The following is a 230686-nucleotide window of genomic DNA, read 5'->3' as shown; positions in this document are numbered from 1 at the left end:
AAGGGGCAAAACCCTGTGGACGAGTTGAGCCAAATTGAAAAACACTATATTGTCGCGGGTTTTCAGCCACTAACAGTACCTGGCCTTGATGCCGAGCGCTGCCTTATCCAGCTGCAACCGCGTACTAACCCTTCAACTGATACACAACCGTAAGAGAGATTGCTGTGGCCAAAGTTTTTGCCATTACCAACCAAAAAGGCGGCGTAGGAAAAACGACAACATCCGTCAATTTGGCCGCTTCATTGGCAGCGACTAAACGCCGAGTACTCATGATTGATATCGACCCACAAGGCAATGCGACTATGGGGGCTGGTGTGGATAAAAATCTTCAGCAGCATACGGTTTACGATGTACTAGCCGGCGATGTCTCTATGGCTGAAGCAATTGTCTACTCCCCTGAGGGGCAATTTTCGGTGCTAGCGGCTAATAGCGACTTAACAGCTGCCGAAGTACAGTTGTTAGATGTGGATAACCGCGAGCGCCGGTTAGAAGAGGCCATTAGCACAGTGGCGGATACTTTTGATTACATCTTGATTGACTGCCCGCCTTCGTTGAATATGCTAACGGTCAATGCGTTAACCGCGTGTGATGGTGTGATTATTCCCATGCAGTGCGAATACTATGCGTTAGAAGGCTTATCGTCGTTGAAAGAAACGATCGATACCGTGCAATCTGCGCTGAATCCGCGGTTAAAAATTGAAGGTATTTTACGCACAATGTACGACCCGCGTATGAGCCTTACGGGCGAAGTATCTGCCCAGTTAACGCAACATTTCCCGTTGCAGCTTTACCATACTTGCATCCCGCGCAATGTGCGTTTGGCTGAAGCCCCAAGTTTTGGCGTGCCTATTTTAGCGTACGACAAAGCCTCTAAGGGAGCATTGGCCTATTTAGCGCTAGCAGGGGAGTTGATTAAACGTTGTGAGCCCGAGCGCTACAATAAGAAGAGCCAGAAAAAACCAGCGGTAGCGCCCGAATAAAGCTCTTGCTGTGTTACAGGGGCTAAGACGCTAGGTAAAACGGCATAATGCCTTTAAACAGAATTTTGATTGGATACCGCCATGAAACGCAAAGGTTTGGGCAGAGGGTTAGACGCCCTACTAGGAAGTGCCTCCAAGCAAGCGACAGATAAACCGGCCGGCAAAGCTGAGCCCTTAAATGCAGCAGATATGCCGGTTGCAGAGCCTGGGCCAAAAGATGGTCGGTTATTAAACCTGCCGGTAGAATTTATGCAGCGCGGTAAGTACCAACCGCGCCGCGATATGCACCAAGAAGCCTTGCAAGAGCTTGCAGAATCGATCAAAGCGCAAGGGGTGATGCAACCTATTGTGGTGCGTCCAATTGGTGAAGATAAGTACGAGATTATTGCCGGTGAGCGTCGTTGGCGCGCTACCCAGTTGGCCGGCATAGATACCATTCCAGCCGTTATCCGCGATGTAAACGATGAAGCTGCCATTGCGATGGCGTTAATCGAAAACATTCAGCGCGAAGACTTAAACCCCATCGAAGAGGCTATTTCCCTCAAGCGCTTACAAGATGAATTTGAGTTAACCCACCAAGAAGTGGCCGATGCCGTAGGCAAATCGCGTACAGGTGTAACTAACTTGCTACGGCTTTTAAACTTAACTGATGAAGTGCGCATGCTGTTAGAGCATGGCGATTTGGAGATGGGCCACGCCCGTTGCTTACTCAGCTTGCCATCAAACCAACAGCGCAGTATTGCTCGCCAAATTATTGCTCGTAGCTTATCTGTAAGGCAGGCTGAAGCACTGGTACGCAAAACACAACAAGAAGCCAAAGAAGAACCTAAAGCGGTTTCTAGCGCCAGTGGCGACATAGAAAAGCTAGAAGAAGGTCTTTCTGAGCATGTGGGTGTACCTGTGAAAGTACAGCATGGCGCCAAAGGCAAAGGTAAGTTGGTGTTTAACTATAAAAGCTTAGATGAACTAGATGGCATATTGGCCCACCTTAAATACCAAGCCTAACACCTGTTAGTCAGAAATAAAAAAAGCGCTTTTTTTATTTCTGGCTTAGGTCTGTCTACTTCTGGTACATCTCTTTATCTTCACTTAGATTTATCCAGCCTCTTACGATTCGGTAAATAACCCAAATAGCGTTAGCGACCAAAATAAACCAGCCAATAAACACGATCAGGGTGATAAACCCAATAACCGACCATAACAGCGAAAACCAGAAGGTACGCATTTGCCAGCGGTTATGGGATTCAAGCCAGGTGTTTTCTAGCTCATCGCGCTTAATGTAGTTGATAACAACTGCGGCAATAAAAGTAAAACCAATAACAAAGGATACAGCTTGAAGTATGTAAACGAGCTGGCTCGTATCTTTGGCTTTCCTCAGTTTTTTTTCGTGTTCTTGGTCAATGTCCATTTTTTTACGCTCTAAGTGTTATATGAAGAGGGTACTCGGGCTCAGTAACCTAAGCCACCTGCTGTAGATAACGAGGTAAACCCCGTTAACCATACAAAAGCGGTTATTTAGCGTTGTAGGCAATTTGATAGCTACCGTCGTGTAATACTTCCATTACAACTTGCATATCACTATTGGCGTGCTCAAATGCTTTACCATCTAAAATCACTGAGGTCTTTATTGGGTAGACGCCCTGGGGCATACCTTCGGGTAAGGTGAAGCTAAAAGTGTTTTCGTAGGCGCCGCCCTTGCCATTGCTAACTTTTTTAGTTAAAGAGTTAATCACTTGATCTGTCTTTTCGTTATCAAAAATTTCTAGCTTTTCCTCTATTAATACCTTCTTAGATTTTTTACCTACCACTACTTTGACCGAGGTATCGATATTAATTGGCTTGCCAACTTCTACAATGCTGTTGGGGTTAAGTTTGGCGTCATATGCCAATACTTCTGTTTTTTCGGGTAAATCGCCATGCTGCTTTTTATATTCTCTAGTGACCGTTTTATCATTGGTGACCTGCTCGGTCTTATAGTCAATAACCATTTCGTAAATGAGTTTGGCAGCAACAGTAACGGCAGCAATTTTAGCCGCCGATTTTAAGTACTCCTCATTTTTACATTTACTTTTATTCGAGGACTTCTCGCACTTATCGGTATCTGGGCCCAACTCTTTTGTAATATCTTTTAAACCAAAGCCGCTAAGCAATGTAAAAGAAAGCCCTGCTGCGATAATAATTTTAATTTTACGGTTAAACATAAAATATCCTTTTAGTTAATTTTGAAGTTATTTTTAAGTGATTCTATCTGTTGTTTCGATTTTTTAATCATTTTTTTAGCGGGTGTGTAATTAGGTACAAACTCCAATGCAGACTCGGAATTAGCAATAGCACAGGTATAGTTTTTCTTGTTAAAACAAGTTGTAGCTTTTTGTATGAGCTTATCGGCTTTTCGCTGATTATCGCTCGCCTGCTTTTTATCGTAATTTGCCTTTTGTTGAATCGACAGTGCCTGTGTGTTTTGGTTATCAAGCTGCAATACGGCTTGGCTATGGGTAATGGCGCAATCATAGCGTTTTTCGTTTAAGCATTTTTTGGCGGATTCTAGTTCTTGGTTAATTGTTTTATCTCGCGCTAGGCTGGCGTTATTGAGTTGTGTGGCTAGTTCGGCTACCTTTGTTTGTAGTGCTAAAACGGCTGAATCTTCTGGTGCTAGGCTCAGTAGCGAATCCAGTATTGTTTGGGCGCACTGAATATCTTCTGGATTGATGTTGTCTACTTCCAAGCAGTTGTATGCATCGGGTAGGCGTTGGCTAAGCTCAATATCGATCTTAACAGCATCGATTTTTTGCTGTAATCGTGGCATTAACTCGCTTTTGGGCGCTAGGCTTTTTAGCCGCCCAAGGGCATCCTGTAAACATACCAAATCCATATTCGATGCACAGTAGGCAATGGCCTCTTCGGTTTCTTCTTCTAGCTGGGTAATTTTTTTATCTTGTGATGTCGCAAGTAGTTGGGTGGCTTTAGTGTGCTTAGGTGCTAGCTCTAAGACGGCTTGGCTGCTTTCTATTGCGCAGTCTAAATCGCCAGCTTGGGCACATTCTTCGGCTTTTTGGTAGGTGTTATCAATGGCTAGAGCTACTTCATCTGGCGCGCTAAAAATAGCGTAACCTAACGCAGCAACAGCAACTAATAGCCCCCCGCTTAATAGCTTAAAATAAGGGACTTTTTTTACATGGTTAAAGGTGGCTAGGAATTGCTCTATCGACGGGGTACGCTCACTGCGTTTAAGTGCTAATGCCGATTCAAGCGCTTGCCATTGGTATTTATTAATGGCCTCTGGTTTTACAAGCTTAATCCCCTTTTTAATCGCTTCTTGAGCCGAATGGTTATTGTAAGGATGTTTTCCGGTAAGTATTTGGTAAGCGATGATGGCTGTCGCATAAACGTCATCACTGGGGTGAGGCTCTTTGCCCTCAAACATTTCTAGGGTGGCATAAGCTGGTGTAAGCGCACCCAATGAGCCAGCATCAAAATCCCCCGCTACGGCTGTTTGGCTTACCGAGCGAGCAATACCAAAGTCCAATACTTTGGCCGAGGAGTCGGTAACAAAGATATTACCTGGCTTTAAATCACTGTGAATAATGCCTTTGCTGTGGGCGTGTATAAGTGCATCGCAAAACCCTTGAATAATGGTGGTTGCGCGCTCTACCGGTAAACCTGATGGGTACTCCCGAATAAGCGCGTCTAACGGCTGGCCTTCGAGGAATTCCATCGTCATGAAAATAACATCACCATCGCGGTCAAAATCGTGAACAGTAACAATATTTGGGTGCGAAAGCGTATGCGAGCGGCTGGCTTCGCGCTGCAAGGTAACAAATGCATCTGGATGGTTTTTGAAGTTATCGTTTAAAACTTTCACCGCCACATTGGGTTTTAAGTCGTTAGCTTCTATTTTGCGTAAATCTTTAGCGAGGTAGACGGTGCCCATACCACCTACCCCAATAACACTCTCTAAAACAAAGCGCTTGTTTAACAGTATTTTGTTCTCTGCGAGTGCGGCATTGGCAATTTGTTTGGCTTGGCTAAAACCCTCGGTATTCTCGCCGCTTTTTAGGTCGGCATAAAAGCGCGTTAAGGCTTCATCGCGATTACCTGTGGATAAGGTTTGCCGGCGATCTGTTTTTTCTTCAGCGGGTGGTTTAGCTTGAACAACCGTTTCTTCCGGTGCGGATGCTTTGCTTTGCGCTTTATGCTGCACAACAGTCGCGTCGTGCTTGTTATTCGCATCGTCATTATTATTCATAGTGTTATCCATTAACGACTTTTTGTGGCGGTTGTTTTCAAGAAGCTAAACAGTTGATGCTATCAATCGCCATCGCGCGCTGCAATACGATATTGTTCAGGCTGGCTGCAGGAATACGTCCCTTTAGGGGCTGGGTCGAGAGTTTTATCTTACCGGTGGGATATTAGAAAGCTAAAGCAGCTGCCAATACGAAAAAAGGCGCTTTTAAAGCGCCTTTTAGCACATGTAGTACACGGGGTGTAATTACTTAACCGGGGCAAGCCAATCGGTATGCGCTGGAAGCTCGCCTTTAACCGCTTTGAAATATAAGTCTTGAAGGATGGTTGTGACGGGGCCACGTTTTCCTTCGCCAATAATGCGACCGTCATATTCACGGATAGGCAATACTTCAGCGGCAGTTCCGGTAAAGAAGGCTTCGTCGGCAACGTATACTTCATCACGGGTAATGCGCTTTTCACGAATTTCGTAGCCGCAGTCTTCAGCTAATTGGAAGATGGTTTTACGCGTAATGCCGTCTAGGCAGCTGGTTAGCTCTGGGGTGTAAATAATACCATCGCGCACCATGAAAAAGTTTTCACCGCTGCCTTCAGCAACGTAACCTTCGTTATCCAACAGCAAAGCCTCTTCACAACCGCTATCCAAGGCTTCGCGCAGCGCTAGCATAGAGTTAATGTAGTTGCCGTTCGCTTTGGCTTTACACATGGTGATATTCACGTGGTGACGCGTGTAGCTAGAGGTGCGGATCTTAATGCCATTTTCTTTGGCTTCTGGCGACATATAAGAGGGCCAGTTCCAAGCGGCGACGATCACGTGTGTTTTCAGCGCATCGGCACGTAGGCCCATGCCTTCAGAGCCTAAAAAAGCCATCGGGCGAAGGTAAGCCTCGTCGAGGTTGTTTTCCCTTACTACGGCGCGTTGCGCTTCGTTTAGCTCTTCTTTGCTGTAGGGCATTTCCATACGCATAATATGGGCAGAGCGGAACAAGCGGTCGGTATGCTCTTGCAGCTTGAATATGCAGCTGCCTTTATCGCCAGCGTGGTAAGCACGCACACCTTCAAAAACGCCCATGCCGTAGTGCAATGTGTGGGTGAGTACGTGAACGCGAGCATCGCGCCAAGGTACCATTTCGCCATCAAACCAAATTACGCCATCACGATCGGCAAAATTCATAGTTGTTTCTCTCTAAGTTAAAGCGTCGAATGTAAATGAGCGTGCTCAAGGCGCGGGCTAACGGCCGGGGCCGAGCTTCGCTCGCATTATAGTTCAATAAAGTTTTGCATCTAGCGAAGGTGAGGCTAGTTATGGCAAAAAGACTTGTGGGCTTTGATTGCCTTATTCGCTTTGATTATCTTAGTCGCTTGTGGGGCTAAGCAAGCTGCGAATTTAGGCAGTTTGGCTTTGAAGGTCGTTCAAAAGGCAAGCACTGCAGCAGCTGAGGCAAAGTACGTGTATTGAACCATAAATCGTGCTGCGACGGTAGGGAGTTAGGGCGCTTTGGTAGCTTTGATTAGAACGCGAAGGTATTGTTGCCAATAACACCGTAGCAGCGGCTAAAGCATGCCTTGTCAGGGTTATAGTGGCCCCCTAGTATGCGCACTTTTTTAGAGTTATTTTGTATGTCCCTTCAGGATAAAGTTCAGCGTGATCACTTTAGTGCAGCTATTTGGCAGCGTGGTAAAAGCTTATTTAATGAAGGTGCTGTTGGCAGCTTAAAATACAGCCAAAACGGCGTTAGCTGTGTGGTTATAGGTAGTCGTGGAAACAAATATCGCGTCAGCATCACCGCATCCAACCAGTATATAGAGTATCAATGTAACTGCCCTTACGGCTTCAGTTGTAAACATGCAGCTGCGGTTATATTTGCGATGAAGGCTGCCCAACCCGCTCGCCTGCTTCCTATTTCGGCTAAAAGGCCCGCCACATCACCACAGGACAGTTGGTTGCAGCAGTGCCAATTGGTTCTAGAGAAGCAACCTACTAAAGCCTTAAATACAGCGGCAGATAAAAATACACTTTATTACTTGCTAGAGGAAAAAGATCGGCAGCTCTATTTAAACCCTGTTGTGGATTTATCCTACCGAAAGGAGGATGAGCTGAACTTGGTACCGTGTAATGAATATCATGATGATGGGGATGTGTTTGATCAAAAAATAGCGCAGTTATGGGAGAGCCAGTATGTACAGAGTACTGAGCAATTAATTAATGATGACATTAGCTGCCTAATGCTGCAGCTAGCACTAGAAAGTGGCCGCTTGTACGATAGTAATTCTTCTAGAAGTAAGCTGAATGCCGCCCCGTTATTGCTGGGTAGTTCTGTGCCGTTAGATATCCATTGGATAAAAAAGCACGCCACCTTGGATTGCGAGCTAAGGGTGCAAGGCTTACCGGATGCGAAAATATACCTCGCTCAGAGGCCTTGGTATCGCGATAATAATACCCTTGGGCCTTTAGAGTCTTTAGTCAATGGGCAACGATTATCATTGTTGCAGGCCATGCCAGAACTACCGCTGAATAAAATGACTGCGACGCATAGCGCCTTTTTTAGTAGCCTACCGACAACAGTACAGCCCGATATACCGGAGTTACTGGAAATTCACTTAACTGAAGCAAGGTTTGAATTGATTCTATGCGCCCGCGATCAATTCCCTGCGTTACAGTTGAAAGTGCATTACGGTGACTTTTCTTTTGATGCTGGTTGGCACCGCCTAGACTTACTGGATAAAGACCAAAGGCATGAAATGAATGGCCAACATTACCGCATTACTTGTGATGGAAAAACGGAATTGGATGCAATCAGAGCACTAGAAATATTGGGTTTTAAAGCAGAATTCGACAGCTTAGAAGTAGAAAAAAGCCATAAGAAAATTTGGATGATTTTTAGCTTTGATGAAGTCCAGCGTATTACACGCTGGCAAGCTGTGTTGCCTAAGTTGGCTGATTTATGCGAGAAGCGTGGTTGGTTGTGTACTACAGATCCAAGTTATCGAGCGCCCACCGAGCTTGATGCCAGCTTACATACAGAGGTAGGCGATCAAGATAACGGCTGGTTTAGTATGGCCCTAAGTTTGCAAGTTGACGGGCTTGATATTAACAGTCAAGAGTTATTACAACGTTGGTTTGCTGAGGGCTTCCCAAAGCAGCTGATGATTCAGAGTGCCGGCCAATGGCATATTATTGAAATGCAGCGATTTCGCCATCTTACACAAACTCTTGAAGAGCTTTATTCGGGTGAAAAATTTGGCGAAGCGATTAGCTTGCCGCCCTATCGCGTACCAATGCTGCAAGAGTTTAGCGAACTAGACGAAAGGCGTGCGCCAAACTTTAAAAAACTTAAAAAACAATTACAAAACTTTAAAGGCATTAAGCCCGTTGCGGTACCGAAAAAGCTCAATGCGCAGTTGCGTGATTATCAGCAAGATGGCTTAAATTGGCTAAATTTTTTGCAGCAGCACCAACTTGGGGGAATATTGGCGGATGACATGGGGTTGGGGAAAACCCTGCAAACCTTAGCTTTATTACAAAAACTAAAAAGTGGCCGTAAGCTGAATAATGGTTGTTTAATCGTGGCGCCCACGAGTCTTTTATGGAACTGGCAAAGCGAAGCCGAGCGTTTTTCGCCAGGCTTAAGTGTACTTATACTGCATGGCCCAGAGCGCAAAGAAGATATCCCAGATATCCCTTTTTATGACTTAGTTGTGACAAGCTATGGCGTACTACAACGCGATATCGACATACTCAAACAACATTGTTTTGATGTAATCGTTCTAGACGAAGCGCAAGCCATTAAAAATGCGAATGCCAAAACAACACGTGCAGCCCGCCAGTTGCAAGGCAATATGCGTTTGGCTTTAACTGGCACCCCGTTAGAAAATCACTTGGGCGAGCTGTGGTCAATTATGGATTTTGCACTACCGAACTTGTTGGGTAAGCAAGAACATTTTAACAAGCACTACCGTAAACCCATCGAAAGCGAGCAAAATGAAAGCGTGAATCAGCGCCTTGCACAGCAAGTAGCACCCTTTATGTTACGCCGCCACAAAGGGGATGTGGCCAAAGAACTACCGCCTAAAAATGTAATAGTCCAGCATGTGCATCTAGAGAAGGATCAGCGCAAGCTTTACGAAGGTATTCGTAACAGCATGGAAAAACACGTGCGCCAACTGTTCCAAGAAAAAGGTGCTAAGCGTAGCCATATTGAATTTTTAGATGCGCTGCTGAAATTGCGCCAAGCCTGTATCGACCCGTCGCTGGTAAAATTAGCCCAGGCCAAAAAAGTAAAAAACTCCGCTAAACGCAGCTGGTTACAAGAAACCCTGCCAGAAATGGTGCACGAAGGCCGGCGCGTTTTAGTTTTTTCGCAGTTTGTGTCGATGTTGTCGGTAATAGCGGACGACCTGAATAAAGCTAAAATTCCTTTTATCAAACTAACCGGTGCCAGCAAAAACCGTGGCGAGTTGGTTAAGCTGTTTCAAGCGGGTGAAGCGCCCATTTTTCTTATTAGCTTAAAAGCCGGCGGCTCGGGCCTAAACTTAACCGCGGCCGATACCGTAATCCACGTAGACCCATGGTGGAACCCCGCGGTAGAAGACCAAGCCACCGACCGCGCCTACCGCATAGGCCAAGATAAAACTGTATTTGTGTATAAGTTGGTAGCACAAGGCACTGTAGAAGAAAAAATCCAAGCCCTACAAGCCGATAAAAAAGCCCTAGCCGATGCTTTATTTGATGGTACACAAAAATCAAAATTGCCTAAATCAAGCGATGAGTTATTGGCGCTGTTGGGGTAGATGGATGAATATTGGCAGAGTTATGTGGATTATTAGCGTAAGGAGATATCTCGGCTATATGCGGTAAAGTTTTTCAAAAACGCCGTAAATCATCCTTGATGGCTCCAATCGGCCATCCAGGCCTCATAGGTTTTGAATAACCTTATCGCACAGGCCTGACGTTTTTTCTGAGATCAGTGGGGTTTAAAAACGTGTCATATATTGATCTACACAGCCACTGTTTGCCTGAATCTTTAAGGTCGTGCTAGCATTGATAAAAATTCACATCATATAAGGGAATTATAATGAAACTTGCCATAACAAATTCGGTTGGGGAGAAAGGGAAAAATATTGGAACTGACGTTAAGCTTATTCGAGCTTTGATCAACGTTTATCGACGCAAGAAAAAGCTTACTATAACAGCAGTCTCAGATAAGTGTGATGAATCACTTATTGAAGAGATCAGAAACTTTCAGAAAGACCACCAAAAGAGTTTAGTGCCGGACGGCCAAGTAACAAGTAGTAATTCGGGGAGCTTTAAAAGTTTAGTTGCATTCATGAAATCAACGCGAACTCACGTTGCGATAGTCCCTCCGTCGAATGGACTGTTAACCTGGAAAGCCGAAGGAAGTGAGGGCGGTAGGTACCATAGCCGAGTGTTACACGTCCCTAGCAACACATCCGGATTGACCATAGGACGAGGCTATGATCTTAAGCAGCGTTCAAGTGCCGAAATAAAGAAACACCTCTCTCTAGTATCTATTCCCAGCAACTTTGCTACAAAAATTAGTCAAGCAGCTGGTTTGCAGGGCGTCGCGGCGCGTCAATTTATCATTGATCAAGATTTGCTTGATTTCGAAATCAGTGCCCAAGCACAACTAGCGCTCTTTGAGCACGTTTATAAAGATATTACTGCTGATGTGAAAAGAATTGGAAATAAAAGCAGTGTTATAAAAGCTTACGGAAAAACCAATTGGGATGAACTCGACCCTGCAATACTGGACATACTTGTTGATCTACGCTTTAGGGGAGACTACACCGGTAATAGCCGAAAAAAAATACAGAAATCTGTTAGTAATAATGACTTTGATGAATTAAAAAAAATAATTATTGAAAAAAAGAATTGGGAATTATGGCCAACTAATCGTTTTGATCTGCGCAAAGAGTACCTGGACCAGGTTAGCAAAGAGAAGCTAAAAAAAGGGAAGGTCGTCATTCAATCAGTTAATGACGGAGCCAAAATCTCTCACAATCAGCCAACAGGTACTCCCGAATGATTAGATGTTTAACGCTAACCTCATTGATTCTTATTGCTGGGTGCTCGATGTTTTCTGAAGGGGAGGTGCCAGCCAATTTAATATCTGGGCACGAATACGCTTTTAGCGACAAGAATATTCACCTACAAGTGCTGCATCAGGATATGGAGGTTTCAGAGGCTTGCCCTAAGGTCACTTTGCGTTCTAGCAATGCCGAAATACGATCGGAAATGAGCCTTTGCAAGGTTAACATTTTAGGTTACCCGAACGCATTTGATGCCAAAACGGATTTTGCTTTTATTGAATTTAGTGAATACGCGCTTAGTAATAGTACATTCACTTATACAATCGATGGCTCTCTTTCTCGAGGCTCGGCATTTATAGCGACCTGCAGTATTAGTATCGTTGAGCAATCATTAACGTCATCACAGTGTGAAGCCAAACCTCTTTCATTCGGAGGCCACCAATAAAAACATCCTACGTCAGGCCCATACGGTAAGTTTTGTCAAAACCTATGAGGCAGGAGCCGAGTGGAACCTACATGGAGGTATTTACGGTGTTTTTGAACAAAATTTACCGTATGGGCCGAGATCTAGTCAGTGTTACGCTTTAAAGTCACCCTACTCCAGCAACTCCCGCCAAACACCCTGCACATCCCCCCTCAACCCCTCAAACCCAGCACCATCTATTTTATTGCCACGCTGCTGCAAAGCCAGTTTATGGGTTTCTGAGCGTAGTGCTTTGTAAGCTTCAATTAGTGTTGTAATTTGCGTCTCACTTAACAAGTCACTTTGGCCAATGGCTTCCAAAATGCGAATATTATCCGACCATTCAACCAACGTTGGGTTGTTGTGGGCGTGAGCTAGGACGAGGTATTGCACGATGAATTCAATATCGACTATGCCACCGGCGTCTTGTTTTATATGGAATTGACCGGCTTGTTCCTCCTTGGTTTTGCTACCCAGTTGGCTGCGCATTTTTTGCCGCATTTCGGTCACGTCTTTTTTTAGTTTTGCTAAATCGCGCTCACTGCAGAGTGTTGTTTTACGTACAGCGGCAAATTCTTGCGCCAGTTGCGCATTACCGGCGACTACGCGGGTTCTTACTAGGGCTTGGTGCTCCCAAGTCCAGGCGGCATCGCTTTGGTATTTGCTAAATGCGCTAAGGGTGCTAACAAGCATGCCGGAGTTACCCGATGGCCTAAGGCGCATATCCACTTCGTATAATGTGCCCGATGGCATTTTGGTATCGAGTAATAAAATGAGTTTTTGCCCCATGCGGGTATAGAAGGTGTGGTTGTCTAGTGCGCGCTGGCCTTCGCTGGCTTGGGTTTCTTTTTGAGCATTGGCATTGTGAATAAAAACCAAATCTAAGTCGCTGCCGTGGCCTAGCTCTATGCCACCGAGCTTGCCGTAGCCTATAACAACAAAATTGGGCTGGTTGCCGCCTTCATGGTCGCCAGGTAAACCATGCTTGCGACACATATCTTGCCAGGCCAAATCGAGGGCATAGCTCAATACAACTTCTGCTAGCTCTGTTAGGTAATCACTAACCTTCATTAACGGTAGTTTACCGGTGACTTCGCAGGCAGCGACCTTTAATCCGTGGGCGTGCCTAAAGTAGCGCAAGGCTTCCATTTGCTGTTCTAAGTCGTCTTCTGGAATGCGCAAAATAGTTTGGGTTAGTTCGGCGCTTAATTCTTCTTTATTGGGTATTTGGTATAGGTTGGTTGGGCTGAGTAGTTCATCTAGCAGTGCTGGGTATTCGGCTAGGCGCTCGGGGATCCAGGGGCTGGCTTCGCTAAGTATTACCAGTTGTTCTAGTGCTGCAGGGTTTTCTATAAGTAGCAAAAGGTAAGCGCTGCGCCGCGCAATAGCGATGATAAAAGGCTGCAGGCGTTGTAATGTTTGGCCTGCGCCGGCCCGGCTGCTAAGTTTTTGCAGCAGTAGTGGAACAAAGCGATTGAGTCGATCGGCGCCGGTTTTATCGGTGGCGAGTACCTGTGGGGCCTGGTGTAAGGCGAGCAAAGTTTGAGCGCCGTCATCGGCACAGTCAAAATCTAGCTGCTCGAGTAGCTCGGTAATAAATGGTGCTTGTGTTTCGTTCCAAATAGAGCGCCATTGCTGGCCTGCTTGTGTGTTTTTGTTGTTGTCTTTGTCGGCAATGACCTCGCCAAATTGCTCGCTAACAAAGTGCATGTGTTGGCTAAGCTGCAATTCAAATTCTGGCCAATCTTTTGCACCCATCGCTTGCGCTAATGCCCACTGGCTGTTTGAGCTTTGAGGAAGGTCTTGCGTTTGCTTGTCTTGCCAAGCTTGAATCGCATGTTCGGCGTTGCGCAAAAAAAGGTAACTATTTAATAGCGCCCTGGCAACATCAGCTGGAATGGCCTCTAGTGTTACTAGCGCGTTCAGGGCATTTACCAGCGAAGGCGTTTGCAATTGGCTATCGCGGCCACCGCGAATCAGTTGTAGTGCTTGCACAATAAACTCAACTTCACGTATACCGCCCTCACCTAGCTTTACATTGCCTTTAAGTCGTCGGCGCTTTACCTCTTGGCGAATGCGGGTTTTTAAGTCTCGCAGCGCTTCAATGGCGGAAAAGTCGACGTACTTACGGTAAGTAAAGTTTCGCAGTAGGGTGAGGAGTTCGTTGGTTGCTGCTGCTAAAGGGACGCTATTTTGTGCATCACCGGCGGAGCACGCCATTACGCGCGCCTTAACCATTGCGTAGCGTTCCCAGTCGCGGCCTTGGGTAAGGTAGTAATTCTCGAGGGCATCAAAGTTACTGACAAGCGCCCCGCTTTGACCATACGGGCGCAGACGCATATCTACCCGAAATACAAAACCATCTGCCGTTTGCGCATCAAGCGTTTTAATGAGTTTTTGCCCGAGTTGGGTAAAAAACTCTTGGTTGCTAATGACGTTTCCATTTGTAGGGCTTGGCGTTGTTTGGCCGGATTCTGGGTAGGCAAAGATAAGGTCGATATCTGAACTTAAATTAAGCTCGTAAGCCCCAAGCTTACCCATACCAATAACTAGCATAGGTTGGGCTTGGCCTTGAGCGTTAACGGGAGTCCCTTTGCTTTTAACCATCGCGTTATAGTGATAATTAAGAGCAAAATTAACCGCAACGTCGGCCATTAGGGTGAGTTCTTTCGTGATATCTAATGTGGGTGCCAAGCGGTTTAGATCGCGCCATATACATCTCACCATCATCAAGTTACGCCATTGCCGCAGCCCTGAATCTACACTTTTATCGTCCAGCAAAGGTGCAAGGTGTTGTTGCAATGATTGCTGATAGTCGGTAATTGCCCATTGCGTATTCAAGTTGGGTAATATCGAAAGCAAGGTGGGGCTATCTTGTTCAGGTTGCAATAATTGGCTTCGTACAAACAGGCTACATGCTAGCGTTTGGTGCCACTGGTTGCGCCATTGATTGGGCTGGCTATCGAATAGTGCCGACAGACTGGTGGCGGATAACTGTTCTAACCATTGTTGGATAGCCTCATTAGTATGGTCGCTATCGGGAGCTTCTGGCGCAATAGCCAGCAAAGATTGAAGTTGAACCAAAGAAGTTTGTGAATCTGCCATTAATATGCTCTTTTATTCTTGCGCAAACCATTTAATTGTACTGTACACTTAACCAGTCAATTGCTTTAGGTTTCCAGTATGAAGTTATACATCGCCGAAAAACCCAGTCTAGCACGCGCATTAGCTACGGCATTGCCGTCTAAATCAACTTCTGCAAAAGAAGATGGTTACATTACCTTGGCTAATGGTGATGTGGTGAGTTGGTGTATTGGTCATTTGTTGGAGTTGGCCCAGCCAGAACATTACAACCCAGAATTTAAAAAGTGGCGTCTAGAGCACCTGCCTATACTCCCTAGCTGCTGGCAGTACCAGCCGAAACCTAAAACTCGCAAGCAGTTAACGATATTAATAAAACTAATAAAAAAAGCATCTTCGATAGTGCATGTTGGCGACCCAGATCGTGAGGGCCAGCTATTGGTTGATGAGGTACTTAATTACGCGGGTGCGACCAAAAACGGCAAGCCGGTTCAGCGCTGTTTAATCAACGATTTAAATACATCGGCTATTGCTAAAGCTTTAACCCAACTTAAGGATAACCGAGAGTTCTCGGCGCTATCTTCTTCTGCTTTGGCGCGCTCGCGCGCTGATTGGCTGTATGGTATTAACATGACGCGTTTGTGCAGCTTGAAGGGCCAGCAGCAAGGCTTTCAGGGGGTGTTATCGGTTGGGCGAGTGCAAACGCCAATTTTGGGCTTGGTGGTGGCGCGAGATGCGGAAATAGCTAATTTTGTAAGCAAAGACTTTTACGAGGTTTTTGCAAAATTACAAACAGCTAAACAGGAAAGCTTTTATGCGAAATGGCTACCGAGCAAAGCTTGTGAACAATATTGTGACGAAGAAGGCCGGTTGTTATCTAAACCGTTGGCCGAGAATGTCGCTGCAAGAATTACAGGGCAGAACGGCGCAGTTACGGATGTAAAAAAGCAGCGTAAATCGCAGGGCGTCCCCCTACCCTATAGCCTTTCTAGCCTGCAAGTGGATGCCTCGAAACGATTTGGTTTAACCGCAAAAGCTGTGTTAGATGTATGCCAAACCCTGTATGAAAAACACAAGCTAATTACCTATCCTCGCTCGGATTGCCGTTACTTGCCGAAGGACCACTATAAAGAAGCTGCCGATGTTTTACAGGCGGTAAAGCAAAATGCGAGTGCGTTACAAAGTGCTTGTACGGGCGCAGATTTATCACTAAAGAGTAAAGCTTGGAATGATAAAAACGTAACAGCTCACCACGCCATTATTCCAACCCAGCGAAAACTACAGCGTGTTCAGTTAACAGAACAAGAGGCTAATGTGTACGAGTTAGTTGCCAGGCAATATATTGCACAGTTTTACCCTATTCATAAATATGATGAAACACAGGTAAAGGTCAAAATAAAAACAGGAGAGTTTGTGGCAAAAGCTAAATGCGTTGTGGATAACGGCTGGAAAGAGTTGTTCCCTGTGAATAAAAAAGAGCCCAAAGAAGATCGGCATACTGCCGAGTATTTGCCAGCTCTTAAGGTTGGTGATGGGCTACTGTGTGAGTGTGGCGAAGTTGTAGAAAAAAAGACATCGCCGCCTAAAGCTTTTACCGATGCTAGCCTAATAACAGCAATGACTGGTATTGCCCGTTATGTTAAAGATATCAATATACGGAAAATTCTAAAAGAGACTGATGGCCTAGGTACAGAAGCGACACGAGCCGGAATTTTAGATTTATTAGTGCTGCGGGGGTTTATTTTACGACAAGGGAAAACTCTGTTATCCACAGAGGCAGGCAGGGCGTTAATTGCGAGCTTGCCCAGCAAGGCCACAACCCCGGATATGACGGCTGAATGGGAGTCTAAGCTTAATGATATAGCTCAGAAACAGGCAAGTTACACCGGTTTTATGGCTGAATTGGGCGACCAACTTCCCGCAATGATGCAAGCTGTAGAGGCCGCAAAGTTTTCAGGGTTAAAAAGTACGACAGCGAATAAGCGCCGTACTTTTAAAAGGAAAAAAACAGTACCTTCAAAAAGCAGACAAAGCCAAAAAGCGCGCTCGTCGGCCAGAGCTTAGAACGTTTTTTGTAGGCGCAGTCCTAGGTAACTATGGTCCTCTTCGGAGTCAGGCTGGTAAGGTTTTTCCTCTCTGCTCTTTTTCATCGTTGACTTTGTTAGTTCCAAGAGCAAAGATGCTTTCCAGTCATTTAAAAAGCTATAGTGTAATGAAGTAAGCAGTTTTCTAGATATTAAAGGCTTTAGTTTTAACGTGTAGTCTTCTTCCCCTTCAGAGGAAACTGTCTGTTTGGTTTTTACGCCTCGGTTGTATTCGGCGCCGACATTCAGCGATAAATTATTCCAAGAAAAAAGCTCAACATCGAGTAGTAGGCCCCAATAGTAAAAACTCATATCTTCATTTCCGGTCGGATATGGAGTTATAAAGTTAGGATTACCATTTATTGTTCTTTCTCGCTCAGTATAACCACCTAAAATAGCGGCAAATGGTTTGATATAGTCCACATCAAAATACTTACCGTAGCTGGCTTCTAGTGTCGTCATATCATAATCAGTAGTGGAATAATCCCAAAGATCTTCTGCCGTATCTCTAATAATCCTACCGTAATAATTTACTGATCCACTAGAGCGTGACAGTTGGGTCGAGAAGTGATGATCTTCCTTTTCATAGGTATAAGTTAGGTGGATTGTGTTTAAATCACCGCTTTCATCAACAACCTCGACATAAGTGGGGTCAAAAAAATCATCATTTATATCAAATTCTTTCCATGAGAAGTCGAGCTGGCCTAACGCTATGGCAATACTATGGTCAGATTTTTCAGCATAGGCTGAGCTATAAACTGTCGATAGAAAAGCGGTAAAAAGTGGTAACCAAATTTTTTTCATATATGCCTTAAACGAAAAAAGCCCGCTAAAGCGAGCTTAAATTTTTAAAATAAAAAGCTAATGATTACTCACCGCATTTATCGTTATTAACGTCATCCCAAGAGCAAGTGACTTCGCTAGTCGAACCATCTGCTTCTGTTGTCACAATATGAAGTCCAGTTGGCGTAACAGTCGCAATGCCTTGACTACCATCGTTCATGCTAATAGCTAATTCGCCAGCACTAGGTTGTGGCAATATTCCCATCAAAGATTCAGTGCCAGCATCAGACGCGGTGCGGACTAAATTTTGGTTGGTGTAAACTTGGTAGTTACCATCTGCAAGCTCTTTATAGTTGCGAAGGGTAACGTCCACCTTAAGGTCATAAGTTTGAAAATCGAAGTCCTCATCCAGCTCTACTTGGCCCTCTGCCAATATCGAAGATCTTACGAATCCACCGGTTTCTTTGTTGTTGTTAGCTGTGTTGCTAGACATTGACAGTAGGTAGTCGGTGCCATCTGTAGTCACCAATGATAAATCAATTGCTCCATTGAGCACGTTAGGTCGGGTTGCAGTTGAACCTTCGCTATAACGTTGTATGAAATAATCTTTCATTTCGATAGAGCTGGTTAACGCATAGTCCTTCTCGTTAGCTGCACTACCGGTAGTCGAGCGCAAATTAACAGCGAAAACACCATCTAATATATTGTTGATGATATTGCCTTCATCATCAGTTTCTAAGACTGGGGCATCAGTTGTAGCAGTGTCACCGTCACTAGTGTACGAAACGTGCTTAGGCTCGTTACATTCTGTATAGGATAATTCAATGCCTGCATCAATGGGCTGCTCGGCAAGTACATCAAGTGAGCTTAGATCTGCAAATGCACCATCAAAATCAAGTTCAACTTTAAATTCAGCGCGGCCTCCGAGTGAACAATCTGCTCCAGTCTCAGCAGACACGCCGCTTGCTTTAGCTGTTGTTGTGTTGCCAGCTGCAATAGGGGCTAAAACCTTGCCAATAGTACCCTCGGAATCGGTAACCGTTGCTAGAGATTCGAAGACTGTAGATGTTGTTCCGATAAGCTGGTAAAAAGCACCGCCTAAAAGCTGGGCTATGGCTCTGTGAGTATTGGGATCACCAGTACCTTCGGTGAGGTTTCCAACTAAATTAGGGTTTTCTAGGGGGTTTTCACCTCCATTATCGTCCCCACCACCACAGCCAACAGCAACAGAGGCCACTGCAGCAGCTAAGAGCGCGTTACGGTATTTCTTGATCATTCCTCTTCCTCCGTGTTCACCTTTCTGGAACACATTGAATTATTGTTGCGGCACAAAGTGGATGATGCCTGATTTTGGGCTACCGTGCGTAAAACCAAATCACATTGTGCAAAAAATGTTCGTTTCGAGCTATTGCACCTACAACCTATAAGATGCTTTCTACACCAATGATTTATGTAGAGGTGCAATCGCGTGCAGGATCAGCTGTGGCTATTGTGCGTGAGATCGGCACGTATAACCACAGCTTAAACCAGAAATCTGTCGCAAATTAGGACAAAAACACGCCTATCCAGCATTAAAATGGTGAATGCGTCACGCCACTGTTGGCGCCGAAAGCGGATTTCACCACAAGTTGAAAGCAACATCAATGCAGTTGTGGCGCCTAATATTTGCCATAAATGGGCGTAAGGTGATCAAAAATAGCTTCTTGGTAAACGTAGTTTGGTCAGGGCCATAGGGTGTACGGTTTTTGGCTAGTGGTTGAAAGTTTGGCTTTGCGTGAAGTCAGCTGTTGAATAGCGACCGCATAAACTCTATAATTCCCGCGCTTTTTGAGTCGCCCAAATTTTAACCACCGTCATAATGTAGATTCTTACTGTTTGGTTGGTCTTTAAGGTAGGGTGTTTGTTGAAAATAGGTGAGCAAGTGCAGCGTCCTTTATTAGTAGTGTTTGCTGGCTTATCTGTTTCTTGCTTGGTATTAACCGCGGTTGCGGGGTACTGGGGGGCTCAAGTGGCGAAATCAGCTTTTTGGGGATGCTTAATTTTTGCTTTGCCGACCTTGTACTTCACTTTATATGCTTTTCGCTATAAAGGGAGTCAGCAGGTGGCTTTAATGGCCCGGTCTTTTTATTGGGGGCAAGCAAGCAAGTTATCTTTAATGGCAATGGGTTTTGCATTGGTTTTTGTCTTTGTAAAACCTTTAATAGTATCCGCTTTATTTGCAGGCTTTTGTTTGATGATTCCCGCCCACCTAGTGGTTGCGATGTTCGTTAGCAAAGGTTGTGCTGCTGTTAGTGGCTCCGCTGGTCGATAGATCGCGAGCGTAAAACTAGCGCAAAACCAGTTTTTTAACTTTGAAACTTTGAATTAACTATGGCGAGTGAAGCTCTTACCTCTACGGATTATATTCAACACCACTTACAAAACTTAGCATACGGCAAACTTCCTGCTGGTTATGTGCGTGCCGATGGTTCTTCTGTTACAGAAGATTCATGGGTGATCGCGCATAGCTCACAAGAGGCTGCCGATATGGGTTTTTGGTGTTTCCATTTAGACACATTAGGTTGGGGGCTCGTTTTGGGCGCCTTATTCAGCCTGATTTTTTGGCGTGTTGCTAAAAATGCAAGTACAGGCAAACCGACAGGGCTGCAAAGCTTTGTTGAGCTTGTGGTTGAGTTTGTTAACAACACGGTCAAAGACACCTTCCATCATAAAAATAAGCTAATTGCACCGATGGGTTTAACCATCTTTGCATGGGTTTTTATGATGAACTTGATGGATTTGATCCCTGTAGATTGGTTGCCGATGGCTGCTGCTAAGATCTCAGGCGATGACCATTTATTCTTCAAGGTGGTTCCAACTACCGATCCAAACGCCACATTAGGCATGGCGTTAACCGTGTTTATCTTCATGATTTTGTTCTCTATAAAAGAGAAAGGTATTGTAGGTTTCATCAAAGAATTGACCTTACACCCCTTCCACAGCGGCAAAATTTACATCGATATATTCTTGATCCCAGTGAACTTCATTCTGGAAACTGTTTCGCTTATCGCTAAACCTATCTCGTTAGGCTTGCGGTTATTCGGAAACATGTATGCCGGTGAAATGATCTTTATTCTGATCGCCATTATGTTTGGTGCGGGCGCAATACTCGGGCTATTTGCCGGTGTTCTGCAGTGGGGTTGGGCTGTATTCCACATCTTGGTTATTACCTTACAAGCGTTCGTCTTTATGGTATTAACGACGGTATACATGGCAATGGCGCATGATACTGGCGAAGACCACTAAGTTTGCTGAAGGCTGCAACAGCAGCCTTCAAGTTCTTTTTTTGTTCGTTTTTTCATTTTTAACTTTTCATTTTTAACTTACTTGGAGATAAAACAATGGCAGCATCGTTGGTTTACATAGCAGCAGCACTTTTGATCGGTTTGGGCGCCTTGGGTACCGCGATCGGTTTCGGTTCTTTGGGTGGTAAGCTTTTGGAAGGCGCTGCGCGTCAGCCAGAGCAAGCGCCTCAGTTACAAGGCAAAATGTTCCTTATGGCAGGTCTTTTGGATGCGGTTCCAATGATCGGCGTAGGTATCGGCATGTACTTGATCTTCGTTGTCGCGCCTGGCATCGCTGCTTAATTGTTGGTTGAACTGACTTTTATCAACAAATTAACGCAAGAGGTGTTGGTGTGAATATCAACCTAACGCTAATCGGTCAATCTATTACCTTTATTGCTTTCGTGCTTTTTTGTATGAAGTTTGTATGGCCTGCGCTTATCGGGGTTATGGAAACACGTGAGCAACGTATTGCTAAAGGCTTAGAAGATGCCGAAAGAGCCGATAAAGACTTAGAGTTAGCAAAAGAGCAAGCTGGCAAGCAACTTCGCGAAGCGAAAGAGCAAGCCTCAGCGATTGTTGAGCAGGCGAATAAGCGTGCAAGCCAAATCGTTGAAGAAGCTAAAGCCCAAGCGCAAGTGGAAGCTGAGCGAATTAAAACGGCTGCAGGTGCAGAAGTTGATCGTGAAGTGAGTCAAGCGCGCGAAGAGCTTCGTGGCAAAGTCTCTGTATTGGCCATCGCTGGCGCCGAGAAAATTCTTGGTAGCAGTGTTGATGCTAGTGCACATAGCGCCATGCTCGACAAACTAGCCGCAGAGCTATAAGCGGAGACTGTTATGGCAGAATTAACCACGCTCGCACGTCCTTACGCTCGCGCCGCTTTCGAATCTGCTCGTGCAGACAGCCAACTCAATGAGTGGGCCCAAGCACTAGTAGTCGCAGCAGCCGTAGCAAGCGAGCCTAAGGTTAAGCAACTGCTGGCAGCCCCCGGTTTAACTGCAGCGCAAAAAAGCGCTGCATTTGCCGATGTCTGCGGTAGCGAGCTTAGCGACAAGTTCAAAAACTTTGTTAGTGTCCTCGCCGAAAATAAGCGCTTGGCTTTATTGCCATTTATCCAAACCCTATTTATCGACCTCAAATCGCAGCTCGAAAAAGCGATCAATGTAGAAGTGACCACAGCTTTTGAAATATCAGCTGAAACACAATCTCAATTGGTTATTGCTTTAACGAAGAAGCTCGATCGTGTCGTGACTCTTGAAAGCAGTATCGACAAGAGCCTAATAGGCGGCGCCGTAATTCGCGCGGGTGATACCGTAATCGATGGTTCAGTCAAAGGCCGTTTGGCTAAATTGGCTGAAGCCATGAACTCATAACCTGAACTCCTGTACCGATGTACTAGGACTGAGGAATTAGAGCATGCAGCAGCTGAATCCTTCTGAAATCAGTGAAATTATTAAGCAACGTATCGATAGTTTAGACGTTGCAACTACCGCCCAGAACGAAGGCACTATTGTCTCCGTAACGGATGGTATTATCCGCATTCACGGTCTTGCCGACGCTATGTACGGCGAAATGATCGAATTTGAAGGCGGTGTTTTTGGTATTGCCTTAAACCTAGAGCAAGACAGCGTTGGTGCTGTTGTACTGGGTGACTATAAAGGTGTTGCCGAAGGCCAAACCTGTAAGTGTACTGGCCGTATCTTGGAAGTACCTGTAGGTGAAGAGCTTTTAGGTCGCGTTGTTGATGCATTGGGTACGCCCATTGATGGCAAAGGCCCAATCAACAGCGGTAAAACAGACGCCATCGAAAAAATTGCACCGGGCGTAATTGCTCGTCAATCGGTTGATCAACCTGTGCAGCTTGGCTTAAAAGCCATTGATGCGATGGTTCCTGTAGGTCGTGGCCAGCGCGAATTGATTATTGGTGACCGCCAAACAGGTAAAACTGCCGTAGCGGTTGATGCCATCATCAACCAAAAAGGTACAGGCATTAAGTGTATCTATGTGGCTATTGGTCAAAAAGCGTCTTCGGTTGCGGCCGTTGTACGTAAGTTAGAAGAGCACGGCGCTATGGGTCACACCATTGTTGTTGCTGCGACAGCTTCTGACCCAGCCGCGATGCAGTTCTTAGCACCTTTTGCCGGTTGTACCATGGGTGAATACTTCCGTGATCGCGGTGAAGATGCATTGATCATTTATGATGATTTGACTAAACAAGCTTGGGCTTACCGTCAAATATCATTGTTGTTGAAGCGCCCACCAGGTCGTGAAGCTTACCCTGGTGACGTTTTCTATTTGCACTCTCGTCTACTTGAGCGCGCCTCACGCGTAAATGCTGATTACGTTGAAGCTTTCACTAAAGGTGAAGTTAAAGGTAAAACGGGTTCGTTAACGGCATTGCCAATTATCGAAACTCAAGCCGGTGACGTTTCTGCTTTCGTACCGACTAACGTAATTTCGATTACTGATGGTCAGATCTTCCTTGAAACTAACTTGTTTAACGCGGGTATTCGCCCAGCGATGAACGCCGGTATTTCGGTTTCTCGTGTTGGTGGTGCAGCGCAAACTAAAGTAGTTAAAAAGCTTTCTGGTGGTATCCGTACCGCATTGGCTCAGTACCGCGAACTTGCTGCATTCTCGCAGTTTGCTTCTGATCTTGATGAAGCGACCAAATCTCAGTTAGAGCACGGTCAACGTGTTACCGAACTGATGAAACAAAAACAGTACTCACCATTATCTATCGGTGAAATGGCTGTTGTTCTTTATGCCGCTAACGAAGGCTTCTTAAAAGATATTAGCGTCGAAAAGATTGGTGACTTCGAATCTGCATTGCTAGCTTACTTTAACTCTGAGTGCTCTGAGCTGATGAATACCATCAACAGCTCTGGTGGTTACAACGACGAGATTGAGCAAGGCATCAAAAAAGGCGTAGAAACCTTTAAAGCAACGCAGACTTGGTAATGGTCTAGAGAGGAAGGCGTTTGCCCTCCTCTCAATTTGCGAGAATTAATATGGCTAGCGGAAAAGAGATACGTACCCAGATTGGGAGTATTACCAATACGCAAAAAATCACCAACGCTATGCAAATGGTCGCGGCGAGTAAAATGCGTAAAGCACAAGACCGCATGGCAAAAGGCAAGCCTTACGCACAACGTATGCGCAGTGTGGTTGGTCACATTGCCAACGCGAACCCTGAGTACAAACACATGTACCTGCAAGAGCGTGAAATTAAGCGCGTAGGTTACATCGTAGTGTCCAGTGATCGCGGCTTGTGTGGTGGTTTGAACATTAACGTCTTTAAAAAGGCGGTAGCCGATAGCAGAAATTGGGCTGAGCAAGGTATTCAGTCAGACTTCTGTTTAATTGGTGCCAAAGCTGCGGCGTTCTTTAAGAGCGTTGGCGGTAATGTTTCTGCCTCTGTGCGTGATATTGGCGAAGACCCAAGCTTAGAAGATTTAATCGGTAGCATTAAAGTGATGCTCGATGCCTTTAGTGAAGGCAAAATCGATAAGCTGTATTTAGTGGGTAATGAATTCGTTAACACAATGACTCAGTCACCTTTAGTCGAGCAGCTATTACCGCTGCAAGCTGAGGATGACAATAAACTAAAACACGCGTGGGACTACGTTTACGAGCCAGAAGCTCGTGATTTGTTGAATGGTCTGCTCGTGCGATATATCGAAAGTCAGGTTTATCAAGCGGTTGTTGAAAACTGCGCTTGTGAGCAGGCTGCGCGAATGATTGCGATGAAAGCCGCAACCGATAACGCAGGTGATTTAATTGATGACCTCAAGCTTGTGTATAACAAAGCCCGTCAGGCAGCGATTACACAAGAACTTTCTGAGATTGTAAGCGGCGCAGCAGCGGTTTAATTCGCAAAGGCGCGTGTTTTAAGGTTTAAAAATTTAATTTTAGAGGAACCTCAAATGAGTAGCGGAAAGATCGTGCAGATTATCGGCGCGGTGATTGACGTGGAATTTCCACGTAACGCCGTACCTAAGGTTTACGACGCATTAACTGTCGCCGCAAAAGGTTTGACTTTAGAAGTTCAGCAGCAATTAGGTGACGGTGTTGTCCGTGCCATTGCGATGGGCTCTTCAGAAGGTCTAAGCCGTGGTTTGTCAGTCGATAATACCGAAGCCCCTGTTAGTGTACCTGTTGGTATTGAAACACTCGGTCGCATCATGGATGTTTTGGGTAACCCCATTGATGAGTGTGGCCCTATCGGTGAAAAAGAGCGTGCTTCTATTCACCGTAAAGCTCCAGCGTATGACGAGCTGTCTGCAAGTAACGACTTGCTAGAAACCGGTATTAAAGTGATCGACTTGGTTTGTCCTTTTGCTAAGGGCGGTAAAGTGGGTTTATTCGGTGGTGCCGGTGTTGGTAAAACCGTAAACATGATGGAATTAATCAACAACATCGCAACAGCACACTCAGGTTTGTCTGTATTCGCCGGTGTTGGTGAGCGTACTCGTGAGGGTAACGACTTCTATCACGAGATGCAGGAAGCTGGCGTTGTAAACGTTGAAGAATTCAGCAAATCTAAAGTTGCGATGGTTTATGGCCAAATGAACGAGCCACCGGGTAACCGCTTGCGCGTTGCTTTGACTGGCTTGACCATGGCTGAAAAATTCCGTGACGAAGGTAAAGACGTTCTATTGTTCGTTGATAACATCTACCGTTACACCCTTGCGGGAACCGAGGTTTCTGCATTGTTGGGTCGTATGCCATCTGCTGTGGGTTACCAACCTACATTGGCAGAGGAAATGGGTGTTCTTCAGGAGCGTATTACTTCGACTAAGACGGGTTCTATTACGTCTATCCAAGCGGTATACGTACCTGCGGATGACTTAACCGACCCATCGCCAGCAACCACCTTTGCTCACCTGGACTCAACCGTTGTACTTAGCCGTGATATTGCTGCTAAAGGTATCTACCCAGCGATTGACCCACTGGATTCCACCTCGCGTCAGCTTGACCCATTAATCATCGGCCAAGATCACTACGACATCGCGCGTGGCGTACAGACTGTTCTTCAGCGTTATAAAGAGCTAAAAGATATTATTGCGATTTTGGGTATGGACGAATTGTCTGAAGAAGACAAATTGACTGTAACTCGTGCACGTAAGATCGAGCGCTTTTTATCTCAGCCTTTCCACGTAGCTGAAGTATTTACCGGTGCACCTGGTAAGTATGTTTCATTGAAAGACACCATCGCAGGCTTTAAAGGCTTATTAGCGGGTGACTACGATGACCTTCCTGAGCAGGCTTTCTACATGGTAGGTACCATCGACGAAGCCGTTGAAAAGGCCAAAAAGCTTAAGTAAGCACTCGCTTACCTAGGTTGATAGGGTTTAACCCACGTTAGGGGAATAGAAAATGGCAATGACATTTCATTGCGACATTGTAAGTGCTGAAGATTCACTCTTTAGCGGCCTTGTGGAATTGCTCGTTGCGAGCGGCTCTGAAGGCGAAGTGGGTGTGTGCTATGGCCACGCCCCCTTACTCACGTCGCTTAAACCTGGTCCTATCCGTGTTAAGAAACAAGGCGGCGAAGAGGAAATTTACTATATTAATAGTGGCTTCCTTGAAGTACAGCCGCATGCTGTTACCGTATTAGCTGATACTGCACTGCGTGCAGGTGATATGGACGAAGCAAAAGCGCTAGAAGCTAAAAAGCATGCTGAGCAAGCGTTGAGCAACCAAAGCAGCGAGATCGACTATTCTCGCGCCGCGATTCAACTAGCAGAAGCAGCAGCGCAGTTGCGCACATTGCAGGCTATACGCAAAAAAACCGGAAAATAACGACTCAGGTCATAAGATATGTAATTGAAGGGGTAGCTAAGGCTGCCCTTTTTTATGAACGTTATTTAGACACAGACTCTTCAAAAAGAAGGATTCACAATGTTAGAAGTGGTGATCTTGGCAGCCGGTAAAGGCTCCCGTATGAAATCAGCTGTCCCCAAAGTTATGCACAGCTTGGCCGGAAAACCGTTTTTACAGCACGTTGTTGAAAAAGCCCGTAAATTAAAGCCTGAAACGATACATTTGGTCGTTGGCCACGGTGCAGAAACAGTTAATCAACACTTTAATCAGAAAGATATCCACAGCGTTGTGCAAGCCCAACAATTGGGCACTGGGCACGCTGTTGCACAAGTACTAGACCACCTACAAGACGACAGCATCGTATCCATTTTGTATGGCGATGTGCCGCTTATACAAGAGGCGACTCTCGAATCCTTAAACGCCTTAGTCAGCAGCGATAGCATGGGCTTACTTACGGTCGATTTACAGGACCCGACAGGCTATGGTCGCATTGTGCGTGAAAGCGGTGCGGTCACCGCCATAGTTGAACACAAGGATGCTGATGGCACCCAACGCCTTATTAACGAAGTGAATACGGGCGTCATGGCAGTTAGCGCACGGCACTTGAAGCAGTGGCTACCACAGCTTAATAGCGACAATGCGCAAGGTGAGTTATACCTCACGGATATTATTGCCATGGCGGCTAAACAAGGTGTTGTAATCAATACCGTACAACCAGCGCATAGCTGGGAAGTGATGGGTGTTAACAACCGCCAACAGCAAGCACAGCTAGAGCGTATTTATCAGGCTGAACTTGCCAACACACTAATGGACAATGGCGTTACTCTACTCGACCCTGCCCGCTTTGATTGCCGTGGCTCATTAACTTGCGGTAATGATTGTGTTATCGACATCAACTGTATTTTTGAGGGTGATGTTACATTGGGTGATGGTGTGACTATTGGGCCGAATGCGGTCATTATTAATAGCTCTATCGGCGACAACACCACGGTAAAAGCAAACTGCATTATTGAAGATTCGGTATTGCAGTCTCATTGCGATATCGGGCCTTTCGCTCGTCTACGCCCGGGTAGCCAGCTTGCGGATAAAGCCAAAATAGGCAACTTTGTTGAGACCAAAAACGCCATCATCGGTAAAGGCAGTAAAGTGAATCACTTGAGTTATGTGGGTGATGCGGAGCTAGGTGATGATGTAAATGTTGGTGCCGGAACTATTACGTGTAATTACGATGGCGCTAACAAGCATAAAACGAAAATAGGCAATCGCGTATTTGTGGGTTCTAACACGGCACTTGTCGCGCCTATCAATATCGAAGATGGCGCAACCATTGCTGCTGGGTCGACCATTACTAAAAACGTGGGCCAAGACGAACTCGTACTTGCTCGCTCTAAGCAAAAATCGATTAATGGCTGGCAGCGACCGGTTAAGAAGCCTAAATAAGGGGTCTGAGATTACATGCTATGCGGCCAAGCTCTAAGGCTTCGCCGCATTTTAGCAAGTTATAGGGACATGAATGTCGCAATATTGCTTCAGGAACTGATCATGCATGGGGAGTTTTTCTACCGTTCGTGAGACATGGTTTTCAACGCTATTTAAAAACTGTTTCAGCTCTTGAGGTCGCATTGCCATCACTATGGGGTGAAACTTTTCTGGTTCAATCCCCTGCCCTAGCATTACTTGTGTCCATGAATCGAGCCTGAACAATTCACCTTCCGTTTGATACGACTTGCCTGCTTGGCGAAATAGCCGTATTCGATGGGCGAGCTCTTCTGGCACGTCCATGTTTTTGCAGTATTGCCAAAACTTGCTATCTTCACGTTCGGTTGCTTTATAGTGCAAGATGATGAAATCCCGAATTTTTTCCATTTCGCTATCGGCTTGAACGTTATATTCATCGATAACGGACTGCTGAATGTTGCCATGAGGGAATAATTGCAAAATACGAGTGACGGCAGTCATCACCAAGTGAATACTGGTTGACTCAAGCGGTTCCAAAAAGCCTGATGATAAGCCGACAGCAACACAGTTCTTATTCCAACTCTTACGGCGCTTGCCAGTCCTGAAATGAATCACTTTAGGTGAAGTGATGAGTTTGCCATCTACTGACTTTAATAGAGAATCAGTCGCTTCATCTTCGGAGAGATAATCGCGGCTGAAAACAATGCCGTTGCCAACACGGTGCTGTAGTGGAATCCGCCAGCGCCAGCCAGCACTGTGTGCAATCGAGCGCGTATAAGGGGAAGGTGCGCCTGACGATTCAGTTTGTACAGCAATGGCACTATCACAGGGTAACCAGTGGCTCCAGTCTTCAAACCCAGTGCGCAGTGTTTTCTCGATCAATAGCCCTTTGAAGCCAGTGCAGTCAATAAAGAAGTCGCCGTGAACTGCTTCACCCGAATCGAGGAGTAAAGTGGTTATATTTCCGGTAGAACTGTCCTGTTGCACTTGGGCTATCTTTCCATCTACTCTTTTGACTCCACCGGCCTTAGCAATTTGAGCCAAAAAAGTGGCATAAAGCCCCGCGTCCAAGTGATATGCATGATTGATTGTGGTATCGCTTACCGTAGACATCCGATTTTCCATGGCGGCTCTAAATTCGATGCAATAATCACTAAACTCCTTGGAAAATCCGAGTGCTTTGCCGCGCTGCCAGAAGTGGATAAATTCGGTGATTAGCGTTTGTTTACCGGTTTCACCGAATGAGTGAAAATAAGTATCATGCCCGTTTTTCCAGTTTTCGAATTGTATTCCCAGTTTAAAGGTTGCATGTGTTGCTTTCATAAACTCTTGTTCGTTAATACGCAATAGTCTATGAAAAGTTTTCATTGGGGGGATGGTAGCTTCGCCTACACCAACTGTGCCGATTTCTGACGATTCAACTAAGGTAATATCAACTAAGCCACCCATCTGCTGTGATAGCGCAGATGCCGCTAGCCAACCGGCTGTACCGCCGCCAGCTATAACGACCCTTAGAGGTTTAGTGCTATCAGTTTGCATAATTAAGGTCTTACCGGTTTAATTTATTGATTAATAAAGCTCTGAGTTTGCGAGCACTTAATTCGTCTAAATTCCCTAATAAGCCTTGAGCTTCGCTAGGAATTTGGGATGTGGCATTGTTCGCGCCATTAAAGATGTAATAGTCAAATACGTGCTTCCACGCTTCCCGCTCGTGTTTAGGCTTGTCTCGAATACCTAGCATAGCGGCATAAAGTGCATTCATACCCGAAGTCATGTAACGCGGGGCATCATTCCACCAGTAATTAACCAAAACATTAAAAGGCGCTAGCGATTGTACGTGATGCCACCACATGCTGGGTAAAAAAAGAGCATCCCCTGGCTCGAGTTCTGCAACTTGAGCAGTATTGATGGCGTCTCTAAACTTCGGGAACTGTTCGAAATCAGGGTTATCAAAGTCTACAAGGCTAACCACCTGCCCACCAGGCGTGGGTTCTAGTGGCCCTGGATACAAATTGTCAATTTGATCGGGTGGGAATAAGGTAAAACGCCGCTTACCAGCAACGCAGCAAGCTATATTATCGAGAGCATCGTAATGGCAGCTTGCGACGGTGCTGGAGCCGAGCCAAATACTAACGGTTTCGGGGTCAACTCCATCGTCAACTTGTCTAGGTACTTGGATATCATTTTCGTCTCTAAGCCTAGGTAGATGAGTGCTAATTATGTTTGACGCGATATAGTAGTCATGAGGGCAGTCTTCCTGAAACCCTTGGTAAATAGCCTCTAGTGTCTCATCGATTCTTCCTCTGTAACTTGAGTAGTCAAGCTGGCTCAAACTATCATCATAAAACAATCGCCCTTTTGCTTCGGGCTTGAGCTTACAGACAACGGTTGGTCGGCCGTTGTAAAAACGATTCAGATAATCGATGACTGCACGGTCAGATTTGCGAGAAGCTTTTACCAGTGGCCAGTCTTTAACCAGCTGTTTAATAATTACAGGCTCATTTAATTGAATGATTTCAGTGGGGATAGTGCTTGGGTTAATGCCGTGAACCACCTTAGTTTTACGCTTAATATCTAACACTTTCAGAAACTCCGAAGATCAATATGTAGCATCTAAGCCCTATTTTTTGCGTTCTTCATCGCGATTAAGAGTTTAATATTCGATAGTGATGAGATTGCAAAATAAGCCGCTTGTAAAAATCCTGTTTTCGATAGTTCTTTCAAGGCATCGCCATCGAGAGCAGTAAGTCGCTCGATATTAACGGTATAAAACCCCTTCAGTTTTAGTTTATGTGAGTTCTCAAGATCTACGTTGATTGCAACCGGTTCGATTAATTCGTATTTTTCGAATACGGCAAACATACGCTTATTCAGTTCAACACCGTCACGGACAACGTTAAGTAAGTGGCTAATATGCTCAAGGTAAGGGCTGTTACCACCTTGCGCCAAAAACACATTAACGCCTTGTGTGGTCGAGATTTTTGGGTGCTCCATATCCACATGCACCATTGGCGAAACAACTTCTTGACCATTTTCTTGTCGAGCCTGAAAGCCAATCATGAAAGGGCCGCGCGCAATGGCTGCGGGCACATAGTGTGCTTGCCAGCCAGGGTTGTTTTGTTGCAGGGACTGTTCTTGGACCTGTAGAAAAAGGTTTTCATCTTGCTGCAGCCCCAGAAGTACGACCGCCTGATATTGGTTCGAGGGCGGGTCTTTTCGAAATAAGATGGGGTATTCCTTCTGAACGTCAGAGAACTCGGTAACAAAGGTAATAGTGCTACCAACGTTATCGCCAAGATCACTTGAGTAGATGGGGTTCACCTTCAAATCTTTATGTGTGATGTTATCCAGTAATTCATTTCGTGCCATAACAAACCGCTTTACATTGGGTAAATGAGACTCTAGCTGGGCCGAGTCAGTGTAACGACTATAGCGTAAAAGCATTGATCAAAAAAAGAGCCGCACGATGGCGGCTCTTTACAGCTATAGAAATTTAGACCATCAATAGGTATCGCTTAGAACTTGTAGCGAGCACCGATTTGATAGCGAGCACCCAAGTCCTCTAAGCCCCACAGCATGGCTTTGTTACGAGCGTATTCGCGACGATCTTCGCCAGTAATGTTTAGCCCTTCGAAAGACACAGAAAGGTTGTCAGTAATATCGTAAGACACGTTCAAATCAAATTGCGAGTGATCTTCGATAAAACCTGGGTTATTACCTGAACCAACGTTTTGACGGTTCAAGTAATCATCACGCCAGTTGTAGGCTAAACGCGCTTGTACACCATAATTTTCGTACATCAATACCATGTTGGCGGTATCACTCAAACCTTCCAGAGCATACTGTTCCTCAAGGCTAAATACATCAAACTCAGTGTTGCCACTTACAATGGTGTAGTTAGCCATCACGCCGAAGCCCGTGTCGCCAAAGAAGTGTTGAACGGCCAGCTCCATACCTGAGACTTTACGCTGCTCGTCATCATTGACAGGAGTAGTCACTTCAAACTCCATTAATGGATCGTCGTCTCGAGGGTAAATAAAGCAATCAGCAGTCGTACAACCTTCACCAAGTGCACTTTGCTGCCCTACAGTCCCATCATAGTCATCAGCGCCGTTAGGGAAATCCGTTGGGTTATCAAGGATTGATATCATTGCATATAGCGCTGGGTCACTAACCTCCCAACCGCCGTCTTGGAGTGCCAGAAGTGCAGCTTGAGCCCTTGGACCGGCTGTTTGGTTCCGAACCTCAAAAGTTCTAATGGAATCCTCGTTGCCAACGAAGTTATCAACGCGCTTTTGGAAAAATCCAACAGACGCCATACTTGTATCGTCAAAGTACCACTCAAAAGACAAGTCATAGTTCGTTGACATGAGGGGCTTCAGGAAGGGGTTATTGGCATTAGCTCGTGGCGTTGAAGCGAGCAAGGTACTACCGCCGACACCAAAGCCGTTAACGGCCGATGTCAAGCTAGCCAACCCTGCACGTGCGATTGTTTGGCTTGTTGAGAAGCGAGCAACGATGTCATCGGTAAAGTTTACTTGAACATCTAAGTTCGGCAGCAGCACGTCGTAATCGTTCTCAGAGATGGTTGCATCGACGGGCACTGACTCTTGAGCAAAGTCGTTATCGGACTGCCAAACAAATCTCGCCAACGGTGGCGTATTTGAGATAGATGTTTGATCGGTTGCTTCATAACGTAAACCGGTCAAGACATTGACTTGGAAGTTGCCAATTTGGCCATCAAAACCCACTTGGAAGTAGGCTGCAAGCGTATCTTCTTCGATGGTATCGCTAGAAGCAGTATTACCACCATTGTTTTCTACGCCGACATAAGCACCGTACTCGCTAACCAAAAAGGCTGCCAAATCTCTCGCGTCTGCGCGGAAACCAGTTGCAGGGGCTGAGCCAGTATTAAAGTCGGAATACTCGCCAACCAAGTTGAATGGCTCGAAAGAACCGTCTGGGAATTCACCTGGTGCGGCAGCGCCCCAACCACCCAATACTTGCTGGTTATTACCATTGTAACTGGTGGTATTCGATGACATTTCGCGACGCTCTATACCGAAGTCAAACCGGCCCTCATCAAACTCCCACATTCCGTCAAATTTAAACTGAGTTACATCAGAGACTTGCTCAGCAGACCAAATGCGCAATACGGTCGAGCTCAAGTCGTTCTCATCGATGATTCCATCGCCGTTAGAAACGATGCTGTCGTCTGTATCCCAAGTCCAGTAAGGTAAGTCACTACCATAGTACAAGGTTTTACCGGTTTTGATTGGTGCGCCTACACCCACGTCAACCTCACCAGCATAACCGGGGCCTGTTGGCACACTTTCCATTGTTGAGTCGTGAACATCAAACGCAAGTGTTAAGTTATCATTAACTTCCCACTCTACATTCAAGCCTAACGAATCAAGCGTATCTTCCTGAGAACGATAATATTGTGAATAACCAATGTCTCTGACTGTTGGGCTATTTTCTGGGTCTTGATTGTACAATTCGGTAATTACTACCGGTGTAGCGATAGCTTGATTATCGAATTCTACGGTCTCGAGGAAGGGAGATCGTTGCACCCAGTTTGTTACTTCACCACGATGCTCGCTTTGCTCATTTTGGGCAAAGGTATAGTCAACGGTCGCAGTAATTGCATCAGTCGGTGCGTATTGTAAAGTTAACTGCGCGTTAGTACGGATACGCTCACGGTCAGAAAACGTGTAACGAATATCGTAAGGGCGTGTGTACAACTGTCCATTATCAGGTGCGTTGACGAATACATCTGAATCATAGGGCTCATTAAAATCAGACTGCCCGCCAATCAAGCCCCACTCATTAACATCCCAATCGTTAACAGTGGCCCCAGTATAACCTGAGTCACGCTCTTGGTAGCTAGCACTTAAGCCAACACCAAATTTAGCATCATCATCAGTCCAACTGAAAATGCCTGAGAGCTCTGGTGTGACGTCATCGCCTGTGCGGTTTGTCGTGTCGTGGACTAACTTGCCGCCGACAGATGCATTCAATCCCGGCGTATTCAAAGGCCTCGCGGTCAAAACATTTACTGTCGCACCAATACCACCGGTGGTGATGTTTGCTTTACCTGTTTTATAAACTTCTACGCCAGAAACGCCTTCTGAGGCAATGTTGGCGAAATCGAATGCACGCGAAGCACCGCCGCGAGTGGTTTGGTCAGCGCCAGAGCCGCCGCCGTACGCACTACCTACAGGCATAGTACGACCGTTTAAGGTAACCATGTTGAAATCAGGACCCCAACCACGAACGGTGATTTGCGAACCTTCACCGTTGTTTCTGTTAATAGAAACACCGGTAATACGTTGTAGTGATTCTGCCAAGTTGGTATCTGGAAATTTACCAATATCCTCCGCACTAATTGCATCAACAACACCAGCCGAGTCACGCTTAATATCCATGGCATTTTGTAATGATGCCCGAATCCCCGTAACCAACACCTCTTCAACAGGTGCGGCGTCTTGTGCCATTAGTGATTGACTAGAAAGTGTTAGCACCGATGCTGCAATAGCAGCACTGAGTGGCTTACACTTAAAACGATTTGTATTTTGCATACTTCCCCCGAAACATTGGATATCTTGTAGGTTTTATTGATTGTGTAGTGTTATTTTTTTGGCTTTTTTGAAATTAATCGGACCCCGCATTGCTGCGTAAACGTTTTGTTAGGTTCGAGGTGGGTTAAGCCTTCCCCATTATTAAAAGCGTTAATATTTGCACTAACAGGTTCTATCGCAACACAATCGCGTGTTGGTGGAATGCATACCTGTAAATAGTTGAATGCATTAATTCCCACTTGTTGCCATATCTCTAAACCGTGTTGATATTCTTCCGACCATAAATAACTCGAAGCTATGCTATTTTTAACCTCTTGATTTAGGTCTAGTTGAAAACAGTGATCAAGGTTTTTATTGCCAATAGCATTGAGTTTATTGAAGTGCTCATAATGATATTTATGTCCAGTTGGTAACAAGCGTTTGTCGACTGAAATATGTCGAACAGTCGGCAATTGCATCTGCCAGTTAGCGAGGCTACCACGTAAAGTAAAATAAGGGTGCCACCCAATGGCGAGTGGAGCGTTGCTCTGGTGACGATTAGTGATATTAAATGTCACTTTTAAACCATTGGTATCATGGAGGCAGTACTCGACCTCAATTTCCATTGGAAATGGGTAAGCTTCTAGGTTTCCTGTATATGAATATTGAAGGGTAATTCGAGTTTCGTTGGGGGCTGGGTAAGTCGCATTTACATTGACGGCGAGGTTAAATAAAAATCCGTGTAAGCGATTACGCAAGGCGGGTTCATTTAAAACGAATTGGTAGCTTTTTCCCGCATAACTGTATTTTCCGTTGTCCAATCGGTTGACGAAAGGAAACAATAAAACACCTTTGTAATAAGGGTTGCCATTAGCAAATTCTTCGGGGCTAATGGGGCATATAACTTCTTCTTGGCGTGATTTTTCATTTGTCAGTTGCAGGCGGTTTATTGCGCCACCGAGTGATGGAATAATTTCAATAAGGCTTAGGCCTGTATTGGTAGAAAACTGCAAAACCTCAAAATTATCCGAAGCAACCGGCTGATTACTGAACGGGTTTCGATCCATCTTTTAAAGCCTCTATAACTGCATATAAACTACTGAGACCGAAGGCGCTTCACCTGCCTATCTATTATTGCAGCATCTAAAGCTTACAACGTAAAAAATGTATAAAGCATGGAAGCTGAACCGCCAAATCTGCTGAATGTAAAAATGTGTACTGAATTATTATTGATGTCGTACGGTATTGCCAAAACTAACGCGGTATTTTGCAAATACTCTAATCAGTTAGGCAAGGTTACCAAGCTAAGTTACTGACTGTCTTAACCTGTTATGACAAGAACATAGTACTTATTTAACTACCTATGCGTTAAATAAGTACTGTTGTGTATTTAAACGTTGTAAGGCTTTATGGTGATGATCTTTCCGTTTTCATCATAAGAAATAGGCGTTGCCTTAATGGACCTTAAATGGGTTACGCCTTCAGACAGTGTACTGTCGTGGTAAAAGAGAAAAGACTTGCCGTTCATTTCACAAATAGAGTGATGAGTTGTCCAGCCCAGTACCGGCTCTAAAATGCACCCTCCATATGTGAAGGGGCCGTACGGCGAGTTGCTAGTGGCATAACAAATGGTGTGGTGGTTCCCAGTTGAATAAGAGAAGTAATAAATGCCGTTGTGTTTATGCATCCAAGCGGCTTCAAAAAAGCGGCGCTCGTCATCAGCTTTAAAAGGCTCGCCGTTATTATCAAGAATAACCAGTTCTTTTGGTTCTTCAGCAAAGCTTTTCATATCGTCTGCCAGTTTAGCGACAATAGGATTTAAAGCGGTTTCTCCTGCAGCTGGTTCGCAGTGCTTTTCATCAAAGCTGTTGTTTCTATATTCTTGTAACTGGCCGCCCCAAAGCCCGCCAAAGTACATGTAATAATCGTCATCGTCTTGAAATACTGCGGGGTCAATAGAGTAAGAATTCTCTATAGGGAGTGGCTCTGCTGTAAAAGGGCCATGTGGGGTTTTTGCGGTTGCAACACCAATTTGAAACTTGCCTTCATAGTTCCTGGCGGGAAAGTAAAAATAATAGGTGCCGTTTTTATGTGCGGCATCGGGTGCCCACATTTGGCGCTCTGCCCAGGGAACATCATCAACATGTAATGCCATCCCGTGGTCTATAACCGCGCTTTGCACATCTGTGCTGGAAAGCTTGTTCAAAGCCGCTTCGTCCATGGAAAATACATGGTAATCACACATAGCGAAGTGATCGCCATTATCGTTAAATGGAATTCCAGCATCAATATCGTGTGAGGGGTAAATGTATACCCGGCCTTCAAAAACATGCGCAGACGGGTCTGCGCTGTATTGATGTTTGACTAAAGGTTGCGAAATAGGGTCGGCATTTTCCGGGAGAACTTGCCAGCATTCTTGTTCAGTAGAGTGACTCATAAATACCTTGGAGCTATTATTTGTAGAATATCAGGGCATCTCTAAAAATGCACTTTTTCCGCGATAGCGGCATCAGCTCCGTCCTCGAGTCCTCATTTACACCACGTAAACTGCGGCTCTCCGGGCGGTGCTTCTTTGCTCTCACAAAAAAATTACTATTTTTAGGGGTGCCCATCAGTAAAGATTAGGCAGCGGCCGCCATGCGACGATCTGCCAATGATTTTTCGATGTCGTTTTCCATTTGCTTATTAATGCAATAAAACAGCATTAAGCCGCTAGCAATAAAGAACGGTATGCCTGCAAAGAAGCTCATCGATAATTTAATGCCTTCTTGCGTGGCCAGCGTTTGCGTAACTAAGCCGACATCGTAGTCAAAGTTATCCAGCATAAATCCGACTAATGCGCCACCTAGGCTTAAGCCCACCTTTAAACCAAAAATCATGGCGGCAAAGGTAATGGCAGTGGCGCGGCGGAAGGTTTTCCATTCAGAATAATCGGCAACATCTGCAATCATAGTCCACAGCAAAGGAATGGTGATACCGTAGAGAAATCCGTGCAAAATTTGGGTAATAAACACAGGGGCGATGCTATCGCTGGGAATGAAGTAAAAATAGCATTGGGCCGCAGTGGCTAAGAACAGTGCGATACCAAAGACATTACGCTTGCCAAACTTGTCGGCAAAGAACTTAGAGAAGCCAATACCCACGATCATTAGAATAATGCCTGAGGCATTAAATACACTAAAGCCTGAAGTGGGCGCGTCTTCTGGCCAGGCGAATTCAGTAAGGCCCATAGAGGTGAGGCTGCTATTAAGTGCTGCCATCGACGCGTTAAAGCCTGAGCTGTCTAAAAAGGCTGCTAAAGCGGCTTCGTCTAAATAGTTTTCAAAATAATAAATATACAAGCCGCCCTTCAGCGCTAGCCCGGTAAATACAGCTGTTGTTACCAGCAAAATAATTAGCCAAGGTACGTTGGTGATCAGGTCTTTCAGGTCATCTGTAACCTTAGAAGACTTGGCCGCAACAGTAGTAATGCGCTCTTTTGTGGTGATAAACGTAATGAGGAAAAAAACAACGCCAACGATAGAGAACATAGTCATGGCTCGGCTAAAGCCTACGGCTTTATCGCCATCGCCCATGATCAATACAATGGGCAGAAGCAAGGCCTGAATAATAAACTGTGCAACCATAACGGCGACAAAACGATAAGACGAAACGCTGTTGCGCTCTTGCATATTGCCGGTGAGCACGCCACTGAGCGCGGCATATGGTAAGTTATTGGCAGAGTAAACAAACAGCAGCAGCACATAAGTAATAAAGGCGTAGATGATTTTGCCTTGCTCGCCAAAGTCGGGTGTGCTGAACGCCATTAAGGCAATTACACCAAATGGGACAGAAGTAAATAAAATCCAGGGTCTAAATTTCCCCCAACGCGTATTTGTTCTATCGGCCAAAATACCAATAAGGGGGTTAAAAAATGCACCGATCATACCGCCAGTAAAAATAATGACGGCCGCCTTAGCTGGTGGAATGTTGTAAACATCGGTATAGAAAAAGGTGATGAAAGTCATCAAAGTCTGAAAGATCAGGTTGGCAGCTAAGTCGCCTAAGCTATACCCAATTTTTTCAATAACGGATAATTTTTCTGTTGGCTGTTGCATTATTATTCTAGAGACCTATTTTTATGGCATTTATGGGCAGCATTAAGAGTGCTCTTAATGTACGGCACAAGAAGACGGAGTATGGCTTCAGGGGAAAACTGCACATCAGGAGGGGGTAGTCATTCATCACAATAGCACCGCTAAGTTTTTAGGCTCTATACCGTTTGTAACCAATACCTAGTAGATATTTCTCATTCGCTTTTCCGGGCAAGGTATGGCTGTGCCTGAAAGGAATGAATTGATAAATTTAAGCATTGGCTCACAAAACGAAATCGAGCGTGTTTGCTAGCAACTTTGATGGTTAATGAATAGTGATATGGGCAATCTAACTGTGATTTGGCCTGCAGTTTCTGCCTGCTTAATTGGCTGTTGTCATCATTTAAATTGGCAAACAGGTATTTTGCATCTGCTAGTCGTTAACACCATATGTTCCTGCTCAAAGTATAGGCATAAATGCACTAAAAATGGGTTTAATTTTGCAGCGCAGGGTGCGTGTTTAGGGGCATAGAATCCCAGCGTGATAACTGTTCGCATGGCTCGGCGTGAATAAAGACGCATAAGCGCAATGATGCGAACAGGCCTATGAACCATTTATAGAGTGCGAAGCTATGAATAATAAAATGATAACTAAGCTTCTTCTGTTGGCTGGTATCTCTGCTTTACCGCTAGCAGCTCAAGCGGCACCAGACCCCAATTTCCACATATACCTGCTATTAGGACAGTCAAATATGCAGGGTACAGCAACGATCCAAGCGCAGGACCGAGGCATTAATAATCCGCGGGTACGTACCTTGCAAAGCGAAAACGGTTGCTCTGGGCAGAACTGGACTTACGGCCAATGGCGTGTGGCAGAGCCACCACAGGTGCGCTGTAACCAAGAAGGCGGCCTTGGCCCTGGCGATACCTTTGGTCACACCATGGCTGCCAATACTGACGATAACATCACGATCGGCTTGGTGGGTGGCGCTTATGGCGGTGCCAAAATAGAATACTTTCTGCCCAACTGTGGAAGCGACTGTACCCCGCCTTATGGTGGTATTAGCGGTGCGCCCGATAACGGCACAGGCGGTTATAAGTGGGTACTCGATCTCGCGAAAAAAGCACAAGAGGCAGGTGTCATTAAGGGCATCATCTTTCACCAAGGAGAGAGTAATTCTGGTCAGCAAAATTGGCCTAGCTTAGTGAATCAATACATCACAGCGCTGCGTACCGATTTGGGCATTAGCGCGGCAGACCTTCCCTTTATTGCTGGTGAACTTCCCTATACGGGTTGCTGCAGTGGCCACAATACCTTGGTGCGGCAAATACCCAACGCCGTACAAAATGGCCATTACGTAACGGCTGAGGGTGGCTTGAATGATAAGGGCGATGGGCTGCACTGGAATTCTGCCGCTGTCCGTGAAATGGGCCGGCGTTACGCAGCCAAAATGCTAACCTTGGTGGATACCAATAGCGGGCCTGTTGATTGTGGCACACAAGATGGTAGCCCAATTTGTTGCAACATTAGCGCCGATCCAGACGGCGACGGTTGGGGCATTCAAAACGATAACCAAACGTGTTTGGTTACGCCAGCAACCGATGGCTATATCCCGCCTAACCCTGATGATGTAGTCGCAGCGATTAATGTTGGTGGTCAAGGGGTTTCTTTTGATGGCGTTTATTACCAAGCCGATACTGGCTATACGGGCGGCATGGCTAACAGCACATCAGACTCTATTACCGGCAGCGATGGCAGCGCCCTGTTTCAAACTGAGCGCTATGGGGATTTCACCTACGAAATCAGTGTGCCCACCGGTGACTACGACGTAACCCTCGATCTTGTCGAGCTATATTGGGATGTGGCCGGTAGCCGAGCGTTTAGTGTGAGTATTGAAGGCAATACCGTGGTAGACGACGTCGACTTGGTGAGCCAGGTAGGCCACGATGTTGCTTGGTTAGCCGGCCCTTTTGCTACCCGAGTTCAAGATGGCAGCTTAAGTATTGCGGTATCAACAACCACCGATAACGGCACATTAAGCGGGATTCTCGTGCGCACGGGAACAGCGCCTACACCCAGCTCTTCTTCTGTTAACTCGCAAGTAGCAAGCAGTTCATCAGTGGCAAGTTCTTCGTCGCAGGCTGCGGTTTCCAGTTCAGAGGCTTCCTCAGTGATGCCAAGCTCTTCTTCCGCTGCAGTATCTAGCTCTTCTGCGACCAGTGAGCCTGTAAAACTCGGTAGTGCTGATTGGTACTTTCTAGTACTCATGGGCTTTGTTGTTGCGCTTCGACAAAAATTACGAGGGGCTGCGGCTTCTTAAATTATAGCTCCACCCCTTCACCATTTGACGATGGGTCTTGCCCCTAACGTACTACCATTGGTGTGTTAGGGGCTTTTTTTTGCGTGCGGTTTCTAGGATTATGTGCACGGATATGACACAACAATGGAACCCATATGAAGCTTGCCCTTACCTGCTTGCTGTTATTAATACCGTTAAATAGCATTGCCGGGCAGATTGCTTTTACTTTTGACGATGCGCCTATGGGCGATAGCGCGGTGATGTCTGGTCAGCAGCGAACAGATCAGCTCATTAAAGCGTTAAAGTCGGCTGCTATTCCCGATGCTCTGTTTTTCGTAAAAGCCGACGCCATTGATGCATCAGGCGATAAACGGCTAAAGCAATATATCGAGGCGGGCTATCATTTGGCTAATCATAGCTATGCTCACCACTCTGCGAACAAAACACCGGTTAATGCATTCCTTATTGATGCTTACAAGGCACATCTACAGCTAAAAGATTACTCGAATGTACTGCCCTACTTTCGTTTTCCGTATTTACATTACGGCCAAGATACTGCTGCCATTAATGCCTTACAGGCAGGCTTGTTAGAACTGGGTTACTTGAATGGTTATGTGACAGTCGATAACTTCGATTGGTATATGAATGCGTTACTCAATAATGCTAAAAAGGCAGGCAAAGTCATAGATTATGAAAAGTTTGGCGCGCTGTATGTGGAAGTGATATGGCAGGCTATTGTGTTTTACGATGCTATTGCCGTAAAAACCCTAGGGCGCTCACCGAAGCATGTATTATTACTTCACGAAAACGATACTTCCGCGCTGTTTCTTGCCAAACTCGCTCGGCATATTCGCCAGCAAGGCTGGGAAATCATCACACCGCAACAAGCCTATAGCGACCCTATTGCAGCTGAGTTGCCAGCAACAAACTTTCACAAGCAAGGTCGCATCGCTGCTATGGCAAATGCAAAGGGTACAAGCGAAAGCCTTTTACGACACCCAGCAGAAAACCAACAGTATTTGGATAAACTGTTTAACGAAAACAGTGTGTTCGAGGAATAATTGATAAAGAGGAATTTACCATGCAGCCAACGGATATCAGGGTTTTTATCCCCACCCAAGACTATCAAGAATCACAGGCGTTTTATCAGGCGCTGGGTTTTGCGATGGATGTTGCCAGCGATAAGCTGTCGATCTTTTCGCTAGGTGAATGTACTTTTTTTCTACAAGACTACTTTGATCCGGCACTCGCCTCCAACTTGATGTTGCAGCTAATTGTTAGCGACATTGATGATGCCTTTGAAACGATCAAAAGCATCTCAAGCCCTAACGTAAAATACCAACCCATCAAGCAGGAACCCTGGGGTAAAGTGGTTTATTTATGGGGGCCGGCGGGAGAGCTTTGGCATATTACGCAGTTAAACGGGGGATAAACGCTTCTGTTACATCGTCGCAAAAAAACACCATATTCTTGAGTTTTAAAAAGGGCGTTAAGTAAGCTTTTTGGGCAAGGTGGCTTATGCACGTTTCTTCTAAGCTCCAAAATGCCAAGGTGCGGCTGTTTGATTGCTCAAAGCTATACTGCAATACCGGCACGATGAGCTGATCCAGCGCAATAGTTGTTCGGTACGCTTTGGCAATGCCAAGGTCGTGAATATAAGTAGCGCTATGATCGATTTTGTTTTTCAGCGCGCTACGTAGATCAAATTCTTGAGCGTCGTTATCCCGAAAGTATTTGATGGTGCTAATGTGTTGATAAATCGCATTAACGTCTAAATGCTGCACCCAGCAAAAGCCAATAACATCAAGCGGTGTTAAGCAAAGCCGCAAGGCACAATTGCCACGCAGCTCGGCGTGTAATTTTTGGTTTACCTCTTGCTCGCTATAGTCTTCACACCAAGTGTCGTCTTCGCCAAATATCGTGCGATAACAACGAATCAGCTTTTGTAAAACCGCTGCATCTTGCGCGAGTTCTGCGTAACTAAAATAGTCTTTAAAGTAAATGGCCGGGTTGTTTTGGCTGCTGTGCATAAGTGTATCCTTCAGGTTTTTAGCGATTTATTGTCATGGGAGGGGCTTTGGGTTTATTCAGCGCTTGCCTAGCAATAATGGGCGCAGTGCTTTTTGTCGTGATTTGGCAAAACCGCAGCGTTCAACGGGGGTTTTAGGGTTTTGGTAGGTGCCAAATAGCATGTCCCAAATGACGAGGTCGGTGTAGTTGTGGGCATGGTGGCCGCTTTTATGGTGTAAGCGGTGCATGGCGGGTGTTTGAAATACAAAGCCAACCCAGCGTGGTATGCGGATATTGGCGTGGATAAGAAATCCCGCGAGCCCAGTAATGAGTGTGTAAATTGCGGCAGCAGAGGCGTCGGCGCCTACGATGAAATATAAAATCGTATTGCTAATCAGTAGGTTAGCTATAAGGTCCAGCGGGTGAATGTAATAGGCTGTTAGTGTTTCGATCTGTTCTGGGCTGTGGTGCAACTGGTGAAACCAGCGCCAGCAAAAGCTATTACTGTGCCGTAAGCGGTGCCACCAATACACCACGAAGGTAAAAATAACGTAAGCCAGTAGCGCGGTGGCGAATGGGGCATTTTGCAGTTCTAGTTGAATGCCCACGGCTTCTAAAAGCCCTCGGTTTACGATGACTTCGTTCGTTTGCAGTAAGCTCAAACCTGTATCCACAGCGTAAAAAACCGCCATATTGCTTGAGTTAATGAGCAGTGCGCGCTGGTACCAGTTGCGGCGTTCGGCAGAAGTATTGTTATCTCGGTGGGCAGGCGCCGAGCGTTCGATTAAAAACAGAATAAGCGCTGCGCTGTAAAGCAATGCCAAGCAAAGTAATAGCATAATGGTGGTCCCAGCAAAGTGATGTGTTGGTCACTATCATTCCACCGGTGGCTCACAATGTGGTGCCTTTTAAAAATATGTACTGTAATTCGACCTGTTGTGGTCTGGAATTCGAGCCATGAATGCCGAAAAACTATTGTTAACACTTAAGCAGCAGCTTAAACATAAAGGCTTTACATACTTGCAGGTGGGCCAGCACTTGGGGATCTCTAGCTCCAGCGTGAAGCGCTGCTTTGCAGATAAAAGCTTTAGCTTGCAGCGTATAGAGCAGTTATGTGAATTACTGGGGTTGGATTTACTGCAGCTGATGCAGCTTGCTGCCGAGCCGAGCGTGCAGTTGTCAGAGTTAAGTTGGCAGCAAGAGCAGCAATTGGTGGATAACCCTCGTTTGTTATTAGTGGGGGTGTGTTTACTGAATCGGTGCTCCTTCGACGACATCTACCAAAAGTACGAATACGAGCACGCCGAACTTATTGGTTTTTTTGTGGTTTTTGATCGGTTTGGGGTGATTGAGCTGTTGGCGAATAATCGTTATCGGTTAAAAATATCACCTAATTTCACATGGCATGCAAACGGTCCTATCCAAAAGTTTTTTGCCAGCTCGGTATTGGATAATTTCTTACGTGCGGCACCGCAAAATGAAGCATCGAGTACGCGCTTTTTATGGGCTATGTTATGCCCAGAATCGTGCCGCGAATTGAGCCGTAAAATTAACCACTTGATAGAAGACTATCTTTTGTTATCTGACAAAGACAAAAAATTACCCATGAAAGAAAAGCGCAGCAGTAGTTTAATGTTAGCGTTTAATGACAACTGGGAGCCGGATATATTTCAGGCTTTGCAGCGAAAGCCAAAAGAATCAGCGCGGGGAGAATTATGAAATTTGGTATGCAGGCGATACTCACGGCGGTGCCCAACGAAGGGAATGCGTTAGCCAAAATAATGTTAGAGGCCGCGAGTATTGTGGCACCTGTGAAAGGTTGCGAGCGATACATTGTGCAGCAATCGTTAACCGATGATACTAAAATATTGATCACTGAAGTGTGGGCAAGCCAAGAGGACCATCAAGCCTCTTTATCCAATGAGCAAGTTCAGGCTTTAATTGCTAGAGCAAAACCTATTATTGCGACTATGGAGTACCACCCGGCTCAGTTTTTGGGTGGCTACGGCTGTTAATAACAAAGGAGTTTCCTACCGATGAAAAAATCTGGCGTTATCTTGCTGTCTTTTTTGTCCCTTACGAGCTTGAACAGTACTGCAGCCCCTATAGAAGCAACGGGGCCAAGCCTTACATTAGGTAAAACATCGTTACCGGGTACGCAAGTTCATGCGCTGCACAACCCGGCAAGTGGCGCTTATATGCGCGCAACCTATACCGGTAAACGCCGGTTTTTAGGTGGCGCTAGTTTAAGTGCGGGTGTGGAATATGGTGATATTGATGATTTATTTGCTCTGATTGATGATTTAGCCAAGCGTATTGATAAAGACGAGCCAAGTAGTGGTGGGCCGTCTGAGCCGATAGAGCCACCCACTGAACCACCTACAGAACCGCCTAACCCGGGTGGCCCAATTGGCTGGCTACCGCCGGACTTTGATATTAACGACCCTGATGTCCAAGCGGCTATTGAACGTTTAAAAAGTGAGCTTAGTGTGGGGGCGGCACTGGTCGCTTTTGTGGGTGTTGAGGGTTATAGCCGTATAAATAGCAGCCTCGATTTCCCGTTACTAATTAATCAAGATATTTGGGGTGGCAGCCTTGCTTTGCGTTTATCTGCGCATCTTCAAGGTGGCGCTATTGGCATAGCCGATCCTTTCGATTTCGACGAAGATCAAGCCTTGGCGGCACTAGAAGAGATCAAATTGCTAACCCCAGATTCGCCAGAAACAACGTTTGATTTAAGTGCTGGGCTCAGCCTTACGGTAAACCCCGCAGAGCAAAAATTGGATGTTACGTGGGATAACGATAGTACCCTGTTAACCAAAGGTTCTCGTACATACGAATTGGCCGCAAGTTATAGCCGAGCACTAGCTCCCTCGGAAAAGGGGCAGTGGTATGTGGGGGTGACACCGCGTTTACTGCGCATAGGTATGAGCAACGTGGCCAGGCGCATTGGTGACCTTTCAGATACCGAAGCTTTTTTTAATGATATTGCCAACCGCAAGCTTGAGTACAGCTATGGTTTAACAGCAGATGTGGGCGCGTTATGGGTTGGGCAGCACTATCGAGCAGGGGTGACGGTAAAAAACCTTTACCCTAGCAAGTTTGAGTACCCTAATTTGCAATATGGCAAAATTGATCGCCCACAAGTACTCGATCAATTAGAGCGGTCGCGGGATTATCAATTAGATACTCAAGCCCGTTTAGAGGGCAGTTGGTTTAATACTGGGCAGCAATGGCAGGTTAATGGCACGTTAGATACAAACGCAGCACAAGATGCCATGGGTGATTTGAACCAGTGGTTAAGCCTGAGTGTGCAATACAAGCCTAGCATCAGCTGGTTGCCAGCTATTCGCGCTGGCCACCATCGCAATTTAAAAGGTACACGCCTTAACTATGGTGCAGTGGGTGCCACATTGTTTAAGTACTTTGATCTAGACCTTGGTTTTACATTAGATAGCGTATCTATTCAAAGCAATGACTTACCACGTGGCTTTAACTTGAACTTAGGTTTTACCTACGGCATTTAAGGGGTAAGGAACCTAGTTCCCCTTTTACTTTTAACACGTACAAAAAAGGGCCTTTCGGCCCTTTGGTTTTATCAAGACAACAGCTTTAATTTGATTCGTTTAAAGCTTCTTTAACCCCTTCGTAAGCAGGTTTAGCTTGTAGGTTGTCGTTGAACAGCAACGGACAACCGACAATATCATCTCGACCACCGCCAGAAATGGTTTTAAACCAGCTATCGGAATCGGAAATTCCCCATACCGTAATACCACCGCGCAATTCAGCCGGAACAACTTCGTAGTAGGCTTTAACAATGTCTTTGTAACGCGCTTTTTGTATTGCTAGTGCCTGCGTATCGCTACAGCTTTTAACGGCATCAGCTTCGTAGGACCAGCCAGGTGCATAAGGGTTATTAACGCGAACATCTAACTCAGTAATTTTGATTTTAAGGCCGTAGTTCAAGTCCAATACTTTCTGCCAGGAGGCTTTAATATTCGCAATAGAAGCGTAATCAGGTAGCACGTGCATTTGGAAGCCAACGCCGTCTATGGGAACATTTTTACTGTTTAGGTCTTTGAGCAATGCAATAAGGCTATCGGTTTTTGCACCGTTTTCTTCAGTGTTAAAGTCGTTGTAGTACAGGTCTGCATCGGTGACTTTATCGGCCTCTCTAAAGGCCAGCTCGATATAACCAGCACCCATACCCTCATAGTGTGCAGAGCGACGATAGTTAACGCCATTCACAACATCGCCGCCAGTTTGATAGCGACAATCGCTGTAAGAGCCTTCGTCATTGGTATCAAATAGTGCTTCATTCACAACATCCCAGCTCACGATGGTATCGGTATGCTGGCTTGCAACGCCGCGAATGTGGTTGGTTAGTGATTGTTGGTATGCCGTACCCGTTTGGTCGTTAGCCCAGCTAGGCAGCTGATAACAAGGGTGCCAAACCAAGGTGTGCCCGTGAATTGTGGTGTTATTATTTTTGGCCCAAGTGGCTAGCCGGTCGGCCTGTTGGTTACTGTAGTTAGAGCCAGACCAATAGCTCATTTTCATGTTGTTTTCGGCAGTCACCTGATTAAAGTTATCGCGTACAATTTGGACCCGGGCTGACGAATTTAAGGTATCTTTGCTACCGCCTTCCAAGTTCACCTCTACCCCGATTGGGATATTGGCCAAATCTTTTAAGCCGCTGCCTGCCGGTGGAGGGGTAACAACAGGCTCGTCTTCAACCTCGCCTGCTACGACAAAATTATCCACATAAAAGCTTACGTTGTCAGAGCCGTCTTCGGCTTCAATAATAAATGATTCAAAATCAGTAGCGCCATCAGGGACATAAGTACCAACCAGTAATGTCCAACCATTTGCGGTAACGTTTTCGCTGGCAACGCCTGAGTATTCTAGGTAGGTATCGGTATCGGCATCATCAACGCGCTTGCCGGTAATTTTTAAAATAGTCTCAGGTTCGCCTGCTGCGAGCTTTACCCATGCGGCAACTTCGTACATATTGCCTGCTGTTAATCGGCCTACGTTAAAGGTTGCGCCGTGCCAGTAATCACCGCGGTCTGTCACTAATAACGATGCATTACCCGCATAGTTATCGGCAGTAGTACGCGCTATTTGAGCATCACCGCGTGTACCCCAATTGGCTGTGCCATTTTCAACATCACCATTTTCTGCGAAGTTATTGCTGGGAATGTCGTAGCTGGGCATGCTCGAAGCGCTAGAGGAGCTAGGTGCAATAGAAGAAACACTCGACGCGCTAAGTGGCACTGACGATGACGAAGAAACAACCGTAGCAGATGAGCTACTAGATGTTACAGTAATGCTGCTTGAAGACGGTGCGGTGTTTGTACTAGAGGCAGTGCTTGAAGATGACGAGGTCGGCGCGCCTGTACAAGCAGTTAAACCTGCAATAATCAATGCCAAACTGCTATAACGCTTAACAGCCTGTTGCATGGCGGGAGTGTTGTTGAGCATAGTCGGTTCTCTTTAATTTTCGGAGTATCACAGCCAGTGCCAAAGGTAAAAACGCTTGGCACTGCAGGGCGGGGTTGCTTATCGAGGGGGTGTATTGATGCACGCAAAGGTCACCAAAGTACAAGCCGTTAAGAACAACCTCACCTAACGTAGAATCGTACGGCCTAATTTAAAGGGAAAAACCTGTTAAATGGTATTAAATAAATTATTAATGCGGCTTAAAAGCGTGAGTCTGATCATATTTTGAGTAAATAGTTAAATGCCTATTTAAAGGTCAGAAAGACATTAATACAAAATTGATTAAATGCTTTTCCTTTTTTAACAATATCTTTGTTGGTTACTATCAACGCAGGCTTGGTGACGCTATAGGCTTTAACTTATTAAAGCTAACAAAATACACATTATGGAGGCCAAGGGTGACTCAACAATTTAAGCATGGCCTTCTACTGGCGGTTTTTACCTATGCCGTTTGGGGCTTATTTCCGCTGTACTTTAAGTTACTGGCAGGTATGCCTGCGGATGAAATTGTTGTGCACCGCATTATTTGGTCTGCGTTTTTTACTGTTGTTTTGTTGCTGGCTGTCCAGCGGCTAAAGGGGGTGCGGCATTCGCTGTGTGACATTCGCTTGTTAGGTAGGCTTGCGCTAAGCGCAATGTTGTTACTTGCCAATTGGCTAATTTTTATTTATGCCACACTCGCCGATGATGTATTACAGCTAAGCTTGGGGTATTACATTAACCCGCTATTTAATATGCTATTTGGGTTTATTTTATTTAAAGAGCGAACACATCGCATGGGAATAATTGCCATCGGTTTAGTTTTTACCGGCTTGGCAATACAGTTTGCGCAGGTCGATAAATTCCCTATTTTGGCCGTTTTGGTTGCTTTAGTCTTTAGTTTGTATGGTGTTGTGCGCAAGGGGCTTAAAGTGGATGCCCTAACGGGCTTGTTTATAGAAACCTTAATATTGCTGATTCCTGGGCTTATTTATCTTTTCTGTTTTACATCACAGCAAAGTATTACCGCTATCGAGCACAGTTATTATTGGTTAATTGTGTTGGTATTAGCGGGCCCTATTACAAGTATCCCGCTTATTACGTTCAGTGCAGCTGTAACGCGTATCCCTTACTACCTGATGGGCTTTTGCCAATATATCACCCCAACAATGATGTTTGCGTTTGCCATATTCCTTTACCATGAAACCTGGAACCGTTTAGATATTGTAACGTTTATGTTTGTATGGGCGGGTATTATTTGTATGGTAATCGGCACTTGGCAGGCCAATAAAAAGCCCATTAACCTTGCCGGTAAGTAACAAAAGCAAATTCACTGCTATCAGGTGACCACGAAGGCACATTAATAGTCCCTTGCCCGCCAAAGAATGGTTCTGTAATAGCGCTGACGGTTTGGCTGGCAATATCCATTATAAATAGCTGTACATCTCGACCAAATGGGTGGCCTTGTATTTGATCTTCTAGGTAGCGCAAAAATACAACTTTTTTGCCGTCAGGTGATGGGTGGGGAAACCAATCAGAGCCTGTCGATTCGACCATCTGTGTATGCTCAGTTCCGTTGGCTAACATGCGCCAAATTTGCATGCGCCCAGAGGCAAAAGAATTGTAATAAATGTACTTACCATCATGGCTGTAATCGGGCCCATCATCCAAGCCTGGTCCAAACGTTAGCTGTGTTTCTTCGCCACCATAAACGGAAATCGAGTAAATTTTAAAGTCTTGCCCATCACGCCCTGCAACATAGGCTAATTGATTTCCATCTGGTGACCAACCATGCCAATACGAAGGGAAATTTTGCGTCACTCGAAAAGGCGTGCCGCCGTTAATTGGCAAAGTATAAATTACCGATTGTTCATCGCATTCGCCTGAGTGATGGCTAATTACAATACGCTTTCCACCTGGAGATATACCGTGGTCGTTATTACAGCGATTAGCAAACTCGGTATTTATGGTATGCAGCGATGCATTGTTATCAGCCCCACTAACAGGTAGGCGATACAGTAGTCCATTTTTGTTAATAATTAAAAACTGACCGTCGCGACTCCAATTAGGTGCCTCGTAAATACCCTGCCCCTCAAAAATGGTTCGCCGCTCCCCCGTTGCCATAGACAATACTTCGATAACACTGGTAATAGAAGAAGGTGTACTCGGCATAATGTGACCTATTGTGTTGGTATGAGGAAGATATAGCTGCACAGGTTTTGTTGCATGCTGCGGTTATAATAAGGCAGCGTGATAAAAATTTCACTGTTGTGCAAGGGTTAAAATTTACTGCAGGTAACTAAACCTTAACGTTGCATTAACTTTTGGCCCAGGATCGCTTCGCAGCTTCTGTAGCAGCATTTCTAGCGTCGTACTCAATTTTTGTGGATCTCACCTAGAGTGACTAGTATTAATCAAAAAATCTCCGTTCGAAGCTATAAATACCACTCTAAAAACTCCTGGACAGAAAACCTAATGCAACGCTAGGGTAAATAGACAAAAAAGCTAATAAATGCGGCTTTGATTAAATACCCCTGCGAAAACCCAATACCTAGCTACGCTTGCAAGCTAATGGAGTGCTTACTGAATCTTAGCGGTAGTACTGTTTGGAATAGTTTGGCCATTTTTATGGTAATTCTTTGTATTCATATTTATCGATAAGAACATCTAAAAGTTAGTTTGTTCAAAAATTTATTTTTTAATTAAAAAGGAATTTTCAATCGCTGTTATATCCTATGCTGGCATCGTAAATTAATGATTGGGTAGATTATGAGAAAAATAGATTTTAAAGTTCGTGGATTTAGTTTGATAGAAATAATGGTGGTAGTGATAATTTTGGGGTTGATGTTAGGTGTTGTTGTGCCTGCTTTAATAAGCAAAATACGGGATGGCGAAGTTGCTCGTATTAAATCCGATTTTAGCAATATAAAAACGGCGCTGCGAACATACGAAATGGATAATTACAGCATGCCCACCACGGAGCAAGGGTTGGATGCGCTAGCCTCTAAAACAGACATCGCCCCTCTACCCCGTAAATGGCCAAAACGTGGATATTTAGAACGCTTGCCAAAAGACCCGTGGGAGCGCCCGTATATTTATATTCTTGATGGAGATGATTTTCAATTGTATAGCTTAGGGAGAGATGGCCAAGAAGGTGGTGCTGGGCCTGATAAAGACTTCTTCTATCGTGATATTTTTTAATGGGGTAACTCAAATTTTCGCGCATAAGTGCTACTCAGGAAAGTGGACCGCACACACAAAATAGAAAAATTTGAGTGTGTGCGGTCCACTTTCCGGCGGTTTAAATGGGACGATGCTTATAATGAGATAGCTTGGGTTGTATTAAACGGTAAGGTTATAAGTAGGGTGGAATTGGAAGCTAAACCTTGAACCTAGAGGCGGTAATTCAAATAAGATTGATTAATCTAGGGCATGATTTTTATGGTAAGTTGCTAATACGAAGTACCCTCTATATGTATCACTTTTATCACTTTATTCATATAAAAACCAAGTAGGTTTCTGATGTTAAAAAACCAATTTCCGCTCTCGCTCTTTATGTTGACTTGTTTAGGCGGCCTTAATGCTTGTGGTGATAGTGATAGCTCGCCTAGCGATTTAGCGCTAAAACACGAGTCATCACTGACTAACCATGAACCAGTGGGCTCGCTAATGCCTAGGGGCCTAGCTAGCAATTCTGGGATTTGGCGAGTGACTAGAGAGTATCAAGATAGTATTAGGGACATTACCGGTGGTCTCGATACTAATGCTATCGAGCTTTATGATTCTTCTACTGGTAGTTATATACCCCTAGAGCATACTCGAAGTTATATTCGTGATACTTATTCACGCGATGTATCCATTTTGACCATAGAGCATGAGAGTACTACGCAAACCCAAAGCATATTTTGTTTCGGCCAAGATAACTGCGCAACAACGCAGGATGAATTCGAGCAACAACGAAGCCTATTTATACTTGGTGAACGATCAACAAGATGGTGTGAGCAAGGCATCACAGAAACCGTTATTGCTATCGACCCAACAAGCTATCGCATTGAAGCCAACTGCAGCGATCATTGGGGGGCGACAGTACTGTTTGAACATATATCCGATGACCCTGCAGGCTCTCTCGGCCGGTTGGCCTTTAACGCTGCTCTTTATACACCGCTTGATACCTATATGGGTATTTCCGGTAGTTTTAATAGCTCGAGAATTGAAGTTGTTAGCGGTGGTGCAATAGATTACAGCGTTTACGAAAGCTACACTATTCATGCGCCTTATAGTGACGACGAACTGACTCTACGCATAACCGCTGAAGTGGAAACGCCAGATCAAGATTTTAAAATTTTCGAAACCGGTCGGCACTATAATTTTTTGGGGCAAGGGGCAGAGCTAGAAGGCAGCACTGTTTTGTTATCCATAACATGGACGTCAGATGCTTTTGCCGATGACAGCATGAGTCACAATATTTTAGCAACTTACGAAGGCACCTTAGAGGTCGTTAGTGCAGACGATTATTCTGCACATATTGTTATTGATGCTATAACGTCAGGCGGCACACCCATATACACAGAGCTTGTATTAGATTTGTATTGAGCTGGTGATAGCTGTTTTTCCCATATTGATGATTATCAGGCCACAGCAAAATAAGCCCAATAACAAAGCCACTTGGGCGCCCAAGCTTTGAATGGCTAGAGCAGGTGTGCACCAGGAGAGCGATAGGCTTCAGGTGGCTGTAAGGAAGCGGTTATCCACAAGCCTTATTTAGCGAGTGTTAACTCTGGCTGGACCAAAAAGGCAGAATCAGCGGCCACCTTCATAGCCCCGCATCTACAAAATTTTTACAGGATTATGGCCATTATTTTAAACAAAACCCACAAAATCGGATTGGCCAATTGCTAAGCAAGGTAGCTGCCTCCGCAAGCCGTTTCGTTGCGTTACAGCGGATAATTAGTCCACCCACATCACTCGCACTTACCAATAAAGAAGGAGGAGTGCGAATCTCTTCGCTCCTCTTTTGCCTTCTGAATACCAAACTCGTGATTGAACTACCTGCCCTAGCGCCAAATGCTGCATGCGCCGGATAAACATCGGCGGTTATTTGCCCTTCGAATGCGCTTTTGGCGCCGCTAGTCGATAGTACACTTTTGAATGTATGGAGGCTCTTCTCCGCTTTAGTGAGGTGATCTAGTGGCTTCCATAGAACATGGATTGCTCGTCAGGCATCGATGATTGCCTTATTTTTAGCTTGAAGTACTCGGTATCCTTGATGCCTCTTGCTCGCTTGCGAATCATGCCAATGCTGACATTGCCGGCTTCAATTCTGGCGCTAGTCAGCCCGTGTTTTCCGTAGTTACAAATGCCTACGCTATGCTTCCTTAGTGACTTTGCAAATTTCTTGAGATAGAGCATATTCGTCTGTTCCGCGATGTCGCACCACTGCTCCAATGCATTCATCATGGCGTCATAATTCCCTGCATTCCACAAAGCTTGGAGCTGCTCTTTGAGTATATAAAGTGTATTGATATTGGAATTATTTTCGAGCAATGTCTGGAGTTTATTGGCTTGTTTATCATTTAACTTGTCGGCATTTTTTAACAACAGGTAGTGGGTACCTTTAAGCTGCTCTTTGCCTGCGCGATCCGCCTTTCTGAACTCGATCCTACGCTGATTGCTCATGGCTTTACTGTAGTTTTGCATCACATGAAACCGATCGAAAACAATGTCAGCATTAGGCAAGCATTCGCGTACCGATTTTTGATAGGCTGGCCCCATATCCATGGCTACCGCCTCTATGTTTTCAGCGGTTTGTGCTGGTAAGCGCTTTAGAAACGCTGTCAACACCTCGGCTTTACGGCCTGTCTCAACGCCAATTAAATGACCGGATTCCATGTCATAAATCACCGTCATATAATCATGGCCTTTGGCTCTAGCGACTTCATCGACCCCAAGATATTTTAAGTCAATTAATTTTTCAGGATTAAGTGCAGGCAACGTTTTCTCTAGGTGAAATTTATCCATATTTTTCACCGTTTCCCATCGTAGCTTTAGGTGCCGACTGACCGTGCTGATACTCATATGGCGACACAATCCGCTCACCAACTGGCAAAATCTTTGAGTATAGCGATTGCCTGTATCGACAAATTCGCAAGCCTCCATTAGACGCCTACCGCAAGTCGTCACAACTTGAGCGAGCTCAACTTCCAAATAGCACTCGAAGCCACACAAAGGGACATCACGGATCGTTCTGCGCAAGTATCGGTTGATGTTGGCCGCCTCATTACTTGACGGGTCAATCGCTCTATAACGACGGTCTCGCTTGCAGTGTATAGTCAATCTTTGCAGGGCCAAGTCATGCTGAACTTGTTTGACACGCTGACCAGGAAGGCTCAAAATTTTGCTGGAGATGTTAAGGCTCATATATTCGTTTAAGTGTAGTGGCGTGAGAACCTTACATTTCAACGGATATGGCGGGTCTTAGCATCTCTTTTTACCTCACTAAAGCGGAGAAGACCCTGTATGGATCGTCCTTTATAGCCTAAACGCAATAAGGGGGTCCCCCCAAGACAAACGCCCCCACCTCAAAACGATGAAACTAGGGCGAATTAACTAAAACTATTCGACAAATAAGTAAAAAAATTCGCAAAACCCCCGTTTTCTTGAAGGCGGTCACTGTTCAGATTGTGGTTTTGCCCCAGCATCCACTGCACACAACAAAACATAAATGGCGGAAAAGTCACCAACTCTTGGCTTATGGGTACCCAGCGGCAGCTGGTTTACTGGCAAAAAAGCCTGCGCCATCAGAAATTGTCTCGCTTAAATTCCAATAGAAAGGAACGGTACTATGCACTTAAAACGGTATCAAAAACCCTGTTCGGCCGACCTTGGCCGAGCTTTTAAAATTGGGGGGCTGCTGCTTGGATCACTAGCGCTTTTTGCTTGTGACGGTGCGCCGCAACCTGGCTCTAGTTCTAGTGACGTTGTCGTTAGCTCAAGCGTTGTTCCCACTAGTTCTAGCGCTGCAACCACAAGTTCTGCCACGGCTGTGTCGAGCGAGGCACCCTCCAGCTCTAGCGTTGCGATTGTATCGAGTAGCTCGCAGGGTAACCCTACCGCCAATAGCTTGTTGTCTGATGGTTCTTTTACACAGGGCTTGGCCCAGTTCGCAACACCTAACTTGGTGAATGCCACCTTGTCTTGGGATACAGGCTATTTGGATTTTGCTATTAGCGCAGCCTCTACTCAAACGTGGGAAGTTGAGCTTGTGCACCCAGTTAGCGTGCAAACAAACGCCAACTATACTTTGTGTTTTGATGCCAAAACCGATGGCAATGCGCGCGATATTTTGTTCCATATTGATGGCGGCGAAGATTCTAACTGGGCCATTATTAGCGGCGCCAACAGCGAATTACGCGCCTTATCGGGCAGTTGGAATAGCTACCAACAAACCATGATGGTTTCCAGTGACGATGCGACAGCTAGGGTGCAATTCCTATTGGGCACCAGTAACGTGAATGTCCAGCTCGACAACATTGGCCTTTACTTGGGTACTGAGTGTGGTCAGTCCGGCACTATGCCGCCTAGCTCACAAGCATCGTCCTCTAGTGCCCCTGCGGCATCTTCATCAAGTTCCGCAACAACTGAAGGCAATGCAACGCTAGGGCAAACCTTGTTCGAAAGCGATCCAAGCCTAGTGTGTAGTGCTTGTCATGGCGCTAGCGATTTCAGCGTTAATGCGGGCAACCGTAATCAGGTGATTCAACGCATCTTCCTAGACATGCCGCCTAGCAATAATCCACAAGCCGATTGTGACTTGCAGTGCGCTACCGATATTGTCGCCTTCCTTGAAGCCCAAGGTGGTCAGCAGTCTTCATCGACGAATAGTTCTACAGGATCAGAAGACTTAGCCCACATAGAAGGCAAAACGATTTTTGAGGAACAGTGCCAACGTTGTCACGATGGTGAAAGAACAGCGGGTGTATTCCAAGATGGCCTGTACGACGAAGCTATGGAAAGCCTAGCGGCGAAAGGCATCTATACCGCCAATGCGTTAAGCGACTACATTGCCGCAAGCATGCCTTTAGGTGGTGCAGCTTCGTGTGGCGAAGTGTGCGCCGATAAAGTGACTGAATACATTGTTAGCTGGCATGTACTGCCCATTAACCCGCAATTTGCCGATGCTACCTTGCCGCGCAGCCAGCCAGAGCGCAAAGCACTAAGCTGCTCGCAGCCCGAAAGCTACGGCGAGCGTTTAGTCAGGTTGCTTACGCGTGAAGAATACGCCAATACCGTACGCGACTTGTTTGGCTATACCGATAATTCCTTAGGCAGTTACTTACCCCAAGACGATGCCAAGGGTAAATTTATCAACAACAAAGACATTACCCTACGTACCGATATTGAGTATGACGGCGTTGTGCAGCTGGCCGAAACCATTGCTCAATGGTCTAAAGATTCCAACTTCAACTGGCTTAGCTGTGGCAACCTCGACGAAACTTGCGCCCAGCGTTTAGTGAACGAGTACGGCACTTACATTTTCCGCCGGCCGCTCACCAATGCCGAGAAGAACGGCACTAACGATGTGCCCGGTTATTTAGCTATCGCCCGCGGTGAATATACCGATGGTGACGTAGCGCAGGGTATGCAAGTGGCGTTGGCGGCAATGTTGTCTTCGCCGCAGTTCTTGTATCGCCATGAAATAGGCCAAGACGCCAACGGTGCTTTTGCGTTGTCTTCTTACGAAATGGCAACATTCCTGAGCTATACCTTTACCCGCTCTACCCCGCAGCCAGGCAGTAGTCTGTGGTTAGCCGCCGAGAACAACCGCTTAAACTCAGCCGATAGCATTCGCCAAGAAGCCAGCAAACTACTGGAAACCGATGCGGCGAAAGCCATATTGGGCGAGTTTGTACACGACTGGTTGAGCACACGCGATGTATTGGCAACGCAAAAAGACCCAGCCCAGTTTGGCAACTTTGACGACATCGCAGCCGACATGGTGACCGAGCTAAGCTTACTGTTCCAAAACATTATGTTGGACGACAACGCCAGCTTTGCCGACTTGTACGCACCGGGCAAAACCTATGTTAATAGCCGCTTAGCACAGCATTACGGCATTAACGCCCCAGGTGGCAATAGCTTCCAAGCAGTAGCGCCGGCTAACCGTGGTGGCTTATTACTGAGTGGGGCTTTCCTTGCGAACCGTGGTGACTTTGCCGAGGCTTCGCCGGTGCGCAGGGCCACTTATATTCGCCGCGATATGTTGTGCCAGTACATGCCGCCACCGCCGGCCGGTGTCAGCACCAGCCGCGAAGAGAAAAAAGGCAGCTTAGAGGCCTTCTTGAATGACGAGCGCACTACCAACCGCGATACCTTCCACCGCTTAACCGAAGGCACGCCTTGTGTGGAATGTCATGCTGAGCTAATTAACCCGCTGGGCTTTGGTTTAGAGGATTACGACACGGCAGGCCGCTTCCGCACCGTGGATAACGCCGGTAATCCGATCAATGCTTCAGGTGCTTTCTTCTCGCCCTTTATGGAGCTGCACTTCTTTGGCGATAGCAACCGTAGCACCGAGCACTACCCCTTTAATGGCGGCCAAGAGCTGGCAACCATGTTGGCAACCGGTGAAGCTTCTGGGTTGGCTAAATCGTGTTTAGCCATGCAGTTTTACAACTACGCGACCGGCATAATGGTTGATTCCATCACAGAGGCAGATGGCCCGTTAACTGAAAACCTCGAGCAGCAAGAGCGTGACGGCTACGGCTGTGATGTGAACGATATGGTGGGCGAAATGAACCAGAGTAGCCCTAGGTCGATGCTAGAAGCTATAGGTACTCTAGACTCAATTCGTTTCCGTAAGGCCTGGAGCCGATAACGGCGCCCCCAAAGAATTGAAGGTGAATTTATGAAAATCAGATACAAAAATCAGTTCGACAAACAGCGCCGAGATTTGCTTAAAACCATTACCGGTGCAGGCATTAGTCGCGGGCTTTTAAACTCATTTGGCCTTGCTGGCGCGATGATGATTAACCGCTTAGCCGAAGCGCAAACGGGGCCTAAAAAGTCGTTTGCGCTGTATGTGGCCGGTGGTGTAATCCCAGATTTGTACACGCCGAACAGCAATTCGGTAATGAAGCCGATGTCCCAAGGTTATGCTGATCAAGGTGTCGCCGGTGATATTAACTTCCTTGTGGGCGCAGCTACCACCAACCCAGGTCACGGCGCTATGCCGTTCCGTTTTGGTGGCTCTTATTATGGCCAAGCGAGTTTTGATGTGATGATGGCGCGGACCATTGGGGCTAATCATCCGCTGGATGTATTGAACCTAGGGGTTTCCCAGCTAGATACCCAAGGCTCGCCCACGCGCGACGACTTGGGCGGCACCATCAACACCATTAACGATCCACAATCGGCCATGCGGCGCATTACCAGTGCTTTAGGCAGTGGTGGCGGCAATACCGGTGGTGATGGTGGTACTGGCGGTGGCACAAACCCACGCCAGTTATTCGTAGACTTGCACCGCGATGCAATCAAAACGCTCAACAGCAAAGTGCTGGGCCAACACGAAAAAGAAAAGCTAGAAGAGCACCTCAGCTCGATAGAAACCCTCGAAAGCAAGTTAGCCCCTGCCACCGGTGGAGGCAGTGCGCCAGCGCAAAGTACAACGCAAACCTGTAGCAATGTGGCTATGCCTTCCGGTAATGATGGCGACTTTACTTCGCACACCGAGCTACAGCTGGAAATTGCCGCGCTGGCTTTGTCTTGCAATGTTACGGCTTCGGTTTCTTTGTGTTTGGGTGACGATACCAGTGGCTTTAATATTCCGGGCTTTAACGACAAGCTGCACAGCTCGCACCACAACGACGTAACAACCTGGGGCCAGTACATTACGACTGCAGGCTATATGTTTGGCTTGGCAGCTAAAACTGTGCGCAAACTGAAAGATGCCGGTTTATTAAGCGATACCTTGCTGGTGCAAAACTCTGATATGGGTAATGGTAATGCCCACAGTGCAGCTGATACCCCCATGTTTATGGCCGGTGCTGGCGTACGCGCTGGGCGCGTGACCTCTGTGGGCGGTGCATCGCAAATGGATATGTTCGAAACTGCAGCGCGCATTCTAGGCGCCGATTCCCACCCTGCTTTTAAAGGCTGGGGTGGCAGCAACATTTCTGGCGTCGCCAGTTAAGGCTTACTAAAAATCGCAGTGCACGGAAGCGCTGCGGTGTGAGCATTTCAGTACTCTCTTTGTTTATTACCTGCCAGCCTTAAACCACATTTGGCCAAACCACGCTCCAGTAAAGTGGGTGATGCCCCTCGCACAACCAACTTTATACGTAGTTTTACCTATAGAGCACGCCACAAACACTTGTTAGCCTCCGCTTAAACCTAGAAACCGCAGTTGAGAGTCAAAAAGATGCGTATTCCCTTGGTGTGCATGACGTGTAGTAAAAGTATGTAGTAACCCCCATGGACGGGGGAAATGCAGATCACGCAGGAGCGGTTATCTGTCACCTTTTTTTGATGAATCATTTTTATCACGCGTCAGGTGCGCCAAGGGGATGCGTAGACTTTGATGGTTCAACTGCGGTTTTTAGGTTAAACCTATCGCTAGCCTAGCCTTACGAATGGCAAGCTCATTTTTACAGGCCAAGCAATCTAATGGCTCATTATAAACGGGGTTAATTATGTATAAATCTAGCTTACTGGCGCTAGCAGCATCGATAAGCCTTATGGGGTGTGATGGTGCCGTGTGCCCTACTGTAGCAATTCCTGTATACGACATAACGGTGTACGACAGTGTTACAGGAGATACACTGTGCCGCTATCAATGGGGGGGTGAAGATCATGACTGCGAGGTTATGATTAGCTACCATGACAATGACCGCTCGATGGCTGACATTACTGTTACCCTAGCCGGCTACGACAGCCAAATTCAAGAGAATGTCGCCAACCTAAGCAATAAGTACATATGCTTTGATCAGTACTCTTATACCACCGATGTGGAATTCTATTTAAACCCGCAATAAACCACCGACCTTCGCTGGGCGTTTCAAGCCCAGCCGGCGCGCCTATTAAGCAAAGCTCCCAGAGGCATTGCCTTGCCCGTATTCCGGCCTAAGTCGGCGCCCTCAAACATGAATAATTTGCACAACCTGCTGTATTTTAGATAATATCGTGCTCCTGATGTACTTAAGATGGCGTACCTTAAGTACCCTCCACAGCGATTATTCATTGTTTAGTTAAGGGACTACTGTGCACCGGTTATCATTTTGCAGGCTACAAATTATCGACCAAAACATCGTCGAGATAATTTTAGATGATGGCGTAGAAATTAGCGGTCAAATGGTAGATGAATTTTTTGCTGCCATTGAAGGTAAAATGAATAGCCAGATCTCGATACTATTGGATAAAGCCACCCAATACTCCTACACATTTGATGCCCTTATCAAACTGAGCGAATCGACTAAAATCAGAAATATCGGTGTAATAACCTACGATGCGCTATCGCGCAGTAGTGCCATATATATGATGGAGCGATTTAACAAGAGCAAGAAAAATGTAAAGCTCTTTGAATCCCGAGAAGATGCTTTAGCGTGGTTGTGTGACATCACTCAAGTGTGAGCTGTTATTGCATACGGAGAAGTGGGGATAAACAGGCACTTCCCCTGCGCATTACCTCCTCGACATTGTGCTCCTACCCCGATTCGCCACTGCCTATAACATTCTTCACATTCATTATATGTGACTTCCGAGCTACAGAAAAATGATGCTATTCTAGGTGCGTGGGTGATTCATGAGTGGCATGGACTCGGGGTATTCATTCGTTGTTACTCAGCCTAGTTAAAGCCTTGATTTACCTTCAAAAAATTATTACTAAACAAAGAATAATAAATTTACCATAAAAAATAGGATTATATTATGAGTGAAGCAGAAAACCCTTATCAAGCACCAGAGGCAGATTTAAACACCACCGATAATAAAAGCGGTGAGTTCGTGGTACATGAGGCTCAAACAGTTGGCGCAGGTCGCGGCGCGGGTTGGCTATTTGATGGCTTCGGTTATTTTAAAGGTAATGCAGGTAGTTGGATTGGGGTTTGTATTATTGGGTTTGTTCTGATGATCATTCTCAGTATTATCCCTGTTGTAAACTTCGTAGCTGGTATTTTGGGAAGTGTGTGGGTTGGTGGAATAATGATTGGCTGCAAATCTATCCACGATAATCAAGGACTAGAGGTTGGGCATTTATTTGCCGGCTTTAAAAATAAGTTTGGCTCGCTACTGGGTTTAAGCGCCATTTTGTTATTTGTAAGTCTTGGGGTTATGGTGCTGGCAATGGGCAGCCTTTTTATGGCAGCGATGAGTGGAGATACTACAGCCATCGCTGAAGAGGGCGCAATGAAAATGGCCCTAGGTGTGTTAGTTGCGTTAGCGCTAATGATTCCCCTATACATGGCCGTTTGGTTTGCTCCCTGTTTGATTCTTTTTGGCGACAAAGGCGTTTTCACTGCAATGAAAATGAGCTTTTTAGGTTGCTTAAAAAATATCATTCCATTTTTTATTTACGGCATTGTAATGATGGTGCTAGTGGTTTTGGCTTCTATTCCATTGGGCTTAGGGCTATTAATCGTCGGGCCGATGATATTCGCATCCATGTTTATTGGCTTTAAAGAAGTCTATGTCGACTAAGGGGCATCTCTGAAAATGCACTTTTTCCGCGATAGCGGCTTACAGTTTTTTGCTCCTGCAAAACCTGTATTCAGTCCATCCATGGACATTAGCTCCGTCCTCGAGTCCTCACAAATTGGAGGATCAATTTGCACAGCTTGCTGCCCGAAGGGTGAAGCGCATGGATGCGCTGAATGATTTACACCACGTAAACTGCGGCTCTCCGGGCGGTGCTTCCTTGCTCTCACAAAAAAATTACTATTTTTAGAGGTGCCCTAAGATTATTAATGCCACTACTATCTGTAGTGGCTTTTCTTTTCCCTACCGTGTGATATTTTCCCAGATTAAACGAACGATGCTTACCCGCTATTCAGTTCTAGAGTGCACTCTTTTTACCTTACGCAGCCACTTACTTCGAAAGACTTGATCAACACTGGATTCGCTATTCATTCCCAATAAGGTGACAGATAACCGCTCCTGCGTGATCTGCATTTCCCCAATCCATGGGGGTTACTACACCTTTTTACTACACGCCATGCACACCAACGGAATACGCATCTTTTTGACTCTCAACTGCGGTTTCTAGGTCAAACATTTAATTGTTACAGTTTTTCAGTCGGTGTGACTTTAGAGTAGGCTTTTAGATGCTCTATTTTTTTAAACAGTAAAACACTCGACGCACCCTTGCGCTTCACCCTTTGGCCAGCTGGTTGTGCAAATTGATCCTCCAATTTGTGCGCTTCAAGTAGTTAGTGCAGTCGATCCGCGGCCCTATCAATTTTATTCAACAAAAGGAGTCAAAAATTATAGAATAATGCATACATTAAGTATAGGATAACAAGCCATCAAAGTGGTGGCGAATATTGGATGTAGCGGCACGTAAACCTTACTTACCATCACAGCACCTATTAACTTTTTTGGTGCCGTATTTGTCACATAGCAGGACGCTCATAGTTCAAGCAGTAGACATGAGGTACTCTGTGATTAATCCTCCTAGCAATATTCCGCTTAGCTACATCCCTAAAGCTATTATCGAGTTTTTATCGACTCAGGGCGTGGCTAGCTCCGAGGCTTTACGAAATACCGCGATTGAACAATACCTGCTCGATACTACAAACGAAAAAATAAGTTTTGCGCAGTTATCCCAAATTTTTCACAATTGCGTTCATTCGCTAGGAAGCGGCTGCGGCATTAAGGCCGGTGCATATATTCCTTGGTGTTTCTATGGCACCTTGGGCGAAACGGTTAATTGCAGCCACTCCCTTTTTGCGGTTGGGTTGGCATTTAGGCGGTATGTCATACTCACACAACCTTATTATTTCCACTACTATCGCACACCTAATTATCATCTTACGCGTGATCAACATATTGTGTGCCCAGTTCCGGAACTGGAGCTTGGGCATTGCTCAAAATTTTCTAGGAAATTTGAATTTTAATTAAGGCTTGCCACCACACTTAAACTTTTTAAAAGTTGCGGTTTTTGCAGCGATCCAGAATCAGCATTCCACGTTAAACTCAACACGTTGCACAGCTATTGCCAAGATTATATAAAGGCGTACTTCAATGTCTCGGTTGAAATCCATCAGGGCCCAACTCAAATTAGTTCTGCAATTGATGTTTTTACTCAAAAGTGGCGACCACTTCGGCGCCCTATTTTTATAAAACTGCTCGAAGCGCTCGAAAACGAGTATCAGAGGGAATATCCAGATAATTCTTTCACCGAACTTGTTCGCTGGCAGGTTTGTAAATCTTTTGTTAACAGCCCCTCATTGGCGTGCATTGCGTATCAACTGAACATTTCTCGCCGAACACTTACTCGAAAACTGACTCTTGAACAAACCAGTTTTCGCGAAATTTTAAACGAAGTTAGAATGGAGATCGCATGTAGGCACATTTGTGACTCGGAGCTTGGCGTTGATACCGTTGCGGAAATTATGGGGTTTTCAAGCGGTTCCAGTTTGCGGCGGGCTATAAAAACTTGGACAGGAAAAACACCCTTGCAATTAAAAGAACAAAGCGAAAAAAGGCACTGTGCGCAAATGTCGTAGGCTTTTGCAATTCCCTTAGTTCATGCCTGCGCGATAATTTAGCGGCCTTTGGGCACCACGACCGTTGTAAAAAAAGCGCCACGCACGCCTGCTGGCGAGTGCGTAAGTTCATGCCCGTCAGCATCAAACAGCCATGAAGGACCATTATTATTAACATGCAGCACAGGCACATTAAGCTGTACCGCCCGGATACGGCTAACCGCTTTCATTAGGTCTACCTGCGATGCACTATTAAACCAAGCTTGGTTAGAGGATATTGTCGCAAAATCAATGGGGCGGCTTTTCGTCATTGCTGCGAACGCACTCGAAAAAAAAGCTTCATAACAAATACGGCTGCGCCACAGGAATTTACCATTCGTAAAGTCGACATCTCGCCCACCTTCCGTTAAAAAGCGCCCGCCATCACCCAGCAAAAATTCGTCCGCGCCTAAACCTGCTAACCAATCAGGAATAAACTCCCCAATGGGTATCAAGTAGCGCTTATCGTAGTACTCCGTAGTTTGGCCAGCCGCAACATGCATCAAGCTATTGTAACTGCGCCCGGCCTCCCTTCGAATATCTTGAAGGACCACGCTTGTGCCAGTTGAGCGAGTAAATTCATTAAGCTGAGAATGAAAATGTGTGTTCGACCACAACTCCTTTGCCCCTGTTTCTGGCCAAATAATCACATCCGTCTGATCAGCGATTGCCATGGAAAGCTGCAGCTCAATAGGGTTTGCCAATGAGTAATTTGTTAGCTTGGAGCGCTGCCCTGGCAGGGAGTCCGTTTGCACCCACCCTAGCGTTACCGTTTCAACCTCCTTAATAGCTCGAGCCGTCAGAGTTTGCGAAAATATCAACGGCGAAAACCAAAACGCGATCAACGCGATAAGGCCGCCCCAAAATCGGCGATAATTAAAGCGCATAAGTAAGCACCCTGTAGCGGCAGAAGTCAAAACCATTACAAACATAAGGCCGTATTCACCCAGAAGCGCGACCCACTGCAATACCACAACAAACTCGCCCTGGCTGTAAACCCAATTTGCGGGAAACAAAAATGAAGTGGCAGCACAATGGGCAGTCACCACACTGGCAAAAATAACGGGCAACACTATTTTTGAAAAACGCTCAACCAAGACCCTAAAAAACAACAATAAGGCCGCTAGGGTTACGCTCATAAATAGCCAGTAGAGCGAGCACCAAGCAACGGCTTTTAGAAAAGACATGCCTTGCAGATGAAAAAAATTAACAAGCCAATGGCTCGCTACCGCATAGGCACTAAAAAGGCAGACTAAACAATACAGCGAATAGCGCTTGCGCCCCATAAAAAATGCGAGCATAAAAACAGGCGCTAATGAAAACCAGCCAACAATATAAAACGCATTAAAAACAAAAGGCAAGCCAATAATAAGGCCATTTAAAAGTGCCAAAATAAACCACAAGCAAGCATTATTATTTTTAGTGAAATACGAACCCGCCAATAAATTGCCACTTACCAACATCGCACACCCCTATCATTCGCAAAGCGCTGGTAAGTATCAAGCATTAAACGACCACCTTGCATTTCAGAAGCCAGCACCCAAACTTGCAGCAAGGGGTACAGCTCTTGAGAAAAACTATGGGAGTACCCACGTTTAATAGCGCCAATAAATTGGCTAATTTTTTCGGGCGATGGTTTACAGCCATAAATCGTCAATAACTTTTTCTGCCAAATAAGAAATTCTGCATACTCTTCTATAAATCGATTAAAGCTAAGTGTATAACGCGTCTTTTGCACGCCGACAATCTGCTGAATAAATAATTGGCGATACGAAGCGTCATACATAAACTTATGCAGATTTTGGCCCAACTCACGGCGAAAAATAGCATCAAACCTCAACACAGCATTTTCATTGCCCGCACTTAAATACTTTAAGTAGGCGTTTTCCAACGCGCGAATATTTAGGTCAGCCAACGTGTTTTTAATGGCATTATTTTCACCAAAATCTTGCAATAAATTATTTTCGGGTACTTTTTTTGAGACGACAATCTCATTCACTGCATAGCACAGTAGCAAGACAACCGAGCCGGCAATAATATTAATAAAAAAATAATATTGATTTAATAATTTAGAAATAAAAATGAAACGTTACTCCTCGATTTTCACGTAATGTTTGGAACAATGTTATCGATATTTAGCGGCCGATAAAATACTCAGAGCATCGATAAGCCAATTTCACAATAATACGGTCTTTGGTGTCATATCGGAACGACAAAACGCTTTCTAGAATACCCCCGGGATCACGAGAGGCAATAACGCATCTCGATAAACGCAGGGAGCATTGGTTTTAAACGAGGTCAAGTTGTGAAATTATCATCTGTACATTTATCTTCATTTGCACTTTTACTAAGCTTAGCTTTCTGCGCCGGAAACGCGCACGCTTTTGGTGGCAGGGATGACACTACAGGGGGGAGCTACGATAGCTCGGGCGGGAATCAAACCACGCAAGAGCGCGCCGGATCTTCCTGCACGCTATACCGTCCGAGCAACCTTGATGGCAACCACCCCGTAATACTATGGGGCAACGGCACTGGCGCAAGCCCTTCGTCTTACCGGGGGCTATTAAGGCATTGGGCATCTTGGGGTTTTGTTGTACTGGCGGCCAATACCACCAATGCGGGCACAGGCCGCGACATGCTTGAGTGCCTCGATTGGCTTGAAGACTCTTCTATCTCAGGTTATATCAACTTCAACAAGGTTGGCACTTCTGGCCATTCGCAAGGTGGCGGGGGCTCGATTATGGCCGCAACCGATGATCGCATTGCCACCTCTGCGCCAATTGAGGGTTACACCTTGGGCCTAGGCCACGATAGACGTTCACACACCAACCAAAGCGGCCCAATGCTTTTACTTTCTGGCAGCGCCGATACACTCGTCAACCCAACGCGCAATCACGCGGGTCTTTTTAGCCGCACGAATGTACCTGTCTTCTGGGCTATTCTTCAGGGCGCAAGCCACTTTGAACCGGTTGGCGATGGTGGTGATTTTCGAGGTATTACAACCGCGTGGTTTTTATACCAGCTATTTGACGACGCCGATGCCGCCACGGAATTCGAAGGCAGCAACTGTGGCTACTGCAACGCCTCTCGCTGGGAGGTTGAACAAAAGTCATTGTAGTACCATCAAGCTATAGCCCTTAGGCTCTCTTAAAACTCTGAATGCTTAATGGTACAAGTAGGCTAAGCAACTCACAGCTGGCGCAAGTGGATAATCGAAAATGCGCTCAACAATCACTAGCTTTTGCTGGTGGTTGTTGAGTTTTCAGCAATTTAGGCGAAAGAGCCCATATCTAGAATGGACCGCTTTGGTTTAAAACAGGCAATGTTCAAGATGCGGTAACCTCAAACGGGGCGGTAAACTGGATGTTATATCGAGTAAAAGCCTAGGTCTACCTTGCAGTTGAAAAGTTATGTAGCTATTTAATTGCAGGCTGTTTATACATGTTTCGATATCGGTACTCTGGTTGACCAGAAAATATTATTTCAAAATGTAGAGAAATGGTTGGGTCAAAGCCCTTTTTGCGGAAGTCATTATTCTCTACATGTATGCGCTCCCCTCTAATCCAGAGTAATTCTGGTACTACGCTCATGTATAGCCAATCTTTATACATTCTTTGGCGGTAATCAAAAGATAAGAAATAGTCAGTTACATTAAAGTCGGGTTTATCGGTAGCTAGTGCGCCAATGTTATATTGCAAATTTTGGCTATTGCTTATATATCTGTGCAAAGAAAAAATCTGAGCAAACTCAAAGTTTTTATAACGGTGTTCATACTGGGCCTCTGAAGTTGTAGATATTTCCCAAAATTCATTAGCCTTAAAAGTGAGCTGCCCTTGTGTTCTCTCGCCCCAACTTTTTTGATGATAGTGCCAAATATATTGGGAAAAGTAGCTTTCCCAATGATCGTTGATCTGGGTGTTATAGTTAAGCTTAAAACGGTAAAAGACATCGATTGGGTCTCCTGAAGAAAGCCCAATACCATGCTTAACTTTGAAGGAGCTACTTTTGTTTTTTAAACCGATACCTAATACGCCATCTTCTTTTTCGCTTGCACGATTAGATCGTAACACCCGACTGCTAAGGCTATCATGCTCTTCAGGGTCGCTATCGAAGAACAGATTGAAGCGCTCTTTAGTGCCTGGTAAATCTAAGCGGCCTCGCACCTTTAAGCGATTGTCATAATAATTTAAATGGCTATAGGTATTGGTCCACTGAACGGAAACATAGCTTGTATTCTTCCTGTCTGCTAAGGTGCCAGAGGCAAAGTAGGTATCTATATTGCTAGCTAATGAGTCAACTTTGCCAGAAACCCAATCGTGACTTTTATCACTGAGAGCAACAATTAGATACTTAGAGTCTTCACTACTGCTTGTTACCTCTTGGGTAGAGCCAATGGGTGCTATGAGTAATGACCCTATCAAAATAGTAGGATGCGGCACCCAAAAGGCTCTAAGGCTATTATAAGAACATTTCAGATAACACAAACTTTCGCTACTCATTAAGGAGTTGATGGGTCACATTATCTAACCGTTAGAGAATCTTAATCAAGCTTAAGTGCGATAAAATTGCTAATCTCTATTCCTAGCATTGGAATATCTGTAAAAATGTACTTTTCGCGATAGCGGCGTCACTGTTTCTGGCCCCTAAATAGCTGCTCTTCGGTCATAGCTCCTCGACATTATACTCCTGCAATGTCTAATAAGAGGCCTCCTGCCTCGATGCATTATCTAATGATGTATATCCCTACAAAAATGCGATGTGTAATATGAGGCCTCCCGCCTTGATAGGTCGGTCCATTTTCTGCGCTAAGCATCGCTTCTTGATCTTACAATAATTACTTTTTTCGCGTTCTCAAGCCCATTTATCCTTTTAAAATATAATTCTATAAAAGCATAGCCAAATACAGTAATTCCACAATTTTTTAGAATCATTATGTTTCTACTGCTGTAAATTATGAATGCTATATTTTTATAGAAAAATAGCTACCTCTCTAGTTATCGAATATTTTATTATTTCAGTACCGACATTAATCGCTTACGCTTTTTCCCATTTAATATAGCGCCAATCAAAGTTGCACGCACGCAAGTATCGTAAAGAATAATCGAAAATATAATGGTTGTACTTGAAATGAGGGCCCACTTCATACCCCAATGTAGCGGCAGCTCTGCAAAAGCAACTTGTAGCCACACTACTATGGGTAGGTGGATAAGGTAAAGCCAATAAGAAGCGTCTGAAAAGTAGCGGATAATTTTACTTTGGCGATTAAATAGTGTTTTAAATAGCCCAAGTGTAAGCGCGATTAAAGTCCACATCATTACTGCGTAGCTCAGCATAAAGTTTACTTTTAACCAAGTGTAGTAAGGTAAGCCCGTCTGCATTTCAAAGCTAGAAAGTTTGACGCTGGCGCCAACCGAAAACAAGCACAGCGCCACTTTAAACCCAGTAATGCGGGAAAAACTATCAATACAGTTAGCTTGGCGATGCATTAACCAGCCGAATAAGAATATTCCTCCATAAAGTAAGGTGACGGGGATGTGCGGTATAAGTGATTTATCGGGTGTATCTACGCCCCAATGATCCATAAACCACAGGCATACGGCAGTCGGTATGGCTAGGGCGATTAGTGCGAACGGGGAGCTGCATACCCAGCATAAAGCTTTATCTGCCCGCACGGCTAAGTAATTTTTAATAGGTGTATGTAAGTAAATAGCGCAGCGTGCTACCAGTATTACAGCAGTCAGCAAAAGCAGATAGTACAAAAACCATAAATGCGAACCTGTTAAAAATCCCTTCGGTAGTTCACCTAGGGTGGTAACCCCAGCAAGCAATGCGCCGCTAATATCAACATCGCCACGCAAGCTGGCTGCGCCCATTATCCAGCCAGATACAATAAGCGGCCGCAATATAAGCCAACCAATAATAAACGGTATAGCAATGCGCACCGTGCGCGATTGTATAAATGCTTTAGTCCCTTGGTTGTGAAATGCCATGTGGCTAAAAAAACCGGCAATTAAAAAGAACAGCTCCATACGAAATGAATGGCTAATAAGCATAAACACTGGCACCACAGGGCTTGTTGAAATATCCATTACTGCCCAACCAATATACAGTGGCATAAAAGATAAGCTCGCATGGAAAACAATACCTAAAAGCAAAGCAAAGGCGCGCACGGCATCGAGGTAATCAAGGCGTTGATTTTTAAGCATTGGTTGAGTCATGGTTTTTCCGTATTGTGGTGCACAGCTTTAGTGCCATTAAGTATGAGCGGTGTGATTAATAAAAACTGATTTCATCAATGGCGTAGTCGAAGGCGCCTGGCTGTGGGCTAAAAGCCACTATGCTTAGGCTGTGCAGGGCTTTAGTGTTTAAGGCAGTTTGCTCGGACCAGGCACGCTTCATGGTATTGAAAGGAATGTTTACTTCGTGGAATTTACCGTCGGCTACCACCGCAATGGGCTTGGCGTGGTAGTCGAAGTTGGTGACTTCAGTGCTATTGGCGGTAATCGAAATGTTGCCAGCACTCACCTTAATGAGCATGCGGATCCCTTTAAATTGGCTGGCGTCTTGTGCTTGGCCTTCCGGCCCCAAAGGCAGTACTGTACTAGCCCAACCTGGCTGGCCGCGCGGCGGCAGTATGCTGCCTTTCAAATATAAGATGCCTTCTTTTTGGACCTGCTCGGTAGTGGTGCTGCCACCGGCTAGTACATCACTTAAATACTGGCGTTCAATGCCTAAGCCATTGTTTTGCGCATGGCTAAAGTCGTCGATAGTGGCTGCCAAGGGGGCAGCAAAGCTGCTTGAAGCAGCTAACAGAGCTGTTAATGTAATGCAGTGGCTACAAAATTGTACGGCAGATTTGAATACGTTCATGATCGATTCCTGACTTAATCGGTTAATAAATTCGATGCTTCAGGGTGGTAAAGCACCGTGTTGCGTTGATTAAGTGCCAAGTGCGAATGCAAAGGTGACAAAAGAAAATAAATATTTTTGTATTCAATAGGGTTTACTGAGTACTAAGCGTGTACAGAAAGGAATAAGGAGAGTGAATATCAAATTATTTTTTAACAAACCTGTCACCTTTCAGTGCGCAATAGGCACCTAAGAGCATCACAAACAGATAAAGATAATTTTATGAGCTTTTTCACACGTAAAAAACAACAAAATAGTAGCGATGCCTCTTTGGTGTTGGCCTCTTTAGGTGGTGACCGCGATGCTTTTTGCATAATCGTCGCACGCTACCAAAGCTTACTTTGCTCGGTTGCTTATTCATCTGTTGGTGACGTTAAACACAGTGAGGATATTGCCCAAGAAACATTTGTTGAAGCATGGAAGAAGCTTGAAACCCTGCAAGACCCAGAGAAGCTAAAGTCATGGTTGTGCGGTATTTTACGCTTTAAAGTCAGTCGTTATCGCCGCAAAGCGGCCAGTCAGCCTATAGAGGGTGCCGAGGATATTACCGAAGGCGAGGACCACGAAGCAGGCCAAATTGGGCTTGAAGAATCCGCCATCCGCGAGCAGGAGCAAGCTTTGCTATGGCAAACCCTAGAGCAAATCCCTGCAAACTATCGCGAGCCCTTAGTGTTGTTTTATCGCGAGCATCACTCGGTTGCCCATGTCGCAAGTGCTCTGGATTTATCAGAAGAAGTTGTAAAGCAGCGTCTGTCGCGTGGCCGCAAGCTATTGGAAAAAGCTATGGTCACATTTGTGGAGGATACTCTGGCGAAAAGTGCACCGAGCTTGGCCTTTACTACTAGCGTTATTGCGGCTATAAATTTGGCGTCTCCACCGGTACAGGCTGCCACACTAGGCGCCGGCGCAGCCAAGGCGGGTTCTTTATTGAAATGGACGGGCCTAGTCACTTTATTGGCTGCGTTTTCTGGCGTTATTAGTGCATTTTTTGGTGTGCGTGCAGGTTTAGCGCAATCGCGCACGCAGCGCGAGCGGCGCAGTGTTATTGTCTTAACATCATTATTTTTTATTTTCGCGATTATTTTTGTTGCAGGCATGTTTGGCTTTAAGCACTTAGCTGCACAACATATTGTTAGTCCAACATTATTAGCGGTAATTTCACAGTTGTGGGTTTTAGGCTTTGTATTCAGCTACCTATGGTTAACAATGTATTTGTTGCAAAAAACGCGTAACCTTAGAGCGCAGGAGCGAATATTTAACCCCGACGCTTTTACACACCCCGCAGACAGCCCCAGCGCTAAACAGCGCGAATTTAAAAGTAATGCAAGCCTATTCGGTGTGCCTTTATTTCATTTTCGCTTTGGTACCCCAGAAAAAAATGACGGCCCAGTTGTGGGTTGGGTAGCCGGAGGCGACCGTGCTTATGGGCTATTGTTTGCTTGGGGTGGCATTGCCGTTGCACCTATTAGTGTGGGTATCGTGGCGGTGGGCGGGCTGAGCATAGGCGCTGTTGGTATTGGTGTACTGGGTATAGGTACGGTAGGTATTGGGTTTGTGGGCTTTGGTGCTGCCGCATTGGGGTATAAGGCCTATGCATCAATGTCAGCAATGGGGTGGGAAAGCGCCTTTAGTGGCGGTTTTTCCATCGCTAAAGACGCTGCTATTGGCTCTTACGCTTTTGCCCAACAGGTAAACAATGAACAAGCCGCCGATATCGTTCAGCTAGCACTTTTTGGGCAAGGTTACCTTTGGCTGTTAGGCACAATTGCAGCGCTTGTCATTGTCCCTGCGGCTTGGCATTCAAGGGAAGTACGGCGACGAATGAAGCGGTGATAGTTAAACCTAAAAACCGTAGTTGAACCATCAAAGTCTACGCATCCCCTTGGTGCACCTGACGCGTGATAAAAATGATTCATCACCAATAAGGTGACTACACATTTTTACTACACGCCATGTACACCAACGGAATACGCATCTTTTAAAAATATTGGGAAAATATTGGGGACATCCATAACACTAATCTGCCAAAAAAATAAAAATCACGAACTAAGTGCCAACTATATCTATTATGAACAAATAATATGCAAACTTCGCAAGGAATACTAATGTATATCTTAGGGACATTACAAACTTTAGGCACGGCAAAGCAATAGAGAGCGGCTGTTAGCCACCCTTTATGTTTCGATAGCAGAAAAAACTAGCTACCAAACAATCGCCGAGCAGCCCCTAAGCCTTTAACCCAGCATTGATCAAGCTTTTCGGCGCAAGGCTTTATCGAATCCTCTCGGCCAATACAATGATGGAAATCTTTCTCGATGCGGGGCATATTTTCTAGCCAGTGATCAGTATCAATAGCCAAGCGCTGCAATATTTTTGGTTCAGCCATTTTAATGGCGCCTTTCTTATTCGGTAGTACTGCACGTCCGGTCCAATCAATTAACTCAAGATAATCGCGCCAATAAAAAGGAATAACGCCAGTCGTGCGCTGACCTTGATGCACCGAATCGGCCGTGGGTAGGTGGTTCTTTTTGGGGGGCTTACAGAATTTGGCGAGTTTAATATTTTGCTTACTTTCCGTTTTTTTAGTCGGCTGCCCTAAGGCCTGAATACGCTGCTGTATAGCGGTAAAATCACTGGTTTCAGGCAATGCTGCCATGCCTGCGCGCACAGGGTTTAAGTCGACATAGGCCATACATGTAATTATCGCCTGCTCATCCAGTAGCGCCTGGCTTTTAAAGCGGCCCTCCCAGAAGCGACCAGAACATTTATCTTCCGCATTCGCCAAGCGCGCTATATGCTCGTTCAAACAGCGCATAAACCAACTGATGCTACTTAACCGTTCACGCCATTCAGCGACAAGGTCATCAACTAAATATTGCTCTGCCTTGCTTAATGGTTTATTTTTTAATACTTTAAGTGTCAGCTCATTGCCTTTAAATAACATCATCCAGCGACGAATAACGGTTTTATCACTCCAGCCTGCAGCTTTGGCAGCATCGATATGCAGTACTAAGTGATAGTGATTGGACAATACTGCGTAAGCGGCGATATCAATAGAAAATATGTCACTTAGCTCCGCTAACTTATCGGAAATCCATTCGCGGCGATGCTCATAGTTTTTACCGCTGTATTTATCTTCGCCCATTAAGAACGAACGCTTAATACAACGTGAGCAAATATGAAACCAACTGGTTTGATCTAAAGAAATCAACCTTCTACGCGCTTGCGTCATAAAAACACCCTTCAATAATTAGCTCCACCTTATAAAGGTATAGCTGATGAACGAAGGGATTGCCTTACCGTTTATCGAGTTTTGGATGTCCTATCTTTTTTTTAATGGGATTTTATTACGCACTATATAATGCCCATGTGAACACCCCAAATTAACCGAGAAACGGCTTTAAGGTGTAACGCTTAAGCCGAATAATTTCGAAAAAAAACCATGGAATCGCTTGACATTGTCGCCAGCCGGGGCCGGAAATTTTTATTTTTCAACCCTGACGAGAATGTCATAACCATGATTCAACGCCGCGCCGATTCAGTGACCGAAACCCTCACCGATAATACTGTTATGAGTGACCTCTTCGGCCCCATCAAAAATGCATTAGCCAAAGTCCGCTTTTCCGATAATATTTTTCAGTCGCTGTCGATGGAAAGTTTTATGCTCTTTGGTGCAATAAGGCAATTCACACAAAGTGCCACGCTCAGGGACCACATTCAACAATTATGGCATTGCGACCCGTCAGCGTCGCGCGTGCCTCTAGCGCGCTCAACGTGGTCGGACGCGCTTTCGAGTAGAACACGCTGCATTATCGTCCAGCAGTGCGTGGCCCATTTAGTGAGCGCTGCGCGCGAGGCTCTTCCCAATAAGCTTGCCGGTGTTCAGGGCTTGGGAAAGCGCCCTGTTCTGGCCATCGATGCGACCTATCAAAAGGAGTCTAGCCATTTTCTGCGTGTCCTTCCCAAGGAGGGAGGTAGTGACAATCAAAAAGGCCATATGTTAATGACAGCCTATGATATACGACATGGCATTCCCGTTTGTGTTCGCACTGAAACAGCGTCGATAGGCGAGATGAGCGTTTTAAAAATGATGGGAGAGGATAAGCGAGACTGGACGCGTATTCGCAATGCAATTTATGTCGTGGATCGCGCTTTTATTGACGGTCAATACTGGGAGGACCGCCAAACAGAGGTTGATGCGAGTGTCATTACCCGCATGAAGGCCACGCTCAACTATACCCAAAAGGCCATTCGGCCACTATCAGAATCCGCGTGCAATGAAAATGTCATCAACGACTACGAGATTGAACTACAAAGCGGAAAGTTACCTTGGCGGCTGGTTGAGTGGCGCTCCCCTGAGGGTGAATTTTATCAATATTTAACGAATGACTTTTCGCTTGAACCCGGTGTCGTTGCGTTTTTATACTATCGCCGCTGGGATGTAGAGAAATACTTTGATAACTTTAAACATGACTTAGTCAACGCTAAAGCTTGGGGGAAAAGTGCATGCGCTATTGAGTTGCAGGCTCTGCTAGGGCTCATGACTTACGTCTCAACGATGCTATTTTTGTTGCGGCGAAAAGATGACTTGGCGATGCCTGATGGCGATATGACTCAAAGTAAAAAGCACGCACGAAAAATGGCTCTCTACCTGCAGCGCGAAGATATTGAGCACGAAAATGAGGAGTGCGACGATGATGCATGCGATATTGAATCCGGTGAAAAAAATATCAGCGATTATATTTACCCGGATGCATACCGCGCTTTTTATACGCAGCTCTCACGTATTACACGCCAAATTTGGAGGTTTTTAAAATACAGCTTTCGCCATAAAAGCTCCCAAACACTGTATGAGAGGCAACTTAAGCCTTTATTAATGAAGTACCTCTGATTATCGACCGGACACCGATACCCAGATTATGATCATTTGAAATCATTCACTGATTGTCGCGAATTGGTAGTTGGCTATAGGTTCTTTAGGGTTGCGAGGTTCCTCGCCCAAGGATTATCAATGAATAGCTGCATAAGACTGCATAAAAATCAAGCGCTAGGAGTGATGCTGCTGTCGACTGAGCGGTATGAGGGGGGAGTATTATTTATGGGAGCCTTCATCGCCATTGCATAACTTGAAAAAAGATTGAGTAATTTTTGAGGTGTTTCGGTTTCTACATGTCCTATAGGGTGTAATGTAGAGCTCTTTTGTTATTTGGTCAGCGTGAAATTATCAATGAGCTATAGGCCCATACCATTCTAGATGTTGGTGCGAAAAGGGTTTTAAGAAGGTTTTTCTATATTAAGCCTCGCTCACTTTTACCAAAGAGTTCGTGCAAAAAGTGCAACAAAGGAGTGTTCAAATCAGTGGTAAGTATATGCTATGAGTTATCTCATATTGCTATATATGTGTGTTGTATCGCAATTGTGTTTGAAGTGCGTAGCGCGTATCGTAATGCGGTAGTTTAGCAATGTATAGTATCTTTTGCGGTTGATTATATATGCTAAGTTTTTTCGCTTAAGTAATAATTTAGTTTAAACATATTTTCTTGAATTTAAAGTCCCAATCCTAAAGTCGCTTATTGCGCTAAAATTTTCGGGGCCGTTCGAGCTATCCTTAGGCGCTATTCATGCGTTCCCGGCGCTTTCATGCTCCGTAATATCATCCCAATAACCTCAAGAAGTATTGCACTAGATTATTTGGTGTTTTTTGGTGCTTAGGAGTTGCCAGATTAAAAGTGGTAAGGTGCTCCAGAATGGGCGGTGCTCTATTTGTAGGTGTTCAGTCAGTGGGGAAGGCTTGAGCGACCCGGAAAAGAAAGAACCGCAACCCTCTGGAACACTCTTCGTCCAGAATATTAGACCTCAAGATCTAAACTCGAGTTGTTTAGTAGAGGTAGTAAAATAAAAATATTTTTGAGGTGATGCCGAGGGTGTATGTCTTTATAGGTGAGTGGATTGCTATGTGCACCACTTGAGTTATTGGGAGGTAGTGCTTTTTGTATAAGCAGATGATTACATATCATGGATACTCTCTCTAAATAAGACGATAATATACGAAGGTCAAGAAATGAAATTTATTACTTTTGCATCACTGTTATTAGTATCTGGGTCGGCTGTTGCTGCGTTGATACCATCTGAGCGGCACTATGTTTTTACTGGGGAACAAGCGAGGGATATGGAGCCGTGGCCTAATAAAACTATCGATTATTTTTATGATGATAGTATGGCGAGTAAAGATGATCTCAAGGTTAGGATTGAAGATGCAATTGACTATTATGAAAAAAATACTTCGCTAAAATTTGTTGAAGTCAATACTCAATTAAAAACTGATCTTAGAATTAAACTGATTCCCGAAGGTGAAGACGGCATTAATAGGGCTACCATTGGGTATAATTATGATACTCCTGCATTGGTCCCTAGAGTTATGCATCTCCGAGATGGCGTGGATGTCGGAGTCATAATGCACGAGTTGTTTCATGTGGCAGGTTTTAGGCATGAGCATCAAAGGCCTGATAGGGATTCTCATATTGATTTTGATCTAGATCAAATACAAGCAGACGGCAGCTATAAATCGAGCAATTATGGTAAAAAAAGTTCAAGCAGAACAATTGGTGCATATGATCATGCTTCAATTTCGCATTATCGTAGCGCTTACTTCGGTGAAAAGATAGATCCTGAAAGAACTGAGGCTGTGTTGGCTGAAGTTCAGCCCTATGCTCGAGCATTTAGGTTGAATTTTGAAGATTTTACCCCGGAAAACATCTTTGATAATCCATCATTACATATTCAAGACCTTCATAATGGTACCCCTCTTGGCGCATTGGATTTTAAATTTGAAGATGTCCCCAGTAGCTGGCATTCTGCGCTATGGGATTTTGTGCCTACAGATACCCCCAATGTATACAAAATAGTTTCATATTGGGGAGATCATAATTCTTTACACGTGGCTGATGCACCTTTTAGTCCTATGCCAATAAAAAGTGATAGCTCTAGTTTTTCACTTGCTGATGCCACATGGGAGGTGATTCGAGATGGCAACGTTTTTAGAATAAAAAACGTTAGTTCGGGGCGATATTTGACTGTGGGAATGGGAACCCTTTTATATACGGATGTCGAGTCTGAAAGTCGATTTTTATTGCAAGAAGTAATGACTCGCGGACAATATTCAGATCAAGAATTGACGCCGTCTGATAAATTAGCGCTAAGTGTTCACTATAATGATTTCGTAAGAATTCAAGTCGCTGATAATACGGACTCGATTGCTGATAACAAATCATTGAGAATGTCACATAGTGATCCCTATGGGGATCCGATGCTAGAGGTATTACCAATTATTGATGGGAACAATCAGTATTGGAGTGCGATGTGGGCAATGGAGAGAAAAGGAAGTTATTTCATGATTAAAAATCGCTGGACTAATGAATATTTAAATACTGAAAATGCTAACTTTTCTCAAGCGACTGAGATTCGAATGGACCCCGCGGGAACAGAGAATCATTTAGGTGCAGATATCAGCCAGTGGTACTCGGCTCAGTGGGAGCTAGTTATTGATGATGATTCTTTCAAAGTGAGAAACCGCTGGACAGGACGTTGGCTAAATGTTGTGAGCGATAGTTTGGTTACTGAACCTTCAACATTTCAAAATTCTGTTCGCTGGGACTTTAGTCGAGTTGATGATGAAGTTTATGACTGGCCAGTGGCTAATTAATCTAAGCTAAACCGGCGTGGCATAGGCAATTTAATAGTAGATCATGAAAAGCGTGATCTACTATTTTCGGTTATGGCGCATCAGCTTGCAAAGAAAAAAGATAGGACATCCAAAACCCGATAAACGGTAATGCAAAAAACTCGGTGATTGGCTATACCTAAATGACTAGGTAGTGTTTATTACTGAGGTTTTTTATGACTCAAGCACGTAGAACATTGATCTCTTTAGATCAGACCAGCTGGTTCCATATTTGCTCACGCTGTATTAAACGTTCATTTCTCATGGGCGAAGATAAATACAGCGGTAAAAACTATGAGCATCGTCGCGAATGGATATCGGACAAACTTGCTGAACTTGGGGATATATTTGCGCTAGACATCGCAGCATACGCAGTATTGTCAAATCACTATCATTTGGTACTGCATATTGATTCGGAAAAAGCAGCAAGGTGGAGTGATAAAACGGTTATTCGACGTTGGATGATGTTATTCAAAGGGAATGAATTAGCCCTTAAAGTGTTAAAAAATCAGCCTATCAATGAAGCAGAGCAATATCTTGTCGATGACCTTGTTGCTGAGTGGCGTAAACGTTTGAGCAGCATTAGCTGGTTTATGCGTTGTTTAAATGAGCATATCGCACGACTCGCAAACGCGGAAGATAAATGCACTGGCCGTTTCTGGGAGGGGCGCTTTAAAAGCCAGGCTTTACTCGATGAGCAGGCGATTATTACCTGCATGGCATATGTCGATTTAAACCCTGTGCGCGCGGGCATGGCGGAGCTGCCAGAAACCAGTGATTTTACGGCTATTCAGCAGCGCATTCAGTCTTTGAATAAACCCGCTAAAAAAGCTAAAGATAAAAAGCCCATTAGGCTGGCCAATTTCTGTAAACCACCTAAAAAAAAGCACCTTCCTACTGCCGATTCTGTAGACCCAGGGCAGCGTTCTACAGGTGTTATTCCCTTTTACTGGCGCGATTACCTTGAACTCATCGACTGGACGGGGCGAGCTATTCTACCCAATAAGAGTGGCGCCATCGCACTTGCATCACCTAAAATATTACAGCGCCTAGAAATTGGCGTGGATGACTGGCTAGAACATATGCCCCGCATCGAAACCGATTTTCACCATTGTATTGGCCGCTGTGATTCCATAAAACCCTGTGCAGAAAAACTCGATCAATACTGGGTTAAAGGGTTGGGCGCCGCTCGGCGATTGTTTGGTTGTTAGATACCACTTCATTGTACCGATACCATAGCCCCCATTATGTTGGTGGATTCATAGTTGATGTCTAATAGGCGTCACCCCACGAAAAACCACCTCTTTTTCGAAAAAATTGTATAATTACTAACAAAAAGATAGGACATCCAAAACCCGATAAATAACAAAAAGATAGGACATCCAAAACCCGATAAACGGTAATGCAAAAAACTCAGTGATTGGCTATACCTAAATGACTAGGTAGTGTTTATCAGAAAAAGATAGGACATCCAAAACCCGATAAACGGTAATGCAAAAAACTCGGTGATTGGCTATACCTAAATGACTAGGTAGTGTTTATCACTGAGGTTTTCTATGACTCAAGCGCGCAGAACGTTGATCTCTTTAGACCAAACCAGCTGGTTCCATATTTGCTCACGCTGTATTAAACGCTCATTTCTCATGGGCGAAGATAAATACAGCGGTAAAAACTATGAGCATCGTCGTGAATGGATATCGGACAAACTTGCTGAACTTGGGGATATATTTGCGCTAGACATCGCAGCATACGCGGTATTGTCAAATCACTATCATTTGGTACTGCACATTGATGCGGAAAAAGCAGCAGGGTGGAGTGATAAAACGGTTATTCGGCGTTGGATGATGTTATTCAAAGGGAATGAATTAGCCCTTAAAGTGTTAAAAAATCAGCCTATCAATAAAGCGGAGCAATATCTTGTCGATGACCTTGTTGCTGAGTGGCGTAAACGTTTGAGCAGCATTAGCTGGTTTATGCGTTGTTTAAATGAACATATCGCACGACTCGCAAACGCGGAAGATAAATGCACTGGCCGTTTTTGGGAGGGGCGCTTTAAAAGCCAGGCTTTACTCGACGAGCAGGCGATTATTACCTGCATGGCATATGTCGATTTAAACCCTGTGCGCGCTGGCATGGCGGAGCTGCCAGAAACCAGTGATTTTACGGCCATTCAACAGCGCATTCAGTCTTTGAATAAACCCGCTAAAAAAGCTAAAGACAAAAAGCCCATTAGGCTGGCCAATTTCTGTAAACCACCTAAAAAGAATCACCTTCCCACAGCCGATTCCGTAGACCAAGGGCAGCGCTCTACAGGCGTTATTCCCTTTTATTGGCGCGATTATCTGGAACTCATCGACTGGACGGGGCGAGCTATTCTACCCAATAAGAGCAACGCCATCGCACTTGCATCACCTAAAATATTACAGCGCCTAGAAATTGGCGTGGATGACTGGCTAGAACATATGCCCCGTATTGAAAAAGACTTTCATTACTGTATCGGCCGCTGTGATTCCATAAAGCCCTGCGCAGAAAAACTCGATCAATGCTGGGTTAAAGGGTTAGGCGCCGCTCGGCGATTGTTTGGTTGTTAGAAGCTACTCCGTTGTACCGATACCACAGCCCCCATTATGCTGGTGGGCTTGTATTTGATGTCTAATAGGCACCACCCCACGTAAAACCAGATCTTTCTCGAAAAAATTGTATTGTTACTCAATCGTGGCATCCACAGTTTGATGGTTTTCGTAGGTGGGTGTTAGGCTTAAAATCAATTATTATTGGATACCCTGTAAATATTCACTGTAAATATTTTTAGTTTTAGATGTCCTATAAATATCCTATAAATAGTGTGAACAAACGTAAACGTCTCGCCAACCACACCTTTTAAGCTTTATTAAAACGCCAAGGCATAAGCTCATCCAAGCTGCAATTTTCCTTGGGTATCTGATTTAACAGATGTGATAAATAAGCATAGCAATCAATACCATTGGCTTTAGCGGTTTCTATCAGTGAATACAAAATTGCACTGGCATGTGCACCGCGGGATGTGTTGCAAAATAACCAGTTTTTACGACCGATCACAAACGGTTTGATCGCGCGTTCTGCTCGGTTGTTGTCGATCGTCAATTCTCCGCTTTCGCAAAAGCGAATGAGTTTGTGCCACTGCCGCAGTGTATATTCTACAGCTTTTCCGATAGCTGTTTTCGGCGCAACCTGGTTAACGGTTTTATCCAACCATATTTTAAATTCGTCCAACAAAGGTAAGGTTTTTTCTTTCCGCGCCGCCAGTTTCTCTTCCGCCGAGAGTCCCTTAAGCGTTGACTCAATCCGGTAAAGCTTCTGAATATGCAACACGGCCCAATCGGCGCGGCCCGTTTTACCCTTAGGTTGCGCGCGCTGGGCCTCAATAAACTTTCGGCGAGCGTGCGCCATGCAGCCAACAAGCTCTACTTTGAGGTTGTGATAGCCGGCATAACCGTCCACTTGTAAATAGCCGGAATAATCGCCTAAAAAACTTTTCGGGCACGACGCCGCCCGACTTGGGTGGTAATCGTAAAGTACAATGTTTTTGTGTGGGCTCGACGTTTCTGGTGAATCGGACCCTGTGCAATACACCCACATATAACTTTTTTGTTTATCGTCATTAATCACTTTTAACGGTGTTTCGTCGGCATGTATAACGCTCTGCTCTAAAAGGGTGTCTTTTAAGTGCTTTACGATAGGTTTACATACATCGGCACAACGAATCATCCAATTAGCCAGTGTTTTTCGGCTTAGTGTAATGTCCAGCTGCTTAAACAACTGCTCTTGGCGGTACAGTGGTAGTGCAAACTGGTATTTCTGGATAATAATTTGAGCCAGTAAATTGGGGGTTGCGATGCTTTTAGGGATAGGGGATGCTGGCACATCAGCTATTTTGATGGGCGTATGCGTATTGCTCTTCTCGCAAGTGCGACAGGCATATTTTGGGCGAACGGTTTCAATTACCTTCACCGACGCCGGAATATACTCAAGCTGCTCACTGCTTTCTTCGCCAAATTGATGCAACTCACCGTTGCAGCACGGGCAGACTTTTTCTTCATCGGCAATGTCAACGATGCGCGTCTCGCGCGGCAAGTCTTTGGGGAGCGGCTTTCGCTTGGGTTTAGCTTTAGGACGATCCGGTACGTTGCTTTCTTGTTGCGCCGCTTCTTCCGTAATGTCCTCATTCTCGGAAGACGCTTCAGTTTCCGCCTCATTAAAAAGAGAGGGTTGGATGCCGACCTTTTCACTCGATGGGCTAAACTGCCGATGGCGCGCAAGATTAAATTGCTCAAGCAGAAAGTCGCGCTCAGCCTTAACTGACGCTAACTGTTCGCGAAGAACTTTATTTTGTTTCTGTAAATCTTGAGCATTTTCCATGGATGGATTTTACCATCCATGCACAGAAAATTAACTCACAGAAGAAAAATAAATCGCTTGATGACCTTCAATATCGTAACCGTCCAAAAGCCAATGCAACTGCTGCTCGTCGATATTAAAAACTTCAGCACATCGTGTTGGCCACTTGAAGCGAGACTTTTCTAGGCGCTTATACCAAAGTGCGAAGCCTGTTTTATCCCAGTACAGTATTTTGATTTTGTCGCGAGCGCGATTCGAGAATAGATATAGGCTCGCATTAAATGGATCGAGACCCAGCTCCTGCTCCACAACCAATGCCAACCCATTGATCGACTTCCGAAAATCAACGGGGCTGCGATATAAATAAACAGCCGAGGGTTCTATAAAGCAGCGCATTAGGCGAGAGCTTTTACGAAGTCAGCAACCCATGCTGCCGGCTGGCTCGCTGGCAGACTAATGATCGTATTTCCAGCCGTAACCTCAATGGTGCTTGTGCTGGAGCTAACGCGAGCCACAGCAAAGCCCGACCCCTTGGGTGTCTCCTTCAACAACGCCTGTTTACGCAAACTGAAATACTTGTCGTTGATACCGTGCTGCTTGCAAAACTTGACAGCCGTTAGCCCTGATTGCGCCTGCTCCTCAATCAACGCCTGCCATTGTGCTTTTGTTCTTCTTTTCATAAGAGTGCCTTTTTCTGGGAAAGGCACTAGTTTACGAGGGAAAGATTGGGTGGTTAAGGTGTGGTTGGCGAGACGCTTACGAACAAACCGTTAGTGGCTTGCTGGCTGTATTGGGAGATTATTTGACCATCGACCCCCAGCCCGGCGGTATGCATATTATCGCGCGCCCAAGATTTATTGGCCAAGCAAGTATTGATGATTGCAAGTTAGCCCAGCGATGTATTAAAAATGGTCTTTATGCGAATGCGCTGTCTACTTGGTATACGGCACAACCACTGCAAGGGCTGTTGATGAGTTATACCAATATATCGTCCCCCTGAGGCGTTTTAAGAATATGCGAATATTCTTAAAACTAAAGTATTTGGCGCACACTAACAGCAGCCATATCGCCGGGAATAATAGGGAACTCTTGTACTAATTTACTCTCGATACTAAAGCTATGTAGCAAACACAGGTGAGGAATAAAAGATGAGAAATATCAACACATTTGCAGCATTAAAAACAGCTATAGCCATTGGTGATGTGCAGTCAGTGAAAGATTTATTACTCAACGAATCTATTGTAGAGCTCGAAAAGTCTTACCTTGTTGACCTAGCCGAACTAAACGGCAACGCGGATATTATAGCGCTACTCAAAGCCATTCCTGTCGAGAAGTAGCTCGCTAATATAAATTCTAGGAAATTTAGGCGCTCAGCGTTTGCTCTGATAGGTTTTAGCCTGCCATTACAGGCGCAACAGCCATACAAAGTGCTCACGTTATTTGTTTGCATGATACAATTCGGCGTTGATTCTCTCACCCTTCCTAGAAACGGCCAGAACATTTATCTTCGACATACTGGTTTTTGCTAATGCTTTAGCGATTCTTTAAGCCAGTGCCTATTTCTAGGGGGTAGATTCATGATCTGTGTTCCACAATGAAGGTTGCTATAACTTCGGTGACTAGGTGAGAGCAATAATACTTCTATATTTGACGCCGTAATATAAAGCGCACTAATAAACCTTTCAACTAGCCACAAAAAAAGGGGCGCTATTGCTAGTGCCCCTTTTTACGTTAATGCCCGCTTATTGAACCGGTGGGCAAGCCGTACCGCCGTTGTTACCGATAGGTAGTTGACCATTTAGCTGTTGGCGAATGTTATTTACACGTTCGCGGGTAAAGTTAAGAATACCTTTATCGGGGCCGTAAAAGCCTGCGCCGCGGCCATCGCTTACATCGGTGCCATCGGGCAAACCCTGCTCTAATGCCGTTCGCCATTCTTGGTAAGTATAAAACTTAGTCGGGTCGGCTTGCACATAGGGGTCGATAAGGTCTGCTATCTCGTTCATCTGCGCACGCAAAGCGTCTTCGTTAAATACTGTATCGATCAAGCGCTGTACTTCGGCATGGTATTGCTGACGTAATGCAGGGTCTTGCAATACGGCATCCAGCATTGGGCGTTGCGAGTTGGTGTCGTGAATGGGATTATCTAAAACGTGATCCACGATATCGCAATCTATGCGAACGGGTGTTTCGCCACCAAAACCACCGCCGAAGCCTCCTCCAAAACCGCCACCAAAACCACTTCCAATCGGGTTGATTGTAGTTGCAACACCGTTCCCCCAAAGGCCCATTGATAAGTTGTAATCCCAAGGGAGTAAAGTAAACGTGCCTTTGCTGCGCTGTTCGTAAAGGTAAAAGTTATTTGCCGTTGCACCAATAGGGCTATCCATATTGCCTAGCAATACCGAGGCGGCTAAATATTTCACGGTCAAGTCTGCGTCCACATAATCCAGTGGCGTGCCGCTGTTATTAATACCGTTTAAGAAATTAACAATAGCGGCCCCCTCTTCTGGCGTGCCTATTGTTTCATCGTTAGATTTTAAACGCAGGCCGCTGCTATAGGTAGCGTAGTTGTTATCGGTCCAAGTTAAGCGCTGGCCAATTTCACCTTTATACAAATCACCTTGATCGTCTTCATCTTCAGGGAAATGTTTTTCTAGGAATTCCCCGTCGATCATTTCGATCATTTGGTAAAGCCCCATATGCTCGGCACCCACATACAAATCAACATAGGTAATTTGTGGCGCAGGCACGCCGGCTTCTGCCATTAAGCGGTAGGCGATGGTATCGCGCATAAATGTCGGGTCGGCAAAACTTTGGTTGAAGACAATTTTCTTCATGCCCATAAACTTCTGATCGACATAGCGGTTCATATCCACTTTAAAGCCATAGCGAATAGAATTGCGAATAGACATTAAGGAACCTTGGCCTTTAATGCGGAAGCCCACGTCATTAATTTTTGCGCCATTCATGGAAAAATTGGCCGAGTAATATTCTTCATCAGATGGAGCCGCCAGCATGGCTTGCCAATCTTGCTCGGCAATATCGATGCGCACTTCAAAAACTTCGTTTTTACTGAATAAAACATAAGCCACGTTAGCTTCGTTGGGCGTAGGGTAAAGAGTTTGCAGCTGATTATTTAAATAGCCGTAACTGCGGCCATTTTTGCTGTTATCGTTACTCCAAGCTAAGTAATCTACTTCTTCATTTTGTTTGAATAACGATAGTGAATCCTCGCGGCCTAGGCCAAAGGTAACATTAGCGGTGCCGTTAAAGGCTGCATCGTTGCCGGCGGTGATTACGATCCGTTCGTTCGCTGCCAGTGAAATATTGGGTAAAGCTTCTAAGTCGCTGGCGTCATCGGCTAAAGAGTAGTCGCCAAGGTTAATGGCGCTAGTGCCAGTATTGTGCAGTTCTACCCAGTCGCTGCCTTCAAAAAAGGTCGGGCGGTCTGATTGTGGTACTACTTCACTAATACGCAATGCCGACCCGCCGGTTGGGTTTCCACGTGGAATCATGTCCGGCACTTGGGCAAGCTGGTTGGCCGCATTGGGTGTGGGCTGCAAAATATGTAATGCATTATTCAACCAGCCAAAGCTAAAGCCTTCGTCGGCTTGGCCTTCTTCCCAGCTAAGGGCATCGACAACACCGCCTTGGTAATACAGCGTTACGCTATCGCTTTTGCCTAATTTAAAAGGAACAGACAGCGCAGGAGGGTCGATTTCGTCGGCATCCATTGCAGCCACAACAGCATACTGCCCGGGGGCCAAAGTGAGGTTTGTGAGTGGCAAAATGTCACTGCCGCTATCGGCTAAGGCAAAGTTGCTTAGGTTAATGGTGCTATTGCCATTGTTATATAGCTCGATCCAGTCGTTACCCTCCAGAAATGCATCGTCGCCAGATTTGGCCACAATTTCACTGATTATCAGTGCTGAATTACCCGGGGTTTGATCTACGCTGCTGGCGGTTGCTGAACTAGAAGAGGATTGTGCGAGTGAAGAGCTGGATATTGTGGCTATACTTGAAGTAGTGTTTTGAGTGGAAGATGTAGTGCTACTACTGGTTGTACCACCAGTGCAGGCGCTTAAACCTATAATGCTGGATAACAATAATACGGTGTGTTTTGGGGTGGTCATGATTAAGTCCTCGTGAATCTGGACAAAATTGTAACCACTTTAAAAACTCATAATTAGCCATATTTGGCATTATTTGGTACATAATTGGCATTATTTGCAAATAATGTTAGGTCTATCTCAAAAAATTAGCACCGTTATACATTATTTATTCTGTGAAAAATCTATACTCGACCGACATTACGAGTGCAGCGCCAATCGATTAACCTAATCGGTCAAAAATAGCGGGCAATGAGGTTAAATAAGTACATCTCTGGGTCTAATATTTTTTCCGGCAAAGCTACTCATAATATATTCGCTGAGTGTTTCATTTGTATTACATAACAAAGAAGCATTGAATACTGCATTAGCAAACAGACTTAAAGTGGACCGCTTATGACCGCCTTAGCATTTGACTCATTTATTCGTGAGCCGACGCTCTTTGAAGCTGAAATCCAAAAATACAGTGCCCACGGCCTGGATGATTTAAAACGCGCGCAATTGATGAATCGCATAGATACTAAGTTTGTTGTACCAACAGCTGTCTTACCCGCGCTATTAGAACAATTGAGACCCCATTTTTCTGTACTGGAAATAGGCAATAAACGACTATCGCAATACGAAAGCACTTATTTTGATACGTCTGAATATTACTTTTATCATCAACATCATCGGGGGAGGCTGAATCGCTTTAAGGTGCGCTTTAGGGAGTATGTGGATACCCAAACACGCTTTCTTGAAGTTAAATTCAAAAACAACAAAAAAAGAACCGCTAAAAATCGAGTAGCCATAAAAGAAGACGGTTTATTCGATATTAGAAATCACGAAGACTTTTTACGTGAGCTGAATGTTCCACAATGCCATCGCTTAGAACCTAAGCTGGTCAATCGCTATCAGCGCATAGCCTTAGCCAGTGAGGCTCGCGCAGAAAGGCTTACGATTGATATTAACCTAGAGAACACGGTAGGTTCGGAATACGGCCAGGTAGCACTAGGTGATTTTGCCATACTCGAGCTCAAACAAGAAAAGTTAACACGCAACTCAGTGGCCTTTGATGTTATTCGCAAGTTAAACTTAAGACCGCGGGGTTTTAGTAAATATTGTATGGGCTTGGTGATGACGTTAGATTCTAACGAAATCAAAACTAATCGTTTTAAAAAGAACGCGCGCCATATTCAACTTCCCACTAAAGAGATAGATGTACAGACATGCTTAGCTTAGATTTCCTATTCCGTTACGGCCTATTGTTGGTCGGTTGTATTTTTTTATTACGCGTTATTTATTTCCGTATTTCGCCTAATCGCGAATCGGTTTTTAGCTTTTTCCTTTTTGCTAATGGCGTATTTATTGTAACTTACTTGCTACACGGCATTGAACTTTCTATGGGCTTTGCCTTTGGTTTGTTTGCCGTATTCGCCATGCTGCGTTACCGAACAGAAGCCATTAGCATCCGCGATATGACTTACCTGTTTATTGTTATTGGCATGGCGCTAATGTGCTCGGTTGCCGAATTACTGCACTGGGAATTAGGCCTATTAGTCGCGTTGGTTAACGTCTTGGCAGGGGTTGGTGAATCGCGTTTTATATCGCCGCCGGTCACCGAATACCGCATGACATACGACAAAGTGCAACTTATTGCACCACAGCATCGGGCAGAGCTTATACAGGATTTAGAATCGCGCTTAGGCGTTAAAGTCAAAAATGTAAGCGTGGGCCGTATTGATTACTTAAGCGACAGCGCCCAGCTGATCGTATTTTGTGAAGACAGTAAAGCTTAACTTATTGCTCTACCCTAACGTTGCATTAGGTTTTCTGTCCAGGAGCTTTTAGAGTGGTATTTATAGCTTTGAACGGAGATTTTTTTGGGTTGATACTAGTCACTCTAGGTGAGATCCAGAAAAATTGAGTACGACGCTAGAAATGCTGCTATAGAAGCAGCGAAGCGATCCTGGGCCAAAAGTTAATGCAACGTTAGGGGCTACTGTTAGGCATAAAAAAACGGCGTGTTTTTTACACGCCGTTTTTTTATGCCTACTACTAAAGGGTATTTTTTTAATCCTGCTCAGAATGCACATGTGGCTCGACTTTTTTGTAACCCAAGCTGGTGTGGTGTTGGCCATCTTTAGTATCGCCAGCCAAGATAGCACCCCAAGCGCGAAGCTTCTCGAAGAACAATAGCATAACGCCCACCGCTGCCAGCGCGACAAACAAGCCCAGCTCTTGCAGCCGATGGTATTCGTTAAAGCAGGTCCAAATAAATTGCCCTACACAAAGTGTCGCGACAAAAAGCAGTGTAGGTTTACGGCCAATTAAACCCACAATAAATACCCCCAGCGGCGCGCCTAAAGCAACGACTGGAGCCGCTGCTAGCCAATTTTCAAATACCCCGGGTTGAATATCGCCAGCGAGCAGTTTGATCAATAAGCCATATACCGAGGCAAATGCCATAATAACCACAGAAGTTGGAATGGCTATTTTAAGGTCTGCACGGCAAAGCAATACCAAGGCCGCATACACGACCATATCAATCCCTACCCCCGTTACCGAAACAATCGCTGCACTAGAAACCGCGCCCAGCAAAATACCTAAGCGAAAATCCCAACCTTCGTTAAAGTCGATCATGCCGCTGTGGCCTGCAATTTCATTAAGCCGGTATAAATGCAATAAACCAAAGCTCGCCCAAACCACAGCAAATACGACTTTAATCCACAGCTCTGGCACAAAAGGGGCAAAGAAGAATATGCCGATAGGAGACCCCACCAAAGTACCCAGCATGGCGCCTTTTAGCATTGCTTGGGCTAATGGTTGCCGGCGTGCCCAAATAAAAATTGCGGCGCTGGTCATGCCAATAGACTGAACGGCGAAGCTAAAGTCACGCCCCAAGCTTGCCGGCATATCAAACAGCAAAACCAATACGGGGAAACCAACGGTGCCACCGCCCATCGGGGTAGAGCCGGCTGCGTAGCTACCCAGCGCCATGGCTAAGGCCATGGGCCAATGCTCTTGCGCCGTAGCCCAATAGTCTAGGCCAACAACCAGCCATAACCACCCGATATAAAACGCCAGCAGCCATAAAGCCCATACCCAAACGTAGGTTTTTGCAGGTGGAATAAGTGACATAGTGATACTCAAGGTTTGTGGCAAGCTAGCTATTGTGATTGAAAATTCTGCGCTGCAATTTAGCGTAGGCTTATGCAGCGATAACCCTAAAAGCCGCAGTTGAACCTAAAAACCGCAGTTGAACCATCAAAGTCTACGCTCCCTTTGGCGCACCTCGCGCGGTAAACATGGTTCATCAGCAATAAAGCGACTGCACGTGTTTACTACACACCATATACACCATGGGAGTAAGCATCTTTTTGACTCTCACTGCGGTTTCTAGCATAGCGATTACTCAAAAAGCACTGGCATAAAAAAACCCCAGCTGCTTTCGCAGCTAGGGCTTTTGTGCGAAGCGTGAAGCGTTTTACTTTTTCTCTTCGCGACGTGCTTTAGCTGCGGCCATAACTTTCTCGGCAACTTGCTGTGGGCAAGGTGCGTAGTGCGAGAATTCCATAGAGAACTGACCGCGGCCAGAAGTCATGGTACGCAAGCTACCGATGTAACCAAACATCTCAGAAAGCGGTACATCCGCTTTAATACGAACGCCAGTTAAGCCTGCTTCTTGGCCAGCAATCATACCGCGACGACGGTTTAAGTCACCAATCACATCACCTACGTGATCTTCTGGTGTGAACACGTCAACTTTCATCACAGGCTCAAGTAATTGAGGGCCCGCTTTAGGCATAGATTGACGGAAAGCGCCTTTAGCAGCGATCTCAAACGCAACAGCCGAGGAGTCAACGGCGTGGAAGCCACCGTCATACAATTCAACTTCTACATCCAATACGGGGAAGTGCGCTAATGGACCTTCGTTCATCATGCCTTTGAAGCCCTTCTCAATCGCTGGGAAGAATTCTTTAGGCACGTTACCGCCCACAACTGTGGAGGTGAAAGTGAAGCCAGTGTTTTGCTCGCCGGGCTTGATGCGGTAATCAATTTTACCGAACTGACCGGAACCACCAGATTGCTTCTTGTGCGTGTAGCTATCTTCAATTTCTTGCGTAATAGTTTCGCGGTAAGCAACTTGCGGCTCACCAACAACCAACTCAACGCCGTAAGTACGCTTAAGGATGTCGACTTTAATGTCTAGGTGAAGCTCACCCATGCCTTTAAGAATGGTTTCGCCTGAATCTTCGTCAGTTTCAACGCGGAACGAAGGATCTTCTGCCACCATTTTACCGATAGCAACGCCCATTTTCTCTGAGCCGCCTTTATCTTTAGGTGCAACGGCAATAGAAATTACAGGCTCAGGGAATACCATCGCTTCAAGCGTACAAGGGTGCTTAGGATCACAAAGCGTGTGACCGGTTTGTACGTTCTTCATGCCCACGATTGCGATAATGTCGCCAGCTTGTGCGGTATCAATTTCGTTGCGGTCGTCCGCTTGCATTTCAACCATGCGGCCAACGCGTTCGGTTTTACCGGTGAAAGAGTTAAGGATGGTGTCACCCTTGTTCAATACACCCGAGTAAATACGTACAAACGTTAGGGCGCCAAAGCGGTCGTCCATAATTTTGAACGCCAGTGCGCGCAATGGCTCATCAGCAGAAACAATCGCTTTTTCGCCTGTTGGGTTACCTTCTTCGTCAGTTAAATCCTGTGGATCAACTTCGGTAGGGCTAGGTAAGTAAGAAACAACAGCATCTAACAACAACTGCATACCTTTGTTTTTAAAGGCAGAACCACAGTAAGTTGGGAAGAAGGCTAGTTCGCGGGTACCTTTACGGATACAACGGTTAATGTCTTCGATAGAAGGCTCTTCACCATCCATGTAAGCCATCATCAAGTCGTCATCCATTTCAACAGCCATTTCAATCAGCTGCTCGCGGTATGCTTCTACGTCGTCAACCATATCCGCAGGGATATCGGTGATTTCGAAGTTTTCGGGCTGACCAGTAGAGTCCCACACGTGAGCTTTGCGGGTAAGCAGGTCAACAACACCTACGAACTCGTCTTCACGGCCAATAGGCAAAACCATGATCAGTGGGTTAGCACCCAATACTTTCTTAACCTGCTCGGTAACACGCAAAAAGTCTGCGCCGATACGGTCAAGCTTGTTCACGAAGATGATACGTGAAACTTCAGATTCGTTCGCATAGCGCCAGTTAGTTTCTGATTGTGGCTCAACACCACCAGAACCACAAAATACACCGATACCGCCATCAAGTACTTTAAGCGAACGGTAAACTTCTACGGTGAAGTCAACGTGCCCAGGGGTATCGATAACGTTAAAGCGGTGATTGTCCCAAAAACAGCTTACCGCTGCCGATTGGATGGTAATTCCGCGCTCTGCTTCCTGCTCCATGAAGTCGGTTGTTGATTCACCTTCGTGAACCTCACCCAATTTATGGATTTTACCAGTTAGCTTCAAAATACGTTCTGTAGTGGTAGTTTTACCTGCGTCAACGTGGGCAAAAATACCGATGTTACGGTAAAGGGATAAGTCAGCCATTACTTTTTACTCGGATTGGAGTTGTCAAAAAATCGCGCGTAAGTATACAGCGTAATTTTGTGGAAATCTCAACCAACCGGCATTAAGTCGCACCAGAATGGACAAATTTTCTCGATATGTTGCCGTTTTATTCATTTTTTAGTGCGCATTAAACATCGCAACTCCGTTAAAACGGGCAACAGCCTAAGCTACTTTGGCACCTAAAATTGCAAGCCGCCATTAAAGTAACACACTGCCATTAGGTAACACTTAATGACAAAAGTGTGACTTTAGTGCTGGATTTATTGGCAAAATTTACCCTAAGTGCTGGATTTATTGGCAAAATTTACCCTAATGGTCTAGCTGAAAACCTACTGCAGGGCCTGAACGGCCTAATATTGGAACTTATTGTCACTGTAACAAAAAGATCACAACTATTTTCTTGCGTATGCGTCATTTTGTGTTACCTTATGTAACGTGAAGTAACACTTCGCACCGTCATGCAGAATTACCTGCATGGAGGTATCAACCAAATATGCGAGAGAAACACTATGAACAAGCTTGCTGTTGTACTACTAGCTCTACTAGCGTCTAAAGGCGTTGTAGCTGGTGAGGTTGATGCCACGAATCCACAAGTCGCTGAGCCAGCAACCCTGGCATACGCAACTGCGGAAACAGGCATCGACAATTCTGAATGGGCTCTTGGCCCTGTTAACCTGCCTGTTACCGCTGCGCAGCACGAAAAAATTACCAACGTTACCGATGCGATGAACTCACAAGTCATCAATAAGCTGTACGTTGAGCTTTACCGAAGCCTAGAAAAAGAACTCTAGGCTTCTTTGAACTCTGAGCATGCTCAGGTAAGTATGGATGCTGGCTCGCCTTTGGCGAGTGGTGGTGACGCTGTTTGGACGAGGCACTACCGACCTAACAATACGGCTCTCCCTTCAATGTATTGTTATTTTTATGCGATGTATCGCACCCTGTACCAGCCAATCTTTCCCTCGTGTTTTGGTACAGGGGCTTTTTTCTTAAGGCGCTTCTACTGATTCTATTTTCTGTGTTATCTCTGCCAGCTGTTTTTGCATGGCGCCATCGACTTCGTGCGGTTTAATGCGCTTGATAATTGAAGTTAAAACCCGAATTTCGTTTTGATCTAACTCACCGTCGCGCTCTGCAATAGCCAAAATTTTAGCCAACTCGCTTGCATCTAGTTTGCCGTCGTTGGTAAACACTCAATAGAGCGAAAAGACATCTCCAAGTAATCCCGTGACTCTGACATAAAAAACTCCTATTTCCTGTGGTTGTATTGGGTAATGATCCTAACTTATCCTTTATAACGCTCTGCCAATATGGCGACGCGTTCTACATAAGCTTGTGTTTCAGCATAAGGAGGGATGCCGCCGTGGCGTCGTACTGCCCCGGGGCCAGCATTGTAAGCGGCTGTTGCTAAACGAGTATCACCGTCAAATTGTAGCAACATTTGCGACAAGTACCGCACACCGCCGTCGATATTCTGGTAAGGGTCGTACCTATCCTCCACGCCTAAATCGGCAGCTGTGCCTGGCATTAGCTGCATTAAGCCCACTGCACCCACATGGCTTTTAACACCGGGGCGAAAAGCGGATTCGGCATGGATTACAGCCCTTACTAGCGCGGGGTCTACACCGTACTGCTGGGCCGCTTGCTCTATAGTGCTGGCAAATTTTTCGGGGTAAAGGCGAATACTGTACCAGTCGATTTTTGAGTTAACATCGCAGGCAAAGCATTTATAACTGAGTACTTCGTATTCCTGGCCTTTGGGTGGGCGATCGGAAAACGAGGCGGTACCCTCGTCGGAATATTTGTATACCTTGATTTTTTTCTTGTGGGCGCTAGGCGAGCGTTGGTTAGACACCTTCATTTTTTTGCCGCTGGAACCCACTATGGTATTGGTGGGTATGTCGTCAGCCCATGCCAGCGAGGTACTGAGTACAGCAACAATAGTGGCGATGAATAAAGTGTTACGCATGGGCCTATATTCTTAATATTATTTGCGATGAGTTTAGCGCAAGCAGTGCTGTGTTTGCGCTAAACTGTCTCAGTTTTTGCTGTTTTGCGTTAATTTATAGCGTTTGCCACGCATTCTTGCAGTAGTGCTTAAAGCGCGAGCCGCCATAATATAGGCTTGGTACCAGTAATAGCGTCACGGCCGTGGCAAATAACACACCAAACGCCAGTGATACCGCCATTGGTACTAAAAAGCGCGCTTGCGTGCTTTCTTCCAGTAACATCGGTGTTAAACCTGCAAAGGTTGTAATAGAGGTAAGCACAATTGGCCTAAAACGGTCTTGTGCCCCCTGCACCGCCGCTTGCCAAGCTGTTTTGCCCTCGTGGCGTAACTGCTGAATGCGATCGAGCAATACTAAATTATCGTTCACGACAACACCTGCACAGGCCAAAAAGCCCAAGATGCTCATCATGCTGATTTCGAACCCCATGATCACATGGCCAATCACCGCTCCCATAAAACCAAAAGGCACCGCTGTAAGCACCAACGCCGGCACGGTATAAGACTTAAAGGCCACACAAAACAGGCCGTAAATTAGTACTAAAGCGAGTATAAAGTTTACGATAATGTCGTGCACAAACTCATTTTCGCTTTCCATGCTGCCACCTACCGATAAGCTAAAGCCTGGGTATTGCGCTTGCCATTTGGGCTTGCTAAAGGCCATTAAGTCACTGACGATTTTTGTTGCACTCACGTTGTAATCTTTGCGTACCTCGGCCGTAATGGTAAATGTGCGCTTGCGGTCCTCACGCATAATGGTGGTGTAACCGGGTACATACTTTAAGGTGGCCACTTCGGTAATGGGCGCTTCGATTAAGCCATCGGGCGAGGCCTGGCGAATATACATATCTTCTAGGGTGTCCATCGTTTCGCGCTCTGTACGTGGGTAGCGCACCATCACGCGTACATCTTCGCCGTTGCGTGGCACCCGCTGCACCTCATCACCATAAAAAGCTTGGCGCACTTGCTGGGCAATTGTTTGTAGCGAAAACCCCTGCGTAGCGGCGCCAGCTTTTAGATCTAGCTCTAGTTCAGTACGCGCGCTTTGGTAAGTGTCTTTTACATCGTACACCCCCGGGTAACGTGCCAGCTCGTGTCTTACATCGGCCAGTGCACGCTCGACTACGACGGGGTTATCGCTGGCAACACTTAAACGCAAAGCAATCGCTTCGCCGACTTGGTTAATGGTAAACGCTAAGTTGAATTTCTCGGCTTCTGGCACATCGCCAATTAATTCTCGCCAGCGCTGGGTAACCATTTCGGTACTAATATCGCGTTCTTCAGCGGGTTTTAACGCGAGGGTGGCCCTTAGGCTGTTATCGGTTGCCCAGGTTTGTAAGCTTTCCACAAAAGGCTTGTTTTGATTGTCCGTTAATAGCGCGGTGTCCTGCTTTAATGCCTCGGCGGCATTTTCTACCCGCTTGAGCAGTGCTTCTGTACGCGCGAACGCACTGCCTTCGGGCAGCTCTATCGTTAGGCCAATAAATTCACTCGGCACAACCGGCATAAAACTACCGCGCACCCAGCCACTGGTAACAACCGCAACACTTAAAAAGAAAGCACTTAAAAACAATGCCAAGGTAATTGGGCTGTTATTAACTGCCGCCTTTACCCAACGGCCAAACCGGTGATGCGCGAAGTGTTCGAGTTTATCGGCAAAGAATTGTTTGCCTGCAGACAGTGTTCGCACCAGCTTGTAACGGCTGGGTGGTTTATCGCGTAAGTGCGCCAAGTGCGCTGGTAAAATCAGTAGCGATTCAAACAGCGAAAAAATCAAACACAGAATCACCACCACCGGAATCGGCTTAGACATATCCCCCATCATGCCGGGCAAGGTCAGCATGGGCGCAAAAAAGATAATGGTACTGCCCACGGCAAATAGCACCGGCTTGCTCACAGCTTTGGCGCCACCGGCAGCGCAAGCATTCCCCTGTAAACCACGCTGATGCGATGAGTAAACGCTTTCGCCGACAATAATGGCATCGTCCACGAGAATGCCCAGCACCAGTATCATGGCAAACATGCTCACCATATTGATGCTAATACCGGCAAAAGGTAGCAACCAAATAGCGCCCATAAAAGCCACACCAATGCCAGCGGACACCCACAGTGCAAGGCTAGTACGCAAAAACAGCATCAAGACTAAAAACACCAGCAGCAAACCGCTAATGGCATTGGTAATTAGCAGGTTCATGCGGCCCTTAAATAACAGCGACCAATCCCGTGCTACGGCCATTTGCATAGTCGCTGGAATTTGATTGGCGTGGGTGTGCATGTAATCTTTGACGGCGCTGGTGGCTGCTAGAATGTCGGGGTTATCGCTGACAAAAATGTCCAAAAATACCGCGCGCTTGCCATTAAAGTGGGCAATTAAATCCTTCTCGGCCAGGTCATCGCGAATGGTGGCGATGTCGCCTAGGTACAGCTGGCTACCATCGGCTGCCGCCCGCACCACGACAGAGGAAAAATCGTTGGCCGTGTAGTTTTGGCCGCGGGTTTGCACTTGGATATTACCGGTTTGGCTTTTGACGATGCCCGCAGGTACATCTAGCGATTGTGCTGCGATTGCGCGGCTAACGTCGTCAAACGTAAGCTGATATTGCCTTAGAGTGTGCTCTGAGACTTCAATGCTTATCTCGTCGTCGCGTGAAGCGCGCAACGAAACCAAAGACACCGCATTCAATAGCCCTAATTCATCGCGCAGCTGCGTGGCTACCCGCTTTAATTCAATTTCGCCAGCATCGCCATACAACGCAAGGCTCATTACCTCTTTGTTGGCAATTAATTGCTGAACTTGTGGCCGCTCTACATCTGTGGGGAAGGTGGTAATGGCATCCACCCGCGTTTTTACATCGTTTAGTAGCGCTTGAATATCCTGACCTTTGACGGCCTCGACGCTTACGTTGGCGTAACCTTCGCGGGCTTCACTGGTAATGCGGTCTATGCCATCGAGGTTGGCGATGGCCTCTTCTATGCGCACCACAATTTGGGTTTCTACTTCTTTTGGGCCAGCGCCGGGGTACACCACGCCCACTTGAATAATATCGAGCGCTATATCGGGGAAGACTTCTTTGTTCAGTTTAAACAGGCTAGAAAAGCCGCCCAATAAAATCATTACCATGCACAAATTGGCGGCAATGGGGTTTTCCACAAACCATTGAATTAGCCTATTCATGGCTGGCTTTACCCTTAGCGCCACTGGCAGCATTAGCTTCTTGCGGTGCCAATGTTACCGCCATGCCGGCATGCATTAACGCTTGGTCCCGAATAGCATAGCGCGCAGGCTTATCTACGGGCGCTAGCAACCAAACAAAATCCCGGCTACTTTGCAGTACATTCGCAGGGTAAATGCCAATGGTGTTATTCGGTTCGACCACATACACCCAAGCACCGTTATACAACGCCGTGTGCGGCAGCTTCACCACATTTTTTATTGGGCTGCCGGCTATTGTTGCATTAACAAACGTGCCAAACCTAAAGGCCGGATTACCTTCAGCAGATAAATCCGCATAAACGGTATACAGGCGGTTAAGGCTGCCAACATCAGGTGCTATGCGTGTAATTGCCCCTTGCCAAGTTTGGCTAACCCCCATTAACGCGCTGGTAAAACTTGCGCGCGGTTGCTGCGTAGGGCCGAGCGAAATCAAAGCGCGTTCTTTATGGGTAAGGCGTAAAGGCACTACGGCACGGGTATGGTCAATAAGCTCGGCTACTGGCGTCGATACAGAAACCCATTGGCCCACATCGGCCATGCGCTGGCTAATCACCCCACTAAAAGGCGCCTTAATGCGAGTGCGTTCTATGTTTAATTCCGCTTGCGCGACATCGGCTTTAGCCGCCGCCAAGGCCGCCTTGGCTGAGGCAAGCTGGGGCTTGCGTAAAAATAAATCGTTCGCCGCCGCATTACCCAAATCGCGCCATTCTTTTTTCGCCTGAAAGGCCCGCCCAAGCTCCTGCGCTAAGGCTTCTTCGGCTGTTGCCAATTGCGCTTGTGCGCGCGATAACTTGTAGCGGTATTCCCTGCTATCAAGCGCCAGCAGTACTTGCCCTTTCGTAACTTGCTGGCCTACATCAAAGTCAGAGTGAACACTTGCTATCTCGCCAGATACCATAGCGGCAATCTTCACCCGCGCTTTAGGTTCTAAAGTGCCCTGAGTGTGAACGTCAATGGTATGGGTTTGCGGGCTTGCCTGCGTGGTGTAAGCCAACAGCGGTTCGGCTTCTAACTGGGGCCTAGGTTTAGCTTTTGGTGCAAAGGCAAAGACCGCAACAATTAAAGCAATGCCCAAAATCAGCGCACCCCCAGCTAGGGCAAACTTAGACGATGTTTTCATCAGTAAACCTTTATCGGTTAAATTTAAAAAGAAAGGAGTATCTAGCTAGGCCTAAGACGCCTTACCTCGGGAGTTAACCGACCCGAGTATGTCCGGCAAGTTGCATAGGCGGCGCACCGAAGAGGTGAATCCATATAATACATCATGCTCTGCGAGAGCTAACCCTATAGAATACCGGCGCTTTAAAAATGGATATATAAGGAAAAACAAATGAAGAAGTTAACTTTTAGCTGCTGTGATCGGCGGCTTATCAACAGCTGCGGTAGCGGACTACCGCGCAGAACTTACTGCAGATTATCGCAGCATAGAGTCAACCGTAGAGAACACTTACTCGCGTTACATCAATGACGAAACAGCTTACCAGTTTGCTGGGGCATTCTTTTTTGATTCGGTTAGCACCGACTCTGTGCCAGTAGATGAAGCCAGCTTCCTGAGCAAAAGCTCAAGTGTCTCTGTTTATAATAGATGATACTAGAGACTGAGAAGCAACAAGGAACCTCTAGCAGCTTTAATTACAGTCACGAATACCGAGATCATTACCGCCAAACAGGCATTGGCTATAGGGGCGTATTTGGTAAAGGAATTTTCAACGTCGATCTCGTGCAGAGCTATTCAAACGGTGACTCTGGTGTGAGAATGATAAGTATTGGTGGCGGCGCTTACCTTACAGATAGCTCTGCGCTTACCGGTCGAATCATTAAACTTACTAACAGCCGCAATGATGACGCTGGCCTCGGCATTAACTACCGTCATGTATTTAATGCTAAAGGTGATACCTCATACATGCTTGATGCTGATTTTTTTGCCATCGATGACTATACCCACGCTACATTAGAGGGCGCAGTTTTCTTCACCCCAAGCAGTAAGTTGTTTGCTAGCTTTACTCGAGACGCTATATCAGATGACGACTTTGATGCTAATAGTGATGAGCTAGGTATTGGCTACCAGCACTTTTTCATGAATCGTATTGGTCTTACCGCGCGTTATGCCAATGGAGATTACCGTTCGCGTACAGGTGAAAAAGAAAGCTATTTGGACTTCGAATTACAAGTTAACCTTTAGGGCACCTCTAAAAATAGTAATTTTTGTGTGAGAGCAAGGAAGCACCGCCCGGAGAGCCGCAGTTTACGTGGTGTAAATGAGGACTCGAGGACGGAGCTAATGTCCATGGATGGACTGAATACAGGTTTTGCAGGAGCGAGAACCTGTAAGCCGCTATCGCGGAAAAAGTGCATTTTTAGAAATGCCCTTTAGTCTAAATACGGACAATAACTTACACAAAGCTTGTAAGTTATTGTTCACTCATAAAAGAATTAGTGGGACAGCCACTCTAAAAAGGTCCCCATCCTCTCCCCCGCCCTGCGCGAGCGCGAAGGCGATATTGGCTTGCTGGCCATGCATTTTGTTAAGCAGATTAATATTAAACAGGGCGATAATTTTCGCCTACGCCAAGGGGATATCGATGTAATGGAGGCTTACGATTGGCCCGGTAATATTCGCGAGCTTCAAAACGTGATCGAGCGCGCTGCCATTACGTCGAATAAAGGCCCCATGATTTTTGACCTCCCCCTCACCGCCGCGCAAACTCACGATGCCCATAAAAAAGCGGAGCCGCAGAATATTTTAAGTGATGATGAGATGCAGGCGATGGTGAGGAGCAATATGCTCAATGCGCTGAATAGTACGGATTGGAAGTTGTTTGGGGATGATGGGGCAGCGGCGTTGTTGGGAATGAAGCCTACGACCTTGGCTTCTAGGATTAAGCGGATGGGGTTGAAGGCTGGGGAGTAATAAGTTTCGCCTGATGGCGAGTTCATTTTCTTTTACGCCAAAAGAAAACGCAACCAAAAGAGGCCTCCACGGATGGTGGTTATACAGGTAAAGCAGGAGCACTTGCCTGTAAAGGGCGCCCCAATCACCGGCCTTCGGCTACCCTCACTCCACATAGATTTCGATCGTCGGGTTGGGGGCGTGTCCAGCGCCCTCATCCCTTGATTGCTCATCCATGTCCAATCAACCACCCAAATCTACATTACGCTCGGCGGATCAAAGGGTTCTGTAAGTTCACATTTCTGCAAATACCCGCAAACAAAATGAACGTGTGCTACTTGATGTAGCCGGTGCGAATGCAATGCTCAATATCCTTACTATCATCTCCCGATGCTTTATTGAGCGATCACACTAGGCCTTGCTCTGCGCTTGACAGTTAACCACTCTTTCCTTGCTTAAGTTGAGAGGATAATTTACGCCAATAGGGTTTATTTGCTGCCAGTTTTTGGCGTCTGTTAGCTTGTGGGCGTAGACTGGGGGGATGGTTGGGGTAAGGTTTAATTATTGGATATGGAGCGGTAGAATAATAAAAGTTAGTTAGTCACACCTAAACCATGATTAACGTATGCATGAGTTTGAAATTGGCCATCACCCGCTCTCTTTCAATCGCGTGTAAAAACGATTCTTGATAGAGACAAGCAGCCAGATTTTTAATTTATACGCGGCAATTACTGGCATTGGACTGAAAAATCGGGTTGTTGAAGGCTGCGCCGATAAATGCCTAAATGTAGACAACAGCTTGATGTTGGGAGATCGCTGCATTTAGTCATTTAAGTATATTTATAGGCACAATGGTCCATATGTAGGCATATTCCTATATGTGACCGTGAGCGTGGATCAAATGTTAGATGCCCTGATTCATCAAATTCACCTAATCAAGGGAATAAATTATGACGAGTAAAGTAAGAATAAAAGCAGGGTCAGTAGAGGTTGAGTTTGAAGGGTCTGAAGAATACATGAAGGATGAGCTACCAGCGCTGGTTGAGCTCTTATATTCACTATCTCCAGCGGATGATTCCGATGAAGAAGAGGAATCTGTAGAGCTTCAAGCTACAGCTGACACATCAAAACAAAAGCTGCAAATGACAACAAATACGATCGCGGCAAAATTGAACGCTAAAAAAGCCGGAGATTTGATTCTAGCCGCATGCGGCCATTTGGCTTTAGTCAAAGGCGCTACCACCTACTCTAGAAGTAACATACTCGCCGAAATGAAATTGGCTACCAACTATTACAAAGCTACAATGAATAAGAATCTGTCAGGTTCACTGAAAACGCTAGTAAAGCAAAATGAGCTACTAGAAACAGCAACCGATACTTATGCTTTAGATGCAAATACACAAAAAAAAATAGAAAGCACTCTCAATGCAAATTGATTTAACTAACCTTCTTTCAAACCCCGAATTAAGTAGAAAAGATAAGGTTTTACTGGTTCTATTCTGTTCTGAGGGTGAGATGAGAGTTAAAGATATTACAGAAGCTGCGGTTAAGAGAGGCCTTCGTGAGGCCAAGAAATGGAATGTCTCTCAAACTCTTTCTTCATTGAGCGGTTTGGCCGTGAAGCTTCCAGGCGGTTGGTCAATTACAGAGAAAGGGAAAAAATATTTGGGTGAGCTAGGCGCAATTGATTCTGCGCCAACCCAGAATATTAAACCGATTCTCCGCAAGTACGCTAGCCAGATAAATGATGACCATGTAAAGCAGTTCGCTGAAGAAGCCATATCGGCGCTCGAAGCAGGCCTACTGCGCTCAGCTGTTGTTTTGTCATGGGTGGGAGCAGTATCAATGCTATATGCAGAGGTATTGAATAATCACATAGTTTCATTTAATGCGGAGGCTCTCCATAGGCTCCCAAAATGGAAAAATGCTACCAATTCAGATGGTTTAACCAAGATGAAAGAGTATGATTTTCTACAAGTCTTGGCTTCGCTTTCCATTATTGGCAAAAATGTCAAAGACGAATTAGAGCAATGCTTAAAGCTCAGGAACTCTTGCGGCCACCCCAACTCATTAAAGATTGGTGAGCATAAAGTGGCTTCTCATATCGAGATACTAATACTCAATGTTTATAGCAAGTACAGCATCTAACAATGCCAAACACGGCGAGCGCTGACGCGCCGCGTGTTGGCGGTGTTACATGACAGGGGGTTCTAACCAAGGCGAATACCGTTATGTAACCGAAAATTTTTTCGATTACATCGACGGTTGAAAATCAATAGTTCAAAGGGTGTCAATTTTGGGAATTTTTAGAAAACTTTTTAAAGCGGACTCGCGGCTATCTGACATTGGCAAAAAGATCGAAGAGTCTTACAGAAAAGAGAGCCATAAAAATCTAGCTGTAAGCAAGAATTCAATTATTATTGTTATCGATAGTTTTTTCGATCTGAGTCAAGAAAGAGACAATAAAGAAAGTGACTCATACTATCTCGGAAATTTGATTTCAACGGGGCGCATTGAGGGAACTAAAGAAGAAGTTTTTGGCACACTCAAAGACGCTGTGGAAAGGACCAAAGACCTCATAATGAAGTCGGATGAAATATATGCTTCTCAGTGCTCATTTTATTCGCGGAACTTGAAGGTTATCTTAGAAAAAGAAAATTTCGAGAAGGACCCACGACAAGTTCTTGGCGACCGAGTGAAGAGACTGGAAGAAATTGCATCGGGAAAAATAACTTAAAAGTGGTCCTCGGACCAAGCATAGAAAGGCGTGTAACAAGTAAATTCAGGTTACGCCTAGGGCGCACCTGACTTAGACGTTATACAATAGGAGAGTTTGGTGCTATCTGATACAGAAGTAATACAGTTAACAAATCTTATTAGAGATTCATTTCGTATTAGGCCGAACCATAACCCCGACTATGTGGATATTTCAGGCCATTTAACTAGATTCAGCTCTAAACAACATCAAATTGTATTTGGGCGACGCGGCTCAGGAAAATCTTGTCTGTTTGTTCATTTTCTTAATAACTCTGATGCCAGCAATGGAATTTTGCCCATTTATATTGAAGGCGATGAGTTCAAACGCCTTACTTACCCAGATCTCCTTGTTCGTTTACTTCTCAGTATTTTCGAGAAAATGCCTGATGCAGGTATAAAGTGGAGACGCTTGATAAGGCGCCCGAATAAAATCCAAAAAAATATTGACGACTTAAGAGAAATATTATCTAAAGCTGAGGAATCCAGCATAAAGCAAACTGATGGTTCAAGCTCCGAAGGAAATGTGGGACTTTCGAAGGGACCTGTAAAACTAGGCGGAAAAAAAACGAAAAAAAAAGAAAAACAAAGAGAATTCAAAGAGCAAAAGCTAGATCACCTAGAACGGTATTTAAGTGATTACAAAGGTGCTCTCATAAGTTCACTTGCCAATTCTAAATATGACTCTGCTTATATTTTACTCGATGATTTTTACCTTATCCCCAGAGGCCGTCAGCCAGATGTAATTGACTATTTGCATCGCCTTGTAAGAGGTACAGATTTTTATATAAAGATTGGTACGGTTCGCCATAGAACTACAATTTTACGGAACGAAGAGAATACAATAGGTGTTGAGCTTCATCAAGACATTGAAGAGATAAGTCTAGATAGGACTCTCGAAGATATCGACTCAACAAGTGAGTATTTATCCCGGATGCTTGAATCGGTTGCGCATAAGGCGGGGCTAGATCACCCGAAGGAAACCCTTTTTAATCCTGGAGCATTCCATGCACTATCTCTAGCTTCTGGAGGTGTACCGAGAGACTTTTTGAATATCTTTGTAGAGGCAGTTTCTTCTTCATTATCAGATGGAAAAGAAAAGTGGTTAACTCCAACATATATATGGAAAGGCGCTAGCAGACTTTCTTATCGAACAAAATTAAACAACCTTAAAGAAGAAGGTGTTAGCGATTCCTCTCCCTTAGAAAGGTTATATAGGGATATTGTTTCGTTTTGTCTAAAGGAAAAACGAAAAACCGCGTTTCTTCTTTCCCGAGATCAAACACAGTTATACACGGCTGTCCATGAGCTAATACAGCAGTTAATGGATTTTAAGTTAATCCACATTATAGAGCCAGATACTTCAGCTGCTTCAGGAAGAAAAGGACGGTTTGAAGCTTACACACTCGATTTTTCTCTATTTATGGAACCAAGATTGAGGAATGTCGTACATGTAGAGTTTTGGAAAACCGATAATGAGGGTCGGCGAATTGGTGTTCGAGAGGCACCAATCTATGATCTAGAAATGGCACAAAACAGAATTCGTAATATAACGCCAGTTGCGACTATTGAAGACATACTAGGAGAAGTTGACGATGCAAATGTATGACCGGCATTATGCGCGACAGGCACCCCTCAAACGATTTTGCCACTCAGGTATCCAGACCATGGTTAGGGTTCGGCGTATTTTCTGGAATTTGGCTGTGTTATAACAATAAGGCGACATAACCTCTAGCTGATGCCCTGAAGTTATGTTTTATCCCAGCAGGAGTGGCTTTGCTTGAAGATTTTTAGATTTTACTGCTTTGTTAATTACCTGCTTACTAAAGAGATTTGACGCGAAGTGACTCACTAATACCGCGATGGCAGGAGCGGTGGACCTTAATGGACTCATTGATATCGAAAACCAAAAAACGTAATCACGGTGAACAAGCTCCTTACTGGCACTCATACCAACGCATTTTGGCAGATATTCAATAAAAACTTCTTCATGACTGTGTTAGACAGGAAACTAGATACATGAGCAATGAATCGCGTGAGCTAATATCAATATTATTGTCAAATGGTGCAGATCTAGCCACAATAGCAGCAGTATTAATAAGTATGGTCGCACTATTTTTCGCAATTAGAGAGTATATTATTCAAGGTAAACTAAAGAGAGCTGATTATTTTTTACATATGAGAGATCGGATATTTTCTGATCCGGATTTTAATGCCGTGTATGCGTCCCTTTCCGACGAAGGAGGGAACAGTATTGATACGCTTACCCTAGATCAGAAAGAGACCTATCTTGGTTTTATTGAAGAAATTGCAGTTCTAGAAAACTCAAAATTAATCAATACCCAAACTGCATACTATATGTTTGGGTACTGCGCAATATCCTGCTGGAGGTCAGACCTATTCTGGCGTGATGTTAGCAGAGAAGATAAATATTGGAGTCTTTTTAAAGATTTTGCAGAGCGAATGTGCGTCTTTGACACGGAAAGAGAAATAGTCACCAAAAAGGTGAAGCTGTAAGCTAGTTAATTCTGGTAATTGAGGAGGCGAGGATAAGCACCCCTCAAAAGATTTTGCCACTCGAATATGCAGAGGCTATATTTGATGGAAGGAGCTATTTTCCGTTAACGCATAATTGAGAGTGACGAGAGCGGCCTAGGCGAAGCGTATATTTATTGAAACTGATAGCTGATACTCTTAGTTTTTGAAAGTAGTAAAAATTAAGGGACACTCACCCTAAACTTACTCAAATATGCAGACCATGGTTCGGCTTCGCCTTCTTTTCAAGAATTTGGCACTGACATGGAGAAAAGGCAGGGCAACCACAAGCTAATACTCAGGGGATATTTTTTATGGTAGGGGAGAAATGGCCTTTGATAGTGGGACGGCTCCGGGGGCTTCAAAAGAACCTAGAACAGGCATCGCTAAGAATATAGATGTGCCCATCTTATCACACACATTAAGTTGAAGAAAAACCATGAACAGACCGGAAACCACACCTCACAATATAAGCTTTGTTGATGGAATTATTATTTTAATTATAGTTTTCATTATTTTCTCAACTATAAGCGTCTTGGCATTTAACACATATATACAATAGGCAAACTACAATTCAGTTATTCAGGTTTTGATCGATACTGGCCCTACGAATGCCTCGATTTTAAGCTACGCTAGATCCATGGATTTTGCCGTTATTAAAATGGCAACCCTTTGCTTCGGATTTCTACTAGTTTTTGTTGGAGCCCTATTCCTTCTGAAATTGAATCAGGTGTCATACGCTCTAGAGCTTTCTGGACACGAGTCTAAGATATCCATGCAAACTGCATCTCTAGGATTAGTCTTAGCTACTCTAGGCGTAATCTCAATACTGGTGACTATCAACAGAAAATCTTATTTATCAGTGAAATCACGCGTACCTTCTCCCTTGCCAATTGATGATATCTCGATGCATGGGGATATAGGAATATTGTTCGAAGAAAGAGGAACAGACATCTCCCGATTTAGTACGGTGAATATAAAGAGGTTATGCAATTTTTTAAAAAATAATGACTATCCCGTAATCAGTCTAGAGGGCTTCGGTAACAGAGGGTTATCAGCGATTGAATATTCATCAATGGGACAACGAAGATCAAGTGCAATCCGCGACCGACTTCTCATCGAAGTAAATACACCTCTTCTAGCATTGAGGTCGTAAGCTATGGAGAGGAAGTGCCAGTTGGTTTAACTCGAAATAATTCGATGGTAAGAATAAAAATAAACATCTGAGGCTCGAAAGGTAAAAGCTAGAAGTGGAGGGCGCACGGCCGTATCAACAACTAGGCACATCCGCGTGAAACGGTAGGTGATGAATGCCGCCGCCAACGCACTAGTCGATAGATCGGCACCACGAATATAGTTTTCACCTCTATTCATAATAGTGCAGGCCACCACCGTTCGAACGGCACTTTAACAGAAATGGAACCCTTTGTGTCATGGTTACTTGAATAGAGTTTGACTAAACCCTACTTCAAAAACTCTATCGTCAATCTTATCGAATGGTAGGGCTCCAGTGCTATAGGCGACATAAAGTCCTTTCTCGAACTTGATCAAATATGTTGCAAGTTTGTAAGTATCTAGCCCTGTGGCCTCAATTGCATCAGGGGCGTCTTGCTCGGCAAAATATCGATAATTAAACTGCATTGAGGTGATAGATGTTTTAGAGGCGAAATTACCCTCCAGCTTATAAGAAAATGTAAACTCCCCAGAAAGACGGTCAAATTCACTTACATCTGTTAGTACTGCGCGATTCTTGTCATCGCTCGCATCAATCTGTTCGAAGTTAACGCTTATATCTGCGAATGTCCCGTTGTCGTTTTCGGAAAAGCTCGAAAATAAGTAAAGCTCCAACCCGTATAGGTTTTGGCGATTACTAAAATCTTGATCTCCTTCGAAGCCACCAATGCCACTGGCGCCAAATTCATATCCCTTCTGAAATCTACCCCAACCGACTTTTAATTTTGCGTTGGATGTTGCGAGCGGATTCTCGATCTCATCTGGAGTCCAAACTCCATTAACCCTATACTTGGTAAACCAATAGGGGCCATATATAGCTTCATCAATTTGCCGTGGCGTAATTTGGTCGTCGCCCACAGTGGCATCTGAGCCATCAAACTTGTAAGTCCGAGAAAAGTCATATTTAAGGCCGAGCGAAGAGCCGCTGCTGTTTTCACTGTCTAGCATTACTGGGCTGATCGTATACCCTTCTTTCCATTTTTCGGAGTGAGTTCTGCTATCGACACCATTTGGATTATCAGGTGCAGCTTCGTCAGTCGTGAGGGCATCGCTATCTGCATTAGATGGGACATCATCTGCTACGGCCGGCAAACAGAATAGACCTGAGGTCAGGGAGAGTCCTATGAGGCTTTTAACAATCATAATGATTATCCCTCATCTCGCTCGTCAGAAAATATAAGTTTGCTATCAACTATCTCCGCTAAATCGAGCAGTGTCTTGTTTGGGTTCATGAGTACATTGACTATAGCGTTGAACATATCTCTAACCCTCTCTGTGGAAGTTTCCGCATAAACCACATAATCTTGAGCTACAAACTTAAAAAAGGTTGCGCCGAATTGCTTGGCAGCACGTTCTGCTACGTCTGCGCTCGAGGCACTTGGAAAGAATGGAAGGTCGCTAATTTTAAGTGATTTAGCATCGTCAAATGGAATAACAATCGCCTCAAATTGATTCATACGATCGTCACGTTCCATTATTTTGTAAACTGCTGTACAAGCAATATTGTTTTTCCATGTATATGGCATACGTACTCTCCTGAAGTGTGCATTATGAAATTTTATGCTTAGGATGGCGAGAATTGTAGGTCAGTTTTTTTTGAATGGCAAACCATAGTTTAAGCGATAGATTTAGACCACTTATTATCTATATGTGAAATAACCTTTACTATGCAATAACAACACCTAGAGGGACACATATAGACACCTAATTGTGTCAACAAAATCGTGCTGCCCTCAGCCTCGGTGAGGGTAATTAGTTTTGTCTTGTCTAATTCCAGCCCTGATCAACGTGTTTTATGTTGATGTTTGTAAAGTAGTGGTAGTACTGACATATAGCCGGCATCTGCGGGGCGAAGGTTTTCCCTCCGCCGTGCCCTAATGGAATCCGCACCTAGCCATTAAAACACACAGAGTTATAAAAAAGACAGGCGAAAAACGAGGACAGGTACCCCTCAAAAGATTTTGCCACTCATATATGCAGACCATGGCTAGGGGTCGGCGTATTTTCTGGAATTTGGCAGTGTTATAACAATAAGGCAGCATAACCTCCATGCCCTACTGATACCTACACCTGCAATTCAAGCCCAACCTATACCCCAAAACCTGACTGCACGACTCTAGTGCCAATCTGGTTTACATGCACCACCATATAACATGTTTTATGGTTTTCCCACCGAGCGAAACACAACATTAACGCATGCATTAACAGCTTGGTCGATTTATTTTTCACTAATTATGGGAAATATTCCTAATCGTAATGCACAGAGTTACTAACCCTACCCTATCCACGTCATTTTACTGAATAGATCAAAAAAGCTAACTAAGAATGGAATATTTCTTGCTGTTCAAAAAACGATTTTTAATCGAACCTAACTTTTAATAACCTGAAGAAATGTTACAGTTATTTTAAATGCTAAACCGAAATAAGATCTCCCAAATTACGCAGTAGCTCGCTGTCAATTTACTTGCAACCTTCCGAGCGAAATAACCAAGGATACTCCGAGAGCGAATCAGGATACCCCACGCACTGCGATACCGGTACGGTATGAACAATTTGGCTGGGATAGCCTAAGCATTACTACTAGTTACAGATACTGATTATGCTGAAGTGGTGATTTAGATATCACCAAAACTAAATAAGTATATTCTGTAGTCTGCGTAGGTCAGATCATTTTGAAGACAAACAAGCAGATCCGTAGTTCAGAAAAGTCTGTCCGAGCATCGTAGCTTTAAATAGGCCCAAATGATTAGCGCTGGATTAGCGGATATTATCAGGGATTAAGATTAACACCTTGTTACGAATCCGAGTAGATGCCCGAACACCTCAAACCATTGTACCTTTCGCTTGCACAAAACGAAGTATAAGCAACGAGTTTGGAATATGAGTAAGTGCAAACCAGCTCCACTAACTAGCATTACACAACTAAGCAACAATAATAAGCGCAGTAGAAGAGAAGTAGCACCGTGTTCGGTTTAATACAACACAAAACTTTTGCAGGCATACTACATCTCCCTCTTCCTTCGTTCACTACAGAGGGTACGCTGCCAACGAACACGAGCCTAGTGTTTCAAAACCAGTGCCGTCAAACTCATTTTTATCAAAAACATCCAAACTGTGCAGTCCTACATCAGCCACTACGTGCCCTAGGCCTCGCCGCGCTCGGCCAGAGTGCTCTGCGTTAACCGTAAAAGAGGAATTCATGCTTTCAGTTGGAGACCAATGTGAAACTGGACAAGTTGTTACCGAAATACTTGGCCAAGGAAATATTGCGTGCTGTTTCTTTACCGAGGATAAGCATATTCGATGGCAATATTTTGAAAACGGGAAAATTGTTCCAGCTGAAATGATGCCCGCTGTCAATATATTCGATAATATTTTGCGTAATATAGCTGTTAGCATTCCGCAAGATCTTAGGCGACATTACTATGTCCATGCGGCAAAGTCACTATATTCGGCCTTTCATACAAATGACCCAAATAAGATTGATGATGCTTTCGGAGATATACAGAAGTCATTGCGCGATATCAGAAACGCTCCTGTAGTTTACTCCGTTTCAGGCCTTGTCGCTTCCATCGCTTGCATGATAAGCACTTTGCTACTTCTAGAGCAATTTGGAACTCCGAATTCGGAAGTATTTTATTGGGCGGTTTTATGTAGTATCGCTGGTTCCGCATTATCCGTAATGGCTCGGTCTCGGAAACTGTGGAGCGATCCAAATACAAGTACGATTGCGGTTATCCTACAAGGCTCCACTAGGCCAATAGCAGGAGCAATTCTTGGCGTATCGTCAGTTATTCTAATAAGAAGCGAGATTATTTTAGCCTCCCTAGATAATAATATCGATACCATGGCAGCGGTGGCACTATTTTTTGGCCTTTGTGAAAGCGCTATACCAGAGATGTCAAAGAGTGTAGAGCGGAGAGTTTTTGGAGAACAGGCTTAACACCTGGCGGGGCACACACTCTAACTTTTCTGGCACGCCTACCAATAATGCAGGACAGGCACTCTCAAAAAAATAACGACACGTAAAAACTAGTACAAGCACTAGGTTCTCCTTACCTCACGAAAGTTTGTGCGCATAGACCCAAAGTTCACAATAACGCCAAGACTGGCTATGTCGAGAGTGCCTGTTCCGGTCATTATTTGCTGACTGCAACGGCCAATTAAAATTTTAACTCGAGATTTTCGCTTATGTACATATCCAAATTATTTAGGTGCTTTGTATTTTTGGTAGCCTCTCTCGCGCGAAACAAATACTATCTTGCACTCGCGATTTACCTACCCTCAAATGCTGTTCTGGCGTGTAGTTGTGCTATCGGATCTACAGAGGCCTATCAAAACCAAGCGACCTATGTGTATGTTGGCAAGGCGGTTTCGGTTATTAATCTCTGCCAATTAGATCCAACTGTAGAGCACAGAGGGCCGGGCAACTGCATACTTGCGAATAAAATTGCAATAGTTAGCCCCCAAAAGGTGTACAAACATAGCGCAGATGGAATCTCGAAGATGCAACGGTTTGTTGGAGGCGTTGAGGTACCTTATTCCCAGCAGGAATTTGAAGAAAAAATTGCTAAAGAAAAACTTCGGACAGTCTACATCCCACAGGGCCGGAGCAACTGCCAAATGTTTTTTGAAGAGGGCGAAGAGTATCTAATATTTTCCAAATCGATCGATGCCGGAGATTTTCAAATGACTAGCATTTGCGATGGTTCTGGGAGCGTCGAATGGAGGAAAAAGATGATTGAGGAGCTCGAATTAATGAACTCAAAAGTTGTCAAGCGACCTCATACTACCCAATAAAGAGAATCGACGGGTAAATTAAAGGGACAGACGTGGACGTCCAATTGTTGTCAACAAAATCGTGCCGCCCTTAGCCTCGGTGAGGGTAAATAATTTTGTCTTGTACCATTCCAACCCTGATTAACGTCTTTTATGTTGATGTTTGCAAAGTGGTGGTGCTGACAAATATCCGGCACCTACGAGGTCGAAGGTTTTTCCTCCGCCGTGCCCTAATGAGAATTACCACTACGTGTTGTCAGATTGAAGCGCTTGAGCGTTTTAATAAGCGTTTTGATGTCCTCGACGGAATTATAGATTTGCCAGTAGCGAACCTCTAGACTATGAATATCCAGAAACGTTTTTCCCACATCAATACCGACATTACGTTGTTGCTTTATGTTTGCATAGAAAAAACGAGGACAGGCACCCCTCAAAATATTTTGCCACTCATATATGCAAACTATGGTTCGGCTTAATCGTGTTTTTTGAAATTCGGCACTTTTATGAAAAAAAGGCAGCATAACTTCAGGCTGGTACCCTGAAGTTATATTTTGCTGGCCGACGCGACGGGGCGTGTTGTAAGGGAAGATAAACGCGGTGCCATTCCACCCGAGGTGACCCAGTTGGTCAGCCGGTACGGCATAAACCCCGATAAGTGTTTAAAACAAGTTCGCAATTTTGACCGTTGTTTTAGTTACTGCGCGAGCGATAGTGAGGCCATCTTGGATTTTGCTCAGATATTCAATCGAAAATGGGCTAAGGGTTATGGTAGGCGAGCCGCCTGAAGAGGAAGGTGAAAGCTCTATGATATGTGAAATGGCTTTTGTAGCATATCTTTTGGACCCGTCAAAGCTTGGTTGTCCTTAAATTTTCTTAAAACGAAATAAGTGTCTCGTGGTTATTGGTTATACGTAGTAAAGCGAGTTTAGAAAGCCGTCGTACTCTTGTTGAGTGCTTTGGTTCAGAGTGGGATAGTCGAACATATTTATTGTGAACATTTGCGTTTCTCTTATTGAGACGAGGCATCGATTTCTGGCCATAGCACTCATGCTTGTTTGCTCAAAAAGAAACTCCGCGAAGAATTGCACGGACTCGCAATTTGATTGCGTCTGTGTAATTGGCTTGCCGATGACTCGGTAATGGTTAAGCACTCGCTGATAAGTCCGCTCTATGTAGGGAATGCATTCAATTAAGGCCTCACCATCACCTAGATCTGCCGGCTCAACCCATACGGTAATGGCGGGGGTTAAAGCTTGCTGTGCAGGGTCTAGTTTTGAAATCACGACCAGTGGTTCTCCGGCATCTCTCAGCTGCTCAGACAGTTCGTCATCTTTAAGGATCTGCTCATGCCTCAACTCGGAGAACTCGCGCACGGAGGCAAAGTGCCAGCCAGGGGGTTTATGAAAGGCGATGCCTAGCGCTCTGTTGATGTACAGGTCATCTGACAATACAACGGCCTGAAGCGGGTTGCCAAGGCTCGCAATGGATGCGCCAAATGCCTGTAAAAATGCTCTTCTACCTATTCCCATTGCTTACCCCTTATGCCGCCAATTCTGTAACGCGGAGAAGTGCCGCTTAGAAGGACACACACTCCAACTTAATCAAAAAATTCCCGCCGACATTAAATCCCATTACGACTCGACAAAAAACAAGGCCTGAGCTCATCGGCTAGCCTTTTACCTCGCCTTCTGCCGCAATGGCGGTACGCCAAATACCCGTTTATAAGCGCGAGAAAAAGCCGCCTCTGAGGTGTAGCCGAGCTCTTCGGCCAGCTCAATGAGGGAGACTGGTGACTGCATGATTTTCATGCGCGCTAGGTTCATTCGCCATTCGGTAAGATATTGTTTTGCAGAGGTACCGATCACTTCGGTAAAGCGGGCAGAGAAGCCCGAGCGCGACATGCCTGCTTTGGCCGCGAGCCGTTCCACCGTCCAGGTGGATTCTGGGTGTGCGTGCATTACCGCCAGTGCCTTGCCAATTTTGGGGTCTTTAAGGGCCCCTAGCCAGCCGCAGCTCGCTTCGGGGGCGGTCTCCACCCAATAGCGCATGGCTTTGATCACGATAATGTCGGCGAGGTGGGCAATTAGGGTTTCACCCCCAGCCCCCAGCGCAGACGCTTCTTCGCCCATCATTTGAATAAGTGGTTGCAAAGCACCGGGAAGCTGCCCGTTGTCACTTTGCATATGGATAACGGGCGGCAATTGATCGATGAGTTTCTTGCCTGCAACATGATCAAAACTCAATACCCCACACGTAAGCTGGGTGGGTTCGCCACCGCCGCCATAACGCATCCATTCAAAACGCTCAGAGACACGCGTAACGGGGATATCAAAAAAGGGCGCGCACTTAAGGCCCAAATCCGACGCAATGCAATGCCCTTCCCCTTTCGGTACTAATGCCAACTCGCCAGGCTTGAGTAACACGTCTTCATGATCGGGAAAGCGCAGCCAGCATGCACCTTGGGTCACGATGTGAAACATCATTTTGCCTTCCAGTGGTGGCATTTCGATACCCCAGGGCGCGCTCAAATCCGAATTCGCATACACCATGCCATTCAGCCTAAGCGAATACAGGGTTTCGCCCAGCGTATCGGTGGGTTCGGGTATATCTCTTTGGTGGGAGCCGTGCATTTGTGAGCCTCCATGTCGAAACTAGACGTTTAGCAAAGAAATATAGAGTTATAAGTATTAAAGATCAATTATTTTGCCACTACACTGCTCCCCGCTCTTAAAGAACTTTACGCAACCCGCTAACTAACCCACTGAGGTGAATCATGACAAATTCAACTATTGCCATAGTCGGTGCTAACGGTAAAACCGGCGCACGTGTTTTAAATCAACTTTCTGCCCTCGGCTACAACACCCGCGCGCTTTCGCGCTCATCGGATTATGCATTTGATTGGGCTGACAAAAATGGCTGGCAGCAAGCGCTGCAAGGCGCACAAACCGCTTACGTGACCTATTACCCCGACTTGGCCGTGCCCCAAGCCGAAGCCGATATTCGCGACTTTGTGGCAACAGCCAAAGCCGCGGGCCTACAACACATTGTGTTGCTCTCTGGTCGCGGAGAAGACGGCGCACAACGCGCAGAGGCGGTGGTTCAGAACAGCGGATTAACGTGGAATATAGTGCGCGCCAGCTGGTTTATGCAGAACTTTAGCGAGAGCTTTATGCTAGATGGCATCGCTGCCGGTGAGCTGGTACTGCCACAACCCAAAGCCCTAGAGCCTTTTATAGATGTTGACGATATTGCGGAGGTCGCCGTGGCGGCGCTCACACGCAGCGATCTTGCTAATCAGCTATTAGAGGTCACCGGGCCAGAGCTGCTGTCGTTTGACCATTGCGTGCAAGCCATCGCGAAAGCGACCGGTCGGGATATTGGTTTTAAAACGGCGCCAATTGACGCCTATCTAGCGGGCGCTAAAGCTCAAGGTTTACCAGAGGATATCGCTTGGTTGATCAATGAGCTTTTTGTGAACGTGCTGGATGGTCGCAACGAGAACACCACAAATACCATAGAGGCTGTGTTGGGCCGACCCGCTCGAAGCATTCAAGAGTATATAGCGGCCACAGTAAAAACCGGTGTTTGGGCGCCTCAGCCCACCAGCACCAGCACAGAGGTCGCCTAGTCGTGTTGGTGTTATTGATAGTGATGACCGGCCTGATGGCCGGCGTCTATTTCGTGTTTTCTGTGGTCATTATGAAATCCTTGGGTGAACTGCCGCCGGTGCAAGGCGCGCAGGCGATGAACAAAATTAATGATGTGATTATTAACACCCTATTTTTGCCAATTTTTTTCGGCTCCACGCTTTGGTTTTTGGGCTTGATTGTTTGGGCCTTTGCCGATTGGCAAACCGGTCAATCACTACGGGTCGTCACTGCGGCGCTGGTTTATATCGTTGGGATGTTCTTGGTGACCGCCTTTGGCAATGTGCCCTTGAATAATCGATTAAAACAGAGTGAGGCAGACGAGGTCGCGCTGGCCAAGTATTGGGCTTACTACCAAAACCATTGGACGCGGCTTAACCACCTACGAACCCCAAGCTGCATGGCGGCATGCGCCCTACTGACTTTATCGCTAGGCGCTTATTAACGTTATCGCTAGGCACTCATTAACGCTATCGCTTGGCGCTCAGTCAATGCGGCGCAGAGGCGTTATTCATACTATTAAATTAAGGAGGCTCTCATGAAAAACCTTTCGAGCAAAAGCTATCTTTTAGTATCGGGACTTGTCATGGTGCTTGTTGGCAGTTACATCGCACTTAGTCCAGTGCACTACCTCAACGCAATGCAACTTGAGAAAATCGAGGTACCCGTCGGCCTACTCAACTTACAGGGACAGTCACTCTAAATTACATCGGCATCTGGAAGCCCGACCCCGGCATTTATATCCATGCAGCAAAAGATATGGGATTTTTGCCTGAAAACTGCATTGTTATTGAGGATGGCGAAGTGGCCGCTGAAACCGGATATTTAGCGGGGAAGGCTTACTTTTAAATCGGCTTAACGTACCCAGCCCCCTTTCTGGTGCTGTAAGCTTCACTTCCATGTTTAACCTGCCGGTAATGATAAACTCCGGGCAAGCTAAAGAGCCACCGCAATAGCACTGCCCGTGAAGGGTGTTAGATAACAAGGGAGCAAACTATGGAGGTTAGTGAAATTCGTTCATTTATCCCCTGTAGGGATTACGAAAAATCAAAGGCATTTTAAATCGCGCTGGGCTTTGAAGCCGATGCTGCTGGGCAAGCGATGAGAATCCTCACCAAAAACGGGTGCACCTTTTTTCTCCAGAATAATTTTTTCAGCGAGGAGTTTGCCAAAAAATTGATGTTGCAGCTGATTGTAAAAAATATAGACGAGGCCTACGTTACTGCATCAAACTTGGCTAACAATGATACTAATTGCAGAAGTAATATAAAGTTCAGTGATGTTAAGGAAGAGAGCTGGGGAAGCGTGTTTTATTTATGGGGGGCTTCAGGTGAACTTTGGCATATTACAGAGCTTAGGGGAGAATAATTTCACCTACTCATCCGACTTTATTGAGTACAAAGTACAAGCCCGCCGGTTATTATATTGCCCGCTAAGTAGTCGGGAAATCATCCGAGATGTCATAACAAAAATCTATTTAATCAATAGGTTACTGTTCTCTAGGATGCCGCCCCCAAAAGCTTCACGGCCTTAGCGGCTTTATTATCGCTCGCTCCCAGCAATCTGTTTGGCCCCATACTTAAAATATAATTTAGCCGGCGCTTAATTAATCATTAGGTAAACCCCCAGCTCTGCTGGGGTGACTCCCATAGGTTCTACCTATACCGCGGTACAGGTAGTCTCTGATCTCGACCAAAAGATAAGAGATAAACCTATGCGAGACCCGAAGAGTTTGGCCCATACGAGATGGGATTGTAAGTACCATGTGGTGTTTATTCCGAAGAAGAGACGCAAGCTGTTATTTGGATCGTTACGACACCACTTGGGAGATATTTTTCATGAATTGGCGCGCCAGAAGGGTGTGGTTATCGAGGAGGGTCATGTGATGCCTGACCATGTCCACATGTGCTTGAGTATTCCGCCGAAAATGTCAGTATCAAGTGCCGTTGGTTTTATAAAAGGAAAAAGCGCAATTTCAATAGCGAGGCGCTTTAAGGGTAAGCAGCGTAACTTTAATGGAGAGGCATTTTGGGCTAGAGGCTATTATGTGTCGACGGTAGGTCTTGATGAAATGATGGTGCGGGAATACATAAGAAACCAAGAGAAAAATGATATCCATCGGGATCAATTGAATCTCGAGGTATAGCGCCTTGGGCGCTTAATTTGAGCCCTTCGAGGGCGTCATCCAATAAGCCTCCGGCTTTGCCGGAGGTCAGTTAACTGCTGCATACGACAGTGCTGATAGGGTAGCCCCCATCTCGGAGATCCAAGCTTTAAGCACACAAGCTAAACGCTCTAGTCTCGGAAGTAATGCCATTTTAAGCGAGGCGCGTGATGCATAGGGCTTCAATAGTTGGGGTCATCGAGTGGCATTCCACTCTGTCTCTCTCTGAATCTCTCTCTGATTTTTTAATGTGCCTAAATGCAACCCCCTCCTTCCTTACCCGAAAACCCTTCCGAACTTGATCCTGCACCCAAAACGGCAGTTGTTGCCGGCTGGCAGTTTACGCATAATGCCTGCCACGAAAAAGCACACGAAGAGCCACTATGACTAACACCATCTACGCCAAAATAGCCGACGAACTCAATGCCGGCCTTAACCAAGTACAAGCCGCTGTAGGGCTATTAGACGAAGGTGCAACGGTGCCTTTTATCTCGCGCTACCGTAAAGAAGTGACAGGTGGCTTGGATGATAACCAGCTGCGTACACTAGAAGAACGCTTAACCTACTTGCGCGAAATGGAAGATCGCCGCGAAACCATTCTTAAATCGATTTCGGAGCAAGAAAAGCTCACACCAGAGCTAGAGCGCGCCATTCGCGGGGCCGATACTAAAACAACCCTCGAAGATTTATACCTGCCCTATAAACCCAAGCGCCGCACCAAAGCCCAAATAGCGCGCGAAGCTGGCCTAGCGCCGCTGGCAGAGCAGTTACTTGCCGACCCAAACCTAGAGCCAGAAGCACTCGCAGCGCAGTTCCTCAATAACGAGCACAAGATAGAGTCCAGCAAAGATGCGCTCGATGGCGCCAAGCAAATTTTGATGGAGCAGTTCAGTGAAGACGCCAAGCTGCTTGAAAAAACACGTACGTTTATGCGTAGCGAAGGCTACCTAGCGGCGGGCGTTGTAGCCGGTAAAGAGGCCGAAGGCGAGAAGTTTCGCGATTATTTCGAGCACAAAGAAGCCTTTAGCACCATGCCAAGCCACCGCGCTTTGGCGATGTTTCGCGGTCGCAACGAAGGCATACTGAATATGACTTTCACGCTGGAGACCGACCTAGAGCCAGGGCAAATGCACCCTTGCGAAGTGATGATCGCCAAGCACAACAATATAGAAAACAAAGAGCGCCCTGCCGATAAGTGGTTAGCGGAAGTTGTGCGCTGGAGCTGGCGAGTTAAAATTCTTACCCACTTAGAAACCGATTTGCTGGGTGATTTGCGCGAGCGCGCCGAGCAAGGGGCTATTGATGTTTTTGCCCGTAATTTAAAAGACTTACTACTCGCTGCGCCAGCCGGCCAGAAAGCCACCATCGGCTTAGATCCAGGCTTGCGTACCGGTGTAAAAATGGCAGTAGTCGACCCAACAGGCCGCGTGCTGGACCACGGTGCAATATTCCCCACTCCGCCGCAAAAACGCATTGCCGAAGCGGAAGCTGTGCTGTTAAAAATGTGCCAAAAGCATAACGTCAATTTGATTGCTATTGGTAATGGCACAGCCAGCCGCGAAACCGATAAATTCGTGGGCGACTTCTTAAAGCAGCACCCCGAATTCAACATCCAAAAAGTGATTGTGAACGAGTCTGGCGCGTCTATTTATTCGGCCAGTGAATTTGCCGCTAAGGAATTCCCCGATTTAGATGTGACGATTCGTGGTGCTATTTCTATTGCTCGCCGTTTGCAAGATCCACTCGCCGAGTTAGTAAAAATCGACCCTAAATCCATTGGTGTAGGCCAATACCAGCACGATGTCTCGCAAACCCGTTTGGCTAAATCGCTGGATGCCGTGGTGGAAGATTGTGTAAACGGCGTGGGGGTGGAAGTTAACACGGCATCGGCCCCACTATTGGCGCGCGTGGCGGGGTTAAACTCGACCATTGCCAATAATATTATTGAATTTCGCAACGAAAACGGCCCTCTTAAAAACCGCAAGCAGCTATTAAAAGTGTCCCGCTTAGGGCCAAAAGCCTTTGAACAAGCAGCAGGTTTTTTACGTATAGCCGGTGGCGAAAACCCACTGGATGCCTCGGCGGTGCACCCCGAGTCGTATGAAGTGGTGGAGCATATTGCAAAAACCAACAGCCGCGATATCAAAGGCTTGGTTGGCGACAGCAGCTTTGTGCGCAATTTAAAGCCTAGCGACTACATCTCCGATAAATTCGGTTTACCCACGGTTACCGATATTATTAAGGAGCTCGACAAACCCGGCCGTGACCCACGCCCCGAATTTAAAACGGCGCAATTGAAAGACGGCATCGAAAAGCTAAGCGACCTAGAGCTAGGTATGACGCTAGAGGGTACCGTTACCAATGTGACGAATTTTGGTGCTTTTGTTGATGTGGGCGTTCACCAAGATGGTTTGGTGCATATTTCTGCGTTAAGCCACACCTTTGTAAAAGACCCACACTCCGTTGTAAAAGCCGGTGATATCGTCAAAGTGAAAGTGATGGAAGTGGATGTGCAGCGCAAGCGTATTGCATTAAGTATGCGACTTGATGACACCCCCGGTGAAAAAACCAGCGGCGGGGGAAATAGTCAAAATAACAACCGCAATAACGCCAATAAAGCACAGCGTAGTGGCCGGCAAAACAGCAACTTTAAAGACAACGTTCAGCAAGGCACTATGGCAGCTTTATTCGAGCAAGCCCTCAAGAAAAAGTAACATGAAAGCGGGCTAAGCCCGCTTTTTTTATTTCCCCTTTCCCTGTCATTGTTTTCACTTTTATTACCATATCTGTCATTATTTTGTGCATATGACACAAAAATCCCATTTTTTCTTGTCTCTAAAACCGTCATAATTTAAAAAATTGATAATTATTTAACCCAAAGCAAATTCATTTGTAACCGGTTTTTTTTATTCAATTCGTTTTTTGACGCCGTTCAATTTTTACTCACATCCTAAGCCATTTTTGGTCATTGACACCGTGCTACTTTCGTCGTGTGTGATTGCACATGCTCACTCTCCAAAGCCATAAAAACGCTCTGAATTGTGTTTTTCAAAACTACAAAAACTTACCGCTTTTATTGCTCAGCAATAAAAAGGGGACAAACTGATGGGACAACAAAATGATGATTGCAGCGAATAAACAAAAGCTCTTATTTTATAGCGCAGGCGCATTACTGACTTTAGCGCTAAGCGCGTGTACCGGAACAGAAATAACTTCAAGCTCCAGCGAAGCCGCTGTATCAAGTCAGGCTGTCTCCAGCTCTGTGCCTGTGAGCGTCTCGAGTGCAGTGGTTAGCTCTAGCTCGGCAGCCGCCACTATTGGCAGCGTAGCGAATGGCCAATCGTTAATGAGCGACAGCCTGTGTTCGGGCTGCCACACCGATAATGGTGATGGCACCTTTGGCGGTTTGGTGCCCTTTAACGCCATAACTATGAACCGCGGTGCGACAGCTGCGCAATTGGCGACGTACATCAGCCAATCTATGCCTTCTACTAGCCCAGGCCTGTGTACAACCAGTTGTGCAAACGACACCGCCGCTTATTTGTGGTCGTTTAGAAGCGGCGGCACGCCTACTACAAGCTCTGCACCAACCTCGGGAACTAGCTCATCAGCTGATAACGGCGTAGGCACAGGGCTCGGTTACAAGGTTCTGCCCAATGGGCGCGGCGGTGTTAACTATGAGCCAGGTGCGCTGGACGAAAGCGTAGGTTTTGATAGAGCCGTATCACTCACCGCATTTGAAGAGACGCTGTACCCCCACTTGAAAAACTCTGGCTGTGGCTCTTGCCATAACTCGGCCATTGCCCCAGAGCTTGGCGGTAATCAAGCCCCTATGCATTCGGATAATGACGTTAACCTTGCACACGAATACGCCTTAACGCGCGTTAACTTCAAGAGCCCACGCGAATCGAAGTTTGTTGTTCGTTTAGAAATCGAAAGGCACCAATGCCCTTCTGGCGCAAGCTGTGCCAGTGCTGGCCGTGACATGCTAGCGGCTGTAGAAGCCTGGAAAGCTAAAATAGAACACATGCTGCCAGAAACGCCACGCGGGGTACCAGCAGGTACCAGAATTAGCGAAAGTGAAATGGAGCAATGGATCGCAGAGGATAAAGCCACCCTTTCTGCAGATGACCGCAAATACACCGTCTATACCTCTATGCACGAGCTGCACAACGAAGGCTTAACGGCCGACGAGCTTGATATTGTAAGGGTTGGATTGTCGAAAGCATTGAACTCGGTAGCGCGCTGGGCCCCTGAAATTGTTAACCCAACAGACGTTAATGGTAAGGGCATCCTTTATCGCTTTGATATTCGTGATTACTGGGGTTACAACCAAGGCGTTAAAGAGATCTTATTTGGTGGCTCGGATGACGACCTTGCTTTTACCAACACACCAAAAGTGAATTACAAAGGCGAAGTGGTAGATAGCTCTATCCAGCAGCGTAAATACAACTTTACCAACCAAACCGTGCGCGACGACGATCACGCGTGGGCTGTTTGGGAGCGTATTCTGCACGGCAACGTAGAAGGCGCTAACGTAAACGGTGCCAATATCGACCCGTACATCGATGGCTTTAAAGGCGCACGAAGAACAAACCAAGCGGGTGAATATGTTGATATTAATGGCTTTGAATGGGTAGAGACGGCGCAACTTATTTACACCGTTACCCGCCCAGACGTTTATAACGCCATGATGACCAACCCCTTCTACGCCGATGAAATGGAGCGCAATCTTGAAGTGGATATCAGCAAAGGCATGGACTCTTACGATTACATGATTACCTTTGATGCCATTACCGTGGACTCACGTTTAACTTGGCGCGCCAAACGCCCGAATAAGGGCTGGTATTGGAAAACTTGGGATATCTTTACCGGGCAACTTGCAAGCGGCCGCGACCGCAACATCTTTGATGTGTATGCCGACCCTACCGGCCAAGATATCCGCTTCCCATGGTGGGCAAACCCCATTCCAAAGTTTGTTAAATCGTTATCTGTACAAGACGACAATACCGACTTCACCTTTATTGCCAGCTTGAACCAAACATTTGGCGAAGGAACTGGCGATAACTTTGGCTTCCTCGGTGGTGGTACACAGGGTTGTGATAATCAAAGTGGTGCAGTGCAAGGCTTTGGTAACTGCCGGCATTACACCGGTGAAGGCGGAGCCATGCAGGCAGCATCTGAGATTATTTACAGCTTAGATAACGGTTTGCAAGGTTACTACTTAACGGGCGGCTTTAACCAACGTCGACTCGACGCCTTCACTAATATTGTGCGCGACCCACGCATATTGACAGAGGCCGGCGACGATATCGGTACTGCCACTGGCTATTCCTATTCCAACCCTGGCGGCAGCGGATTTTTCCGCGGCTCTGACCCACGCCTTAACTTGGGTAGCTCGTGTATTGGTTGTCACACCGACGGCATGAACCGCGCCAGTAACGACCTGCGTTTATGGTTAGACAAAGCCCCCGACCGCCTACCCAAAGGCCCTTACGGTGTAGATGGTTGGATTAACGACCCACAAACCGTTGCTAGGGTTAAAGAGTTGTACAAGGAAGATGCCTACATGAAGGACCAGATCGAAAGTGATCGCCAAGGCTTCTTAGCTACAATGGCAGACATTAAAGATGCCATGATGTTTGGGCAGGACAAAAACGTCTATGTAGAACCCATTATCTGGGCGGTGGAGTACGTACAACGCGAGAAGTACCAATACCCACAAACTACATCTAACTAATGTTTATTTTGTAAACAAAACACTAAGGGCCTACGGGCCCTTTTTTGTTTGGATTTTTCGACTAAGCGAAACTTTTTAGAGTGTTACTAGCTCAGTAGATACGAATACAGTTAAAATAGTCTCCGTTAAACATTTGTTTCAATCAATACACCCATAAACATAAGGATATGACGCTTGAAAATACTGTCGTTTCTACTCGTTACGCTTTCTCTTATCGCCAGCAATAGCTGGGCCTCCTCTTCTATAACCATCAAACCCTCGCCAGCCGATTTTGCCAAGCTCCCGCAAGCCAGTTACTTTCAGCTATCCCCTGATGGTAAAAGCATTGCTTATGAAATGGTGTACGAGGGTAAGCCGGCATTAATAACGAAAGCTTTAGCGGCGGATTCAGATATTAAGTTAGGCGCTTTACCCTTAAATGGCGCCCACTTACAGTGGTTTCGCTGGGTGAATAATGAGCGATTGTTAGTGGCTATCCGCATGACGGCTGAGGGTTATACTCTAAGGAAACCGACCTATAAAGTTACCGTGCCTAAACGTAGTTTTATCCGTGTTTTTAGTGTGGATCGCAGTGGTTTAAACCCTGTTTATTTCGATATGGAGGCCAATAAGTACGGTTATACCTTAAACTACCCACGCTTAATTAGCTTACTAGATGATGATCCTGAGCATGTATTATTAAGTTTGGATCTGCTAGAAGATAAATTTGACAAAGCGCAAATACATAAGGTCAATATTTATACCGGTAAAAAAACTCTCGTAGAGCGTAACCGAAGTGGATACTCCTATTTTATGGCTGATAATCAGGGTAAATTACGTGTCGCTTTTAGATTTGGTGTTGGCGCTGGTACAGATGTCGCCATCTATACAAGGCCGAGTGAAGACGCATCATTTAAGCTGCTTGAAAAAAAGTCGTTTATGGACAAAAGTGCTTTAAAGCCTGTGCGTTTTGATTACGCCAGAGACAACGTTCTTATTCTTACGTCAGGTGAACTGGAAGATGATAATTATGACCAAGATGACGAGGACTTATTCGAGTTAGATATTGTTACTGGTAAATGGTTGGGTCCGCACGCTGATAAAATTAGGGACAATACAAAAGCCGTTCTTGAAAAAACGTTTAAAGGTAAGCGCGTAAGACTTCGATCTTGGGTGGACGATGTGACTTTAGAAAAAGCCATCTATGAAGTTTACAGCGATACCTCTCCACCTCAATATTTCTTGTTAAATTTAAAAGAAAGGCGCATGGACTTTCTGGCGGCAGCTTATCCCCAGTTAGAGGGTGTGGCACTGGCAAAAATGCAAGCAGTTGAGTATGAAGCACGTGATGGGCTAAAAATACCGGCCTATTTATCGTTACCGGCCTCGGCCGAAGGCAAGGGTAAACCTAAACTTCCGGCCATTATTTTCCCTCATGGCGGCCCTTGGGCGCGAGATTACTGGGGTTTCAATAACTATGTTCAATTCTTTGCCAGCAAAGGGTATGCGGTTTTTCAGCCGCAGTTTCGAGGCTCGAAAGGCTTTGGGTTTGAGCATTTACGCGCGGGTGATCAGCAGTGGGGGTTGGGTATTCAGAATGATATTACCGATGGTGTTAACTGGTTAGTTAAAGAAGAAATTATTGACCCTAAAAAGGTCTGCATTGTTGGCGCTAGTTTTGGTGGTTATGCTGCAGGAATGGGGTTGGCGTCGACGCCGGAGCTTTACCAATGTGGTATCAGTATTAATGGGGTTTTAGATATGAAATTTTTCAACCGTGATACGCTTTGGCACAATGAATATAACCAAGAGCTGACTAATCCAGAGTGGGGCCTAGCGAAAGTATCGCCTTATCATCTAATCAAAAAAATTGATGACCCAATGTTAATTATTTACGGCGAAGACGATAGCGTAGTCGACCCCGAACACTCAACCAAAATGCACAAAAGGTTGAAGAAAAAAGGAAAATCGACAGAGATAGTCAAACTCCCCAAAGGCGAGCATTGGCGGACGATTGAAGCAAACGAAATTAAAATGTTCGAAGCCATGGACCGCTTCTTGAGTACCTATTTAAACTAAAAGCCGTCATGGGGTATAGTGTAGCGGCATTCATTATTTGGAGTTTACGCACTATGTCCCTTGACGCGTTTATGCACATCTTAGGTTGGAGCGCTGTTATAAACATAGCAGTACTCGGCCTGTCTACAGTTGCACTTATCTTCCTTAATGGCCCAGTCGCATCGCTACAAGCTAAGCTGTTTGGTTTAACGCCAGAGCAGTGCCGGCTAGAGGCATACCGCTACTTGGCCACCTACAAAGCGCTGTTTTTGGTATTTAACCTTGTCCCTTATTTGGCGCTTCGGCTAGTCATCAGCGCATAACATCGATAACCCCATTGATGCGCTAAGCCATTTCCCTTATGTTGGCCGCCCCCTATTAGGCTTTTCCATACACGCTACTTTGAGGAAACTCATGGCCCTTTTGTCTTTTTTATCTAAGCCATACCATAAAATTAACGCTCTAATTTTTAGCCGTCGCAGCCAATTTGAAATGGGCGACAGCACCAGCAAAGAAGGCATGGAAGGCTTGCCCTTTCACCCCGCCAATGTGCTGGAGGGCGACCCGCAAATGCGCGCTAAAACACTGTGCCTTTCTGGCGATGGTGGCTTTATGACGGGGCTATGGGATTGTACCCAAGGGCGGTTTATGTGGTATTTCAAGTGCGACGAAGTTGTTCACATTCTAGAGGGCGAAGTGATTGTGACGGTTGGCGATAAAACCGAGCGCTTGGTAAAGGGCAGTGTGGCCTTCTTCCCTATTGGCACTGCCAGCGAATGGCATGTACCTAATTACGTATTTAAGTTGTTTTCGCATCGCAACCCCACCCCAACGGCTAAGCGCTTATTCGGTTAAAAGGCTAAGGCTCATTACTGTTTTCTATAACGCACAACGCAGATGTAGGCTACAGTTTAAGAGCGGATCAATGAATATTGATGGAGGCCGCCATGAACGCACAAAGCACTATTCACGACCCTACCTTGTTTGCTGGCCTAACAGCGCTGGCAAAATCCTCGTTTCCAAAGCGCTGTAATAATTGCGGTCGCTGCTACCCCGATGTAGACAGCTTTATCGCCGAAACCAAAGCTATGCAAGGCCATAGTGGGTTAAAGGAGGCGACTGGGGACGATGGCGATTCTATGGTCGAGTTGTTTCGCAACTGCGTATGCGGCTCCACCTTGCTAGACTTTTTTAACGACCGCCGCGATCTTACCGACGAGGGCGCACGCCGGCGCGCCAACTTTGGCGAAGTACTGAGCTACCTTGAAGCGCGGGGCATTCCGCATCACCAAGCGCGGTTAGAGCTCCTCAAGGTGATGCAAGGCGAAAGCAGCCAAGTGCTCAGCGAATTACCGCCAGACGACTAACACAAATACTCCCCTTCACTAGATTCTAGGCACGCCTTCCCAAAGCGCGCTATATTGCCCGACCGTGTCCCAAGGCCTTCGTTTATATGCCCCTATTGCAACGCACCTTTCAAGAGTGGCGCACATTATTGCGCTTAGGTGCCCCCATTTTAGTCGCACAATTGGCCCAAATGGCCAACGCCTTTGTCGATACTGTTATGGCGGGCAATGCCAGCGCTTACGACCTTGCCGCGGTGGGTATTGGCGTTAGCTTTTGGGTGCCGCTATCGCTCTTTTTTGTTGGCCTACTCGGCGCTTTACAGCCTATTATTTCCCAGCACATGGGGGCCAAGCAGCATAGCCAAATTCACCCAGTTGCTTGGCAAGGCATTTACATCGGCTTAGTTGGCAGCGTCGCCATGATGGCGTTACTGTGGAACGCCATGCCGGTGGTCGACCTATTTAATACCGACGCCAAAACAGGCGCCATTGTGGCCGGCTACCTACAAGCATTTGTCTGGGGGGTACCGGCGTTACTGCTACTAACGGCACTGCGCGGTTTTACCGATGGTATGGGTCACACGTGGATTTTTATGGCTTTTTCGCTGTTTGGTACCGCTTGTAATATCCCGCTGAACTATGTGCTTATTTACGGCAAGCTTGGCCTACCGGCTATGGGTGGCATTGGCTGTGGCTGGGCCACCACCGGCGCGAATATGTGCGCACTTGTGGCTATGCTAGGTTATTTAGCGTGGGGCAAACAGTTTCGAGGGTACCGGCTTTTTAAGCATGTAAGCCTACCTAATGCCGCACTCATAATGTCTATTTTGCGCTTGGGCATCCCCATTGGCATTACCTTGTTTGTCGAAGTCAGTATGTTTTGCGCGATTGCGCTTTTCCTTGCGCCATTGGGGGCGCAAACGGTGGCCGGGCATCAAATCGTGCTTAATGCCACATCCATTGCCTTTATGGTGCCATTAAGCTTAGGTATGGCAGTACTGCTGCGCGTTAGCTATTTAGTGGGCGAACAGTCTCACGCTCAGGCGCGCTTAGTGGCTTACTCTTCGATTGCGTTAGCCTTGATGATAGCCTGCATCAATGCGCCCATTCTGTTTTGGGGTCGCAGTATTATTGCCCATGTTTACACGCAAGAGCCTGCCGTTATTACCGTTGCCACCCAGCTATTTATGCTGGCCGCTATTTTTCAAATTGTGGATGTTATCCAAGTTGTGGCAGTAAACGCTTTGCGCGGGTATAAAGACACAACCTTGCCGATGTTAATTATTGTGCTGGCTTTTTGGGCTGTGTGCTTGCCCTTGGGTTATGTTTTGGCGTATACCGACTACGTTGTTCCTGCGATGGGCGCTGCGGGTTATTGGGTTGCCCTAACTGCAGGTTTGGCTATCGCTGCAGTCTTACTGACATGGCGACTTTTTGTTTTTAAACCTCAATACACTTAGGTGAACCCTGCAATGCAGACCGTTTATTTTGTGAATGCTTTTACCACACAAACACCCCATTCGGGCAACCCTGCCGCGGTGTGTGTACTGGATGAATGGTTAGCTGAAAGCACCATGCAAACCATGGCCGCACAGCACAATTTAGCCGAAACAGCGTTTGTCGTTGAAACGGGGCCAGGGGAATTTACCATTCGCTGGTTTACCCCCACAGTAGAAATCGACCTGTGCGGCCATGCTACTTTAGCCGCAGCACATGTACTGATCGAGCACTTTGGTATGCGCAACGAGCGCCTTGCGTTTGAATCGGCCAGTGGTACTTTATTTGTTTCCCGCAAACCTCAGTTAACGCTCGACTTTCCCGTGCGGCAACTGCAAAACAGTGAAGATGCCGATCGTTACCGACGGGCATTCGCTTTACCTCAAGCTACGGTTTTGTATAACGACCTTGCCGCCCTTATTGAATGCGAAAACGAACAGGCCATCAGAGATTTTCAGCCTAATTATTCTGCAATTGAAGCATTGCCCGCGCGCATTCATTACTTAACGGCCCCGGGTGATGCGTGTGATTTTGTTTGCCGAGTTTTCGCCCCCAAATTGGGCATACCCGAAGACCCAGTGACAGGCTCGGCCTATACCAGTTTAATGCCGTATTGGAGCAAAAAACTGCAACGCACGACCCTAGGCGCCCAGCAGTTATCGGCACGCGGCGGCCACATTCGTTTAGAGCTTTGCAACGATAGGGTACTGATTGGCGGTCAAGCGCAAACCGTGATTGTGGGCAAGTGGGCAATTGAGGTTGATCATGCATATTAAGCGCTATATTCAGCAGCTCAGTGAATTGGTTGCCCTGCCATCAGTTAGTTGCGCTAGCCCTAACTTGGATATGTCCAATAAAGCCGTGGTGGATACTCTTGCCAGCTGGTTCGAACCCTTAGGTTTTGATTGCCGCATAGAGCCTGTAAAAGACCACCCCGGTAAATACAACCTGATTGCAGTAAGGGGCCAAGGCGATGGCGGCGTTGTGTTCGCTGGCCATACCGATACGGTGCCCTATAACGCCGAGCGCTGGCAACAAGACCCATTTAAACTCACAGAAAAAAACGAGCGCCTATACGGGCTTGGCGCCACCGATATGAAAGGCTTTTTTCCCGCCGTGTGGGCCGCGCTACAAGCCTTCGAAAATACCGAGTTTAACGAGCCTGTCATTATTATTGCCACCGCCGATGAAGAATCCAGCATGAGCGGCGCCCGCGCGTTGGCCGAGCAATTGATGCCCAAAGCACGCTACGCGATTATTGGCGAACCCACCGAAATGCGACCTGTGAATATGCACAAGGGCATTTTAATGGAAGCCATTAAAATTCAAGGCAAAGCAGGGCACTCATCGAACCCGGCACTGGGGGTGAATGCCATGGAAAGCATGCATTCAGTTATGGGGGAGCTTTTACGTTACCGGCACGAGCTACAACAAAAATACCAAAACTCACATTTTGAAGTTACTGTGCCCACATTAAATTTAGGTTGCATTCACGGTGGCGATAGCCCAAACCGCATTTGCAGTGCCTGCGAATTACATTTTGATTTACGCATGCTGCCGGGTATGAATATCGACGAGCTGCGCGCCGAATTTGAACAACGCTTACAACCTGTAGCCGAACAGCACGGTACCGATATTATTTTTAGCACACTGTTTGCGGGTGTTCCCGCGTTCGAGCAGCCGGCAGAAAGTGAGTTAATACAAACCGTTAGCCAGCTAACACAATTCGAGCCCAAAGCCGTGGCCTTCGCCACCGAGGCGCCTTATTTACAATCGCTAGGTATGCAAACAGTCGTAATGGGGCCAGGCTCCATCGACCAAGCACATCAAGCTAACGAATTTATCGCACTTAGCGAAATAGCACCGGCTGTAAAAGTGCTTGAAGGTATCATTCGGCGCTTTTGCGTTTAGCGTGTTAATAAATGTGCAAATAACATAAGAGTCATTATGAAAACTCAACATATATCACTTATAGCAGCCTTGGTTTTGGTCAGTTTTTTAACCGCGTGTGCCGAGTTTAAAGATGCCGGCAAAACCATTGGCCACACCACCAAAGACGTTACCACAGCAGTAGGGCATGCCTCCCGCGATGCCGCCAAATCGATTGGCGAAACGACAAAAGAAGTTGTCTCCGATATTAAAGAAGGTAGCGAAGACTAATACACGTAAAGGACTCTCATGGATTACGATGCCTATAACGATTTTTGCCGCGCACTACCTGCAACAACACATGTTGTTCAATGGGGTGGGGCGCATGTTTGGAAAGTGGGCGGTAAAGTATTTGCCGTTGGCAGCCGGAATAAAGAAAACATGCCGGCTTATTCCTTTAAAACATCAGACTTAAATTTTCATATACTATCGGATGAACCCGGTTATAGGCCTGCGCCATACCTTGCTTCGCGCGGTATGAAGTGGATACAAAAGGATGGCCTCCCCAATATTGTTGACAACGCCCTTAAGCAATGTTTAATCGATTCGCACCGAATAGTTTCTTTAGGTTTAACGAAGAAAAAACAAAAGGAATTAGGTTTAAATCAAAATCCAAACGCAGATTAAACGCTTAATATTGCATTTGGGGCATCTCTAAAAATGCACTTTTTCCGCGATAGTGGCTTATAAGTTTTCGTCCCTCGACATTCTGCTCCTGCGTTATTCTAATCAGCCACTTCCATGTGGCGAGACAATATCTAATAAGGTGCTCCCTGCACCCATGCAAAATCTGTATTCAGTCCATTCAGGGATTTTCCGTGACAATCAAATGACATGCATGTTAAATATTTTCGATTTTTTAATGAGGTTGTTCGTCACGCATGCAGTGACTCAATACTAACGAGAATGAAAATCCACTATACATCTGGCATAGTGAATCGCCATTTTATGTAAGTAAACTTATCGCAGATTAGGGAGGGATTAGGCGCTCAAGGGATCACTTAATTCTACAGAGAAAAGCTCGCGCGCCTATGCCACGTGCGACCCTGTTGATGTTGAAGATAACTAATCTTGGTGAGCGTAAAACGCTGTGTGACGACAAAGAATTTGTTCCCTGAATGAAGGGTTAACGCTTTTAGGTTGCTGGTAAAAAATATAGAACATTCAATATTAAATGATCGGTAAGACAATTCTTTCACTCATCAGTTATACCCTTATAAGGTGGAGCGAATGATTGAAGGGTTTTTTATGGTTCAAGCCCGCAGAACGCTGATACCTGTAGATCAACCAAGTTGGTTTCATTTGTGTTCCCGATGTATTAAAAGATCCTTTCTGATGGGTGAAGACAAATACAGCGGTAAAAACTATGAGCATCGTCGCGAGTGGATATCGGATAAATGAGTAGGGCTTGGGGATATCTTTGTACTGGATATTGCAGTGTACGCTGTAATGTCAAATCACTAAAATGACAGGATCTTTTTAGTTCTACTTTAGCAGACCCGAAAGGCCGGATGCCTGAAGTATTACAACCTTGTCATATAATTGATACTGGCAAAGCGGAACAGTGGAGTGATAAAACGGCTATTCGCCGGTGGATAATGCTATTTAAAGGGAATTCGCTAACCCTTAAAGTACTAAAAAGCAGCCTATAAGTTAGGCTGAGTAATATCTTGTCGATGACATCGTTTATGAGTGGCGTAAACGTTTCAGCAGTATCAGTTGGCCATTCTATGGCATCCTTCCGTCGTATTACTAATGCATCCGTGCATGTCGTTTATGCTTAAGTCGTGTTAGCTAAAAGCCTAAAGAGATTTATGTCATACTTATTGTTCAGAAGAAAAAATCAATGTGTCGTACATGCTCCGCGTTTTTTTAGTTATTAGATACCACTTCGTTGTAGCGATGACACACCCCCACTATGTTAGTGGATTTATATTTGATGTCTAATAGGCATCACCCCACGTGAAACCATCTATTTTTCGAAAGAAAATTATATTATTACCCAATCGTGACACCTACAGTTTGGAGATTTTCGTAGGAGGGTATTACGCTTAGAGTAAATTAGTTCTAGATGCCCTGTAAATTTTTTTGTTCGGAAATCGTTAGATTGTGATGGCTAATTCAAACCTTCAGCAATGATTTTATCGAATACTGCAGAAAAGGATTTTAAATCATGGCGTAATTCTAATTGCCACTCATTGCCGATTAATTTTATCGGCATGACCTCAAGGGAGTCGAGCGAACTATCACCCATTACTATAACGGTTTTTGTAAGTACATAGGCCATATTATCTCCGTAAAAGATATGCCCCATAACTTCGGTTTTGCCAGTGCTTGTGTCAGGTAAGGACTGCTTTACATTGATGAAATATTCGAGGATGGCTGATAGCACTTCTTCATCGCTCATTAGCTTGAGGTGATACGGTTTACGTCCTGCGCCAAAAAATTCCTTGACTAATGGGTCACGCTCTACCTCATTGATCTCCAAAATTTTATCAGCAAGCGTTCGAAATTCTGACTTTGCATGACCACTATAAAACTTGCCAAGACTGTAGATGTTGCCTTTTTCAATTTCCTCGTAATACTTAGCAACAACATCTGTAGGCGACAGTGCGCTATTACTTTTATGGGCTGTTGGTAATGGTTCGTTGGCCGCCAATAAAGGAAGTGTCCAAGTCAGTAGTGCTAATAGTATGAGTAATTTTTTCATAGGAAGTCCTTTTATAAATATTTGGATTTTTATCGACATGCTCTTTGGTGGAGAGAATCAACGCCGAATTGTATCATGCAAATAAATAACGTGAGCACTTTGTATGGCTGTTGCGCCTGTAATGGCAGGCTAAAACCTATCAGAGCAAACGCTGAGCGCCTAAATTTTCTAGAATTTATATTATCGAGCTACTTCTCGACAGGAATGGCTTTGAGTAGCGCTATAATATCCGCGTTGCCGTTTAATTCGGCTAGGTCAATAAGGTAAGACTTTTCTAGCTCTACAATAGATTCGTTGAGTAATAAATCTTTCACTGACTGCACATCACCAATGGCTATAGCTGTTTTTAATGCTGCAAATGTGTTGATATTTCTCATCTTTTATTCCTCACCTGTGTTTGCCTACATAGCTTTAGTATCGAGAGTAAATTAGTACAAGAGTTCCCTATTATTACCGGCGATATGGCTGCTGTTAGTGTGCGCCAAATACTTTAGTTTTAAGAATATTCGCATATTCTTCTAACGCCTCAGGGGACGATATATTGGTATAACTCATCAACAGCCCTTGCTGTGGTTGTGCCGTATACCAAGTAGACAGCGCATTCGCATAAAGACCATTTTTAATACATCGCTGGGCTAACTTGCAATCATCAATACTTGCTTGGCCAATAAATCTTGGGCGCGCGATAATATGCATACCGCCGGGCTGGGGGTCGATGGTCAAATAATCTCCCAATACAGCCAGCAAGCCACTAACTGTTTGTTCACGGCGCTGTTTGTAGAGCCTGCGCGTAGCTTCAATATGTCGAGCAAAACGCCCTTCGGCCATAAATTCGGCCACTTGTTTTTGTGCAAGCGTAGGTTGGCTATCGTATAGACTTAAAAAAACACGGTTAAAATGCGTAATTTGCGCACGTGGGACGACCAAATAAGCAAGTCGCAAACTTGGAATTAAAACTTTACTAAATGTGCCCATGTATAAAACGCGGTCGTCTTGATCAAGGTGCTTAAGTGCTGGCAAGGGCCTGCTGGCCATTCGGTATTCACCGTCGTAGTCGTCCTCCACGACAAATGCATTTGCTTCACGTGCCCAAGCCAATAAAGCTTGCCTGCGCTTAAGCGATAACGTGCAACACAGCGGGCTTTGGTGCGCAGGTGTGACTACCGCCATTTTGGCATCGCCGGCTTGCCTATAGGCGGCGTCAATATCCATGCCTTGCTCGTCCACAGGAATGGCCACAGGGGTAAAGCCCAAAGCTTGTAATAACTGCCGTGTTGGCGGATAACCTGGGTCTTCTACCCATGCTTTACCTTCACCACCCAATGCTTGTGCGACTAGCGATAGTGTATGGCGGTATCCTCCCGTAATAATTACTTGGTCGGGTAAGCAATCAAACCCTCTAGACACGGATAAATACTGAGCAATGCTCGCCTTTAATTCTGTAAGCCCTGTGCGCGGTGCGTTGCGATATGCGGCCTGTAACATTTCACGCAATAATCGTTGCGTCATCCGTTGCCAAGGCCCTCTAGGAAACGCATCTAACGCTGGCAACCCCATCTGAAAAGGCAATAATTCAGCCTGGTCCCGGTTCGCTTTTTGGTCACTACTGAGCAAAGGTAAGGGTTTATTGGCAGCAGGGTCTCGCGGTTTAACGTGTGGGTGAATAAAGCAACCTAGCGGGCCTTTAGCAAGAACATAACCTTCGTCCTTTAGCAGCTGATAAGCTTCCTCTGCCGTTCCCCGTGCAACACCCCACTCTTTTGCTAGCGCGCGGGCCGAGGGTAAGCGATCATCTGCCTTCAGCACGCCGTCGTAAATGGCGTTTTTAATGCGTGTGTATATTTGTCGATAGCGAGGCGTTCCGGTAGCAAAGTCAGCGCGGTGGTCAAAAAACGTTACTGTCGAAGTCATGGTCTAGTAAAAATGTTAATTTTTGGCTCTGTTAATGGGGCATAAGGCTCATTAGAATCGCTAGCCACATTATTTTCAATCTTAAAGAGTTGGTTATGACTAAATTAGCCGTACATTTTGCCAATACCGTTAGCGCATTATTAATTGCCGCAACCCTTATTAGCTCTCCTGGCTATGCTGAAGAGGAGTTCGATTGGGCTGCCGAGGCAGAGCGCCGAGCCCATGTTGCAGGCACCGGCATTATAGGCAAACCCCTTGCACCTATTACATTGGAAGGAATTAACGGCCAAGCTCTAGCGCTAAGTCAACACTTAGGTAAGCGCCCCATTTACTTAAAATTTTGGGCAACTTGGTGCGGCACCTGCCGCGCGCAAATGCCGCACTTTGAAAAAATTTCAAAAGAGTATGGCGATAAAATGGCCGTAATAGCCGTAAACACGGGCATTAATGATGATATAGACGATGTAAAAGCTTACTTAAAAACCATAGAGCTGACCATGCCCATGGTGCGGGATGATGGCACCTTAGCTGATGCACTGGAGTTAACCGTAACGCCACAACATGTGTTGATCGACCAGAACGGTCACGTTGTTTGGCTGGGCCACAAAGATGATGCACAATTTTTATCGGTGTTGGATCGCGTCGCTAATAATCGCTACACACCTAAACTAATTACCCAATCACAACCTACACCAGAAAAAACCATTGATATTGTGGTAAAAGATGGGCACTTGGAAAAATCTTTGTTGCTTACATCGGTACAGGGGCAAACGATAAACCTGCCAGCGAAAGGGAATAAGAACACCTATGTTTGGTTTAACTCGCCATGGTGTGAATGGTATTTAGCCGATAGTAAGCCGGCAATTTCAGAAGCTTGTACAGCGCTGCGAAAAGTAGCAAGCAGCCGCGATGATTTAGGTCACTGGGCGGCGGTTTCTTTGGATGTGTGGGCGAATGAAAGTGACGTGACGGGATACCTCGAACAACATCAATTAAAAATCCCCACTGTGCTAGACAATACCAAGGCCATCTTTAAAAGCTTTGGCATACGGAGTTTACCCAGCTTAGTCGTGCTAAAACCCGATGGAACTGTGGTACAGACCAAAACCTTTGCGTCGGCCAAGGATGTTAAAGCGTTTTTTAGCCGCAATAAAGATTAAGTAAGTGTGCTTTTGCTTCTTTGGCGGATAAAGCTAGCCAAAGTCCATTTTGATTTTTGGCTAAGCCTAAACGCTCTAATTTATTTAGGGCGTCATCTATCTCAAAATCTGTTTTGACATTTGCATTTAACGTTATAAACCATTGCTCTATTTCATAGTCTAATTCCGAAGGTTCCATCGGAGTCGCTCGTTGTTGCAAAAAGTACCAAGCTAAGAATGCTTCTTTAAATTCCTCATCTTCGGCATCGGCCATTAGGCGATAAAAAACACCAGCGTTGTTATCTAGTGATTTAAAATACAAATTTTGTGTAAGCGCTTGGGCAAAACGCAGCTTTCTATTTTTAAAGGTAGAAAATTGCTTCCAGCAGTAACCTGCCAAAGTGCCTAGGCCTGCGCCTAGTGCCAATAGCGTTGCAACATTTAATTCTACCGGTTTATGGTGCAGGCCCAGCCAAAAACCTAAAAGGCCACCCAGTAGCACTAAAGTAGCCCCAAGTTTAGTCGTAAGTACAACCACGCCACTCACTAAGGCAGGCACGCCGATTAGTAGCTTATCTATTGTGCGCATGCCAATACGCGTATTAGGAAATAACATTTCCAAGTCTGCTTTAGGCACATTGCGAAATAGCTTAAGCATTGTTCTGCCGGAACGCCCCAATAATTGGGTATTATCACCTAAAGAATTCACCGTTTTAAAACGTAAATACAATACGACACGATCATAGTTTGTAAAGCTTATCACCTTTTTTCGCAAGCCAAACCATTGGGTTAGCGTTTCTGTTTTTTGGTTAACACCCCGGCAATACAGTAACACATCGTCAAAATCATCAAAATTAATATCCAACCGTATATTAAACAACGACGATTCTTTAAGTGCAGCTTGTAAATCGTGCCGGCTTAATCGTATAAAGTTGGCTTGCTTAAGCACCTTCTCGAATAACATTTTAAAATGCCCGCCGTCGAAACTGGCTGTATTGTGATGCGCAATATTTACCGTATCTAAATCTGGATCGATAGGTGTGTAGGCTTCTATCAATTCGGTTTGAGTACGATAAGCTTCTTGGTGTAATACAGCGCGCAAGCGTTGCGCTACCAGTGCAACACTAGGTTTATCGGCATTTTCACGCTGTAAGCAGGCGTTTACTAAATCTTGGCTATTTAGCGGAATAAAATGATGCGACTGGAGCATTGTTATACACCTTACAATAATTTACATTAAGACTTTTTAAAGGGGTATAAAAATTGCCCGATTAGCGTTCGCGGCAAACGCCTGGTCGTTCCATAATGAGCCGGCCAATGAGCTATGGGCATATGGTAGGTACCAAATAGGCGATCAAACAATACCGTATGCGCCGCATAATTGGTATCGATTGCAGGCGCTTCAGAGCTATGGTGCCAATGGTGGTATTGCGGAGTTACAACAATAAACTTTAGTGGCCCCCATGGAATATTTAAATTACTGTGAATAATAATAGCTTGTAACGCTGCAATGGTAACGTAAATATCTAAGGCTGCTTTATCTACACCCAATAAATACAGCGCCACCATAACTAAACTTCGCTCGATAATTGTTGCCACAATATGTGAGCGCGAGCCGGCCAACCAGTCCATGGTTTCTACTGAATGATGCACAGCATGAAATGGCCACAAGTGCTTAACTTCATGAAATGTACGATGCTCCCAATACAAAATAAAATCGGCGACTATCAACACCAATAATACCTGTACTGCTAAAGGTAGGGCTTGTAATGTTGCCTGTAAATCACTATTCATGGCCCAATGCAATTGGCTAACAATATAATTCCCAACTAATAGCAATACCGATATTAATAAATGGTTAATACAAAAATAGATAAAATCTAAATTCCATTCATCACGCAAAATGACTTGATCGCGATACTTTGGAAAAAGTTTTTCCAGCGAAGTAAATATAATCGTCGACCCTAAAAATGCCAGTATCAACCAATCAACCCCCAACGACAAAGGCTGAGCTGGCACGTCATTTAACGGGATGCTATAGCCACCCAGAGCAAAGGCGACAAGTGTGGCACTAAGGCCAAAAAAGCCTAGCCATTTATGGCTGTTCAGCACAAACGTTAGCACACCAAAAAATAACGAGAACCACATGCCATATTTAAGGACCTGCTGCAAAACCTGTGGGTCGTAAACGCTGCGCAGTTCGGCGGTAGTGAGGTAGGCAGGGAATAAATAAGCCAATACCGCTAACAGGCTAAGACCACCTAAAAAAGCAGAGCAATAACCGCTGATGCGCCCTTTACCTAGAATGAATTCTTTTTCGGGTTGTTTTGGCACTTCGCGTTGTTGGTATTGGTAGCTCATACCGGTATCCCTCCGTAAGGGGCCGCTTAATCGCTGCCCGCAAAATCTAAAAACGCCGATTATACCGCAACAGGCTTAGCTTTTACGTTAACGGCAGCTGTGCAGTAGAGTGCTTAGGATGGCAAGGAGGCAAGAAAGGTTTTAGCTTCGCAACCACTTTTTGGGCTGTAGCACGGTACGCCGTAAGCTTACCGCCGTAAATGGCTAAATATTGATGCTGCGTGCTTAGTTGATGTACCAAGCGAGTATCGCGGGCTTTTTTATTCATTGCTGCTGACTGGCTTTCTTTTGGTAATACCCGCAGCCCAGAAAAAGCGTCTAATACGGTGAGTTCTTCAAGGTTTACATCGCACAATGCATGCGCAACCACCCGTAATAGATACGCACGCTCCTGTTCGGTTACGGCATTTAAATCGGGATTACTGCCGCGGCTTAACTCGGTGGTGCCCACCATCAACTTGCCATACCAAGGTAATAAAAATACTGCGCGGCCATCATCTGGCGATTCGGTATAAATACAACCTGCCGGTGCGGGGTAGTCCAAAATAAGGTGGGAACCTTGTACAAGATCTATTGCTACTGTGGGCCAGCTGCTATCAAATTGCGCAACACGATTAATTGCAGCGCCAGCAGCATTAATAATGGCTCCGGCTTGCAGCCTTCTTCCATCGGCGGCCTTTACACAATAGCCTGCAGCCAAACGCTGGCACGCGACTACATCAAAATTAAAGGCGATTGTAGCGCCTAACTTTTCGGCCGATTTAACCACCGCGCAGGTTAATTTTACATCGTCTGTTTGCGCATCTTGGTATTCAAATAAGGCCTGAAGGTTTCGCGTGTTTAGGCCCAGCTGTGCAGCCTTAGCCAGTGTGTGTTTGCGACAAGCGCCCCCGCCCAAAAAACGGTATAGCAATAAACCTGCGTGAACCCAAAAAGCAGATCGCTTCTGGCCGCGATACACGGGAATATAAAAGGGTTTTAAGCTAACAAGCGAAGGGGCTATGCGCGTTAAAGTTTGGCGTTCGTGTAAACACTCGCGGACTAAACTTAGCTCTGCCGTTTCTAAATAACGCAACCCACCATGAATCAGCTTTGAGCTTTTGCTAGAGGTTTGCGCAGCTGCGTGCCCGGCTTGCTCCACTAGCGCAACGTTAAAACCCTCGGCAGCTAAAGCTTGCGCAACCCCCGCACCTTGAATGCCAGCGCCAATAACAACGGCATCAAACATGGTTGTCGCATCTTGCATTCGCGGTGTTGGCATGGGGCTTAAGCGGGCTCCTGTAACATAGCCACTAAAGATTCCACATCCCAAGACTCCACCCAGCTTACACCACGCTCGCTCAAGGCGTGTGCTATGGCGCCTTCGGTAATGTCGTATACAAACCACTGCCACAAGCCAGACCACAAAGGGATAGGGGCTTCTGGCAGCTTGGTGTAATTGCAAATTAGGTACTGAGGTTGAAATTCAGCAGCTAATTGGTGGCTGTCGCTATTGTATTTTCGCAACACCCACCCCACAGGCCAATCAACGGTATCGCGTACATGGCGCAATATGCTTATGTCGTAGGAAATAATCACAACTTGATCTGCAATAGCCGCTAAGCACTGCGCCACTTTCTCAACAATCGCCTCACGGCTTATGTGATCAAACGATTCTTCTTTAATCTCTACAAACAGTAGGGCCTTTGGAAAGCTTCGCATTACTGAAACAAGATCACTTAACGGTGCAATTGGTGTTGGTAAAAACGCATCGCCAAAACGTTCGGGTTCGTGCGCACTCATTTTCGTGAGTAGCGTTAATTCAAAAGCGCTCACATCACCACTTAAACCAGCAACACGCTTAAGGGCCATGTCGTGTAAAAGTACAGGTTCGCCATCTTTCGAAAATTGAATATCTATTTCGACACCAGCGGCCCCAGCACTTAGCGCAGCTGTTACACCTTCTACCGTGTTTTCGGGGTAGTGTGCAGGTAGGCCACGATGGCCCGCTAGGTACAACATAATGATTCCTACAACGCTTGCATTTTAATCAGTTGAATATAACGCTCGTAGCGCTGGAGTAACACCGGTGATGATTTTTTAGCCGCCACAATGTGACCCTGAATACGTGGTTTATACATAAAATTGCTACCGAGCATAGCTGTGCCGTGTAGTGTAGCTTCGTGGCATTTTGTGACAAAAATAGGAAGGCCACATAAATCAGATACCCGCTCTATTAACCCTGTAACCCTTGATAAACCACCGGTTGCAAGGATGCCGTCGTAACGACTTGCTTCCGGGGCTTGCCGGAACTGCAAAATATTGGCCACTAATAAAAATGCAATGCTATTAATAATAGCAGCAGCTTGTTGTGGAATACTTGGGGTGCAGCGCTCACCTGCGTCATTCACAAATACCTGCGCCGACGATGAAAAACGAGTTAACCAAAAAGGTGAGCCAATACCTGCCGCCGTATTTAAATAAAAGTAAGCCTCGTTGTTTTCACAATGGCTATCGTTCAATAGCCATTGTGGTAATTGGGCAAATAGCGAATGCTCACTTAAAGGTTCGGCTAAGCTCTCTCGCCAATGGCTTAAAGCCGTGCCAGCACTATTCACAGTGCCCTCCATTAGCCACTGTTCGTTATTGTTATCACTAAAGGCTAGGCTGGTTAATAGCCCTAAGGTATCGCTGTTATTGTCTTTATTGCATTGCCCCAAAATAAAAGCCCCGGAGCCAATGTTCATAACTAACGGCTTTTTGAAGGTTACAGCGGCTGGTAGCTGACTATGGCGCATCGCTACATAAGCAGCATTTTGATCACCGAGTACAGCTTGTAAGTGTGCGTTACCACTATAATGTTTATTAAAGTGTTCGCTATTTGGCCATTTTATGTGGCCATAATAATCTGCGCTCTTTTTTAAGTTGGGCAGCTGTGCATGCATTACATTAAACATGCGGCACAATGATTTATCCCAGCGGGCTTGCTTGCGGTTAAATAATAAAGTGCGCGCCGCATTAACGGGGTCGCACGTATTATTATCCGTTAACTGTTTTATAAGCCATGCCGCCAACGGGCCAAAGGTTATAGGGCGCGTTTGTGCTGGGAGGCCATATTCTTTTTGCAACAACGCGAGTTTAGTGGCGCCGTAATGCGGTGAAGGCCTAAGGCCTGTTAAGAGCGTAATATTTTTACGCTCGGTAGCATTTAATTGTTCGATAGCCTTGTAACCACGGGTATCTTGCCAGCTTAATATAGGGCTTAACGCTTGGCCGCTAATACGTTCCCACACTAATACCGATGAGCGCTGAACAGCCATACCCACATGAATATCCTTGGTATAAAGCTGTTTACTCGTTGCTAAATTTAACGCTTGGCTATATACGCTTGTTAACGCTTGCCAAAGTTCGGTAGGGCTTTGTTCAATGTGCCGAGACTGTGGTGAATCGAGACTTATATCACAACTAAAAACTTCACTCACTTGCCATAAAGCGGAATCGCCACCCAAAGAAAATACACAAGCGCGCACAGCATGGGTGCCAACATCAAGGGCAATAAAAACGTATTTTTTAGCCACGAAGAATGCGCTGAAATAAATCGGTTGAGTATTTAAATGCCATAAGGGTAGTCTTTAATGCCATTTATAGTATGAAACAGTACGCTAGCTAACCTAGACCATTGGTTACCACTGTACACATAAAAATAGGGTCTTCTCCGCTTTAGTGAGGTAAAAAGAGATGCTAAGACCCGCCATATCCGTTGAAATGTAAGGTTCTCACGCCACTACACTTAAACGAATATATGAGCCTTAACATCTCCAGCAAAATTTTGAGCCTTCCTGGTCAGCGTGTCAAACAAGTTCAGCATGACTTGGCCCTGCAAAGATTGACTATACACTGCAAGCGAGACCGTCGTTATAGAGCGATTGCCCCGTCAAGTAATGAGGCGGCCAACATCAACCGATACTTGCGCAGAACGATCCGTGATGTCCCTTTGTGTGGCTTCGAATGCTATTTGGAAGTTGAGCTCGCTCAAGTTGTGACGACTTGCGGTAGGCGTCTAATGGAGGCTTGCGAATTTGTCGATACAGGCAATCGCTATACTCAAAGATTTTGCCAGTTGGTGAGCGGATTGTGTCGCCATATGAGTATCAGCACGGTCAGTCGGCACCTAAAGCTACGATGGGAAACGGTGAAAAATATGGATAAATTTCACCTAGAGAAAACGTTGCCTGCACTTAATCCTGAAAAATTAATTGACTTAAAATATCTTGGGGTCGATGAAGTCGCTAGAGCCAAAGGCCATGATTATATGACGGTGATTTATGACATGGAATCCGGTCATTTAATTGGCGTTGAGACAGGCCGTAAAGCCGAGGTGTTGACAGCGTTTCTAAAGCGCTTACCAGCACAAACCGCTGAAAACATAGAGGCGGTAGCCATGGATATGGGGCCAGCCTATCAAAAATCGGTACGCGAATGCTTGCCTAATGCTGACATTGTTTTCGATCGGTTTCATGTGATGCAAAACTACAGTAAAGCCATGAGCAATCAGCGTAGGATCGAGTTCAGAAAGGCGGATCGCGCAGGCAAAGAGCAGCTTAAAGGTACCCACTACCTGTTGTTAAAAAATGCCGACAAGTTAAATGATAAACAAGCCAATAAACTCCAGACATTGCTCGAAAATAATTCCAATATCAATACACTTTATATACTCAAAGAGCAGCTCCAAGCTTTGTGGAATGCAGGGAATTATGACGCCATGATGAATGCATTGGAGCAGTGGTGCGACATCGCGGAACAGACGAATATGCTCTATCTCAAGAAATTTGCAAAGTCACTAAGGAAGCATAGCGTAGGCATTTGTAACTACGGAAAACACGGGCTGACTAGCGCCAGAATTGAAGCCGGCAATGTCAGCATTGGCATGATTCGCAAGCGAGCAAGAGGCATCAAGGATACCGAGTACTTCAAGCTAAAAATAAGGCAATCATCGATGCCTGACGAGCAATCCATGTTCTATGGAAGCCACTAGATCACCTCACTAAAGCGGAGAAGAGCCTAAAAATACTCTAATGCGCTGAGTTTTTACGTATTTAAGATTTGGCGTATTTGTTTGTATTTAACATTTGTAAGCGTACAAGTGCCAGCCGCAATCTGCCTATAATGAGCCGTGCAAGACATCACGCATTAATTGGTGATATTCCTCTCATCCGAAGTTATTTTAGGACACTCTATGAAGCTGCCACTAGCTACATTAGCGCTTACCGCTTTACCGCTAGTTGCGTTTTCAAAAACGCAACTCACCTTAAACGAGCAAGAATACTTTTCTATGCCGGGTTTAGATGTAACGGCGTTTGCTGATATTTACCCTGATGGCCATCAAACTGGTGTGACTGTTATTCAGCACGGTAAGCGTGTAGCGGCCAATGGTGATTTACGCTTAGAGGCGTCGCCAGGGCAATGGTCGCCTGTGCCCAAAAGCACCAAGCGCGACGTGAATAAAACGCAGCAACGCATTAGCCAAGCATTAGCTTATCCCGACGAAAGCAAAGATAGGAAAGGCTTTAACCCGATTATTTATCCAGATTTAGAACTTGCGTATCAGGTTCATGTGCAGCCTTTAGAGGGCAGTAGCTTCGAAGTTATTGTAGATCTCGAAAAACCACTGCCAGCGCAATGGGTCGGTAAGGTCGGTTTTAATTTTGAATTATTTCCTGGCGAATATTTTGGTAAATCCTATGCTTTTGGCGGTGACCAAGAAGCAAACAATGTAGGGCAGACAGGCATTTTCACCCAACAGCCCAACGGCCCTGTGACCCTTGTTGAAGGTGAAGTTTTGGCGCAGCCATTAGGGGCTGGCAAAACGTTATTAATTGCACCGGAGGACGATCTTAAGCGTATGAGTATCACCAGTAATAGTGGTGAACTTACCTTATGGGATGGCCGCACTAACCACAATAACGGCTGGTTTATTGTGCGCAGTAAAATAGCCGCTGGTGCAACCAAAAATGCCATACGCTGGACAATTACCCCCCATGCCGACCCAAGCTGGCGTTACACACCGGTAGTACAAGTTTCGCAAGTAGGCTATACGCCAGCACAAGCTAAAAAAATTGTTATCGAACAAGACAAGCGCGATAAAAAAATTAGCAAAGTCAAGCTTTACGAAATGACGAGCAGTGGAAAAAAAGAGGTCTATAGCGCAAAACCTAAAGCTTGGGGTAAATTCTTACGATACGAGTATTTAACGCTAGATTTTAGTCAGATCAAAAAGCCCGGTATTTATGTAGCGCAATACCGTGACCAAAGTACACACCCTTTTCGCATTGCTAACGATGTATACGACCGCCACGTTTGGCAGCCGACATTAGAATATTTTTTACCGGTACAAATGTGCCACATGCGCGTTAACGAAAAATACCGCGTTTGGCACGACCTCTGCCACGAAGACGACGCCTTGATGTCTCCTATTAATCACAACCACTTTGATGGCTACATCGCTGGCGAATCTACACTCACATCTTTTAAACCCAAAGACCGTGTACCACACTTAAATAGAGGCGGCTGGCACGACGCTGGCGACTACGATTTACGAGTGGAATCGCAAGCTGGAACCATTTGGCTACTAGCCACCATGATCGAAGAATTTAACCTTCAATTAGATACCACAACAATTGATCAAAAAAATAAGCTGGTGGAAATTCATCAACCTGATGGCATTTCCGATGCATTGCAACAAGTTGAGCATGGCTTATTAAGTGTGCTGGGCGGCTATAAAGCGATGGGGCGTTTATACCGTGGCATAATCGTTCCCACTAACCGGCAGTATGTAATGCTCGGCGATGCCGCTTCGCAAACCGATGGCTTACCTTACAACCCAAAACTGGCAGACAACGAACGGAAAAACGACAGCAGTGGCGCCTTTGACGACCGCTGGGTATTTACCGAAGAAAATCCCAACCGCGTATTAGATGCCATAGGCGCCATTGCCGCCGGTGCCCGCGCGATGAAAACGCACAATCCAGAATTAGCTGCACTGGCCACTCGCGCGGCATTGCAACTGTACAAAGACAACCACAAAGCTGCTGATTCCGCCGGCGCCAAAACTTATGCTTTGGTTGAGTTGTATTTATTAACCGGTAAGCAACAATACCTTGAGGAAATTACAACCATGCAAGACGCGGTGCTCGGCGCCATAGCCAACACCGGCTGGCGTTTGGCGCGTGTGCGCAATGCCTTTAACAATCAAGCCTTTTCCAAAGCGCTGGATAAAGCTATTGCCGAGCACCAAAAAACCGTGGAAGCACAAGCGGCCGAAACCCCTTACGGTGTACCCTACAAGCCTAATATTTGGGGCGCAGGTTGGGGCATTCAGGAATTTGGGGTACGGCAATACTTTTTCCATAAAGGCTGGCCGGAATATGCCGATGCCAATATTTACCTTAATGCGCTTAATTTTGTATTAGGTGTACACCCTGGCGAAAATACCATGTCGTTTGCCTCTGGTGTGGGTTCTTACTCCGCCACTGTTGCCTACGGCGTGAATCGGGCCGATTGGTCTTATATTCCCGGCGGCGTAATTTCGGGCACCGCACTAATCCGCCCAGACTTACCGGAACTCAAAGTATGGCCCTTCTTTTGGCAGCAAACAGAGTACGTGATGGGTGGCGGTGCGAGTAACTTTATGTTTTTAGCGCTAGCGGCGCAGCAGCATCTTGCAGGGCAGAAGTAGCAGGGCAAACGCATGAAATATTCACAGGCTAAAAACCAATTTCTCTAGGTGGGTTGAGTCACAGCCCGCTCGTTTACGTATATTATTAACACCACGCTTTCTTGTGGGGTCGTTTTTAGTGAAGTGAGTGGGAGCTGGCAAATGACCGCTAAGTTTTCGGTTGAAACACCGCTCTTGATCGGCCGTATATCACTGGACTTATCATCGGCTTTTAGCTCGCCTAAAACCAACTGTGCTTGCGTGCAGCATACATTACCATGTGTATGGTAGGACCAACACTAGCCTTATCCGCCTAACAGCGAGGCGTGTTTCGATCAACAGCTGCCATCGAAATATCGTCGGCTTCAATCGCATTTTTTAAATCACTTTGAGCAATATCTTTAGGGCACCTCTAAAAATAGTAATTTTTGTGTGAGAGCAAGGAAGCACCGCCCGGAGAGCCGCAGTTTACGTGGTGTAAATGAGGATTCGAGGACGGAGTTGACGCCGCTATCGCGGAAAAAGTGCATTTTTAGAGATGCCCTTTAATTAAAGCGATAAAACAGCTTCGCAAAGGTTCCTGGTTAAGCAATGAAAATAGGCGCGTAAAGGCGCCATGTGAGGTAAATCAATTGGTGAGGTCTGAGATCTAGGCTGCCACGTTTTTGTGCATACCCATATACCTCAACAGCCTCCCAATCATCCGCGTGGCACAATGTCGCACATAGCGTAATCGTGAAAATATTAAGGAGTGGATACTTGCTTTCCCCTCTTGTCGAAAGTCATCTAGAGATGCCCTTATGCTCAAAAGTAATAATTTTGCCGGCTCTTATATTGTGGCGATTAGCTTGGCGCCGCTTGTCAGAAAATTGATCATCATATTCTCGTCATCTAAACTTTAGAGACGCTCCTTACATATTGAGTTATCCATTGGGTTGGTGCAGCTAGAATTCAGACGTGATATTGCCCTGGGTGACTAGCGCTAAACACCGAGTTAAGTGTGCTTAGCTCCATTCAAGTGGGATCAATAAAGTATGACCTCTCGGCTGCAATCTATTTCTAGAGAGAATGTTCTGATTAAGGGTAAATTATATTTAATTTTATTTAAACAGAACATATCGTTCGTGGTGCGGGCTATTTGCTTGTCGCTGACGGCGCTGGCAATCTTGGTTTACTACATCCTACCGGATAAAAAGCTAAATTTATTAAATGAATACAGTGAAATTACACTCTATGATGATTCAAAAGCACCTTTTGAGGGGTCTGTAGTCACTTGGGTTGATAACGAGAACTTGAGCTTTCGGTGCATTGTTATAGATGTGGGTCAAGAGCGATTCTGCGGCCTGACAGTAAAGCAAAAAAAGTCTTCAGGTGAATATTTAAGCTTGGATCTTACTCGGTATACCGATCTAAATATTCGCGTAAATTATAAGGGCCATCAATCAAAAATTATATTGTTCTATCGAAATACTGATAATGCCTTCAATAAAATTTCAACGCAAGATTATAACTACGAGCTTGATCAATTTATTTATACTTACCTAGAGCAAGAAGATTTAAATACGTATAGAAAAATTGGTTTGGATTCATTTGATTTGGCCGACTGGTGGTTGGAGAAAAATTATAAAGGGCGTAGTCAGATAAGACGGGGTAGGGAAAGAATTACTGAAGTAGGCATCGCGACCTATTTGGACCCGCCGCCGGGAATTTATGATTTTCAACTGGTCGAGCTTCAGGCATCTGGGAAATGGTTAACCACGACTAACCTCTACTTATACATAATCATTATTTGGGTTGTCGGTGTTTTATTTGAAGGGATTATAAGATTCACTAATCTTTTTATAGAGAAGGCGAAATTAAATGAAGAGTTTAAAAAACTAGAAGAATCGTCAGTCTGTGATCCCTTAACTTGCGTATACAATCGCGCGGGGCTTCTTAAGGTTGTCGCTTCTCTCGATGCTGGCCTAAGTAATAAACGCTATTACATTTTTATATTTGATATCGATAATTTCAAATTAATTAATGACACCTACGGCCACCCTGCTGGCGATGAGGTGCTCCGTACCTTCGCGAGTGTGATGACTTCTAATATTCGTGAAGACGATTATTTTGCCCGCTGGGGCGGTGAAGAGTTTATTTTATTGTCTAGCCATAAAAGTGCAGACTCCGCCTACAGGCTCGGCGAAAAGCTTCGGCTCGCTATTGCTTCTACTGTATTTAAAGCAGAAGAACGGCCGATAACCGTAACCACCAGCATAGGTATTGCGAAGTTTGAATCACCGGAAAAGTTCGACCATAGCCTAGTATTGGCTGATCAGCAGCTATATCGAGCTAAGAACACAGGGAAAAATAAAGTGTGTTTTTATAGTGGTGCATAATTGTTTGAGCGATATAAAACAGTGGTATTTGTGACGGTGTTATAGCGAAAAAAATCCCGCTAAAGATTGGTTGAACCTAAAGCGGGCAAATGGTGGCCCTAAGAATATTTATTGGGGGCATCTCTAAATATGTACTTTTCCCGCGATGAAGGAGTACAGAAAGTTGCCAGAAGCAACTTCTGTCCTTAACCTCACAAAAAAATTACTATTTTTAGAGGTGCCCTACGGTTTTAGGTTAACAATCCTGTGAAGGGGTTTCTTGAGTTGCCAAAATGATCAAGGTTGACACCCAGTGCTCGAGATATACCCAGAAAGAAGTCTGCAGCATCTCGGAAATTGCCATTTTGGCGGCAATCTAAATATTGCCCTGTATTTACGGTTCCACCTAGGCCGCCTGCAACAATGTAAGGCATATCGTGGGAGCGGTGGTTGTACATTGAAAACTCTGAGCATGTTACAACTAATGTGCTATCAAATAGGCTGCCGCTGCCATCGGGCGTTGCTTTTAATTTGTCGATTAATTGCGCTAATTTGCCGTAGTACCAGCGGTACACTCGTGCTTGGTTACGTCTACGTACTTGGTTTGGGTCGTGACCTAGAAAGTGGTCGTTCACAGCGCCAGGCTCTAGGCCTGGAATACCTTTACCCGAACCATCGGTACGATCAAAAACACGGTAGTGGTCTTTGGCAACGGGGCCAATATCAGTGCCGCTTCCGCTAAACTGCATCATCGATACGCGCGTGCGATCCAGTGCCATAGCAGCAACGGTAGTATTGATTGAAATATCAACCAGTCGCTCGAAATTTGCAGCTTTATTCCAGTATTTGGATAAATCCGTTCGGCTGCCAGCGGTATTGTTCCAGCCGTTGGGAATATCAAAACGCACATCGGGGCCGTTATTTTTTGCTTCTTCTTCAGCCTTTTGTAATAGGGCTGCGGTTTGCGTTTCCAATTGTTTATAAGAGGCGAGTAGGGTTTCGTATTTATCCCGTGCGGCTAAACCGCCCACGCATTTTACTTGCTCGAGCCGCGCTTCCATCGCTTTTAGCATATCGAGTTGGGCGTGTTCGTTGCCATAAGGAACAACGCCATCACCACCGCTGGGTGCGGGTATGCCGTTATTGCCAAATACTACTTTATAGGTGTCCATTGGGTTCCAGTTGGAGCTACCAGTGGTGCCGCCACCGATGGTTCTTACTGGCGACATGTAATCATCGTTGGCGCCTTTGTTGTGAACGTGGTGCCCCCACATTGCGCTGTAAATGGATGCAATTGGTGAGCTACCTTGCATGCGCTTACCCAGTATTTGATCGATACTGCCTTCGTTGGGCTTACTCCCGGTAAGCGCCGAAGCGACTACCGTTTTATGCGGTTCTGTTATGCCTGATACACCTTGGTTTTTAAAGCCACTATAAAGGGAGATATCACCCTGATGAGCTTTTAGCGGCTGTAAGCAAAAGCCTGCTTGACTTGCATCGATATAATTACGAATTGAGCCGTTGTTGCTTTTGGTATTTTTGCCATTAACCGATGCATCCATATTAATATTTAGGTTGCCTGTGTTAGCAGGCCAAAAGGCTTGTTGTGCACAGCCCTCGGGTACGTACCAAAAAATTACGCGCTTAATATTGCTGTCAGCCGCTAGCGCCCGCTCGATCATTGCGGTTGAAATACTGGCTGCTCCTGTCATAGCGGCCGTGTGTTTGATAAGTGCGCGCCGGTTCATTTTATTAAAATTATTCATGATTATTCTCCAACGTTACATGCTTGTGGCGCAGCTTCAGCGTACACGTTTTTAAACGCATCACTTGTTACAAGTGCGCGCATACTGGCTTTAATGGATCCGGTATTTTCTAATGCATCGCGAATACTAAGAAAGCTCGCGCTTTCGCTTTCGTTTGCATCGCGGCCCATGGCAAAGCGGAATAATTGGCGGCTAGCGCAGTGATTAAATGCTCGGCTGTGGGGTAGTGCTTGCGCAAATTCGACAACACTGTCGTAGTCATCTGCAATATCCACGTCCATATATAAACCGCCGAACAAATTCGCTTTATCGAATTTTTTACCGTAGTCGTCATATAAATCGAACATGCGGCCGATGGGGTCGACGACTTGGTGGCAGCCTTTACAAGCAGGGTGGGTTCCTCGGTCCGCGATCTCGCCGGCTAAATTGACCGATTGCTCTGCTGGCGGTGGCGGCGGCATTTGCTCGCAGAATAAACGCTCGAACACGATCTTGCCGCGGAAGATGGTATTCACGTCTCGGCCGTGTTTGCCGTTGGCGGTTAAGAAGTTGGCGTGCGTTAAAATTCCTAGGCGGCTAGCGCCTGCAGGGAAATCGTAACGCGCCCAATCGGTAACGGGTGCCGGCACGCCATAGTGTTCGGCAAGTGTGCTGTTAATAAAGCTGTAATCGGCGGTAAACAATTCTGAAATTGGTAGATCGTTATCAATAATATGCTCAACCATGCGACGGGTTTCTTCATGCATGGAAGCTTCCGTGGATAAGCCGCCTAAGCTGTCACAGCGCACACCATCGCAACTGCACCAACTGGTGTTACTGGCGCTATTTTTACAATCATAACTCTGCGCGAGCCCTTCAAACTGCGTTTGGCACTGAGCAGTTGAATTGCATTGGTCACCTTGTATTGGGCTGGGGATAATACTTGCGCTTTCAGGTGTGATCACAGGCATACCTAACCACTCAGCAAAAAACTGCCAAACAGTTTCTTTATATGCAGCATCTGACATTAGCCGGTCTGCATGGGCAGCAATTTTATTATCGTCCTGCACAATGTCGGTATGGTCGTTTACGAGTGCTTGATCTGGCGCTGTGTTAATTAGCAAGTAAGACATGCGATTAATAAATTCACGCGCTGTGAGTTTTTGTGCGCCGCTTGCGGTTTTATTCACGCCGTTTTCCATTTGGTAAACCGCGCGGTCATCAATTAACGCAAAAGCAATACCCGCCGCTAATGCTTGTTCTACCGAGGCGCCTCGGCTTGCGGCGCCCTGTATTACAGCGGCAACCGCCGTTGCATCGGCATCGCTTAGGCTGCCTTCTCGCCACAAGTACGCTAGGGCATTGCTCAAATGCTGGTTAATGCACTGTTTGGCGTTTGTATTCCAATTGCATTGGCCGGCAAACTGCTGGGCGAGCGATGCTGACAAGGGATGGCTTGAATTGACTAAAGTGACAAAATCAGCGGTTTTGTCAGAGGCATTATTAGTAAAGATTTTAAATGGACCAAAATTGTCCGCCAAGAAAGTGGTTGCAGGTAAAGTATTTACCGCAAATGCTTTTTTAACCGTGTTGGTGTATTCCATCTCAGTTAAGCGCATTTGTGGCGAAGCCACGGCACCGGAGGGCAGGCTAAAGTTGCCGGCGCAACCGGTGGCACCAACGCGAGTACCCGTTAGTGTATTGGGGCAGTTATCAATCACATCGGCAATGCCGTCAGCATCGGCATCAGCATTTTTGGCGGTCATGCCGCAGCCCGCAAGCGCGCCGGCCGCGTCTACGCTCGCCACTTCACTGGCGGGAGTATTAGGGCAAATATCGGTGGGGGCTAACACGCCGTCGCCATCGAGGTCGCGTTGGGCGTCGGAGCAACCTTCTGCATTTACGCTGGCGTTTGGCGCTGTGCCGGCGCAGCCTTTGCCTTCGTTGCTATCAATAACACCATCGTTGTCGGCATCATTATTAATAATACCGAATACGCGAATGGCCACTACGCTGCCATTATTGGTGGTGCCAGCAAATTGAATATCGAGCGTGTTATCGGTGACGCTAATATCTTTAAGCGTTTCGACTTTGGCCACGTTTTTGCCGCCGGCTTTCGCGAAAATATCATAGCCCGAAAGCACTTTTTGGCCTTCGATGTGAATGTCCATTAAGCGGCTGCCTGGCTCGGTGAAATACACTTCGGCAAAGTGCAGCTCTACATCGTAGCGGCCGTTGGCAAGTGGAATGTTGTAGTTTAAAGGCTTGCCCCAACGCTCTTTGCGGTACAACGTATCGTCTTCAGTATTGGCAACTTCATGAGTTGGTGCGCCCATCGATGCGCCCAGCGAGCCATCGTAGTATTTCGCATCGTCGGCGATAAACAGTGTGCCGTCTTGAGCGGTATAGGCCTCGCCACCGGCGTTGATAGCAAACACGGTACTTTTTGTGGCTGTGATGTTGGTGCAGCCTAGGTGGTTAATGCTGCTCAGCTCTTCTTTGGGCGTATTGAGGCATTGGTCGTTCGCGCCGGTAATGCCGTCGCCGTCGCTGTCGGTTTCATCCACAAAAGGCGCAAATGCTTGGGTAATGTAGGTGGCAACATCGGTCGCACAGCTGCTGCCATTAAGGTCTGTACACTTGCCTGGTTGCGGCATGGCGCTGGCAACGTAACCCGCCAACGAAGCCACATCGCGGCACGCATCGGGTGCAATCTTGCAGTCACCGACAAGTACTGAAGGGAACACCCCTGAAACACCGCTACCGTCGTCTTGGTGGCAGGCCGCGCACTGTGCGTCGTAGACTTCTTGCCCGCGCAAAAAGGCTTCCGATACTGGTGTGGCACTGCTTGAGCTGGCTTGGGCGGCACTCGAAATAGCCGCCAATGATGAAGACGCTGGCACGGAAGCAACACTCGAAGGCGCCATGCCCATACTCGAAGTGGCTTCACTGGAACTGATGACGGTTTCTCCGGTGCAGGCGGCCAAAAAGCTCAAGGTACTTAGCCCTAGCCATTTAAAGCCCGCGGCCCTAATAATTGTAAATGGGTGGGTTTTCATTGGAGTGCCCTTTTAAGTTTGCGATTTGTTTATTGTTGTTTTTGGGGATGAAGCTAACGCTTGTTGCTTTGATGCAATGCGCGCATTGCACTCGCAACCAAGATATCGACTAACGCGCAAGGGGGGAAGATCTTGAAGTGTGATGTGGTACTGCTTATTCCGATGTGGGAAATTCACCGTATTAGGCGCACCGCGAAAGCCTAGGTATGGCGGGCTTTGCAGCTTGATGTCCCATATGACACCGGCGTCAAAATAGGCGTCCCATTCTTAAAGTGGGACGCCATAAGTTATATATATTGTGTAAAATGCACCATATAAGAATTATATTGATTGAAGACGCTCGGTGAGCATCTTGATGCTTTTGGTATTTGCACGGGGGTAAACCACCTTTAAGATGCACGAATATGTTTTAAGTAAATGCATTATCGCCACTGTAATTTGTTCGGCGTATGGGGTTGGTGCGCCTTTGTTGGGGCCTTGGTGAGTTGCTGTGTTAGCTTGAGAAAGGCAGTGGACTACGGCTGGGGTTAGGACCAGCACGATGCCTAGGCGTTGGCATTGGGCTTGATCAAATACGTGCATTAGCTCTGGCAAGCGCACTTCTTTTAGCTGTAAATGCAGCAAGCTGACGGTTGGCTGCGTTATCCATATTTGGGCTTGTTGCGTGGTCAAGGCAATGTGCCCAAAACTTCGGACTAACCCTTGGTGCGCCACGGCTGCCAACTGTGATTCTATCTCTTTAATATTGTTAATGCGGTCGGCGGCCAAAAACATAATATCAATATGCTTACAGGCAAGTAATTCGCATTGCCTTGTAGCTACATCTCGAATGTAGTTGCGGAGGCCGCGGTTAATATCACTTTTAGAAATAAAAATGTGTGTTGCAATAATCCATTGCCCTGCGTTAAACCGCTGCCAAGTGCCAGCTCCTTTCAAGTGGGTGGCAGAGGTGTATAGCTGCGCGGCATCCCAATAATTTATGCCGGCGAGGTCTGCAGCGCCCAGTAGCTCGAAAGAGCGCATGTTGCGCTCGACATTACGGCCCACTTGTACAGCGCCGATATCTAAACCTAAGCGTATGCTTGTTGCCGAGTGACGCAATAATAAAAAACTCGCATTTTCCCCAATCGCTACTGCGTTGTGAGCCGGCGCTGTAATAACCGCTTCCATTGGTGACCCTCGTTATTATTCTTATGGACGCGCTTACTTGGGCTAATAAAACTGGCATTAGGGCGTCTGGGTCTAAGAGCTTACCTGTGTGGAAGGGTGCGCAGGCGTACCAGATTCGGCTGCGCCTAAATTGGCACAAAATTTAGTACTAAAAATAATCGAAATACCCTGTCGGTATTCCTTATTAGAGGTTTCGAGTCACTTCAGTAGTACTTAGCTAGACTGAAGTGATACATCGAGGTGGCAGAAAATTTCGTCATAGTTGGCGGAAATTCCTTGGGTTATACTCTGCCGTAATGTTGCGTGACAATAAAAGTAATAAACATCATGCCTGATATTCGTTTTTCCATGCCAGACCTGTTTTTAATCGTCACGATTATAGAATGCGTGCTCACGTTTTGCTTAGTTGTGATTGCCCGTGCGGTGCCTGCGCCATCACGATTATGCCGCAATGTATTGGGCGCGCTATTTATTGCCATTGCGCTGGATGCTTTGTCTATGTTGCTTATTTGGCACGGCGGCATTCGCCAAGCGCTTGCTGATTTTTCGGGAGTGAGCATTGTAGTGGCAACATTGGCTATGGCCAGCAAAGGGCCGCTGCTGTATTTGTTTATGTGCACTTTAACGCGGCCGAATTACGCGTTACAAAAACACCATTTATGGCACTTGGCTCCGCTGGTTAGTGCGCTAGTATTGGTGGCGATTTACCAGCTAGACACCTCTAAATTGACTCTACCTATAGAAGCTAATGTAGACAATTGGGGCACCTATTACTGGTGGACCATACTCCGCTTAGCGCCAACCATTTATGCCATTTTTGCCTTAATGGCTTTGCACGCAATGGCGGCACTTTACGATTCGCATTACGCTGGCGGCGAATATGGCTACAGCTATTGGATCAAGCTGCTTGCCTTTGGCTTTTTGATTCAATGGTGCATGGCTTTAACAACGCATATTTTAGGGCAGCACTTTCCAAGCGGCATGACTAACATAATGGGTAAGGTCAACGACTTTTTAGGCTTGTTACTTGTTAACGGTTTGTTGGTCTATGCTTTTACATTGATGCGTACGCTGACGCCAATATTAGGCGACGATGCACCCGAGCTTAGCGAGCAAGACAGCCCAATTAATAGCGATAGTGCACAGCCGGTAACAACCACTGATTTGCAAGCTAGTACAGCTTTACCCGACAGCGCCTACAGGCCGAAAGTGCAAAGTGCGCAGGTTAATACTGGCGAGCACGCCGTTCTGGCCGCGATTAGCACGGGTATTTACGAGCGAAAATTGTACTTACACCCAACACTAAATCTCGATAAGTTTGCCAGTGCATTAGAGCTAAGCAGCAAAGAAGTTTCGCGGGTAATAAATACCTACTACCACTGTAGTTTTTCAGAATTCATAAACGCCTACCGCACCTTGGAGGCCGAGCAATTACTGAGTGACCCAGCGCATCAAGATACGCCCGTGGTAGATATTATTCGGTTGTCTGGCTTTAATAGTAAATCGGCGTTTCACCGATTTTTTAAGCGTTTTACTGGGGTTTCCCCCAGCGAATACAGAGCTCGTACTGGAGTTGAGGTGTAATAACCCTGTTCTGCCTCATAACGTTATTTTAAACGCCGCTTACTGAGATAATAGATACCCCATGCAGAGCATTCATTTTTCAATGATCGACATTGTTTTGATCGTGGCCACATTGCAATGTGCTTTGGTATTTGGGTTGGTCGTTATTGCGCGGGCGCTGCCAACGCCAAGCCCTATTTGTAGGCATTTACTGGGTTTGCTGTTTATTGCCATCGGGATGGATGCCGCCGCAATATTACTTGTGTGGCAAGCCGATGTGCGTGCTGCGCTAGCGCCTGTTGCTGGGTTGGTTATTGCCTTTGCCTCCTTTGCTTTTACGGCCAAGGGGCCGCTCTTGCTTTTGTTTGTGCAAACCCTAACTACGCCGCAGTTTCAGCTTCGTCCCGTTCATATATTGCATTTGTCGGCTTTTGCTATGGCCTTGGCTGTTGCGTTTACGAATGGTCTAGATATTGAACGCATTACTTATAGTGTTGAGTCCGACCTTCCTAACCCAGGCACTAATACCTGGTGGACATTAATGCGCTTAGTGCCCTGTATTTATGCACTAGCGGCAATTTATACCTTGCGTAAAGCGCCGGCTGTGTACAGCACGCATTCCACCAATGACCAATACCCTTATCATTATTGGATAAAAGCGCTTGTGTGGGGCTTTTTCGCGCAGTGGAGTTTAAATTTAGGGGTACATATCGCGGGCAACCATATTTCGTTTGAGCTAGCAAATACGCTAGGTATTATTAATGATTTTGCGATATTAGTATGGGTAAATGCGCTGCTGTTTTACAGTTTTAAAGTGATACGTACATTGTCGCCGCTTCAGCAGCATCAAATACAAGTGGCGCCAGCAGAGCCTGCCAAGCCTGTGGCCGATGTGGTGGCAGTAGTGGGTGTCGCTGTGCCAGAAGAACCTGCTTCGGAAGTATTTGTACCGGAAGTGCCCGCGCCCTATGTAATAAAAACCGGCATGCAAAGCCAGCCTTCTTATTTACCCCGCCAGCAAAGGCCTGCCAATAATTTCGAGGAGCATGAAGCATTAGGTATGATCGTTAGCGGCATTGATGATAAACAACTACACCTTCAGCATACGCTCAATGTGGACAAATTTTCCGATGCCGTTGAATTGCCATCACGGGAGGTTTCCCGTTTGATAAACGCCTATTTCGATTGCTCGTTTGCTGAGTTTATTAATGCTTTTCGCACCTACGAAGCCGAGCAGTTATTATCTTGTGCTGACCATGCCGATGCGGCAATTAACGATATTATTGGTCGCGCAGGATTTAATAGTAAGTCGGCTTTCCATCGGTTCTTTAAGCGCTTTACTGGACTTTCGCCCAGTGAATATCGTAAGCATAAGAGCTCCAATAAAGATTAATTCCTTCAATCCCTAATTTGCCAGTTGCATTGTTAATGCAAAGGGTAGAAAACTAAATCTTGCATTTAATTAGATGGCTAACTAATATGTGTGCAAGGTTGGTTGGGCGCTATGGCGTGATAAGTAAATCGGTAGCGACTGGGGCTGCATAAAACTCTCTATTACCGTGGTATAAAAATTATAGTTATGACAAAAGACGAAGAAAATAAAACCAGACCGGCTGATCCGATTTTTGAATTCTTTCGTGATGTGCATATTATCCAGCATTTATCTCAGGCACGAATGGAAAAAGCTTTGCCTGGTGGAATGCTGCAATCTCACTTTGGGGTATTGAGTCATTTGGTGCGTAGTAATGAAAGTAAAAGCCCCGCAACTCTAGCGGATATTTTTCAAGTAAGCCGCCCGAGTATGACCAATACGCTTAATAAGCTTGAGAAAATGCGGTTTGTTAAAATATTGCCAGATGCCAGTGACGGGCGTGCAAAGCGGGTGGTGATCACATCGGCAGGCATCGCTGCGCAACAACAAGCGATACAGGCAATCGCACCGCTATTCGCCGATATTGTAAAAGCGGTAGGTGTTGAGGCTTTTCAAAAGCTATTACCTGAAATGAATAGAATTCGTCAATTTTTAGATGAGCACCGCTAAAGGTTGCCATCAATTCACCTTCACGAGTACGGTAAAACTATGATTTATATCGGTATATTTGTGCTATGTATTATTCTTTCTACGCTAAGCGTTGTGGGAATATTTTTTTCGATTTGTCGTAGGCAGGCGGTATGGTTATTAGCTATTTCCATGCTATGTGCTTGCCTTGTTGTTGCGTGGGTATATTATCCGCGCAGTTACGAGCGAAATTATTTAACCCAGAATACTGCTTCTGATAATAGTTATTTATCTACTCTGGTGCGAAGTAAAGGCTTTGAGTTAGGGGCCGCTGTACGTACTCTTACACAGTTAAATGAACATAATTATTCAAAAATATTTACCTCGGTAACACCCGAAAATTTATTAAAATTAGAAGGTGTGCTTGAGAACATTGATCAGCAAAAATATAATTTTAACTCTGCCGATGCCATGGTTGATCAAGCTTTAAATAAAGGCTTTCGAGTAAGAGGGCATGCACTGGTTTTTGGTAAAGCTTCCGATATGTTTAAGGCTCCAGATTTAGATGCATGGCTAGAGCAGTTTCCTGAGCACAAGCGTGCAAGTATTTTAACGGATTTTATGCTGAAGCATATTGAAATTATGCTAGACCACTATCGTGGCCGTATTCACGAGTGGGATGTGGTGAATGAGGTTCTCGATTTATTTGGTAATGGCGATATAGAAGAGAATGTTTTCTACCGCTATGTGGGGCCAGATTATATTAAGCTTGCGCTAAAGGCTGCTAGGCAAGCAGACCCCACAATAAAAATATACATTAACGAACAATTTAACAATTATACCGATAAGCGTGCCGAATCTTTTTATCAACTTATTAAATCTTTAGTGGATGAAGGCTTGCCATTAGATGGCATCGGCATACAAGGACATAGCCTTTATAACTTAGCGCCTCCGGTAACGCTAAAAGCTTACATGCAACGTTTTGAAGCTTTAGGTTTAACTGTAGAAATAACAGAGCTAGAGGCACGGTTGCGATTATTTAACAGCGCCAAAGACCCTTATCTAGCGCAAGGTGAATATTATCGCGATATTGCGCAGCAATGCTTAGAGGTGGCGGCATGTAAAGGTATTACATTTTGGGGGTACAACGATGCGACCAGCTGGATGGATGACTTGTACTTTTTATTCCCTAAACCTAACCAGCCGTACTTATTAGATCATAATAATCAGGTCAAGCCTGCGGTGGGCTTGTTGTCTGAGTTATTATCTAGCTTTTGAGGTGGCTAGCGTTTTACCTAAATAAATGTAGGTGCTGTATTGCGCATAAAGGTTGATAATAGTATTTTGCAATAAATAGTATTTATGTAAGGTCGTTATGAAAAATAAAAGTATTGTTATTTACCTGCTTGCTACGCTTTTTTTGTTGGGCTGCAATAAGGCTCCTGTATCTTTTGAAATGACGGTCGATAGCGTTAACGAGCTAAAGGGCTTAGTTTTAAAGGGTGTTGCGTTATCGGGTACGGTTGCGGTTGGTTGTATTGCCGAAGGGACTCCGTTTGTGATTTATCGCAACGATAAAAAAGTTCTTGAGCAAACGGCAAGGATATTGTCAGTTTCAAAAGATGGGCATAACAAACCGCCCAATGGCGAGGCGCTCAAGAAGGAATTTGTGACGCTCTATGTGCCGGATGTAGAGGTACAGAAGATTGTAGCTGGCGACGTTATCAAAAGCTCGGTGGTATCGTGCAGAAAAACATCTCTGGCTAAGTTTAAATAGTCTATTGAGTATTACCGACTATTACGTGCTTATCTCAGTTATTCAATAAGACTATTATTGAGTATTAATTATTAAATTAACTTTAGCAATATTGAAATCCTCCTTTTTGCGATATTTTTTTAACTCCGGCCTTGTGCTTTCTTGGCATGCTTACAAAAGTGTGGATTGCATCCTCTTCCTCGTGGTGGTTGCCCGTTTACTAAGTGCTTCTGCAGGTTATGCTTGCGACTCAATAATTTTGTTTGTGCATTTATTGGGCGAAGCGGTCAATACTCCTAACGGTGTTAGCTTCGTTTAATGGCTTTAAAGTCGCTATCACTGTCTTCATGGAGGCAAATAATTATGAAACTACAAAAAACATTACTAGCAAGCGTCGCTCTCGGTTGTGCTTCGGCTTTTTTGGCTCCCGGAGCGAATGCTTGTAACGGGGTGCTTAACAGTGCTACAAACGCTGTTGGTACGCATAACGGTTACTATTACTCTTTCTGGCGGCAGACTAGCCAAAGTAATGTGCAGATCGGCTGTGGCGAGGGCGGTGATTACTCTACAGACTGGAGCAACGTCTTTAACTGGGTAGGCGGTAAGGGCTGGAACCCCGGTGGTCCGCGGATAGTCAGTTATGAGGGTACCTTCCAAGGTAAGAACGCGAATAATCAACGGGGCCAGAATTCATACCTTGCCCTCTATGGGTGGACTCGGGTCCCGACAGAAGTTGAGTATTACGTGGTCGAGAGTTACGGTTCCTACAACCCCGCATCATGTGGCACTGGCAATACCGGTGGTGTTGCTGGCGGTGGCGGTCAAGGCGATGGCCGGAAAGGATCCTATCAGGCCGACGGCGCGACTTACGATATGGTGCAGTGCACACGAACGAACCAACCCTCTATCTCTGGCACATCTACATTTAAGCAGTTTTTCAGCGTGCGCAATCCACCCAAGCCTTGGGGTGAAATCAGCGGCACTATCAATGTGCAGGAGCACTGGGATCAATGGGCGGCAGCTGGCATGCGGCTCGGTAATGATCATGACTACATGGTGCTCGCCACTGAAGGTTACGGCGGCGACGGTCGAAACTCCTCGGGTGACTCAAACTTAAGGATTAGCGAAGGACCTGGTAGTGTACAGAGCTGCGGCGACCAAAATGGAACGCCGGTGTGCTGTTCAATTACAGCGGACCCAAATCGCGATGGCATGGGTGAGCAGGGTGGTAATGCATGCGTGGTTACTCCGGACACCGAGGGTTGGCACCAGCCAAACCCAGACAATGTATTAGCTGCTATTAATGTGGGCGGTAATGGGTTAGATGTTCAAATGGATAACATCTGGTACGAGCCCAATCGATTTGTAACCGGCGCAGAGCCCTATTCGACTACTGATAGCGTAGCTGGCGCTAATAGTTCGGTGATTACTACAGAAGGCTACGGCGAAGACATTACTATTGATATCCCACTGTCAAACCAGTGGGTTTCGGTGGACCTAAGCTTTGCCGAAATGTACCAAACAGAGCTTGGACAACGTGCATTTAGTGTATCGATCGAGGGTGACGAAGTCCTTACCAATGTTGATGTATTTGGCGAAGTTGGCCATGACGTTTTGTGGCAGCCAGGCCCATATGTTGTGCGTGTTACTGATGGAAGTTTAAATATTAGGCTTACATCTACAATTGATAATGCAACCATTAGCGCTGTATTAGTAACCAAAGCCGACGAGCCGGTTGCATCGAGTTCTGCTCCTGTAAGCTCATCGTCTGTTGCTGTATCTTCAAGCTCGGTTGCACCTGTGGTGAGTTCATCGTCGGTAGCGGTTTCTTCGAGTTCAGCAGCGGTGAGTTCTACACCGGCGGCATCGTCTAGCAGCTCTGCAGGTAATAGTGTTGCGTTAGGCAGCTTTAATGGTTGGTTCTTAATGTTATTAGGTTCGCTATTATTGGTATTACGCCGCGTTAGCGTTAAATCATAACGTTGCTGGCAACATAATAATTTAAAGGCTCCTTCGGGAGCCTTTTTTGTTTCAGTGGGTAAGGCTTTACGATTACGCCCTAGTGTAGAAAGGGACTTGTTGTTTCTACCTTATTTTTATTGTTCTTTCGCATCATTTAACGCTTTTGTATTAATGCCGCTAAGCATTGTCGTGATACCCCCTTCAATTTAACCTAGCAATCGTAGTTGATAGTCAAAAAAGTGCGCCAAGGGGCTGCGTAGACTATGATGATTTAACTGCGGTTTCTAGGTTTAATCTCTCGTGTGTAAAGCTTACAAAAATTCGCGCGCTACGCTGTAAAAACTGCAGCTTTGTGTCAAATTTCAACGTGAGCAATGGGCTTGGGCGAAGGTTTATTACTTTGGCTTAAACATTGCTCTGCCTGATGTAATGTTTTTTTATTTATATTTAAATATTTACGCTGCACGTGGGTTGTAGTGTTTGCGAGGTATATCGGGCAATTATGTTGATAAGCACTCCAGCTTTGTGTAGCCAAGGTAACGAGCAATTGCAAGCGCGTTCCAAAACTTTACGTTTAGCGCGCTTGCTCGATAGTAGTATTCGATTACCCGGCGGCTATCGCGTCGGAATTGATGGTGTGGTTGGTTTAATTCCTGGTGTAGGTGATGTCGTTGGCGGGGCGTTATCGTCTTTGATTCTATATAAAGCTTATAGAATGGGGTTGCCTAAACGTGCATTGCTGCTCATGGGGGGGAATATTTTGATAGAGGGCATCTCTAAAAATGCACTTTTTCCGCGATAGCGGCTTACAGGTTTTCGCTCCTGCAAAACCTGTATTCAGTCCATCCATGCACATTAGCTCCGTCCTCGAGTCCTCACAAATTGGAGGATCAATTTGCACAGCTTGCTGCCCGAAGGGTGAAGCGCAAGGATGCGCTGAATGATTTACACCACGTAAACTGCGGCTCTCGGCTTTGGCCTCCTGCGTCGCTCTACCTCCTGAATCCATTCAGTCGTCCGGGCGGTGCTTGACCTCCACGGACGGAGGAAATGCAGAAAGTTGCCGGGAGCAACTTCTGCCCTTGCTCTCACACAAAAATTACTATTTTTAGAGGTGCCCTAGATTCTATTATGGGGTCTATTCCTTTGGTGGGCGATTTATTCGATTTTATGTGGAAATCGAATAGTAAGAATATGAAAATTTTAGATATGTATTATCACAAGAAGACACACTAATTTTGGTAAGTCGATTTTATCTTTCGGGGTTATTATTAAAAACAAGGGGAATTTTATGGATTTTATTAGAGTGTTATTTTCAATTTTATTGCCGCCTGTAGGGGTATTTTTGCAGGTAGGTATAGGCTTACATTTTTGGTTAAATATTGTGTTGACGCTATTGGGGTATATTCCGGGTATTGTGCATGCTATATGGATTATTGCCCGGCGTTAGTGGTTTGGCACATTAAAAAATAGATTTTTTTAATGTGCCAATATTATTATGCTCGGAAATTATTACACCATAAAGGTTAAGGGCGCGAGAAGCAGGGTTAAATGCTGTTATTTTTCACGCAGGCTAAAATGACATTGCCCATATTTTTTTGCCACAGTTTTAGCCGTGAATAATCGCGCTCAAATACCGTAACCTCAAAACCTATGCTTTGTAGTTTAGTGACGACTTGTTCTGTATTAAGTGCAAGCATTGCGTGCTGGTCCTGCCATTGCTCTTTTATCCCCCCGCTTTGTTTCGTAATGGTGATGACTAAGTCGAGTTTGTCGTCGGTTTTTTTGTCGTACCAGCGCGACTGAAAGGAAAAATCGCCTTCGCTATTGTTGAGGTAGTGGGTATAGCCACTATCGTTAGCAATATAGTCTCGGTCCACCATGTCAAAAATAAAAATTCCGCCTGGCTCTAGCGCGTTATAGGTTTGCTGTAATGTTTGCCAAAAATTTTCTGCGGGGTAGTTGTAATGCATGGAGTACAAAAAGCAGGTAATTAAAGACAGCGGCTCAGGGGTGACAAAGCCGCACATATCCTGCAGCGTGAAAGCAGCCGTAGGGCAGCGTTCTTGGGCGAGGCTGAGCATGGGCGCGTTAATATCTAAGCCACTGGCATTATAACCTAGCGATAAAAAGTGCTCGACATGGGGGCCGGTGCCACAGGCTAAATCTAAGCTGCGTACTGGCGTTGTTGTCGCGGATGTGGTCAAGCATTGAAAAAGCCGATGGCTAAAATCGCATTGTTCTTGGTAATCGATATTGCAACACATCAGGTTGTAATAATGCGATAAGTCTGAATACAAGGTGTTGCTCGGCATAGCGGTGCACTCAAAAAAGGTGCGGCATCATAGCGACCTAAGAGGTATTGGTACATAATTTTGATAGCTTATGGCGGGCTTTTTAAGCAGAAGTTATCTGGCATATTTTGTCTGGTTCGTTACTATGTTTGGCTAACAAAAATAACGAGATGCATTGTTAATGAGGGTAATTTTGGTACGTTTTGGTATTCATCTTTTACTGCTTTTTTGGCCGCTTTTTTGCTGTGCGCAAAGTATGCAGGGTAACTCGTTGGCGGGGTTATTATTTTCGCCGGTGAATCAGCCTGCGCTTGCAGGTATTGGCGGGGTGGCTGCGATACTGGAAGATAGCGAGGGGTTTTTATGGCTTGGTGGTGAATCGGGCTTGGCCCGTTTTGATGGTTATCAGCTCAAAGAGTATCGGCACGATGCCGAGCGAGCCGGTTCATTAAGCAACCATTTTATTACTGGGTTATTGCTCGATGCGCAAAAACAATTGTGGGTTGCGACAGGCAAAGGGCTAAATCGGTATAACCCAGTAACGCAAACCTTTACGCACTTTAATACGCAAAGCAGCATTAATTTTATTTACCAAGATTCCAACAGCACCCTTTGGGCGGGTTTTGTTGGGGGTGGGCTTTATCGCTATGTAAGCGCAGAGCAACGCTTTGAGCGGTTTAACTTTGCTGGCGGCGCTAACGAGTACAGTAATGATTCTTTCTTTACCGCCTTTGAAGATAGCAATGGCGATTTGTGGTTGGGTGGCCAGCAAGGTGCACTGCGCGTTAATCGGAACTCCGCTGTTGCTCGGTATTACAGCCGTGTTAATAAAAGTGCTAGCCAGCCCATTAAAGTAATTTACCAAGATAGTAGCGGTGTGCTGTGGTTTGGGAGTACTGCTGGTTTACTGCGCTTTGATCCAACAAGTAAAACACTTGAGAATTACAGCACGGCGGCCAAGCCCGCGCAAGCCTTAGCGCAAGTGGCCATTAGCGCCATTACCGAAGATGCAGATGGCCGCCTATGGTTAGCTAGCGACGGTGCGGGTTTATTTTATAAAGATGTTAAAGCGGAGTACTTTTCTGCTTACGCTCCAGCGGGCCTTGTTAATCGGCATACGCGGGCGCTTTTAAAAAGCCGAGCGGGTGATTTGTGGGTGGGGCATTATCCTGCGGGCCTATCGCGTTTACATCGGTCGTCTATTTTCCAGCATTATGTTCAGGGGCCTGACGGCGAAGGTTTAAGCAATCACGATATTTTGTCTGTAGCGGAAGATACTTTAGGGCAGCTTTGGGTAGGGACTGAGGGCGGCTTAAACCGTATAAATATAAACACCGATGTTATTACGCAGTTAAATACTGCGCCGGGTGTAGCGCCGTTACCTAAGCCGGTTATTGCGCTTGCGAGCAATGCATCTCATGTATTTATGGGCACTTGGCCGGCAGGCCTTAGCCGAGCACCCGTGCAAGAAGCGGCGTTTTCGCCCTACACGGGCGAGCATAATATGGCGGCGCCAGCTTTTATTTTTATCGATTCTAAACTGCGAACATGGGTCGGCTTGCAAGCCGGTTTAGTGTTGTTGGCGGCCGGTGAAAAATGGCCGCTAGGGCGCAAGCTTTCGGCGAAGGCGGCATTGTCTATTGTTGAAACCCGCGATGGGAATTTTTGGCTGGGGGAGTACGGCCGTTTAATGCAGCTGAATGCGAATGGCGAGCTAATAAAGAGCTACCATTTTAGCCCTGACAACCCTGCGGGCTTGCCCGACGCTGCCATTTTGGCGATGCTGGAAGACGCCGAGCAAAACCTGTGGCTGGCAACGCGCGCAGGTGCGGTGCTGTTTAACCCTGCAGCGCAAACCTTTACCCGTTACAGCCAAGCCGATGGCCTGCCCAGCGATTCCGTTAATTGTGTTGTAGAGGAAGACGCACAATGGTTATGGTTTGCCACAGAAGCGGGGCTGGCGAGACTGAACCGCGATACCGGCGTGTTTAATTTGTTTACCCGCAAAGACGGCCTGGCCGGCAACCGTTATAAAAGCAAAACCTGTTTGCGCTTGAGTAACGGTGAATTGGTGTTTGGCAGCACCCAAGGCCTTACGCGCTTTAACCCTAAGCGATTATCCAGCGAACAAACATTCCCCGCTGTAACGCTGACTAGCTTTGAAGTACTAAGCCAAGGCCGGCATTTGAATTGGCCATTACAGCAACCGCTGGCACAAGCGCAAAGTGTCACCTTGCCTTACCCGCATTCGGCCTTTGCGCTAACGTTTTCGGCACTTAACTTTGCCCCGCAAGAACAGCAATATGCCTATTACCTTAAAGGGCTAGAGCAAGACTGGACGTTCGTGGGCACTAGCAACCGCGCCACCTATACCAACTTGCCGCCAGGGCAGTATGTTTTTCGCGTGCAAGCGGCTAGTGCTCAAGGCGCATGGGCAGACGACGGGCGTGAGCTTGTGATTATTATTGGCGCGCCTTGGTGGGGCGCCGGTTGGTTGCGCGGCGTGCTATTGGTTTTATTGTGTGTGCTGGGTTATGGCGCGTGGCGGGTACGCAAAAGCGTGCAAAAGGCACCGGAGCAATTATTGGGGGGGCAAAGCGAAGCCCCAGCGCTAGACCCTAAAAAAGTCGCGCAGGCACTGCCGAAAATTATGGCGGGTATGGAGCAAGATCAGCTATTTCTGGATCATAGCTTAAGCCTAAAATCGTTTGCCCAGCATATTGGCGTAAATGCTCGGGATGTTTCTAAGGTGCTAAACAGCCACATGCATTGCACTTTTCTGGAATTTCTCAGCCGTTACCGAGTAGCAGAAGCAAAGCGTTTGCTGCTGGCCGATAGTAATAACAGTGTGACCGATATTATGCTGAAATCTGGTTTTAATACTAAATCGGCTTTTTACAGGGTCTTTAAAGCCGAGTGCGGTATTACCCCTAGCGAATACCGCGCTGGGGCTGCAAAGCCGCCCCGTTAAGGGGAATACTGCGGCGCGTTGTCTGCTGCTGGCACGGACCACTTTCCCCCTTAGCGTGATGTGTGTCACGCTTTTTTGTCCTTTGCTGCGTACGGTAGTACAAAGGACGCTGCAAAACCCCGTTTGAGTTCTGATGCCGACTTACAGATAAAAGTGCGGCCACCTTATTGTTGCGCCGCACAACTTTAGGGGAGCCTCACCATGTCACACCATCTAACCTTCACGCGCCGGTCGCCAGTATTACTGCTTGCGGCGGTACCGTTGCTTTTTGCTTGTACGGGCACTGTTGATAAAGGGCAGCCTGCCAGCAGTTTGCCCGTAAGCTCATCGGTTGCGGCGAGCGTTGTCAGTTCTGCTGCTAGTGAGGCGGCCAGCGCTTCTTCTGTAGCGATGGCTGCGGCCTCATTACTGACCAGCAATGGCCTGTTTAATGCTGGCCAGCAAGACTTTGTCGCTTTTGCTGAAAGCGCCAGTGTTAGTTTTGATGGCGAATTTTCGGTAGCTATAGCGCAAGTAAGTGCTAACCCATGGGATGTGCAATTAATGCACCCTGTGGCCATAGAGGCAGGTAAAGAATATACCCTGTGTTACCACGCCAAGGCCGATGCTAAGCGTGATATTAGCGTGAATGTTGATGATGCCGCACCGGATTACGCGAGTTTATCGGGGGGTGCTATTGAGCAAAGCTTGAGCACGCAATACCAGGCTTTTAGCCATAGCTTTTTTGCCGATGCTACCGATGCAACGGCACGGCTGACGTTTAATCTCGGCGCCAGCGCAATAGGCGTTCAGCTCGATAATATTAGCCTTGCTTTGGGCGAAAGCTGTGCGCTGCTGAGCTCGTCGAGCGCTTCATCGGTACCTTCTGAGGCGGCATCTTGCGAGCTTGTACCGCCAGCTGTTGCGGCAGCCAGCCCTGTTGGCTTGAACCTTAACCGGCCAAAAACAGAGCCTATGATTCCCAAATGGGGTTTAGGTTTTATGCAGTCGCAGTGGGGTTATGGCTCGCCCGAGGCGCCCTTTGGTTACGATACCCAAGAAGGCTTTTTAAACCATGCACGTGCGTTGCGCGGTTTAGATAACCCCTACGGCGACCACACGCACCCAGCCGATATTATGGTGCTAGACATGTATTGGTGTGGCGGCACCGTGGGTGATTTTAGCTGTTGGGATTGGCCCAATAACATGCGCTGGGACCACGCTAAGTTTCCAGACCCTAAGGCGATGATGGACGAGCTGCACGCGATGAATTTCAAAGTAATTATGAATTACCATGCGGGCGGTTTTGAAAGCCACAACCAAGAGTGGATGGCCGCGATGCAAAGCCATTTGGATGCTGGCTTAGATGCGCCATGGCTAGATTTTTGGAGTGGTGGCTCTAAAGCCGAGATACAAATTTGGAACAAAATGCGCAGCCATTTTGGCGAAGATAAGCGCTTAATGTTTATGGCGCGGCACTACACATTGCCCAATACCGAAAACGCCGAAGGTGGCGAGTTTAATGCGGCCGGCGTGTACCAAGACGGTATAGGCAAAGAAACACCGCCGAACGAAGACGATATCGAAAAAACCATGCCTGTGCACTGGACGGGTGATGTTGTTGGGAGCTGGCTGGGGTTAGAGCAAAGTATTGAAGGCGTTGTATACGGGCCCGATGGTGCAATGGGGGGCTGGTCTTATTTGCATACCGATACCCCAGGGCACTCGGGCGTGGTTGGCCCGCAAAGCACCGAGTTGGCGCTGCGCTGGATTCAATTCTCCGACTTTACCACCGGTACCCGTAACCACGGCTGGACGCCCAGAGATGTATGGTCGTGGGGTGAGATGGCCGAGGAGTATTCGTACTTTTCACGCATGCTGCGTTACCGCCTATTACCGTATATTTACACGTACACCAACGTTATTTGGGAGCAAGCCATACCGTTAACGCGCCCGATGAAGCTAGCGTACCCGGGGCAGGCGGACCATCTTAAGTTCCAGTATATGTTTGGTGATGAGCTACTTGTGGCGCCTGTGTATAAGTCGGCAGCGGACTTTGGCGGTGCAATGGATGTGTTCTTACCGGCTGGGGAGCAATGGGTCGATTATTGGAATCATAAGGTCTACAACGGCAATCAAACCATTAAAGTGGATGTGCGGGTAGAAAACCTCAAGCATGTGCCTTTGTATGTGAAGCGTGGTTCGATTATTCCAATGGGGCCGGAGATATTGTACATCGACACGGCAGTTCACCCAGATCCACTCACCTTAGATATTTACCCTAAATGCGCGGGCGAATCGCGCTTTACACTGCATGACGACGATGGTGAAAGTTTGGGGTATCAGCGTGGTGAGTATGCCCGTACAGAGTTTGCCGTCGAGAAATTCGCCGATAGCCTGCGTGTGGAAGTGGGAGCTAGTGTTGGAGAATACAGCGGCAAGCCTACCGAGCAAAACTATCTGCTTAAAATTAATTTGATTGACGAAGCCTACCGCAAGGTTAAACACAATAATACCGAGCTTACCTACGTGAATGATTTTAATTCGTTGTTGGAGCCGCAGGCGGCTGCAGGTACTTGGGCATTAGATGCTGCGCGCAAAATTTTATATGTGCGTTTTTCTACCGACAACACTGTAGACAGTTTTATGAAGCAATAAGCCCGTAATCACTCAGCTCCTCGTACACATTACAGACTTTAATCGATTTCAGGTTTACACCTAACCTCTCAAAAACTCTTGAGAGCAGATGCTGGTTGGACTTTCGTCGCTTCCAGCTCGCTATCGATATGACCGTTTTCTCAGCCGTTTGTTTTTTATCTCTATCCTCAATTTTTAATAGATTGAGAGCCGTTAATGACGCATTGACCTGATTATTGATGGCCTCCGAACGGCGTGATTGGCAATGTGTCAAGCCGGTGTATTGTTTAGCATCTCTGAATAAAAATTCTATTTGAAATCGAGCCCTGTAATACGACAATAATGTCAGTGCGTCTAAATTTTTATCTGTCGAGAACAATATCGCTCTTGTCGATACAGCTGAATCCGACGATCGAAGAAGCACTACACGTACCTCACGCTTCAATGAAACGCTATACGCGATGGCGCTGTATATTTCAGTGTTACTTTCATAGGATCCAATGTACTGAAAGCGCGATAGATCATTTTCAAAATTGATTTTCCCTTCGTATTGTTTGGGCCGCCCGCAGCCCGAGTATTCTCCCCGATAAAGCCATTTTAAATTTGCATCGACTCGTAGCTTGCCGACCATGTGCAGCCCTGCATTCACAACGCTGTTCACAAATTTATACTTGCTATAAAATGAATCAGCGGCTAGATACTGAATCTCTAAACGCTTCAATTCATCTGCCATATCGGCAGCATGATCAGCATAAAGATCAGTGCGTGTTTTACCTTCTGTATCGATGGTTTGCCGCGCATCAATCGAGTAAGCCGTATGACTTTTAATATTCACTGCGCTAATGAGTGACGTTTCTAGTCCTCGTTCACTAGCCCCTTGAGCACCGTTATAAAACCAGCCTAGCCCCTCTGTCTTTTTACCTGACTTTTTCATGAAGCTAGCGTCAATGGCTGCAATATTTTCCTGCGACCGCCCCAATGAATGCAAGAGAAGCTCTGTGTTGAATTGCGCAAACGGAAAACCACGTCGATACCAACGCGCGAATCGCTTCTCACTCATGTCGCTATAGCGACTCATATTTCTGAAAGTCGCTCGACCGTGAAATACAACCAATGTGGCAAGCAGGCCAGTCATAAATACACGTTGAGGCTTATTGATGCTAGGCATTAAACTGAAAATAGTGTTTACTAGGTCTGTCATGGGTAAATCTTGTGGGTTGTTTGATGTCAGAAACCAAATTATCTCAAAATTTATCCATGACACCTAATAACATAGCGAAACTCTATTCCCTTCCTGCCGACACGACATGACTACTTTGGGCCTATTGTGGTGCTTAAAACTGTCCGAAGTGTTGCTACCGAGGTAAGCCAAAATAATACAGTGGTTATTGAAAAATAACGCTAGGCAAAAAGCATTAAAGGGCGCTATGGCGCCCTTTTTTATTGGGGCAAGATAATAAAAAAGGGAGTAATCGGTATAAAAAACCAGTTTTCGTAGGGCCTGCCTTAACAGAAAGCACAGTGATTTAGGCAGCTAAACCCTCAATTAAAGCTCGTCAAAAATAATGCCAAAACAGCTCGTGCAGAAAAAATAATAGGTAATTTAATGAACTTTAGGGGGTAGGGAGGGTGTGGAATTTTGGGTAGTCTTAAAATTCCATAGCGCGAGTTTGTGTTACTTAGCAGTCTAGTTGATGATTTTGCGCTTGTCTGCAAAAAAATAAATTTTTTTAAAAATTAAGCTTGGCAAGTTTTTAAATTTGTTTCATAGTCAGTTTAAGGCTGCAGCAACAAGTACTTAAACGCCAGCCAGTGTTGTTAGATGCATACGCTAGCAGGGCGCATTAAGTGGGAGTCATTAGTGCTTTCATGTATTTGTCATTTAAACGTGCTAGTGCTAGTTGGCAGTAATGCTAAAAGTGTAAGCCTGTTAATACAATTACTTTGAGGTTACGTACACAGTCAGAAGATAGAAAGTTTCAGATTAATTGGTAATTACATATTTTTTTCGGAGAATACAATCTATGGCCAAGCGAGCAAGCGCGAAACGAAATGCAACCTATCAAGCACAAAATTCACATCATGGTTCGGGGCGAAGTAACCAACGCAAGAAGGGCAATAAACACCAAAACCTTCCGGGCTTAGAAAGCGCCGAAATCTTTGAACTTAATGCTCGACAGCAAGTCTCTACCGCTTACGCTCCGCAACAAGATCTAAAACCCCTACGCCCCCGCACCAAAGCCCAAAAAGATTATATTAACGCAATTAAAAATAGCAGCCTGACGTTTGGCATTGGCCCTGCTGGTACCGGCAAAAGTTATTGCGCTGGCGCGCTGGCTGCCGAAGCGATGCAAAATGGCCAAATAGAGCGCATTATTATCACCCGCCCAGCAGTAGAGGCCGGCGAAAACCTCGGCTTTTTACCTGGCGATATCGACGAAAAATTTGCTGCTTATATCGATGCCTTTCGCGATATTTTAAACGAGCGCCTCGGTGCCGGCACTGTTAAATATTTAATGCGCCATGGTCGTATTGTGGCGGCGCCTTTAGCTTATATGCGCGGGCGAACCTTCAAAGAAGATACCTTTGTAATTCTTGATGAAGCACAAAATACTACGCCATCACAAATGAAGATGTTTTTAACCCGCATTGGTGAAAACTGCAAAGTAGTAATTAATGGCGATATTAAACAAAGCGATATTAAAGGCCCTAACGGTTTAGGCGATGCGATAAAACGGCTGGGTGGTTTAAATAATGTGGCGATACATGAATTTGATCGCGATGATATTGTACGCAGCGGCTTAGTGCGCGCTGTTATCGACCGCTACGAAATGGATTAACAAGCAAGCCGTAAACCGCCATAGAAGCTATTACGCTATGGCGGCTTTACGTGCGGCAGCACGTGCCTCACATGCTGCTTGTATGCTTTTGCTGCGCTTTAAACTCCTGCTGTAAATATTGCGTGCGGTATTGCGCTGCACTGCAACCGAAGTTATCAACACCCATTCCCTTTTCTGAATATAAGCAGGCATCTTTGCTATTGGCTATACCATCTTTGTCGTCATCGCGCTCTTGTTCGGAACAACCAATAGCATTAACGCGATTATTAATGGCCGTTGTTGGGCAAGCGTCACGGGTATTGGCAATACCGTCGATATCATCGTCGTGCGTATTAGCGGCAATGGGTTTTGGTAGTACAGCATTTTCGACAATGCACTGTGGCGTAATATTGGGGGTGTCTTGGGCATGGTTAACAATAAAGCCAAAGGCAATGCTCTCGCCAGGTGCTAAATCGCGATCGTCACTATAGCCTTTGGCTAAAAAGTGGGTGGCATCTTGTTGTTGCACAATAGTATCCCAAGCTTCACGGTATACCACCTTGTCGCTAAATAAAATATTTACTGTCCAGTCTTGCATGGTGTTTTCACCGACATTGCTCACAACAATATCTTTTGTAACAAACCCGCCCGTCCAGCGCTGGGTGGAACCAATTACACAGGTAAGTGATTTACCAATAATATTCACCCAGACATCTGGCGAGAGTGAGGCGCTGCCGTTGCGGTGTATGGCCTTGGCGTAAATGCGCTGCCTGCCGGGGGAGTCTGAATGCCACAAGGTATTAAACGGCGGCTGATTAGTGGTAGCAACAGCCTTATCGTTAGCAAAGTAAGTCACTGCGATAATATCTGAAAACGACGATTCAATTCCTAGCGCAATAGCATTGGGGGCGAGGTTTTGATTCGCGTTTAAAGTGCTTAATTTAAATGTGGCTGCGGGTGTATGGCTGTTGTTTTCCAAATCATCAATTTGAAGTAAATAAGCAATTAAGTCTTCTTTTTCGCCGGAACTTAGCTGTTGGCCATTGCCGTGGCTTTTCTGATTAATAACCTCAAGCAAACTATTGGCCGAACCATCGTGAAAATAAGGTGCGCTATGCCAAAGGGCTTTTAGCGTTGGAGTGTCAATACCATTAAGGGTATTACTGCCTAAGCGTTGCCCGCTGGTTATCTTAATGGTGCCAACATCATGGCGTAAACCTTGGGGGCTATCGGTAAATGCTGGGCCGCTGTGACAGCCAGAGCAATTTAATTGTTGATAAATTAATTTTCCGCGCTGCGCTTTATGACTCAGTTGCTGCTGGTTTCGCCAAGGGCTAATCCCAAATTGTGTTAGTGACGCCGTATATGTTGCTATTGCATCTAGGGCGCGAGAGCGTCCAGCTTTATATTGGTCTAAGGTATGAATGGTATCGTCAAAATCTTTATCATTTAATAAACCTCGGCCGCCAAAAGCGTGGCGAATGTCGTGCTCGAAATCTTGTATTTCATCAAAATTAGCACTCCAGTGTAACTTGCCGTGGGCCGTGCCGGCGCGGCCGCGTAAAGCAATGGTATTGCGCAGGCCTTCGCCACGATCAGAAAAATCCCACGTGCGGCCATCGTGTTCACCATCCAGATGGCAAGAGGCACAGCTGATGTAGCCGTCGCGTGAAATGCGTGGGTCGTCGGCATTATTAAATAACTTTTTTCCTTCTAATACTGACGTGTGCAATTTTTCGTTAATGACGGTTTGGGTTTGCCAATGCGTATTGAACGGCCCCAAACTTTTCTGTGGCCCAGTAAATAAATGGGATTTTTGTATGCTGCGCGACAAGTAATTATGTATATAAAGGTGGTTGTCAATACTGGTGATGCCAATTGGCGTTGTATTGGTTGTTAAGCGATCTAGCACTTGCAGTGATTGTGTATCGTAAGCGGTAATGCGATTGTTGCCTCTAAAGCTAATATAGGCGATGGTACCGGTTGGACTAAAGTGGATGGCGCTAGGCAGTTCGTGGTTATCGATATCTATGCGTTTATTAATAATTTCAACATCATGGGTTATATCAATAAAAGAAATTATCGAGCGTACAGAATTCTCGAACGTTAATCCCTTGCCATCATGCATGCCGCCGCGTAATAGGTTGTCTTTTTTCGAGCCTACCCATAGTGTTTTTCCATCCGGCGCTATCGCTAGGCTAATTAAATAATTGGGCAGTCCTCGTCCGTTTCTGTCGGAATCTGGATGTTGATCCATATGCAATGCAATGGTGGAAGCCTTGTTAAACGTTGTTGTATCAATAGCGTAAACCTCGCCTTGGTGATCTGGCGATATAAAACGCGAGGCATATAATTTTTTACCATCATGGGTTAAGGCTAATGCCCGTGGCCACGGCCCTATATATAAACGGTCGATAATGCGTTTATGCAGGGTATCAATACGGTATAAATAGCCTGTGCCCATGGTAGCCACATAAGCGATATTTTGTGCGTTGGCATGCACAATACCTTGCGGCTGGCTGCCTGCTGGCAATGCTATTGTATGTAGTATGGTGCCGGTAGTACTTTTAATGATTGTAATGGCGGCGTCGTCTGCGCTGGTTACCCAAATATTACCTTGCAGATCCAACGTTAATGACCGCGGATTTTTAGCCACCTGAACTTCGTATATTTTTTTTCCGCTGTTCGCGTGTAAGGCGGTTACGCTGTTGTTATCGGGGTTTACATTCCATATTAAATTTTTCGTGCGGTCGGCAATAATTGTACTGGACGATATGCCGCCGGGGTTAGTGGTGCTGCCTATTACAATATTGCGTGTTGCATAATCGTATAGCCCTGCCGAATTTTTAACTTTAAGTTGAAGGTTATAAATACCTGGTTTGCTATAGCGATGGCCTAAGGTGTTGGCTTTACTGAATACAGTTTTACTGCCATCGCCCCAATTAACGCTGTACTGCTGGCTATTATCGGGGGCTATAGCATTTGCCTCTACGCTAACCTGTGGGCAGTTATTGCATTGTTCATGGTTAACGCTAAGGTGTGTTATTTGAGGTGGCCTTTTTGTACTTACGGCTTTGCCGGTAGAAAATACAAAGCGAAAGTCTTCTGTGAGTGCATTGCCGGCAACATCGCTAAGGCCATTAGAAAAAATAATAAATTCGTAGGTGGTATTGTGGTCTAACACAGTTTTGGGCGTAATATTAATCACATCGTGATCGGAGCTAACAATATCGACGGCTAAAGCTTTTTTGTGCAATGGCCGTAAAACGATATTTTTATTATTGGTGGTTTTGATATCTAGCGTCTCGGGGATAACAACGCCAATGCGGCTGGTAACAGGTACTTCCGTGGCATTGGCGGCAGGGCTATGAAATAACACTTTAGGTGCTTGCTTATCGGGTTGGCTTTGGTGGCACCATATTCGGCCGTTGTCTGGCCTATGCATGCCGGCAGTAATTAATAAATTGCCAACAGGTAATGTGTACTCCCCACCGCCTTCTGGAAACGTTGCTACCGTTTCAAAAGTATTCATATCGACTTTGGCATTGCCAATAAACATAAAATGATCTTGAAATTGGGCGTAGCGCGTGCGCCCTTCAAAGTCAAAACGGCCAACATGTTTTAAATTTTTAGGATCACTAAAATCAATAATATCGACACCGCGCTGTGCGGTGGTATCGCCATTTTGCGCCAAAATCACGTAGTGCCCCCATACCGGCACACTATCGTAGGCTTTAATTAAAGGAGTGCCGTCGGGCATTGTTCTTATGCTATCGAGTAATACTGGGTTGCGCGGGTCGCTAAGATCGTAAGTGGCAACGCCTTGGGGTGTTTCGTTATCACCGGTAACAATGAGTAGGTTGCCAATTAAATTCACATGGCCTTCAAATCCGGTATCGTCCAGTACGTTAACGGTACTGAGCTTATCTTGGTCCGGTGTGCGCAAGTCGTGAATAGAAAAGTGCCCAACCTGTTGGTATTGATAGGAATTAGCAACATCTGAAAAGCCAAAAGGGTAATAGCTATTAACCATATCGCTGGCATTAAAAATGGGTTTGGCTTCTTTTAGCGCGGGCAATTGTGATAAATCAACTTGATGCTTGCCAGACCAATGATAAAGCTCGGTTTCACCAATAAACGTGTGAGTGTGCTGGCCTTCCCATAGGTTATTGTCGTAGCTGTTTACTAAAACAGGAGCGGACGGGTCATTTAAATCCCATACCTTCGTCATCGAGCCGCCATGCCTGTTTTGAATCAAATACCCGTTGTGGTACGTGAAGAACATGGTGCGCAAGTCCTCGCCTTTAAGGCGGCTTAACTCTTGCCCTTGCGGGCAGCTAAAGCTTTGTAAATCGAGAGAGAAGGCAGGTGCGGTAACAAGAAAAAGGCCGAGGCTAAACAAAAGCCCCATGATGGGGCTAGGTGTAGGGGAAGTCATATTTACCGCTGTGAATCGATGGAGGGGCTATTGCTGGGCTGCCAGCAATTAGATTAAAAAGCATACAGATGTTTATTCTAGCGCCAAAGCGGTGTTGGAGTAATGCTGCAGCGCTCTTTTCTTTCAAAGTGTGCGCTGGGTCAGAGGCGCAGCGTGTAACTTGGCGCAAAAGGCGCTCATAGAGGGGGGCAACAACAGTATGCGATGTGAGGGTATATTATGGTTGACAGTAATGAATATTCCTCTATGTCCTTTTACCTCAAGCCTATAAGTTATCCCTCCCCCAGATGTCTACACAGTTAATGCGGTAATCGAAGTCAGCTTGTCGTTTAAGTTTATTGGCGTTGCATATTACGTTAGACTTTATACTTTTTTCCCGGATGGATAATAATGCGTTTAGCCCTGATGTTAATTTTGGTACTGTCCCCATTTTCTTATGCCGAACTTCAGCTTGAAAAACTTGCAAAGGACGATTGGATTGAGTTGCGCACAGATAATTTTGTTGTAGTAACTGATATGAAAGCGAAAAAAGCCAAGTCGCTTGTGAGTGACTTGGAAAATTTTCACTACTTTATAACAAATACTCTTGGTAAGCCGCTGGTGACGGCAAAGCCATTAGAAATTCTTGCGATATCATCGAAGTCAAATTTTAAGCGATTAGATTTGCCCGAATTTTGGGCTGGTGTATTCCGAACAGGCCTGGACGGTGACCTTGCGATTGTTAATGTTGCTAATTATTCCAATAAAAAGGCTAAGGGGTGGGGTAATCAGATATTAATGCACGAATATGTGCACTTTGTATCTCGGCGTATTGGCAGTGAATCTTTTCGCCCCCTTTGGTATGACGAGGGGGTTGCTGAATATTTAGCATCGTTTCGTATAGAAAAGAAAGGTAAGTCGGTAAGCGTTGGCAGTATGGATGTTATTGGCGACCGTCTCTATTCAATACAAACGCCATCTCGTATGGGGTACGAAAGTATTGATGTTGAAGATTTATTTAAAACGACCAATATCAATATGAGCTGGCGGCGGGATGAGTCTGGAAAGCAAAAACGTAAAGACGAAAAGAGGTCATTTAAATTTTATGCTCGGGCAATGGTTACATATCATTACTTCCAAAGTGAGAAGAATCTAAGTGATCAACTTGCACGCTATATTACTCTATTAAATCAAGGTCGTTCTATTGACGATGCATTCAGCCTTGCATTTAAAGCTAGCTATGAAACGATCGATAAAAGAATCAATGACTATATTAGTGGCCGATTTGTAAAATTCCTAAGATTTGATACTGGAAAAGCAGGTATTGAATTTCCAACGGTAAACCCGGCTATTAAAGAGTTAGATACCGCCGGCACCTATTCTTACCTTGCACAAGCAATACTCAGGTTTGGTAGCTATTCATTTCCAGAGCGAGACGAGGCACTTATACTCGCGAAAGAAAAGGCGCCTAAGTCTGCTCAAATAAAATTGGCTGAAATAGAGTACCTGCTAGCATCAAATTCTGCTCCTACACCACCAACAGAATCAATACTGGCGACTCTCTCGAAAAAAGAGATTGAGCAATGGGAGAAATCCAAGCGAAAATTAGAGCCACTTTCTTCAATAGATGCTGAAAAGCAGCTGCAGGTGCTGGCTGAAACCTACGTTGATGATGCCGATATTGCTAGTTTATTAGCATACAATAAGTACGATTCAACATTAATGCGACTGCGGGTTGGCCACCCAGATGCGAATACAGATTTTGTTAACCTGCGTAAATTAGCGCGTAAAGCCATACGCATGGATAACCATAATGGTCGCGCATTTTATACTTTAGGCCTTGCCGGTGCCAACGCTACAGAAACCAGGAAAAAATTTCTAGAAGAAGCGACCTCGGCACTTTATAGCGCTCGCTTACTTTTAGGTTTAAAAACGTTATCGCCCCATATTATGGATGAAATCAATGTCAATATGCTAGCGGGTGATGCAAACCGGGTATTGAAACTCTGCCGACAATACAAAATTATGAGTGACAGTAATTGGATTACCAAAGGCTATGGTCGTTTTTTTGTCGAAGCACAAGAATTCCGTGTTATACCGTTAGGTGAAGTAAAAAATATTTCAGAAAATGCTATTGAGTATACAGATGGCTCTATTTATACCGGCGCTATCAAAAACAAACGTCCGCATGGGAAAGGCATACTTAAATCCTATTTCGGCGGCAATATGGAAGGCTTATGGAAGGATGGATTTTTAGAAGGTGAGGGCAGGCTATCGACCAGTAATGGATTTCATTATAAGGGTAATTTTGAAAGCAGCTTAGTGACGGGAATCGGGGAAATGCAGTGGCCGGAGGGGTTCAGTGTTACGCGCTCTAAAGGTGAGTTCCTTATGGGTATGGAGCACAATAATCATCGCTATTATAAAACGGATGGTAGAATTTTCGAGGGGCAGCAATGGCTTGGTGGGCACCACGGGGACGTAACAGTATCTAAAGAAGGTAAGCTATTGCATAAATTTACGGCCTACCGAGGCCATATTCGCACGCAAGTGAGTAACGATTTAATCTTTGCTGGTGGAATGGATAACAACTATCTTGCCACCGGTCGAGGTGCATGTTTTAGTCAATCTGAAAACCACGTTTGGCCTTGCCGATTTAAGAATGGCGAAATGATCGAAGGTCAGCAAGAATTGTAAATTTCAGCCAAGCGATATAGAAAAAATACAGTTAAATAAAACTGTATTTTTTCTATGGAATATTAAGATTCAGTAGTCAGCATTATTAGATCTCACTTACCTTTCGGCGCCTAAGCGAGTCCGCTCGCTCATCAATAGTGCCTGAATCCGCTTTCATCGATTCTTTCTTGAACTCAGCTCTATAGGCTCAATTACGGGTCATATTAACACCTCATTTTATGGAAAGTATCGTCTCTCATTGAAGTCCCTGGCTGGACTAGGCTGCTACATTTTTCGAACCATCAGGACTATTGGTAGTTTTTGTTGCCTAGCGTTATTTTTTGGGGGAGGACTGCTCTTTAAAAAGCTGATTCTATTAATCTGGCATATGGATACTGCAATTGTTATATAAAGCAGTTAGCGCTGTAGATTAAGGGGGCGGATAAAAGAATAAAGCATCGGTCGGTTACCCAAATCTTTCTGTGGCGCCTTTATTAATGCCGTGAACGGTGCGCGCGAAGGGTCATTTAGTGGGTAAAGTACGATTATGTTTTGCTGAGCTTCTTATAGTCACAAAGGGAATATATTTATTTATCTTCGGGGTTTGTAATTTTTACCCCGCTTTAATATTGATTGAATAATTGTGAAGCAGTACAAGGATATGGGCAGTACGGTTTACTCGATAGCTTCTAGAAAATGGTACTTATGGGCAGTAAGTCAGTGTTGGGCTTGAAAAATTCTTAATTTGCCAAATTCACAATAATAATGGTCAATAATACTATGCAATATTTATCAGCTAAACGTATTCCGTTGGTGGCTGCCGTGGCAGCTGCTACGTTGCTTTCGGGTTGTACCGGCGGAGATACATCATCGTCCACGGTTGCGGACAGCAGTGCGGCTGCTGTTGTATCAAGCAGCGTGCCTGCGATTGTCAGCTCTTCATCAGTAGCTCCAGTTTCTTCAAGCTCGCAGCCTGTTAGCAGCTCTAGTATTGCAGTTTCCTCAAGCAGTATGGGCTCATCGGGCACAATGCCGTTTTTAATGGGCATTAATGTTGGCGGTGGAGAAATGACCGTGCAAGGTAACCCGTATATTGCCGACCGTTTCGCGTCGTCGGGTACTCCCAATACAACGTCTGATAGCATTGATGGAACAACGGATGATGCCTTGTATCAGTCTGAGCGCTATGGCGATTTCACTTATCAAGTACCGGTGACCAACGCGACTTATGCTGTTGAATTACATTTTGTGGAAATGTATCAAACTGCCGCGGGTGCACGTACTTTTAATGCGAGCATTGAGGGGCAAACGGTACTTGATAATTTCGATATTTTTGCGAACCATGGCCATGATACTGCGTACACGGTTAGGCAGGATAATGTCGTGGTGGACGATGAAACGCTGACTATCACATTAGAAAAGTTAGAAGATAATGCAACCTTAAGCGGCATTACGGTGTATTCATCTAATGGCGCTTTTGTGGAGCCGCCACCACCGCCGCCACCACCAGTTTCGGCGGAAAACCCAGGTGCCGATTGTGCCGTAGGTTCGCTGCCTAATGGTAGTTCACTGCCTAATAACCCTAATTTACCAGACCCATTTACTAAGCTTGACGGCACACGCATGACCGACAAGAGTGAATGGCGTTGTCGTCGCCAAGAAATATTAAAACAAGCTTACAACTATATTTACGGCGAAAAACCCCCGAAACCTGATAGCGTATCTGGAACTGTCAGCGCTAGCAGCATTTCGGTGAATGTAATGCACGAAGGCAAAAGCCTAAACTTTAGCGCTTCTGTGACTACGCCTTCGGGTTCTGGGCCATTCCCTGCAGTTATTGCATTCTCGGCGGCACCAGAAATGTCTGCATTGTTTAGGCAAAACGGTGTTGCTGTTATTAACTTTAACTCTGCAGATTTAGCTATCGATACTAACTCGCTTAGTGGGCCATTCTTCTCACTCTATCAGGGGCAAACCAATGCGGGCATGTTGACGGCTTGGTCGTGGGGCGTTAGCCGCTTGATTGATGTACTGGAGGCCAACCCTGGCGTCATTAACGCACAGCGATTAGCCGTAACGGGTTGTTCACGCCTGGGTAAGGCGGCCTTTATCGCCGGAGCATTTGATGGCCGTATTGCGCTGACTATCCCAGTAGAATCGGGTGTAGGCGGTTTATCGTCATTGAAGCTTATTCCTGACCTTAATGGCCCAGGCGCAGGTGGTGAGCAGCCCTCCCACGCAACGACAGGCTATCGCCCTTGGTTCTCACCATCGGCATTCACCTTAGTAAATCAAACCGATAGATTGCCTGTTGATACTCACGAGGTGGTAGGTCTTATCGCGCCGCGCGGTTTGCTTGTTATTGATAACCATGGCCGGCTTACCGATTGGCGCGGGCTGAACTTTGAATCTACTTATGCCGCCACCATGGCCGGTAAGCGAATTTATGAGGCTTTGGGTGTTGAAGATGCCGTGACTTTTGTGGCTGAAGGGCAGTCTCACTGCAGCTGGCATAGCGCCTTCAATCAGCCGCTAACGCAAAATATCAACCGCTTCCTATTGGGGCAGAGCGGCAATACTGGTACTGTCGCCACCGATTACGGCGCTATTAGTATTGATGAATGGATTGACTGGACTGTCCCTAACTTAACGGGTGACTTAGACCTTTCAGTGGAATAGCACAAGCTGTAATGGTTAAAAGCCGGCGCCTCGCGCCGGTTTTTTTATGAGCAAGCCCTTCTTATGCCTGTTGCTGGGGATTTGAGTTAGCTTTAGGCGATCTATTTAGCTTTAGCGGCAGGGGGATTGTCAGGCTTTTGTGGTGGCAACTATTCAGCCATCTGCACAATTGAACTCTAATTGATCATTTTCTAGGCCGCTCAAGCCATCTACGACTGTGTGGTCCTGCACAGTCTACCCACACGCACCCTTGCAGGGGCTGGGCGCTATGTACGTGATCTCAGCGCGTAAACAATCAATTAGTCCCGAGTAAGCAATAACTTTTATGGCTGAATAGTTACCTGCGGTACTTAATTTGCCGGTCATGTTGCATATCCGTTTCGATGGAGCCGTTCCGAGCTAGTCGTCATTTGGTGCTGAGACCTTGGGTTCTATGCTGTTTTTTTAAGGGTTTTCTTGCCTTTAAATACCTCCTTCTTATATTTACACGCTTAGTTACTGATCTTGCTAATGTTTTACTAAAAGTGCCAGTTACTATTACCATAATTGCTAACTTCTGTGTAGTTGTCGTAGGTCTCATTTTTGCCGCTAAATCTCCAAAAAATGTGATGTTTAGCAAGCTTAGATTAAAATGTAACCGTTTACATCTGGAGGTTTGGGGTGGTTTTGTAATACATTGAGAGCCAGATTAGTGCTTAAAAAGCGCATATATAGCTTAAAAGCAGTCACATTAACGTTGTTTTTAACAGTACTTTTAATGCTAATCGGTGAATTGTTAAATATTGGTGGTGCTTTTGGCACCAAATGCAAACGTTTACACTTCAATAACAATAAGACTTGAACGCAGATGCCTAATGGTATTTCGCGCAACAAGGGCACAGGTTCAGAAGCAATATAAAAAGTTGCGTATTCAGCTGCGTTAAAGCAAGGAAAAAATAAAACAGAAGTATTGCAGTAGCTGAGCATGCATCGCGGGTTGGGTAGCTTTAGTAAGGAATTAAAAATACACAATAAAACACCACGATAAAAATATCTAAGGTGTTAAAGCTCTCCTTTTGTGGGTCAATGACGGCCCCATTTATTAAAAACATTTAGCTTCAGTTTTATTTTATAGCGGCGGATAAAGGCATTAACGCCAGTTTTATAAAAATGAAGTATTTAGGGTAAAGTCATGACGGTACTAGACAAAGTTAAACCGGTTGTTTCAAAACGTCTTTTGGGTAAAAGTAAAATTCCAGTGTCGGAGATAGGTTTAGCCTGTGATTTGATCGGTCGAGAATTTGGCGTTGAAGAAAATATGCGGGCCTTTTCTGTGTTGGCTGCAGCAGATAATTGCGGTATTAATTTTTGGGATACGGCAGATGTTTATGGCAATGGTTTAAGCGAAAGCCGTCTTGGCGCATGGCAGAAGAAAAACAAAGGTAGCCGATTAGTTGCTACTAAGGCGGGGCGGGCAAAAGAGCTATTTCCAGATCGCCATCAGTATGACCGTATGCGACGCAGCATCGAGGGTTCGCTAGAGCGTTTGCAAGTTGATAGCTTAGATGTTTTGCATTTACACCGTTTACCAGAGCGCATATTACGCAGTGAGCAATTATGGGCTTGGCTGGATGATTTCAAGCGCCAGGGCCTTATTAAACACTTTGGTGCATGCGTAGATACCGTGGATGAAGCCCTAAGTTGCATCGAGCGCACTGGCTTAACCTCTATAGAAGTTGTTATTAATGTGTGTCATCAAAAGCCTGCCGAGCAACTGTTTGCGAGTGCAAGGGCTAACGATGTTGCCATTGTGGCGCGCGAGCCCTTTGCTCATGGTTTGTTTAGCCCGGTTACGGTCACGTCTACACCGGAGCAAAAAAAGGCGTATAGCTATCTTGAGCGCAGCCGGCTTCAGCAGCGCAGCATGCTACAAAAAATTAAAGAATTAGTTCCAGAGGGTATGACGTTAGAGCAAATGGCTCTTCGTTGGCTGTTGGACTTTGATGAGGTTTCCAGCGTATTGATTGGCGCGCTGTCCGTTGAGCAAGTTAACTCGTTTGCCAAGGCAGCAGCAATGCCATCGCTATCTGAAGAATTGCGACAAAAGATTGCCAGCTTTTACGACGAAAATGTTAGGCCTTATGACGAATAGTATTTAGTCTTGAATTTAACCGCGACCGAACGCTAGCACTTACCCTTTGCTGGCGTTTTCTTTTTTGGCTCGTTGAATAAATTGGTTGATGTAATCAATGCTTTTATCGCTTTCACGTATACCTAAATAAATGGATTTTTTTAGGCCGTTAGCCCCCAAGCGTTTACCTACCAGCGGCAGTTGCGCGCCTGTAACCTCTAGCAACCATTGCGGTAAAGGCGTGACTCCTCTGTTGGCTGCGGCCATGTGTAGCAAAATTTCGGTGGTTTCTAGTACTTTATGTTGGCGCGGTGAAATGTTGGCCGGCATCAAAAATTGACTAAAAATATCTAAGCGCTCTGTGGCTACAGGGTAGGTATAAAGTGTTTGGTCGGCTAGGTCTTTCGGTTGAATATAGGCTTGTTGGCTTAGTGTGTGCTGCGTAGCCATGACTAATACAAGCTCGTAGGCAAAAACGGGCGTAAAAATAAAGCCAGCTTTTTGCACTGGGTCGGGGGTTACCAGCAAATCAATATCATGGTGTGCCAGCGCAGCCATACCGCCAAATTGAAAAGCTTGCCGTACATCTATATCCACATCGGGGAAATCCGCTAAAAAATCTGCAACAACGGTTAATAACCACTGGTAACAAGGGTGGCATTCCATGCCTATGCGCAGGCTACCGCGCTGCCCTGCGGCAATTTGGGCAGCGTGCGCTTCGACTTGCTCAAACTGCGGTAATACACGGTTTGCCAGTGATAAAACAGCGTTGCCGGCTGGCGTTAAGCGCAGAAGGCGACCCTCTTTTGTCCATATAGCGGTATCGAGCTGCTGCTCTAGCTTTTTGATGGCGTGGCTAAGCGCGGATTGAGTAAGGTGCAGCGCATCAGCGGCTTTGGTGAGTGTCCCCTTGCGGTCGACTTCTCGCAGAATATTGAGGTGTATACGCTCTATCATATGAATGCATTTAATGGGTTTTTAAGTAATTGCCATTTTTATTCATAAAGTGTGCTGCGTAAAGAGTAGTCTTGATTATTAAGGGTGACACCTGAGTGACCTATGGCCAAATTATCCAGCCTCGGATTTCTTTGCGGGGGGCATGCGTGTATTGAAGTTTTTTCTAGGGCATATATGGACTGCTCGACACTTCATGAGCAATCACTCTGCGGCTAATTAAATCAATCACCACCGCCAAATATACCCAGCCTTGTTGTGTCCACGCATAAGTAATGTCGCCACTCCACCAACGATTAATGGATGTCACATCAAACTGACGCGTGAGTAAGTTTGGGGTAATCAGAGAGGCATCGCACCCTTCGGGTAAGGCTTTTGCTTACTGACTACACCTTCTTCACGCATCATGTAGCGCGTTGTTGATATTTCTTCGGACTACAATAATTCAATAAGCATGCGCTGACCGGCTGAACCATAGCTCAGAGCATGCTTATCCCTAACCTGCAAACGCAATTCTGAGTATTTATCATGTTGGCACTAAACGATTGGCCTACGCTAAGCATACTGCATGTGGCTTTAGCTTTGGCTGACATCATCCCTCGGTGCTATCGTTAAACTTTCAATATCCGCAAGGCTCGACAATATTTTAGAGCACTACGAACCACTCGATTCACAGAGCGCATGGTACTTTGCGAAGCTACTGTCTGTCGGCTTGTTGGTTACAATGGCGATTCACTACCGCTCAACACAAACCCTGCCCAGTCTTTCGGGTTGGGTTTGCTTGTTCTAATGTATTGCTGCGCTAATTGTAAGGCATGGTCTTTGGCTAGGCCTTTGGCTAGGTGCTTATAAAACTCAGCCATAAAATCGCTAGCCACTTGGTCATTAACAGGGAATAAATTAGCCACTACTGCATCAGCGCCAGCGGTTAAAAATGATTCTTGCAAAGAAGAGAACTCATTGCCCAAAGCACTATCGGCATGTGCTGCCGATTCGCAACTGCCTAGTACCAATAATTTCACGCCTGCTAGGGATAACTGTTCCAGCTCAAGAGCATATACCCGCTCATTAAAAAGCGCTAAATACGAAAAATCTGGAAATTCATCATTCACTTTAGAATGCCCCGCAAAGTGCACAACACTATATTCCGGCATTTTCTCCAGCAAATTATTTTTTGTTAACTGGCCAGAGACGAGGTGCGTTGCGCTGTACATTTCTTTAATGACTGCAACCTCTGAAGTGGCTAATACCTCTTCGCCAGGAACAGCTGAGCCATCTAAAACAAGTACTTGCTTAGCGCTTTGTTTACTCGCTTGGGCTAAAAGCTGCCTAGCGGTTGGCACTGTACGTAACAGATATTGATCACCCAACCATCGCCGCCCATTTTGCTCAGCCTTTAATGCTGCCACAGGCGTATTGCGTAAAGGGCCATTAGCGATAGAAATAATACTTGTATAAGGTCGATTTAAATATGGCTCCAGTAATTTTTCGTAAACCAATACTCCATGCTGAGGTTTTAAGGCAACGTTAAATGCTTTTACCAAATGCAATAAGGGTTCACTTGCCACCTGATGTGCACGAATATCGTTTTTATCTAATGCGAGAATATAAGTTGATGTTTGCCCCATCCACACCGATAACAGCAAACTGCCTTGTGCGATTTTTTGCTGAACAGCGGCTGCCAGATCAGCCCCCAATTTTTGCTGCCCAAAGCTGTGAAAATTCAAACTCGCAGAAGAAACTAAGCTTTGCTGCTGATACAAAAAGTCGATGCGCTTTTGATGAAGATTATGGCTTTGGCGGCGCGAAATTTGCTGTACTAATGCATCCACAAACGGTGCAAATACCGCAGGGTCTAACCAAGCAGTTATCGCATTTATGCCCCTAAGCAGCTGATAGTTTTTATCTAACCGGTTACGGTGGCCCGCTTGCTCTGCCAATGTTGCATTGGCCATTGCCGTATTAAGCGCTTCCAAATCACCTTGTTGCTTTGCTTTTTGCTCGGCAAGTTGCGTAAGCTCGGCTAGCTTTTGCTGTAGTGAGCGGTCTTCATTCGCTAGGCCTTCACTGGTTAAACTGCCATAAAGATCGATTTTATCGGAGCCCACATCACGTGCAAGCTCTAGGTAACTAAAGGCTTTTGTTGCATCATTTTGTGAAATTTCAAAACTCGCGGCTCGCTCTAATATTTCTGTGTCATATATTAAAGGGCTCCAAAGTATTTGATATGAAGAGCGAGGCGTAAAATACCAGGCACTAACGGCAGCCATGTAGGCTGTACTGGCTTTCTCAAACTGACGATTATTTTCAAACACTCTTGCTTGCGTGTACTGCAAATACCCTTGTGTACGCCGACCCACCCAAAACGCAAACTCTTGTGTATACGCATTCGCTTTAGCAAACTGCTCTCTTGCCGCATTTTTATTATTGAGATCAAGCTGTATATTAACCAGCTGCAATAAAAGAAGAGCGTGATTATTATAAAACTGATACTCTCGCTCGATATCTAGGCCCAGAACATCTTCCTGCTGTATAGGCGATTGCGACTCCATTTGCTTTTGCAGCTCTAATATTTTCTTATCCATTGCGCCGCTGTTGATCATATTGGCAATTTCACTCAGCTTAGCGCTAGGGCTACCCTTATCACTATTGGCGCTTGCCACTAAACTATCGACCTTTTGCATCATGCTCTTAATGTCTTCACCCTGAAGAAGGCTGCCTGTTAGCTGCTTGGTGTGATCAAGCTGTGCCTGCTGGGCTTGCTCTGGGGTTAGGCTCAGCTGGCGGGCAATATTGTTTTTTAATTGCTCCGCATCTTGCAGCAATACTGCCAACTGGTTTTGCAGTCGCTTAGAAATAGGGCCAGCTGGCTCAGCTAGCGGGGCCATAGACTGCAAAATTTTTGCTCGAAAGATTTGCCCTAAGTAAACCATTTCTGGGGAAGCGATTAATTGAGGTTCGATATTCACCAAAGAAAATGCTTGATCCAATTCAATCATCGCTTGGTCTTTTTGGTTTGACTGAAGATAAAAAGTGCCAAGCACATAATGCTCTATTGCAGCTTCCATAGTCATGCTTGAGTGGCTAAAACGCTGGCTGGCTCTCAATCGGCGGGCAGTATCAATAACTTGCTTGAGGTATTTTTCGCTGCGATGGGGCCTGGCGGGGCGCACTAAAGCCACTAATAAAGCTTGGCTGATGTGCTGCTGCAGCTTTAACCGTTTAAAACAATCGAGTGCCGCCCTCGATATCTTATCGTTATTGCCAATAAATGTTTTTTCTTTTGCTAAAAATTGCTGCTGGGTATCCAAAAAGGTATTTAGGCTTTTTAAGGTTGGCCGCTGTATTATCTTAAAGCTTTGAATACCCTGCCCTTTAAATGCTTCCAATGCGCCAGCGATAAAGCTCAGCTGATTATTGTGTATAGATTGCACACTCATCTCTTCACCATCATCATTGAGGGCTTGGCAACTCATCTTGCTTGCCAGCCTTCGAAAAACCTTATGTTCAGAGGCGGCAATTCGCGCTAATTTTTTATCACTGATTTCTTGGTTTTTTTCTCTCTTGTTATTTGGCATCTGCTGTTTTGCGATCACTTCGGCCATCAGTGATTCTACCAAGGCCTTTTGATTCTCTTGCAATACAGCTTTCATATCGTCTTCTGAAACTTCCATATTATTCGATATTTTATTGAGCATTTGATCTTTCATTTGCTGCTTGATGAGCGCTTGCTTGATTTGGGCTGAGGCTAATTGCTCTGATACCGTCTGGGCATTATCAACATTTTGCGAATTCAGCGCATGCAAACGGTTTTTACTAGGCTGGGCATTCATGCTTTGCAGCAAAGATAGATTCATAAGATCGAGTGCGCGTTGGTATTCGCCTTTGTGCCACTGCATCGCTGCAACGGTAGTTATCGCAGAGTTCACTGCATCAAAGTCGGATTGAGTTTCTGGCTGCCAATATTTTGGCTGAGCGCTCCTGATCTCTTTGCAAACTTTTAGTAGTTGATTCGTTGATTGTAAATGCGCGGCGCTGCATACCAACTCCGTCATTAGTCCCTCAGCCTCTGCTGATTTAGGGTCTTCGGCTAATAAAGTTAATGCCAGCCAAGCTTTGCTGCGCATGACTAAGCTCGGCTGATTTTGGGATTCGCGAATGACGGTGCGAAAGACATCCTCAGCATCGCTATAGCGCTTATCTTTTACATGTTGCACGGCTACATAATACGAGTCACTCACAGCATGTGCTGTAGCACAAACCCATAAAGTAATCATGGCAATAAGAGTTTGTGAAAACAAAGCTATTGGCCCTTTCATGCGAGCACCTCAATATGAATATCAAAACGTGAATATAGAAACATGGCAAAAAAGCATGATCTTAGTGAGCTAATCAAGCGTTTATGTAGTGGGCGCTTCTAAAAATAGTGATTATTTTTTACAAAAACGTGCGTATTCTGGGTTAGCGACAATCTTATTACGTCTCTTTTTTGTCGCGGTGTCGAGCAAACTATTGGCTGGGCTTAACAGGCTTTGGCAGGCGACCAAAGCCGTAGCATAGTCATGCGAAGCCACGGCAACCTCTAAGCTTTTGATAAATTCGCGCACAACAACTGTGCTCGGTGTGCCTGGCTGATAGAGCGCTTTTGTTTTTAGCCATTGCGCTGCGCTTTTATAATGGCTGTTATCGAGCGATGACGCTACTGTATATGCCTGTGCAAAGTAACCTTTCCCGCTTAAATAGCTGGCATAGACTAGTTTGCCCAAATCGGTATCGCGGCCTATTTTTTGATTACCAAGCAAGGCGTATGCTTGCAACGCGATATCTTCCGTAAAAGGCCTTGTGATAGGGTTAATGAGTATTTCGTCGAAGTGAGCGCTAGTTTGGCTGTTGTCGGTATTTTCAATCTCGATTTTGTACGTGAGCGAATGATCCTTGGAAAAATTCAAGGGCAATGCCGGTTCGATGAGTAGCTCATGAAAGCCGCTTTCATGATAAATAGGAGAATCAGCTTCCCATTCATTCACTAAAGACGGCCTGCCTAAATCATCATATTGCATCAGCATAATCAGGTAGTCTGCACCTTTAGGGCCGCTCCAAAGCACGCGACTTAGGGTAGTCAGTGCTTGCTGATTTGGTAATATTAAAAAAGGCACATTATCATCTTCGCGGCCTCGCATTTTACTACTGCTTTGAGCGGGGCACAGTGGTTTATGGTGTTTTACCTCGCGAATATTAACAAGCTCATCAAGCCCTGGGCAAAGCAGCCACAACTGAGACTCTTTACTGGTAAATTGTAGGCTGCTGCTATAGCTATTATTGCCGGCCAAAAGTGTACCCGCTTTTACGTCAATCGCTTTGTTTACGCCGGGTACATTTAATGTCACCTCACCGCTTACTTGTATTACTAAGGCTTGACCAATAGCAACACTTGGCAATAACGCGACCAGCCATATCAACATAGGCACTGCAAAACGATTTAACGGCAACATACTATTGGGCACCAAGCTTAAGCACTTGTAAATAAAGGTCATAACTCACTCCAGATAGGGGGGGGAGCATTTCGTTAGCGCTGATTTGGTTTTTTTGATGTTTTTTAAACCGAGCGATACATTCTTCAGCTGCTTCATCGTTAGGCGCATCAGCTTTAGCGATTAGGGCATGTAAGCAAAAAATCTCTGGGTATTGATCAAGCTTTTGCGCCGAACTAAGAAATTTTTGTGCATTGTTAATAAAAGTCAGCGCCTGCGCATTCGACCCCATTTTCCAGTGTGCCCACGCTCGGTTTTTAAAAATGACCCCCATCTGTGTCCATTGCTCTGAAGGCGTTTGTGCACTGATATTCGCCTCAGCTTGATCAAGCAGTACCAAGGTGTCACTTACTCTGTCTTGCGCCAATAATAAAAGGGCGAGATTATTATAAGCTTGCGGTCGCGTGTGCGAGTCTTTCTCAATACCGGCACGGTAATACTGGATGGCGTTTTCAGTATCGGCTAGGGTGGTGTATATCTCGGCGAGTAGATAGTAGGCATCTACGAATTCGCTATTAGCTTCCAAAACCTGCTTTAGAGCAGAAATAGCATTCGCGTATTTCTTATTATTCACAGCATTTACCGCTTGCTGGTAACCCTGTTCGGCATTCGGTTTGGGGTATAGCCACCAAGCCGCGCTGACGATAAATACCAGTAGCCATGCAACCAAGAGAGCACGCCGCCAATGGTATGACGCCGCTAAACCTCTCGCTATTGAAGGTGATGCTGTTACTGTTGAGCTGCTCGGTAATGGTGCGTTTTCGTTTACCGTGCTTATTTGCTGGGGGGTATTACGCGTAGCAAGAAAATTTTGAATACTTTTAATAGTTTGGTCAAGACCTAGGCCATTGGTGTAATGGGCTACAGCGGGGCTTTCGCATGATAAACCGGCCACACCTTCGCCTGACGGAGTTTCGATGAATTGCTCGACAGGTAGCTGCTGATCTCGGCAAAATTCAAAGTATCCCAGCATACCCATTAGCAATGAGTACCGGCATTCGGCGAGGTCAGTAGCAGAGCACTGCTCGCCATGGTCTTCATCTATGCACCGCGAGTGGTCTCTAAACCCACCAGCCACTTTGAATATACTACTCACACGGTGGGCGGCAATCCCTGTTGTTTTTCCCGAGGTAGGAAAAGACTGAATAGCAGCAAAACCGTTTCGATGGATGTGCTTAACGACGAGCTTAATAAGGCGATCTCTCGCAGAGGCTTCGAGAGTGTTTTTAATATGCGTAATATAATGAAGAAGGTGATAACCCTCCCAATAGTTTTTTAACTTTTGTGTTTGTACACTTTCTCTGTTGTCGCCTGACCAGGCCTGCATAATTTCTATAGCGCTTTTTTTACCTTCAGACCCCATAGCGGCCTGAAGCCGCTCTAACACGGCCCGGTCTTCTGCTCTCAATATTGGCGGCTCTTGAATAGTCATCAATCAGATAAGTCCAATAATTACAATGCAAACCTCCCGACTCCCAGTGCAGTAACAGCAGGTATAACACCTCAATTTATTCGTTTTCTGGTGTATTAATTCAATAGTTACATATTTTTACGCTATTCGGAACACTTCGGAACGTTTTCTGAAGATTTACCCTTAGTTTCAGGATGAATTCTGAGTGCCTTGGGGCCAACAATAAAGCCTGTGTACCGGTACACATCAACTTATTCAATTTATATTTATTGGAGATGTGTGATGAGTAAAAACACAGGCTGTAACAAAAGTGAAATTTCTGTGGTCGTTGATGATCACGTCCGAGAAGAAATAAAGCAGTTTAGAAAAATTAATTTAGGGGGAATTTATCCCCATATGGACCTAGATAATGATGTATTAGATGGCAGCGCACTGACCTTTTATACCCGCGCCAATAACGGCGAGATAAATAGCACCGCTCGCCTTACGGTAGATAACCCTTATGGCTTCCCGCAGGAGGCTTACCTAGCTGAATACCGAGCGCGCGGTGTCAGAATGATGGAATTGGGTCGCTTTATCATCAAAGAACGCCATCAAGGGTTGGAAAAAACATACTACCGGACCTTTTATAACGTGGCCCGCAACCTTCAATGTAATGCCATTGTGATGTCGATGCAGCCGCACCACGTCGCTTTTCACAAGCGCATGGTTGGCTTGCGCGTACTAGCAGAAAATACCGTTAGTTATGGCGGGCCTTTTTCACTGGCGTGTGTGGTTTGGGAGCTGGATGCCACGACCCCTAAATTTTTCAAATGGTTAGGAGAGCAGCTATGAGAGATTGGAACGCTTATGCAGCGCCTTTTCACTCGGTCATGCCCAGTGAGCTGGTCACGGTTAATCGCTCGGTGGCTGAGCAGTTATTTGGGTCGGTGGTAGATTTCGGTTGCGGGCCGGGCAAAGTTATACCTTTCGCGTTAACCACAAACAGAGTTAATGGCTATTTAGGTGTCGATATGTCTCCTGAAATGGTGAAGTGCGCTCGCTGGGTGGCAAGCCATTACCCAGGCAAGCCTTGTAAAATTGTGCAAGCCAAAATCGAGCACTACAGTCTTAGCTCTAAAGCAGACTCAGCCCTTTCAATTAATAGTTATTACACTTGGCCCGACCCTATGCGAATATTGCGCCATATTGCCAGCCAACTGAAAGTTGACGGGAGTTTTGTTCTCGCTACAATCAACGCCAGCTTAGATATGAACGCATTACTAGAAGAAGCTGAAAAAGAGCAATTAGCGAATCCTTATTGGCAGGACTTTAAACGTTATAATCAGGCGATTTTTCGTTGTAATACCTTTAACTTGGCAACCCTTGATGAACTTGTAGGCCAAGTGCGCCAAGTAGGGTTTGTGGTACGCGATGCTCATACCAAGTTCTATGCAGGCGGGTTAAACTACTTAACCCTCACTAAAGGGCACCTTTAAAAGCCAGGCTGCGGTGTGAACTTTAGCGTTACAAAACAAGCTTTTACACTGCGCGCAGGTTTGAGCTTGTTTAATTGTTTGCATCAGGCGAGGGCCTGTTAACCATCGGGGATGGGAGCATGACTTTTAATGTCAAGGATCTAGGGCAGTATGTGGCTAGGCTTTATGCAGCCGATAACTTTGAACAAGCCTTTAATATACTCCACGATCAAGCCCTCAAATTGGGGTATGAAGGTGTACTTTACACTTACATTCCCCAAATTTTATTAGAGTCTCATTTTTCTCGCGCGCCGGTGTACCATGTATCTGATGGCTATAGCCCTGCCTATTTAAAGCATTACACCGAAGCACGCTTTGACCAAAACGACCCTCTCATAAAAGCCGTAATGGGCGGCGTGCAAGAGCCTGTTGAGTGGTGGGGTGAAATCAACAAACAATATATGGCGGGCAATAAAGCCAGCCGAGAAGTCATCGCCACCGCTAACGATTATGGCATTTCAAATGGCATCACATTACCTTTAATGTCTTCTGCCAAAGGCATTGCTGGCGCTAGTTTTATCAGCTCCGAGCGTTGTCATTTTAATACCCTCAATAACGAAAACTTAGCAATGTTGCGCTTATGTACAGAGCTATTCCATAAGTTCATTATTGCTGATGCCTCTTGTGTCGGTTACTTTTTAAAACCGCTGCTCGATTCTTTAAGTAAAACCGAACGCCTATTCCTGATAGGCTTGGCTCAGGGTAAGCAGCCCTCGCAAATTGCCTCTAAGTTAAATAAAAGCGAAAAGTACCTCGAACAGTTAATGTTAAAACTGCGGCGCAAATTTTCTAATTCACCCGTCGACACTACACCTACACTAAACCGCAACCAAATTCTTTACTATGTGGGCCTATCTGGGCTGCTCGAGAATATAGATTAGCGCGCCCATGCCATCAAGGTAGGATTTCCTATCTATCTCACCATTGTCGCTTCGCATACCATTTCCCATGAGCATTCTGTAGAGCGGGGGCTACGGAATTAGCAGGTGCTTGTGGTTAGTCCTATCATTCTTGTCACTCGTGAATAGCTCATTCATCCATCGATTATAAATTATTGGGGTACTGACAATGAATTGTACGGGCTTCTCAACGAGAGTTTCGTCAGCAAAAAGAAATACATTTTTGCTTTTTACAGCATTAAGTCTCGCCGCATGTGGCAGCAGCGGAAGTGACGACGATGTTTCCAAGCCACCTACGCCGAGTTCGAGTAAAAGCTCAGTGCAAAGCACAAGCTCCAGCGTAATATCTAGTTCCAGCTTAAGTGCAATGCCCAGTAGTTCGAGCGCCGTTATCAGTTCGAGCTCAGTAGCCAGCGCTCAGTCAAGCTTGCATGTCAGCAGCTCTAGTGTCGCAAGCGTTATACCCAGCAGCTCACCGGTTAGCTCAAGCAGCCTTACCATGGTACAAAGCAGCCCAAGCGCTGTAATAAGTTCTAGCGCGAATAGCTCATCGCTAAACTCAAGCAGTTCGAGTTTCAACTCCAGTTTATCGAGCTTAAGCTCTAGCGCGAGCGTGCTCTCAAGTTCAAGTAGTTTGAGTAGCTCGAGCAGTTCGCCAGTACCACCGAGCCTCGAAAATTTTACGCTGTCAGACTCCCCGGTTTTTGTTGGCACAACCGTTACTTTTAGTTGGAGCGCCAGCGATGAAAATAATGATAATTTGACGTGTTATTTAGATATCAATAATGACGATAACGTCGATTACACGATTAATAATTGTTCGGCCAATAACTCGCAAGAGCACGTGTTTAATACCGCCGGGCAATACAGTGCACGCCTCATTGTTGATGATGGTGAATTAACACCTATTGAGCGTGTGGTGCAGTTCAGAGTTATCCCTAAATTATCGACGAGCATAACCGCTAGCGGCCCCGTTGTGGCCGGCGAGAGATTGCTCTATACAGTCACTATTGGCAATGCGACAGCCCTACCAATGACTGATGTGAATGTTTCACTGACACTACCCGACGAACTATCGTTTGGATACGCAAACGATACGCAGCCTAATAGCTCACGGTGCGGTAATAATGCCTGTACGCCAGGCGAGGTGGCAACATGGAACTTCGAAAATCTAGCGGCCGGCGAAAGCCGAAGCATACATATTAATGCGCTCGTGGCACAAGCGACGTTAGATAACACTATTATCGACTTACCATTCACATTTAATGCTGCAGGCCTTAGCGAATTCAGCATTATTAAAAGTGTAGAGGTACTTAATAGCCCATCGGCCGATCTTATTTTAAGTGCAAGTGCCGACCCCGTTATGCAAGATGAAAGTTTTGTATATCGCATCGATTTTGGTAATACCCAAGCCACTGCCCTCGAAGGCACGCAATTGAGTGTTATGTTGCCGGCAGGTATTACTGTTGATTCGATTAGTCATAGCGGTACAGAGGTTTCCCCCGGTATCGTTCAGTGGGATGAAAGCGATGTTAGCGTTGGCCAATCACGCCACCGCGAAATTACCGTAACGGCCGAGGGCGACTTCAAGCCAGGTGAATTGCTTCATGCTCGCGCAGCGCTAACTTACGAAGGAATGGCTGTAGAACACTCAGCAGAAATTGCGTTGAGTGTCGTATCGAACCCTTTACCATTAACCATAAATATCAGTAGTTCGGCTGACCCAGTCGTGCATGAAAATCGTGTTACCTATACCTTTACAGTAGGCAATACTTCATTACAACCGGTTGACGATGTTACGGTTTTAATTCGCTTGCCAGCAGAGCTATCGTTTAGCTACAGCAATGATGCAGAACCGAATAGCTCTAGATGTGGTAATAACGATTGTACCGCTAACGAAGAAGCATGGTGGACATTCGAAACTTTAGCCTCAGGCGAAAATCGCACGATTACGGTGAATGCAATCATCGATACTGTACTCAGTGGCAACCTGATTAATTTACCTGTGAGTATGACATCTCCAAATTTAATCGATGATATTGTATTGCTCAAAACGCTTGCCGTATTTAATACATCTTCGGCGGACTTCTCCTTAAGCGCGAGCGCAGATCCAATCGTTGCTGGCGAAACATTCAACTATCAACTGGACTTTGGCAACACCAGCGCCGGCGCACTGAACAATACTGAGCTGCGCGTTGATTTGCCTCAGGGCGTATTTGTCAACTCGATCAGTAATGGCGGTATGGAAGTAACACCGGGCGTTGTGGTGTGGAATGAAAGCAATGTAAGCGTCGGCGCCTCATTGCACCGTGAAATGACAGTAACAGCAGATTCAAACCTTTCCCTCGGCAGTGTATTAAAAGCTCGCGCGCAATTAACTTTTGATGGCGGTCAGGCAATAGATAACACCACAGAATTTGTCTCGAGTGTTACAGCCAATAACTTACCATTGATGGTCGATATTAGCAGCGCTACAAACCCAGTGGTAAGCGAAGAGCACGTGATGTACACCATCACCTTAGGTAATACATCGTCACTGCCTGTTAATGATGTTACGGTCATGGTTCGTTTACCGCAAGAGCTCTCATGGAGCTACAGTGGTGATGCTGCACCAGATAGCTCTAGGTGCGGCAACAATGTGTGTACGGCTAATGAAGAAGCTAGCTGGAGCTTCGATACTTTAGCAGCCGGTGAAAACCGCAGCATTACCGTCAATGCACAGGTTGATAATGTCCTTAGCGGCAATCTTATTCATTTACCTATCCGCATAGTTTCGCCAGATTTTAACGATGATATTGCTTTGGTAAAGACGCTTGCTGTTCACAATGCGCCGTCTGCCGATTTAATAATAAGCGCCAATGCTGACCCAGTAACACGAAACCAGAACTTTGTTTATCAGTTTAATTTTGGCAATACCAGTGCCGATGCATTGAGCGGCACACAATTGCGAGCATTTTTACCCGAAGGCGTTACTATTGATTCGATAAGCGATAACGGTATGGAAATATTACCGGGCATTGTGGTTTGGGACGAAGGTAGCCTCAGCGTTGGAACTACAGCTAGGCGAGAAATACACGTAACGACTAATTCCGACATTAGCGAAGGCGCAATATTAAAAGCCCGTGCGCAATTAACTTACGATGGCGGTCAAGCCATCGATAACCAAAGCGAATTTGCAAGCAGCGTCATTGACGCGCCGCCACCAATAGTTATCGATATCACCAGTTCGGCCAATCCTGTTGAGGGCGATAGCCGCCTTGTTTATACATTTACAGTCAGTAACCACTCATTGCAGCCAGTTAATGATATTAATGTGATGGTGCGCTTACCTAAAGGCATATCGTTTAGCTACAGTAATGATGCAGAACCCAATAGCTCGAACTGCGGTAATAATGTATGTACAGCGACGGAAGAAGCAAACTGGATATTTGCAACCATGGCCGCCGGCGAAAGTCAGACAATAACGGTTAATGCACAAGTGGCAGAAACACTTAATGGGCAATTAATTCATTTACCCATACGAATAACGACAGCCGGTTTGAACGACGATATTCAGTTAATAAAAACGGTGGCGGTTTACAATAATTCACCCGCCGAATTGACAATCAGCGCTAGCGCCGACCCAGTCGTTCCTAACCAAACATTTAGCTACCGCTTAGACTTTGGTAACACTAGCGGCTCGAACTTGAGCGATCTTGTAGCGCGCGCCTATTTGCCCGCTGGCGTCAGCATTGACTCGATCAGTGATGACGGTACCGAAATCGCAAACGGTATTATCGAATGGAGTGCGATAAACCTTGCCTCAGGAGGCGCGGCATATCGAGAAATTACTGTCATAGCAGACTCAGTGATCGCTGGCGAAAACCTCACGTTAATGGCCGAGCTTAAACATGCTGGTGGGCTGCAAATCGATAAACAAAGCGAATATACCGTATCGGTTGCCAAAAGCGGTGGTATTGCTGCGCTACTATCATTTGAGATAGCAGCCTCGCCCGAGCCTGTCGCCTCTGGCGGCGTAATAAGTTACACCCTCACGGTTACCAACAATTATGGTTTACCGGTTAATGATGTTGAGGTATTACTGCGTGTGCCTGAAGAATTATCATTTAATTACTCAAGCAACACCTCACCAGCCAGCTCGCGGTGCGGTAATAATGTGTGTACCGCCAATGAAGAGGCAGTCTGGTCACTCGGCACACTATCCGCAGGCGCGAGCGAAGTTATTACACTTAATGCAAACGTGGCAGAGGGCATGGTTGATGGGCACTTTATTATTGCTCCATTTAGAGTCAGCGCCGAAGGCATGATCGATAGTATTAATATGCAACAGGTAACCGTTTTGAAGAACTAAAAGCTTGCCTAGCGATATAGCAACACTCATCAACTATACGAACCCGCCAAAATAAAAATAAAGGATGGCAAGGACGCTAGTGGTTTTTTATAGAAGTTGGGGACGTGATTATTATACAAAGCTGGGTTACTTAAAATGGACATTCAGGGACGAGTTGTGCAAGGACGCACATCAAAGAGCGGCGCACCAAAGCGATAAGCGGGGCCGCCTACTATCTGCCGAACTATTCACCCTTAACGGATGTTCTATTGGATAAAATTTTTGTGCAAAGTGCTACCCCCAAGATCCATTGGAACGTTTATTGAGTTACTGATTGGAGCAATGCTCACCCCAAGGGGTTTCGTCACCGATGCCTATTAATGCTTGAGATGAAAAACCATTGGAGCAGTTATTACAAGTGGCTGCAAAAGGGGAGGTGGTCGTGGCTTTCCTTAGCAAGGCAATGTCTTCGACTATGCTTAAGTGTTATGAAATGCGACGTTATCAATTTGGCGATAGATGACACGTTCATGCTCTGCCGCAAACACCTTGATTCGTTAATATTCCACAAAATCATCCGCTTTTTCAAATAAATGTCTACTTTGCTCACTCAGCTCTAAGTGTGCTGATGCTGGCTTTTACCGGTTCGTTAGCTTTTTCCATACTAATTTGGTATCCAGCAATTTTTGGGTCTTCTTTTATCGCGCGTAATACCACGGTGCTTCTGGTTTTAATATCCTCAAACTACCAATGGCTTAAATATGAAGTGTTAATCCTGTAGAGGGGGCTGCCGGCTAAGGCGTTAAAGGCGCTTAAAGCTAGAAACCGTAGTTTAATCTGCCACAAAAAAAGCCCTCTAAAAGAGGGCTTTGGTATGAGTTAAAGCGGCGATGTGTATTCGCCAGAGCTTACCTTATAGTTTACCGACACCAGCATTACTCATCACAATGGCTGGAACATCACCGGCTTTATCTAGTGTTACCGAATTTGCACCACTCACATTGCAGTTATCGCCATTAAGGTTACCATCTTGCCAGTTAACCGGTACTTTGTGCGCTTTGCCGTTATCTACTGTACGGGTATAAGTGCCGCCTTCCCACGCATTACCACTAGCAGCCCAGCAGCCTGGTACATCTGAATCGGTTGATGCAATTAAGGGGTTATTCACGTTTTTGAAATAGTTATTTTCTACTAACGCTTTACCTTCTGCACGGGCATTAATGTAGTGAATTTGATTCACCGAGTTGGTATTGCTCCAATAGTTATTAAATGTGTGAATCGTTGCGCGGCGCAGTAAAGGCGTACGTTGCTCGATGTTTTCGTAGTAATTGTGGTGGAACACAATGTAGTTGTTACCATCTGGGCTATCGTTAGCGCCAATAAGACCACCACGGCTAGAGTTGCGGAAATGGTTGTAAGAAACTGTCACGTGGGTTGTATCGTTTTTCATATCGATCAACGAATCGTAACCTTGGCTTTCACCGCCCGAGGCTTCAATAGTGTTGTGATCAATCCAGATACGCGTTTGTGGACCGCCTTGTATTGCAATACCGTCCCCGCCATTGGACGTTGGCGAGACAGATTTTTTAACATTTTTAATCGTTACATTGCGAATAATAATGTTTGAGGCCCGAGAAATTTGAATGCCCACTTGATCAAATACGCCACGCGTACCGACACCCTCAATGGTAATGTTTTCGACTTCTTTAAGTACGATAGTATCGGCCTTAGTCCCATTGCAGCTACCGCTGGCTGATGCGGTGTTGCCATGGTTAATGGTGCCATCTACTTTAATGGTTAGTGGTGTGTTGTCTGAGCCGCGGCCACACAGTGCTTCGTGTAACGCTTTACCTGTGCTTACCGTTACAGTAGAGCCGCCAGCACCACCTGTAGGCGCTGGGCCATAACCCACCCATTGCGTGGCTGCCATTTTGGGTTGGTTAGTGCCATCTGAAGGTATCTCAAGAACTGGAATAGAAGAGTTAGAACCGCTGCTGCTTGATGAGCCTGAAGCAGGTGCGCAGGCTTCGGCGCTAACCGCAGGCCCTGCAATGGAGATTGAATCGGTATTGGCTAAACCTTCTGCGCCGTTGGCGGCTAATACAAGCTTATTAACCCCAGCATTGAGTGATATTTCAACGGTTTCTTCGACCCAAGTCGCCCAAGCACCGGTTGTATCCATATTAACAGTAACGGATGCGCCGGCGTTGCCATTCGCGGTTAAAGTACCCGAGCGAGCAGCATCGCCACCATTAGCGTAGCGGAAGGTGACTTGGTAGGTATTGCTTTCAGAGGCGTTAACTTGCCATTCGATAGATGCGCCAGTGGCGTTTTCCGAATCTACAAAGCCCGCACCCACGTAACCGGAATGCTTGGTATCGATGACGCCCACAGTACCGCAATAGCCGGTTGTGCTTTCTTGTATTGTTAGCAGGGTAACGCTTGCTGGCGTCGAAGATACCGCTGCGCTGCTTGAAGAAGGCACGACTGAGGACACAGCAACAGAAGAACTACTGGATATGACCGGTGCGCTTGACTGTGCGGGGGCGGAAGAGCTTACAGCTGGAGCCGAAGAATTAACAGCCTGATCTTGTGAGCTAGAAGATACGCTCTCACCAGTACAGCCAGCTAAAGTTGCAGTTATTACTGCTGCAAGTGGCATTATTCTAAATTTCATGTGTGCACCTTTGACGAAGTGTCTTCTGTAACGAAGTATTACACCTAGGGGTAATTGTGATTATGGGTTCCAGATACCAACGCGCAGCCTCGCACCTGTAAGCCAAGCAACTTTCTTGCGCTACTAATGTCGTCACGCGAGTTAGTAAAGCCATCATAACCACCACACTGGCCACAAAACAAACTGGTCTTACCAGTTTACCAACCAGTTCACAGAATCCCCTCTGCGACAAGGCCACTTGTATCGTTAAAAATTCTCTAGGCCATAGAGTTGAAGTGACCATTATGTCGAGGTTTGTTGGGCGAGAAGGCAATGAGTAACCAATGAGCTTTGGCATGCGAATACCTAAACCTTAGGCCTTACCAATTATGGTGAGACTGACTCTATATACTGGGTATTTCTTGCCGTTAAGCCAGCTATTGGGTTGCGCTAACCCAAAACTGTGTGTGCATTTACGTGTAATACCGGCTATACATGGCCGTGCGCTTTTTTGTATGCAGTAGTGTGGAAAGCAGTGGCTCTTGTACTGCGCGGTAAGTATGGTTGGTGGCGCTGTGCAGCGTAAAGCTAAGGCTACCGACCACCAAAAGAGGTTACCGTGGAAAAGATAGAAAGCGTTTTAAGTTTTATTGTAGAAATCGAAAAGCTAAAGGGTGTGCTGCGTAAAACACGCCCTTGTGCATTACCCCGTTACGAAAATTCAGCCGAGCACAGCTGGCACGTGTGCTTATGCGCATTAATGCTTAAGGACTTTGCCGACGATACTATTGATATTGACCGTGTTATCCGCATGCTGCTGATTCACGATTTAGGGGAAATTGATGCAGGGGATACCATTATTTATGCCTCGGAAACGGCAGAGAATAAAGCGAAAGAAGAGGCCGGCGTGAAGCGCCTGCTGGGCTTATTACCCGATGGTCAAGGTGACGAATACCTAGTGTTATGGCAAGAATTTGAATTGGGCGAAACCCCCGATGCCATTTATGCCCGTGCGATAGACCGCATTCCGCCGTTGCTGCACAATTTACATGGCGATGGCCATAGCTGGAGGGATAACAACGTGCCTAAAGAAAAGGTTTTCGGCTTAAATAGCCGTATAGAAAAAGGCAGCAAAGATATTTGGCGCGTGTTAAAAGGAAAGCTCGAAGAAGCCGTTGATGCAGGATTATTGAATTAAATAACATTGTAAAAACGATAAAGTTTGCTTTACAAAAAAGGGCTCTAACTATTGAGCCCTTTTTTTATTTCAAGCTATTTAATTCGATAAAAAATCGGCGATTAAGTTGATTTCTTCGCTTGTTAAAGACGAAAGTGATTGCATCAGCGGCACACTGCCAATTTCGCTTGTAATCCTAGCTGCAGATTGGTTGCTGACGTCACCAAAAGTACTTGCGCCAACCCCGTTGCCAGAGTGGCAATCACTGCAATGCAGGGTAAATAGTGTTTTGCCATCCACAACGGGCTCTGGCGCGGGTTGTTCATCAGGATATTTAGTTACATCATTCATGGCTGCAAACAGGTCTTGAATATCATCGATGTCCGAATCTTTTAATATTGGCCCCATAGTGCTGCCCAAATGGCCAAATTTAACCTTGTGCTGGTCCTCGTAGGGCTTATAGCGCATGTGGCGGCCAACAGTATAGGACTCTCCGTCGACTAATATTTTGGTACCATCAACGCCGTGGCACATCGCACAGTTATTGGTGTATATCGCATCCCCCGAGGTTGGGCTGCCATTAACGCCTAAGTTTTGAAAGCTGCGTGGCCTGTTAGGGTATTGGCCATTTTCTAAAACGATATCGTAGATTGCGGTAGTATCCAGTGCTTCCTCTTTGAGGTATTTAACAATATCCCAAATTTGTTCATCCGTTAGAATTTCTCCATATGCAGGCATCTGGTCGCCGGTTGCTGCATTATTGTTGGGGTCATAGTTGCTCAGGTCGACATCAACAGAGCGCGAATTGGCACTGCCTTTAATGCTATCAAAAATAGCGCGTGGTGTTGCGACTTCGCTAACCAAGGCTAAATTAATATCGGCAACGTTAGGCCTAGAGGTCGATGGCGCGCGATTACTGTAGCCACCGTCACGCCCCAAACGATCCCAGCCGTGGCATTGTTTACACCGAAAGAAATCAGACTTGCCGGTCACGGCATCTAGTTGACCTTGGTTATCCAGATTTGAATTCCCTAAAGTAAAGCCCGTTTCACTCGCCCAGAATTTAGAATAGAGCTGACCACCAACTATGCCATCGGCCTCCTCATAAGCTTGACCTCCCGACATGTCCATAGGTGCCTCGCTACTGCTTTGGCTACTTGTGGTAGTTGCATTATTTTTACCGCCACCACAGGCGGCTAACACAGAAATAACAGCCAACAATAACGTTTTGTATAAAGCGTTGTAGCAATACATTTTTGTTAAAAAGTATTGCCGATAAAACTTGTTATAAATTTTCATTTTAATATCGAAGCTCCCAATAATGTTAGTTAAATAACAAGGGTAAGCCGAAAAATAATTTGCAATACGGAAGCTAGATTTAACCTTTTTTTCGGGCGAAAAATCGTGGCAAAATAGGGTGTAAAACTAGCTGCAGGTGAAAGTATTTTTCAGCCTTTACCCAAAGGGGAACATATCAGCATCTACCAATCGGTAATGGTATTCTTGCACAAACTAGATATATTTTATGCATTAAAAAATACTTTAGGGTTTAATTACCATCGACGCTAAAATAACTATGCTAAACATATTCGGTAAATAAATATCATTATTATTAATAGAGCGGCAATGCATGCTAATTGAAATATTAAAACCTCTAGACTTCATGAAAGTGCGGCCAATATCACAAATAGCAATAATGCCTATATATGTATTTTTTAGTACACGTATTGGCTAAAAAGGAAAAGGTAATACGTAAATTTTGGCTCTCTATTTTTACTAGCCAAAACCTTTATTTTCGATAATTGGGCACATCTAAAAATTACCATTTGAAGAAGCATTCCGGCGCTTTAAGATTAGGGTAGACGGAGGTCAGGAGAGGAAATGCAGTAAGTTCTAGCCGGAATTTTAGCCTTCTCGATAGGCTGCAGCTTATAAGTTTGGCTGCAGCCTATGAAGTGTAACTCTAACAATGTTTTTTATTAGTGAGATAAGAAGGATTTAGCTTCTCAGCCCTATGAAATGTTAGGGGGCATTTTGAATAGCCGCTAACAAATAAACGAGTGGCGCATTCCAGTTAATAGTGATTTCGTTGGTGGAATAGCTACACCAAGTATCGCTATAAGATTTTGCCGATAATGAGGAGGGGTAATCGCAGGCTGGCGTTTCGGGTTGTTGACTGTGTGGCCCCCCCACTAAAAACCCTGGAACAGGTTCTGCAATGTTATCAGCGTAAGATGGGCGGTGATGAATATCTACTGGCGGTTTTGCGCCGGCACCAGTGACAAAAGAATAACCCGTTGCATTGCGCCCAAGTAGGTAATCAATAATCGATGTTGTGGCATCAACATAATCCTGCGATGGGTTTAAGCTATTGGCATACATTAAAACAAATGCTTGGTTAGCGGCTGCGCCGTTGCTGCCCCAGTAGAAATCGCCACCCAAGGCATTTTCGTCGAGTGGAACGCCGTAAGCGGTTGCTTTAAATTTAGCAACAGACCCATCGGCAGCACCAATTAAGCCATCGGTCACCATTTGGTAATCTGCCGCTGACATCATCGCTTGGCCGTGTTCGGCTAATGAAATATAGCCCAGTGTACCAACGCCGCCCCACCAAGGCGCAATTACGCCGGCATCAATAGATTTAAAACGCTCCAAATACGAAGATTGCCCTGTTAATAAATACATTTCGGCCGCTGCCCAGGCAAATTCATCGCTAACGTCATTATCGCCATACGTGCCCGTTGCAATGTCTGATGGCTGGCTATAAATAACCGATGGGTTAGCTTCGGCCCAATTCCATGCATTCAGTGCCGCTTGGCGGTAGGCTGCGCTTTTACCAGGGAATGCTTGCTCAAAATTGCTATAAACACGGCTGGCAACGGCCATAACGGCGGCGAAATTTAACGTTGCTGCGGTTGTTCGTTGCACCACATAGCGCTGAGCATTAGTTTGGTTAGGCATTACCGTGCCGACAAAATTCTTGGTGGTTAATTTATGGTAAACGCCACCATCGGGGTCTTGCATATTCTCCATCCATTCGATATTCCACATGGCTTCATTAAGAATATCGGGCACGTTGTCGTTGGATTCTGGAATGTTCACGGCAAGGTTTGCGAAGTGGTCGCTGTAATGCTCGTAAGCGGCTAACAGGGTGTAAACCGAAATACCGCTGTTAACAATATATTTATTGTAATCGCCGGCGTCGTACCAACCTTTAGGGGCAGAAATTACCGTGCCTTCAGAGCGGGTATTCGACACAGCCGAAGCATGGACTAAAACATTGGTGTCTGGGTGGCCTGCCGCACGCGCCCATATACCCGCATACTGGCTGGGTAATTCTGCACTGGCACGGTTGAAGTAATAAGCTTTTAAAGCGGCTTCGCCAAGATCATTAAAAACATTGCTACCAATCTCAAAAGAATAACTTTTACGGCCGCCAACATCGCCGAGGTAATATGTGCCTGGCGTTGTTAGGGCGGTAAACTCTGCCATGCGAACGGTTTCGCCTGAAGGCCCCCAAGTGGCTTCGTTGCTATATTCGCCGCAATACACTTTTACATCATCACTGGCGCGTGCGATATAAAATTGGCTATTGGCAGGCTTTTCGATAACCGCGACTTTTTTGGCATTTGGTAAAAAGCCCACCTGATTAATGCGAATGGGTGTATTACTTGCGCCATTAAGCGTATTGCCGCCGCAGTTAACAATATCTAACCCCGAGCTACTTGCTGCGCTACTTGAGCTAACCACCATACTTGAAATACTACTAGCGGTAATCGCTGAGCTAGTTGATATTGCAGTGCTGGATGTTGTTACAGCACTGCTGCTGTTATTTGGGCTTGCCGTACAAGCGCTCATAGCAATAGCCGCGCTGAGTACTAAAAGTTTTTTTACCATGTTTCTTTCCTTCAAGATAATGTTTTTATGGTTTGATCTTGAGTGATTACTGGTCTGAACCGACAGTGTTATTTTTGGTTTTTTGAGAAGTGTTCGGTAAATTTGAGAAAAGTCGCCGTGTACCGCGCAACAAAGAATACCTTTAACTGCAATATGGAAAATTTTTATTCCACCAATTAATCAACCACAATTCTGCCGTTGCTAACCCCATGGCAAGCATTACACGAGCCATTAGTAACCAACCCTGGCATTGTGCGAATGCCGCCGGGGCCTTCTACTTCTACATCCACACCAGATACCAAACCGTTACCGGTACTTAAACCTTCAACGGCTTGTGTTGTATAAAAATTACCGCTGCCATCGGTATTGGCCGTGAGTGACAACGTATTCGTATTGTGTACATATAATCGCACTGTTGCGTTGGCTTGGGCCACGCCGCTAGATGTATAAATGGTGCCTGCAGCGGTAAATTGCTCGGCGTTATTAGTACCATCGTGGCAACCAGAATTCATACATGCTTGGCCTGGATTATGGCTGCCAGTACTTTGGCTTGAATTTGTTGCGCTAGTGCTGCTGTTCACATCTACCGGTGTTGTTCCAGCATCGCCGCCACTGCCGCAAGCGGCAAGTTGTAGAGCTAAAGCAATTGTAGTGCATTGTGCTATGAACGTTTTTAGCATAGCTTAGCCATATCCTTTATTCGTGTTGGGGTATGGCTAAGTCTATTCCACAATTATGGATTGCGCTGTGTTCTTCGCTAATCACCGAAACAAATAGTGCCCCCGCAATAGCAAAGGGCGCTGGTTTAGCACATGTAGCTACAACGTATTCGCACCGATATGGCTAAAACCTAAAACTGCGATATAAATTTCCATGCTTCGCCGGGAATCCATGATTTAGATTGGCCCCTGTCTTTTTGGGTGGGGTAATGGTCACCGTCGAAAGCGCACCAAGTGACAGGGAAGCCATCATCACAGCCTTGGTATTCGGTACAAATATGCGAGCCACTGCCATTAGCCGGCTCTGGTGCATTAGTCGCGCTGCAATTGTTGTTGGCCGCAAACCGGTCACGCAAGCTGCGCCCTTGTGAAATATTCAGCACAGAATCGGAAAGGCCATGGGCACCAAAGTAGGCGATGGGAGTGGTTCCACCATCGCAGCCACTTAATTGCGCGCCAGCGTAAAGCGCCACACCGCGAAATACATCACCGCGGGCACAGGCAATAGCGTTTGACATGCCAGCACCATAGCTAAACCCTGTGGCAAAAATGCGCGACTTATCAATGCATAGCTCACTTTCAAGCTCTGCCAATATGGCATCGGTAAGGCGAATATCAGCACCGCCGGTATTCGCCCAGCCGCTATTAAGGCCCTCTGGTGCAACAAAAATGGTGCTGTTGTCGGCTAAGTCCCACAGCCCGTAGAAAGGATCATCTGTAGAGCCGCCCATGCCGCCGTTAGCAACTTGTTCGGCATTACCGTTTAGCCAATGGTAAGCCATCACTAAACGATAAGGTGTTTGGTTATTGTAGTTAGCCGGTGTGCGCAAAATGTAGCTACGATTACCGCCGTTAACGCTAATGTTACGGCGCCCGTCTTGTAGGGTTTTTGATGTGCCGCAACCTATGCTGGGTAGTGCTTCGCCCGGCTCTGGCGTTGGCGGCTCTTCAAAAACACCACCATCGTTCGAGTAAATGGCAAAGCCACTAAGGGTGGCATTATCAATGGCTGTATCGAGCTGAAGGGTTAAAGCGTTATCAGCCACCGACACTGCGGGTACTATCACATCGTATGCTGTGTTGCCGCCCACCTCTTGAAATATATCGAGGTTTTGCACCGCAGGCTCGCCTTCAACTGTCGCGCTGAATAGCCGTGAGCCAGTGGTTGTTTGGTACATTTCTACAAAGTGTAATTTAACGCTGTAGGCGGCATTGCTAACGGGAATTTCATAGCTTAGTGTGCCGTAACGTTCGGTTTGATACAGGGTGTCTTCATCGGTGCCAGCAATGGCCGAGGTTGTGGCGTTCTGCGTGCCGCCACGGGCAAAGCGGTCTGCTTGGTATTCAACCCCGCCAAGCGTGGTCTGTGGCCCGCCCACATTTACTGCATAAACCAACGTGGCACCGGCTGGAATAGTTTCGCCAACACTAGAGGCACTGCTACTTGCAAGGCTAGATACCGCAATGGATGAGCTCGCCGGCGGCAAGCTGCTTGACGAAGAGGCCGTGCTAGAAACAATAGGCACAGCTGAAGAGCTTGCAACCACTGCGCCGCCATCGCACCCTGCAGCGGTAAAATTTAACAATAAAGACAATCCGGCCAACCGGTTGAATAGGCTCAGTTTATTCATTTTATGTTACTCGTTATCTAGTGGGGTGAATTAAAATAACGCAAGCTGGCGCACCGAATTTTTAATACACATTTTTAGCACTAAGGTTTCGCCGATGCGGTATTAAGTCACTGGACGTCTCGCTATCAAACTGCAGCCACACACTCGTACCTGCTGTTTAACAAAACACCACTATAGCGTCAGCTAAAAATTCAAATGTGTGGATATTGTGTGCTTGGCGTTTTCTATGCGCAATTTCACAAAATGCATGCCCCATCAAAAATCGTATTAAGGGTATATAAGGTTTTTGATATTTAATTTTTGGGTCATTTTGAGGGTAAGAATGTCCAGCCATGGCCTTTGCATGGCGCCAATAATTGAATTTCATTTATTGAAGCTGCGCATGACGGTGTAAATGTGGATTACACGATACTGGGTTAATAATAGCGTCGATTATGTGATTGATGGCGATGCTGTTCTTGCGCGCGCCGATCCAGCTGCCGGTTTATCTGATCAAAATGGCGATTCATTTGATCGCGTTGGCGATTAATCGAGTCGCGCTCGCGGTTTAATGCATCGCGTCGTTCGTTGGCTATGCGCGCTATATGTTGGTGATCGTGCCAATGGTGGCGTTGCTGCCAGCGATCTATTTCACGATTTTCAAAATCTAGTGCGCGCATTAAGGCATCGAATTCTCGGTGCCCTACCTGCCGCTGCTCGTTTAAAGCGTCTCGTTCGCGCGCAATATTATGCTGCGAGTATTCACGGTCATTCGAATAGTCACGATGCTGCGTACGGTATTGTTCACTACGATGATGGCTATGCTGTTTATGCGCCATACTTGGCAACGCCATTGTAATTAAGGTGCCAAATAGGAATGCGGAAATAATAGCGTTATGGAGAGTTTTCATAGTGCCTCTGTGCGATAGGTAATGGTTATCACCGTGTGATTACTACCATAAGGCGGCGAGGCTGAATAATGGCTTAAAATTACTAATAATGATTAATTTCTACAGTGATATGCACAAGCTCTTTGTGAACGCTTAAAGCCTGCCTAACGGCATCGGCAGTAATATTATTAGTGGTAGCAAGCGCTAGGCTACAGCTGTATTTATGTTGTGCCACACGGGCCACATGAATGTCAGTAACTTTGGCACTAAATTGATTTGCAATAACACTGCTTATTTCTTCGACTATGGGCTTGTCCATTTCGGCATCTAATAAAATACCGCTGGTTTCCCGCAGTAAACCGTAGGCCCAAACGCAAACAACAATAGCCCCGACAATTCCCATTACTGGGTCCAGCCAGCTGGCGCCCCAGAGTTTGCCGCCAATCAGGGCAATAATAGCCAATACGGAAGTTACCGCATCAGTAATCACATGGATATAAGCCGCACGCAAATTTAAATCATGATGACTATGACTATGACTGTGACCGTGATGGTGATGGTCTTCTTTTAACAGCCAAGCACACACTAAATTTACGGTTAAACCCACACAGGCTAGTGCAATTGCTTGGTCGTAATAAATCGGGCTGGGGTTTAACAGGCGTGCAATAGATTGAAACAGCATTAAGCCGGCAATAGCAACCAAAAATAAAGCGCTGGTATAGCCGCCTAAAATTTCAATTTTCCATGTGCCAAGGCTAAAGCGTTGACTTTGAGCAAAGTGCCTTGCAGCGCCATAAGCTAATACAGCTAGGCCCAACGCTAGCGCATGCGAGCTCATATGCCAGCCATCGGCAAGCAATGCCATAGAATTAAATACCCAGCCGCCTGTAATTTCGGCCACCATCATTACCAATGTTAACAATAATGCCCAGCGGGTATTGCGCTCCGCTAAAGGATTGCCTTGATTAAAGTTGTGGTTATGCCGCCACTGGTCGCTTGGGCATGGTTGCGCCCCTGTCGCTGTTGATATCGGCATAAACAATGCTCCGTACTATTAAAGAGGTATACTATACCCCAGTATAGTAAATAGAAAACAGGATGGACCACAATGGCGCATATTGAGCACAATCAAAAGAAGTTACTCAATCGGGTTAGGCGAATTAAAGGGCAGGCGAATGCATTGGAAATAGCGTTAGAGGACGGTAGCGATTGCTTAGGGGTACTTCAGCAAATAGCGGCTATTCGAGGAGCCGTAAATGGTTTAATGAGTGAAATGCTAGAAAGCCACATTCGCGAACATTTAGGGCCAACGGAAATGACAACCGAGCAACGTGGACAAGAGGTTGACGATGTGGTGAAAATATTAAAGTCTTATTTAAAGTAGTGCTTCCTAAGCGCTAACGGTTATTGGCTTGCGGCGCTTTTGAGCGCGAATGCTAGCCATGCTATTGGAAATAATAATGGCATCGTTAAGGGCGCGGTGTTGTTTGATGTCGTTATAATCTGCAACAGTGCATTTATATTTTGTCCACTGCTCCATTTGCTGTTCGGTAAGCTTGTATTCAATGGGGTTAAGGCGAAAATCACAACTCATTCCCACGCTACTGTACAGGGTATTTAGCCAATGGTGGTCGTGGGACCAGCAATCGGTATACAGCACCTGATCAAGGCAATATAAATTAAGCTCTTGGCAAATCAGCTGTGGTGGCTTACCTCTAAGCATTAACTCTTCGCGAGTAATGCCATGAATGCGACTAGCTTTTTCCTCCCACTGGGTCCAGTGATCATGCGGGCGAATTAACGATTGGTATGTCATACCGTTATTCAGTATTAGGCCAACCTCAATAGGGTAACTATCTGGACCAAATCCTGAGGCCTCAAAGTCGATCACAGGGATATAAAAATCGTTGTTCATTATCTGCGCTCTTCATTGCTTTGATTTATTCTAAATCATGTTTTATGCCAATAATCATGTTAATTAATAACCAGAGTGTGAACGGCTTAAAGGAGTTTATAGTGGCGTTTAAATGATTATAAAAATAGCTATTGGAATGCAAAAAAAATTAAAAGGAACCAAAGTAGGGCGCGCGGATAGCCGGGGAAGGTCAAAAAATCATGGTTTAGCTGTAGTGTGATTTTCATTGTTGTAGTTGTGGTGCGCGCGCTGAGGGTGTTGCACGTTATGAGGGCGATGTGGTTCACGGTGTGGCGCGTTAATTGGTGTAGGGCATACCTCTGAAGCTGCGATTTTTAGTGATAGCGGAGTCACTGTTTTGCGACTCGATAATTGCTTTACACTAGGTAAACTGTGATTCTGGCCATTGGCTTCCAAGCCACTTCAGTCATCGCGGTACTCTATTGCCTAGGGTGGCATGTATATAGGTAAAGTATTAGCATTTGTCAGCCGTCAAAAATTACTATTTTTAGAGGCGCCCAATATTCTGAAATATTAATGCGGCAATAAAAAAGCCCAGCTATTTTAAGTAGCTGGGCAAGGGCCGTATTGTATGGGGTAATACGACGGTTTAGGGAAGAATCACTTTATCAATAAAATGAATAATGCCGTTGCTGGCTTGTATATTAGTGGTTACCACTTTGGCATCTTTCACAAATAATTCACCATTATTAAGTGTTACAGCTGCGGTATTACCATCGGCCATTGTTAGGCTGGTTCCGGCGGCGGCAATAGCGGCTGTGGCTTCAATTTTTGCGCCTTGTACCGTGTGATAAAGCAAAATATCCCGCAGTTGATCTGGATTTTGCGCTAGTGCATTTAGCGTGTCCGCGCCTAGTGCTGCAAAAGCATCTGCTGTTGGTACAAATACGGTGAATTGTTCGGCGGTATTGGCTAATACGGTATCTAGCCCCGTTGCCGAAAATACAGTTTGCGTGGCTTGCTCGTTCGCTACGGCGGCATCTACGCCCGCATTGATTAAAGCAGATGATAGCGCAGAAAACACGCCAGCTTTTACAGCCTCGTCGTAAATAGTGGCTGGCGGTACGATTACTGTATCTACAACATGGATAACACCATTATCAGCTAGTACATCGGTAATGATGACTTGCGAATTGTTAATGTAGAGCTTGTCACCCACTAAGTTAATGCTGACATCTAAACCATTGGCTGTGCCTATTGTTGTACCTGCTGCGTTAATGGCAGCGGCCGAATTAATATTGGCGTCACCAATGACGTGATATAGCAAAATGCTACTAAGTGTGTCTGTATCGGCTAGTAAAGCGTTAATTGTATCGTCACCTAGGAGCGCAAAAGCATCATCAGTTGGCGCAAACACAGTATAGGTGCTGTCTTTATTAGCTAGCGTTGCGTCTAGGCCTGTGGCTTGCAAGGCGGCCACTAATGTTGTGAAGCGACCATCGGCAACAGCTACGTCCACTAAAGAGCCTTTGGGTGGCATTAATACTGTGTCAATTAAATGCACGGTTCCATTGTTGGTAACAATATCTTTCGTGACCACCTCGCTATTATTTATCCATAACTTACCGTCGGCATAATTTACGCTGACGTTATCGCCATTAAGCATGGGTACTTCGCCGCCGGTTAAACTAATTGCTGTAATCGAATCTACATCACCACCGGTATACACGTGGTAGGTTAGTACATTTGTTAGGGCAGTTGTATCGGCTAATAATGCGGTTAAATCATCGGAATTTATTTTATCAAAGGCGCTATTTAGTGGCGCAAATACGGTATACATCTTAGTTTCGTCGGCTAGCGCATCGACTAAACCGGCTGCTTGTAAAGCTGTAACTAGCGTTGAAAGCTCTGGTGTTGCGATGGCTGCATCCACAATTGTGCCATCTACAATGGTTGGCGTGGGTGGTGTAATTACAGTATCGATCGCGTGAATTGTTCCGTTGGATGCTTCGATATCGGTAATAATAACTTTGGCATTATTAATATAAATCTCACCATTTTGTAACGTGATGGCAATATTATTACCATTTAACATTTCTTGTGTGTTGCCGGCTAAACTAATGGCTGTTCCAGAATCTACGGCGGCGCCGTTTATTACGTGATATTGCAGAATGTTTGATAAGGTATCGGGGTTGGAAAGCAATGTATTCAGGGCGTCGCCTAATTTATCAAATGCATCGTCGGTTGGCGCAAACACTGTGTAGGTTGCGTTGTCATCATTAAGTGCTGTGTCTAATCCTGTGGTCGTTAAAGCCAGCTCTAAGCTATCAAACCGATCATCGGCTGCGGCTATTTCGAAAATAGAATCTTTCATTTCAACAACGGGTGGTGTTGATGAATCATTATTGCCACCGCATGCCGCAAGCGAAAGAACGGCAGTTGCTAATGCGAGTGTTTTTATTTTTTTACTAATCGGTGTGATTGGATGTGATATTGATGACATTTTATTCCCCTGAAACCCATTTAAGTAGCGTTGATAAAAGTGTGGCGATAATCTATTGGGGTGCCTCTTAGGCAGCCTGATCAGTTGTACTAGGCAAAGAAGGGGTTAGATGAATTGTTTGAAGATTTTTTTGTGTTTAATCACAATAAAGCTATTTTTTTTGATTATTTGTAAAATGAATAATCTTTTTTGAGCATAAGAGCGTAATGGTTAAATTGATGTGAAGCGGGAATACGCTTACCAGTGATAGCCGCCACCTATAAAAATCCCCTGACTAGTGGCAAGTATACGAGCAGCGCTAATGTTGTAATCAATATCAAAATATCGGTACCCAATATGGGATGACCAGTGGTTATTGATGTTAATGCTCAGCTGCGTTGTGATATCCAGCGCTTTATCCTCCGCAAACTGAATATATGCCACAGATATGTCCCAGCGTGTATGGTGGCTTAAGCTTTTATGTATGCCAATATCGAGCATGGGGATGACGCTATTTATATCGATATTGGCAGATTGGCCGGCGGCGTTCCCTAATGTTACCCCTGCTAAAAAGCGGCGTATTTTTAAGCCTGCTTGTAGGTTAATTGTATTAGCGGTCGTGCTGTAAAAAGCCGTAATGTCGACATGCGATAAATCAAGTTGGCCCACTACATCACCTTCTAAAGTAACCCACTCGAACAGTGTTGCCGTAATAACGCCTTGGCCTTTGGCGCTGCTTTGGGTGTACTGTATTTCGAATTGCGGTAAATACTTAGCGTTGTGCACTAAGGTATAGCTTAGCTGCAGGTCGTTTTCGGGTTGGATGTTAAATTGGCCATCAACATCAATAATATTGCCATGGCTAAAAACACTCGCTTGGTAATTTTGATGCCACACTTTAAGACTCAGCGTAGAATCAAAACTTACCGCAGTATTATTGCCCGCAAGGGTGCTATCAGAAAAACCAGCGAGAGCTAGCAGGGCTAAGCTATAGCGAAACAGGTTATTGTGAATGCGCATGGCGGTTTATTGTGTGATGTATGGGTAGCCTAATGTACATGGCTGTTGGGGCAATGTCATGTAGGCCGGTAGAGGTTGTTATTAGTTAGCTTAAGTGTGTGGTGCTTGTTGCCATGGCAACTTGGTTGCGGCCGTGATGTTTTGCGTGGTAAAGGGCTTCGTCTGCACGCTGGAAGACTTTTGTAAAGCTCTCGTCAGGTTCTAGTGTGGCACCGCCAATACTAATCGTGAGGGGAATAACAACATCACCAAAAGTAAAAGTAGTTGCCTCGGTGCTTTTACACAGTGTTTCGCCAACCGCTTGCGTATTACGCGAGTTATATTCTTTTAATATTACAATAAATTCTTCGCCACCCCAGCGTCCTAGTTTACCGTCATCGGGGAGTGCATTTTTGGCAATCTCGCTAAAGTCTTTTAATAATTTATCGCCAGCTTCATGGCCGTAAGTATCGTTAACGCGCTTGAAGAAATCTAAATCAATAACCAGAACAGAGTAAGGTGTGTGCTTGCTATGCCAGCGCTCTACGGTTTGGTTAATGGCTAGGCGATTAGGCAACTCTGTAAGGGTGTCAATAATGGATAGCCGTTGATAAACAGAGCTTGTAGCAACAATCGCCAAATACTTTTTCACCGCAATAATAATACTGTAGAGAACAATCACATAAATAATATAGGCCCACCAGCTTCGCATTAAGGGAGGGCGAATGCTGAAAAAGACTTGGCTAGAGGCTTGCCCCCATATGCTATCAGCGCTTTTGGCGCGAACCTCAAATATATAGTGCCCATCGGGTAAGTTAGTAAAGTAGGCCTGGTGGGTATTTTCTAGTGATCGCCAAGTATCGTCAAAACCCACTAACCGATAAGAGAACTGGTTAAGCTGGGGGTGATAATAGTTGCTAAGTGCAAAGTCGAACCCGATAGTATTTTGGTCAAAATTTAATATTAATGGTTGGTCTTTATTGGCTTGGTAAGTCAATAAATGAGGCATAGATTTTGTGAAATTAATAGATATACCAGTAATGATGGGCGGTGGGCTAATGCGAAAAATTTTGAGTAGCTGTGGTTTAAAAAGTGCCAACCCTTCTTTACCGCCCAAGGCCAAAGTACCGTCGCTTAATACGGTGCTAGAGTTACGGTAATAAATATTGCTGGCCAAACCATCGTATTTTTTAAATACGCGGTCTACTTTGTCTGTACCGGCTTTAATAACGGCAACCCCGTTTGGGGTTGCTACCCAAATATTATGATCTCGATCCTCAATAATAGCATTGGCGGTAATGGCCGGTAGGCCTTGCGCCAAACCAATATGACGATATTGCTGGCTGATAGGGTTAAAAATACTAATGCCGTTGCTGCGTGAACCGACCCATAATTCGCCATTACTATGGGCTAATAAGGCTAAGAATTGCTCACCTTTTAGGCTGTTATCGTTGCCCGTATCATGGGAGTAAACTTCAAAGTCGTCGGTATTTTCACGGTAACGAGCTAAACCTTTAAAGGTTGCAAACCAAACATTGCCACTGGCGTCTGTTTCTATATCGCGTACCATTTCCCACGGGAAGCCACCTTGGCGAAAAGGTGCTGGCGGGTAATGGTTAATTTTGCCGGTAGGTAGGTGAATTTTGTTGACGCCGTTATTGTGAGTGCCAAGCCAAAGGTTATCCTTTTTGTCTCGCTCTAACGCCCATATATGATCGCTGTGAATCGGGTTGGTTGCCGAGTGGGTATTGTAAGTTTTCCATGTGTCGGTATCGATATTGTAGTGCAGTAAGCCTCCTGCCCAAGTGCCAACCCAAATATCGTTACCTATACCGTTAGCTAAACTAAGCGCGGCTGTTACTGTAAGTTGGGGAGTATTTTCGGGGGTAAAGTTGCGCAGGGGCTCCCCCGCTTTAGATAGCCTGCTAAGCCCGCCTTCGGTGCCTACCCAAATATCATTTTCGCGTTCGAGTATCGATAATATCGAATTATCGGCCAGCCCCGGCTGTAATGTACTTTCTTTAAATAACCGTTTTCCGCGCTCTAGGCCGCGGTAGTGAAAATTTAAAATGCCAGAAAATGTCCCGACCCAAAAATTACCTTTTTTGTCGGTGTAGGTGGCGCGCGGTTTGTTATTGTGAATCGAGCCTTCTATCGAGGGGTCATAGGGGTAATGACGAGTTTCCAATGTTCGGCTATTAATATGCCACAAGCCGTTAAAATCGGTAGCCGCCCATATATCTTCTGTGCTGTTACCACTGACAGAGACAACACTTAAACCGATTTTTTTCTGGATATGCTCGGGCAGTTTAATAAAGGTTTCGGTGGCAATATCTTGTTGATATAGGCCGCCTTCCATTGAGCCGACCCATAAGGTGCCATGCTGGGGAAAAAGGCTAAAGGCATCCATGTACGGTAGCTTTTTAGGGTTGTTCGGATCGCGGGTATCGTGGTCGTATAGGGTTGCTTGGTGCGATTGTAAGTCTATTTTGGCTAGGCCGCGGGTAGAGCCCAGCCACAGGTTTGTGCCTTGCTGTGCCATGGACTCAACGTGAAAGTTGGGATCAAGGTTGTTGAGGAACGGCGGAGTCACGCGCTCGAGTGTGGCAAGGTTAAGAACAGCAACACCGCTGGTTGTACCGATAATTAACTGGTTGTTTAAGCGCTCTAGGGACGACACATCGTTGCCGGGTAAAAAACCATTGCTCTTATTAAACTGCGAAAATTGCTGGCTGCGAATATCAAAGCGGCTAAGACCATTGGCAGTAGCCACCCATAAAATATTGTCGTCTTCAAATAATAGATCGCGCACGAAATTGCCAGCAATACTGTTGCTATTGCCAACGGCAGAGCGGTAAATGGTGGCGCGCTGCCCTGTAAAATGCGCTAGGCCGTTTTCACCGCCAGCCCAAATAAAGCCGTGGCTATCTTCGGTGATTACTTGAATGCCGCTAATATTGCTTTGGTCATTTGAAAAATCGGCAATATCAAAGCGTACAAATTCTGCCGGGCTAATGGCCCATGCAGCAGGTGCACAGATGCCGCAAGCTAAAGCCAAGGTAAGGGCGTAAAGTAACGCAAGCCTAAACCCTACTGTTAGCTTGCTTAGCATTACTTAGGCTGCCTTAACAACGCGGTTGCGGCCGTTGGCCTTGGCTTCGTATAGCGCTTGGTCTGCGCGCTGGAACAATTCATTAAAATTCTCATTTTCATGGTGGGTGGCGCAACCAAAGCTTACGGTCATTTGAATCAGCTGTTCGTTAAAGATAAACGACTGCATCGCCACCGATTTTTGAATGCGTTCTGCAATGGTGTGTATCACCTCCATATCGCTGGTTTGGCAAACGATAAGAAATTCCTCACCGCCCCAGCGGCCTAATAAATCGGTATCGCGTGTTTCCTCTGCAGCAATGTGAGAAAACTCTTTTAATAATAGATCACCAGCGTCGTGCCCGTAGGTATCGTTAATGTGTTTAAAATGATCAAGGTCGGCAACGATAACGCTGAACGGTAAGTTCTGATGCTGCCACTGCTCTACGCGGTTGTTTAATGCTATGCGGTTGGGTAGCTCGGTGAGCGGGTCTTGTTGCGAAAGCTGTTCGTAAATAGCGCTGCGCGCGCGTACAGCCATGTAGTTGCGGTAGGCGGCAAAGCCCGCGTAAACAAAGCATGCGTATAGAATATAGGCCCACCATTGGCGCCAAGGTGGCGGGGCAATGGTGAACGAAAGTTGGGTAACTTGTTCACCCCAATCGCCATTAGCGCTTTTGCCTTTTACCTCAAAGGTATAAGTGCCTGGGTCTAGGTTGGTGTAGTTCGCCGAGTTGTAGCGCATGGTTTTTTGCCACTGTTGATCTAGGCCTTGTAAGCGGTATTGGTATTCGTTGAGTTGCGGTAAGTAAAACTGATTAAGGCTGAACTCAAAGCTAATGGCATTTTGGTCGTAACGTAAGGCTTTGGGTAAGGCGCGTTCGTTTTGCCAATATTCTTTATCGTATGTTTTGCCATGGTTAATGCGAATACCCGATAAAACAGTGCTGTTAGACAGCCGTTTTTGCTCTAACAAACTGGGGTAAAAAATACTGAGCCCTTCTTTGCTGCCAATCCAAATGCGGCCATTGTCATCAAGCAGGTTCGCATTGCGGTTGTGGTTGGCGCCGGCCAGCCCGTGTACTTGTTTATAGGTTTTAAGGTCAGAAAGGTCGCTGTTAATTTTCACTAAACCTACAGGGGTGCCTGCCCACACGTTACCCTTGCTGTCTTCTAACAAGCTGCCCACACTGGGGCTTGGCAGACCCTGCTTGATACCAAAGTGCTCAAAGGTTTTGCTGGCCGCGCGGTAAATGCTTAAGCCTGCATCGCGAAAACCAATCCATAAATCGCCGCTGGAATGGCTTAAAAGTGATATGGCTTGATTGCTGGCAGGGCTATTAATGTTTTGATTGTTGTGTGTGAATAAGTCGAATTGATCCAACTCTGGGTTATAGCGCGAAAGGCCGTGTAGGCTGGCAATCCATAGGGTGCCGCTGTTGTCTATGCAAATATCGCGTATGAACTCGCCAACCACGCCAGGGTATTTTGTCTGGCGGCCACTTTGATAAGCGGTGTTGTAGGGGTAGTGAGTAACATGGCCATCGCTAAGGCGAAGCTTATAAATTCCTTTTTTTTGCGAGCCTACCCACAGGTTGCCTTTGTTATCATTTTCGAGTGCCCAAATATAGGTGCTAGGAATGCGCTTGTTGGGGTCGGGATGGTCCAGCAAGTTGTGCCATTGCTGGGTTTCGGGGTGGTAGCGTTGCAAGCCGCCTCCCCAGGTGCCTAACCACAAGTGACCTTGCTGGTCGCGCTCTAAGGCTAATACGGGGTTGGCCAGTAAGCCGCTGTTCTCGGTGGTCAAGCTCAGCCTGCTGCCATCGCGTGCATCGAGCAAGTTTAGGCCGCCCTCGGTGCCTACCCAAACATTCAGCGCATCGGCCGGCAAAATACTTAGTACCGAAGAGTGGTTTAGCCCCTTGTGAAAGCGGTTACTTTTTTTGTAGCGCACAAAAGTTTCTTGCTCTCGGTTGTAGTAGTCCAGCTCCCCGGTGAAGTGCCCAACCCATAGGTTGCGTTCGTTATCTTCATAGGTAATGCGCGCTTTATTAGAGCCTAGGGCTTCAAATACGCTGGGGTCGTGCACATAGCCATCGACCTTTGCAGTGACACTATCGATGCGCCATAGCCCAGAGCTGTCGGTGCCAACCCAAATAAAACCGCGCGAATCCCCGCGCACGCCCCATACATCGTTGGTGACAAATGGAATGTCGGCCTCGGGGGAGGCTGAATACTGAGTAAACTTTTGGTTTTCGTAGTCCAGCCGCATAAAGCCACCACCTAGCGAGGCCAGCCAATAGGTTTTGCCATCGTAAGTGAATATGCCGCGCACATCGGCATGGGGAATGCTGTCGGGGTTGTTAGCGTCGGGAGTGTAGTAAGTAATCGTATTGCTGGTGAGGTCAATCTCAATCAGGCCCAAATGGCTGGTGCCTAACCACAGGGTATCTCGGAAGACAAAGGCATAGCGTATGTGTAAAAGCTCTGGTAGCTGGTGGACAAATGGCAGTGTTTGGGGCTGCAGGGTGTGTTTATCCAGTATGGCTAGCCCTTCTGTGGTCGCGGCAAAAAGTAGATTGTTGTATAGCGCTATAGACAACACATCGTTGCCTGGCAGCTGCCCTGAGTCCTTATTTACATTGTCGAACAGCCCTGTCTCTAAGTTTAACCGGCTAATGCCACCAACGGTTGCCACCCATAAGTAGTCGTCGCCGTCGGGGATAAGGTCTTGCACATAGTTGGCGCCAAGGCTGTTGCCTGAATGGGCACGGTACAAAGACACTTTATGACCGTCGTAGCGCACAAGGCCGTTTTCGCCGCCCACCCACATAAAGCCGCGCTTATCTTGAGTAATGGCGGTAATGGCGCCCACATTAGTTTGGTCGTCTGTGTATTCGCCAATCTCAACATGGTGAAATTCGGCATAGGGGGCCAGCTGCATTGTAAAAGCCGCAGCCGAGCTCGCCAGCCCAAACAGTAGCGTAAAGTGGTAAAGCATTGAGAGGGCAAGTCGTATCATGGAGGTGAAAACACTACATCCACAACAAAGCGGGAATGGCCATCAACGGTACGCTTAAAAAATATTGTGCCGCCGAGGGCTTCCACAACGCTTTTAGCAATGCTTAAACCCAAGCCGGTTTGTTTTTCGCCTTTGGTCGATTTTGCCGAAAGCTTGCAAAATGGCTGAAACAAATTGGCGCTATCGCTATCGCTAAGGCCCGGCCCAGAGTCGATAACTTGTAAGCGGAAGTGGGTATCGCTGAGGTTGGTTTTAATCCAAATATCGCCTTCAGGCGGTGAGAATTTAATGGCATTGCTGACTAAATTATCAATCACCTGCGAAAACTTGATGACGTCGATGGAGGTTTCAATGTCGTCATCAAAGTGTGTGTGCAGCACAATGTTTTTATCATCGGCGTGAAAGCGGAGTACTTCTAGGCGATGGCTGATTAGCTCGTTAAATTGGCAGGGCACAAGGTTGAGCTCTTGATGGCCGCTTTCGATGGCGCTGATATCCAGTAAATTTTCTAGCAGCGCGAGCATATCGCTACAGTTGCTATTGATCATTTTAGCGACTTGAAAGCGACGCTGATCGCTGATGCTATCTTTGGCTAAAAAGGCCGCCGATGCCTTAATGGCGCCAATCGGGTTGCGCAGGTCGTGTGCTGCCATGCCCAAAAAACGGTTTTTCACTTGGCTTAGGGCATGCAGGCGCTGGTAGGTGTCTAGCCGGTCGGCGCTGTGGTTAATGCGGCACAGAAGTTCTTCGTTACAAAAGGGTTTATGCAAGAAGTCGACGGCGCCGGCTTTCAAAAAGGGTGTAGAAAGCCCGCTATCGGACATGCCAATAATTTCTAGGGCGTCATAGGAGTAATGCTCGGTTAGCTCGCCCGTTAAGGTTATGCCGTTCCCGCCTTCCATAAAGTGGTCGACGATAACAATGCGGATGGCGCTATGTTCACGCAACTGCTGATAAGCCTCCTCAACATTTTGCGCTAGGTACACATTAAAATTTTGCAGGCGCAATGCGCGTTCGATGTGTTGGCGAACAGTGTGCATATCGTCCACGACTAACACGCCAATGTCGCGATTGGCGTTAAAGCGGCCTACTGCCCACACCACATAAGGCAAGCTATTGGGAGTGTCTTTGTGTACGTAATCGGCAATGCCCATCTTCCATAAGTGCTCGGAAGACATGTCGTTAGTGCCGGTAAATACCAACGTCGGGATGCCGGAATCCACCACAAAAAAGGCCGCTTCGCCGTGCACTGCATCAGGTAGGTGTAAGTCGACTATTGCTATGAAGTATTGTTTGGGGTTTGTGATGACTAACTTACGTGCATCGGCCAAGGTGCTCGCAATATCTACCTCGAAGCCATACTCCTCGACAATGCTGTCGTGCAGCATTGTCGAGAAGGTGACAGAGTCTTCAATAATGAGAACTTTATTAGCTGGGTGCATCGTCGGCTCGAGCGCGGTCCTGTTACTTAAACCTTAGCTCAAACACCATACTTTGCTTGCTAAACAGCGATGATCACATAGCAGTGTTAGTTATAACCTGTCGGCTTTTAATCAAAAAGAACGTTGCGATGGCCGAGGTCGCAGCACTAAAAAAAGTAGGACGCATCCAAGGTTAAGTGATCGGTTTTGCGTACAGACATAATCGGGTCTTCGAGGGTATTGCTGTCGTAAAAGCGGCCATCGAGTGTGATTACCCAGTTATCGCCAAAGCGCCGGCTGGCTTCGATAAAACCGATTTGGCTGCTGCTATAGTCGAGGTCTTGCACTAACCCTAGCAGCAAGCTGCTATTTTGAATGTCGTTAAGTGTTAAGCGCGCGCCGACGAAAAGGTCGTTTTGGAGTGGGTCAAGGCCGGCTTGGTCGAGGTCGTTGTGGTGGTATTCGGCCAGTAAGCCTAAATCCATGGCGCTATCGGCAATGCCGACTAAGGTGTACTCAAAGCCTGCTGTGATGGCGGTAAAGTCTTGTGTAAAAGGTGTTAAGCCTGTTGGTAGCCCTTGATCGCGAGTGCTTTGGTGTATGGCTTCTAACTTCCAAAGCCAAGAATCCAGCGTTGCTTGTACTTCAAGGCCGGTTTGTTGAATTTGGCTGTAGTAAGGTAAAAATACGGCATCACCCTGGGGGGATGCGCCAGCAACCAATAACGGTTCGCGGTCGGTGCCTACGAAGTGCGATAAGCCGATATCCCAAATATCAAAGGTATGGCTGTAGCGTAGCGCCCAATCAATGTGTTCTTGCTTGGCAGAGGATTGATACTGAGCATTGTCGATATCAACAGGCAAGGGCAAGCCGATATAGCCGTCTTTGCCTTCAAAGGTGCGCTCGCGAAAATACGGCAGCACAAAAGCGTTAAGCGTGCCCCAATCGTGTATGCGGGTAAGTTGCAGTAACGGTTGGCCCAGCTTTTCTTCGCCATCGGGTGATTCCACCGCATCGGTCTGGTTGATGATATCCACGCGGTGAGCCGATTCTGTTACCCCCCAAAACACTTTACTGACGCCAGCGCGTACTTCCCACGTATCGGCATAATAGAGCCAAGCAAATTCGCGTAAATCGATATGGCTGCGTTCGCTATCGGTATCGTCTGCACGGGCAAAGGCTTTGGTGGTAAAACTGTGGTTACTGGTTTCGCTTTGCCAGTAAAGCTCAAGCTCGCCAAAGGCCGAGGCTTGGCTTTTTTGGAACTCGGTAAAATAGCGGGCTTCGGCGCCGATGTTGCCTTTAATATCGAGCGCCCAAGTGGTGCTAGTACTCAGTGCAAGGGCGATAGCGACACTGTATTTATTCACAACAATTCCTTAGATCTGTGCGGACGAGGGGGTGGAAGGGTAGCGCACATCGACGCCGAATTTAAACGTATTTATGTTAATCAATATTGGTGGGGCCAGCTATTGTGGTGCAAATATTCCGGTGTGGCGCAAACACTCAAGCGGCTTCTGGCCTTAAGCTTTCCATGTAATCACACAATGTTTGATTCAGCTGCCGCAATAGCGTCACCGATTGTAAGCACTTGGTTGTACCGGTGATGCCTTGGTGCGAGCTAATAATAAACGTGGCGACAATATCTGGGTCGATATTGTTTCTGACGGTACCGTTATGCTGGCCAAAAGCTAACGCGGTTGTTAATGTTTGCTGCCAATAGTTGTAAATGGCGGCAAGGCGGGTTTTAAAGCCTTCGTCTAGGCCGCACATTTCTTGCGATAAATTATTCAGCGGGCACCCGCGTACTACGTCGTCTTCGGTTATCTGGTTAGCAAGCTCGGTCAGAATTTGGCAGTAGGCTGTAATCGGGTCTTTTGATTCTGGGAGGCCGTGCAATAATTGCTTTTTAATGGTGAACAACACTTCGTCGACTACGGCATAACCCAGCGATTTTTTGCTGGGAAAATGGTGGTAGAGCGCGCCTTTGGCCAAACCCGTTTTTTGCAGTACGTTTTCGATGCGCATGCCTTGAAAGCCGTTTTCGTACATTTCCGTAAAAGCGGCTTCTAGAATGCGGTCGCGTGTTTGCTCCGATTTTGCATCGCGACATTGGCGCATGCCAAAGGTCTTGAGGTAAATGGACTTGGCGAATTCTCGCACTTTGCAATCGCTCATACTGGTATCTCTCACATCAAAAAACGGGCTTGCAGAATGGTACTAGCGGGCGCGCTTGAGCGCACTTTGGGTAAAGTCTTTGTCATCAATTCCGTTTTGAAAACTGTAGTTTGTCCAATCGAGCTGGGTGCGCTTGCCGGTTTGGTGATTTTGCACCACGTATTCCATGGCGCGCCAATACTTATCTAAATATTGTTTGTACTGGTTGAATTCCAGTGTTTTAAGGTGCGAGCCTTTGCGGTCGTAATATTCAGTTTTGCGAATAATGTATTCTTTTTGATCGATCCACACCTCTAGGTATTGGTAGCCAGAGTGCTCGTATTGCGGCACATACTTAACGACAAAAACGGGGTACTCGCCTAAGGTATCGTCGCGCAGGTATTCGTAGCTGTACTTTTCAATTTCGAGTGAGGATAAGTCTTCGAATGCGAATTCACTGCCTAAAAACGGCCCTGATTTATTGGCCGAGCTAATGCGTTTAACGCGTTTAAGGGCAGGCAAATACAGCCACTGTTGGTCGGCCTCAAGTGCGTGGGAAAAGGACAAAAAAGCGGTGCCTTTTACATCGCGTGGCTCGTGGAAAATAGTGAGGGTTTTGTCGCCGTCGTTTTCCACCTCTAAGGTTTGCATTTCCAGCTTGCGCTGGCTGCTGCGCCCTTGTTTATTGGTGAGTGTCATTTCCATGGTGGCGTGGCTATCGCCCCAACCGCTATCGCGGGTTTGAACCTCTGCTGCAATTGTGAGGCCCTTTTGAGCGTTGTCTTCGGCTAAAGCCGGGCTGCCGATGAGTAAGCCCAAACTAAAAGCGCAGGCTGTGGCCAGTTGGCTTAAGGGTGTAAAAAGGGTGGTCATAATGGCTCCATATTTAAATATTAACGTGCTCGATGAGCCCATGCCGCACAGTGCGGCATGGTGTTGTGGCTTAGGTTGCGTTAGGCGACGGAATTTTCGATATTGCCGATATTTTCTGCGCTGTGGTTGGTCGTCGCACCACTGGCGGCGCTTTGGCGATGTTTACCTTTATCTAAAGCCATCAGTAGTGGCGGCAGCAGTAGGAAATCCACAATGAGTGCAACCGCGATAGTAAGCGCGGTAACAATGCCCATGTCGGCATTGAGCTTAAACGTCGATAATGCAAGCACCATAAAACCGGCAACCAGCACTAAGGTAGTGACCACTAATGCTTGGCCAACATGGGTAAAGGCGTATAGGCAAGCCTCTTGTGCGCTGTAGCCTTTTTCGCGGCGGGCACGTAAGTACTTACTTAAAAAGTGCACGGTATCGTCAACAACAATACCGAGCGTCATACCGGCCACAATAGAAACACTCATACCAATTTGGCCGTTAACTAGCCCCCAAATACCAAAGGCAATACCGGCCGGCACCAAGTTGGGAATTAAACTGATAACGCCAATTTTGAACGACCGTAAAGCGGCAATTAAAATGAATGAGATCAGAATTAAAGCGATGGTCGTGCCGCCAAGTAAACTGTGTGCATTGCGCACGCCAATGTGAGCAAACATTAAGTTAGGGCTAGCGGCATCAACGCTATATTCAGAAGCGTTTTGCGCAAGCCATTGGTTAATGGATTTTTCTAGTTCGATAACCTGGTTACTGCTAAGGCTTACCGTTGACATGGTGATACGCGTAGCCGATTTATCCACATCGATTTGGTTGTTTAAATCGAGGCCATAAGGCAGTGACATTTCGTACAGTAATAAATACTGTGCGGCGAGTTCCCGCGAATCAGGTAGCTTGTAATAAGCTGGGTCGTCGCCGTGCATGTTTTTATTGAGCCGCTTCATGGTATCTGTAAGGGTGAAGACATGGCTCACTTCGGGGTAGCTTTCTAAATGCTTAGAAAACGCCTCTACTTTATTCAAGTATTGTGGCTCAGCTATGCCACCGGCCTCGCCAGATTTAAACGAATACTCAATGGTGTAAGGGCTGACTAAGTGCTCGGATGCGTAATCGGTATCTAGGCGGAAGGGCACGCTTTCGTCAAAATATTTAACGAATTCGTCGTTGATTTCGTTTTTAGGCACAAAAGCGGTAAACATTACACTAATAGCCAGCATGCCCCACAGCAAGGGTTTGCGGCGATGAATAACCAAGGCGCCTAATTTACCCAGGCTGGTGCCATAGCTTTGGTTAAGGGCTTGGGGCTTCACTTTTACGGGTAATACCGCAATAAGTGCCGGCAAAAACGTGACGCTGAGAATAAACGCCAGCATAACGCCCAGCGCCACAATATTACCCAAGTGCGCAAGTGGCGGTACTTCAGAAAAGTTCATGCTTAAAAAGCCAAGCGCGGTGGTTACCGAGGTAAGGAAAATGGGCATCATGTTTACGCGCAGGCTTTCAACCATAGCTTGTTGTTTATTTAAGCCTCCACTGCGCATACCCCATAAAAAGGTAACCAATAAATGCACGGCATCGGCAACGGCCATGGTTAATATGATGGTTGGTGCAGAAGCTGTGGGCGGTGTGAGTTTTAACCCCATCCAACCAAAAATACCCATGGCGCCAGCAATGGATAACATAATAATAAACACCGTGCCCACAGTGGCGCTAACGCTGCGTAGCAAAAAGCCAAGCACAATAATCACCACCAAAAACATCAGTGGTACCAGCGTGGCCATATCGTTTTGAGCGGCTTCGGCGAATGATGCGTTCATCATCACAATACCGCTTAAGCGCACTTCTAAATTGCTATCACGGGCTTTGAGCTGCTCGGCTAAATCGCGCACAAAAGCGGCCGCTTCTGGTACTTCAGTCAGTTCTTTACCTGGCAGCTGTAAGGTGACATTCACACCGGTAACCGTACCGGTATCGTCTATTAAGCGCTGAATCAATAGCGGCTCGTTAACCGCAATGTCTTTGATAGTTTGTAAGTCTGCAGGCGCAAGAGTATCGGTATTAAGAACCAAGTCAGCCACATTGAGGTCGTCTTCGATGGCCTCGGTATGCTGGAAATTGGTGATGGAGTCTACTCGGGTCGAGTAAGGCGTTTGCCACGCTTGCTCTGTTAACCACTGAATACTCGCTAGCGTTTTAGGGGTGAAAACATTGCCATCTTTGGGGGTGACCACAAAGAGCACATTGTCGGATTTATCGTAAGTATTTTGCATTTCTTCGAAAGCGGCGAGCTGGGGGTTCTCCTTGGCGAAGAAAGCGCGGTAATCATCGGTAAACGCAAGGTTTTTACCGCCGCTTGCAGCGACAAAAATAATGGCAAGGCTAGCAAGCAGAATTAACCACCGAAAACGGATTACGGCTTCGGCATAACGGGTTACAAAACTCTGTTCCACAGGGGGCTCCTTGTGCTGAGGTAAACGTAAACAGACTAGTTGGTCGGGTGCAATTACATGACAGACCAACTGGTCTGTCAACAAGAAATTTGAATAATCATAAGAGTGCTATATATCAAGATGTTATCTATAACGAGGTGTTAATAGCCTAGGCTTAAATAGTGAAATTGCCAGAAGCTCGACGCATTCACCTTTCTTACAGGTAATATATGTAAGAATGGATACTGATCAATACGACCCAGCGTTCACAAGGTTAATGCATTTATTATTAAATGTATAACGAGTGAAGCGGTGAGTGTTATCAATAAAGGAAATTACACAGTCTTTCGCTATGCAAAAATGCTTTTTGACAAAGATAGTCATAGCGACAATATTGATATGAGAGTTTGTCGCAAACGCTCGTAAAAGGAGTCACTTATGTTAGATAGTCCAACGGTTGAAACTGCCCCCCAGCACACATTGAATAACGGCTTTGCGCCTTTGGTTGAATACGTAGAGCGCAGGAAAGGCATGGAGCCAATTCCCGAGAGTATCGACCTCTATCTTAATACGCCGCAACTTGATGCACTTCAAACTATGGAATACTTTGGCTGGGAGCTGGCATTTGTACGGCGTAGTGACTTAAACAATATTATTCCCGTGATTAAACACGACAAAAAAGGTGAATTTGCCGTGCTGACCAGCGAAGGCGATATTATCCGTTCGCCGGATATTGGCATTAGGCACTAATAAAACAGCTACGCCTCATAGCTAAGGTGAGCTATGAGGCAATGTATTTTCAAAGTATTAAGTTGGGTTTAGTTTTCGACTTTTGTTAAAACATATAGCTTTGTAAAGTACGGGTTGTCATCTTCGGTGCTAATAGAGATACGCATCGTCTCATCGGTGTAAACTTCGCATAATGTGCCGCCACCGAAAAAAAGCCTTACAACAAAGTCGGGGACTATTTCTACAGATTCAAGCCCCGTCTGCATTGCAATAATCCCTGCCTCTTGCAGTTCGGGCAGTTGCCACAAGTTGAGATCTGCGGGCCTTGACGATAAGCCTGGGAATTGCGTGAATTGCACGTTTAAACATTGATCATTTTTGCTATCGAAAGCAAATTGTCCCCTGAGCATACCAATTTGTTCCTCACCGGTTTCGGCATTGGTAAGCGGGGTTACATTGTAGTAATAGCCGTCCTCAAAAATCACTTGAAAAATTTCGTCGGGTGATATGTCTGGGTTTACACCTTGTTGGCCACTGTTGTAATCGTAAGGCCCCCATACTTGCTTCCAAGGTTGGGCTACTAGCCCAATGCGCTGCGCAACAGGTACTTGTGGCGCCAATGTGAGTAGCTCGGCTAGGAGCGGCTCGAAGCTAGCGGCCAATGTGAAGTCAGTGTCTTCAATGCCTTTATACGATTCCGCCAGCATTAAAATATCATTTTTAACTTCCTCTACACTGCGACGCTCGGGTGGAAGTAAAACCTTATTAATACCGTGGAGCACACCATTAGTTGCTTTATTGTCTGCATCTGTCACTTCGACACCATTTATGAATAGACGCTGATCTGAGCGGTTCACGCTTAATAGAATACCGTTGCCGCTGGCAAGTGTTGTGCCTGCGGCTTTTAAAGCCCTAAAAGCATTCACTTCAGATTCTGGTAATAGGTGGTAGAGCAAAATATTCTTAAGCGTCTCTGGATCTTGTAACAGAGCGTTAACGGTATTTTCACCGAGTGCGCTGAATGCGCTATTGGTGGGAGCAAACAGAGTTTTCCGGCCGCTCTGGGCGAGCGCAACATCTAGGTTG

General features: G+C 45.8%; 174 protein-coding genes and 2 pseudogenes (2 of these 176 running past the window's edge). 99 read left to right on the top strand and 77 right to left on the bottom strand.

Annotated elements, in window-relative coordinates; all coding sequences use genetic code 11:
• The 3 genes from rsmG to MARGE09_RS21470 all read left to right on the top strand — a co-directional run.
• Nucleotides 1–153, top strand: the 3' portion of a protein-coding gene (rsmG, locus tag MARGE09_RS21480; RefSeq protein ID WP_236985227.1) for a 16S rRNA (guanine(527)-N(7))-methyltransferase RsmG. 519 nt of this gene lie to the left of the window's left edge; 153 of the gene's 672 nt are visible here — the last part of the coding sequence; the start codon falls outside the window, past its left edge; its stop codon occupies nt 151–153.
• 11 nt (nt 154–164) lie between these two features.
• The gene (locus MARGE09_RS21475; protein ID WP_236985226.1) at nt 165–980 is read left to right on the top strand and encodes a ParA family protein; all 816 of its coding nucleotides are present in this window, start codon (nt 165–167) and stop codon (nt 978–980) included.
• 81 nt (nt 981–1061) lie between these two features.
• The gene (locus MARGE09_RS21470) at nt 1062–1985 is read left to right on the top strand and encodes a ParB/RepB/Spo0J family partition protein (protein WP_236985225.1); all 924 of its coding nucleotides are present in this window, start codon (nt 1062–1064) and stop codon (nt 1983–1985) included.
• A 55-nt stretch (nt 1986–2040) separates the two neighbouring features.
• On the opposite strand, the gene MARGE09_RS21465 is transcribed toward MARGE09_RS21470, so the two are convergent.
• From MARGE09_RS21465 to MARGE09_RS21450, 4 genes are all read right to left on the bottom strand, one after another.
• Entirely contained in the window at nt 2041–2388 is a 348-nt protein-coding gene (locus tag MARGE09_RS21465) for a DUF4870 family protein (RefSeq protein ID WP_236985224.1), read from the bottom strand.
• A gap of 103 nt (nt 2389–2491) precedes the next feature.
• Nucleotides 2492–3181 carry a hypothetical protein gene (locus tag MARGE09_RS21460; protein WP_236985223.1) on the bottom strand — a complete coding sequence of 230 codons (690 nt, stop codon included), beginning with the start codon at nt 3179–3181 and terminating at the stop codon, nt 2492–2494.
• Between the two features lie 11 nt (nt 3182–3192).
• The gene (locus MARGE09_RS21455) at nt 3193–5226 is read right to left on the bottom strand and encodes a protein kinase domain-containing protein (protein WP_236985222.1); all 2034 of its coding nucleotides are present in this window, start codon (nt 5224–5226) and stop codon (nt 3193–3195) included.
• Nucleotides 5227–5469: 243 nt separating this feature from the next.
• Nucleotides 5470–6396 (bottom strand): branched-chain amino acid transaminase, encoded by a 927-nt coding sequence (locus tag MARGE09_RS21450; RefSeq protein WP_236985221.1) that lies wholly within the window; start codon nt 6394–6396, stop codon nt 5470–5472.
• Nucleotides 6397–6842: 446 nt separating this feature from the next.
• On the opposite strand from MARGE09_RS21450, the gene MARGE09_RS21445 reads away from it, so the two are divergent.
• The 3 genes from MARGE09_RS21445 to MARGE09_RS21435 all read left to right on the top strand — a co-directional run bounded on the left by MARGE09_RS21445 (nt 6843) and on the right by MARGE09_RS21435 (nt 11718).
• Entirely contained in the window at nt 6843–10013 is a 3171-nt protein-coding gene (locus MARGE09_RS21445) for a DEAD/DEAH box helicase (protein ID WP_236985220.1), read from the top strand.
• A 284-nt stretch (nt 10014–10297) separates the two neighbouring features.
• Nucleotides 10298–11269 (top strand): lysozyme family protein, encoded by a 972-nt coding sequence (locus MARGE09_RS21440; protein WP_236985219.1) that lies wholly within the window; start codon nt 10298–10300, stop codon nt 11267–11269.
• Nucleotides 11266–11718, top strand: coding sequence for a hypothetical protein (locus tag MARGE09_RS21435; protein ID WP_236985218.1), 453 nt, complete (start codon nt 11266–11268; stop codon nt 11716–11718). Before MARGE09_RS21440 ends, MARGE09_RS21435 begins: the two co-directional genes overlap by 4 nt.
• A gap of 150 nt (nt 11719–11868) precedes the next feature.
• Here the strand turns inward: MARGE09_RS21435 and glnE are convergent, their stop codons facing one another.
• On the bottom strand, nt 11869–14841 hold the full coding sequence (gene glnE, locus MARGE09_RS21430; RefSeq protein ID WP_236985217.1) for a bifunctional [glutamate--ammonia ligase]-adenylyl-L-tyrosine phosphorylase/[glutamate--ammonia-ligase] adenylyltransferase: 2973 nt from the start codon (nt 14839–14841) through the stop codon (nt 11869–11871).
• Nucleotides 14842–14919: 78 nt separating this feature from the next.
• On the opposite strand from glnE, the gene MARGE09_RS21425 reads away from it, so the two are divergent.
• Complete coding sequence (locus tag MARGE09_RS21425; protein ID WP_236985216.1) at nt 14920–16881, top strand: DNA topoisomerase III; 1962 nt, start codon at nt 14920–14922, stop codon at nt 16879–16881.
• Here the strand turns inward: MARGE09_RS21425 and MARGE09_RS21420 are convergent.
• Nucleotides 16878–17705, bottom strand: coding sequence for a TonB-dependent receptor (locus MARGE09_RS21420; RefSeq protein WP_236985215.1), 828 nt, complete (start codon nt 17703–17705; stop codon nt 16878–16880). The genes MARGE09_RS21425 and MARGE09_RS21420 overlap by 4 nt on opposite strands.
• Before the next feature lie 64 nt (nt 17706–17769).
• Nucleotides 17770–18960: a hypothetical protein gene (locus MARGE09_RS21415; protein WP_236985214.1), complete on the bottom strand. Its 1191-nt coding sequence runs from the start codon at nt 18958–18960 to the stop codon at nt 17770–17772.
• Between the two features lie 624 nt (nt 18961–19584).
• Here MARGE09_RS21415 and MARGE09_RS21410 point away from each other — a divergent pair.
• From MARGE09_RS21410 to glmU, 10 genes are all read left to right on the top strand, one after another.
• A complete protein-coding gene (locus MARGE09_RS21410) occupies nt 19585–19995 on the top strand; it encodes an ATP synthase subunit I (protein ID WP_236985213.1) in 411 nt (136 codons plus the stop codon).
• Nucleotides 19996–20054: 59 nt separating this feature from the next.
• On the top strand, nt 20055–20969 hold the full coding sequence (gene atpB / locus MARGE09_RS21405) for a F0F1 ATP synthase subunit A (protein WP_236985212.1): 915 nt from the start codon (nt 20055–20057) through the stop codon (nt 20967–20969).
• Between the two features lie 95 nt (nt 20970–21064).
• On the top strand, nt 21065–21310 hold the full coding sequence (atpE, locus tag MARGE09_RS21400) for a F0F1 ATP synthase subunit C (protein ID WP_236985211.1): 246 nt from the start codon (nt 21065–21067) through the stop codon (nt 21308–21310).
• 50 nt (nt 21311–21360) lie between these two features.
• Nucleotides 21361–21831: a F0F1 ATP synthase subunit B gene (locus MARGE09_RS21395; protein WP_236985210.1), complete on the top strand. Its 471-nt coding sequence runs from the start codon at nt 21361–21363 to the stop codon at nt 21829–21831.
• Between the two features lie 12 nt (nt 21832–21843).
• Nucleotides 21844–22380 carry a F0F1 ATP synthase subunit delta gene (locus tag MARGE09_RS21390; RefSeq protein ID WP_236985209.1) on the top strand — a complete coding sequence of 179 codons (537 nt, stop codon included), beginning with the start codon at nt 21844–21846 and terminating at the stop codon, nt 22378–22380.
• 43 nt (nt 22381–22423) lie between these two features.
• Nucleotides 22424–23968 (top strand): F0F1 ATP synthase subunit alpha, encoded by a 1545-nt coding sequence (gene atpA, locus MARGE09_RS21385; protein WP_236985208.1) that lies wholly within the window; start codon nt 22424–22426, stop codon nt 23966–23968.
• Between the two features lie 50 nt (nt 23969–24018).
• On the top strand, nt 24019–24879 hold the full coding sequence (atpG, locus tag MARGE09_RS21380) for a F0F1 ATP synthase subunit gamma (RefSeq protein WP_236987427.1): 861 nt from the start codon (nt 24019–24021) through the stop codon (nt 24877–24879).
• Nucleotides 24880–24933: 54 nt separating this feature from the next.
• Nucleotides 24934–26334 carry a F0F1 ATP synthase subunit beta gene (gene atpD / locus MARGE09_RS21375; RefSeq protein WP_236985207.1) on the top strand — a complete coding sequence of 467 codons (1401 nt, stop codon included), beginning with the start codon at nt 24934–24936 and terminating at the stop codon, nt 26332–26334.
• A 52-nt stretch (nt 26335–26386) separates the two neighbouring features.
• The gene (locus MARGE09_RS21370) at nt 26387–26812 is read left to right on the top strand and encodes a F0F1 ATP synthase subunit epsilon (RefSeq protein ID WP_236985206.1); all 426 of its coding nucleotides are present in this window, start codon (nt 26387–26389) and stop codon (nt 26810–26812) included.
• A 99-nt stretch (nt 26813–26911) separates the two neighbouring features.
• A complete protein-coding gene (gene glmU, locus MARGE09_RS21365) occupies nt 26912–28273 on the top strand; it encodes a bifunctional UDP-N-acetylglucosamine diphosphorylase/glucosamine-1-phosphate N-acetyltransferase GlmU (RefSeq protein ID WP_236985205.1) in 1362 nt (453 codons plus the stop codon).
• A gap of 51 nt (nt 28274–28324) precedes the next feature.
• Here the strand turns inward: glmU and MARGE09_RS21360 are convergent, their stop codons facing one another.
• The 7 genes from MARGE09_RS21360 to MARGE09_RS21330 all read right to left on the bottom strand — a co-directional run bounded on the left by MARGE09_RS21360 (nt 28325) and on the right by MARGE09_RS21330 (nt 38948).
• A complete protein-coding gene (locus MARGE09_RS21360) occupies nt 28325–29830 on the bottom strand; it encodes a tryptophan halogenase family protein (RefSeq protein ID WP_236985204.1) in 1506 nt (501 codons plus the stop codon).
• Nucleotides 29831–29840: 10 nt separating this feature from the next.
• Complete coding sequence (locus MARGE09_RS21355; RefSeq protein ID WP_236985203.1) at nt 29841–30872, bottom strand: cupin-like domain-containing protein; 1032 nt, start codon at nt 30870–30872, stop codon at nt 29841–29843.
• Between the two features lie 32 nt (nt 30873–30904).
• Nucleotides 30905–31660, bottom strand: coding sequence for a SapC family protein (locus MARGE09_RS21350; protein WP_236985202.1), 756 nt, complete (start codon nt 31658–31660; stop codon nt 30905–30907).
• A gap of 146 nt (nt 31661–31806) precedes the next feature.
• The gene (locus MARGE09_RS21345; RefSeq protein ID WP_236985201.1) at nt 31807–34872 is read right to left on the bottom strand and encodes a TonB-dependent receptor; all 3066 of its coding nucleotides are present in this window, start codon (nt 34870–34872) and stop codon (nt 31807–31809) included.
• A gap of 50 nt (nt 34873–34922) precedes the next feature.
• Nucleotides 34923–35918, bottom strand: a complete 996-nt coding sequence (locus MARGE09_RS21340) for an aldose 1-epimerase (protein ID WP_236985200.1) — start codon at nt 35916–35918, stop codon at nt 34923–34925.
• 323 nt (nt 35919–36241) lie between these two features.
• Nucleotides 36242–37288 carry a glycoside hydrolase family 43 protein gene (locus MARGE09_RS21335; RefSeq protein ID WP_236985199.1) on the bottom strand — a complete coding sequence of 349 codons (1047 nt, stop codon included), beginning with the start codon at nt 37286–37288 and terminating at the stop codon, nt 36242–36244.
• A 184-nt stretch (nt 37289–37472) separates the two neighbouring features.
• Nucleotides 37473–38948, bottom strand: a complete 1476-nt coding sequence (locus MARGE09_RS21330; RefSeq protein ID WP_236985198.1) for an MFS transporter — start codon at nt 38946–38948, stop codon at nt 37473–37475.
• Nucleotides 38949–39556: 608 nt separating this feature from the next.
• On the opposite strand from MARGE09_RS21330, the gene MARGE09_RS21325 reads away from it, so the two are divergent.
• From MARGE09_RS21325 to MARGE09_RS21315, 3 genes are all read left to right on the top strand, one after another.
• Nucleotides 39557–41245, top strand: coding sequence for a sialate O-acetylesterase (locus MARGE09_RS21325; protein WP_236985197.1), 1689 nt, complete (start codon nt 39557–39559; stop codon nt 41243–41245).
• 134 nt (nt 41246–41379) lie between these two features.
• Nucleotides 41380–42285, top strand: coding sequence for a polysaccharide deacetylase family protein (locus MARGE09_RS21320; protein ID WP_236985196.1), 906 nt, complete (start codon nt 41380–41382; stop codon nt 42283–42285).
• A gap of 20 nt (nt 42286–42305) precedes the next feature.
• On the top strand, nt 42306–42656 hold the full coding sequence (locus tag MARGE09_RS21315; RefSeq protein ID WP_236985195.1) for a VOC family protein: 351 nt from the start codon (nt 42306–42308) through the stop codon (nt 42654–42656).
• Here the strand turns inward: MARGE09_RS21315 and MARGE09_RS21310 are convergent.
• Both MARGE09_RS21310 and MARGE09_RS21305 read right to left on the bottom strand, forming a co-directional pair.
• Nucleotides 42634–43254 (bottom strand): hypothetical protein, encoded by a 621-nt coding sequence (locus MARGE09_RS21310; RefSeq protein WP_236985194.1) that lies wholly within the window; start codon nt 43252–43254, stop codon nt 42634–42636. The two genes, MARGE09_RS21315 and MARGE09_RS21310, sit on opposite strands and share 23 nt — an antisense overlap.
• Nucleotides 43255–43311: 57 nt before the next feature.
• The gene (locus MARGE09_RS21305) at nt 43312–44073 is read right to left on the bottom strand and encodes a sterol desaturase family protein (RefSeq protein ID WP_236985193.1); all 762 of its coding nucleotides are present in this window, start codon (nt 44071–44073) and stop codon (nt 43312–43314) included.
• A 118-nt stretch (nt 44074–44191) separates the two neighbouring features.
• Here MARGE09_RS21305 and MARGE09_RS21300 point away from each other — a divergent pair, with 118 nt between their 5' ends.
• The 3 genes from MARGE09_RS21300 to traF are packed head-to-tail and all read left to right on the top strand — an operon-like array spanning nt 44192 to nt 46761.
• A complete protein-coding gene (locus MARGE09_RS21300) occupies nt 44192–44953 on the top strand; it encodes a helix-turn-helix domain-containing protein (protein ID WP_236985192.1) in 762 nt (253 codons plus the stop codon).
• The gene (locus tag MARGE09_RS21295; protein WP_236985191.1) at nt 44950–45249 is read left to right on the top strand and encodes a putative quinol monooxygenase; all 300 of its coding nucleotides are present in this window, start codon (nt 44950–44952) and stop codon (nt 45247–45249) included. The genes MARGE09_RS21300 and MARGE09_RS21295 overlap by 4 nt, the downstream gene beginning before the upstream one ends.
• 21 nt (nt 45250–45270) lie before the next feature.
• The gene (gene traF / locus MARGE09_RS21290) at nt 45271–46761 is read left to right on the top strand and encodes a conjugal transfer protein TraF (RefSeq protein ID WP_236985190.1); all 1491 of its coding nucleotides are present in this window, start codon (nt 45271–45273) and stop codon (nt 46759–46761) included.
• A gap of 85 nt (nt 46762–46846) precedes the next feature.
• On the opposite strand, the gene MARGE09_RS21285 is transcribed toward traF, so the two are convergent.
• A complete protein-coding gene (locus tag MARGE09_RS21285; protein WP_236985189.1) occupies nt 46847–48451 on the bottom strand; it encodes an endo-1,4-beta-xylanase in 1605 nt (534 codons plus the stop codon).
• On the opposite strand from MARGE09_RS21285, the gene MARGE09_RS21280 reads away from it, so the two are divergent.
• Together MARGE09_RS21280 and rarD are read left to right on the top strand one after the other, a co-directional pair.
• Nucleotides 48450–48677: a hypothetical protein gene (locus tag MARGE09_RS21280; protein ID WP_236985188.1), complete on the top strand. Its 228-nt coding sequence runs from the start codon at nt 48450–48452 to the stop codon at nt 48675–48677. The two genes, MARGE09_RS21285 and MARGE09_RS21280, sit on opposite strands and share 2 nt — an antisense overlap.
• Nucleotides 48678–49134: 457 nt before the next feature.
• Nucleotides 49135–50034 (top strand): EamA family transporter RarD, encoded by a 900-nt coding sequence (gene rarD, locus MARGE09_RS21275; protein ID WP_236985187.1) that lies wholly within the window; start codon nt 49135–49137, stop codon nt 50032–50034.
• Here the strand turns inward: rarD and MARGE09_RS21270 are convergent.
• Nucleotides 50015–50887 (bottom strand): TolB family protein, encoded by an 873-nt coding sequence (locus MARGE09_RS21270; RefSeq protein ID WP_236985186.1) that lies wholly within the window; start codon nt 50885–50887, stop codon nt 50015–50017. The two genes, rarD and MARGE09_RS21270, sit on opposite strands and share 20 nt — an antisense overlap.
• A gap of 597 nt (nt 50888–51484) precedes the next feature.
• On the opposite strand from MARGE09_RS21270, the gene gspG reads away from it, so the two are divergent.
• Both gspG and MARGE09_RS21260 read left to right on the top strand, forming a co-directional pair.
• Nucleotides 51485–51916, top strand: a complete 432-nt coding sequence (gspG, locus tag MARGE09_RS21265; RefSeq protein WP_236985185.1) for a type II secretion system major pseudopilin GspG — start codon at nt 51485–51487, stop codon at nt 51914–51916.
• Nucleotides 51917–52237: 321 nt separating this feature from the next.
• Entirely contained in the window at nt 52238–53308 is a 1071-nt protein-coding gene (locus MARGE09_RS21260; protein WP_236985184.1) for a hypothetical protein, read from the top strand.
• Between the two features lie 591 nt (nt 53309–53899).
• On the opposite strand, the gene MARGE09_RS21255 is transcribed toward MARGE09_RS21260, so the two are convergent.
• Entirely contained in the window at nt 53900–55132 is a 1233-nt protein-coding gene (locus MARGE09_RS21255; RefSeq protein WP_236981837.1) for an ISL3 family transposase, read from the bottom strand.
• Nucleotides 55133–55556: 424 nt separating this feature from the next.
• Here MARGE09_RS21255 and MARGE09_RS21250 point away from each other — a divergent pair, with 424 nt between their 5' ends.
• From MARGE09_RS21250 to MARGE09_RS21795, 7 genes are all read left to right on the top strand, one after another.
• On the top strand, nt 55557–58589 hold the full coding sequence (locus MARGE09_RS21250) for a DUF1592 domain-containing protein (RefSeq protein ID WP_236985183.1): 3033 nt from the start codon (nt 55557–55559) through the stop codon (nt 58587–58589).
• A 30-nt stretch (nt 58590–58619) separates the two neighbouring features.
• The gene (locus MARGE09_RS21245; protein ID WP_236985182.1) at nt 58620–59903 is read left to right on the top strand and encodes a DUF1552 domain-containing protein; all 1284 of its coding nucleotides are present in this window, start codon (nt 58620–58622) and stop codon (nt 59901–59903) included.
• Nucleotides 59904–60402: 499 nt separating this feature from the next.
• Entirely contained in the window at nt 60403–60744 is a 342-nt protein-coding gene (locus tag MARGE09_RS21240) for a hypothetical protein (protein WP_236985181.1), read from the top strand.
• 226 nt (nt 60745–60970) lie between these two features.
• Nucleotides 60971–61339, top strand: a complete 369-nt coding sequence (locus MARGE09_RS21235; RefSeq protein ID WP_236985180.1) for a hypothetical protein — start codon at nt 60971–60973, stop codon at nt 61337–61339.
• A 297-nt stretch (nt 61340–61636) separates the two neighbouring features.
• Nucleotides 61637–62404, top strand: a complete 768-nt coding sequence (locus MARGE09_RS21230; protein WP_236985179.1) for a BPSS1780 family membrane protein — start codon at nt 61637–61639, stop codon at nt 62402–62404.
• A 947-nt stretch (nt 62405–63351) separates the two neighbouring features.
• Nucleotides 63352–63819 carry a hypothetical protein gene (locus MARGE09_RS21225; RefSeq protein WP_236985178.1) on the top strand — a complete coding sequence of 156 codons (468 nt, stop codon included), beginning with the start codon at nt 63352–63354 and terminating at the stop codon, nt 63817–63819.
• A gap of 87 nt (nt 63820–63906) precedes the next feature.
• Nucleotides 63907–64431 carry a helix-turn-helix domain-containing protein gene (locus MARGE09_RS21795; protein WP_420828078.1) on the top strand — a complete coding sequence of 175 codons (525 nt, stop codon included), beginning with the start codon at nt 63907–63909 and terminating at the stop codon, nt 64429–64431.
• A 38-nt stretch (nt 64432–64469) separates the two neighbouring features.
• On the opposite strand, the gene lnt is transcribed toward MARGE09_RS21795, so the two are convergent.
• Together lnt and MARGE09_RS21215 are read right to left on the bottom strand one after the other, a co-directional pair.
• On the bottom strand, nt 64470–65912 hold the full coding sequence (gene lnt / locus MARGE09_RS21220; RefSeq protein WP_236985177.1) for an apolipoprotein N-acyltransferase: 1443 nt from the start codon (nt 65910–65912) through the stop codon (nt 64470–64472).
• Nucleotides 65903–66448, bottom strand: a complete 546-nt coding sequence (locus MARGE09_RS21215) for a hypothetical protein (RefSeq protein ID WP_236985176.1) — start codon at nt 66446–66448, stop codon at nt 65903–65905. The genes lnt and MARGE09_RS21215 overlap by 10 nt, the downstream gene beginning before the upstream one ends.
• A 306-nt stretch (nt 66449–66754) precedes the next feature.
• Here MARGE09_RS21215 and MARGE09_RS21210 point away from each other — a divergent pair, with 306 nt between their 5' ends.
• The gene (locus MARGE09_RS21210) at nt 66755–67567 is read left to right on the top strand and encodes a poly(ethylene terephthalate) hydrolase family protein (RefSeq protein WP_236985175.1); all 813 of its coding nucleotides are present in this window, start codon (nt 66755–66757) and stop codon (nt 67565–67567) included.
• A gap of 298 nt (nt 67568–67865) precedes the next feature.
• Here MARGE09_RS21210 and MARGE09_RS21205 read toward each other — a convergent pair whose 3' ends face one another.
• The 3 genes from MARGE09_RS21205 to MARGE09_RS21195 form a co-directional block, all read right to left on the bottom strand.
• On the bottom strand, nt 67866–68888 hold the full coding sequence (locus MARGE09_RS21205) for a hypothetical protein (protein ID WP_236985174.1): 1023 nt from the start codon (nt 68886–68888) through the stop codon (nt 67866–67868).
• Nucleotides 68889–69458: 570 nt separating this feature from the next.
• A complete protein-coding gene (locus MARGE09_RS21200) occupies nt 69459–70667 on the bottom strand; it encodes an acyltransferase family protein (protein WP_236985173.1) in 1209 nt (402 codons plus the stop codon).
• A 55-nt stretch (nt 70668–70722) separates the two neighbouring features.
• Nucleotides 70723–71319: a CIA30 family protein gene (locus MARGE09_RS21195; protein ID WP_236985172.1), complete on the bottom strand. Its 597-nt coding sequence runs from the start codon at nt 71317–71319 to the stop codon at nt 70723–70725.
• A 261-nt stretch (nt 71320–71580) separates the two neighbouring features.
• Here MARGE09_RS21195 and MARGE09_RS21190 point away from each other — a divergent pair, with 261 nt between their 5' ends.
• Entirely contained in the window at nt 71581–73191 is a 1611-nt protein-coding gene (locus tag MARGE09_RS21190; protein WP_236985171.1) for an RNA polymerase sigma factor, read from the top strand.
• A 364-nt stretch (nt 73192–73555) separates the two neighbouring features.
• Here MARGE09_RS21190 and MARGE09_RS21185 read toward each other — a convergent pair whose 3' ends face one another.
• Nucleotides 73556–74590: a transposase gene (locus tag MARGE09_RS21185; protein WP_236985170.1), complete on the bottom strand. Its 1035-nt coding sequence runs from the start codon at nt 74588–74590 to the stop codon at nt 73556–73558.
• Nucleotides 74591–74800: 210 nt separating this feature from the next.
• On the opposite strand from MARGE09_RS21185, the gene MARGE09_RS21180 reads away from it, so the two are divergent.
• The 4 genes from MARGE09_RS21180 to MARGE09_RS21165 all read left to right on the top strand — a co-directional run bounded on the left by MARGE09_RS21180 (nt 74801) and on the right by MARGE09_RS21165 (nt 81669).
• Nucleotides 74801–76249, top strand: coding sequence for a transposase (locus MARGE09_RS21180; protein WP_236985169.1), 1449 nt, complete (start codon nt 74801–74803; stop codon nt 76247–76249).
• Between the two features lie 1170 nt (nt 76250–77419).
• Entirely contained in the window at nt 77420–79060 is a 1641-nt protein-coding gene (locus tag MARGE09_RS21175) for a M12 family metallopeptidase (protein ID WP_236985168.1), read from the top strand.
• Nucleotides 79061–79254: 194 nt separating this feature from the next.
• Complete coding sequence (locus MARGE09_RS21170; protein ID WP_236985167.1) at nt 79255–80289, top strand: transposase; 1035 nt, start codon at nt 79255–79257, stop codon at nt 80287–80289.
• 345 nt (nt 80290–80634) lie between these two features.
• On the top strand, nt 80635–81669 hold the full coding sequence (locus tag MARGE09_RS21165; protein ID WP_236985166.1) for a transposase: 1035 nt from the start codon (nt 80635–80637) through the stop codon (nt 81667–81669).
• Between the two features lie 289 nt (nt 81670–81958).
• Here the strand turns inward: MARGE09_RS21165 and tnpC are convergent, their stop codons facing one another.
• The 3 genes from tnpC to tnpA (MARGE09_RS21150) are packed head-to-tail and all read right to left on the bottom strand — an operon-like array spanning nt 81959 to nt 84135.
• Entirely contained in the window at nt 81959–83476 is a 1518-nt protein-coding gene (gene tnpC / locus MARGE09_RS21160; RefSeq protein ID WP_236985165.1) for an IS66 family transposase, read from the bottom strand.
• A 30-nt stretch (nt 83477–83506) separates the two neighbouring features.
• Entirely contained in the window at nt 83507–83851 is a 345-nt protein-coding gene (tnpB, locus tag MARGE09_RS21155; protein ID WP_236985164.1) for an IS66 family insertion sequence element accessory protein TnpB, read from the bottom strand.
• Entirely contained in the window at nt 83851–84135 is a 285-nt protein-coding gene (tnpA, locus tag MARGE09_RS21150) for an IS66 family insertion sequence element accessory protein TnpA (RefSeq protein WP_236985163.1), read from the bottom strand. The genes tnpB and tnpA (MARGE09_RS21150) overlap by 1 nt, the downstream gene beginning before the upstream one ends.
• 122 nt (nt 84136–84257) lie before the next feature.
• Between tnpA (MARGE09_RS21150) and MARGE09_RS21145 the strand changes: the two genes are divergently transcribed.
• Both MARGE09_RS21145 and MARGE09_RS21140 read left to right on the top strand, forming a co-directional pair.
• Nucleotides 84258–84455, top strand: a complete 198-nt coding sequence (locus MARGE09_RS21145; protein ID WP_236985162.1) for a hypothetical protein — start codon at nt 84258–84260, stop codon at nt 84453–84455.
• 148 nt (nt 84456–84603) lie between these two features.
• A complete protein-coding gene (locus MARGE09_RS21140) occupies nt 84604–84792 on the top strand; it encodes a hypothetical protein (RefSeq protein ID WP_236985161.1) in 189 nt (62 codons plus the stop codon).
• Between the two features lie 405 nt (nt 84793–85197).
• On the opposite strand, the gene MARGE09_RS21135 is transcribed toward MARGE09_RS21140, so the two are convergent.
• Nucleotides 85198–87591, bottom strand: a complete 2394-nt coding sequence (locus tag MARGE09_RS21135) for a CotH kinase family protein (RefSeq protein ID WP_236985160.1) — start codon at nt 87589–87591, stop codon at nt 85198–85200.
• 372 nt (nt 87592–87963) lie between these two features.
• Between MARGE09_RS21135 and MARGE09_RS21130 the strand changes: the two genes are divergently transcribed.
• Nucleotides 87964–88788 (top strand): polyphosphate polymerase domain-containing protein, encoded by an 825-nt coding sequence (locus MARGE09_RS21130; protein ID WP_236985159.1) that lies wholly within the window; start codon nt 87964–87966, stop codon nt 88786–88788.
• Nucleotides 88776–89345, top strand: a complete 570-nt coding sequence (locus tag MARGE09_RS21125; RefSeq protein ID WP_236985158.1) for a DUF4956 domain-containing protein — start codon at nt 88776–88778, stop codon at nt 89343–89345. Before MARGE09_RS21130 ends, MARGE09_RS21125 begins: the two co-directional genes overlap by 13 nt.
• Before the next feature lie 274 nt (nt 89346–89619).
• Here MARGE09_RS21125 and MARGE09_RS21120 read toward each other — a convergent pair whose 3' ends face one another.
• On the bottom strand, nt 89620–90687 hold the full coding sequence (locus MARGE09_RS21120; RefSeq protein WP_236985157.1) for a sulfite exporter TauE/SafE family protein: 1068 nt from the start codon (nt 90685–90687) through the stop codon (nt 89620–89622).
• Between the two features lie 346 nt (nt 90688–91033).
• The gene (gene fusA, locus MARGE09_RS21115) at nt 91034–93121 is read right to left on the bottom strand and encodes an elongation factor G (RefSeq protein WP_236985156.1); all 2088 of its coding nucleotides are present in this window, start codon (nt 93119–93121) and stop codon (nt 91034–91036) included.
• Between the two features lie 530 nt (nt 93122–93651).
• Between fusA and MARGE09_RS21110 the strand changes: the two genes are divergently transcribed.
• Nucleotides 93652–93933, top strand: a complete 282-nt coding sequence (locus tag MARGE09_RS21110) for a hypothetical protein (protein WP_236985155.1) — start codon at nt 93652–93654, stop codon at nt 93931–93933.
• A gap of 198 nt (nt 93934–94131) precedes the next feature.
• On the opposite strand, the gene MARGE09_RS21105 is transcribed toward MARGE09_RS21110, so the two are convergent.
• From MARGE09_RS21105 to MARGE09_RS21090, 4 genes are all read right to left on the bottom strand, one after another.
• Entirely contained in the window at nt 94132–94335 is a 204-nt protein-coding gene (locus MARGE09_RS21105; protein WP_236985154.1) for a hypothetical protein, read from the bottom strand.
• Between the two features lie 92 nt (nt 94336–94427).
• On the bottom strand, nt 94428–95111 hold the full coding sequence (locus MARGE09_RS21100; RefSeq protein ID WP_236985153.1) for a lytic transglycosylase domain-containing protein: 684 nt from the start codon (nt 95109–95111) through the stop codon (nt 94428–94430).
• Between the two features lie 94 nt (nt 95112–95205).
• Entirely contained in the window at nt 95206–98325 is a 3120-nt protein-coding gene (locus MARGE09_RS21095) for an efflux RND transporter permease subunit (RefSeq protein ID WP_236985152.1), read from the bottom strand.
• A complete protein-coding gene (locus MARGE09_RS21090; RefSeq protein WP_236985151.1) occupies nt 98318–99484 on the bottom strand; it encodes an efflux RND transporter periplasmic adaptor subunit in 1167 nt (388 codons plus the stop codon). The genes MARGE09_RS21095 and MARGE09_RS21090 overlap by 8 nt, the downstream gene beginning before the upstream one ends.
• A gap of 235 nt (nt 99485–99719) precedes the next feature.
• Here MARGE09_RS21090 and MARGE09_RS21085 point away from each other — a divergent pair, with 235 nt between their 5' ends.
• From MARGE09_RS21085 to MARGE09_RS21050, 8 genes are all read left to right on the top strand, one after another.
• Complete coding sequence (locus tag MARGE09_RS21085) at nt 99720–99953, top strand: hypothetical protein (RefSeq protein WP_236985150.1); 234 nt, start codon at nt 99720–99722, stop codon at nt 99951–99953.
• Nucleotides 99950–100546, top strand: a complete 597-nt coding sequence (locus MARGE09_RS21080) for a hypothetical protein (protein ID WP_236985149.1) — start codon at nt 99950–99952, stop codon at nt 100544–100546. Before MARGE09_RS21085 ends, MARGE09_RS21080 begins: the two co-directional genes overlap by 4 nt.
• Nucleotides 100547–100828: 282 nt before the next feature.
• A complete protein-coding gene (locus MARGE09_RS21075) occupies nt 100829–101275 on the top strand; it encodes an AAA-type ATPase lid domain-containing protein (protein WP_476703467.1) in 447 nt (148 codons plus the stop codon).
• Between the two features lie 929 nt (nt 101276–102204).
• The gene (locus tag MARGE09_RS21070) at nt 102205–102690 is read left to right on the top strand and encodes a hypothetical protein (protein WP_236985147.1); all 486 of its coding nucleotides are present in this window, start codon (nt 102205–102207) and stop codon (nt 102688–102690) included.
• Nucleotides 102680–103402, top strand: a complete 723-nt coding sequence (locus MARGE09_RS21065) for a hypothetical protein (RefSeq protein ID WP_236985146.1) — start codon at nt 102680–102682, stop codon at nt 103400–103402. The genes MARGE09_RS21070 and MARGE09_RS21065 overlap by 11 nt, the downstream gene beginning before the upstream one ends.
• A 148-nt stretch (nt 103403–103550) precedes the next feature.
• Complete coding sequence (locus MARGE09_RS21060; RefSeq protein WP_236985145.1) at nt 103551–103991, top strand: hypothetical protein; 441 nt, start codon at nt 103551–103553, stop codon at nt 103989–103991.
• Between the two features lie 99 nt (nt 103992–104090).
• Nucleotides 104091–105617: a hypothetical protein gene (locus tag MARGE09_RS21055; protein WP_236985144.1), complete on the top strand. Its 1527-nt coding sequence runs from the start codon at nt 104091–104093 to the stop codon at nt 105615–105617.
• A gap of 410 nt (nt 105618–106027) precedes the next feature.
• Complete coding sequence (locus MARGE09_RS21050) at nt 106028–106525, top strand: hypothetical protein (protein ID WP_236985143.1); 498 nt, start codon at nt 106028–106030, stop codon at nt 106523–106525.
• Nucleotides 106526–107980: 1455 nt separating this feature from the next.
• Here the strand turns inward: MARGE09_RS21050 and MARGE09_RS21045 are convergent.
• The 3 genes from MARGE09_RS21045 to MARGE09_RS21035 form a co-directional block, all read right to left on the bottom strand.
• Complete coding sequence (locus MARGE09_RS21045; RefSeq protein ID WP_236985142.1) at nt 107981–108919, bottom strand: hypothetical protein; 939 nt, start codon at nt 108917–108919, stop codon at nt 107981–107983.
• Between the two features lie 5 nt (nt 108920–108924).
• Nucleotides 108925–109302, bottom strand: a complete 378-nt coding sequence (locus MARGE09_RS21040; protein ID WP_236985141.1) for a hypothetical protein — start codon at nt 109300–109302, stop codon at nt 108925–108927.
• A 1501-nt stretch (nt 109303–110803) separates the two neighbouring features.
• Nucleotides 110804–110977 (bottom strand): hypothetical protein, encoded by a 174-nt coding sequence (locus MARGE09_RS21035; RefSeq protein ID WP_236985140.1) that lies wholly within the window; start codon nt 110975–110977, stop codon nt 110804–110806.
• On the opposite strand from MARGE09_RS21035, the gene MARGE09_RS21030 reads away from it, so the two are divergent.
• Both MARGE09_RS21030 and MARGE09_RS21025 read left to right on the top strand, forming a co-directional pair.
• A complete protein-coding gene (locus tag MARGE09_RS21030) occupies nt 110976–111719 on the top strand; it encodes a hypothetical protein (RefSeq protein WP_236985139.1) in 744 nt (247 codons plus the stop codon). The two genes, MARGE09_RS21035 and MARGE09_RS21030, sit on opposite strands and share 2 nt — an antisense overlap.
• Before the next feature lie 410 nt (nt 111720–112129).
• The gene (locus MARGE09_RS21025; RefSeq protein ID WP_236985138.1) at nt 112130–112576 is read left to right on the top strand and encodes a hypothetical protein; all 447 of its coding nucleotides are present in this window, start codon (nt 112130–112132) and stop codon (nt 112574–112576) included.
• An 884-nt stretch (nt 112577–113460) separates the two neighbouring features.
• Here MARGE09_RS21025 and MARGE09_RS21020 read toward each other — a convergent pair.
• Nucleotides 113461–114084, bottom strand: a complete 624-nt coding sequence (locus MARGE09_RS21020) for a hypothetical protein (protein ID WP_236985137.1) — start codon at nt 114082–114084, stop codon at nt 113461–113463.
• 147 nt (nt 114085–114231) lie between these two features.
• Entirely contained in the window at nt 114232–115185 is a 954-nt protein-coding gene (locus MARGE09_RS21015) for an AraC family transcriptional regulator (RefSeq protein WP_236985136.1), read from the bottom strand.
• Nucleotides 115186–115328: 143 nt separating this feature from the next.
• Between MARGE09_RS21015 and MARGE09_RS21010 the strand changes: the two genes are divergently transcribed.
• The 17 genes from MARGE09_RS21010 to MARGE09_RS20940 all read left to right on the top strand — a co-directional run bounded on the left by MARGE09_RS21010 (nt 115329) and on the right by MARGE09_RS20940 (nt 131542).
• On the top strand, nt 115329–116183 hold the full coding sequence (locus tag MARGE09_RS21010) for an NmrA family NAD(P)-binding protein (protein ID WP_236985135.1): 855 nt from the start codon (nt 115329–115331) through the stop codon (nt 116181–116183).
• A gap of 2 nt (nt 116184–116185) precedes the next feature.
• Complete coding sequence (locus MARGE09_RS21005) at nt 116186–116647, top strand: anthrone oxygenase family protein (protein WP_236985134.1); 462 nt, start codon at nt 116186–116188, stop codon at nt 116645–116647.
• A 263-nt stretch (nt 116648–116910) separates the two neighbouring features.
• On the top strand, nt 116911–117051 hold the full coding sequence (locus tag MARGE09_RS21685; RefSeq protein WP_338040767.1) for an HAD family hydrolase: 141 nt from the start codon (nt 116911–116913) through the stop codon (nt 117049–117051).
• A gap of 252 nt (nt 117052–117303) precedes the next feature.
• Nucleotides 117304–117570, top strand: a complete 267-nt coding sequence (locus MARGE09_RS21000) for a VOC family protein (RefSeq protein ID WP_236985133.1) — start codon at nt 117304–117306, stop codon at nt 117568–117570.
• A gap of 346 nt (nt 117571–117916) precedes the next feature.
• Nucleotides 117917–118348: an IS200/IS605 family transposase gene (gene tnpA, locus MARGE09_RS20995; protein ID WP_236985132.1), complete on the top strand. Its 432-nt coding sequence runs from the start codon at nt 117917–117919 to the stop codon at nt 118346–118348.
• A 276-nt stretch (nt 118349–118624) separates the two neighbouring features.
• On the top strand, nt 118625–118753 hold the full coding sequence (locus MARGE09_RS21605) for a hypothetical protein (protein WP_255711776.1): 129 nt from the start codon (nt 118625–118627) through the stop codon (nt 118751–118753).
• The gene (locus MARGE09_RS20990; RefSeq protein ID WP_236985131.1) at nt 118750–121080 is read left to right on the top strand and encodes a Tex family protein; all 2331 of its coding nucleotides are present in this window, start codon (nt 118750–118752) and stop codon (nt 121078–121080) included. The genes MARGE09_RS21605 and MARGE09_RS20990 overlap by 4 nt, the downstream gene beginning before the upstream one ends.
• Nucleotides 121081–121484: 404 nt before the next feature.
• Entirely contained in the window at nt 121485–124106 is a 2622-nt protein-coding gene (locus MARGE09_RS20985) for a hypothetical protein (protein WP_236985130.1), read from the top strand.
• A gap of 174 nt (nt 124107–124280) precedes the next feature.
• On the top strand, nt 124281–126164 hold the full coding sequence (locus MARGE09_RS20980; protein ID WP_236985129.1) for an alpha/beta hydrolase family protein: 1884 nt from the start codon (nt 124281–124283) through the stop codon (nt 126162–126164).
• Nucleotides 126165–126217: 53 nt separating this feature from the next.
• Entirely contained in the window at nt 126218–126466 is a 249-nt protein-coding gene (locus MARGE09_RS20975; RefSeq protein ID WP_236985128.1) for a DUF6868 family protein, read from the top strand.
• Between the two features lie 91 nt (nt 126467–126557).
• On the top strand, nt 126558–126998 hold the full coding sequence (locus MARGE09_RS20970; RefSeq protein ID WP_236985127.1) for a cupin domain-containing protein: 441 nt from the start codon (nt 126558–126560) through the stop codon (nt 126996–126998).
• A 92-nt stretch (nt 126999–127090) separates the two neighbouring features.
• The gene (locus MARGE09_RS20965; protein ID WP_236985126.1) at nt 127091–127510 is read left to right on the top strand and encodes a hypothetical protein; all 420 of its coding nucleotides are present in this window, start codon (nt 127091–127093) and stop codon (nt 127508–127510) included.
• An 86-nt stretch (nt 127511–127596) separates the two neighbouring features.
• Nucleotides 127597–128949 carry an MATE family efflux transporter gene (locus tag MARGE09_RS20960; protein WP_236985125.1) on the top strand — a complete coding sequence of 451 codons (1353 nt, stop codon included), beginning with the start codon at nt 127597–127599 and terminating at the stop codon, nt 128947–128949.
• A gap of 12 nt (nt 128950–128961) precedes the next feature.
• Nucleotides 128962–129762 carry a PhzF family phenazine biosynthesis protein gene (locus MARGE09_RS20955; protein ID WP_236985124.1) on the top strand — a complete coding sequence of 267 codons (801 nt, stop codon included), beginning with the start codon at nt 128962–128964 and terminating at the stop codon, nt 129760–129762.
• Nucleotides 129749–130897 (top strand): acetylornithine deacetylase, encoded by a 1149-nt coding sequence (argE, locus tag MARGE09_RS20950; protein ID WP_236987426.1) that lies wholly within the window; start codon nt 129749–129751, stop codon nt 130895–130897. The genes MARGE09_RS20955 and argE overlap by 14 nt, the downstream gene beginning before the upstream one ends.
• Nucleotides 130898–130933: 36 nt before the next feature.
• Nucleotides 130934–131146, top strand: coding sequence for a hypothetical protein (locus MARGE09_RS20945; protein WP_236985123.1), 213 nt, complete (start codon nt 130934–130936; stop codon nt 131144–131146).
• An 18-nt stretch (nt 131147–131164) separates the two neighbouring features.
• Entirely contained in the window at nt 131165–131542 is a 378-nt protein-coding gene (locus MARGE09_RS20940) for an MmcQ/YjbR family DNA-binding protein (RefSeq protein WP_236985122.1), read from the top strand.
• 1489 nt (nt 131543–133031) lie between these two features.
• Here MARGE09_RS20940 and MARGE09_RS20935 read toward each other — a convergent pair.
• From MARGE09_RS20935 to pdxR, 3 genes are all read right to left on the bottom strand, one after another.
• The gene (locus MARGE09_RS20935; protein ID WP_236985121.1) at nt 133032–133625 is read right to left on the bottom strand and encodes a hypothetical protein; all 594 of its coding nucleotides are present in this window, start codon (nt 133623–133625) and stop codon (nt 133032–133034) included.
• 188 nt (nt 133626–133813) lie between these two features.
• Complete coding sequence (locus MARGE09_RS20930; protein ID WP_236985120.1) at nt 133814–134002, bottom strand: hypothetical protein; 189 nt, start codon at nt 134000–134002, stop codon at nt 133814–133816.
• Between the two features lie 94 nt (nt 134003–134096).
• On the bottom strand, nt 134097–135536 hold the full coding sequence (gene pdxR / locus MARGE09_RS20925) for a MocR-like pyridoxine biosynthesis transcription factor PdxR (protein ID WP_236985119.1): 1440 nt from the start codon (nt 135534–135536) through the stop codon (nt 134097–134099).
• 95 nt (nt 135537–135631) lie between these two features.
• Here pdxR and MARGE09_RS20920 point away from each other — a divergent pair, with 95 nt between their 5' ends.
• Nucleotides 135632–136696 carry a TlpA family protein disulfide reductase gene (locus MARGE09_RS20920; protein ID WP_236985118.1) on the top strand — a complete coding sequence of 355 codons (1065 nt, stop codon included), beginning with the start codon at nt 135632–135634 and terminating at the stop codon, nt 136694–136696.
• On the opposite strand, the gene MARGE09_RS20915 is transcribed toward MARGE09_RS20920, so the two are convergent.
• From MARGE09_RS20915 to MARGE09_RS20895, 5 genes are all read right to left on the bottom strand, one after another.
• Nucleotides 136677–137885, bottom strand: coding sequence for a TMEM143 family protein (locus MARGE09_RS20915; RefSeq protein ID WP_236985117.1), 1209 nt, complete (start codon nt 137883–137885; stop codon nt 136677–136679). The two genes, MARGE09_RS20920 and MARGE09_RS20915, sit on opposite strands and share 20 nt — an antisense overlap.
• A gap of 26 nt (nt 137886–137911) precedes the next feature.
• Nucleotides 137912–139036 (bottom strand): sterol desaturase family protein, encoded by a 1125-nt coding sequence (locus MARGE09_RS20910; RefSeq protein WP_236985116.1) that lies wholly within the window; start codon nt 139034–139036, stop codon nt 137912–137914.
• A gap of 82 nt (nt 139037–139118) precedes the next feature.
• A complete protein-coding gene (locus MARGE09_RS20905; RefSeq protein WP_236985115.1) occupies nt 139119–140297 on the bottom strand; it encodes an FAD-dependent oxidoreductase in 1179 nt (392 codons plus the stop codon).
• Between the two features lie 5 nt (nt 140298–140302).
• Nucleotides 140303–141037: a glycerophosphodiester phosphodiesterase family protein gene (locus MARGE09_RS20900; protein ID WP_236985114.1), complete on the bottom strand. Its 735-nt coding sequence runs from the start codon at nt 141035–141037 to the stop codon at nt 140303–140305.
• A gap of 8 nt (nt 141038–141045) precedes the next feature.
• A complete protein-coding gene (locus tag MARGE09_RS20895; RefSeq protein WP_236985113.1) occupies nt 141046–142593 on the bottom strand; it encodes an FGGY family carbohydrate kinase in 1548 nt (515 codons plus the stop codon).
• Nucleotides 142594–142817: 224 nt separating this feature from the next.
• On the opposite strand from MARGE09_RS20895, the gene MARGE09_RS20890 reads away from it, so the two are divergent.
• The 3 genes from MARGE09_RS20890 to MARGE09_RS20880 all read left to right on the top strand — a co-directional run bounded on the left by MARGE09_RS20890 (nt 142818) and on the right by MARGE09_RS20880 (nt 149107).
• A complete protein-coding gene (locus MARGE09_RS20890; RefSeq protein WP_236985112.1) occupies nt 142818–144050 on the top strand; it encodes an ISL3 family transposase in 1233 nt (410 codons plus the stop codon).
• 201 nt (nt 144051–144251) lie between these two features.
• Nucleotides 144252–146750, top strand: coding sequence for a glycoside hydrolase family 9 protein (locus MARGE09_RS20885; protein WP_236985111.1), 2499 nt, complete (start codon nt 144252–144254; stop codon nt 146748–146750).
• Between the two features lie 1145 nt (nt 146751–147895).
• Nucleotides 147896–149107 (top strand): GGDEF domain-containing protein, encoded by a 1212-nt coding sequence (locus MARGE09_RS20880; protein ID WP_236985110.1) that lies wholly within the window; start codon nt 147896–147898, stop codon nt 149105–149107.
• Between the two features lie 230 nt (nt 149108–149337).
• On the opposite strand, the gene MARGE09_RS20875 is transcribed toward MARGE09_RS20880, so the two are convergent.
• From MARGE09_RS20875 to MARGE09_RS20865, 3 genes are all read right to left on the bottom strand, one after another.
• A complete protein-coding gene (locus MARGE09_RS20875; RefSeq protein ID WP_236985109.1) occupies nt 149338–150852 on the bottom strand; it encodes a DUF1552 domain-containing protein in 1515 nt (504 codons plus the stop codon).
• A 2-nt stretch (nt 150853–150854) separates the two neighbouring features.
• Nucleotides 150855–153890: a malectin domain-containing carbohydrate-binding protein gene (locus MARGE09_RS20870; protein ID WP_236985108.1), complete on the bottom strand. Its 3036-nt coding sequence runs from the start codon at nt 153888–153890 to the stop codon at nt 150855–150857.
• Nucleotides 153891–154211: 321 nt separating this feature from the next.
• Entirely contained in the window at nt 154212–155060 is an 849-nt protein-coding gene (locus MARGE09_RS20865) for an aldo/keto reductase (RefSeq protein ID WP_236985107.1), read from the bottom strand.
• 327 nt (nt 155061–155387) lie between these two features.
• Between MARGE09_RS20865 and MARGE09_RS20860 the strand changes: the two genes are divergently transcribed.
• The 9 genes from MARGE09_RS20860 to MARGE09_RS20825 all read left to right on the top strand — a co-directional run bounded on the left by MARGE09_RS20860 (nt 155388) and on the right by MARGE09_RS20825 (nt 163790).
• Nucleotides 155388–156644, top strand: coding sequence for an AraC family transcriptional regulator (locus MARGE09_RS20860; protein WP_236985106.1), 1257 nt, complete (start codon nt 155388–155390; stop codon nt 156642–156644).
• Between the two features lie 61 nt (nt 156645–156705).
• On the top strand, nt 156706–158016 hold the full coding sequence (locus tag MARGE09_RS20855) for a helix-turn-helix domain-containing protein (protein ID WP_236985105.1): 1311 nt from the start codon (nt 156706–156708) through the stop codon (nt 158014–158016).
• A 186-nt stretch (nt 158017–158202) separates the two neighbouring features.
• Entirely contained in the window at nt 158203–158664 is a 462-nt protein-coding gene (locus MARGE09_RS20850) for a MarR family winged helix-turn-helix transcriptional regulator (RefSeq protein ID WP_236985104.1), read from the top strand.
• Between the two features lie 39 nt (nt 158665–158703).
• On the top strand, nt 158704–159900 hold the full coding sequence (locus tag MARGE09_RS20845; protein ID WP_236985103.1) for an endo-1,4-beta-xylanase: 1197 nt from the start codon (nt 158704–158706) through the stop codon (nt 159898–159900).
• 97 nt (nt 159901–159997) lie between these two features.
• Nucleotides 159998–160399 carry a hypothetical protein gene (locus tag MARGE09_RS20840; RefSeq protein WP_236985102.1) on the top strand — a complete coding sequence of 134 codons (402 nt, stop codon included), beginning with the start codon at nt 159998–160000 and terminating at the stop codon, nt 160397–160399.
• Between the two features lie 342 nt (nt 160400–160741).
• The gene (locus MARGE09_RS20835; protein WP_236985101.1) at nt 160742–162358 is read left to right on the top strand and encodes a glycoside hydrolase family 11 protein; all 1617 of its coding nucleotides are present in this window, start codon (nt 160742–160744) and stop codon (nt 162356–162358) included.
• A 484-nt stretch (nt 162359–162842) separates the two neighbouring features.
• Nucleotides 162843–163142: a DUF4112 domain-containing protein gene (locus MARGE09_RS20830; protein ID WP_236985100.1), complete on the top strand. Its 300-nt coding sequence runs from the start codon at nt 162843–162845 to the stop codon at nt 163140–163142.
• Between the two features lie 248 nt (nt 163143–163390).
• The gene (locus tag MARGE09_RS21790) at nt 163391–163576 is read left to right on the top strand and encodes a DUF4112 domain-containing protein (protein WP_420828077.1); all 186 of its coding nucleotides are present in this window, start codon (nt 163391–163393) and stop codon (nt 163574–163576) included.
• Between the two features lie 55 nt (nt 163577–163631).
• Nucleotides 163632–163790: a YqaE/Pmp3 family membrane protein gene (locus MARGE09_RS20825; protein ID WP_236985099.1), complete on the top strand. Its 159-nt coding sequence runs from the start codon at nt 163632–163634 to the stop codon at nt 163788–163790.
• Nucleotides 163791–163887: 97 nt separating this feature from the next.
• Here the strand turns inward: MARGE09_RS20825 and MARGE09_RS20820 are convergent, their stop codons facing one another.
• Nucleotides 163888–164655: a class I SAM-dependent DNA methyltransferase gene (locus MARGE09_RS20820; RefSeq protein WP_236985098.1), complete on the bottom strand. Its 768-nt coding sequence runs from the start codon at nt 164653–164655 to the stop codon at nt 163888–163890.
• 235 nt (nt 164656–164890) lie between these two features.
• Between MARGE09_RS20820 and MARGE09_RS20815 the strand changes: the two genes are divergently transcribed.
• Entirely contained in the window at nt 164891–167605 is a 2715-nt protein-coding gene (locus tag MARGE09_RS20815) for a two-component regulator propeller domain-containing protein (RefSeq protein WP_236985097.1), read from the top strand.
• A gap of 201 nt (nt 167606–167806) precedes the next feature.
• Nucleotides 167807–170242, top strand: coding sequence for a TIM-barrel domain-containing protein (locus tag MARGE09_RS20810; RefSeq protein ID WP_236985096.1), 2436 nt, complete (start codon nt 167807–167809; stop codon nt 170240–170242).
• Here MARGE09_RS20810 and MARGE09_RS20805 read toward each other — a convergent pair.
• Nucleotides 170229–171422: a transposase gene (locus tag MARGE09_RS20805; RefSeq protein ID WP_236984675.1), complete on the bottom strand. Its 1194-nt coding sequence runs from the start codon at nt 171420–171422 to the stop codon at nt 170229–170231. The two genes, MARGE09_RS20810 and MARGE09_RS20805, sit on opposite strands and share 14 nt — an antisense overlap.
• Nucleotides 171423–172245: 823 nt before the next feature.
• Between MARGE09_RS20805 and MARGE09_RS20800 the strand changes: the two genes are divergently transcribed.
• Nucleotides 172246–173061 (top strand): PhoH family protein, encoded by an 816-nt coding sequence (locus tag MARGE09_RS20800; RefSeq protein ID WP_236985095.1) that lies wholly within the window; start codon nt 172246–172248, stop codon nt 173059–173061.
• Nucleotides 173062–173128: 67 nt separating this feature from the next.
• On the opposite strand, the gene MARGE09_RS20795 is transcribed toward MARGE09_RS20800, so the two are convergent.
• Nucleotides 173129–177478 (bottom strand): Ig-like domain-containing protein, encoded by a 4350-nt coding sequence (locus tag MARGE09_RS20795; protein ID WP_236985094.1) that lies wholly within the window; start codon nt 177476–177478, stop codon nt 173129–173131.
• A gap of 390 nt (nt 177479–177868) precedes the next feature.
• Between MARGE09_RS20795 and MARGE09_RS20790 the strand changes: the two genes are divergently transcribed.
• The 3 genes from MARGE09_RS20790 (at nt 177869) to MARGE09_RS20780 (ending at nt 184943) form a co-directional block, all read left to right on the top strand.
• Nucleotides 177869–180154, top strand: coding sequence for an MORN repeat-containing protein (locus MARGE09_RS20790; RefSeq protein ID WP_236985093.1), 2286 nt, complete (start codon nt 177869–177871; stop codon nt 180152–180154).
• 759 nt (nt 180155–180913) lie between these two features.
• Entirely contained in the window at nt 180914–182812 is a 1899-nt protein-coding gene (locus MARGE09_RS20785; RefSeq protein ID WP_236985092.1) for a malectin, read from the top strand.
• Nucleotides 182813–183983: 1171 nt separating this feature from the next.
• Complete coding sequence (locus MARGE09_RS20780; protein ID WP_236985091.1) at nt 183984–184943, top strand: aldo/keto reductase; 960 nt, start codon at nt 183984–183986, stop codon at nt 184941–184943.
• A 39-nt stretch (nt 184944–184982) separates the two neighbouring features.
• Here the strand turns inward: MARGE09_RS20780 and MARGE09_RS20775 are convergent, their stop codons facing one another.
• The 5 genes and pseudogenes from MARGE09_RS20775 to MARGE09_RS20760 all read right to left on the bottom strand — a co-directional run bounded on the left by MARGE09_RS20775 (nt 184983) and on the right by MARGE09_RS20760 (nt 192839).
• Complete coding sequence (locus tag MARGE09_RS20775) at nt 184983–185879, bottom strand: LysR family transcriptional regulator (RefSeq protein WP_236985089.1); 897 nt, start codon at nt 185877–185879, stop codon at nt 184983–184985.
• A 163-nt stretch (nt 185880–186042) separates the two neighbouring features.
• Nucleotides 186043–186219 (bottom strand): annotated as a pseudogene (locus tag MARGE09_RS21785) (DDE-type integrase/transposase/recombinase); the annotation flags it as partial.
• A 376-nt stretch (nt 186220–186595) separates the two neighbouring features.
• Nucleotides 186596–190195 carry a CHAT domain-containing protein gene (locus MARGE09_RS20770; RefSeq protein WP_236985087.1) on the bottom strand — a complete coding sequence of 1200 codons (3600 nt, stop codon included), beginning with the start codon at nt 190193–190195 and terminating at the stop codon, nt 186596–186598.
• A gap of 111 nt (nt 190196–190306) precedes the next feature.
• On the bottom strand, nt 190307–191410 hold the full coding sequence (locus tag MARGE09_RS20765; RefSeq protein WP_236985085.1) for a hypothetical protein: 1104 nt from the start codon (nt 191408–191410) through the stop codon (nt 190307–190309).
• On the bottom strand, nt 191370–192839 hold the full coding sequence (locus MARGE09_RS20760; protein ID WP_236985083.1) for a tetratricopeptide repeat protein: 1470 nt from the start codon (nt 192837–192839) through the stop codon (nt 191370–191372). The genes MARGE09_RS20765 and MARGE09_RS20760 overlap by 41 nt, the downstream gene beginning before the upstream one ends.
• Before the next feature lie 261 nt (nt 192840–193100).
• Here MARGE09_RS20760 and MARGE09_RS20755 point away from each other — a divergent pair, with 261 nt between their 5' ends.
• From MARGE09_RS20755 to MARGE09_RS21815, 5 genes and pseudogenes are all read left to right on the top strand, one after another.
• Nucleotides 193101–193652: an N-acyl amino acid synthase FeeM domain-containing protein gene (locus MARGE09_RS20755; protein ID WP_236985082.1), complete on the top strand. Its 552-nt coding sequence runs from the start codon at nt 193101–193103 to the stop codon at nt 193650–193652.
• Nucleotides 193649–194296, top strand: a complete 648-nt coding sequence (locus MARGE09_RS20750) for a class I SAM-dependent methyltransferase (RefSeq protein WP_236985080.1) — start codon at nt 193649–193651, stop codon at nt 194294–194296. The genes MARGE09_RS20755 and MARGE09_RS20750 overlap by 4 nt, the downstream gene beginning before the upstream one ends.
• A 119-nt stretch (nt 194297–194415) precedes the next feature.
• Nucleotides 194416–195216 (top strand): autoinducer binding domain-containing protein, encoded by an 801-nt coding sequence (locus tag MARGE09_RS20745; protein WP_236985078.1) that lies wholly within the window; start codon nt 194416–194418, stop codon nt 195214–195216.
• A 241-nt stretch (nt 195217–195457) separates the two neighbouring features.
• On the top strand, nt 195458–199585 hold the full coding sequence (locus MARGE09_RS20740; RefSeq protein ID WP_236985077.1) for a DUF11 domain-containing protein: 4128 nt from the start codon (nt 195458–195460) through the stop codon (nt 199583–199585).
• A 240-nt stretch (nt 199586–199825) separates the two neighbouring features.
• A pseudogene (locus tag MARGE09_RS21815) lies at nt 199826–200100 on the top strand (IS701 family transposase); the annotation flags it as partial.
• Between the two features lie 377 nt (nt 200101–200477).
• On the opposite strand, the gene MARGE09_RS20735 reads toward MARGE09_RS21815, so the two are convergent.
• Nucleotides 200478–202241 carry a pectate lyase family protein gene (locus tag MARGE09_RS20735; protein WP_236985075.1) on the bottom strand — a complete coding sequence of 588 codons (1764 nt, stop codon included), beginning with the start codon at nt 202239–202241 and terminating at the stop codon, nt 200478–200480.
• Between the two features lie 598 nt (nt 202242–202839).
• Here MARGE09_RS20735 and MARGE09_RS20730 point away from each other — a divergent pair.
• Entirely contained in the window at nt 202840–203418 is a 579-nt protein-coding gene (locus MARGE09_RS20730; RefSeq protein ID WP_236985074.1) for an HD domain-containing protein, read from the top strand.
• 78 nt (nt 203419–203496) lie between these two features.
• Here the strand turns inward: MARGE09_RS20730 and MARGE09_RS20725 are convergent, their stop codons facing one another.
• From MARGE09_RS20725 to dmeF, 6 genes are all read right to left on the bottom strand, one after another.
• Entirely contained in the window at nt 203497–204696 is a 1200-nt protein-coding gene (locus MARGE09_RS20725; protein WP_236985072.1) for a c-type cytochrome, read from the bottom strand.
• Between the two features lie 723 nt (nt 204697–205419).
• Nucleotides 205420–207294 carry a glycoside hydrolase family 9 protein gene (locus tag MARGE09_RS20720; RefSeq protein WP_236985071.1) on the bottom strand — a complete coding sequence of 625 codons (1875 nt, stop codon included), beginning with the start codon at nt 207292–207294 and terminating at the stop codon, nt 205420–205422.
• Nucleotides 207295–207470: 176 nt separating this feature from the next.
• Nucleotides 207471–207974 carry a hypothetical protein gene (locus MARGE09_RS20715; RefSeq protein WP_236985069.1) on the bottom strand — a complete coding sequence of 168 codons (504 nt, stop codon included), beginning with the start codon at nt 207972–207974 and terminating at the stop codon, nt 207471–207473.
• A gap of 170 nt (nt 207975–208144) precedes the next feature.
• Entirely contained in the window at nt 208145–209644 is a 1500-nt protein-coding gene (locus MARGE09_RS20710; RefSeq protein ID WP_236985067.1) for a malectin domain-containing carbohydrate-binding protein, read from the bottom strand.
• A 416-nt stretch (nt 209645–210060) separates the two neighbouring features.
• Entirely contained in the window at nt 210061–210534 is a 474-nt protein-coding gene (locus tag MARGE09_RS20705) for a hypothetical protein (protein ID WP_236985066.1), read from the bottom strand.
• Nucleotides 210535–210616: 82 nt separating this feature from the next.
• Nucleotides 210617–211549, bottom strand: a complete 933-nt coding sequence (dmeF, locus tag MARGE09_RS20700) for a CDF family Co(II)/Ni(II) efflux transporter DmeF (protein ID WP_236985064.1) — start codon at nt 211547–211549, stop codon at nt 210617–210619.
• Nucleotides 211550–211621: 72 nt separating this feature from the next.
• Here dmeF and MARGE09_RS20695 point away from each other — a divergent pair, with 72 nt between their 5' ends.
• Nucleotides 211622–211897, top strand: a complete 276-nt coding sequence (locus MARGE09_RS20695) for a metal/formaldehyde-sensitive transcriptional repressor (RefSeq protein WP_236985062.1) — start codon at nt 211622–211624, stop codon at nt 211895–211897.
• A 6-nt stretch (nt 211898–211903) separates the two neighbouring features.
• Here the strand turns inward: MARGE09_RS20695 and MARGE09_RS20690 are convergent, their stop codons facing one another.
• From MARGE09_RS20690 to MARGE09_RS20645, 10 genes are all read right to left on the bottom strand, one after another.
• The gene (locus MARGE09_RS20690) at nt 211904–212428 is read right to left on the bottom strand and encodes a 3'-5' exonuclease (protein WP_236985061.1); all 525 of its coding nucleotides are present in this window, start codon (nt 212426–212428) and stop codon (nt 211904–211906) included.
• 610 nt (nt 212429–213038) lie between these two features.
• A complete protein-coding gene (locus tag MARGE09_RS20685; protein ID WP_236985060.1) occupies nt 213039–214892 on the bottom strand; it encodes a fasciclin domain-containing protein in 1854 nt (617 codons plus the stop codon).
• A 237-nt stretch (nt 214893–215129) separates the two neighbouring features.
• On the bottom strand, nt 215130–215891 hold the full coding sequence (locus MARGE09_RS20680) for a porin family protein (RefSeq protein ID WP_236985059.1): 762 nt from the start codon (nt 215889–215891) through the stop codon (nt 215130–215132).
• 85 nt (nt 215892–215976) lie between these two features.
• Nucleotides 215977–218982 carry a ligand-binding sensor domain-containing protein gene (locus MARGE09_RS20675; RefSeq protein ID WP_236985057.1) on the bottom strand — a complete coding sequence of 1002 codons (3006 nt, stop codon included), beginning with the start codon at nt 218980–218982 and terminating at the stop codon, nt 215977–215979.
• A gap of 3 nt (nt 218983–218985) precedes the next feature.
• Nucleotides 218986–221904, bottom strand: coding sequence for a ligand-binding sensor domain-containing protein (locus MARGE09_RS20670; RefSeq protein WP_236985055.1), 2919 nt, complete (start codon nt 221902–221904; stop codon nt 218986–218988).
• Nucleotides 221905–221978: 74 nt separating this feature from the next.
• Entirely contained in the window at nt 221979–223424 is a 1446-nt protein-coding gene (locus MARGE09_RS20665) for a hybrid sensor histidine kinase/response regulator (protein WP_236985054.1), read from the bottom strand.
• Between the two features lie 146 nt (nt 223425–223570).
• A complete protein-coding gene (locus MARGE09_RS20660; RefSeq protein ID WP_236985052.1) occupies nt 223571–224773 on the bottom strand; it encodes a hypothetical protein in 1203 nt (400 codons plus the stop codon).
• 136 nt (nt 224774–224909) lie between these two features.
• A complete protein-coding gene (locus MARGE09_RS20655; RefSeq protein ID WP_236985051.1) occupies nt 224910–225581 on the bottom strand; it encodes a TetR/AcrR family transcriptional regulator in 672 nt (223 codons plus the stop codon).
• Between the two features lie 42 nt (nt 225582–225623).
• On the bottom strand, nt 225624–226433 hold the full coding sequence (locus tag MARGE09_RS20650; protein WP_236985050.1) for an outer membrane lipoprotein-sorting protein: 810 nt from the start codon (nt 226431–226433) through the stop codon (nt 225624–225626).
• Nucleotides 226434–226513: 80 nt separating this feature from the next.
• A complete protein-coding gene (locus tag MARGE09_RS20645) occupies nt 226514–228892 on the bottom strand; it encodes an efflux RND transporter permease subunit (RefSeq protein ID WP_236985048.1) in 2379 nt (792 codons plus the stop codon).
• Between the two features lie 417 nt (nt 228893–229309).
• Here MARGE09_RS20645 and MARGE09_RS20640 point away from each other — a divergent pair, with 417 nt between their 5' ends.
• On the top strand, nt 229310–229621 hold the full coding sequence (locus tag MARGE09_RS20640) for a hypothetical protein (protein WP_236985046.1): 312 nt from the start codon (nt 229310–229312) through the stop codon (nt 229619–229621).
• A 68-nt stretch (nt 229622–229689) separates the two neighbouring features.
• Here MARGE09_RS20640 and MARGE09_RS20635 read toward each other — a convergent pair whose 3' ends face one another.
• A protein-coding gene (locus tag MARGE09_RS20635; RefSeq protein WP_236985045.1) for a fasciclin domain-containing protein crosses the window boundary here: on the bottom strand, nt 229690–230686 show its 3' portion. The gene runs 191 nt beyond the window's last position; the window shows 997 of its 1188 coding nt (coding positions 192–1188); its start codon lies beyond the right edge, outside the window; the stop codon is at nt 229690–229692.

The sequence above is a fragment of the Marinagarivorans cellulosilyticus genome, assembly GCF_021655555.1.
GTDB classification, from domain to species: Bacteria; Pseudomonadota; Gammaproteobacteria; order Pseudomonadales; family Cellvibrionaceae; genus Marinagarivorans; species Marinagarivorans cellulosilyticus.
The sequence above is the reverse complement of the archived record's forward strand: the minus strand, read 5'-3'. Positions and strand labels throughout refer to the sequence as shown.

Excerpts from the sequence above, each read along its gene's own strand:
- MARGE09_RS21470 (WP_236985225.1), top strand. The coding sequence starts at position 1,062 with ATGAAACGCAAAGGTTTGGGCAGAGGGTTAGACGCCCTACTAGGAAGT.
- MARGE09_RS21465 (WP_236985224.1), bottom strand. The coding sequence starts at position 2,388 with ATGGACATTGACCAAGAACACGAAAAAAAACTGAGGAAAGCCAAAGAT.
- MARGE09_RS21460 (WP_236985223.1), bottom strand. The coding sequence starts at position 3,181 with ATGTTTAACCGTAAAATTAAAATTATTATCGCAGCAGGGCTTTCTTTT.
- MARGE09_RS21455 (WP_236985222.1), bottom strand. The coding sequence starts at position 5,226 with ATGAATAATAATGACGATGCGAATAACAAGCACGACGCGACTGTTGTG.
- MARGE09_RS21450 (WP_236985221.1), bottom strand. The coding sequence starts at position 6,396 with ATGAATTTTGCCGATCGTGATGGCGTAATTTGGTTTGATGGCGAAATG.
- MARGE09_RS21445 (WP_236985220.1), top strand. The coding sequence starts at position 6,843 with ATGTCCCTTCAGGATAAAGTTCAGCGTGATCACTTTAGTGCAGCTATT.
- MARGE09_RS21440 (WP_236985219.1), top strand. The coding sequence starts at position 10,298 with ATGAAACTTGCCATAACAAATTCGGTTGGGGAGAAAGGGAAAAATATT.
- MARGE09_RS21435 (WP_236985218.1), top strand. The coding sequence starts at position 11,266 with ATGATTAGATGTTTAACGCTAACCTCATTGATTCTTATTGCTGGGTGC.
- glnE (WP_236985217.1), bottom strand. The coding sequence starts at position 14,841 with ATGGCAGATTCACAAACTTCTTTGGTTCAACTTCAATCTTTGCTGGCT.
- MARGE09_RS21425 (WP_236985216.1), top strand. The coding sequence starts at position 14,920 with ATGAAGTTATACATCGCCGAAAAACCCAGTCTAGCACGCGCATTAGCT.
- MARGE09_RS21420 (WP_236985215.1), bottom strand. The coding sequence starts at position 17,705 with ATGAAAAAAATTTGGTTACCACTTTTTACCGCTTTTCTATCGACAGTT.
- MARGE09_RS21415 (WP_236985214.1), bottom strand. The coding sequence starts at position 18,960 with ATGATCAAGAAATACCGTAACGCGCTCTTAGCTGCTGCAGTGGCCTCT.
- atpB (WP_236985212.1), top strand. The coding sequence starts at position 20,055 with ATGGCGAGTGAAGCTCTTACCTCTACGGATTATATTCAACACCACTTA.
- atpE (WP_236985211.1), top strand. The coding sequence starts at position 21,065 with ATGGCAGCATCGTTGGTTTACATAGCAGCAGCACTTTTGATCGGTTTG.
- MARGE09_RS21390 (WP_236985209.1), top strand. The coding sequence starts at position 21,844 with ATGGCAGAATTAACCACGCTCGCACGTCCTTACGCTCGCGCCGCTTTC.
- atpA (WP_236985208.1), top strand. The coding sequence starts at position 22,424 with ATGCAGCAGCTGAATCCTTCTGAAATCAGTGAAATTATTAAGCAACGT.
- atpG (WP_236987427.1), top strand. The coding sequence starts at position 24,019 with ATGGCTAGCGGAAAAGAGATACGTACCCAGATTGGGAGTATTACCAAT.
- atpD (WP_236985207.1), top strand. The coding sequence starts at position 24,934 with ATGAGTAGCGGAAAGATCGTGCAGATTATCGGCGCGGTGATTGACGTG.
- MARGE09_RS21370 (WP_236985206.1), top strand. The coding sequence starts at position 26,387 with ATGGCAATGACATTTCATTGCGACATTGTAAGTGCTGAAGATTCACTC.
- glmU (WP_236985205.1), top strand. The coding sequence starts at position 26,912 with ATGTTAGAAGTGGTGATCTTGGCAGCCGGTAAAGGCTCCCGTATGAAA.
- MARGE09_RS21360 (WP_236985204.1), bottom strand. The coding sequence starts at position 29,830 with ATGCAAACTGATAGCACTAAACCTCTAAGGGTCGTTATAGCTGGCGGC.
- MARGE09_RS21350 (WP_236985202.1), bottom strand. The coding sequence starts at position 31,660 with ATGGCACGAAATGAATTACTGGATAACATCACACATAAAGATTTGAAG.
- MARGE09_RS21345 (WP_236985201.1), bottom strand. The coding sequence starts at position 34,872 with ATGCAAAATACAAATCGTTTTAAGTGTAAGCCACTCAGTGCTGCTATT.
- MARGE09_RS21340 (WP_236985200.1), bottom strand. The coding sequence starts at position 35,918 with ATGGATCGAAACCCGTTCAGTAATCAGCCGGTTGCTTCGGATAATTTT.
- MARGE09_RS21335 (WP_236985199.1), bottom strand. The coding sequence starts at position 37,288 with ATGAGTCACTCTACTGAACAAGAATGCTGGCAAGTTCTCCCGGAAAAT.
- MARGE09_RS21330 (WP_236985198.1), bottom strand. The coding sequence starts at position 38,948 with ATGCAACAGCCAACAGAAAAATTATCCGTTATTGAAAAAATTGGGTAT.
- MARGE09_RS21325 (WP_236985197.1), top strand. The coding sequence starts at position 39,557 with ATGAATAATAAAATGATAACTAAGCTTCTTCTGTTGGCTGGTATCTCT.
- MARGE09_RS21320 (WP_236985196.1), top strand. The coding sequence starts at position 41,380 with ATGAAGCTTGCCCTTACCTGCTTGCTGTTATTAATACCGTTAAATAGC.
- MARGE09_RS21315 (WP_236985195.1), top strand. The coding sequence starts at position 42,306 with ATGCAGCCAACGGATATCAGGGTTTTTATCCCCACCCAAGACTATCAA.
- MARGE09_RS21310 (WP_236985194.1), bottom strand. The coding sequence starts at position 43,254 with ATGCACAGCAGCCAAAACAACCCGGCCATTTACTTTAAAGACTATTTT.
- MARGE09_RS21305 (WP_236985193.1), bottom strand. The coding sequence starts at position 44,073 with ATGCTATTACTTTGCTTGGCATTGCTTTACAGCGCAGCGCTTATTCTG.
- MARGE09_RS21300 (WP_236985192.1), top strand. The coding sequence starts at position 44,192 with ATGAATGCCGAAAAACTATTGTTAACACTTAAGCAGCAGCTTAAACAT.
- MARGE09_RS21295 (WP_236985191.1), top strand. The coding sequence starts at position 44,950 with ATGAAATTTGGTATGCAGGCGATACTCACGGCGGTGCCCAACGAAGGG.
- traF (WP_236985190.1), top strand. The coding sequence starts at position 45,271 with ATGAAAAAATCTGGCGTTATCTTGCTGTCTTTTTTGTCCCTTACGAGC.
- MARGE09_RS21280 (WP_236985188.1), top strand. The coding sequence starts at position 48,450 with ATGCTCGAAGCGCTAGAGGAGCTAGGTGCAATAGAAGAAACACTCGAC.
- MARGE09_RS21285 (WP_236985189.1), bottom strand. The coding sequence starts at position 48,451 with ATGCCCAGCTACGACATTCCCAGCAATAACTTCGCAGAAAATGGTGAT.
- MARGE09_RS21270 (WP_236985186.1), bottom strand. The coding sequence starts at position 50,887 with ATGCCGAGTACACCTTCTTCTATTACCAGTGTTATCGAAGTATTGTCT.
- gspG (WP_236985185.1), top strand. The coding sequence starts at position 51,485 with ATGAGAAAAATAGATTTTAAAGTTCGTGGATTTAGTTTGATAGAAATA.
- MARGE09_RS21260 (WP_236985184.1), top strand. The coding sequence starts at position 52,238 with ATGTTAAAAAACCAATTTCCGCTCTCGCTCTTTATGTTGACTTGTTTA.
- MARGE09_RS21255 (WP_236981837.1), bottom strand. The coding sequence starts at position 55,132 with ATGAGCCTTAACATCTCCAGCAAAATTTTGAGCCTTCCTGGTCAGCGT.
- MARGE09_RS21250 (WP_236985183.1), top strand. The coding sequence starts at position 55,557 with ATGCACTTAAAACGGTATCAAAAACCCTGTTCGGCCGACCTTGGCCGA.
- MARGE09_RS21245 (WP_236985182.1), top strand. The coding sequence starts at position 58,620 with ATGAAAATCAGATACAAAAATCAGTTCGACAAACAGCGCCGAGATTTG.
- MARGE09_RS21240 (WP_236985181.1), top strand. The coding sequence starts at position 60,403 with ATGTATAAATCTAGCTTACTGGCGCTAGCAGCATCGATAAGCCTTATG.
- MARGE09_RS21230 (WP_236985179.1), top strand. The coding sequence starts at position 61,637 with ATGAGTGAAGCAGAAAACCCTTATCAAGCACCAGAGGCAGATTTAAAC.
- MARGE09_RS21225 (WP_236985178.1), top strand. The coding sequence starts at position 63,352 with ATGAGGTACTCTGTGATTAATCCTCCTAGCAATATTCCGCTTAGCTAC.
- lnt (WP_236985177.1), bottom strand. The coding sequence starts at position 65,912 with ATGTTGGTAAGTGGCAATTTATTGGCGGGTTCGTATTTCACTAAAAAT.
- MARGE09_RS21200 (WP_236985173.1), bottom strand. The coding sequence starts at position 70,667 with ATGACTCAACCAATGCTTAAAAATCAACGCCTTGATTACCTCGATGCC.
- MARGE09_RS21195 (WP_236985172.1), bottom strand. The coding sequence starts at position 71,319 with ATGAACGTATTCAAATCTGCCGTACAATTTTGTAGCCACTGCATTACA.
- MARGE09_RS21190 (WP_236985171.1), top strand. The coding sequence starts at position 71,581 with ATGAGCTTTTTCACACGTAAAAAACAACAAAATAGTAGCGATGCCTCT.
- MARGE09_RS21185 (WP_236985170.1), bottom strand. The coding sequence starts at position 74,590 with ATGACGCAAGCGCGTAGAAGGTTGATTTCTTTAGATCAAACCAGTTGG.
- MARGE09_RS21180 (WP_236985169.1), top strand. The coding sequence starts at position 74,801 with ATGGAATCGCTTGACATTGTCGCCAGCCGGGGCCGGAAATTTTTATTT.
- MARGE09_RS21175 (WP_236985168.1), top strand. The coding sequence starts at position 77,420 with ATGAAATTTATTACTTTTGCATCACTGTTATTAGTATCTGGGTCGGCT.
- MARGE09_RS21170 (WP_236985167.1), top strand. The coding sequence starts at position 79,255 with ATGACTCAAGCACGTAGAACATTGATCTCTTTAGATCAGACCAGCTGG.
- MARGE09_RS21165 (WP_236985166.1), top strand. The coding sequence starts at position 80,635 with ATGACTCAAGCGCGCAGAACGTTGATCTCTTTAGACCAAACCAGCTGG.
- tnpC (WP_236985165.1), bottom strand. The coding sequence starts at position 83,476 with ATGGAAAATGCTCAAGATTTACAGAAACAAAATAAAGTTCTTCGCGAA.
- tnpB (WP_236985164.1), bottom strand. The coding sequence starts at position 83,851 with ATGCGCTGCTTTATAGAACCCTCGGCTGTTTATTTATATCGCAGCCCC.
- tnpA (WP_236985163.1), bottom strand. The coding sequence starts at position 84,135 with ATGAAAAGAAGAACAAAAGCACAATGGCAGGCGTTGATTGAGGAGCAG.
- MARGE09_RS21140 (WP_236985161.1), top strand. The coding sequence starts at position 84,604 with ATGAGAAATATCAACACATTTGCAGCATTAAAAACAGCTATAGCCATT.
- MARGE09_RS21135 (WP_236985160.1), bottom strand. The coding sequence starts at position 87,591 with ATGACCACCCCAAAACACACCGTATTATTGTTATCCAGCATTATAGGT.
- MARGE09_RS21130 (WP_236985159.1), top strand. The coding sequence starts at position 87,964 with ATGACCGCCTTAGCATTTGACTCATTTATTCGTGAGCCGACGCTCTTT.
- MARGE09_RS21125 (WP_236985158.1), top strand. The coding sequence starts at position 88,776 with ATGCTTAGCTTAGATTTCCTATTCCGTTACGGCCTATTGTTGGTCGGT.
- MARGE09_RS21120 (WP_236985157.1), bottom strand. The coding sequence starts at position 90,687 with ATGTCACTTATTCCACCTGCAAAAACCTACGTTTGGGTATGGGCTTTA.
- fusA (WP_236985156.1), bottom strand. The coding sequence starts at position 93,121 with ATGGCTGACTTATCCCTTTACCGTAACATCGGTATTTTTGCCCACGTT.
- MARGE09_RS21110 (WP_236985155.1), top strand. The coding sequence starts at position 93,652 with ATGAACAAGCTTGCTGTTGTACTACTAGCTCTACTAGCGTCTAAAGGC.
- MARGE09_RS21100 (WP_236985153.1), bottom strand. The coding sequence starts at position 95,111 with ATGCGTAACACTTTATTCATCGCCACTATTGTTGCTGTACTCAGTACC.
- MARGE09_RS21095 (WP_236985152.1), bottom strand. The coding sequence starts at position 98,325 with ATGAATAGGCTAATTCAATGGTTTGTGGAAAACCCCATTGCCGCCAAT.
- MARGE09_RS21090 (WP_236985151.1), bottom strand. The coding sequence starts at position 99,484 with ATGAAAACATCGTCTAAGTTTGCCCTAGCTGGGGGTGCGCTGATTTTG.
- MARGE09_RS21080 (WP_236985149.1), top strand. The coding sequence starts at position 99,950 with ATGATACTAGAGACTGAGAAGCAACAAGGAACCTCTAGCAGCTTTAAT.
- MARGE09_RS21070 (WP_236985147.1), top strand. The coding sequence starts at position 102,205 with ATGACGAGTAAAGTAAGAATAAAAGCAGGGTCAGTAGAGGTTGAGTTT.
- MARGE09_RS21065 (WP_236985146.1), top strand. The coding sequence starts at position 102,680 with ATGCAAATTGATTTAACTAACCTTCTTTCAAACCCCGAATTAAGTAGA.
- MARGE09_RS21050 (WP_236985143.1), top strand. The coding sequence starts at position 106,028 with ATGAGCAATGAATCGCGTGAGCTAATATCAATATTATTGTCAAATGGT.
- MARGE09_RS21045 (WP_236985142.1), bottom strand. The coding sequence starts at position 108,919 with ATGATTGTTAAAAGCCTCATAGGACTCTCCCTGACCTCAGGTCTATTC.
- MARGE09_RS21040 (WP_236985141.1), bottom strand. The coding sequence starts at position 109,302 with ATGCCATATACATGGAAAAACAATATTGCTTGTACAGCAGTTTACAAA.
- MARGE09_RS21030 (WP_236985139.1), top strand. The coding sequence starts at position 110,976 with ATGCTTTCAGTTGGAGACCAATGTGAAACTGGACAAGTTGTTACCGAA.
- MARGE09_RS21035 (WP_236985140.1), bottom strand. The coding sequence starts at position 110,977 with ATGAATTCCTCTTTTACGGTTAACGCAGAGCACTCTGGCCGAGCGCGG.
- MARGE09_RS21020 (WP_236985137.1), bottom strand. The coding sequence starts at position 114,084 with ATGGGAATAGGTAGAAGAGCATTTTTACAGGCATTTGGCGCATCCATT.
- MARGE09_RS21015 (WP_236985136.1), bottom strand. The coding sequence starts at position 115,185 with ATGCACGGCTCCCACCAAAGAGATATACCCGAACCCACCGATACGCTG.
- MARGE09_RS21010 (WP_236985135.1), top strand. The coding sequence starts at position 115,329 with ATGACAAATTCAACTATTGCCATAGTCGGTGCTAACGGTAAAACCGGC.
- MARGE09_RS21000 (WP_236985133.1), top strand. The coding sequence starts at position 117,304 with ATGAGAATCCTCACCAAAAACGGGTGCACCTTTTTTCTCCAGAATAAT.
- tnpA (WP_236985132.1), top strand. The coding sequence starts at position 117,917 with ATGCGAGACCCGAAGAGTTTGGCCCATACGAGATGGGATTGTAAGTAC.
- MARGE09_RS21605 (WP_255711776.1), top strand. The coding sequence starts at position 118,625 with ATGCAACCCCCTCCTTCCTTACCCGAAAACCCTTCCGAACTTGATCCT.
- MARGE09_RS20990 (WP_236985131.1), top strand. The coding sequence starts at position 118,750 with ATGACTAACACCATCTACGCCAAAATAGCCGACGAACTCAATGCCGGC.
- MARGE09_RS20985 (WP_236985130.1), top strand. The coding sequence starts at position 121,485 with ATGATGATTGCAGCGAATAAACAAAAGCTCTTATTTTATAGCGCAGGC.
- MARGE09_RS20975 (WP_236985128.1), top strand. The coding sequence starts at position 126,218 with ATGTCCCTTGACGCGTTTATGCACATCTTAGGTTGGAGCGCTGTTATA.
- MARGE09_RS20970 (WP_236985127.1), top strand. The coding sequence starts at position 126,558 with ATGGCCCTTTTGTCTTTTTTATCTAAGCCATACCATAAAATTAACGCT.
- MARGE09_RS20965 (WP_236985126.1), top strand. The coding sequence starts at position 127,091 with ATGAACGCACAAAGCACTATTCACGACCCTACCTTGTTTGCTGGCCTA.
- MARGE09_RS20960 (WP_236985125.1), top strand. The coding sequence starts at position 127,597 with ATGCCCCTATTGCAACGCACCTTTCAAGAGTGGCGCACATTATTGCGC.
- MARGE09_RS20955 (WP_236985124.1), top strand. The coding sequence starts at position 128,962 with ATGCAGACCGTTTATTTTGTGAATGCTTTTACCACACAAACACCCCAT.
- MARGE09_RS20945 (WP_236985123.1), top strand. The coding sequence starts at position 130,934 with ATGAAAACTCAACATATATCACTTATAGCAGCCTTGGTTTTGGTCAGT.
- MARGE09_RS20940 (WP_236985122.1), top strand. The coding sequence starts at position 131,165 with ATGGATTACGATGCCTATAACGATTTTTGCCGCGCACTACCTGCAACA.
- MARGE09_RS20935 (WP_236985121.1), bottom strand. The coding sequence starts at position 133,625 with ATGAAAAAATTACTCATACTATTAGCACTACTGACTTGGACACTTCCT.
- MARGE09_RS20930 (WP_236985120.1), bottom strand. The coding sequence starts at position 134,002 with ATGAGAAATATCAACACATTTGCAGCATTAAAAACAGCTATAGCCATT.
- pdxR (WP_236985119.1), bottom strand. The coding sequence starts at position 135,536 with ATGACTTCGACAGTAACGTTTTTTGACCACCGCGCTGACTTTGCTACC.
- MARGE09_RS20920 (WP_236985118.1), top strand. The coding sequence starts at position 135,632 with ATGACTAAATTAGCCGTACATTTTGCCAATACCGTTAGCGCATTATTA.
- MARGE09_RS20915 (WP_236985117.1), bottom strand. The coding sequence starts at position 137,885 with ATGCTCCAGTCGCATCATTTTATTCCGCTAAATAGCCAAGATTTAGTA.
- MARGE09_RS20910 (WP_236985116.1), bottom strand. The coding sequence starts at position 139,036 with ATGAGCTACCAATACCAACAACGCGAAGTGCCAAAACAACCCGAAAAA.
- MARGE09_RS20905 (WP_236985115.1), bottom strand. The coding sequence starts at position 140,297 with ATGCCAACACCGCGAATGCAAGATGCGACAACCATGTTTGATGCCGTT.
- MARGE09_RS20900 (WP_236985114.1), bottom strand. The coding sequence starts at position 141,037 with ATGTTGTACCTAGCGGGCCATCGTGGCCTACCTGCACACTACCCCGAA.
- MARGE09_RS20890 (WP_236985112.1), top strand. The coding sequence starts at position 142,818 with ATGAGCCTTAACATCTCCAGCAAAATTTTGAGCCTTCCTGGTCAGCGT.
- MARGE09_RS20885 (WP_236985111.1), top strand. The coding sequence starts at position 144,252 with ATGAAGCTGCCACTAGCTACATTAGCGCTTACCGCTTTACCGCTAGTT.
- MARGE09_RS20875 (WP_236985109.1), bottom strand. The coding sequence starts at position 150,852 with ATGAATAATTTTAATAAAATGAACCGGCGCGCACTTATCAAACACACG.
- MARGE09_RS20870 (WP_236985108.1), bottom strand. The coding sequence starts at position 153,890 with ATGAAAACCCACCCATTTACAATTATTAGGGCCGCGGGCTTTAAATGG.
- MARGE09_RS20865 (WP_236985107.1), bottom strand. The coding sequence starts at position 155,060 with ATGGAAGCGGTTATTACAGCGCCGGCTCACAACGCAGTAGCGATTGGG.
- MARGE09_RS20860 (WP_236985106.1), top strand. The coding sequence starts at position 155,388 with ATGCCTGATATTCGTTTTTCCATGCCAGACCTGTTTTTAATCGTCACG.
- MARGE09_RS20855 (WP_236985105.1), top strand. The coding sequence starts at position 156,706 with ATGCAGAGCATTCATTTTTCAATGATCGACATTGTTTTGATCGTGGCC.
- MARGE09_RS20850 (WP_236985104.1), top strand. The coding sequence starts at position 158,203 with ATGACAAAAGACGAAGAAAATAAAACCAGACCGGCTGATCCGATTTTT.
- MARGE09_RS20845 (WP_236985103.1), top strand. The coding sequence starts at position 158,704 with ATGATTTATATCGGTATATTTGTGCTATGTATTATTCTTTCTACGCTA.
- MARGE09_RS20840 (WP_236985102.1), top strand. The coding sequence starts at position 159,998 with ATGAAAAATAAAAGTATTGTTATTTACCTGCTTGCTACGCTTTTTTTG.
- MARGE09_RS20835 (WP_236985101.1), top strand. The coding sequence starts at position 160,742 with ATGAAACTACAAAAAACATTACTAGCAAGCGTCGCTCTCGGTTGTGCT.
- MARGE09_RS20830 (WP_236985100.1), top strand. The coding sequence starts at position 162,843 with ATGTTGATAAGCACTCCAGCTTTGTGTAGCCAAGGTAACGAGCAATTG.
- MARGE09_RS21790 (WP_420828077.1), top strand. The coding sequence starts at position 163,391 with ATGCAGAAAGTTGCCGGGAGCAACTTCTGCCCTTGCTCTCACACAAAA.
- MARGE09_RS20825 (WP_236985099.1), top strand. The coding sequence starts at position 163,632 with ATGGATTTTATTAGAGTGTTATTTTCAATTTTATTGCCGCCTGTAGGG.
- MARGE09_RS20820 (WP_236985098.1), bottom strand. The coding sequence starts at position 164,655 with ATGCCGAGCAACACCTTGTATTCAGACTTATCGCATTATTACAACCTG.
- MARGE09_RS20815 (WP_236985097.1), top strand. The coding sequence starts at position 164,891 with ATGCAGGGTAACTCGTTGGCGGGGTTATTATTTTCGCCGGTGAATCAG.
- MARGE09_RS20810 (WP_236985096.1), top strand. The coding sequence starts at position 167,807 with ATGTCACACCATCTAACCTTCACGCGCCGGTCGCCAGTATTACTGCTT.
- MARGE09_RS20805 (WP_236984675.1), bottom strand. The coding sequence starts at position 171,422 with ATGACAGACCTAGTAAACACTATTTTCAGTTTAATGCCTAGCATCAAT.
- MARGE09_RS20800 (WP_236985095.1), top strand. The coding sequence starts at position 172,246 with ATGGCCAAGCGAGCAAGCGCGAAACGAAATGCAACCTATCAAGCACAA.
- MARGE09_RS20795 (WP_236985094.1), bottom strand. The coding sequence starts at position 177,478 with ATGACTTCCCCTACACCTAGCCCCATCATGGGGCTTTTGTTTAGCCTC.
- MARGE09_RS20790 (WP_236985093.1), top strand. The coding sequence starts at position 177,869 with ATGCGTTTAGCCCTGATGTTAATTTTGGTACTGTCCCCATTTTCTTAT.
- MARGE09_RS20785 (WP_236985092.1), top strand. The coding sequence starts at position 180,914 with ATGCAATATTTATCAGCTAAACGTATTCCGTTGGTGGCTGCCGTGGCA.
- MARGE09_RS20780 (WP_236985091.1), top strand. The coding sequence starts at position 183,984 with ATGACGGTACTAGACAAAGTTAAACCGGTTGTTTCAAAACGTCTTTTG.
- MARGE09_RS20775 (WP_236985089.1), bottom strand. The coding sequence starts at position 185,879 with ATGATAGAGCGTATACACCTCAATATTCTGCGAGAAGTCGACCGCAAG.
- MARGE09_RS20770 (WP_236985087.1), bottom strand. The coding sequence starts at position 190,195 with ATGAAAGGGCCAATAGCTTTGTTTTCACAAACTCTTATTGCCATGATT.
- MARGE09_RS20765 (WP_236985085.1), bottom strand. The coding sequence starts at position 191,410 with ATGACCTTTATTTACAAGTGCTTAAGCTTGGTGCCCAATAGTATGTTG.
- MARGE09_RS20760 (WP_236985083.1), bottom strand. The coding sequence starts at position 192,839 with ATGACTATTCAAGAGCCGCCAATATTGAGAGCAGAAGACCGGGCCGTG.
- MARGE09_RS20755 (WP_236985082.1), top strand. The coding sequence starts at position 193,101 with ATGAGTAAAAACACAGGCTGTAACAAAAGTGAAATTTCTGTGGTCGTT.
- MARGE09_RS20750 (WP_236985080.1), top strand. The coding sequence starts at position 193,649 with ATGAGAGATTGGAACGCTTATGCAGCGCCTTTTCACTCGGTCATGCCC.
- MARGE09_RS20745 (WP_236985078.1), top strand. The coding sequence starts at position 194,416 with ATGACTTTTAATGTCAAGGATCTAGGGCAGTATGTGGCTAGGCTTTAT.
- MARGE09_RS20735 (WP_236985075.1), bottom strand. The coding sequence starts at position 202,241 with ATGAAATTTAGAATAATGCCACTTGCAGCAGTAATAACTGCAACTTTA.
- MARGE09_RS20725 (WP_236985072.1), bottom strand. The coding sequence starts at position 204,696 with ATGAAAATTTATAACAAGTTTTATCGGCAATACTTTTTAACAAAAATG.
- MARGE09_RS20720 (WP_236985071.1), bottom strand. The coding sequence starts at position 207,294 with ATGGTAAAAAAACTTTTAGTACTCAGCGCGGCTATTGCTATGAGCGCT.
- MARGE09_RS20715 (WP_236985069.1), bottom strand. The coding sequence starts at position 207,974 with ATGCTAAAAACGTTCATAGCACAATGCACTACAATTGCTTTAGCTCTA.
- MARGE09_RS20710 (WP_236985067.1), bottom strand. The coding sequence starts at position 209,644 with ATGAATAAACTGAGCCTATTCAACCGGTTGGCCGGATTGTCTTTATTG.
- MARGE09_RS20705 (WP_236985066.1), bottom strand. The coding sequence starts at position 210,534 with ATGAAAACTCTCCATAACGCTATTATTTCCGCATTCCTATTTGGCACC.
- dmeF (WP_236985064.1), bottom strand. The coding sequence starts at position 211,549 with ATGCCGATATCAACAGCGACAGGGGCGCAACCATGCCCAAGCGACCAG.
- MARGE09_RS20695 (WP_236985062.1), top strand. The coding sequence starts at position 211,622 with ATGGCGCATATTGAGCACAATCAAAAGAAGTTACTCAATCGGGTTAGG.
- MARGE09_RS20690 (WP_236985061.1), bottom strand. The coding sequence starts at position 212,428 with ATGAACAACGATTTTTATATCCCTGTGATCGACTTTGAGGCCTCAGGA.
- MARGE09_RS20685 (WP_236985060.1), bottom strand. The coding sequence starts at position 214,892 with ATGTCATCAATATCACATCCAATCACACCGATTAGTAAAAAAATAAAA.
- MARGE09_RS20680 (WP_236985059.1), bottom strand. The coding sequence starts at position 215,891 with ATGCGCATTCACAATAACCTGTTTCGCTATAGCTTAGCCCTGCTAGCT.
- MARGE09_RS20675 (WP_236985057.1), bottom strand. The coding sequence starts at position 218,982 with ATGCTAAGCAAGCTAACAGTAGGGTTTAGGCTTGCGTTACTTTACGCC.
- MARGE09_RS20670 (WP_236985055.1), bottom strand. The coding sequence starts at position 221,904 with ATGCAGCTGGCCCCCTATGCCGAATTTCACCATGTTGAGATTGGCGAA.
- MARGE09_RS20665 (WP_236985054.1), bottom strand. The coding sequence starts at position 223,424 with ATGCACCCAGCTAATAAAGTTCTCATTATTGAAGACTCTGTCACCTTC.
- MARGE09_RS20655 (WP_236985051.1), bottom strand. The coding sequence starts at position 225,581 with ATGAGCGATTGCAAAGTGCGAGAATTCGCCAAGTCCATTTACCTCAAG.
- MARGE09_RS20650 (WP_236985050.1), bottom strand. The coding sequence starts at position 226,433 with ATGACCACCCTTTTTACACCCTTAAGCCAACTGGCCACAGCCTGCGCT.
- MARGE09_RS20640 (WP_236985046.1), top strand. The coding sequence starts at position 229,310 with ATGTTAGATAGTCCAACGGTTGAAACTGCCCCCCAGCACACATTGAAT.